Below are 228,901 nucleotides of genomic sequence, written 5' to 3' on the forward strand. Positions count from 1 at the left end.
TCCTGCGCGATGAGTCGATGCACCTGAACTTCGGCATCGACGTGATCAACCAGATCAAAATCGAAAACCCACACCTGTGGGATGCCGAGATGAAGGAAGAAGCGACCCAGATGATCCTGCAAGGGACCCAGCTGGAGATCGAATACGCTCGCGACACCATGCCGCGCGGCGTGTTGGGCATGAACGCGGCAATGATGGAGGACTACCTCAAGTTCATCGCCAACCGTCGCCTTTCGCAGATCGGTTTGAAAGAAGAATACCCAGGCACCACCAACCCATTCCCGTGGATGAGCGAGATCATGGACTTGAAGAAAGAGAAGAACTTCTTTGAGACCCGGGTGATCGAGTATCAGACCGGTGGGGCGTTGAGCTGGGATTGATCGGCTCATAGTTGCGACGTGAAAAAAGCCCTGGGGTCGTACCCAGGGCTTTTTTTATGGGAGCCGGCTTGCCATTTCTTGAAGTACATCACCTCAAGCACCTGACCCGTAAGGGTTCGGATCACATCTCCAATGCTGTAGCCTTATGCCCCAATTGCCATCAGCGTTGTCACCGGTCGAGTGACCGGGATGATTTCACTGCGGGGTTTTACTCAAGAATCAGCAGATTGATACCGGAGTAGACTCCTGCGGTCACAGCTTATGCATTCCAAAAAAATAGTAGATAGGACCGAGGCCACCCCGTGAACCCAGACATGCTAGAAGCCGGCCCAGTGGGCGCCAAGGTACTTTCAGTGTTCGACTTCGACGGCACCCTGACCCGCCACGACAGTTTTGTACCGTTTCTCAAGTTTGCTTTCGGCAAGCAGGAATTCAACCGCCGGATGCTCAAGCTGGCGCTGCCGGGCTTGCGTTTTCTGTTGCGCCGGATGAGCCGGGATGAGCTCAAGGCGCAGTTGATTCGCACCTTTATGACCGGCGTTGAGAAAGCCTGGGTGCAACAGAAAGCCGAGGAATACTGCAAGACCTACTGGAACAAGCTAATGCGCCCTGCCGGTTTGCAGTCGGTGGCCGATGAGATCGGCTCCGGCGCCGAAGTGACATTGTGTTCGGCTTCGCCGGCAATCGTGTTGCAACCTTTTGCCGATCGCCTGGGGATCAAGCTGATCGGGACCGAGCTTGAGGTGGTCGATGGGGTGTTGAGTGGGCGCCTCACAGGTAACAACTGCCGTTGTGAGAACAAGGTGCTGCGGCTTGAAGCTGTGTATGGCGACCTGGGTGAGTATCGGCTCAGGGCCTGGGGCGACACGCGCGGGGATCGCGAGTTGCTGGCGGCGGCGCAGGATGCGCATTGGCGGCATTTTCATTCGGCCAAGCGTCGAGGCAAGTCGAAGCCATAAGCCGCTTGGAACCAGCCCTTTCAGACGCGTTGAAAGGGCTGCGCCCTGATAGCGGACATTTGTGCTACCCGCACAACCCCGCTATTAATAGCGAATCTTCCCACGGACCCGCCCCGATGAAATTCGACACAGCCTATTGCCTGAGCCTGGACGAAAAGCTGTCGATCTATGACGTGCGCGACCTGAACTTCGACGAAACCGCCGCCTTCGATTCCGACAAGGACAGTTTCCTGTGCCCCAACGATGATTGCCGTGCGGCGTTTGCAACGGGCAATGTGCTGGGTACGTTCAATGCAAAGAACGTCAATTACCTGCGCACGCCGCATTTCAAAAACCTGCCCAGCACCCGGCATATCGACGGCTGCCGCTATGCCAGTCACAAGACAGTGCCAGGAGAAGCCGAGGATGGGCGCGAGGAGAACTTCCCGTCGGAGTTTGTACTGACTCGGCGTCAGTATGAACGCAAGGCAGCCATCCGCGGCGCCACAGACACTCTCCCACAGGATCTGGCGAAAGCACCTTCGGAAATCTCCAATACTTCCCACAGTGCCAGCGAAACCACACCAGACAAGACCAGCGTCTTTGCCCACCCGGTCGAATGCTACGTGTCCAACATCGACGACAAGGACAAGCTCAAGGGCATGCCGCTGAAGATCGGCGAGCAGACCGCGAGCTATTGGGCGTTTTTCAAGAAAATCGAATACCTGCAAGACAACAAGGGCTTGATCTATTGGGGCCGGATCAAGGCGATCAAGGACTACACCAGCAGCTTTCGCATCGACTTCGAAAAAAAGGTGTGGCGCGACAAGAAGCCCTACTCCGTCAACGTGTACCTGAACAAAAAGCTGATCGAGAACTACCGCAAGCGCAAGGCGTTCCTGGAGCAGATCAAGGCCGCTGTAGACAGTGAACGCCCGCTGTATTGCTTCTTCTATGGGGTGACGCCGGAGTTGAAACAGGTACCGAGCAAGAAAACCCCCGAGCAGACATTCGGGGTGTTCAGCGCCGATATCCAGAACCTTGACCACCTGCTGATCCGCGAGGCGCCGGGGCTGGTGGAGAAATGAATTGAGGCGTCCACCAATCGCGGGCCAGCTATCCAGGAAATGATCGAGTTGATGAACGGTCAAAACAACTGTACAAAAACACAGTATAGTTTGTTCTCCCCCGTTGGATTCCTGGAGAACCCCCATGTCCTCTCTGGCAGTGAGCACCACCGTAGATCAGCAAATCGTCCTTCATCAGTTCACCCCACGGCACAGCGTGCAGGCCCGCGCGCTGCTGGGCTGGAGCCGGGAAGACCTGGCCCGGCACGCCGGGGTTGGGGTGGACGCTGTCCAGCGCTTTGAAAGCCATCAAGAGGTGGATGACGCCATCCGCATCGCCCTGGCATTTCGCCTTGAGCACGAAGGCCTGGTGTTTTTCCCGGGGTTTGCGCCGGGGTGGGGCATGAGCGGGCGTCGCTCCCCAACACCACAGGCTGATGCCGAACCTGGTCGCCGTAGCCTTATCGCACGGCTGCTGGGCTCGACATCGTCGAATACGCCTCATCCCAACGGCGCATAGGCCCGCTGACCGCGCAGCGGGTTCACCTCGCGTACATGCCGGCGCGTGCCTGCATCGCCTGTTGATAGATCCGTACCAAGGCCGACAGCGAGTCCCGCGCCCAGCGGGCACCATAGAACCAGAGCACGACCTTGGTGCCGTTGAGATCGTCGTTGAATAGTTGGCATACGCCTGGGTATCCGGTTTTGCAGAAGCCGTGAAAAGCTGGGCTTTGGCCATCGGACACCAGCGCGTCGAGGCGATGTTCGCTCACCCGCTCATCGATCTGGTTGCTGGACGCCAGGGAGAAATACGCAGCGGCATCCGGTAACTGCGCCTGCACTGGCACCACTTCGGCACCGGCATCCTTTAACACCTCCAAGGCTTGGAGAAATCCGCTGGAGTGCTCCACCGTTTCACGCACACCGTTGCGCAGGTATTGGTCGGCAAAACCGATACGCCAATCGGCCAGGACAGGAGCAGATTTCGCTGCATTGTTTTCCATGACTGGCGGGACTGCCACCATGACCGGGCCCGCAGGGTCGACGCCGCTCAGGGCTATGAGCGATAACGACGGATCACGCACAGTCTTCATCATCGGCCCCGGGACATCGAACCTGGGGCCCTGGACAACAGGTGCTGCGGCAGGCTGGAACTCAATGCCACCCCGAGGTGTTGCCCCATTGTCCGTCGACCCAGCGGGGGCTATCGGCGCGCAAGGCACTGCGTTAAGGATGTTGAGCAGCAAAGGTAGCCCCCCTGAACAGGCAGCACCTGGCGCCAGGATTTTCCTACATTTGTCCTCCATCAAGGCCCACTCCCAGGAAATGAATTCCCCGAGATCATCCCATCCTTTTCCGGTCGGTTCTCATGGCAGAAATACGTTGAAAAGCCCTTTTACAGACAGAACGTTGCAAACACCTTCAACTCGCCAGCGGTTGTGTCACCTGGGCCTCGACGTCCAGCCACCAGGCATGCCCGCGCTCAGGTGCCGCCAGCGTGAAAGCCTGACCCATGGCGGGCGTGGTAATCGACACATTGCGCTCCCAGGCCAGGGCCATGATGCGGTCGAACGGCTCATGCCAGGCATGGAATGCCAGATCAAAAGTGCCATTGTGGATCGGCAGCAACCAGCGCCCCTTCAGGTCGATATGGGCCTGCAAGGTTTGTTCGGGCTGCATGTGCACATGGGGCCAATCGACGTTGTAAGCTCCCGTTTCCATCAGCGTCAGGTCAAATGGCCCGTATTGCTCGCCAATGCGCTTGAAGCCATCGAAGTAGCCGGTGTCGCCACTGAAAAAGATACGCCGGGCGCCATCAATCATCACCCACGAGGCCCACAGCGTCTGGTTGCCATCAAACAGCCCACGCCCGGAAAAGTGCTGGGCCGGGGTTGCGACAAAACGGATACCGTCCACCTCGGTGCCCTGCCACCAATCCAGTTGCCGCACCTTGTCGGGCGCTACACCCCATTTGATCAAGGTGTCGCCGACGCCCAGCGGCGCTAGAAAATAGCGGGTCTTGGCCGCCAACTGCACCACCGCCTGGCGGTCCAGGTGGTCGTAATGGTTGTGCGACAGGATCACCGCCTCAATCGGCGGCAGTTCTTCAAGGCTGATGGGTGGCTGATGAAAGCGCTTGGGGCCGGCCCAACTGAAAGGCGAAGCACGCTGGGCGAACACCGGATCGGTCAGCCAGAACTTGCCACGCATTTTCAGCAGGATGGTGGAATGTCCCAGGCGGTAGACACTGTGGTCCGGGGCACTCTGCAATTGTTCACGCGTCAGGCGCTGCACCGGAATCTCCCCCACGGGCCGCGTACTGCGGGGCTTGTGAAAGAGCATCTTCCAGAAAATCTGCAGGGTTTTGCCAAAGCCCGCACGGTTGACCGGCGCATGATTGTTGAAGTGGCCTTGCTGCTGCTCGGATGGCTTGAGCGCGGCAGAGGGGGTGTCGAGACGGTTAGAGATCGTGGCCATTACAAAGTGACTCCGGTACGTTCTGCTGATGCAGATCAACAACTACACTGCACAGTGTAGTTTCAAGATTGCAACAAAACCCGGACCAAGTAAACTACCGAGTGTAATTTTCTTCCCAGAGCCGAATAGTCCCATGACTGCACCCCAACGCCTCACCGACCGTAAACGCGAAGCCATTGTGGCGGCAGCCATTGCCGAGTTTCGCGACAACGGTTTCGAGGTCACCAGCATGGACAAGATTGCGGCCACGGCCCGCGTCTCCAAGCGCACGGTGTACAACCACTTCCCCAGCAAGGAGGAGTTGTTTACCGAAATCCTGCACAAACTGTGGGCCAGCAGCGTCGCGCAACTGGATGTCAGCTACAGCAGCCAACAACCCCTGCGCGACCAGTTGCGAGTGCTGTTGGAAGCGAAGATGAAAATGATGTCGGACGCCAACTTCCTCGACCTGGCCCGGGTAGCGATTGCTGCGACCATCCACTCTCCTGAACGCGCCCAGGACATCGTCAATCGCCTGAGCGAGCGCGAAGAAGGGTTTACTTTGTGGGTGCGTGCCGCCCAGGAAGACGGGCGTCTCAAACCCGTTGACCCGTGCTTTGCCGCCCATCAGGTGCAAAGCCTGCTCAAGGCGTTCGCCTTTTGGCCGCAAATCACCCTCGGCCAGCCCACCCTGGACTTGGCTACCCAGGCCAACGTGATCGAGTCGGCAATGGACCTGTTCCTGGCCGGCTACGAGATTGCTCCCCTTCCCCGATAAGCCCTTGTGTCGCCAATACGACGCTCAGAAGTCGTTTTTACCGTAATCCCTCTGGATCTCCACGCAAATGGCCCGGAAGGACACTGATTATTCCCACGTAAATAACTGACAATAATCGCCTGTCATCTGGCGTAAATGGCCTTTGAATAACCTACGCCTTCGCCACTTAAAAAAAGAAAAACCTGACGCAGGGATCTATGGAAAACCTTCGAGGCAAAGGGCTGTCATTTGCCCGGCGCATTTATCGGCCGCGCATTATCGGGCTGGGCGTTGGCAGCATTTGCGTGCTGGCCGCCCTGTACCCGCTGGCCATGCCCGGATGGATCTGGGCGCTGTGGCTGTTCAACGCATTTATCTGGCCGCACCTGGCGTACCAACTGTCGAGTCATTCGGCATTTCCCTACCAGGCTGAGCGCCGCAACCTGCTCTATGACTCACTGTCCGGTGGGTTCTGGGCCGCAGCCACGCAATTCACACCGCTGACCGCAGTGACCATCCTCGCGATGATGACCATGCATAACGTCGCGGCGGGCGGCAAACAGTTGATGATCCAGGGCATGCTCGCGCAACTGGTGGGCGTCGCGCTGGCCTGGCTGGTATTCGGCCCCTCGTTCAACCCCAATGTGGGCCTGATCCAGGTGTATTCGTGCCTACCGATGTTGATCCTTTACCCCGTCGCCATCGGCATGGCCAGCTATCGCCTGGCCATCAAGCTCTCGGAACACAAACGTGCCCTGAGCGCCCTGAGTCGTACCGACAGCCTCACCGGCCTGCTCAATCACGGTTCCTGGAAAGACCTGCTGCAACTGAAGTTCCACAAGTGCCAGCAGCAACAGTCCCAGGCCACCATCGCGTTGATCGATATCGACCATTTCAAGCAGATCAATGACGCCTATGGCCATATCGTCGGTGACCGCGTGCTGCGACAACTGAGCAAGGAATTGCAGCGCAACGTGCGGGAAAATGACCTGGCGGGCCGCTACGGTGGCGACGAGTTCTGCGTGATTCTCCCGGACGTGCCGCTGGAGCAGGCCAGTTATGTGATGGAGCGCCTGCGGGAAATGTTCAGCCGCTACCGCGACCCGCAGGTTCCGGAACTGCGGGTCAGCCTGAGCATTGGCCTGGCGGCCTACCAGGTGCAATTCACCCAGGCGCATATGTGGCTCAATGCCGCAGACCAGGCGCTGTACGCCGCCAAAGGCACCGGGCGCAACCGGGTGACGGTTGCCGAATCACTGGTCGCCCGCTCTGCCTGAATAGAACTTCCTTTGGTGCCCATGACTCAGAGCTCCCAGCTGTACTGTCTGCCGGTATAACGGAAGCCGGCAATAAGCACGTCTGCCGTGGGCCTGGGGCTACACGGCGCGCAAGCGCACCCATGGATACATCCACGCACGTTGCATCACTGAGCACGCAACCATGCTATTTACCGCCCACAAAAAAACCATCACTACCCTACAAGAAACTGTCAGCCAACAAGCTGGCCTGCTCGATGCCATCGAGCGCTCCATGGCCGTGATCGAGTTCGATCTACAAGGCAGCGTGTTGCGCGCCAATGACAACTTCCTCAAGACCATGGGCTACCGCGAGGATCAAGTCGTCGGCCAGTCCCATCGCCTGTTCTGCACCCCGGCGTTTGCCCGCAGCGCCGACTACAGCCAGTTGTGGACGCAACTGCGCAATGGCCAGTTCCAATCGGGCACCTTCGAGCGCGTCGCCGCCGACGGTCATTCGGTGTGGCTGGAGGCCAGCTACAACCCGGTACGCGACCAGGCCGGCCGAGTGGTGAAAATCATCAAATATGCCTTGGACGTAAGCGCCAGGATGCAGGCCGAAAGCGAAGCCAATGCCAAGCTCGAGGCGATTGACCGGGCCATGGCCGTGATCGAGTTCAACCTCGACGGCACCATCCTTACCGCCAACCAGAACTTCCTCCAGCGCCTGGGCTACAACCTGGCAGAAATCCAGGGCAAGCATCATCGCCTGTTCTGCAAGCCGGAGCTGGCCAACAGCCAGGAATACACGGACTTCTGGCGCCGGCTGAACCAGGGTGAGTTGTTCAGCGGCCAGTTCGAGCGCATCACCCGCTCCGGCCAGACGCTGTGGCTGGAAGCCAACTACAACCCGGTGTACGACGCCAGCGGGCGCCTGTGCAAGATTGTGAAGTTCGCCTCCGACGTCACCGCGATGGTGGAAAAACACGCCGCAGATGCCCAGAGCGCAACCCAGGCCTATCACATCTCCCTACAGACCCGGGACATCGCCGAAAAAGGCGCCGAGGTGATTCAGCAGACCGCCAGCGGCATCCATGACATTGCCGCCGACATTGAAAGCTCATCCAGACTGATCGCCAAGTTGGGCGAGCGCTCGCAGCAGATCACCGCCATCGTCAACACCATTCGCGCGATTGCCGACCAGACCAACTTACTGGCCTTGAATGCAGCTATTGAGGCCGCCCGCGCGGGTGATCAGGGCCGCGGATTTGCGGTGGTCGCCGATGAAGTCCGACAACTGGCCGCACGCACCAGCGGCTCCACGGCGGAGATCTCGAGCATGATCGAGATGATCCAGAGCGAGACCCGCCAGGCCATCGACAGCATGGACAACACCCGCGACCGCGCAGCCCAGGGCGTGGGCCTGGCCAACCAGGCCGGCACGGTGATCCTGCAGATTCGCGAAGGCGCCAGCGATGCCGTGCGGGCGGTGAGTATGTTTGCCAATGAGCGGGTGGGGTTGTAGGCGCTTACCAGGGGTGGCTCAGGTGCCGGCCCAGCTCGTCGAACAACGTCACCACTGAACGCAGCGCCCGACAGTCCGGGCGCGTCAGCAACCACAAGGCGGTGTCGTAACCCGTGAGCGCCGGCCCCAACGCCTACGGGATTTGCGTGATGGTGATCAACCCACCAGGCTGCGCACCGCGCTGATTTGCGGGATCTCGACCCGGCGCATATACACGCGCAACGGCTCGGTGATGTTGATGCGATCATCGATGTTCTGGTCCAGCAGCAGTTGGATGTGCTCGCGGGACAGGGTCATGGCCTGGTCGGCCGCGGGCTGCCAGACGAACTCGCTGGTGGGGATGATGCCGTCGTCGGCGACGTCCATGCCGAACGAGTCTTCGCTGAAACGTACGATGTACTGGCCGGTCTTGCGGTTCAGGCCGACAAAGCCGTTGAGTTGGTCGGCGGCCTGGCAGATGAGTTCCGATGTGATGCGCATGCTAAACCTCACTGAAAAATCCCATAGGGGAAGTGAACGATGGTTTACACGCGAGGCGGCGAAATAAGGCAATGGGGTTCCCTCTGGCGGGGAAACTCGGGCCAAGAATACTGCATAGCACGGCACAAAAGCGCAGAAAAAATAGCGCATGCGCACGTTAATGTCGGTTTGGTGATAGCGCGATTTGCATGCAATTGTTAAAAAGGAACCCTTCTTGAAGCTACCTCCACGAAAGGACCTCGCACATGCCTGCTACGTTTACCAAGAGTGCCCTGCTGCTCGCTCTGATGATGGGCCTTGGCCACGCACAGGCTGCAAGCCCCATCAGCCCGGTTGAACTGGCGACCAAGGACGGCATCCCCCACCCAGCCGTGATCGCCCACCGGGGCGCGTCCTTCGATGCGCCGGAGTCCACCGCTGCCGCCTACAAGGTCGCGCGCGACCTGGGTGCCGACTACCTGGAACTGGATCTGCAGCGCAGCAAGGATGGCGTGCTGTTTGCCCTGCACGACAACAACCTGCAACGCACCACCGACGTGGCCACCAAGTTCCCGGAGCGCAAGGACAGCCCGGCCAACGAATTCACCTGGAAAGAGCTGCAAACCCTGGATGCCGGCAGTTGGTTCAACACCGCCTACCCGGAGCGTGCGCGCCCGGGCTTCGTCGGGTTGAAAATCCTCAGCCTGGACGAAATCATCAAGATCGCCGAAGGCAACCCCCAGCACAAACCCGGCCTGTACATCGAAACCAAGGAGCCCAAGCAGTTTCCGGGGATCGAAGCCGATCTGAAGGACAAACTGCTGGATAAGGGCTGGCTGAGTTCCGTGGGTTCCAAGCTGGGCAAGAGCAACACCGGCGTCGGCCAGGGCAAGGGCCGCGTAGTGCTGCAAACCTTCGAGACGGCCAGCCTCAAGGAACTGCAGAAAGAAATGCCCAACACCCCGAAAATCCTGCTGTTGTGGGTGGGTGAAGGCAGCATCGAGCCCAAGTCCAAGGTGACCTTCGCCGAGTCCGGCGAGCCAACCAAGGCGGCCTACTATGCCAAGCAGGAACCCAAGGACGCTGCCGAGTTCGAGAAGTGGGTCGATGAAGCCAAGAGCCTCGGTGCGATTGGCACTGGCCCGTCTGCACAACTGACGGCCCTGGGCGACCAGAGCTATTCGGACCTGGTCAAGCCCGAGATGAACCAACTGACCCACGACAAGGGCCTGCTGGTGCACGTCTATACCGTCGACGAGCCGGTGGATTTCGAGAAGGTCATGAGCGCCGGGGTCGATGGCATCTTCACCAACCGCGCCGCCGAACTGCTGAAGTTCTACAAGCGCTGGCCGTCGTCCAGCGTGCAGGACCTGCTGCAGGACAACGGTTACTGAGTGAGCGAGTGGTCAGGCCAACTGTGGCTGGGGCCGGATTACGGCCTGATCCTCGGTGAGACGGGGCGCACGGCGCCCCACGCCCATTATGCCCATCAATTTATCCTGTGCGCGCATAGCCCCATCACGGTCAGCCTTGATGGGCAGCTGCAAACGGCGTATCGCCTGTTCATCCCCTCTCGCCAGCCCCATGCCATCGTCCATGCCCCTGGCACGGTGTTGATGGCCTATGTGGAGCCCGGTGCATTTGATCGCGAGTCGTTGCAACACGCCCTGGATACCGCCGATTTTTCCCATGAGCGCCTTGCGCAGACATTGCGCCAGCTGCCACGTCGCCAGGCAGACGATGAGCGCGTGCAACGCGCCCTGCACACCCTCGATCAACAGTTGAGCGGCAAGGTCTCGGCGCAATCATTGGCACAGGCGGCGCATCTGTCGTTGAGCCAGTTGGAGCGCCTGTTCGTCAGCCAGCTTGGCGTGCCGGTACGGCGCCTGGTGATGTGGCGCCGCCTGCGCCTGGCCTTGGATCTGGCCTTGAACGGCCACACCCTGACCCAAGCGGCCCACGGCGCTGGGTTTGCCGACTCGGCGCACTTCTCGCGGACCATGAAGCAACTGTTTGGCGTGACCGCCGGGGCCTCATTGCGCCATCTTCAAGTACACCTCCTACCGTAGTGCGGTGGGTACCGGGGGTTCCTTGCTCAATCGCGCGGGGCTGAAGGGCTCACGCAACTGCTCGACGTAATCCAGCGGATAGTCCGGCCGGCTGCCAATCCCCAGGTCGCCCTCGCCCATTCGATAATCCTCGGTGTAAAACGCAGTCCCCAGCAGCCAGTCCCACAGGTTGAAAAACAAACCGAAATTCACATCCCCCGCGCGCCCGTATTTCATATGGTGAAAGCGATGCACCGGCGCCCAGGCAAACACCCAGCGCAGCGGCCCCAGGCGCATATCGACATTGGAATGCTGTAGCAGCAACTGGATCGCAATGGCCAACGCCAGCAGCATCGCCACCTCCACTGGAATGCCCAGCAGGATCAGCGGCAGCAAACCCGCCGCGGCCTCGAGCATCTGGTGCAAGGGATGCTTCATCAAGCCATTGAACCCATAGAGCCGCTGCACGCTGTGATGCACCGCATGCAAACGCCAGAGTGCGGCGATGCGGTGGCTGGCGTAATGCATCAGGGTGATGCCCGCGTCGGCAATGATGATCGCCAACAGCAATTGCGCCCACAGCGGCCAGGCGCGCGGCCAGGCGCCCTCGATGGCCAGCCATGCCGTGAGCAGCGGCAATGCCAGCAAGCCCAGGGCGTTCAGGCTTTCATTGACCAGCGCGTGGAGGACATCCCGGCGTCGGTCGCCCAGGCTGCGGTTCCACTGGGGCTCGTAGGGCAAGCACAGTTCGGCGATAAACGACACGCCGATGGCCAGCGCAAACACCGCCAGCAGCCACTGCGAGGCGCCTAGGGTGACCAACCAGAGCCCCACGCCAATAAACCCTGCCCAGAACAAGGGGGCGTATAGCCAAACCGATATCTGTTTCATAAGTGTCTCCCGTGGGTGAGACACCAGCATGAAATCTCCCGGCACGGGGCGATTGAACAAACAACGCAAACGTCCTACACAATTAAGGGTGAATTAAGTTGCGCGAGGTAATCTGATCCCACTTAAACAGCTCACCCCAAAGGACTCCATCATGAAAAACCTGACCGCTCTGTTCGCCGCTGCCGCCCTGACCCTGACCGCCGGCCTGGCCCAGGCCGATGTTCGCCCGGACCAGATTCCAAGCCTGCTGCAATCGGGCGCCGTGAAGCCATTTGAACAGCTGAACGCCGCCGCCCTGGCCAAACATGCCGGCGCCACCATCAACGACACTGAGCTGGATAACGAAGCCGGGCGCCTGGTCTACGAAGTTGACCTGACCGACACCACTGGCAAGAAGTGGGATGTGAAGCTCGACGCCAAGACCGGCGAAGTGCTGGAAAACAAACAAGACACTTAAGTTGCCCCAGCCACACAACGCGCCGCCTTCGGGCGGCGCAGTTGTGTCTGGTCAGGCACTCAGGCGCGCGGTCACTTCATTGAGCTCGGCCGAAAAGCCCCGCAGGTTATGACTGGCCGCTTCGGTGCGCTGCACGTTGTCCAGGTTGGCGGTGGCCACCGTGGTGATTTGCGTGATGTTGCGCGAGATATCCTCGGCCACCGAGGTTTGCTCCTCGGCCGCCGTGGCGATCTGCCGGTTCATGTCGCGGATCGCCTCCACCGCCTGGGTGATATGACTGAGCATCGCCCCGGCCTGGGTGACTTTTTCGACACTCTCGTCACTGCACGACTGGCCGCTGATGATCGCCTCGGCGGCATCCACCGCCCCCGTCTGCACCGCCTGGATAATCTGGTTGATCTCGATGATCGACGCCGCCGTGCGTTGCGCCAGGCTGCGCACTTCATCGGCCACCACCGCAAAGCCACGCCCGGCTTCGCCCGCTCGTGCCGCCTCGATTGCCGCATTGAGGGCCAGCAGGTTGGTTTGTTCGGCGATGCCGCGAATCACTTCCAGCACCGTGCCGATGCGCACGCTGTCGGCTTCCAGGCGGCGGATGATGCCACCGGTGTTGAGGATCTCGTTGCGCATCTGGCCGATGGTGGCAATGGTCACTTGCATCACCTGGCCGCCTTCACGGGCCGAGTGATCGGCCTCGTCCGCCGCTCGCGAGGCACTGGCAGCGTGGCGCGCGACTTCCTGGGCGGTGGCGGACATTTCGGTCATCGCCGTCGCCACCTGGTCGGTCCGGCTGAACTGGTCCTGGGTGCCCGTCGCCATCTGCCCGGCAATCGAATTCAGCTCGCCACTGGCGCTCACCAGGTCCTTGGCACTGCGCTGCAGGCGGCCAAAGGTTTCGGCGAGAAAATCGCGCAACGTGTTGGCGGCCTGGGCCAAATGGCCCAGCTCATCCTGGCGCTGGCTGGCAACGCGCTCGGCAAACCGGCCATGGCTCAATTGGGCTACATAGTCGATCAGGCCCCGGATCGGCAAAATCAGGTTGCGGTTGATCAACCACAGGCTGAACAGACCGATCAGCACCCCAGACAGCACCATCACCGCCAAGCCCAGCATCACGGTACGTTCGGCATAGGCGCTGATTGCCAGCGACTGCAACTTGCCCTGCTCATGCAGTTGCGTGACCAGAGCGCTCATCTGTTCGCTCACCGCGCGGTCCACGCCCTTGACCGCGTTATCGCCGGCCGCCGCATCGGCACCGGCGGCCACGTACGCATCACGCCCCTTCTGGTAGGCCACGCCCAGCAACTGGTGCTCCTGGCGCAAGGTGTCCAGGCGACGGCTCAAGCCTGGATCGCCCTCGGTGTTGGCCACCAGGCGCGCGAGGATGCCCTGCACTTCCCGTTGCCGATCCTGGAATTGCCCCCAGTACTTGTCCATGTCCTGGGGCTGTTTGCCACGCAGCAGGACGTTTTTCCATTCCTGGACCTGGACCTTGAATTGCACGTTGGCCTCATCGATCAGCTGTGAGGTCTGCAACGGCCCCTCCAGCAAACTGCGATAACTCTGCACACCGCTGGAGAGAAAATGAAAACACGCCAAGGCAATCAACAGCATTGCCAACAAGCTGCCACCGAGCAACGACAGGATCTGTGCTCTCAAGGACTTTCGCAAAAAACTCATCGGGGAAAAGCCTCGAAACAGGGAAATGGGGACCTGCACCGCAACATCCCTGTCAACCAACGCACAGCCAATCCAATGGCATGCTTGCGCCTTGAATCGGCCGGGCCAGACGCTTCTTGAGCGCAGTGGATGAGCGGTCGGGCGGGAGTGCCCCGTAGCTGACACAAAACTGTCAAATCCCCTTGCAATGATTGCGCAACGCGCGCCCATCGCCTGCCTCTGCGAGCCCCCATGAACCACAGCATCGACCACGGCCACCAGGACTCCGACCTGTTTGGCCTGCTTTACGGTTTCCGCTTTCGGCCCGGCGAGAAAGCCGAGCAGATCGACTCGGCAACCGTGCTCAAGGCCTTGCACGCCCCGGCCGACCCCGATGAATTCCTGTGGCTGCACCTGAACCTGGCCCACGCCGCCTGCCAGCGCTGGATGCAGGCGCACCTGGAGTTGCCGCCGGAGTTCTTCGAGGCCTTGCACGAGGGCTCGCGCTCCACCCGTATCGAACATGTGGACTCGGCCTTGCTGGCGGTGGTCAACGACGTGGTGTTCAACTTCAGCAGCATGATGTCATCGGACATTTCCACCTTGTGGGTCTGCGCTCGCAGCCGCCTGCTGATCAGTGCGCGCCTGCAACCGCTGCACTCGGTGGACAAGCTGCGCTCATCGGTAAAGGCCGGCGAACACTTCCGCTCGCCCCTGGAGTTGCTGGTGCATCTGCTGCGTGACCAAGGCGAGGTGCTGACGCAGATCGTGCGCAAGACCAGCCTCAGCGTCGACCAGATCGAAGACCAGTTGCTGTCCTCGCGCCTGTCCACCAACCGCGCCGAACTGGGGGCCATGCGCCGGGTGCTGGTGCGCCTGCAACGCCTGCTGGCCCTGGAGCCGGGCTCGCTGCTGCGCCTGCTCAACCGCCCGCCGCAGTGGCTGCAAAAGGAGGACGTGAAGGAGCTGCGCAAATCCACCGAAGAGTTCGCCCTGATCATCAACGACCTCACGGCCCTGGGCGAACGGATCAAGTTGTTGCAAGAAGAAATCGCCGCCAACCTCAACGAACAAAGCAACCGCACGCTGTTCACCTTGACGGTGGTGACGGTACTGGCGCTGCCGATCAATATCATTGCCGGTTTTTTTGGCATGAACGTCGGAGGTGTGCCGCTATCCCAGGACCCCGAGGGGTTCTGGATCCTGGTGGCGTTGGTGGCGACGTTCACCTTGATTGCCGGCAGATGGGCATTTCGCAAGCGCCAGGATTACTGAACCGGCGCCTACCCAGAATTTGTGGACCGGCGGTTATCTCAATCCACCAAACACTGACTTGACGCAGCATCTCTGTAACATTCTGCAACGATCATGGGAAACATCCTCCCCACACTGGATGCTCCGGCATGGCCACCCCTTCCCTGACTGCCTCGCCCCAGGCTGGCGCCACTGACGCAAAACCGCAATTGGACAAGAAACCCGGCCTGTTCACGGTGATCATGTTCTTCGCCGTGCTCGCCATGGGCCTGTTGTTCACCGCCTACAGCCTGATGCACGACATGCACGAACTGGGCACGGTGGTCACCACCTGGACCCCATTCCTGCTGCTGGGCGTGGCCTTGTTGATTGCCCTGGGGTTCGAATTCGTCAACGGTTTCCATGACACCGCCAACGCCGTGGCGACCGTGATCTACACCAACTCGCTGCCGCCGCAATTCGCGGTGGTCTGGTCGGGGTTCTTCAATTTCCTCGGGGTGCTGCTATCCAGTGGCGCGGTGGCCTTTGCCATCATTGCCCTGCTGCCGGTGGAGTTGATTTTGCAGGTCGGTTCTTCCGCCGGTTTTGCGATGATCTTTGCCCTGCTGATCGCCGCGATCCTGTGGAACCTCGGCACCTGGTGGCTGGGCCTGCCGGCGTCGTCTTCCCATACGCTGATCGGGTCGATCATCGGCGTGGGCGTGGCCAATGCCCTGATGCATGGCCGTGACGGCACCAGCGGCGTGGATTGGGCCCAGGCGATCAAGATCGGCTATGCCCTGCTGCTGTCACCGCTGATCGGCTTCGGCTTTGCCGCCCTGCTGTTGCTGGCACTGCGGGCCTTTGTGAAAAACCGCGCGCTGTACAAGGCGCCCAAGGGCAACACCCCGCCGCCGTGGTGGATTCGCGGCATGCTCATCGTGACCTGCACCGGCGTGTCCTTCGCCCACGGTTCCAACGATGGCCAGAAAGGCATGGGCCTGATCATGCTGATCCTGGTGGGCACGTTGCCCATGGCCTACGCCTTGAACCGCACCATGCCGGCCGATCAATCCCTGCAATTTGCCGCCGTGGCAGAAGTCACCCAGCAAGCCCTGGTCAAGAGCGCACCACAAGCGGCGCCAGCCGATCCACGACCGATTCTGTCGACCTATGTGCGCACCAAGGACGTCACGCCCGAGCTGATCCCCGCCCTCGCCGCCCTGACCGGGCATATCGGTGAGCAAGTCAAAGGCTACGGTTCCCTGGCCAAGGTACCGGCCGAGGCGATGGGCAACGTGCGTAACGACATGTACCTGACCAGCGAAACCATTCGCCTGATGGACAAGGGCAAGGTCGGTCATTTCGATGCCGACACCCAGGGTAAGCTGCAACTGTTCAAGCAACAGATCGACAACGCCACACGCTTTATCCCGCTGTGGGTGAAGATCGCCGTGGCCATCGCCCTGGGCCTGGGCACCATGGTCGGCTGGAAGCGCATCGTGGTGACCGTCGGCGAGAAAATCGGCAAGACCCACCTGACTTACGCCCAGGGCGCCTCGGCCGAAACCGTGGCCATGCTGACGATTGGCGCTGCCGATATGTTTGGCTTGCCGGTATCCACCACCCATGTGCTGTCCTCGGGTGTGGCCGGGACCATGGTGGCCAATGGCGGCGGCTTGCAGATGAAGACCATCCGCAATTTGCTGATGGCCTGGGTGCTGACGTTGCCGGCGGCGATTGTACTGTCGGGCAGTCTGTATTGGCTGTTTACCCAAATTTTCTGAATCACCACACAGCAAAATGTGGGAGAGGGCTTGCCCGCGATGGCAGTGGATCAGGTTAGAAATACTTGACTGACACACCGCTATCGCGGGCAAGCCCGCTCGCACATTTTTTTGTGTGATGGCTTAGCCTGCGAATAAGCCGGCCATCGCTTTGAGCCGCTTCTTGTACAGCCGCCGCGCCTCCAGCGTCACCGCGACAAACCCCGCTCGCTGGTTGGGCTGCATCTGCCCGATCAGGTCCAGGTCGGCGCTGATCACCGTGCCTTCTGAATCACCACACAGCAAAATGTGGGAGCGGGCTTGCCCGCGATGGCAGTGGATCAGGTTAGAAATACTTGACTGACACACCGCTATCGCGGGCAAGCCCGCTCGCACATTTTTTTGTGTGATGGCTTAGCCTGCGAATAAGCCGGCCATCGCCTTGAGCCGCTTCTTGTACACCCGCCGCGCCTCCAGCGTCACCGCGACAAACCCCGCTCGCTGGTTGGGTTGCATCTGCCCTATCAGGTCCAGGTCGGCGCTGATCACCGTGCCTTCTGAATCACCACACAGCAAAATGTGGGAGCGGGCTTGCCCGCGATGGCAGTGGATCAGGTTAGAAATACTTGACTGACACACCGCTATCGCGGGCAAGCCCGCTCCCACATTTTTTTGTGTGATGGCTTAGCCTGCGAATAAGCCAGCCATCGCTTTGAGCCGCTTCTTGTACAGCCGCCGCGCCTCCAGCGCCTCCTCCAGCGTCACCGCGACAAACCCCGCTCGCTGGTTAGGCTGCATCTGCCCGATCAGGTCCAGGTCGGCGCTGATCACCGTGCCGATCATCGCGTAGCCGCCGCCTGATACCGCATCGCGGTGCAGCACGATCGGCTCCAGGCCAGCCGGGACCTGGATCGAGCCGATGGGGTAGCAACTGTCGACGATGTTCGATGGATCGGAGCCCGCGCCAAATGGCTGCTCCCGTGGCTGGAAGCTCAAGGCACTGCCACCCTTGAAGCGGTAGCCGATCCGATCGGCCTCGGAACCCACGGTCCAGGGCTCGGCGAAAAAGCTGCTTTTGGCTGCGGGCGTCAGGCGCTCGTAGTACAAGCCCGGCACCACGCGTAATGTCACATCGCCGCCCACCGAGCGGCGCAAGGCCATCGGCAAGCTATTGCCGGCACGGCCTTGGCCGCAGGTCTGGCCGATAGGCAACAGATCGCCCTCCTGCAAGCGCCGCCCGTGGAAACCGCCCAGCGCACCGAGGGTGTAAGTGGAGCGGCTGCCCAACACCAGCGGCACGTCGATCCCCCCGGCCACCGCCAGGTAGGTGCGCGCCCCGGCCACGGGAAACTCAAAACGCAGCACCTGACCGGCACGCACCTGGAACGCCGTGTCCTGGTGCACCACTTCACCGTCCAGGCGCGCAGACATCAGCGCGCCACTGAGTGCCACCAGGGCGTCCTGTTGGAACTCCAGCTGCGGGCCAATCAGCGTGCATTCCAACCCCGCCGCCCCCGCCGGATTGCCCACCAGATGGTTGGCCGCACTCAAGGCGTACTGATCCAGGGCGCCGGACGGCGGGATCCCCAAGTGGTAATACCCTTCACGCCCCAGGTCCTGCACGGAGGTGGCCAGGCCGGGCTTGAGCACCTTGATCATACGAGCGCCTCCTGCAGGGTTTTCGGGTAGCCGACCGGGTCGGCAAAAAAAGCGTCCAGGGAAAATTCCACCGGGCGAATGCGCAAATCGAAACGCCCGGCCTCCACCTCGGCCACCGCCAAGTCGTAGGCATCCCGGTCGATGGGCTTGAATTGCACGATATCGCCGGGGCGGAAGAACACCATGTGTTCCTTGAGATAGGCCAACTGCTGGGCCGGGTCGTAGATCGGCGCCGGGGTCACGCCAAACATCTGGTAACCCCCCGCGCCGCGCACTGAGTAGATACAGCCGAAACAGCCGCCATGGCCGAGGGTCAGCTTTGGCGTGTCGGTGCGTGGGCGCAGGTATTTGGGCACCTGCAACTGGCGTTCGCGCTCGACCATCTGGAACATGAACGGCAGGCCCGCCACAAAGCCGACCATCGACACAAACCACGGCGCGCCACTGTGGGCTGCGATAAACGCCTCGACATCCGCCAGGCCATTGATCCGCGCCGCGTACTCAAGGTCAGTGCCCGTCGGGTCCTGGTGTCGGTCGCGAAAACGCATCAGGGTTTCATGGGTCCAGGGGTCGTTGTACAGCACCGGAATCTCGATGATCCGCGTGTGCAAGGTGCGCTCGGCCACGGCCTGGGCCTCGGCGCTTTGCACCGCATCGAGCAGCACCTGGGGGGCGATCAGGTCGGGGTCGAAGCGGATCTGGAACGAGGCGTTGGCCAGGCAGATATCCAGCACGCCGGGCAGCTCCAGGCGCTGCACCGCGCGGGTGACGGCCATGCCCTTGAAGAACGCCTCCAGGGACATGCTTTCGCTGACCTCGGCGAACAAATGCTCATCGGCGCCAAAGCTGTAGCGAATCGGGGATGTTTCAGCCATGTCTGTTCCTCTTGGAATCATTGTAGAAAGGCAGGCAAAAATCATGCAGGGGCTGCGGTTCAGACGGGTGTGCGCACCACGATCCCCGCCTGGTCCAGGGCCCTGCGGGTCGCCTCCACCAGGTCCAGGGCGCCCGGCGTATCGCTGTGCAGGCAGATGGAATCGAATTCGATAAACAGGTCTTCGCCCTCGACGGTGCGCACCAGCCCCATCTGGCAGGCCCGCAGCACACGCGCCGCCACTGTCGCCGGGTCCAGGGCGCGCACGTTGCGGGTAAACACGATGGAGCCGGACAGATCGTACTCACGGTCGGCATAAAACTCGCGTACTACCGGCTGCCCCAGTTCCTTGGCAATGCGCCAGATCACCGAGCCGGGCATGCAATACAGCAGCAATTCAGGCTCCAGGCGTTGCAGGTTTTCCACCAGCAGGCGGGCCGCTTCTTCGTCCCGGGCCAGGTGCATGTAGAGCGCGCCATGGGGCTTGATGTGCTGCAAGGTCACGCCCTGCACCCGCGCCAATTCGCGCAGGGCGCCCAGTTGGTAGAGCATGTCGTCCACCAGTTCCTGGGCCGGGGCGTTGATGTGGCGGCGGCCGAACCCCACCAGGTCGCGAAAGCCCGGGTGCGCGCCAATGGCCACGCCCAACTGCTTGGCGCGCTCGATGGTGCGGCGCATGGTGCCGGGGTCGCCGGCATGAAAGCCGGTGGCGACGTTGGCGGAGCTGATAAACGCCATCAGCTCATTGTCCACACCGTCGCCAATGGTCCAGGGGCCGAAGCTTTCGCCCATGTCCGAGTTGAAATCCACTGTCTGCATCGGGGCTGCTCCGCAAGGGTTCGTGCCAAGGAAAATAGGCTGGCCCTTGACCCCTTGGGAAGATCTATTATCAGATAGGGTATCTTCGGAAAATCAGATACCCCCAAGAGAAATCCCCATGTCGCTTACGCTGCGCCAGGTTCGCTACTTTGTCGCCACCGCCGAAATCGGCCAGATTTCCCAGGCGGCGATTCACCTGAATATCTCCCAGTCGGCAGTGACCACCGCGATCAAGGAGCTGGAAGCCATGCTCGGCGCCCAGCTGTTTGTACGCTCGGCCCAGGGCATGAACCTGACCGACGCCGGCCGGCATTTTCTCAACCGCGCCTACGTGATTGTGCGCAGTGTCGACGATGCCCTCAGCAGCCCGCTGCCAGACTTGCGCGCCAGCGGCGTGCTGCGGGTCGCGGCCAGTTACACGGTGTTGGGTTACTTCCTGCCGCACCACTTGCAACGCCTGGAGCATTGGCACCCGGACGTGACCATCGAAGTCTTCGAGCAGGAGCGCCAGGCCATCGAACAGGGGCTGCTGGATGGCCAGTTCGAGATGGCCGTGGTGCTCACCGCCAACCTCACCCACCCGGATATCGTCTCGCAAATCCTGTTCAATTCCGAACGCCGCCTGTGGCTGCCCAGCCACCACCCGCTGTGTGAACGGCGTGCGGTGAGCCTGGCGGATGTGGCGCAGGAACCCTATATCCTGCTGACTGTGGACGAGGCCGAGCAAAGTGCCATGCGTTATTGGGAGCAGGCCGGGCAGACGCCCAAGGTGCGGCTGCGCACCAGTTCGGTAGAGGCGGTGCGCAGTATGGTGGCCAATGGCAGTGGCGTGGCGATTCTGTCCGACCTGGTCCACCGCCCCTGGTCCCTGGAAGGCAAACGCATCGAGACCTTGAGCGTGACTGACAAGGTCGCGCCCATGAGTGTCGGCCTGGCCTGGCACCGTGAGCGCACCTTTACCCCGGCGATGCAGGCGTTCCGCGACTACTTCCACGATGCCTTCCTCGCCCCCCAGCAACTATCGACACGCCGTTAAAGCTGGGCCTTCAAGGTGGCCGACAACCAGTCCATCAGCACCCGTACCCGTAGCGGCAAGTGGCGCTGGCCGGCATACAGCATCGATACATCCAGCGCAGGCGCGGGATAGTCGGGGAGCACCGCCACCAATTCGCCCTTTTCGAGCAATTCGCGGATACCCAGCCCCGGTACCTGAATGATCCCGAAACCGGCGAGGCATGCCGACTGGTACGCATCCGTGCTGCTGACCGTGACCCGCCCGGCCATGGCAATACGTTGCACCTTGTTGCCCTGCACATATTCAAAACCCGCGGAGCGCGCACCCAGCGGCCGCACGTAATGCACCAGTTGATGGGCGGCCAGATCGGCCAGGGTCTTGGGTTCGCCATAGCGTTGCAGGTAACCGGGGCTTACGCAGTTGATCATCGGCATGCTGCACAACAGGCGCGCCACCACGGACTGGTCTGGTTGTACGCCCACGCGCAACACACAATCAAAACCTTCGGCCAGCAGGTCGACCTGGCGGTCGGAGCTGCTGATTTGCAGCTCGATCAAGGGGTGCCGGTCCATAAACTCCGGCAGGTGCGGCAGGATCACCTTACGTGCCATCACATTGGGCATGTCGATACGGATCCCCCCGGTCAATTGCGCCTCGTCCTGGCGAAACAACCCCTCCAGCTCTTCCATATGGGCCAGCAGGTCCTTGCTGCGCTCATACAGCACGCGCCCGTCCTGGGTCGCCTGCACCTTGCGCGTGGTGCGCTGCAACAGGCGCGTGCCCAACAGGTCTTCGAGGGCGCGCACCTGCTCGGACACCGTCGAGCGCGGTAGCCCCAGGCTGTCGCCGGCCTGGGTGAAACTCGACAGTTCGGTGACCCGCACAAAGGTGCGCAACAGGTCCAGCTTGTTCATGGTGGCGCCCCGTGATTGTTCGACTGATCCGACCAGTGATTCCGGATTCACTCTGTTTATCACGCAATACCCGGACAAATACACTCATTCCACCATTACCCACCCGCTCCGAGGACTGCACCATGACCCGTAAAATCGCATTGATCACCGGCGCCAGCCGTGGCTTGGGCAAAAGCACCGCCCTGCATCTGGCCGCGCAAGGCATCGATATTGTCGGCACCTACTACAGCAAGGCCGCTGAGGCCCAGGCGGTGGTGGCAGAGATTGAACAGCTCGGCGGCCGCGCCGCCATGCTGCAACTGGATGTAAGCCAGAGCGCCACGTTCGACGGGTTTGTCAGCCAGCTCGGCGAGGTCCTGCAAGCGCATTTCGCCCAGGCGCATTTCGATTTCCTGATCAACAACGCCGGGATCGGCACCCATGCCAGCTTTGTCGAGACCACCGAAGCGCAGTTCGATCAAATGGTCGCGATCCACCTCAAGGGCCCGTTCTTCCTGACCCAGAAGCTCCTGGCGCTGCTCGTCGATGGCGGGCGCATCATCAATATCTCCAGCGGCCTGGCCCGCTTCAGCCTGCCCGGTTATGCCGCCTACGCCTCAATGAAAGGCGCGGTGGAAGTGCTGACCCGTTACCAGGCCAAGGAATTGGGCGCACGGGGGATCAGCGTCAACACCCTCGCCCCCGGTGCCATCGAGACCGACTTCGGTGGCGGCGCGGTACGCGACAACGCCGGCATCAATGCCTTTGTCGCCAGCAACACGGCCCTGGGTCGGGTCGGCTTGCCGGACGACATTGGCGGGGCGATCTCCACCTTGCTGGCCGATGGCAGCAAATGGATCAATGGGCAGCGTATCGAGGCGTCGGGCGGAATGTTCGTCTGACCCTCACACTTGCTCTGGCGCACGTTGCTGCAGGAACTTTTCCCGCAGCACGTCGTAGCCCCAGTGGTACACATAGGTGTACGGCAGGAAGAACAGCAGCACGCCGATATCCAGGATAAACGCCTGCATCAGGCTGATATTGAGCCACGCGGCAATCAGCGGTACGGCAAACAGAATCAGCCCACCCTCGAACAGCAGGGCGTGCATGATCCGGGTCTTGACGCTATTGGCCAGTTGCAGGCGCACCTTGAGGCGGTCGAACACGCTGTTGAAGATCATGTTCCACGTCAACGCCAACAGGCTGATGGCCAGGGTCACCGCGCCCATTTCCAGGGCTGGGCGACCGGTGATCCAGACCAGCAACGGGGTACAGATCAGCAAGGCCAGGCCTTCGAAGCCAAGGGCCTGGAAAACACGTTCGGTGATGGACTTGGTGGTGTTCATAGGTGTTGCTCTGTGAATGTCTTGGGTTGCCATCATCGCGCCCTGAAACGATACTTCATAATCAATAACCATCGATCAAGGCGATAGATCATGGCTTCTCATGAAGTGTTGCAAGCGTTTGTGCAGGCGGCGACCCAAGGCTCGTTTTCGGCGGCGGCGCGCAAGCTGGGCAAGAGCCAGTCGACAGTCAGCGCCGCAGTGGCCAGCCTGGAAATTGATCTGGACGTGGTGCTATTCGACCGCAGCAGCCGCAAGCCCAGCCTGACCCCGGCCGGGCACGTTCTGCTGCAACGGGCCGAGCAGGTGCTGGAGGCCAGCAGTCGCCTGGAGCTTGCCGCCAGCCAGTTATCCCAGGGGCTGGAGCCCAAGCTCAGTATTGCCATGTCTGATACCTATCAGTCGGGGCGCTTTGAAACGCTGCTCGGTGCCCTGGAGCAGCGCTATCCGGACCTGGAGCTGGAGTGGTTGATTGCCGAATGCGAAGACCTCATCGCCCTGGTGCAAAGCGGGCGCGCGCAGTTGGCGTTTATCGAGGCGCAGGAGGTCTACCCGCCAGACCTGACCCATGCCACCATCGAGGAGCGCGCACAACTTGCGCTGTTTGTGTCCCCGCGGCACGCACTGGCCAGCCTCGATGGTATCGACCAGCAAACCCTGCAACAGTACCGGGAGCTGCGCCTGGCAAGCATCATCAACCCCAATGAAAACCGGCTGACCGGCCGAGTCTGGTCCGCCCCCAGCTTTTTGATGCTGATGGAGATGGCCATCCTCGGCTTTGGCTGGGCCCCCTTGCCGAGCTGGCTGGTGGAGCGCTTTGCCAATGGCCAACTGGTGGAGCTCAAGGCTCGCGGCTGGCCGCGCTCGGTGGCGGTGGATGCGTTGTGGTCGCGGCAACACCCGCCGGGCCCGGCGGGGAGTTGGTTGCTGCAAAAGATGCTCGAATAACCTCCGCCGGCGCCTACACAGGCCTATCGGTGCAGGTTGCCAGGCGTCGTTCGATGAAGCGTTTTTCCGGCATTTGCTGGGTCAGGCACAGGGCTTTTTCATACGCCTGGCGCGCCTCTTTCATACGTCCCAATTGCCGGCAGAACTCGCCACGCGCTGAATGCGCCAGGTGGTAATCCAGCAACTCGCCGCGCGCCAGGATCCCCTCGACCTGTTGCAACCCCGCCAATGGCCCATCGCGCATGGCCACGGCGGCGGCGCGGTTGAGCTCGATCACCGGGGACGGCAGCATCCTCAGCAGCACGTCATACAGGCCAATAATCTGTGGCCAATCGGTCTGCGCCGCACTCGGCGCCTCGGCGTGCACCGCGGCAATTGCTGCTTGCAGGCCGTAAGGGCCAAAACGCCGGGTGGCCAGGGCCTGCTCCACCAACGCGCAGCCTTGGGCAATCAACGCTGCATCCCACAACGTCCGGTCCTGTTCATCCAGCAGCACCAACTCAGCAGCGGGCGATAACCGGGCCGGGCGCCGGGACTCATGGAGCAGCATCAACGCCAGCAGGCCCATGACTTCCGGCTCCGGCAGCAACTCCAGGAGCAGGTGGCCCAGGCGTATGGCCTCGCGGGTCAAGTCGTCACGGGTCAGGTCGGCGCCCATGGACGCCGAATAACCCTCGTTGAATACCAGGTAAATCACGCGCAGTACGCTGTCCAGGCGCTCAGGCAACTCCGCCAGCCCTGGAACTTGGTAGGGGATTTTCGCCTCGCGGATCTTGCCCTTGGCGCGCACGATGCGTTGGGCAATGGTGGCCGGCGTGACCAGGAAGGCTCGGGCAATTTCCTCGGTGCTGAGGTCACAAATCTCACGCAGGGTAAGTGGCACCTGCGCATCGGCTGCCAGCGCCGGATGGCAGCAGGTGAAGATCAGGCGCAGGCGGTCGTCTTCCACGTCTTCGGTACTCCAGTCAGCCGCTTCCAGCGCATCGGCCTGCTCCTGCAGCAACGGGGTGAAACGGGCCTGGCGGCGCAAGCGGTCGATGGCCTTGAAGCGCCCGGTCGACACCAGCCACGCCCCAGGGTTGTCGGGCACGCCATCCTGCTGCCAGCGCTCGACCGCGACGAAGAACGCCTCGTGCAAGGCTTCTTCGGCGAGATCGAAATCCCCCAGCAGGCGAATCAAGGTCGCCAGGACGCGCCGCGAGTCACTGCGGTAGACCGCCTCGACCCGGGCCTTGACGGTCAATCGGGCATGCCCTGGGTCACCAGCGCCACCAGCCGGTCCAGGCTCTCGCCCCACCCCTGGTGAAAGCCCATGGCTTCGTGGGCCTGTTTGTCGGCTTCAGTCCAATGCATGGCGCGCGCGGTGTAGCGGGTCTTGCCGGCAACGTCCTCGAAGGTCACTTCGGCGCTCATGAACGGCTTGCTCGATGGGATCCAGCCGGGCAGGAACGCATCGGTAAACACCAGGCGGCGCGGCGCGTCGATCTCCAGGAACACGCCCTGGGTCGGATACTCGCTGCCGTCGGGCGCGCGCATCAGGGTGCGAAACAGACCACCGACCCACAGGTTCATTTCGCACTCCGGCGTGGTCATGCCGTGTGGGCCCCACCATTGCTGCAACAACGCAGGCTCGGTCCAGGCACGGAACACCCGGCTCGGCGGGGCGTCGATCATGCGGCTGATGGACAGTTCGAATGCAGCGGGTTGAGTGTTCATGGATAAACCTCCTGAGTCTTGTGATTGTTGGGTTCAGAGATTCAAATCACGCACGGGACGTACTTCCACACTGCCGACCCGTGCCGCCGGGATGCCGCCTGCCACCTGCAGCGCCTCATTCAAGTCCCGGGCTTCAATCAGATAGAAGCCGGCAAGCTGCTCCTTGGTTTCGGCAAACGGCCCATCGGTGATCGATAACTTGCCGTTGCGCATGCGCACAGTGGTGGCCGTGCTCACCGGCTGCAGGGCCTCGGCCGCGAGCATGCGGCCACTGCCGTGGACCGCCTCGGCATAGGCGTGGCATTCCGGGTCCTTGGGGCTATCGGGCAGGCTGTGCAGCAAGGCTTCGGCGCTGTAGACCAGGCACAGGTATTTCATGGCGTTCTCCGTTTTCGGACTACTGACTATAGTTGGCAGCGCTCAAGGTTTCAGGTCGAACAGCCCGGCGCCGGTTTCCATATCGAAAGGCGCGGACCAGTGCTCATGCACCACCTTCCATTGGCCGTCGATACGTTGATAACCGGCGGTGACGCGCATCCAGCAGGTTTTCAGCACGCCATCTGGCCCAGAGCCACCACAGTGCGCGAGCCAGTGGGCAAAGGCGCTGTTATCGGCGGCGACGATATGCAGCTCATGGAAGTCAAAAACCCCTGGGCCTGGGCAAAACTCCATGCAGGCCTGCCAATGGGCGCGGTAGGCCGCCTTGCCTTTGAACTGCAGGGCCTTGACGGCGTCGAACGCGACGATATCGTCGGCGTAAAAGCTGACAATCTGCTCGACATCCTTGGCGACCACCGCGTGTTTCCATTGCTCGATCAGGGTGTTGATTGGGTTGCTCATGGCGATACTCCTCGGGGTGGAAAATCACGGAAGACACCCTTAGTCGAATGGGCCGCCTGCCAATCGACAAGCCTACAAAAAATAATTTCGCCAAGGATAAAGCCGCTAGAATTTGCGACTTCCCTGTAGGACTTCGGATATCTGCTCGATGGAAACCCGCCTCGCGCCCTATGAGACGCTGACTGCTACCCAGCAACAGCAACTCGCCAGCCTCGAAGTCCACCCCGAGCAACTGGCCTTTAGCGGTGATATCTACTGCGCGCTGAACAGCCTGCAAGTCAACCCAAGCCCCGGCATCAAGGGCTTCGCCCTGCTGGCCGACGACGTTCCCGTGGCCTTCCTGCTGCTCAAGCGCCCGCCCTGCCTGCCCCATTGGGCCGACGCACACAGCGCCACACTGCATGCCTTGCAAGTCGATCGCCACCATCAGGGCCGAGGCTTCGGCAAAGCCTGCCTACAAGCCCTACCCGCCGCCGCCCGCCTGGCCTGGCCGCAGATCAGCGCCTTGGAGTTGTCGGTGGACAGCGACAATGTGGCGGCACTGGGCTTGTATTTGCAGCAGGGCTGGGTAGACCGGGGCGAAGCGTATAAAGGGCGGGTGGGTTATGAGCGGCGGTTGGCGCTACTGTTTTGATTACCGGCAAGGAGACTCCCATGCTAACCACCCTGGACCAACTCGAAACCCTCTACGGCCTGCCCCACGAGCGTGCCCTGCGCAAGGAAATCGCGTTTCTCAATGAGGATTACCAGGCGATGGTCAACGCCTCGCCGCTGGTGATTGTCAGCTCTTCAGGCGCCGATGGCCTCGACGGCTCGCCTCGGGGCGATGTGCCGGGGTTTGTGCGGATCATCGATGAACGCACGCTGGCGATCCCGGATCGGCCGGGCAACAACCGCCTCGATACCCTGCGTAACCTGATTGTGGATCCACGGATTGCCCTGCTGTTTATCATTCCGGGGATCGGCGAGACCCTGCGGGTCAACGGGCGGGCGCAGATTTCCATCGAGCCTGAGTTGCTGCAAAGCTTTGCGGTCAATGGCAAGCCGGCACGCTCGGTGATTGTGGTGCAGGTAGAAGCGGCGTATTTCCACTGTTCGAAGGCCTTTGTGCGCTCCGATTGCTGGAACCCGGACAAGCATGTAGAGCGTTCAACGCTGCCGTCAGCGGGGGCCATCCACAAGCGTCTGAATGATGGGCAGTTTGATGCCGAGGCCTATGATCGGGAGATGCCGGAGCGGGTCAAGGCCACGTTGTATTGAGGCCCTGGCCGGCTCGGGCGCCCCTGAGATCGCCATCGCGGGCAAGCCCGCTCCCACAGGTAATTGCGCGGTACCAGGTTTTGAGTACACCCCGATACAAATGTGGGAGCTGGCTTGCCTGCGATGGCGGTGGATCAGGCGATGTACAGGTTATGCGGACTTTTCGACAGGCAGCCAGATTTCCACAGTACCGGTGCCCTTAACCACATCGAAATCGGCGCTGTAACGCTCAAAATCCGGCCCGGCGACCTTGTAGCCCGACGTCGGCAACCACTCGAACATGATCCGCTCATAGGTCTGCGACAGCGCATACACCGGCCCGTAGTGCGCGAAGACGGCATAACGATTGGCCGGCACTTCAATGGATACAAAGTTGCCCGGCACATCATGCTTGGCCGGTACTTCGACGCCGGCGATGTAATCGAATTCTTCTTGCGTGGCGTTGTAGCAAACGCCGTAAGTCACGCCGCCAATGCGCTTCTTGATGTCCTTGATACACGTGTCGAACAGCTCCCACAACTTCGGAATGTCCCCCAGGGTAGCCTTGCCGTAATGGCCGCCGACCCCGGCGATCACCATGGCCTTGCCCTCTTCCATGCGGGGTTCCAGGGGTAGCGTTGCCTGTTGGTTCATCTGCACAATCTCCATGGGTGAGTGACCAAAACCATACCGAGTATAGGGGCATACTCGCTTCATACTCCAGACCGAAAAATTTCCTACGCCATCTGGACAAACGGCTGTCATCGCCCGTATTGTCTGCCCCGCAGGCCACCGCAGTGGCCGACGTCGCTCGGACGGTTCCGGGCGCTTACGTATTCCGAGGCAACAATGGCAGACCAAGGTTCGCCGCGCCGCTTTGCGCGCATAGATCGACTCCCCCCTTATGTTTTCAATATCACTGCCGAGCTGAAGATGGCTGCGCGTCGGCGCGGCGAAGACATCATCGACTTGAGCATGGGTAACCCCGACGGCCCGACCCCACCGCATATCGTGGAAAAACTGGTGACCGTCGCCCAGCGTGAAGACACCCACGGCTACTCCACCTCCAAAGGCATCCCGCGCCTGCGCCGCGCTATTTCGCGCTGGTACAAGGACCGCTATGAGGTGGATATCGACCCGGAAACCGAGGCCATCGTGACCATCGGCTCCAAGGAAGGCCTGGCGCACTTGATGCTGGCCACCCTGGACCAGGGCGATACCGTGCTGGTGCCCAACCCCAGCTACCCGATTCATATCTACGGTGCGGTGATCGCCGGCGCCCAGGTGCGTTCGGTGCCGCTGATTCCCGGCGTGGACTTCTTTGCCGAGCTGGAACGGGCGATTCGCGGTTCGATCCCCAAGCCGAAAATGATGATCCTGGGTTTTCCGTCCAACCCGACCGCGCAGTGCGTGGAGCTGGATTTCTTCGAGCGGGTGATCGCCCTGGCCAAGCAGTACGACGTGCTGGTGATCCACGACCTGGCCTACGCCGATATCGTCTACGACGGCTGGAAAGCCCCGTCGATCATGCAGGTGCCGGGCGCCAAGGACATTGCGGTGGAGTTTTTTACCCTGTCCAAGAGCTACAACATGGCCGGCTGGCGCATTGGCTTTATGGTGGGCAACGCAGAACTGGTCAACGCCCTGGCGCGCATCAAGAGTTACCACGACTACGGCACCTTCACCCCGCTGCAAGTGGCGGCGATTGCCGCGCTGGAAGGCGACCAGCAATGTGTGAAGGACATTGCCGAGCAGTACCGCCAGCGCCGCAACGTGCTGGTCAAGGGCCTGCATGAGCTGGGCTGGATGGTGGAGAACCCGAAGGCGTCGATGTACGTCTGGGCGAAAATCCCCGAGGCGTATGCCGCCATGGGTTCGCTGGAATTTGCCAAGAAGTTGCTACTCGAAGCCAAGGTGTGTGTGTCGCCGGGGATCGGCTTTGGCGAGTATGGCGATGACCATGTGCGCTTTGCGCTGATCGAGAACCAGGACCGCATTCGCCAGGCGGTGCGCGGGATCCGCGCCATGTTCCGGGCCGACGGCCTGGTCACCAAGGCCTGATGCCTAACCCGATCCAACGGTCAATGTAGGAGCTGGCTTGCCGGCGATGCACACACCTCGGGGTGCCAGGCATACCGAGGTGATGCTATCGCCGGCAAGCCGGCTCCTACAGTGATGTCAGTGAAGGTTTAAACCACCAACGACAGCAACATGATGAAGCCCAGCGCCACGATGGACAGGATGGTCTCCATGGCCGTCCAGGTCTTGAACGTCTCGGCCACGGTCATGTTGAAGTACTGCTTGACCAGCCAGAACCCTGCATCGTTGACGTGCGACAGAATCAACGACCCCGCCCCCGTCGCCAGCACCAGCAACTCCAGGTTGACCCCCGGCACCATCCCCACCACCGGCACCACAATGCCTGCGCCAGTAATGGTGGCAACGGTCGCCGAGCCCGTAGCAATCCGAATCACCGCCGCCACCAGCCAGGCCAGCAGGATCGGGTTGATCTGCGCTGTCACCGCCATATGGCCGATCACATCACCTACGCCGCTGGTCACCAGCATCTGCTTGAAACCGCCACCGGCACCGATGATCAGGATGATCGCGGCGGTCGGCGCAAGGCTGGCATCCAGCAACTTGAGGATCTGTTTGGAATGGATGCCCTGGCGATGGCCAAAGGTGTACAGCGACAGCAGCAACGCCAGGAGCAAGGCGCTGATCGGGTGGCCGATCATGTCCATCCAGTTACGCACGATGTGCCCGTCTGGCAGGGCGATGTCGGCGAAGGTTTTGAGCAGCATCAGGAATACCGGCAGCAGCACGGTGATCAGGGTGATGCTGAAGCTCGGCAGGTTTTTCCCGTCGGACTCACGGGCCAGTTGGTCCACCAGTTCCTGGGACGGGTTGCCGGGGATGTACTTGGCAATGAACGTACCGAAGATCGGCCCGGCAATGATGGCGGTGGGCAAGGCGACGATCAGGCCGTAAAGGATGGTCTTGCCGATATCCGCGCCAAACACGCCGATGGCCAGCAACGGCCCCGGGTGCGGCGGCACCAGGCCATGCACCGCCGAGAGGCCGGCGAGCAACGGGATGCCGATCTTGATCAGCGACACACCGGTGCGCCGCGCAACGATAAACACCAGCGGGATCAGCAACACAAAGCCGATCTCGAAGAACAGCGGGATGCCCACCAGGAAGGCGGCGAACATCATTGCCCACTGCACCTTGTCCTTGCCGAAGGCGCGGATCAGGGTTTGGGCGATCTGATCGGCACCGCCGGATTCGGCCATCATCTTGCCGAGCATCGTACCCAGCGCCAGGATTATCCCGACAAACCCGAGCACGCCGCCGAAACCGTCCTGGAAGGCCTTGATGATCTTGTCCACGGGCATGCCCGAGGTCAGGCCCAGAAAACCTGAGGCGATGATCAGGGCGATAAAGGGGTGAACCTTGAACCGGGTGATCAACACGATCAACCCGATGATGGTGACCACTGCATCGAGCAGCAGGTAAGACTCGTGGGACATGCCAAACATGGGGGTCGTCTCCTGTTTGTTGTTGTTATTAAAGCGGGTGTTGAGTTTCGTGCCGTCGGATAGCGCTATCTTTCAGCCAAAAAATCATCGGGAAGGTTCAAAGCCGTGGGTCAGCCACCACGCGTGGGTCTGCGCGGCCAACGCGTCGATGCTGTCTTCACTGGCATTGAGGGCCAGGGTCAGCGGCTCGCCAATGGGCGATTCGAGGGTGGCGAACTGGCTGTCGATCAGGCTGGCCGGCATGAAATGGCCGGGGCGATGGGACACACGGTCGGCGGCCACCTCGCGGGTCAGTTCGAGGAAGACAAAGCCCAGGCCCGGCGCGGCTTCGCGCAGGTGATCGCGGTATTTTTTCTTCAGCGCCGAACAGGTCAGCACCGGATGCTCGCCGGCCTTGAGCGCACGGCGCAGCTCATCGCAGAGGATATCGAGCCAGCCGGCACGGTCGTCGTCGTTGAGAGGATGGCCTGCGCTCATCTTTTCGATGTTGGCAGCCGGGTGAAAGCTGTCGCCTTCAATGGCGGTGGCGCCGCTCAACAGGCACAGGGCCTCGCTGACACTGGACTTGCCACAGCCGGAAACACCCATGATGACCAGGGCGGTAACAGGTTGACTCATGAAACACCTCAGGACGCAGATAGCGCTACCTTTGCACGCCCTAAGGCTAGTGCAAAAACAGGCTTTTCCCGCGCCTAATTGTCATTTTTATGGAGTGACGCGTGCATCCTCTCCAACTGTTTGCGCAAGGATCAGGCAACCCTTTGCGCAAGTATTTGCAGGCCTTTGGAGACAGCGCTACCTTAGTGCCTCGATTTTTGTTTGGCAAGCCGCCTGATGACCTCCAAGAACGATAAAAATACCCGCACGACGGGTCGCCCTACCCTTAACGAAGTTGCCCGCCTGGCGGGGGTCAGCCCGATTACCGCCTCCCGGGCCCTGCGCGGGATCAGTACCGTGGCCACCGAACTGGTGGAAAAAGTACAGAAAGCCGCCGCCGAGCTGAACTACGTGGTCAACCCCGCTGCCCGCGCCCTGGCGTCGGCCCGCAGCCAGTCGGTGGTGGTGCTGGTGCCCTCGCTGTCCAACCTGCTGTTTATCGAAACCCTGGAAGCCATCCACCAGGTGCTGCGGCCAAAGGGCTTCGAAGTGCTGATCGGCAACACCCACTATTCCCGGGACGAAGAAGAAAACCTGTTGCGCAACTACATGGCCTACCAGCCTCGGGGCCTGCTGCTGACCGGCTTTGACCGCACCGAAAGCGCCCGGCGCATGGTGGAGTCGAGCAATGTGCCCTGCGTGTACATGATGGACCTGGACCCGACGGCCGGCCTCAACTGCGTCGGTTTCTCGCAGATCAGTGCCGGTGAAACCGCTGCGGCGCACCTGATCTCCCGGGGCCGCAAACGCCTGGCCTATGTCGGCGCGCAACTGGACCAGCGCACACTGCTGCGCGGTGAAGGTTTCCGTCGTGGCCTGCAGCAGGCCGGCCTGTATGACCCGGCCCTCGAACTGCTGACGCCGCGCCCCTCGTCGGTGGGCCTGGGTGGCGAGTTGTTCCTGCAACTGTTGGCCAGCCACCCGGACGTGGACGCGATCTTCTTCGGCAACGACGACCTGGCCCAGGGCGCCCTGCTCGAAGCCCTGCGCCACGGGATCAAAGTGCCACAGCAGGTGGCGGTACTGGGCTTCAACGACCTGCCCGCCTCCAGCTTCATGGTGCCGCGCCTGAGCAGCATCAGCACCCCACGCGAAGCCATTGGCCGACGCGCGGCAGAGCATTTGCTGACGGTGATGGCCGGCAACAAGATCGCCCGGCCGGTGGTGGATATGGGGTTTGAGTTGAAGGTGCGCGAGAGCACCTAGGCGCCAGCTGTAGGAATAGACTGACTCTTTGGCAGCGCCTTGCTCCGTTACCTACGGTTGCGTCAGAATCCGCCGGCTTGTGCGCCTGGGTGGGGCTCTCTAAGGTGGCCCGGTCGCTGAACTTCTCGGTGATCGGGTTTAGTAGCCTGAGCAGTCATACAAATGAGCATGAGCTTCATCTATCAGGCTTACCGCCTGTGCTTGATGGTGGCTGTGCGCAGGGCGCCCTCGTGGCGCGCCGGTTTTTTGTATGACTTTACCGGTCTACTAACCTGCGTACAGCCGCCACCCTTTCGTTTAGTAGCGACCCGGTGGTGGCCCAGCCAAAGGTCATAACCATGTTCAAAGTTACTCCCAACCCCCCGCTTCACGACGCAAAACTCAACCAGGCCGCCCACCGCGCTATTGATCACTACCTCAATCCCCCGACCGCCCCGGCGCCCGAACCTTCCACCCTGTTCACCGTCACTTCCGGCGCCAGCAGCGAAAGCCTGATTGCCAACAGCTATGAAACCTTTTCCTCCGTTACCACGTTGCTGCTGGACCTGTCCGAAGACCTGACCGGCAAAGACCGTGACAGGACCCTGGCGATTCATCAGTTGAGCGAGTTGGGCGTGTTGCTGATGGGCACACTGATGGACCAGCAAACACCGCACAACTAAAAGCCCAGACGCGATCAAAAAGGTGGGAGCTGGCTTGCCAGCCCCCACTTTTTTTACCGTGCCCACCTGGCCCCTGCTAAATTGCCCAACTCACACCTGCCAGGGAAGCACCATGGGACACGCGCTGAAAATCTTGGGTCGCACTTCGTCCATCAACGTACGAAAAGTCCTGTGGACCTGCCAGGAACTGGCAATCCCCTACGAGCGCGAAGACTGGGGCATCGGTTTCACGCCCACCCAGTCGCCAGAATTCCTAGCCCTGAACCCCAACGCCCAGATCCCGGTGATCATCGACGACAACGGCGTGCTGTGGGAGTCCAATACCATCTGCCGCTACCTGGTGGGCTTGCACCAGCGCCATGACTTGCTGCCCGCCGCCCCCGCGCCACGGGCCAGGGTCGAGCAATGGATGGACTGGCAAGCCACCGAACTCAACCCGTCCTGGGGCTATGCCTTCCACGCCCTGGTGCGCCAGAACCCGGACTTCCAGGAGCCGCAGCGCATTGCTGGCGGTGTGCGCGGTTGGAACGACAAGATGGGGTTGCTGGAGCAGCAACTGAGCAAAACCGGCGCCTATGTGGCTGGCGACACCTTCAGCCTCGCCGATATCCTGATCGGCCTGTCGGTGCACCGCTGGCGGATGACACCCATGGAGCACCCGTCCTACCCGGCTGTCGATGCGTACTACGCCCTGCTCAGCCAGCGCCCAGGTTTCCAGGCCTTTGCCCTCGACGGTCACAACTAAGGATTACACGATGAAAGGACTCAACGTACTGCTCACCGGCGCCTGCGGCAGGATCGGCAAGACATTTTTCGAAGCGTCGAAAGATCGCTACCGCTTTACCCTCACCGACCGCGTCGCACCGGGCTTCGCCCTCGACGGCCATCGCTTCGTGCAGGCCGACTTGAGTGACAAAACGGCCCTCACCGCGCTGCTCGACGGCATCGACGTGGTTGTGCACCTGTCGGGCATTCCCCACGCCAGCGCCACCTTCGACGAACTGCTCCCCAACAATATCCTCGCCACCACCTATCTGTTCGAAGCGGCTGTGGCCGCCAACGTCAAGCGCCTGGTCTTCGCCAGCAGCGCCCAGACCATCGAAGGCTACCCGGTGGATCGGCAAATCACCCCAGGCATGCCGGTGCTGCCGGCCAACCTGTATGGCGTGAGCAAATGCTACGGCGAAGCGCTGTGCGGCTATTACGCTGCCAAAACCCCACTCTCCACCATCGCGTTACGCATTGGCGCGTTTGAATTTGCCCAAACCCACGACCTGAACAACGCCCGCGACCTCAGCGCCTGGCTCAGCCCCCGGGATGCCGTGCAACTGTTGCAGCGCTCGGTGGAGGCCGAGGGGGTCAAGCACCTGATCGCCCATGGCATTTCCAATAACCGCTTCAAGCGCCTGGACTTGAGCGAGACCACACGGGTTCTTGGGTATCAGCCGCAGGACGATGCCTTCCAGGTCTTCGAGATTCCCATCACCTACTGAAGGCAATGGCCGCCGACGGCAAACATTGGCCGTCGGCAACCCGCTTGCTGCCTAAAGACTGCCCTCACAGCCAATGAACACAGGGGTTTAGGTCCCGGCACGCTAATTGCTAAACCCTATGGACCGTTCAAAACCACAGGTGCCCGATCATGTTGGTCAATACCCAAGTCTCGTCCGTGATCCAACAGTCCAAACGCCCCGACCTGGACCCGGCCAACGCCGCCGCCAGCGCGCTGTACAGCGGCGTGATGCAGAACGTGCAGAACGCCGTTGCCGCAACCCAGGTGCAAGCAACGCAAAAGGCTACCGACACCACGGCCAGCAATGTGGATGCCGCGTTTGCCAAGACCCGCCTGCAACTGCAAGCAACGCCGCCGACCAGCGCCACGCCGGCCACCTCAGCCAATACCCAGGCTCGCACAGAATTCAATGAGTACATGACCAAGACGCCGGCCGAGCGCATTCGCGATCAGATCCTCAAGGAAAAGGGCCTGACCGAAGAAGAAGTGAAAGCGATGCCTATAGAACAGCAGAATGCCATTGCCCTGGAAGTGACTGAGCGCCTGAAAATGCAGGCGGCGCAGCAGTTTGCCGAGAAGACTGCCGACCCGCAGATCAAGGCCGTGAAAGATACCCTGGCGGCGATCTGACCCGTGTAGGAGCCGGCAAGCCGGCTCCGTTGGGGGGCTATTGCAGTTGCAGGGTGGAGTTGAACTGACCGATGGCATCCACCACATGCCGCGAGCCTTCCTGGATCTCCAGGATCACCTGCCCCGCTTCATTGGCCAACTCCACCCCCAGCCCGGTACGGCTCAGGCTCGACTGCATGCTCGATACCGCGCTCAGGGACAAATCGTGGTTTTTGCGCACCACATCGACAATCTCGATCGTCGCCTGGCTGGTACGCGCCGCCAGGCTGCGCACCTCGTCCGCCACCACTGCAAAACCACGGCCGTGCTCACCCGCGCGGGCGGCTTCAATTGCCGCGTTGAGTGCCAACAGGTTGGTTTGATCGGCAATCCCGCGAATGGTCTGCACGATGGTGCCGATAATGTCCGACTGCTTGCTCACCGCATCGATGCTCAACGCCGCTTCATTCAGGTCACGGGAGATTTCTTCGATGATCTGCACCGTCTGCTGCACCACTTGCGAGCCCTTGCGGGCGCAGGCGTCGTTCTGTACCGAAGTGGCGTGGGCCGAGTCGGCAGCGTTACGCAAGGTGGTGACCTGTTCGGTGATGTCACTGGCGAACTTCACCACTTTGTACAGGCGGCCGTTGGTATCGAAGATTGGGTTGTAGGAGGCTTCCAGAAAAAGTGTCTGACCCTGCTTGTTGCGCCGTTCAAAACGGTGGGAGTGGAATTCGCCGCGGTTGAGCGAGGCCCAGAATGCTTTGTAAGCCGGCGACTCCACCTCGGCGCGGTGGCAAAACATGCTGTGGTGCTGGCCAACGATTTCGCCGAGGGAATACTGCACCGTCTTCAGGAAATTCTGGTTGGCATTGAGGATCTGCCCCTGGGGCGTGAACTCAATGACGGCCATGGAACGGCCGATGGCGTCGATCAGGCTTTGGTTTTCATGTTCACGGTGGATCCGCTCGGAAATATCCGACGCCACCTTGATCACGCTCTGCACCTGTTTATCCGGGCCGAACACTGGCATGTAGCTGGCCTCCAGCCACACTTCCTGACCGCTCTTGGTCAACCGCATGAACGTGCCGCTGATGGGCTCGCCCTGGGCCAGGTCGCGCCACAACTTGGCGTAGGCGTCGCTGCGGTAGTAGGACTCTTCACAGAAGATTCGATGGTGTTTGCCGCGTACTTCCTCGGCGCTGTAGCCCATGGTCCTACAGAAGTTTTCGTTGGCATCCAGTACCACGCCGTCGCGATCGAACTCGATCATCGCCATCGAACGACTGATGGCCGCGAGCTTGGCTTGGGCCTGGGTCAGCGCACAGGAAAAACGCTCGATTTCCAGCAGGTCGGATTTGTGGTGGAGGTTAAACATGATCGGATCACCTTCAGCGCTGTCTTTGAATGACGGTTAGTTCTTGGATTTGACCCAGTACAACTTTCCACAAAACAGGCAAACGCATCCGTCCAGAGACAGGACAAGTGTCAGGCGATAGATAAATGATGGCCAATCGGAGAGTCCATGGGGCAACGCTCGCTGCAAGGCATCCTTTTCTTGATGACCCCCTCAGGGGTCCGCTTTAACCGACACACGTAAATCCATTTAACCTGATGCTCCTTTTTTCCCGGCGCTTTGACATACGCACTCATCTATTCACGGTTTGTATAGTGCTCATCAATCACTATGCAATCGGCCACCCAAAACGCTTCATATGGCAAGCGACATAAGTGGTTATGGGTGAGCATAGACAGGGCTTGGCGCTATGCAAGGCCAGTAATCAGCCAGTATTGATGAACAGGTATTGGAGGGGGACGTGCGGGGGGATGTCAGTGTGTATCGATACCGTATAGGAGCGAGCACGCTCGCTCCTATAGTCAGGCACTCAGTGACCGAACAGGCCTGTCTCGGTTTTCTTGGCTTTTTTGTCCGCGCGTTTTTCATCGGCGGTCTTTGCCGGTTTCTTCTTCGCGGCTTTCTTTGAATCCATACCTTTGGCCATGATGCATGCTCCACTAACAGAGGAAGTAACAAGGGGTATAACACCTATTGCCCAACAGAAGGCGCTTTGCCCGACTTATAATCCCCGGCCCTTGATCACGCCTGTCGAACTACCATGCCCGAGTTGCACATTGATCTACTGGCAGAGCCCCTGTGGCCGCTGCTGAACAAGTTCTACCGCAGCCACAATTCCTCGATGAAAGCCCTCAAGGGCGGCCAGTTGTGGGTGGCGCGCAATAGCGAGATTGTCGCCGGGCTGTGCCTGAGCCCTGTGGTCGGCGGCCAGTGGCTGACCGGGCTGTTTGTCGATCCGACATTGCGCGGGCAAGGGCTGGCAGCGCGGCTGATCGCCAAAGCCATCGCGCCTGTTGAAGGCACCGTGTGGTTACTGTGCCACCCCGACCTGGAAGAATTTTATGCCGCCCAGGGCTTCAGCCAGCAGACCGTGTTGCCACAGTCGTTGGCCGAGCGCCTGGTGCGCTATAAACGCAACAAGCCGATGATTGCCATGGGCCTGTGCCGCCAGGGTTAAGCGTCGGCGGCGGGATCCAGCTCCGGGAACATCACCTCGATAAACCCGAATTTGCTGAAGTCTGTAATCCGCGAGGGGTACAGGCGGCCGATCAGGTGGTCGCACTCATGCTGCACCACCCGCGCGTGGAAACCGTCGGCAATCCGCACAATCGGCTCGCCCTTGGGATCAAACCCCTCGTAGCGAATCTGCTGGTAGCGATCCACCGCACCGCGCAACCCAGGTACTGACAGGCAGCCTTCATAGCCCTCCTCCAGCACCGGGCTCAGCGGGGTAATCAGCGGGTTGATCAGGATGGTCTGGGGCACCGCCGGCGCATCCGGGTAGCGCTCGCTGCTCTCGAAGCCGAAAATCACCAGTTGCAGGTCGACACCGATCTGCGGCGCGGCCAGGCCGACGCCGCCCACGTGCTCCATGGTCTGGAACATGTCATCGATCAACTGCCACAGCTCGGGGCTGTCGAACATTTCCGGTGGCACCGGTGGCGCGATACGCAGCAGGCGCTCATCGCCCATTTTCAGGATTTCACGAATCATCGGTCAGGTTTCATCAGTGGTGGGCTTGGGAATCGAATGGTCCCGGCCAAGGCCCGAGACATGCTGTTTTTGATCAGGGTGGTGCTCGCCAAAATCCTTCTCACCGGGGTCCTTGCCTTCGGCAGACATATGCTCGATCACTGCGTTCATCTCCGCGCCCAGCAGCAGCACGGCGGCGGAAATATAGAAGTACAACAGTAGGACGATGATCGCGCCGATGCTGCCGTACATGGCGTTGTAGTCGGCGAAGGTCTTGACGTAATAGCCAAAGCCCAGTGAAGCCACGATCCAGACCACCACCGCCAGCACCGAGCCTGGCGTGATAAAGCGAAATTTCTGCTTCACGTCCGGCATCACGTAGTACATCAAGGCCACGGCGAACATCAGCAGGATCACGATCAACGGCCAGCGCAAGATGGTCCACAGGGTCACGACGAATTCCTGCATGCCGATCTGCCCGGCCAGCCATTCCATCACTTGCGGCCCCAGGACCATCAACGCGGCGGCGGCCAGCAACATGCCAGCGATGCCCACGGTGTAGAGAATCGACAGCGGGAAACGTTTCCAGATCGGCCGGCCTTCCACCACGTCGTAGGCGGCGTTCATCGCACTCATCATCAGGCGCACGCCCGCCGAGGCGGTCCACAGCGCAATGACGATACCCACCGACAGCAGCCCACCCTTGGATTGCTGCAACTGGTCGATCACCGGGTTGACCTGCTCCAGGGCCTGGGGCGGCAACACCAGTTCCGACTGCAGGCGCAACCAGCTGAAGAAGTCCGGCAGATGCAGGAAACCGATCAGGGCAATCAGGAACAGCAGGAAGGGGAACAGCGAAAACAGCATCTGGTAGGCCAGTGCCGAGGCGTAGGTAGGCATCTCGTCGTCGATGAACTCTGTGACGGTGCGCATCAATACGCGGTGCAGCGGCAGATCTTTTAATACCGGAAAAATCATAGCGTCTCCTTTCGCCGCAAAAGGTTGAGTTCGTGGGCGACTCAGGGGCCGTTTTCTACATCAAGGTAGCCTATTTGGCGACCTTGAAACAATTTCGAAACTTTAAACATCGGGTGTGACACAAAAACGGCCATCCGTGGATGGCCGTTATGCTGCATGGTGCAAACGCTGGAATCAGGCTTTGTCGACGGTATTCTTTACCGCGTCCTTGACCTTGCCGACCGCTTGCTGGGCTTCGCCCTTCTTCTCTTGGATCTTGCCTTCGGTCTCAAGCTTGGTGTTGTCAGTGGCTTTGCCGACACCTTGCTTGATGTTGCCGATGGCTTCGTTTGCTAAACCTTTTGCCTTATCCGCTGTGCTGCCCATGGTATTTCTCCGTAAGAACAATCAAGGGTTTTGGTCATTACGTAAGGGTTGACCCTGGGCCTCTGCGCAGAGTTTCAATTATTTGCGTAAGGCATTTCATCACCCAGCACAGGTTTGGCTTTATGTTTTGCGGCCAACCCCCGAGAATGCCCGGCAGATTCAGGCTCAACCGCTGAATAACAGATCCCGTAGGAAGGTTATGAAACTCAATAAATCACAGGCCATCGCCCGCAGAAACCTGGAACTGGGCGGTGCCGTGCTCGGCGTCAACAACTGCCACTTCACCGACCTGGACCGCAAGCGCAACATCTGGTGGTTCGACCTGCCAGTGGCACGCATCGCCATCGGCCAGTACGAGTGGATTCATTTGTTGATGCACAACGCCGAGACCGACCAGTTGCTGCACCTGAAAGTACCGACCGTGTACCTGCGTGAAAAGCTTGAAGGGTTGGTGGTGCGCAATGCGGGCAAGCGCAAGCCGGAGATTACCCTGGAGCTGAGCGCGGACAAGGATTCGTTCCTGAAAGATGTACGCCCGGCAGGCGTTGGCGTGAGCTTCGCGCAGTTCGCCCTGTAAATACCCGATCACAAATGTGCGGGCTGACATGACGCCATCGCGGGCAAGCCCGCTCCCACAGGGGGTTGTGCTGTACAGGAGTTTTGAGTGTGGCCCAGGAAAAATGGCTTGTCGGGTCGCCGCATCGCGGCGATAGCGGTGGGTCAGTCGAGACTCAGCGCCCAATAAAAAGCCCCGCATGCGCGGGGCTTTTTGTTTACTTCTTCAGGCCAAGCTTCTTCAGCTCTTCATCACGCAACTCGCGACGCAGGATCTTGCCCACGTTGGTGGTCGGCAGTGCCTCGCGGAACTCGACAGCCTTGGGCACTTTGTAGCCGGTGACGTTGGCGCGCATGTGCTCCATCACCTGCTCCTTGGTCAGGGTCGCGCCCGGCTTGACCACGATGAACAGCTTAATGTGCTCGCCCGACTTTTCGTCCGGTACACCAATGGCCGCGCATTGCAGTACGCCTGGCAGGCTTGCCAGCACGTCCTCCAGCTCGTTGGGGTAGACGTTGAAGCCGGAGACCAGAATCATGTCTTTCTTGCGGTCGACGATGCGCATGTAGCCGTCTGGCTGGATGATCGCGATATCACCGGTCTTCAACCAGCCTTCGCTGTCGAGCACTTCGGCGGTGGCGTCTTCACGCTGCCAATAGCCCTTCATCACTTGCGGGCCCTTGACGCACAGTTCGCCGATTTCACCCAGGGGCAACTCGACGCCCTCATCCGAGATGACTTTGCACAGGGTCGAAGGCACCGGGATGCCGATGGTGCCGATCTGGATATTCTGGATTGGGTTGACCGTGGCCACCGGGCTGGTTTCGGTCATGCCGTAGCCTTCGCAGATATTGCAGCCGGTCACGGCTTTCCAACGCTCGGCGGCCGCCAGTTGCAGGGCCATGCCGCCCGACAGGGTGACCTTGAGCGCAGAGAAATCCAGCTTGCGAAAGCCTTCGTTGTTGCACAGGGCCACGAACAAGGTGTTCAGGCCGACAAAACCGCTGAACTTCCACTTCGACAACTCCTTGACCATCGCCGGCAGGTCGCGCGGGTTGCTGATCAGGATGTTGTGGTTGCCGATCAGCATCATCGCCATGCAATGAAAGGTGAAGGCATAGATATGGTAAAGCGGCAGCGGCGTGATCAGGATTTCGCAACCTTCATTGAGGTTGGAGCCCATCAGCGCCTTGCATTGCAGCATGTTGGCTACCAGGTTGCGATGGGTCAGCATCGCGCCCTTGGCTACGCCGGTGGTGCCACCGGTGTATTGCAGCACGGCCACGTCTTCGCTGGCAGGGCTGGCGTCGGTGACAGGTTGACCATGGCCCTTGGCCAGGACGTCGTTGAACTTGATCGCCTGGGGCAAGTGATAGGCCGGGACCATTTTCTTCACGTACTTGATGACGCTGTTGATCAGCAGCCGCTTGAGCGGCGGCAACAGGTCAGCCACTTCGGTGACGATCACGTGCTTGACGCCAGTCTTGGGCACGACCTTTTCTGCCAGGTGCGCCATGTTGGCCAGGCAGATCAGGGCCTTGGCCCCGGAGTCGTTGAACTGGTGTTCCATTTCCCGCGCGGTGTACAGCGGGTTGGTGTTGACCACGATCAGGCCGGCACGGATGGCACCGAACACGGCGACCGGGTATTGCAAGAGGTTGGGCAGTTGCACGGCGATTCGATCACCGGGCTGCAAGTCGGTATGCTGTTGCAGGTACGCGGCAAAGGCACCGGACAATTCGTACAGCTCACCGTAGGTGATTGTCTTGCCCAGGTTGCTGAAAGCCGGTTTGTTGGCGAAGCGCTGGCAGGACTGTTTCAGTACCGCCTGAATATTTTGATACTCGTCTGGATTGATGTCTGCAGCAATCCCGGCGGGGTACTTATCCTTCCAAAAGTCTTCGATCATGGAAGCCCACTCCTCAGCGACGCGAATTCATTCACCGCATTTGATGCGATTATTATTTGTGTGTGTTTTTTAGGTGATTCTGGCTGTTTCAAGCAGGCCGAGAGGTCACAAAGCGCGCCGAGAGTAGCAGCTTTGCAATGGGCCGCCTAGAGCCAAAAGAAGGTCCTACAGTCATAAACATGACTCAAGAATATCCAGTAGTCACTTTTAGAGCAAAAATTCTATAAGCCGCAAAACAGCTCTACTTTAAGGGCGTACGCAGTAAATGTGGGAGCTGGCTTGCCTGCGATGGCGGCGGGCCAGTCGATGCATCCTTCGACTGATACACCGCCATCGCAGGCAAGCCAGCTCCCACATCTGAATCGTGTTTCAGTTCATGTCAGGCGATGTCGCGAAGCTCGCGCCGTAGGATTTTTCCCACCGGTGTCATCGGCAGCGAGTCCCGCAACACAATGTGCTTGGGCACTTTGTAGCCGGTGAAGTTGGCCTTGCAGTAAGTCTTCAGCTCCTCAAGGCTGACGCCCTGGGCCCGCGCCACCACGAACAGTTTCACCGCCTCGCCGGTACGCTCGTCCGGCACGCCGATCACTGCGCAGTTGGCGACGTTGGGGTGGGCCATCACCACATCCTCGATCTCGTTGGGGTACACATTGAAGCCCGAGACAATGATCAGGTCCTTCTTGCGATCGACAATGCGCACAAACCCGTCCGGGTCGATCACCGCAATATCGCCAGTCTTGAGCCAGCCTTCGCCGTCCAGGGTCTCGGCGGTGGCCGCCGGTTGCTGCCAGTAGCCCTTCATGACCTGCGGGCCCTTGATGCACAGCTCGCCCCGCTCACCCAGCGGCAACTCCTCGCCGGCGTCATCGATGACCTTCATCGCCGTGCCCGGCACCGGAATACCCACGGTGCCCAGACGCGATTGATCCCCGTAGGGGTTGGTGCTGGCCACCGGCGACGTTTCGGTCAGGCCGTAGCCTTCGCCGATGGAACAACCGGTGATCTGCTTCCAGCGCTCGGCCGTGGCCTTGACCAGGGCGGTGCCGCCGGAGTTGGTGATCTTCAGGTGGGAGAAGTCCAGGGTCTTGAAGTCCGGGTGTTCCATCAGCGCGACAAACAGCGTGTTGAGCCCCAGCAGCCCGGTGAACCGCCACTTCTTCAGTTCCTTGATAAAGCCGCCGATGTCCCGTGGATTGGTGATCAGCACGTTGTGGTTGCCGGTGACCATCATGCACATGCAGTTCGCGGTGAAGGCATAGATGTGGTACAGCGGCAGCGGCGCAATCATCACCTCCTGCCCTTCCTTGACCAGCGGATGCCCGTCTTCACGCAACTGGGACATGCACGCCCGCACCTGCTGCATATTCGCCACCAGGTTGCCGTGGGTGAGCATCGCGCCCTTGGCCAGGCCGGTGGTGCCGCCGGTGTATTGCAGCACGGCGATGTCATCGAGAGTCATCGGATGACGGGTCACGGCCAGGCCCGCGCCCATGCGCAAGGCGCGCTTGAACGACACCGCCCGAGGCAGGCTGTAGGCCGGGACCATTTTCTTCACCTTGTCGACCACGGTGTTGATCAGCCAACCCTTGGCGGCAGGCATGAAGTCGCCCATTTTTGCTTCGATCAGGTATTCGATCTCGGTGTCGGCCGCCACTTCCTGGACCCTGGAGCCGAACAGGTTGAGGTAGACCAGCCCACGAATGCCCGCGTCCTTGAACTGATGGCGCATTTCCCGCGGGGTGTACAACGGGTTGGTGTTGACCACCACCAGCCCGGCGCGCAAGGCGCCGAACACGGCAATCGGATAATGCAGGACGTTGGGCATCTGCACCGCGATGCGGTCGCCCGGCTTGAGATCGGTGTGGTGCTGCAGGTAGCCGGCGAACGCCGCGCTCTGGCGCTCCAGGTCGGCGTAGGTCAGGGTGATCCCCATGTTGCTGAATGCCGGACGGTCGGCAAAGGCCTTGCAGGAACGCTCGAAGACTTCGATTACTGACTTGTACGCCGACAGGTCAAGCTCGTTGGGCACACCGGCCGCGCGTTTGTCATTCCAGAAATCAGGTTGCATTATTCTTGTCCTCTTACCCGAGTGTGCCCGACCGCTTCCGGCTGTTTATGGGAAGCGGAGCTTCGGGGACGTTAGCAGCTATGGCCAAACAGGCAAATACACTAAAACGTGTCATTGATTGTATGAATCTTGCCCCTGAGGCCAAGGGTGATCAGACGCCCGCCCCCGGATGAGCTATACACTGCAACGACCCTGAGCAAAGGAAGCGCCATGAACCACACCACTTTCTGGCTGACCGCGAACGACCGCAGCCGCCTGTACGTCAACCAATGGCTACCGGACGGGCCGCCCACGGCGCTGGTGATGTTGGCCCATGGCATGGCCGAGCACAGCGGCCGCTATGGGCGCCTGGCCCAGGCCCTGTGTGACGCAGGCTACGGTGTGTATGCCCCAGACCAGCGCGGCCACGGCCGTACGGCCGATGAAGGCACCCTGGGCCTGTTCGCCGAACGCGATGGCTGGAACAAAGTGGTAGGTGACCTGGCCGCGCTCAACCAGCACATCGGCCAGCAGGCCCCAGGTGTGCCGATCATCCTGCTGGGCCACAGCATGGGCAGCTACATCGCCCAGGCCTATTTGCTGCATCACAGCGCCAGCCTGCATGGGGCGATTCTCAGTGGTTCGAATTTCCAGCCGGTGGCCCTGTACCGCGCCGCCCAACTGATCGCCCGCGCCGAACGCCTGCGCCAGGGCCTGCGGGGCCGTAGCGCGTTGATCGAGTTTCTGTCGTTTGGCTCATTCAACAAGGCCTTCAAGCCTAACCGCACGGCATTCGACTGGCTGAGCCGCGACCCGGATGAGGTGGACAAGTACGTCAACGACCCCCTGTGCGGCTTTCGCTGCACCAACCAGCTGTGGATCGACCTGCTCGGCGGCTTGCAGCAAATCAGCAAAGCGTCCAATCTCAAACAGATTGATCCCGGCCTGCCGATTCTGGTGATGGGCGGCGAATGTGATCCGGTCAGTGAGGGCAAGCGTCTCACCCGTCTGGCTAACGCGCTGCGGCAGGCAGGCTGCCAGAACCTGCAAGTGAACATTTACCCGCAAGCACGCCACGAACTCTTCAATGAAACCAACCGTGATGCGGTCACCGCCGATGTGCTGGCATGGATGGCACAGGCCGTAGACCATCGAAGGCCTGCGCGCTGCGAGTGAACGCACAAATATTTTCGTTTAAAATCAACGAATTAAGATTATCGATTAGCCACAGGATGCACGATTAGATGACCCAGGTTACCAACACTCCGTACGACGCCCTCGAAGTTGGCCAGAAAGCCACCTACAGCAAAACCGTGGAAGAGCGCGATATCCAGCTGTTCGCGGCAATGTCCGGCGACCATAACCCGGTACACCTGGATGCCGAATTCGCCAAGGCGACCATGTTCAAGGAGCGTATCGCCCACGGCATGTTCAGCGGCGCCTTGATCAGCGCGGCAGTCGCCTGTGAGTTGCCTGGGCCGGGCACTATCTATATCGGCCAGCAGATGAGCTTCCAGAAGCCGGTGAAAATCGGCGACACCCTGACCGTACGTCTGGAAATCCTCGAGAAGCTGCCCAAGTTCCGCGTGCGGATTGCCACTCAGGTGTTCAACCAGCGTGATGAGTTGGTGGTGGATGGCGAAGCCGAGATCCTCGCGCCACGCAAACAGCAGGTTGTGACCTTGACCGAGTTGCCGGCGATCAGCATCGGCTGACCAGGCATGTGAAATAAAAAATGTGGGAGCTGGCTTGCCCGCGATGGCGTCATTTCAGTCGATACATACATCGACTGATCAACCGCTATCGCAGGCAAGCCAGCTCCCACATTTGTATCGGGGTGTGATCAAAAAACCGGTACGACGCAATTACCTGTGAGAGCAGGCTTGCCCGCTCCCACATTTGTTACTGCACCGCGGTTCAGGACTGGGCGCGAGCCTGGTTACGCAGGGCTTTGACCTGGTCGTGATTGCGCTGTGCACCGTGGTACTGACGCTCAACCAGGTCACGAATACCTACCAGGTTGTGCTTGTTGATTTTCTCGATGGCTTCTTTATAAGCCTTCAATGCGTGGTCTTCACCGCGCTCGGCTTCGTTGAGCACGGCCTCTTCGTCCTTGCCTGTCACCAGCGACTTCACGTCCACCCAACCACGGTGCAGTGCACCGGCAACGCTGCCGGAATCTTCCGGGTCACCACCCAAGGCCCGCACGGCCGTTTGCAGTTCGGCAGCCGCCGTCGCGCAGTCTGCGGAACGCTTGGTGAACAGCGCCTTGAGCTCTGGATGCTTGATGTCTTCTGCGCAGGTCTTGAAGCCTTCCTGGCCGTCTTTACTGGTTTCGATCAGGTCATTGAGTACGGAGATCGATTCTTTGTTGATGTCAGTCATTTTTCAATTCCTTCGCGGGTTTAGAAACGTATTGGGGTAGTTGCAGCGCCCGTGCCAGGTCTTGAATTAATATTTAATCTTTTATTTTCAATAACTTATAAATACCAGGCAAATCTGTATCCGCTTTATTTGCATGATCTGTCATTTGGCCTTCATGCAGAATGCCTGTATTTTCCAAGGCACCCTCCTGATTGCCTGAAGCCCGTATGAACCCCGAAAAACTTGAACTGCTGATCACCCGCCAAATGCCGTTCGGCAAATACAAGGGCACGATCATTGCTGACCTGCCCGGCCCTTACCTGAACTGGTTTGCCCGCGAAGGATTCCCCCACGGCGAGTTGGGCGGCCTGCTGGCGTTGATGCAGGAAATCGACCACAACGGCCTCGCCGAACTGCTGGAACCGTTGCGCGCCAAACATGGCAAACCCGCCCCACGCCACTAATCGAGCCTGACCATGCCCCACACCCGCGACGAGGCCTATTGGCAGACCATTGCCCAGCGCTATGAGCTGGAGCCCGGCCCCATCAATCTGGAAAACGGCTACTTCGCCCGCATGAGCCGCGCGGTGATGGCCCAGTATCAGGAGCACGTGGCGTTTATCAATCGCAGCAACTCGGTGCATGTGCGCCAGCGCTTCGAGCAAGGGCAAGATGTCGAGATTCGCCGGCAGTTGGCCGAGTTGATCAATGTCGATCCAGAAGCCGTCGCCTTCACCCGCAATGCCACCGAAGCCCTGCAGTCGCTGATCCGCAACTACAACCGCCTGCAACCGGGTGACCAGGTGCTGATCAGCGACCTGGAATACGACACGGTCAAGGGCGCCATGCGCTGGCTCGCCGGCTACCGTGGGGTGGAGGTGATCGAAGTGTCCCACGCCCACCCGGCCAGTTTCGACAGCCTGGTGCAGACCTATCGCGACACTTTCAGCCGCTACCCACGCCTGAAACTGATGGCCCTGACCTATGTCACCCACCGTACCGGCCTGGTGATGCCGGTCGAGGCCATCGCCCACGCGGCACGGGAGTATGGCGTCGAGATCATCCTCGATGGCGCCCACGCGTTGGGCCTGATCGACTTCGACCTGGACCGGCTGGGCATCTCGTTCGCCGGCTTCAACCTGCACAAGTGGATCGGTGCGCCGCTGACCCTGGGCTTTGTGTATATAGCCCCTGGGCGTCTGGCGGAAATTGATCCGGACATGGGCGAATTCCATTACCCGGCAACCGATGTGCGCGCCCGTACGCCCTACAGCACACCGAACTTTCCGGCGCTGATGACCTTGCCGCTGGTGTTCGAAGAACATCGGGCCCTGGGCGGTGCGCAGGCCAAGGGCGCGCGATTGAGTTACCTGCGTGACCTGTGGGTGAGCCAGGTGCGGCCATTGCCGGGGATCGAGGTAGTGACCCCGGATGATCCACGGCTGTATTGCGCGATTACCGCGTTCAAATTCAGCGGGCGCGATCAGCAAGTGATGGCGGATCGATTGCTAGCTGAGCACAACCTGTTTACCACCCTGCGCAGTGGCGCGGTGTTTGGTACCTGCATACGAGTGACGCCGGGGTTGGTGACGTCGGCGGCGGACATCGGCGTGCTGGTCAATGCGATTACCGAGCTGAACACTGATTAAAATGTGGGAGCTGGCTTGCCTGCGATGGCGGTGTATCAGTCGATGAATCTGTTGGCTGACCTGCTGTCATCGCAGGCAAGCCAGCTCCTACAGGGGAATGCAGCTTCGCGCTCTGGTTCTGCTGTTGCTGTTGCTCTGTTTTTGATCTGGTTTTTGATCTTAGGCGCCCCGTCAAACCACGATGGCCGCAGGCAGTGGACTTTGGCGCTTCTCCAAAGTGAGCCGCCGTAAGGGCGGAACCCTAAGTGGCCGTTACCGCAGCAATGGATATGTACACAAACCGAGAAGAGAGTTGTGTAGATACCTATGGCCATCGCAGGCAAGCCAGTTCCCACACAAGCCACCCTCATTTGAATTGCGGTGATATTTCGCTTTTCTATAGGCAAAAAAAAGCGGCGCACCGACCAAGTGCGCCGCAAACATGCCGTGAAGCACAGCAACAACGATTCAGTAAATCAGATCAATCCAGCAGCGCCAGCGCCTGGGCGGTGACTTCCTGGATGCGCGCCCAGTCGCCGTTCTTGATCCACTCCGGATCAAGCATCCAGCTACCGCCCACGCACATCACGTTTTTCAACGCCATGTAGTGTTTGATGTTGGCCGGGCCAACGCCGCCAGTGGGGCAGAATTTCACTTCGCCAAACGGGCCGCCCAGGGCCTTGATGGCCGCTACGCCGCCGCTGACTTCCGCCGGGAACAGCTTGAAGCGGCGATAACCCAGGCCATAGCCTTCCATGATGCCGGAGGCATTGCTGATGCCGGGCAGCAGCGGGATCGGGCTGTCGACACTGGCTTCAAGCAGGTCGCGGGTAATGCCGGGGGTGACGATAAACTGCGAGCCCGCCGCCTCGGCCGCCGCCAGCATGGTGCGATCGAGCACCGTGCCCGCGCCCGTCACCAACTCCGGACGCTGCTCGCGCAGGACCTGGATGGCCTTGAGCCCGAGCTGCGAACGCAGGGTCACTTCCAGCGCGGTCAAGCCACCCGCCGCCAGGGCATCGGCCAGGGGCAGAATGTCCTGTTCGCGGGCAATGGTGATCACCGGCAGGATCCGCGCCTTGGCGCAGAGGCTGTCGATCAGGGCAACTTTATCCGCCATGGACACGGTCGGGTGAGGGCTTTTCATAGCGGCTGATCCTTGGCTCATGGGCACCAGTAAATCTCTAGAGTAGGTTGCAAAAACGCGCGAATCGGCATGCCGGCAACATCGTCGCCGGCCAGCGCTTCGCTCAGGGTGTGGAGTTTCGAGTCGCCGGCAATCGACAACACGGTGTAACGGGCACTGGCCAACAGCGCACGACTCATGGTCAGGCGCTGATGGGGCACGCTCGGCGCCAGCATAGGCCAGCACCGGCGCGTGCCATCGGGCTGCAGTGCTTGGGTCAGGTTCGGGCTGTTGGGGAACAACGACGCGGTGTGCCCGTCATCGCCCATGCCCAGCACCAGCACATCGATCGCCGGCAGTTCGGCCAGCAGGCGATCGGCTTGTTCGGCGGCGCCGTCCAGGTTCGCCGCGGCACTGTAGAGGCTCAAAAATCTGGCCTTGGCCGCCGGCCCTTGCAGCAGATGTTTCTTCAGCAGGCCGGCGTTGCTGTCGGCATGTTCCACCGGCACCCAGCGCTCGTCGGCCAGGGTGATAGTCACCTTGGACCAGTCCAGGCCCTGCTTGGCCAGATTCTGGAAAAACGCCACCGGGCTGCGGCCACCGGACACCACCAGGGTGGCTGCGCCACGGGCGCTGATGGCCGCGCGCAGTTGTTCGGCCACGTCATTGGCCAAGCCTTCGGCCAGCAGCACTGGCGTGCGGAACTCATGAGGTGTTACGCCCTGGGGCAGTTTCAAATCAGATATCGCCATACCACGACCTCCCATCCCGCGTGATCAGTGCAATGGAGCTCATCGGCCCCCAGGAACCCGCCGCGTACGGCTTGGGTGCATCACCGGACTTTTTCCACCCGGCGATCAACTGGTCACACCACTTCCACGCGGCTTCGATTTCATCTTTACGCACAAACAGGTTCTGATTGCCGCGCATCACTTCCAGTAACAACCGCTCGTAGGCATCGGGAATCCGCGTGCTACGGTAGGTGTCGGAAAAATTCAGTTGCAGTGGCCCGCTGCGCAGTTGCATGCCCTTGTCCAGGCCCTGCTCCTTGGTCATCACGCGCAAGGAAATCCCTTCGTCCGGTTGCAGGCGGATGATCAGCTTGTTGCTGATCTGCAGGCGCTGCTCGGGGGCGAAGATATAGTGGGACGGTTCCTTGAAGTGGATGACGATCTGCGACAGTTTTTGCGGCATGCGCTTGCCGGTACGCAGGTAGAACGGCACCCCGGCCCAACGCCAGTTGCGGATATCGGCACGCAGGGCAACGAAGGTCTCGGTGTCGCTCTGGGTGTTGGAGTTCTCTTCTTCCAGGTAACCCGGCACCGGCTTGCCGGCGCTGTAGCCAGCGATGTACTGGCCGCGTACCACCTGGGTGGTCAGGCCTTCCGGGCTGATCGGCGCCAGGGCCTTGAGCACCTTGACCTTCTCGTCGCGGATGCTGTCGGCGGACAAGTCGGCCGGCGGGTCCATGGCGATCAGGCAGAGCAGTTGCAACAAATGATTCTGGATCATGTCCCGCAGTTGCCCGGCCTTGTCGAAATAACCCCAGCGGCCTTCGATCCCCACTTGCTCGGCCACAGTGATTTCCACGTGGGAGATGTAGTGCTGGTTCCACTGGGTTTCAAACAGGCTGTTGGCAAAACGCAGGGCGATCAGGTTTTGAACCGTCTCTTTGCCCAGGTAGTGGTCGATGCGGTAGGTGCGGTTTTCCGGGAAAAACTGCGCCACGGCGTCGTTGACCTTGCGCGAGGACTCCAGGTCCGAACCGATGGGTTTCTCCAGGACCACGCGGGTGTTTTCCGCCAGGCCGACCTTGGACAGGTTCTCGCAGATCGCGCCATACACCGCCGCCGGGGTGGCGAAGTAGGCGATCAGGCGTTGTTCGGTGCCGGCCTTGGCGGCCAGGGCCACGTAGTCATCGGCATTCATGAAATCGACGTGCACATACGCCAGGCGCGCCAGGAAGCGCGTGGCCACCGCTTCATCCAGCTCTTGGCCGACGTATTTGCGCAGTTCGTGCTCGATGTGGTCCAGGTGCTGCTGCTCGGAACCGGCTTCGCGGGCCAGGGCCAGGATGCGGGTGTCGGCGTGCAAGAGGCCGGCGCCATCGAGTTGGTAGAGGGCAGGAAATAACTTGCGCAGCGCCAGATCACCCAAGGCGCCAAACAGGGCAAAGGTGCAGGGTTCCACGGTTATCGAAGGCATGATGTTTGTTCTTTTATCAAGTTAAGCTACAAATACCTTTTTTCAAGGCATCACTCAAGGAAAAATGTAGTAATAACCACAACATTTTCCCAAAATACGCATTGCGAGTGGTGGTGTTCAACTACCCTCAGTAGGATAGGCCACCGCCAAGGGCCGCTCGTCGACCTTTTACTGGCCCTTACTTGCATCGTCGCCCGAAGGAAAGACTGAATGGACCGCGTGCGAAATCTTCTGGAACAGATCCGGAACCGCCTCGAAGAATTGAACAAGGCCGAGAAAAAAGTCGCCGAGGTCATCCTGCTCAACCCACAGCAGGCGACCCGCTTCTCGATCGCCGCCCTCGCCCAAGCCGCCTCGGTCAGTGAACCGACGGTCAACCGTTTCTGCCGTTCGTTCGGCGTCAGCGGCTACCCTGAACTGAAACTGCAGCTGGCGCAAAGCCTGGCCAGTGGCGCCGCCTATGTCAGCCGTGCAGTGGAGGCTGATGATAACCCCGAGGCCTACACGCAGAAGATTTTTGGCAGCGCCATTGCCTCATTGGACAGCGCCTGCCAGGCCCTGGACCCGAACCTGATCAGCAAGGCCGTGGACCTGCTGATCCAGGCGCGGCAGATCCACTTCTTCGGCCTCGGCGCCTCGGCACCGGTGGCCATGGATGCCCTGCACAAGTTCTTCCGTTTCAACCTGTCGGTGACGGCCCATGCGGATGTGCTGATGCAACGGATGATTGCTTCGGTGGCGCATACCGGCGAATTGTTCGTGATCATTTCCTACACCGGCCGCACCCGCGAGCTGGTGGAAGTGGCGCGCATCGCCCGGGAAAACGGCGCCTCGGTGCTCGGCGTGACTGCCGAGAACTCGCCACTGGCCAAGGCCAGTACGGTGAGCCTGAACATCCCGTTGCCGGAAGACACCGACATCTATATGCCGATGACCTCGCGGATCATTCAGTTGACGGTGCTGGATGTGCTGGCCACCGGCATGACCTTGCGCCGTGGCGTGGATTTCCAGCCCCATCTGCGCAAGATCAAGGAAAGCTTGAATGACAGCCGGTATCCGGTTGGCGATGAATTCAACTAGGTACGAATTTCTTCCAGCCATACCGGCCCTATCGCGAGCAAGCCCGCTCTCACAGGTTGACCGTATTCCAAGGGTGGACTCGGTCAACCTGTGGGAGCGGGCTTGCTCGCGAAGACGGCATCAGTAACGCCGCTAAACCCCCGCCCGGGCCTGCAAACTCAAATGCGCCCTCTCCCCCGGCGCCAGGCTGGCCCCGGCCATGGCCGACTCGACACACACAAACCCCGCCGCCTCGTTAAAGCTCACCCCCAGCAACGGCCGGCTGCCCGGATGCCAGACCACCGTGTCGGCACTGTCGCCAGTGTCGATGCACAGTTCGCGCTGCCAGGCGTGGTCCTTGAGCTGCAATTCGCCCTCATGCTGGAACACCCGCTGGCAGCCGCCATCGACGCGCAACTCACCTTCCTGCTGGCAAACCTGGCGACTCAACTGGTCGTAACCCTGTGCCCCGTCGAGCCCAGACAGCGCTACCTCGCCAACGTTGCCGATCCGCCAATAAGCATGCAACGCATGGCTCAATTGGCACGGCAGCTCGTCCTGGTGCTCGGTGCTCAGGCGCAGCTCCAGGCTTTCGCCCAGGTGCGCATGCAGGTCCACCTGCCAATCGCACAGTTGCAATTGCCAGTGCAGGCGCACGCCGTCGTCGTCGGTGCTGCTGTCCAGCAGTTTCCAGTCAATCAAGCGTGCCCAACCATGGGACGGCCAGGCGTTTTCGCTGGGATGGCGGCCATACCAAGGCCAGCACACCGGCACACCGCCACGGATCGCCCCGACTTGCGGCCACTTTGCCGCGCACCACAGCCATGGCTTCTGGCCTGCGGGTTGGAAGTGCAGCAACTGCGCCCCCTGGCGGCTGAACACCGCCTGGCACCGCGGATGATCGATCACCAGCACGTCGCGCATCTGGAAGCGCTCCCAGGCGAATACCGGCTGCTCGCGCAGGGATTTGAAAAAGCGTTGCAGCGGATGCTCATGCATGTGCCACGGTCCTGTAGATCACTATCGCTCACCTCTTGGGTGAACCTGTGGAAGCTGGCTGGCCGGCTCCCACATGAGTTATGCGCACCAACCCAAAAAAAAGCGGATAGCCATGGCTACCCGCAAATGCGCACAGAGAGAAGGAGCTTATCGCAACCGTGTTAGAACACCGACTGAATTTTCAGACCGGCGACCAAGGCGTTGTCGACTTTATCCACGCCACCTGGGTGGGTGACGTATTGCAGGTTGGGACGCACGGTCAACCAGTTGGTCACGTGGAAGCCGTAGTTGATTTCGTAGTTGTACTCGGTGCTGCGCAGTGGCGCATAACCTACCTGGCTGTAATCGGTGAACCCGCCAGCTTCGTTCAACAGCTCGGCGTTCTTGCGCACGTCATCGTTGACATGCAGGCGCGCAGCGCCAATGCCCACGTCATCTTTTGGACGCGCATCGAATGGGCCCTTGTACACCAGCATGATCGACTGATAGTTGTCGACCGTGTTGGTTTCCTTGTCGTGGAAGGTGGCGTTGGCCGCAATGTTCAGGCCGCGGGATGCGTCGCCGTTATGGGTGGTGAGTTGCTGCTGGGCAACGAACCAGTAGCCCTTTTTGCTGCTGCGGGTACGGTAGTCTGCGCCAGTGGTGGCCGCATTGTCGCCGTTGACGTCTTCACGTACATCGGGAGCATCGGCGGCGCTCTTGTAGTAACCCACACGGTATTCGCCCGGCAGGTTGTTGACCTTCGGCGACCAGACCAACTCCACCGGGATCACTGTACCTTTGGTGCCACTGCCGCTGAGCTTGAAGCCGTTGCCGTGTTCCAGCTGCGAGGGGTTCTGGTTGTACGCACCGATCTGCGCATACAGCTCTGGCGTGATGTTGTACTTCACGCGGATCGCGGCCTGGCTGACCGGCCAGTTGTACCAGGTGTTGACGTAGTTACCCACTTGGGAACCACAGAACGACAGGTTCTGGAAGTCGCACGGGAAGGTATTGAAGTCTTCGCCCTCACCGAAATAACCGAGTTTCACATCCAGCTTGTTGTCGAACATCTGGTGCTGAATCCAGAACTGGGTCAGGCGCACCATATGGCCACGGCCGTACACTTCTTGAGACGAACTCAGGGTGCTTGCACGTGGGTCGCCAATACGGTCATTGGAGATGTTGCGGCCGTTACGGCTGGTCATCTGGATCTTGGCCTGGGTGTTGTCCCAGCCCCAGAGCTTTTGCAGGTCCAGCGCTACGCCGAGGCCGAACTGGTCAGCATAACGACCGGTCTTGTCATCGTTGTAGCCGCCATGGGCGTTGTAGCCCGCTTCCCCAACGTAGTCGGCCTTGATGTCGATACCCTGCTCGATCAGTTTGGTCCGCTCGCCGCCCCAATCGCCGGTCATCCACTTGGAATCGGCACTGAACGCTTCGTCTGCCATCGCATTGGCAGACAAAACCAGCGCTGCCACTGCTGACAACTGGCAGATCAAGCGAGTGTTGTTATGTTGCTTTTTCATCCCTACATCCTCGTCTTTATTGTTATTAACTGTTTTTATCTAACGCGGTTTACAGCTATTTCCGAAACATCCACATCGAATGTGTGGGAGCGGGCTTGCTCGCGATGGCATCACTGCGGTGTGCCTGGTAGACCGAGCGGCCTGTATCGCGGGCAAGCCCGCTCCCACATTTTGATTTTCAGCGGCCCTTGAATTGGGTGACGTTGTCGGCATGCTGCTGTGCCGGCTGCATAGCTGCGGTGCCCAGGCGTTCGCCGGTCTTGGCGTCGAACAGCAGCACCTTGGCCGGATCGAACTGCAAGGTCAGGCTCTCGCCCACTTGCGGCGCTACGTCCGGCGCCAGGCGGCAGCAGACCTTGGTGTCATTGAGCTGCACGAACACCAGGGTGTCCGGGCCGGTCGGCTCGGTCACCTGGACTTCAGCGCGAATGCTCGGCAGGCCATTGCCCTCGCCGCTGGCCAGGACAATTTGCTCCGGGCGCAGGCCAAGGATCACGTCGCGGTCTTCAAGACCCGCATCGTTCATGCCCAATGGCAACTCGCAACGCGCCTGGCCGCTGTCGAGCAGGGCCAGCAGGCGGCCTTCCTTGCGTTGCAGGCGCAGGGGGATGAAGTTCATCGGCGGCGAGCCGATAAAGCTCGCCACAAACAGGTTGGCCGGATCGTTGTAGATGTCTTTGGGCGTGCCGAACTGCTGGATGATGCCGTCCTTCATCACCGCCACTTTGTCGCCCAGGGTCATGGCTTCGATCTGGTCGTGGGTCACATAGACCGTGGTGGTTTTCAGGCGTTGGTGCATCAGTTTCATTTCGGTGCGCATCTCGACCCGCAGCTTGGCGTCGAGGTTGGACAGCGGCTCGTCGAACAGGTAGATCTTCGGCCGCCGCGCCAGCGCCCGGCCCATGGCCACGCGCTGTTGCTGGCCACCGGAGAGCTGGCCCGGCTTGCGATTGAGCAGGTGTTCGATCTGCAGCAACTTGGCCACCCGCGCCACTTCCTCGTCGATGGCCGCCTGGCTCATCTTGCGGATCTTCAGGCCGAATTCGATGTTCTCGCGCACGCTCATGGTCGGGTACAGCGCGTAGGACTGGAACACCATGGCGATGTCCCGGTCCTTGGGGCTCATGCCGCTGACGTCCTGGTCACCGATCATGATCGCGCCGCCGCTGATGTTTTCCAGGCCGGCGATGCAGTTCATCAAGGTGGACTTGCCGCAGCCCGAAGGCCCGACGAGGATCAGGAACTCACCGTCCTTGATCGACAGTTCGATGTTCTTCAGGGTGTCCGGCAGGCCGGCACCATAGGTCTTGTTTACGTTGCGAAGTTCGAGCGTAGCCATGATTACCCCTTGACCGCGCCAGCCGTGAGGCCGCGCACGAAATACTTGCCTGCGACCACATAGACCAGCAGGGTCGGCAGCCCGGCGATCATCGCCGCCGCCATATCAACGTTATATTCCTTGGCCCCGGTGCTGGTATTGACCAGGTTGTTCAGCGCCACCGTGATGGGCTGCGAATCACCGCTGGAGAACACCACGCCAAACAGGAAGTCGTTCCAGATCTGGGTGAACTGCCAGATCAGGCAGACCATGATGATCGGCGTCGACATCGGCAGGATGATCCGACGGAAGATGGTGAAAAATCCCGCGCCATCCAGGCGCGCAGCCTTGACCAGCGCATCCGGAATGCTCACGTAGTAGTTACGGAAGAACAGCGTGGTAAACGCCAGGCCGTAGACCACGTGCACAAACACCAGGCCCGTGGTGGTGCTGGCCAGGCCCATCTTGCCGAGGGTGAACGAGGCCGGCAGCAAGACGGTCTGGAACGGCAGGAAGCAGCCGAACAACAACAGCCCGAAGAACAACTGCGAACCGCGAAAACGCCACATCGACAGCACGTAGCCGTTCAATGCGCCGATGGTGGTGGAGATCAGCACCGCGGGGATGGTGATCATGAACGAGTTCCAGAAGTACCCGTTCACCGTGGCCCAGGCCTTGACCCAGCCAATCCCGGTAATCACCGTCGGCCAGCTCAGCAGGTTGCCGGTGCTGATGTCTTCCGGGGTCTTGAAGCTGGTCAGCAGCATGACCACCAGCGGCACCAGGTACAGCACCACGGCCAGGATCAGCACCCCATGGATCGCCAGGCGGCTGAAGCTGATGGAAGGTTTGGCGAGACTAGTCATGGCGCTTGGTCCTCAGCTCGGAGTACAGGTAAGGCACGATGATCGCAAGGATCGCGCCGAGCATCAGGATCGCACTGGCCGAGCCCATGCCCATCTGGCCGCGGCTGAAGGTGAAGGAGTACATGAACATCGCCGGCAGGTCGGACGAGTAGCCAGGACCACCGGCCGTCATCGCGGCCACCAGGTCGAAGCTCTTGATGGCAATGTGCGCGAGGATCATTACCGCGCTGAAGAACACCGGGCGCAGGCTGGGCAGCACCACGCTCCAGTAGATGCGCGGCAGGCTGGCGCCGTCGATCTGCGCGGCACGGATGATCGATTGATCAACCCCACGCAGGCCGGCGAGGAACATCGCCATGATAAAACCCGAGGCTTGCCATACCGCCGCAATCACCAGGCAATACACCACACGATCCGGATCGATCAGCCAGTCCAGGCGAAAGCCTTCCCAGCCCCAGTCGCGCAGCAGTTTGTCCAGGCCCATGCCGGGGTTGAGCAGCCATTTCCAGGCGGTACCGGTGACGATCATCGAGAGCGCCATCGGGTACAGGTAGATGGTGCGGATAAAACCTTCGCGACGGATGCGCTGGTCGAGAAATACCGCCAGCAACACGCCGATCACCAGGGTGATGCCGATAAACATGCCGCCGAACAGCGCCAGGTTTTTGCTCGCCACCCACCAGCGGTCGTTGTCGAACAACCGCGCGTATTGCGCAAGGCCCACCCATTTATAGGTGGGCAGGAAGGTGGAGTTGGTGAACGACAGTACGAACGTCCACAGGATGTAGCCATAGAAGCCCACCAGGACGATGAACATGCTCGGGGCCAGCACCAGTTTGGGGAGCCAGCGCTGCAATGCATCGAACGGCGAGGCCTTGCTGAACACAGCAACAGAACTCATGGGGAAATCCAGGGCAGGGAGTAAGGGGCTAACGGATAACCTTGTGGGGGCCGGCTTCATGTGGGCGCTGGCTTGCCTGCGATGGCATCACCTGGGTGTCACTGCTACACCGAGGCGCCTGCATCGCGGGCAAGCCCGCTCCCACACTAAAGCCCATTCCCCCCAGGGGTTACTTGGCAGACTTGACCGCTGCGCCAAGTTTCTTGGCGGTGTCGGCCGGGTCGGCTTTCGGGTCGTTGATGAAGTTGGTCACCACATCAAAGAACGCACCCTGTACCGCCAGCGTGGTCGCCATGTTGTGCGCCATGCTCGGCTGCAAGCCACCGGACTTGGCATCCACCAGGAAGTCCTTGGCCGCCGTCTGGGCGCAGCTGTCGAAGCCGTACTTGGCCATATCGCCGAGCATGTCGTTGCGCACCGGGATCGAGCCTTTGTTGATGCTGAAGACCTTCTGGAAATTCTCGCCCAGCACCACCTTGGCGATGTCCTGCTGACCGGCCGAGGTGCCGGCATCTTTCTGCTTGAACACCGCCAGGGAGTCGATGTTGTAGGTGAAGGCCTTGTCGGTGCCCGGGAAGGCTACGCACTCGTAGTCCTTGCCGGCGACTTTCTTGGCAGCGGTCCATTCGCTCTTGGCCCAGTCACCCATGATCTGCATGCCGGCCTTGCCGTTGATGACTTTGGCGGCTTCCAGGTTCCAGTCCTGGCCCTTGCCGTCGGCATCCATATAGGTGGCGACTTTTTTCAGCTCGGTCAGCGCCTTGACCATGTCGGGGCCGGTCAGGGTCGCGTTGTCGAGGTCGACCAGGGCTTTCTTGTAGCCGTCCACGCCCATGACCGAGAGCACCACGGCTTCAAACACCGTGCTGTCCTGCCAAGGCTGGCCACCGTGGGCGAGCGGGATGAAGCCTGCGGCCTTGAGCTTGTCACCGGCGGCGTAGAATTCTTCGAGGGTCGTAGGATTTTTGCTGATGCCGGCTTTCTTGAAGACTTCCGGGTTGATCCACAGCCAGTTGACGCGGTGGATATTCACCGGCACGGCGACGTAATCACCTTCGTACTTCACCGTGTCGGAGACTTTCTTGTCGAGCAGATCGTCCCACTTCTCGGCCTTGGCCACGTCCTTCAGGACGTCGGTGTCGAGCAGCCCGGTGGACGCCCATTCCTGGATGTCGGGGCCCTTGATCTGGGCCACGCCTGGCGGGTTGCCGGCGACCGCGCGGCTTTTCAGCACGGTCATGGCAGTGGCGCCACCGCCACCTGCAACGGCCCCGTCTTTCCAGGTAAAACCGTCTTTCTCAACTTGGGCCTTCAGGACATCCACCGCCGCCTTCTCACCGCCCGAGGTCCACCAATGCACAACTTCAACCGTCCCTTTCGAGTCGGCGGCAAATGCACTGAGGGGAAACAACGAGGCAATGGAAATAGCAACGGCGAGGCGATTAATCGCGTTCATCTGAGTACCTTTTTCTTGTTGTTATGCATGCAAGTCTGGAGCTTGCGCTGCATAGGATTCTAAACAGGGATTTTTGCCAGGCACGTAACAAAGGGACGGGCAAATGTCACCACTTGGTGACATAGCAACCGGCCCCCAGCGCACTGGCCATGCTTGGCGATAACGCCAGGCCCGGCAGCAATACGGCCTGCCAGGCATGGTACAGGTCCGGCTTGCCGCCCCAGATCTTGCTGGCGGGCAGGTTTTGCGGGTCGAGTTCGTGGTGCCAACTGCCCTGGACCCGGTCGATCAGGTGGGTTTCACAGAACTCCCAGAACCGCCGGTACCAGACCTCGTAATGCCACTCGCCGGTGCGCTTGAGCAGGGCCTGGGCCGCCGCGCTGGCTTCGGCGTGGGTCCAATGCAGGCGCTCACGCACCACCGGGCGGTAGTGCCAGTCCAGGGTGTAGACCAGGCCCGGGGCCCCATCCACCGCCCAGCCGTATTCACAGGCGCTGGCGAACAAGCCCCTGGCGGCTTCCAGCAACCACTCGGGCGTGACCAGCCCCGCCTGCTGGCGGGCGGCCTCCAGATGCAACACCAGGCGCGCCCATTCAAAGCCATGGCCGGGGGTGATGCCGTAGGGGCGAAAGCCATCGGCCGGGTTGTCTTGGTTGTAGCTGTGCAGAGGTTGCCAATGGCGGTCGAAGTGCTCGATCACCATAAACTCATTGGCGCCGGCGTGCTGACGGATCACTCGTTCGACGATGCGCAGCGCCCGCCCCAGCCAGCACGTATCGCCGGTGACATCGGCCAGGGCAAGAAAGGCTTCGGTGGCGTGCATATTACTGTTGGCGCCGCGATAGGCTTCTTCACCGCTCCAGTCCTGGGCGAAGGACTCGAGCATTGCGCCCTCCTCTTCACTCCAGAAATGCTGGTCGATGATCTGGATCGCATCCGTCAGCAAGGCTTGCGCCCCTGGGGCACCCGCGACCACTGCGGAACTGGCGGCCAGGGCGACAAAGGCATGCAGGTAGGCGGCCTTGCCCGTATTGCCGTCACGCGCGCCGGCGACGGCAAACCAGCCGCCATGCTCGGCATCCCGCAACGCGCCGCCGAGGCTGGCCACACCGTGCGCCACCAGCTCGGCATAGCCCGGCAACCCTTGGGCGTGGGCCATGGCGAAGCTGTGGGTCATGCGGGCGGTGTTCATGGTTTCGGCGCAGGCATCGGCGGGCAGGCGACCGTGGTCGTCGAGGTTGCCGAAGCCTTCAGGCAGCCGCGAGGCCTTGGCAAAGCCCAGCAGACGCTGGCCTTCGGCGGCAAGCCAGGCGTGATGGGCAGGTGCGTTCAGCCAACTGCTGGCAGGCAGTGGTTGCATGGTCATGGGTGGCCCTTTTTGTTTTTGTGGGATAACCGCAGTCTAAACAAGGGTCAGGAAGGGGCAGGTAACGAAAGGGCGAGAAAATGTCACCGAATGGTGACATTGGCAGGAGCCGGCAAGCCGGCTCCAACAATAACAATGGTGTCACTGGCCCAGGGGCGTGACCTTGGCCGGCGCGCTCACTTCACGCTGCAGGTTCTGCATCTGGGTCTGCAAGGTCGTGATGTTGCGGGTGGTCTGGATACGGAACACGTCGAACTCTTTGTTCGACGGCCCTTCGGTGGCGGCGCGGTTGTCCAGTTCGCTCTTGATCACCAGCAGGTCCTGCTCCAGGCGCGCAATGGCCGTGGCCGGATTACCCTGCTTCTTCAAGGCTGCCACCTCCGTGCCCAATTCCTTGACTTCGGCATTCAACCTGGCGGTTTCGGCCTGGGCGGCCTTGAGGGTGGTCAACTCAGTGACCAGGCCCAGGACCTGGGCCTGCAACTGGGTATTGGCGGTGGTCAGTTCGGTGGTGCTGGCACTCATCTGCGCCAGGCGCTTGTCCAGGTCGGTGGCCTGGCCCGCCACGCCCAACTGTTGCTTGCCCTGTTCCAGCAATTGGCTTTCCAACTGCTTGATCTGCAGCTTGAGTGCTTCGCTGCCGGTATTGACGTTGGCCTCGCTGGCCACCACCTTGCCGGAAATGTCCTGCAAGCGGCCGGCAGCTTCTTCACTGATGCGCGCGAAGCTTTCCTGGGTCGCTACCAGTTGCTGCCCCATCAGGGAAATCTGCTGGAAACTCCACCAGGCCAGGCCGGCAAAGGCGAACAGCAGCGCGCCGACCAGGGCCCACAACGGCCCGGTGCTGGCGCTCTTGACCTTGACCACCGGCGCCGGGCGCGAGCGGATGGCGGTGGCCGCTGTGGGCACAAAATCATCGTCGTCGCCAACGTCGGCCCGCAGGCTCGGCACGTTGTCAAAGTCGTCTTTAGTATCGTTACGCATGAATCAACCTTGAAATAACTACATAAAAACGGCGGGAGTATAAACCCCAGGCCCATCGCCTTGGTCGAACGGCCAGCGAAAAAACGCTTCGCGGTGTTGCCCAGGCTACTTGGTGCCCGGATCCTGGACCTTCCACCAATGGCAAAACTCATCGAGGGCCGTCCACAGGCTGACCTTGGGCTGATAGTCGAGATAGTGCTGTGCGCGGCTGATATCGAGGGTGAAATCCTTGTTCATCACCTGCATCCCCAGGCGTGACAGCGACGGTTCCGGGCGCCCCGGCCACATCGCGCAACAGGCTTCATTGAGCGCCGCAATGCTGTAGGACAAACCGTAGGAACGGTAACGCGTGACCTGGGGCATTTCCATCTGGCGCATCACGTAGTTGACCACGTCCCACACCGGCACCGGCGTGCCATTGCTGATGTTATAGGCCTTGCCCAGCGCCGATCCGGTGGCCAGCAGGCTGCTAAGCAGCGCCTCGTTGAGGTTGTGCACGCTGGTGAAGTCGACCTTGTTCAGGCCGTCGCCGACGATGGCCAGGCGGTTCTTGCGCTGCATTTTCAACAGGCGCGGGAAGATGCTCATATCACCAGCACCGGTCACAAAGCGCGGGCGCAGGGCCAGCACTTCCAGGCCGAACTCCTGGGCGCCGAAGACTTTCTGCTCGGCCAGGTACTTGGTAGCCGCATACGGGTGCTTGAAGCGCTTGGGCACTTGCTCCTCGGTCAGGCCCAAGTGATCGCGACCATCGAAATAGATCGACGGCGACGACAGGTGCACCAGGCGCCCGACCCGTTGCTTGAGGCAAGCCTCGACCACGTTTTCGGTGACCTGCACATTGCCCTGATGGAAATCCTGGTAACGCCCCCACAACCCCACGGCGCCGGCGCAATGCACCACGGCCTCGACGTCGCGGCACAGGTTGCGTACCAGGTCCGGATCATTCAGATCACCCTGGATAAACTCGGCGCCGCGCCGTACCAGATGCTCGACACCCTCGGCCCGCCGCCCGTTGACCCGCACGTCCAGGCCCTGCTCCAGGGCAAAACGCGCAAAGCGCCCGCCAATGAAGCCGCTTGCGCCGGTGACCAGAATTTTCATGTGTTACCCCGTGTTCTTTCATTTTTCATCGCAGTTGCGTTGACGCCGACAGTCACTCCAACGGCACCAGCAATTGGCCAGTTGCCCGCGCCAGATGCTCGGTCAACAAGCCGAGCAATTGCCCACCACTGCGCCAATGATGCCAGTACAACGGCACATCGATGGGTTTATCTGGCAATAACTCCACCAGTACGCCCCTTTGCAATTGCTCGCGCACCTGCAATTCCGGCACCAGCCCCCAGCCCAGGCCGGCTTCGGTCAGGCGGATAAAACCTTCGGACGACGGGCATAAATGGTGTTCGAAACCTCCATCCACACCTAGGGATGCGAGGTAGCGATGTTGTAGGAAATCATCCGGGCCAAACACCAGCGCCGGCGTACGCGCCAACTGATCGGCGCGCACGCCGCCTGGAAAGTGCCGGGAGATAAACGCCGGACTGGCCAACGCCCGATAGCGCATGGCCCCCAGCAACAGGCTGCGGGCCCCGGCCACCGGACGCTCGCTGGCGCAGACGCAGGCCGCCACTTCGCCGGCGCGCATGCGCTTGAGGCCGACGGTCTGGTCTTCAACCACCAGGTCCAGCAACAAATGTTGCTCGGCGCAAAAGTCGCCCACCGCCTGCGCCCACCACGTCGCCAGGCTGTCGGCGTTGATGGCAATCCGCAGGCGTTCAGGCATGCCCTCTTCATCCAGGGCTGGCACCTGGCTTTGCAGGTCGCGCTCCAGCAGGCGCACCTGCTGTACATGGTTGAGCAGGCGCCGGCCGATTTCCGTGGGGGTTGGCGGCGTCGCGCGCACCAGTACCGGCTGGCCGATGCGCGCTTCGAGCAATTTGATGCGCTGGGAGATGGCCGATTGCGACACCCCGAGTACCTGGGCACCGCGCTCGAAACCGGCCTGTTCCACCACGGCCGCGAGGGCCGACAGCAATTTATAGTCGAACATCAGTTTTCCTAATGAGCGATGAGCAATATTGGTTTTTCTTATACAGCGCCACACCGGAGAATGACCAGCATCGCGTGTTTACTTTCTTTCAAGGATCTCCCAATGGCTGGCGAAACCGCCCTGGCAACCCTGCTGCGCAGCATGAGCCCACAGCTCAATGCCGGCGACTACGTGTTCTGCACCCTGGCCGATAACCGCCTGCCCGCCTGCGAAGTGATCGGCAGCTTTCGCGAACAGGAAGGCTTGACGGTGATTGTCGAGCGCCAACAGGCCGAACAGGCCGGCCTGGCCTTTGAGTATGTGGCGGCGTGGATCACCTTGAACGTGCACTCGGCCCTGGAAGCCGTGGGCCTGACCGCCGCCTTCGCCAGCGCCCTGGGACGTGCCGGGATCAGTTGCAATGTGGTCGCAGGCTATTACCACGATCACCTGTTTGTCGGGCGCAGCGATGCGCAGCAGGCAATGGATGTGTTGCAACAACTGGCGGCGGGCGCGGAGTAAATCCTATGTGGCAGAGTTATGTTAACGGCCTGCTGGTAGCCCTCGGGCTGATCATGGCGATCGGTACGCAAAACGCATTTGTGCTGGCCCAGAGCCTGCGTCGCGAACACCACCTGCCGGTTGCGGCCTTGTGCGTGGTGTGTGATGCGCTGCTGGTGGCCGCCGGGGTATTTGGCCTGGCGACGGTGCTGGCACATAACCCTGTGCTGCTGGCGATTGCCCGTTGGGGCGGCGCGGCGTTCCTGCTGTGGTACGGCGCCCTGGCCTTGCGCCGCGCCTGTTCGCGGCAAAGCCTGGGCCAAGGCCAAGGGCAGAAGGTGCGCTCATTGCGCGCGGTGATGCTCAGCGCCCTGGCGGTGACCCTGCTCAACCCCCATGTGTACCTGGACACCGTCTTGCTGATCGGCTCCCTCGGCGCCCAGCAAACCGAGCCGGGCGCTTATGTCGCAGGCGCCGCCAGCGCTTCGTTGCTGTGGTTTTCCGCCCTCGCCCTCGGCGCCGCATGGCTGGCCCCGTGGCTGGCGCGCCCGGCGACCTGGCGCCTGCTGGACCTATTGGTGGCGGTGATGATGTTCAGCGTGGCCTATCAATTGATCAGTGCCTGAGGAATATTCCAAAACGCTCTGGAACCTCTATTCCACACAGTTGTTGCGTGGTTTTGCCGCACCCCCGGTGCTATGATCCAGACCCTGCGCCGCAAAGAGTACAAACTCCCCGGCGCTTGTTTGGCCGCCCGTGATCGGCCTTGCGCTCACCGCAACTGACCTGATTAGGAGAATTATCATGGCTTTCGAATTGCCGCCGCTGCCGTACGCACACGATGCCCTGCAGCCGCACATCTCCAAGGAAACCCTGGAGTTTCACCACGACAAGCACCACAACACCTATGTCGTGAACCTGAACAACCTGGTGCCTGGCACCGAGTTCGAAGGCAAGACCCTGGAAGAGATCGTCAAGTCCTCTTCGGGTGGCATCTTCAACAACGCAGCCCAAGTCTGGAACCACACCTTCTACTGGAACTGCCTGGCGCCAAACGCCGGCGGTCAACCGACTGGCGCATTGGCTGAAGCGATCAACGCCGCTTTCGGTTCGTTCGACAAGTTCAAGGAAGAGTTCACCAAGACTTCCGTCGGCACCTTCGGTTCCGGTTGGGGCTGGCTGGTGAAAAAGGCTGACGGTTCCCTGGCCCTGGCCAGCACCATCGGCGCCGGCAACCCGCTGACCAGCGGCGACACCCCGCTGCTGACCTGCGACGTCTGGGAACACGCCTACTACATCGACTACCGCAACGTGCGTCCAAAGTATGTGGAAGCGTTCTGGAACCTGGTCAACTGGAAGTTCGTGGCTGAGCAGTTCGAAGGCAAGACCTTCACTGCCTAAGCAATCCTTGCAGTAAAAAAGAGCCCGGCGATTGCCGGGCTTTTTTGTGCCCGGTTGAAAATCATGGCACTCCAGCAGCGGAACCCAACGACAGGAATCGACCACAGAGCCCGTGGGAGAAATAACTTCCTCATCTATCTAAGGAGTGTCAGCTATGGGTGGATTAATAAGCGGGATGATGGGCGCAGCCTCGGCAGCCTTGCCGGGGATTGGGCAACTCGTGGGAGCAATGGCGGAAACAGCGGCGAAAATGTTGAAGGGCGGATCAGGTGAAAACGAGGAGAAGGATTCCGGAAAAGTCGCCGAAGATGTCCATGTAAAAACCAATATGAGCATTACTTACTAATCGGTAAAGCTACCGAGCAGCTCTCGGTGCAGGTAAAAAAGCACACGCCTGCGCTCCCCCCAGTAGTGCAAAAGGGCGGCGGACAAGATCCGCCCGCCGCCTTCCTGCCCTTCATCGACTAGGCTCCAGACGCTACCCAGCGCATTGTCCCTTTGACTGCCATCTCGGGATTGCCAATACTCATGGCATATTGAGGCTACCCGCATGGAACAAGGAATGACCCTTTGAAGCTGGAACTCAAAAACAGCTTGTCGGTGAAGTTGCTCCGGGTGGTGCTCTTGTCGGCACTGATTGTGGGCGTAGCACTGAGCGTGGCGCAGATCGTCTTTGATGCCTACAAGACGCGCCAGGCCGTGGCCGGCGATGCCCAGCGCATCCTCGACATGTTTCGCGACCCCTCGACCCAGGCCGTCTACAGCCTGGATCGTGAGATGGGCATGCAGGTCATCGAAGGCCTGTTTCAGGATGATGCAGTGCGCATGGCCTCCATTGGCCATCCCAACGAGCCCATGCTCGCCGAAAAGAGCCGGGATTTGCAGCACTCCCCCAGCCGCTGGCTGACGGATGTGATTCTTGGCCAGGAGCGCACCTTCACCACCCCATTGGTGGGGCGCGGGCCCTATAGCGAATATTACGGCGACCTGAGCATCACCCTCGACACGGCCACCTATGGCCAGGGCTTCATCGTCAATTCGGTGATCATTTTTATCTCCGGGGTGCTGCGCGCCCTGGCCATGGGCCTGGTGTTGTATCTGGTCTATCACTGGCTGCTGACCAAGCCCCTGTCGCGGATCATCAGCCACCTCAGTTCGATCAACCCCGACCGCCCCAGCGAGCACAAGATCCCCCAGCTCAAGGGCCACGAAAAAAACGAACTGGGGCTGTGGATCAATACCGCCAACCAGTTGCTGGCGTCCATCGAACGCAACACCCACCTGCGCCACGAAGCAGAAAACAGCCTGCTGCGCATGGCCCAGTACGACTTCCTCACGGGCTTGCCCAACCGCCAGAAGCTGCAGGAGCAACTGGACAAGATCCTGATCGACGCCGGACGCCGGCAACGCCGGGTCGCGGTATTGTGCGTGGGGCTGGATGACTTCAAAAGTGTCAATGAGCAGTACACCTACCAGGCCGGCGACCAATTGCTGCTGGCCCTGGCCGACCGCCTGCGCGCCCACAGTGGTCGCCTCGGCGCCCTCGCCCGCCTGGGTGGCGACCAGTTCGCCCTGGTCCAGGCCGATATCGAGCAACCCTACGAAGCCGCCGAGCTGGCACAAAGCATTCTCGATGACCTGGAAGCCGAGTTCGCCCTCGACCACGAACAGATCCGCCTGCGCGCCACCATCGGTATCACCTTGTTTCCCGAAGACGGCGACAGCACCGAGAAGCTGCTGCAAAAAGCCGAGCAGACCATGACCCTGGCCAAGAGCCGCTCGCGCAACCGCTACCAGTTCTATATCGCCAGTGTCGACAGCGAGATGCGCCGCCGCCGCGAACTGGAAAAAGACCTGCGTGAAGCCCTGGGCCGCGACCAGTTTCACCTGGTGTACCAACCGCAGATCAGCTATGTCGACCATCGTGTGGTCGGGGTCGAGGCGCTGATTCGTTGGCAACACCCGGAACACGGGCTGGTGCCACCGGACCTGTTTATCCCGCTGGCGGAACAGAACGGCACCATCATCCCCATTGGCGAATGGGTGCTGGACCAGGCCTGCCGGCAATTGCGCGAGTGGCATGACCTGGGCTTCAGCGAGCTGCGCATGGCGGTCAACCTGTCCACGGTGCAACTGCACCACGCCGAACTGCCACGGGTGGTCAACAACCTGTTGCAGATCTACCGCCTGCCGCCGCGCAGCCTGGAGCTGGAAGTGACCGAGACCGGCCTGATGGAAGACATCAGCACCGCCGCCCAGCACTTGCTGAGCCTGCGCCGCTCCGGCGCGCTGATTGCCATCGACGACTTCGGCACCGGCTACTCGTCACTGAGCTACCTGAAAAGCCTGCCGCTGGACAAAATCAAAATCGACAAGAGCTTTGTCCAGGACCTGCTGGATGACGACGACGATGCCACCATCGTGCGGGCAATCATCCAACTGGGCAAAAGCCTGGGCATGCAAGTCATCGCCGAAGGCGTGGAGACGCCCGAGCAGGAAGCCTACATCATCAGCGAAGGCTGCCACGAAGGTCAGGGCTATCACTACAGCAAGCCCCTGCCCGCCCGTGAGTTGGCGGCCTATCTCAAACAGGCCGAGCGCAATAACGCTGCCATCCTGTAAAGCCATGATGGCCACCCAAGGCACGGCCTTGGGCGGCTGGCGCTGGAATGTTAAATTTTTACTGCGTTAACTCTTTACAGAAAATGCAAATCTTTCGCATTATGTCGCAGTTTTGCGCGCCGCACTGCGCCCCGATCAACTACCGAAGCAGGATGTTCGCCATGATTCGTATGCCCCTGGCCACCGCCAGTCTGCTGGCCATCGCCATTTCTCTCGCCGGCTGCGGCGAGGGTAAAGACAAGGCCGCCGCTCCCCAGGCGCCAACGCCAGCTGCCAGCACTCCCGCTCCAACGGCTGCCGCTACCGCCGGCCAGGTTGACGAGGCTGCCGCCAAGGCGGTCGTCGCGCACTACGCAGACATCGTATTCGCGGTATACAGCGACTCCGAGTCCACTGCTAAAACCCTGCAGACCGCCATCGACACCTTCCTTGCCAACCCCAACGACGAAACCCTGAAGGCCGCCCGTACCGCCTGGATCGCCGCGCGCGTACCGTACCTGCAGAGCGAAGTGTTCCGCTTCGGCAACACCATCATTGACGATTGGGAAGGCCAGGTGAACGCCTGGCCGCTGGACGAAGGCCTGATCGACTATGTCGACAAATCCTACGAACACGCTCTCGGCAACCCAGGCGCCACCGCCAACATCATCGCCAACACCGAGATCCAGGTCGGCGAAGACAAGATCGACGTCAAGGAAATCACTGCGGAGAAACTTGCCAGCCTCAATGAGCTGGGCGGTTCCGAAGCCAACGTCGCCACTGGCTACCACGCCATCGAATTCCTGCTCTGGGGCCAGGACCTGAACGGCACCGGCCCTGGCGCCGGCAACCGTCCAGCGTCGGACTACCTGCAAGGCGACGGCGCCACCGGTGGGCATAACGAGCGTCGCCGCACTTACCTGCGCGCCGTGACTCAACTGCTGGTCAGCGACCTCGAAGAAATGGTCGGCAACTGGAAACCCAACGTCGAAGACAACTACCGCGCCACCCTGGAAGCAGAGCCTGGCACCGACGGCCTGCGCAAGATGCTGTTCGGCATGGGCAGCCTGTCCCTGGGTGAACTGGCGGGCGAGCGCATGAAAGTGTCCCTGGAAGCCAACTCGCCGGAAGACGAGCACGACTGCTTCAGCGACAACACGCACTACTCGCACTTCTACGACGCCAAGGGCATCCGCAACGTCTACCTGGGCGAGTACACCCGCACCGACGGCACCAAGCTGACCGGCGCCAGCCTGTCATCCCTGGTGGCCAAGGTCGACCCGGCTGCCGATGAAGCCCTCAAGGCTGACCTGGCGGCTACCGAAGCGAAGATCCAGGTCATTGTCGACCACGCCAACAAGGGTGAGCACTACGACCAGTTGATCGCCGCCGGCAACACCGCGGGCAACCAGATCGTGCGCGACGCCATCGCGGCCCTGGTCAAGCAGACCGGCTCTATCGAGCAAGCTGCTGGCAAACTGGGCATCGGCGACCTGAACCCGGACAACGCTGATCACGAGTTCTGATCCGCGCGGTTTGAATGAGGCGGCCTTCGGGTCGCCTTTTTTGTATTCATCGTTTGCAGTCGCCCTCTTCCCTGTAGGAGCTGGCTTGCCTGCGATGGCGGTGGCTGACCCACCGCTATCGCAGGCAAGCCAGCTCCCACACAAGCCAGCGCCCCTGTTAAGCCAAGTCCTACATCAGATCCGCCGCCCTTTGCAGCCCCCGGTTTACAAGCCCTGCACCGCAGGTAGAATGGCGCCTCCAACCGTCACCCGAGCGCAATTCATGGCAATGCCGACCCTGCGGATCATTGGTTTCATCATCGGCATCTTCCTGATTACCCTCGCGGTCGCCATGGTCGTGCCCATGGCGACCCTGGTGTTTTTCGACCGCACCAGCGACCTGCCGTCCTTTCTCTGGGCAAGCATGATCACCTTTATCGCCGGCCTGGCGCTGGTGATCCCCGGGCGCCCGGAACAGGTGCAACTGCGCCCCCGGGACATGTACCTGCTGACCGTCAGCAGTTGGGTGGTGGTGTGTATCTTTGCCGCGCTGCCGTTTTTGCTGACCCAGCACATCAGCTACACCGACTCGTTCTTTGAAAGCATGTCCGGCATCACCGCCACTGGCGCCACCGTACTCAGTGGCCTGGACACCATGTCGCCGGGCATTCTGATGTGGCGCTCGATGCTGCACTGGCTTGGCGGCATCGGCTTTATCGGCATGGCGGTGGCGATCCTGCCGCTGCTGCGCATCGGTGGCATGCGCCTGTTCCAGACTGAATCCTCGGACCGCTCCGAGAAGGTCATGCCGCGCTCGCATATGGTGGCGCGGCTGATCGTGGCGGCCTATGTCGGTATCACCATCCTCGGCAGCCTGGGCTTCTGGTGGGCCGGCATGGGCCTGTTCGACGCGATCAACCATGCGATGTCAGCCATTTCCACGGGCGGTTTCTCGACGTCCGACGAGTCGTTGGCGCACTGGAAACAACCTGCCGTGCATTGGGTGGCGGTCGTCGTGATGATCATGGGCAGCCTGCCGTTTGCCTTGTATGTCGCCACCTTGCGCGGCAACCGCAAGGCGCTGATCAAGGACCAGCAGGTACAGGGCCTGCTCGGGATGCTGCTGGTGACCTGGGTCGTGCTCGGCACCTGGTACTGGTGGACCACCGACCTGCACTGGCTGGATGCGCTGCGCCATGTGGCGCTGAACGTCACGTCCGTGGTGACCACCACCGGCTTTGCCCTCGGCGACTACAGCCTGTGGGGCAATTTCTCACTGATGCTGTTCTTCTATCTGGGCTTTGTCGGCGGTTGCTCGGGCTCCACCGCCGGCGGGATCAAGATTTTCCGCTTCCAGGTTGCCTATATCCTGCTCAAGGCCAACTTGAACCAACTGATTCACCCAAGGGCGGTGATCAAGCAGAAATACAACGGCCACCGCCTGGACGAAGAAATCGTGCGGTCGATCCTGACCTTCTCGTTCTTCTTTGCCATCACCATCTGCATGATCGCCCTGGCCCTGTCGCTGCTGGGCGTGGACTGGATGACTGCCTTGACCGGCGCTGCCAGTACCGTCTCCGGCGTGGGCCCGGGGCTGGGCGAGACCATCGGCCCGGCCGGCAACTTCGCGACCCTGCCGGACGCCGCCAAGTGGATCCTGTCCCTGGGCATGCTGCTCGGCCGGCTGGAAATCATTACGGTGTTTGTGCTGTGTATGCCAGCGTTCTGGCGGCACTGACATTCGCTGAAGTTTCCAGTAGCCGCGCCCGGTATTCGCCGGGCGTGGCATCGAACCAGCGGCGAAACGCGCGAAAGAAGTTACTCGGGTCGGCAAACCCCAGCAGGTAGGCGATTTCCAGCAGGGTCATGCTCGGCTGCGCCAGGTACTGCTCGGCCAGCTCGCGGCGGGTGTCGTCGAGCAGGGTCTGGAAGCTGGTGCCCTCCTCCTGCAAACGCCGCTGCAAAGTGCGCTGGGACAGGTGCAAGGTCTGCGCCACCACCTCACGCTTGGGTTCGCCCTGGGGCAGCAGCCGGCATAGCACCTGGCGGGCCTTGTGGGTCACGCGGCTCTCGGAAAACCTGGCCAGGTATTCCCCGGCAAACCGATCGTGCAACAGCGCCATCGCTTCATTGGCAGTGGGCAGCGGCGCTTCCATGTCCGCCCGCTCGAAGATCAGCGCGTCATACGGTGCGTTGAACACCAGCGGTGCATGAAAGGCCTGTCTATAGGGTTCCAGGTCGGCAGGCTGAGCGCCTTGCACCAGCACTTTGCGCGGCTGCAACGTGCGCCCGGTCAGCCAGCCACATAACGCCAGCGCGCAGGCCAGCGAGGCCTCGGCGCTTTGCCGGGTGGGCGGCAGGTGGTCGCCGTGCACCGTGAGGATCAAGGCATAGCCTTCGGGCAACAGACGGAAACTCAGGTCGGCGCTTTCGGCAATGATCCGCTGGTAGCGCACCAGCCGGGTAAAGCCTTCAGCCAGAGTGCTGCTGGACATCAAGGCGTAGCCGGCCACATGGAACGACGCCGGGCGCACCACCTTGCCCATGTTCAGGCCGATGGCCGGATTGCCCGACACCTCCACCGCCCGCTGCCAGAGCCGGGTCATGGAGTCCTGGGGGAACCGCGCGTCGGGGTCGTCCAGGGCGCGGTAATCCAGGCCCAGCTGTTTGAACAGGGCGCGGCAATCCAGGCCCTCGAGCTCCAGCGCCTTGACAATCCCCATCGCCCAACTTGCAGAAGTCGTTCGTTCGTTCATGGCGTTTTCTTGCGCGCTTTCTATGAAGGGACGGCTGAAACCGCAGCCAGGAACCCAAGGATACTAAAGTGGCGTCTATTGTCACTGGCCCTTGCCTGTGATGACTCTAGACTCAAATAAGCTCCCCGCCGAACATCCGTCGGGCACAACAAAAACCAGAGGGCCGGCCAACGTGGAAAATGTCAGACAATTCAATAGCTTCGCCGAGTTCTATCCGTATTACCTGAGCGAACACGGCAACAGCACCTGCCGGCGCCTGCATTTTATCGGCACCAGCCTGGTGATTTTTATTCTCGCGCTCGCCATCGGCAAAGGCGCCTGGTGGCTGCTGTGGGTACTGCCGGTGGCCGGCTACAGCTTTGCCTGGGTCGGGCACTTCTTCTTTGAAAAGAACCGCCCGGCCACTTTCCAGCATCCGTTCTACAGCCTGCTGGGAGATTTCGTGATGTATCGCGACATGATCCTGGGCAAGGTGCCGTTCTAACCTACCCAAACAATAAGAGACCCGCCGATGAGCCAGCAGGCCCGCTTTACCCATATGCAGGACGGCACCCAGGAAGACTGGGCGATCATCGCCGCCGACTTCAGTGCCTACGCCCGCCAATTGCCGGGGCGCATCCTCGCGCACCTGCGGCTGCTGGAAGGTGACTTCGGTGGCTTCCCGGTGGACCGCCTGACCCATTCCCTGCAAACCGCCAGCCGCGCCTGGGCCGATGGCCGCGACGAAGAATATGTGGTCTGCGCGCTGCTCCACGACATCGGCGATACCCTGGGCTCCTACAATCACCCGGACATTGCCGCCGCTATCCTCAAACCGTTCGTCAGCCCACAGAACCTGTGGATGGTGGAAAAGCACGGGATTTTCCAGGGCTACTACTTTTTTCATCACCTGGGCATGGATCGCCACCTGCGCGAGCAATTTGGCGAACACCCGCAGTACGAGCAAACCATTGAGTTCTGTGCCCGCTATGACGCGGCCGCGTTCGACCCGGCCTATGCCACCCTGCCCCTGAGCTTTTTCGAACCAATGCTGGCGCGGGTCTTCGCCCAGCCCAAGACTTCGATCTACAAGGCCGCCATGGAGCGCCAGGCCAGCGTGTGACCTCTTGTCACTTGCGTGTTGGCGCAAATGGTTCGTGGATTTGCCGAGATAAAAGTCTTTTTGTCATTTGCAGTGCTGTATCCTGCCCAGGCTTTGTGAAAAGCGCGGCACATCTGCAATTCCACAACAGACCTTGCGAGGAGCGACGACGATGCACGAGATTCCCAATCTCCCCTTCCCAAGCCTGCACGAGACCGAGCAGCCAACCCCGCAACAGGCCGGCAGCGACAAGCCAGTACCGGCACAGGCAACACCGGTCGACAGCGATAGCGACGACTGACCGCAGTACCCAGACCGTGTGGAAAGCGTGACACTGCGCGCTTTCCACACCGCCTGAATCAAGAGACACGCCACATGCCCGACACTCCCAAGCATTCCCCCGATGAAGCGATACTCGGCGCCGCCCTGCAAATGGTCGATGTGTGGAGCCGCCTCAGCCCGGAAAAACAGGCGCTGCTGCTCAAGCGCTTCGGCACCCAGGAAAACGCCCTGGCCGCGCTGGTCACCACGCGCATGCTCAACCCCGCCCCCCTGTAGGAGCCGCTTGCCGGCGATCGCAGTCATGCAGCCGCCGAAGGTTTTATGCCCTGTGCAGCGCAAAGCATCGGTATCATAAGCAGCCTATCTTTTCCTGCCGCGACAGTGGACCCTTCCCATGCCAGATACCCAGCGCCCCATGGCGGTCACGCTGCAAGTCGTTTCCATCGTGCTGTTCACCTTTATCGGCTACCTGAACATCGGCATTCCCCTGGCCGTATTACCGGGCTATGTCCATAGCGACCTGGGCTTTGGTGCCGTGATCGCGGGCCTGGTGATCAGCGTGCAGTACCTGGCCACCCTGCTGAGCCGGCCCTACGCCGGGCGTATCATCGACAATCGCGGCAGCAAGCGCGCGGTGATGTACGGCCTGGCCGGCTGCGGCTTGAGTGGGGTGTTCATGCTGGCATCCGCCGCCCTGACCCATCTGCCGGCCCTGAGCCTGGCCAGCCTGCTGATTGGCCGGCTGGTGCTGGGCAGTGCCGAAAGCCTGGTGGGATCGGGCTCCATTGGCTGGGGCATCGGCCGGGTCGGCGCGACGAATACCGCCAAGGTCATCTCCTGGAACGGTATCGCCAGCTACGGCGCCCTGGCGATTGGCGCACCTTTGGGGGTGCTGCTGGTCCGCCAGTTCGGGCTGTGGAGCATGGGCGCAAGCATCATTGCCCTGGCAGTACTGGGCCTGTTGCTGGCCTGGCCGAAAGTCGCGGCGCCCATCGTGGTGGGCGAACGCCTGCCGTTCATGCATGTGCTCGGCCGCGTGCTGCCCCACGGCTGCGGGCTGGCCCTGGGCTCCATCGGCTTTGGCACCATCGCCACGTTTATCACCCTGTATTACGCGACCCAGAACTGGGATAACGCGGTGCTGTGCCTGAGCCTGTTCGGCGCCAGTTTTATCGGCGCGCGCTTGCTGTTCGGTAACTTGATCAACCGGATCGGCGGGTTTCGCGTGGCGATTGCCTGCCTGTCGGTGGAAACCCTTGGCCTGTTGCTGTTGTGGCTGGCGCCGAATGCCGAGCTGGCCCTGGCGGGCGCGGCCTTGAGCGGCTTCGGGTTTTCCCTGGTGTTTCCGGCGCTGGGGGTTGAAGCGGTCAACCTGGTACCCGCCTCCAGCCGTGGTGCGGCGGTGGGTGCCTATTCGTTGTTTATCGACTTGTCACTGGGGATCACCGGGCCGCTGGCCGGGGCGATTGCGGCGGGTTTCGGCTTTGCCTCGATCTTCTTGTTTGCCGCGCTGGCGGCCTGCGCCGGGCTGCTGCTGAGCCTGTACCTGTATCGCCAGGCCCCCAAATACCGCGACGAACGTAACGCCGGCTAGAAATCTACCTTGCCGCGCCCGGCCTTGATGCTGCCGCGCTTGGTCTTGGATTCCAGGCGACGCTTTTTCGAACCCAGGGTGGGTTTGGTCGGGCGGCGTTTTTTCTCGACCTTGGTCGCGCTGAGGATCAACTCCACCAGGCGTTCCAGGGCGTCGGCGCGGTTCTGTTCCTGGGTCCGGTACTGCTGGGCCTTGAGGATCAGCACGCCGTCGCTGGTAATACGGCTGTCGCGCAGCGCCAGCAAGCGTTCCTTGTAGAACGGCGGCAACGACGACGCGCCGATATCAAAACGCAAGTGCACGGCGCTGGAGACCTTATTGACGTTCTGCCCGCCTGCGCCCTGGGCGCGGATGGCCGTCAACTCGATTTCGGCATCGGGCAGGTGCACGTTACTGGAGATCACCAACATGGAAAGCGGGTCCGTTGACACCTGTAGGAGCCGGCTTGCCGGCTCCTACAGGGTGGGCTAGTTGTTCAGCGAGGATACAGCACTCAAGTCGGCCAGCGCCTTGCGCTTGTTCTTGAGCACGTAGCACACCCACATAAAGGCCACCCAGACCGGAATCGCGTACACCGAGACCTGGATCCCCGGAATCAGCAGCATGACTCCCAGGATAAACACCACGAACGCCAGGCACACATAGTTACCGTAGGGGTACCACAGCGCCTTGAACAAAGGCACCTGAGCGGTGCGGTCCATGTGCTGGCGGAACTTGAAGTGCGAGAAGCTGATCATCGCCCAGTTGATCACCAACGTGGCCACCACCAGGGACATCAGCAGTTCCAGGGCGTGCTGCGGGATCCAGTAGTTCATCAACACCGCCACCAGGGTGACAGCCGCCGAGGCCAGGATCGAACGCACCGGCACGCCGCGCTTGTCGATCTTCGCCAGCGCCGCCGGGGCGTCGCCCTGCTCGGCCATGCCCAGCAGCATGCGGCTGTTGCAGTAAGTGCCGCTGTTGTACACCGACAGCGCCGCCGTCAGTACCACAAAGTTGAGGATATGCGCGGCAGTGTTGCTGCCCAGCATCGAGAACACCTGCACGAACGGGCTGCCGCTGTAGGCATCGCCGGAAGCGTTCAAGGTCACCAGCAGGCTGTCCCACGGCGTCAGCGACAACAGCACCACCAGGGCGCCGATGTAGAAGATCAGGATGCGGTAGATCACCTGATTGATCGCCTTGGGGATCACGGTGCGTGGCTGGTCCGCTTCCGCGGCGGTAAAGCCGAGCATTTCCAGGCCGCCAAACGAGAACATGATGATCGCCATGGCCATCACCAGGCCGCCAACGCCATGGGGGAAGAACCCGCCGTGCTCCCACAGGTTGCTCACCGACGCCTGGGGCCCGCCGGTACCGCTGACCAGCAGGTAGCTGCCCAGGGCGATCATGCCGACAATCGCCACTACCTTGATAATCGCAAACCAGAACTCGGCCTCGCCAAACACCTTGACGTTGGCCAGGTTGATCACATTGATCAGCACGAAAAACGCCGCCGCCGAGACCCAGGTCGGAATCTCCGGCCACCAGTAGTGCACGTACTTGCCGACGGCGGTCAGCTCGGACATGCCCACCAGAATGTAGAGGATCCAGCAGTTCCAGCCCGACAGAAAGCCTGCGAAACCGCCCCAATACTTGTGGGCAAAATGGCTGAAGGAGCCGGCCACTGGCTCTTCGACGATCATTTCGCCCAGCTGGCGCATGATCATAAAGGCAATGAAACCGCAGATGGCATAACCAAGGATCATCGACGGACCGGCTGACTTCAGCACCCCCGCCGAGCCCAGGAACAGGCCGGTACCGATCGCGCCACCGAGGGCGATCAATTGAATATGACGATTTTTCAGGCCGCGCTTCAGTTCGCCTGAATGCGAGTTGGGTCCACTCATGAAAAGGGTCTCACGCAAGGTTTGATGATGTTCAATACACGATGCTGCTTTGAAACCGACTCAAGCAGCGCCGATCAAACCCCAGCGCAGGCACCAGGAGTTCAGCGTCTTTCTAACGGTCATGCGTCACCTGTTTGTTTTTATCTGTGACGAAATCGAACCCGTCCGGCTTATGGCCAGGCGGAATTAACAAGGCAGCTAGCCTTGAAGGCCTTTTGCGTGGATACGCAAGGGGGGTCACAGTAAAACGCGGCGCATTGTACACCGCTCGATCCGTTAGGGAGGGTTTTGGGGGAGATTGTTGGCCATCCGTAAGATTTTCTTTACAGAAAAAGCCCATCGAGGGCGCGCCCCGCCTAGGCCCATCCCGCCCGTAAAACAATCGTTACAGACTGGAAGCTATTTCTGACGCTCCACCGACTCCCACGTGGCGGGCGGGCTTGCCCCAATGCCGATCAGTTAAGCGAACGCAATGCTCAAAGCAGTGAAGATCAAATGTGGGAGCGGGCTGGTCGGATCGCCGCATCGCCGCGAAGACGTCGGCCCAGCAAACATTGATGTTGACTGACCCACTGCTTTCGCGAGCAAGCCCGCTCCCACAGGGGATCTCACTGGGGCAGAGAATGTTGGCACCACCACAGATCACGTGTGGGAGCGGGCTTGTCGGATCGCCGCATCGCCGCGAAGACGTCGGCCCAGCAAACACTGATGTTGACTGCCCCACTGCTTTCGCGGGCAAGCCCGCTCCTACAGGGGATCTCACTGGGGCAGAGAATGTTGGCACCACCACAGATCACGTGTGGGAGCGGGCTTGTCGGATCGCCGCATCGCCGCGAAGACGTCGACCCAGCAAACATTGATGTTGACTGACCCACTGCTTTCGCGGGCAAGCCCGCTCCTACAGGGGGGCTGCGCTTAACTGACTGGCATTAGGGCAAGCCCGCTCGCCACACCGCGTGCAAAAAAAAACGCCAACCCGCAGGTTGGCGCTTTTTCTTACAGCTTGAAGCTTAAAACTTGCTGCTGCTCTTAGGGCTTCTTACGCCCAAAACCCGGGCGCTGGCCGGAGCCTGCCGGCGCACCGCGGCGCTTGCCCGACGGCTCATCAGCTACCAGTTTGAGCCCTGGGCGCTTTTTCGGCGCGGGCTTGGCTGGGCGCTTGGCACCTTCGGCTGGACGATCGGTCTGCGGAGCACCACGGCCGGTATCGCCACGGTTGCTGCGACCGCCCGTTGGCGCCTCGCCACGACCGGCCGGACGCGGAGTACGCGGTGCACGCTCGCCATCCTGACGGGCCGGAGCCGACGGACGACGATCGCCCTCGATTTGCGGCTGACGGGAAATACGACCGCCAGTGGCCGGTGCATCCAGCGCCGGGCGCAAAGTACGGGCAACGCGCTCGGTACGTGCCACAGGGCGCGACGATTTACGCTGCATGCGCTCCAGCTTGTCTTTGCTCTTGGCGTTCATCTGCGGCATGGCCACAGGGGTCAGGCCGACTTCAGCACTGAGGATGTCGACTTCGTACTGGCTCATTTCGCGCCAGCGCCCCATCGGCAGGTCCGAATTGAGGAACACCGGGCCGAAACGCACGCGCTTCAGGCGGCTGACCACCAGGCCCTGGGATTCCCACAGGCGCCGTACTTCACGGTTACGCCCTTCCATCACCACGCAGTGGTACCAGTGGTTGAAACCTTCGCCACCTGGCGCCTGCTTGATGTCAGTGAACTTGGCCGGGCCGTCTTCCAGCACCACGCCAGCCTTGAGGCGTTCGATCATCTCGTCATCGACTTCACCCCGTACACGCACCGCGTATTCGCGGTCCATCTCGTAGGACGGGTGCATCAGGCGGTTGGCCAGCTCACCGTCGGTGGTGAACATCAGCAGGCCGGTGGTGTTGATATCCAGGCGACCGATGTTGATCCAACGGCCTTCTTTGGGCTTGGGCATCTTGTCGAACACGGTTGGACGGCCTTCCGGGTCGTCACGGGTGCAGATCTCGCCGTCGGGCTTGTTGTACATGATCACGCGGCGCACCGATTCGGCGGCCTCTTCACGCTTGATGACCTTGCCATCAATGGTGATTGCGTCATGCAGATCGACGCGCTGGCCCAGGGTGGCTTCAACGCCATTGACCTTGATGCGCTTCTGGGTGATCCAGGCTTCTACGTCGCGGCGCGAGCCAACGCCGATACGGGCGAGGACTTTTTGCAGTTTCTCGCCGGCTGGGCCGATTTCCTGGCTGTCGTTCTGGTCTTGGTCTTTCATCTTAAGCACCTCCCGGTGTGTCGATTCAGGCGTGGCCTGAAGGTATTGAAACTGGGGTCTTGGGCGAACGCATCGCCAAAGGGTCGCGAATCATACGCTCATGGCGCGCATTGCGCATCAGAGACTAGTCGATATGGGCCGGCTCATTTGCTTTTCCGCCGACCGGTGGCGCCCAGGGCGATCAGCCGTAGCTCGGCTTCGGCCAGCACCACGCGCTTGTCGACCTTGTCGAGCTTCTTCCAGGCCCGGATCTCACGCTTGCTGCGCCCGCAGCCGACGCAGATGTCGTCGCTGAATTTGCAGAGGCTGATGCAGGGGTCTTTGGTGGAGCTCATCACTACCTCACGGCACAGGGCTTTTCCGTAGGAGCTGGCTTGCCTGCGATGGCGCTGGGTCAGCACCGGATAGGCTGGCTGACACACCGCCATCGCGGGCAAGCCCGCTCCTACAGGGGATCTCGTTTGCAGCACGAGTTTGGCTACACAACACATCAATGTGGGGGGGGGCAGACCGGGTCAGTCTTCGAATTCGCGGCGTTCGTTTTCGATGGCTTCGGCCAGTGCCCGGGCTTCGGCTTCTTCTTCGCTCAATTCGGGTTGTTCCAGGGCGGCAACGGCAGCCAGCAGTTTTTCGCGGGCGGCCGCCACACCCAGGATGTCTTCCTCAGGCTCAGGTTCGACCGCAGGCGCCGTTTCAACGTTCATCGGCGTTGCGCCCGCCCCATCACGCAGCAAGTCATCAAAGTCGGTCTTGATCCCCTGCTCCATATCGTCCAGCTCCAGCAGCAAGGTATGGAAACTGGTCTCGTCCTTCGGCTCCTCCGGTTCGGCGCTGGCATCGGCCAGTTCCTGCAAGCCGGGCGGCACCGGGGCATCGTCGAAGTCGAGCACCGGTTCGGCCTCGATCTCGCGCAGCTCGGCCAGTGGCGGCAGGTCGTCGAGGTTTTTCAGGTTGAAGTGGTCGAGAAACACCTTGGTGGTAGCAAACATCGCCGGTTTGCCGGGTACGTCGCGGTAGCCGACGATGCGGATCCACTCGCGCTCCAGCAGCGTCTTGACGATGTGGCTGTTGACCGCCACACCGCGCACATCCTCGATCTCGCCACGGGTGATGGGCTGGCGATAGGCAATCAGCGCCATGGTCTCCAGCATCGCCCGGGAATAACGTTGCGGGCGCTCTTCCCACAGGCGCCCGACCCACGGCGAAAATTTCTCACGGATCTGCAAGCGATAGCCCGAGGCCACTTCCCTCAGCTCAAAAGCGCGGCCGTCACAGGATTTACGCAGGATTTCCAGGGCCTTCTTGAACACCGGCGGTTCCGGGCGCTCGGCTTCTTCAAACAGTTCAAACAGGCGCTCCAGCGATTGCGGCTTGCCCGAAGCCAGGAGGAAGGCTTCCAACAGCGGTGCCAGTTCGCGAGGTTCAGTCAGATTCATCAATTCAGCTCGTTATTCGGCTCGCGCCCGCACGTGGATAGCCGCAAAAGGCTCATTTTGCACCAGCTCGACCAAGGACTCCTTGACCAGTTCGAGGACCGCCATAAAGGTCACGACCACGCCCAGGCGCCCTTCTTCGGCGGTAAACAGCTCGACAAACGGCACAAACCCGCCGCCCTTCAGGCGCTCCAGCACATCGCTCATGCGCTCGCGGGTGGACAAGGCTTCGCGGCTGACCTGGTGGCTTTCAAACATATCGCCACGGCGCAGCACCTCGGCCATGGACATCAGCAGTTCTTCCAGGCTCACATCTGGCAACAATTTACGCGCCCGGGCCTCCGGCGCATCGAGCTTGGGCACCACCACGTCACGGCCCACGCGGCTCAAGCCGTCGATGCCTTCGGCGGCAGCCTTGAAGCGCTCGTACTCCTGCAGGCGGCGGATCAGTTCGGCGCGGGGGTCGTCCTCTTCCGCTTCGATCGTCTCGGAGCGCGGCAGCAGCATGCGCGACTTGATCTCCGCCAGCATCGCAGCCATCACCAGGTACTCGGCGGCCAACTCCAGGCGCACCGACTGCATCAACTCGACATAACCCATGTACTGGCGGGTGATTTCCGCCACCGGGATGTCGAGGATATTGATGTTCTGTTTGCGGATCAGGTACAGCAGCAAGTCCAGCGGGCCTTCGAAGGCCTCAAGGAAGACTTCCAGGGCATCCGGCGGGATGTACAGGTCCAGGGGCATTTCCATGACGGCCTGGCCGTAGACCATGGCAAATGGCAGTTCCTGCTGGGCACCGGCCTGGCTGTCGACGGTTTCCACGGCCGACATTCAGGCCTCGACCATGAACGGTGCAGGATCGCCACAGCCTACCCGGATCACCTCTGGCTCGCCGTCGGCCAGGTTGATCACGGTGGACGCCTTACCACCGCCGAAGCCGCCGTCGATGATCAGGTCCACCTGTTTTTCCAGGAGTTGTCGCATTTCGTAGGGGTCTTCCAACGGTTCAGTCTCGCCGGGCATGATCAGCGACACGCTCATCAGCGGCTCACCCAGCTCGGCCAGCAGCGCCAGGGCGATGGGGTGCTCCGGCACCCGCAGGCCGATGGTGCGTTTCTTCGGGTGCAGCAGCAGGCGCGGCACCTCGCGGGTGGCATTGAGAATAAAGGTATAGGGCCCTGGCGTATGGGCCTTGAGCAGGCGGAAGGTGCCGGTATCGACCTTGGCGAACAGGCCCAGCTGCGACAGGTCGCTGCAGATCAGCGCGAAGTTGTGGTTTTTATCCAGGTCGCGCAGGCGTCTTACGCGCTCCACCGCATTCTTGTCGCCGATCTGGCAACCAATGGCGTAGGAGGAGTCCGTGGGGTAGATCACCACGCCACCGGCGCGAATGATCTCCACGGCCTGTTTGATCAGCCGCGCTTGCGGGTTTTCCGGATGAATCTGGAAAAATTGACTCACGTTCTCTACCTGTTCAGACAGTGGCGGTAATGGGGTCATGCTTGAATCGCCCCCACAGGAGCGGCAAGTCTTCCGGGACCGGGCGGTATTCGCCGATCTCCGACCAGCCGCCTGGGCCATGGAAATCACTGCCGGCACTGACCAGCAGACCAAATTCACGGGCAAGAATCGCCAGGCTGCCAACCTGTTCGGCGGGTTGATGCCCATTGACCACTTCGATGGCGTGGCCACCCGCTTGAATATAGTCGCCTATCAGCTTGCGACGCTTGCTGCGGGTAAAATCGTAATGCCAGGGGTGCGCCAGGCTGACCCAGGCCCCGGAGGCGCGCAGGGTCGCCACAGTGTCTTCGAGGGTCGGCCAATGCAGCTTGACGTCCCCCAGCTTGCCGGCGCCCAGCCATTTGCGGAACGCTTCGGCGCGATCCTTGACGTAACCCTCGCGCACCATCCAGTCGGCAAAATGCGGGCGGGCCGGCGCGTTGCCGCTGTCACCCAGCGCCTGCTGGATGGCACGGGCGCCCTCAAGGGCATTGGGCATACCCTTGAGCGCCAGTTTGCGGCTTATTTCTTCGGACCGCAGCCAGCGGCCATCGTGCAACCGGGCGATAGCCTCCACCAGCGGCGGGGCCGTGACATCAAAACCGTAGCCCAACACATGAATGGTTGCGCCGCCCCAGGTGCAGGACAGCTCGACGCCATTGACCAGTTGTATGCCCAGCGCCGTGGCGGCAATACGCGCCTCGTCCAGGCCTTCAAGGGTGTCGTGGTCGGTCAACGACAGGACTCGCACGCCTTTTTCAAACGCACGCGCAACCAGTACCGCGGGCGCCAGGGCGCCGTCGGAGGCCGTGCTGTGGCAGTGCAAATCAACATTCACGGGAGTCTGTAACCTCAAGTCAGCTGGCGCTTACGCTACCAAGGATGTTTGTTATTATGCCGCCACATCCAGCTTCTGGCTCTTACTGTGAAACAATTCATCGACTTCATCCCGCTGTTGCTGTTCTTCATCGTTACCAAACTCGACCCCAGGGTCATCGATATCGCCGGTCATGAGCTGTCGTTCGGGGGGATCTACAGCGCCACTGCCGTCCTGATCGTCAGCTCTGTGGTGGTCTACGGCGCCATCTTCATCTCCCAGCGCAAACTCGAAAAAAGCCAATGGCTGACCCTCATCGCCTGCCTGGTATTTGGCGGCCTGACCCTGGCCTTCCACAGCGAAACCTTCCTTAAATGGAAAGCCCCGGTGGTCAACTGGCTGTTCGCCCTGGTCTTTATCGGCAGCCACTTCATCGGTGATCGCCTGCTGATCAAGCGAATCATGGGCCATGCGCTGACCCTGCCGGAGCCGGTCTGGACACGCTTGAACGTGGCCTGGATCGTGTTTTTCCTGTTCTGCGGCGCCGCCAACCTGTTCGTGGCCTTCACCTTCCAGAACTATTGGGTCGACTTCAAGGTGTTCGGCAGCCTGGGCATGACCGTCCTGTTCCTGATCGGCCAGGGTATCTACCTGTCGCGCCACCTGCATGACACCGCCCCTACCACGCCAAAAACCGAGGACTGACATGCTCTACGCCATCATTGCCACCGACGTCGCCAACTCCCTGGAAAAACGCCTGTCCGTGCGCCCGGCCCACGTGGAACGCCTCAAGGCGCTACAAGCCGAAGGGCGCTTGGTGCTCGCCGGCCCACACCCGGCCGTCGACAGCAATGATCCGGGAGATGCCGGCTTCACCGGCAGCCTGATCATCGCCGAGTTCGCCTCCCTGGCCGATGCCCAGGCCTGGGCCAAGGCCGACCCGTATGTTGCAGCCGGCGCCTATGCCGATGTCGTGATCAAACCCTTCAAGCAAGTCCTGCCTTGATTCAGGTGACGCCGAACCTATTGGGTTCGGCAAACGTCTAATCGCTCATTATTCTCGGTAACCTGCCGACAACGTTCTGAATATTCGTGTGGAATCAGGAGTTCCGATGCGCTTACGTCAGTTGTGTCTGTTGGCAGTGTTAACGATCGGGGCTACGGCCCAGGCTGAAGAAACCTCGAACACCGGCAGTTCCACGCCCCTGTCCTTGAGTGCCGGCAGCCAGATCACCGAGTTGCAGCAACGCTTGAAAGAAAGCGAGCGCCTGCGCGAAGAACTGAGCAAACAATTGCAAACTGCCGATGCCGCCCGCGAAAGTGCGCAACTGAGCCGGCTGCGCCAGGACAATCAGCGCCTGGCCCAGCAACTCAAGGACGCGCAAGGTGGCGCCCTGCCACGTTGGCTCACCGACCAGCAGCAATGGTTCGTGATTGGCGCAGGAGTTGCGCTGGTTGCCCTGCTGTGCGGTATCTTCGCCAGTGGCGGGCATCGGCGCCGTCGACAATGGCTAAATTGAGTGAGTCATGAGCGAGCTGTTACTGATAGATGATGACCAGGAGCTCTGTGAGCTGCTGACCAGTTGGTTGAGCCAGGAAGGTTTCCATGTGCGTGCTTGCCATGACGGCGTGAGTGCGCGCAAAGCCCTGGCCGACGCCGCGCCGGCGGCCGTGGTGCTGGACGTGATGCTGCCCGATGGCAGCGGCCTGGAGTTGCTAAAGCAATTGCGCGCCGACCACCCTGAATTGCCGGTACTGATGCTTTCGGCCCGGGGCGAGCCCCTGGACCGGATCCTCGGCCTGGAACTGGGCGCCGATGACTACCTGGCCAAACCCTGCGACCCCCGCGAACTGACCGCCCGCCTGCGGGCCGTATTGCGCCGCAGCCACCCGACGGCGGTGTCTACCCAACTGGAACTGGGCGACCTGTGCTTCAGCCCGGTGCGTGGCGTGGTGATCATCGACAGTCAGGAACTGACCCTCACCCTGTCCGAAAGCCGCCTGCTGGAAGCCTTACTGCGCCAGCCGGGCGAGCCCCTGGACAAGCAGGAACTGGCGCAGATCGCCCTGGGCCGCAAGCTGACCCTGTATGACCGCAGCCTGGACATGCACGTGAGCAACCTGCGCAAGAAAATCGGCCCGCATGCCGACGGCCGCCCGCGGATCGTCGCACTGCGCAGCCGTGGCTACTACTACACCCCCTGAAATCCCCTGTAGGAACCGGCTTGCCGGCGATGAGGCCCTTGAGTCATACGCTGATCCAACGGACGCCATCGCCGGCAAGCCGGCTCCTACCTGTTTTGTAAGTGCCCGCCCAATCTGTCTTTACCCAAGCTTTACCCTCCCCTGACCGCCGCTGACCTTGATCTTCGTAATCTACTCACATCCGGAATCACCGGAACCGAGACAAGGAGAAACACCATGCGCAAGACCCTTATCGCTCTGATGTTCGCCGCAGCCCTGCCTACCGTCGCCATGGCCATGCCAGAAGGCCAAGGCCCGATGGGCGGCCCTGCAGGCCACATGATGGGTGGCCCGGGCCACGGCGGTGAACACGGCATGCGCGGCAAAGGCGGCCCTTTCAGCCAGCTCGACCTGACCCGCGAACAGCGCCAGCAGATCGGCAAACTGATGGGCGAACAACGCGAAGGCCGCCAGCAACTGGTCAAGAAGTACCTGGACAAACTCCCAGCTGCTGAGCAGAAAGCCATGAACGACGAAATGGCCGCCGCCAAGCAGAAAACCCAGGCGGATATCCGCGCCCTGCTCAAGCCTGACCAGCAGAAGAAGTTCGACGAAATGGCGAAGAAACGCGCCGAACGCCAAGCCGAGTGGCAGCAGTTCCAGGCCTGGAAAGCGCAACAACCGCAAAAAGCGCAATAATGCGTTAGCAACCTCCCAGCCCAGTGGCCCGTGCCACTGGGCTTTTCCTGTTTGAGGGTTTCCTGTGCGTTCACTCTTCTGGCGCATCCTTGCCAGTTTCTGGCTGGCCATCGCCCTGGTTGCCGGGCTGTCGATCCTGCTTGGGCATATGCTCAACCAGGACGCCTGGATTCTCAGCCGCCATCCCGGCCTAAATAACCTGGCCGAAGAATGGACCCAGCGTTACGAAACCCAAGGCGAGGACGCCGCCCAGGACTTGTTGCAACAGCGAAAGCGCCAGTACCACGTCGATGTACAAGTGCTCAACGAGAGCGGCGACCCGGTGGTGCGTGGCACCTTCCCGCGCCGTGCCGCCGCCTTCGAAGCGCGACAGCATGAGAGCCACGAGGGCCGGCTGCCCTGGCGCCGCCTGACAGCCGAGTACACCAGCGAAAAAACCGGCGACACCTACCTGCTGATCTACCGCATCGCCCTGCCGGAGCTGGATGCCTGGCACCGCAGCAGCCTGCTCTGGCCCTTGAGTGCCCTGGCGATTGCATTGGTGGTGCTGACCCTGTTCAGCCTGCTGGTGACCCTGTCGATCACCCGTCCCCTCAGCCGCCTGCGCGGAGCGGTGCATGATCTGGGCCAGGCCACATACCAGCAAAACAGCCTGGCGCGCCTGGCCGACCGGCGCGATGAATTTGGCGTGCTGGCCACCGACTTCAACCGCATGGGCGCACGCCTGCAAAGCCTGATCGGCAGCCAGCGGCAATTGCTGCGCGATGTGTCCCACGAACTGCGCTCGCCCCTGGCGCGCCTGCGGATCGCCCTGGCCCTGGCCGAACGGGCCACCCCCGAGGCACGGGAAAAACTCTGGCCACGTCTGACCCTGGAATGTGATCGCCTGGAAGCGTTGATCAGCGAAATCCTGGTCCTGGCGCGGGTGGATGCCGACAACGCCAGCGCCGAAGACATCGACCTCAATATCCTGCTCAGGACCCTGCAAAAGGACGCCCAACTCGGCGCCCCGGACCAGGAAGTACAGCTTCACGCCGACCCGGCGCTGACACTCAAGGGCTGGCCACATATGATCGAGCGGGCACTGGACAACCTATTGCGCAATGCCCTGCGCTTCACCCCGCCCAGCCAGCCAATTGAAATGCGCGCCCAGCGTGAAGGCGAACGCATTGTGATCAGCGTGCGCGACCATGGCCCGGGCGTGGATGCCGAACACCTGCAAAAGCTGGGCGAGCCGTTTTACCGCGCCCCCGGGCAAACCGCCCAGGGGCATGGCCTGGGCCTGGCCATCGCCCGCCGGGCAGCCGAGCGTCATGGCGGCAGCCTGACCCTGGCCAATCATCCCGACGGCGGTTTTATCGCCACCCTGGACTTGCCCTTGCAACCGGGGATTGCAGCCCACCCCTGAAGATCTTCTATGATGGCCCTTCTCTTATGGAGGGCCTTTGATGACTGATCTGCTCACCTCGATCCAGCATGCACTCGATCTGCCGCCCACACCGCTGGCGACCGCCGAGGCCGGCGCCTTGCCCTCAGCTTTCGCCGTCACCGAGTTGGCTTGCGCCAGCATGGGTGCCGCCGCCCAGGCCCTAGCCCGGTTGCTGGAACAACAGACCGGGCGCCTGCCCCTGGTCAGCGTGGACCGGCGCCTGGCCTCCTTCTGGTTCTCCAGTTCCCTGCGCCCACAGGGCTGGAGCGTGCCGCCGTTGTGGGACCCGATTGCCGGCGACTACGCCTGCGCCGACGGCTGGATTCGCCTGCACACCAACGCCCCTCACCACCGCGCGGCTGCCGAGCGTGTGTTGGGACAGGTCGCGGACCGGGCGGCGATGACGCTCAAGGTCGCCCCATGGAGCGCTGCCGAGCTTGAGCAGGCGATTGTCGACGAGGCCGGCTGCGCCGCACAGATGCGCACCTGGCAGGAGTGGCAAGCCCATCCCCAGGGGTTGGCGGTCAATCAGGAACCGTTGCTGGCGCGAAAACGCTTCGACACGGCCGGCAAAACCCGCTGGCTCGGCAACGTGGCGCGCCCGCTGGCGGGGATCAAGGTACTGGACCTGACCCGCGTGTTGGCCGGCCCCGTGGCCAGTCGTTTTCTCGCCGGCCTTGGCGCCAACGTCTTGCGCATCGACGCCCCCGACTGGAACGAACCTGGGGTCGTGCCGGAAATGACCCTGGGCAAGCGCTGCGCGCGCCTTGACCTTAAACACCCCAGCGACCGGCAAATGTTCGAAAGCTTACTCAAGGATGCCGACATTCTGTTCCACGGTTATCGGGCAGATGCGCTAGAGCAACTGGGTTACAACACGAGCGCCTTGCAGCAGATTGCCCCCGGCCTGATCGACGTCAGCCTCAACGCCTACGGCTGGAGCGGCCCGTGGCGCAATCGCCGGGGCTTCGACAGCCTGGTGCAGATGAGCAGCGGCATCGCCCACGCCGGCATGCTGTACAAACAGGCAGATAAACCGGTGCCGCTGCCGGTGCAGGCACTGGACCATGCCACCGGCTACCTGATGGCGGCCAGTGCGATACAGGCCTTGGCCGAGCGCTTGAGCAGTGGGCATGGGGGTTCGGCACGGCTGTCGCTGGCGCGTACGGCGAAGCTGTTGATCGAGGCGGGACAAGACAAACAGCCAGCGTTGCGTGAAGAAGAACCGGGTGATCAGGGGCTGCTGGTAGAGCAGACGGCCTGGGGCCCGGCCCATCGTTTGCTGGCGCCGGTCAGTATTTCCGGGACTCCGCTGCAATGGGATTTGCCGGCTGGGGAATTGGGCGCGCATCGGGCACAGTGGTGACCTTGAAAGGGTCATCGCGGCGATGCGGCGACCCGACAAGCCCGCTCCCACAGTTGATCGTGTGCAGATCAAACAACTCGGTCAAATGTGGGAGCGGGCTTGCCCGCGATGAGGTCCGCCCAGGCACAACAATTTCACAAGGTCAGCAGCCCGCTGTACAACCCATACGCCGCCAGGCTCGCCCCGGCGATCACGCAACTGAAAATTCCTTTTTCCAGCAACGTAAACAACGGCTGGCCCTGCTCGCGCTTGGCCTGGGCGAACAGGATCACCCCTGGGGCATACAACAGCGCCGACAGCAGCAGGTATTTCAAGCCGCCGGCATACAGCAGCCACACCGCATACCCCAGCGCAATCACCCCCACCAGCAGGTCCTTGAGCCGCTGGCCATGGGCTCCCTCGTAGGTTTCCCCGCGCCCGCACAGCAGCACGGCATAGGCCGCCGACCATAAATACGGCACGAGGATCATCGACGACGCCAGGTAGATCAGCGTGGTGTAGGTGCTGGCCGAAAACAGCGTGATCACCAGGAACAGCTGGATCATCACATTGGTCAGCCACAACGCATTGACCGGCACCCGGTTGGCGTTTTCCTTTTTCAGGAAGGCCGGCATGGTCTTGTCATGGGCAGTGGCGTAGAGAATCTCGGCGCACAGCAAGGCCCATGACAGCAACGCGCCGAGCAGCGACACCGCCAGGCCGATACTGATCAACATCGCGCCCCAGGGCCCGACGATATGTTCCAGCACGCCCGCCAAGGACGGGTTCTGCAAGTTGGCCAACTCCGGTTGGCTCATGATCCCCAAAGACAGCACGTTGACCAGCACCAGCAGGGCCAAGACCCCGACAAACCCGATCACCGTGGCGCGGCCCACGTCCGAGCGTTTTTCCGCGCGCGCCGAGTACACGCTGGCGCCTTCGATGCCGATAAACACAAACACGGTGACCAGCATCATGTTGCGCACCTGGTCCATCACCCCACCAAATTGCGGGTTGCCCAGGCCCCAGATATCCCGGGTGAAAATATCCGCCTTGAACGCCACGGCGGCGATCACGATAAACATCAGCAGCGGCACGATCTTGGCCACGGTGGTGACCTGGTTGATAAACGCGGCCTCCTTGATCCCGCGCATCACCAGAAAATGCACGGCCCACAGCAGCAGCGACGCGCAGCCGATCGCCACCGGCGTATTGCCCTGGCCAAACACCGGGAAAAAATAGCCCAGGGTGCTGAACAGCAGCACGAAGTAACCGACGTTGCCCATCCAGGCACTGATCCAATAGCCCCAGGCCGACGAGAACCCCATGTAGTCGCCAAAACCGGCCTTGGCGTAGGCATACACACCCGAATCCAGGTTGGGCTTGCGGTTGGCCAGGGTCTGGAACACAAAGGCCAGGGTCAGCATGCCAATGGCGGTGATGCCCCAACCGATCAGGATCGCTCCCACCTCGGCCCGCGCGGCCATGTTCTGCGGTAACGAGAAGATCCCGCCGCCAATCATTGAGCCCACTACCAACGCCACCAGGGCGCTGAGGCGCAGCTTTTGTGCCGGTTGCGACATAGAAACTCCTGCAGATGAAACCGTCATCGAGCTAACAACTGTGCACTCGGCTAATTTATCGAAAACATGCAACGTTTATTAGCTATAGCGAATAAAACTGCTCGCCTCATAACTTAATGACATTTCAGTTAGTCGAGTTTAGGCAAATTTAGAATTTAAATACCACTTGTCTTTTATCCATGAGGGGTATCTGACAAAGCCTCTTGAAAAAGTTTGCACATTTGCGAAAACGGGCTAGCTTCAAACATCCACGCCTTAGGCATATAGCATTAACCCGAACGGATAAAAGCTCTGGGACGCGCTTATCCGAGCAATTATACGCCCGCTACATTTATTCATAAGTCTTTAATTCACAATGGAATGTGCCAATGAAGTGATCTGAGTCAGCTGTTTGAATAGCGCACAGTTTTATTCTGTGGTCTCTCTTCTCCTGCATTGGAGTCACGCAATGTCTGAATCCCCCGGAAAACTTCGATTAGGCGCCCTTGTTGCTCTAGTTGTGGGCTCAATGATTGGCGGCGGGATCTTCTCGTTGCCGCAAAACATGGCCGCCAGCGCCGATGTCGGTGCGGTATTGATTGGTTGGGTTATCACTGCCGTAGGCATGTTGACCCTGGCCTTTGTATTCCAGACCCTGGCCAACCGTAAACCTGACCTGGACGGCGGCGTGTACGCCTACGCCAAGGCCGGTTTTGGCGACTACATGGGTTTCTCCTCAGCCTGGGGCTACTGGATCAGTGCCTGGCTGGGCAACGTCGGCTACTTCGTGCTGTTGTTCAGCACCCTCGGTTACTTCTTCCCCATCTTCGGCGAAGGCAACACCCCGGCAGCGGTGATTGGCGCGTCGGTGTTGTTGTGGGCCGTGCATTTTTTGGTGCTGCGCGGGATCAAGGAAGCCGCATTCATCAACCTGGTGACCACGGTCGCCAAGGTCGTGCCGCTGGTGCTGTTTGTGTTGATCGCCCTGTTCGCGTTCAAGCTGGACATCTTCACCGCTGACATCTGGGGCGTGAAAAACCCCGACCTGGGCAGTGTGATGAACCAGGTGCGCAACATGATGCTGGTCACCGTCTGGGTATTTATCGGTATCGAAGGCGCGAGCATCTTCTCGTCCCGTGCCGAAAAACGTTCGGACGTGGGCAAGGCCACCGTCATCGGCTTTATCACCGTGCTGCTGTTCCTGATGCTGGTGAACGTGCTGTCCCTGGGGATCATGACCCAACCGGAACTGGCCAAGCTGCAGAACCCGTCGATGGCGGCCGTGCTGGAGCATGTGGTCGGCCATTGGGGCGCGGTGTTGATCAGCGTCGGCTTGATCATCTCGTTGCTGGGCGCGCTGCTGTCGTGGGTGCTGCTGTGTGCAGAGATCATGTTCGCCGCCGCCAAAGACCACACCATGCCGGAGTTCCTGCGTAAGGAAAACGCCAACCATGTGCCGGTCAACGCCCTGTGGCTGACCAACGCCATGGTCCAGATCTTCCTGGTGATCACGCTGTTTTCCGCCAGTACCTACCTGTCGCTGATCTATCTCGCCACCTCGATGATCCTGGTGCCCTACCTGTGGTCGGCAGCCTACGCGCTGTTGCTGGCGGTACGCGGCGAGACCTACGAGGCGGCCCTGGCCGAGCGCAAGAAAGACCTGTTCATCGGCTCCATTGCCCTGATCTACGCGGTCTGGCTGCTGTATGCCGGTGGCACCAAATACCTGCTGCTCTCCGCCCTGCTCTACGCCCCCGGCGCGATCCTGTTCGCCAAGGCCAAGCGTGAACTGGGCAAACCGATTTTCACCAACGTCGAGAAGCTGATTTTCGCCGCAGTGGTCATTGGCGCCCTGGTGGCGGCCTATGGGCTCTACGACGGCTTCCTGACCCTGTAACACCTGAATCTTTTTGTTCACTGGAGGATCTGTAATGACCACGGAAAAAGTTAAGTACGGCGTACATTCCGAAGCCGGCAAACTGCGCAAAGTCATGGTGTGTTCCCCAGGTCTGGCCCATCAGCGGCTGACCCCCAACAATTGCGACGAACTGCTCTTCGATGACGTGCTCTGGGTGGCCCAGGCCAAGCGCGACCATTTCGACTTCGTTACCAAGATGCGCGAGCGCGATATCGATGTGCTGGAAATGCACAACCTGTTGACCGAGATTGTCGCCATCCCCGAAGCGCTGGACTGGATCCTGGAGCGCAAGATCACCGCCAACACGGTTGGCCTGGGCCTGGTCGATGAAGTCGGCTCGTGGCTCAAAAGCCTGGAGCCGCGCAAGATCGCCGAGTTCCTGATCGGTGGTGTATCCGCCGACGACCTGCCAAGCAGCTTCGGTGGCAAGACCATCGAGATGTTCCGCGACTTCCTCGGCCACTCAAGCTTTATCCTGCCACCGCTGCCCAACACCCAGTTCACCCGCGACACCACCTGCTGGATCTACGGTGGCGTGACGCTCAACCCGATGTACTGGCCGGCGCGACGCCAGGAAACCCTGCTGACCACCGCCATCTACAAGTTCCACCCAGAGTTCACCAACGCCGACTTCCAGATCTGGTACGGCGACCCTGACCAGGAGCACGGTGCAGCCACCCTGGAAGGCGGCGACGTGATGCCAATTGGCAACGGCGTGGTGTTGATCGGCATGGGCGAGCGCTCCTCCCACCAGGCCATCGGCCAACTGGCGCGCAACCTGTTCAAGAACAAGGCCGTGGAAAAAGTCATCGTTGCCGGCCTGCCCAAGTCCCGCGCCGCGATGCACCTGGACACCGTGTTCAGCTTCTGCGACCGCGACCTGGTAACCATCTTCCCCGAAGTAGTGAACCAGATCGTCGCCTTCACCCTGCGCCCTGACGAGAGCAAGCCCCACGGCATCGATATCCACCGCGAGAAAACCAACTTCCTCGACACCGTGGCCGCAGCGCTGGGCCTCAAGGCCCTGCGTGTGGTGGAAACCGGCGGCAACAGCTTCGCCGCCGAACGCGAACAGTGGGACGACGGCAACAACGTGGTGGCCGTGGAACCTGGCGTGGTGATCGGTTACGACCGCAACACCTACACCAACACCCTGCTGCGCAAGGCCGGTGTGGAAGTCATCACCATCAGCGCCGGCGAACTGGGCCGGGGCCGGGGCGGCGGCCACTGCATGACCTGCCCGATCATCCGCGACCCTATCGACTACTAAACGACCATCTCCCCGGCGGCATCCACCCGATGCCGCACGGGCCGATTACCGAATCCAAGGAGAATCATCATGGCGTTCAACATCCACAACCGTAACCTGCTGAGCCTGGAACACCACACCCCGCGCGAACTGCGCTACCTGCTGGACCTGTCCCGCGACCTCAAGCGCGCCAAGTACACCGGCACCGAGCAGCAGCACCTCAAGGGCAACAACATCGCGCTGATCTTCGAGAAAACCTCGACCCGCACCCGATGTGCCTTCGAAGTCGCGGCCTATGACCAGGGCGCCAACGTTACCTACATCGACCCGAACTCGTCGCAGATCGGCCACAAAGAAAGCATGAAAGACACCGCCCGCGTACTCGGGCGCATGTACGACGCCATTGAATACCGTGGCTTCAAGCAGGAAATCGTCGAAGAACTGGCGAAGTTCGCCGGGGTCCCGGTGTTCAACGGCCTGACCGATGAGTACCACCCAACCCAGATGATCGCCGACGTGTTGACCATGCGTGAACACGCTGACAAGCCGATCCACGACATCAGCTACGCCTACCTGGGCGACGCCCGCAACAACATGGGCAACTCGCTGCTGCTGGTCGGCGCCAAGCTGGGCATGGACGTACGCATCTGCGCACCAAAGGCCCTGTGGCCCCACGATGACCTGGTGGGTCGCTGCAAAAAATACGCAGAAGAAAGCGGTGCACGCATCACCCTCACCGAAGACCCGAAAGCCGCGGTCAAGGGCGTGGACTTTATCCACACCGACGTCTGGGTCTCCATGGGCGAGCCTGTGGAAGCCTGGGCCGAGCGTATCGAGCAACTGCTGCCGTACCAGGTCAATGCCCAATTGATGAAAGCCACCGGCAACCCACGCACCAAGTTCATGCACTGCCTGCCGGCGTTCCATAACAGCGATACCAAGGTCGGCAAACAGATTGCCGAACAGTATCCGCACCTGGCCAACGGCATCGAAGTGACCGACGACGTGTTCGAGTCCCCGGCCTGCATCGCCTTCGAGCAAGCGGAAAACCGCATGCACACCATCAAGGCGATCCTGGTTTCGACGCTGGCGGACCTGTAACCCAACACCGCTCCCACTGATGTAGCACGGGCAATGTGGGAGCGGGTTTTATGTGGGAGCCGGGCTTGCCCGCGATGCAGTCACCTCGGTCTGCCAGACATAGCGAGGTGAGGCCATCGCAGGCAAGCCAGCTCCCACATAAAGCCCGCTCCCACACTTGCTCCGGTGTTCACAAGGCCGAATTCTAGAAGGATTGCATTATGCGTATCGTCGTTGCACTGGGCGGTAACGCCCTGCTCCGCCGTGGTGAACCCATGACAGCGGACAACCAACGCGCCAATATCCGGATCGCCACCGAGCAGATTGCCAAGATCCATCCGGGCAACGAGCTGGTGATCGCCCACGGCAATGGGCCACAAGTCGGCCTGCTGTCGCTGCAAGCCGCCGCCTACACCCAGGTTTCGCCCTACCCGCTGGACGTGCTGGGTGCCGAAACCGAAGGCATGATCGGCTACATCATCGAACAGGAACTGGGCAACCTGCTGGACTTCGAAGTGCCTTTCGCCACCCTGCTGACCCAGGTTGAAGTGGACGCCAACGACCCGGCTTTCCAGAACCCGACCAAGCCGATCGGCCCGGTCTACTCCAAGGCCGAAGCGGAAAAACTGGCCGCCGAAAAAGGCTGGGCGATTGCCCCCGATGGCGATAAATATCGCCGGGTAGTGGCCAGCCCACGGCCCAAACGCATCTTTGAAATCCGCCCGATCAAGTGGCTGCTGGAAAAAAGCAGCATCGTGATCTGCGCAGGTGGCGGCGGCATCCCGACCATGTATGACGAGAACGGCAAGCTCAAGGGTATCGAAGCTGTGATCGATAAAGACCTGTGCTCCTCGCTGCTGGCCCAGCAACTGGAAGCCGACCTGCTGGTGATCGCCACCGACGTCAACGCGGCGTTTATCGACTTCGGCAAGCCGACGCAAAAGGCCATCGGCCAGGCGCACCCCGACGACATGGAAAAACTTGGCTTCGCCGCCGGCTCCATGGGGCCCAAGGTCCAGGCCGCCTGCGAGTTCGCCCGCAACACTGGCAAAACCGCAGTGATCGGTTCACTCTCGGACATCGAAGCCATCGTCCAGGGCACCGCCGGCACCCGTATCAGCACGGCAAAACCTGGCATCACCTACCTATAACTACACCAGGGCGGTTGTTGCAGCCGCCCTTCTCCAATGCCTTGTTAAGGAGAGACGCCTATGGCCATCTTTGAACCCGGTCACTTGCATATCGAACGCCACGCGTTGAATGCCCAGGATCACAGCTACGACCTGTGCATCGACTATGAAGTCAGCCAGGACCCAAAGGAAGGCAAGGGAATGCTCTTCAAAATGCACGGCTCCGTGCAGGGCAAGGACCTCAAGGAAGAATTCTTCCTGCCCAAGGACCAGGCCTACGACTTTGCCCGCCATGCCATGAACATCGCGCAGAAATACGGCATGCCGAAAACCGCGGTGCTCAACGGTGGCATGCATAAACAGTACGACCTGATGTTCGAGGATGTGCGCCACCAACTGGATGTAAAACCGGGCGACCCGATCAAGCCTGAACACCTGGAATAACCAAAACAGCTCAAATGTGGGAGCTGGCTTGTGTGGGAGCTGGCTTGCCTGCGATGCAGGCACCTCGGTGTGTCAGTCACCCCTCGATGATGCTATCGCAGGCAAGCCAGCTCCCACATTTTTGATCTCCACCCCCGCTCAGGCATACTGGCCACCCTCCGCATTGCAGAATCAACATCCACCCCATGCGTATCCACGTCAGCTTCATCGACCGCGTCGGCATCACCCAGGAAGTCCTGGCCTTGCTCGGTGGGCGCAATCTCAACCTGGATGCGGTGGAGATGATCCCGCCCAACGTCTACATCGACGCGCCGACCCTGAGCGTGGAGGTGCTGGAAGAGTTGCGCGATGCGCTGTTCAGTGTGCAGGGCGTACAGGCGGTGACGGTGGTGGATATCCTTCCCGGCCAGCGCCGTCACCTGCAACTCGACGCCCTGCTGGCGGCCATGACCGACCCGGTCCTGGCCCTGGACAGTGCCGGCAAGGTGCTGCTGGCCAACCCGGCGCTGATCGCCCTCTATGGTCGCGAGCCGGCTGGCGAAAGCATCGCCGAGCTGTTTGAGGATCCGGCGCTGCTGGAAGCCTTGCTCGAACATGGCTTTCGCCTGCCCCTGCGCGAGATCAGCGTCAACGGCCAGACCTTATTGCTGGACGCCACACCGATCACCGATGCCGGCGCGCTGCTGACGTTGTACCAACCCAACCGTATCGGCGAGCGACTTTCGGCGCTGCACCATGACCATGCCGAAGGTTTCGACGCACTTTTGGGCGAGTCGCCGGCGATCCGCACCCTCAAGACCCGTGCGCAACGAGTGGCGGCCCTCGACGCCCCGCTGTTGATCCAGGGCGAGACCGGCACCGGCAAAGAGCTGGTGGCCCGCGCCTGCCATGCCATCAGTGCGCGCCACAGCTCACCGTTCCTGGCGCTGAACTGCGCGGCACTCCCGGAAAACCTCGCCGAGAGCGAGCTGTTCGGCTACGCCCCCGGCGCCTTTACCGGGGCCCAGCGCGGCGGCAAGCCGGGGCTGATGGAGCTGGCCAACCAGGGCACGGTATTTCTCGACGAGATTGGCGAGATGTCGCCGTACTTGCAGGCCAAGCTCCTGCGTTTTCTCAATGACGGCAGCTTTCGCCGGGTCGGCGGCGACCGCGAGGTCAAGGTCAATGTGCGCATCCTCAGCGCCACCCACCGCGACCTGGAGAAAATGGTCAGCGAAGGCACCTTCCGCGAAGATCTGTTCTACCGCCTCAATGTGCTGAATGTGGAAGTGCCGCCCCTGCGCGAACGCGGCCAGGACATCCTGCTGCTGGCCCGCTACTTCATGCAGCAGGCCTGCGCGCAGATCCAGCGCCCGGTCTGCCGCCTGGCGCCGGGCACTTACCCGGCGCTGCTGGGCAACCGCTGGCCGGGTAACGTGCGCCAGTTGCAGAACGTGATCTTCCGCGCCGCCGCCATTTGCGAAAGCAACCTGGTGGACATTGGCGACCTGGATATCGCCGGCACCTCGGTCGCCCGCCAGAGCGACGGCGAAGTGGACAGCCTGGAGCAGGCAGTGGAGGACTTTGAGCGCAGCCTCCTGGAAAAGCTCTATACCACCTATCCCTCGACACGCCAGTTGGCCAACCGCCTACAGACGTCTCACACCGCTATCGCCCATCGATTGCGCAAGTACGGCATCCCCGGCAAGCCATGATCACCAAAAAACCCGGCGCCCACGCTGGATCACCGCCCCGGTTGCGCTGAAAAACAGCTGCTGGGCCATGGCCGCGCTCAGGCGTGAATAGTAGATGGCGATCACGTCGCTGTCGGTCTTGTCGGCCAGGCCTCTAAAACTCATAAAGCGTTGTTCCGGACGCTTGAGATGGCCGGCAGTGAAATCCGCATTGGCCGCCCCGGGAGTGCGGTAGTGAAAATGGGCGTAAGCCAACACCCTGCCCGCCTTGTCCTTGACCACATACTCCTGCAAAAAGTCATGCTCGCGCTTGAGCGCAATGCGCCCCACTATCGGTAGGATCTGCACCTCATTCTGACTCTTGAGGTAGGCAATCCCCTCTTCATCCGGCGCCAGGCGCTTGACCATTTCGATCCGGATCAACCGGCCATGCTCCACCAGGCGGCTGGCGGCCTGCCCCAGTTCCTTGAGCAGAGGCTGTGCGACAGCAGCGGTTTTCTCTTGCTCCAGGGCTTTGCGGATCTTGTCGGCCACCGTGCTGATTTTGCCGGCATGCCGCAACAGCCGGGCCTCGACGCTGGCGGGCAGGCTGGAAATACGCGCCTCGTTGCGGGCCTGCTCCAGCACGCTCGCCTGCCTGTCCAGCAGTTTGCGCCCATCGTCCTTGAGCCGCTCCAGGGAGCGCACCGCGCGCGCAGGCGGGGCGCTGGCCTCGGTGATCGACTCAAACTCATCCAGGCCAGGGGTCTGGCGAAAGCTCGCCACCACGCTTTGGTCAACCGGGTTGATAACATCGACAATGTCCTCGTTCAACTCCGGCGTACGCGCACGCACCTGGCCCACCAGGTACCGGCTCTTGCGGTCACGGATCAGGCGCTTGCCGCTACCCACCGCAGGCCTGGGCCTGGACGCGGGGGCCTGTTCGCGCTCGCGCAGCAACGTCGCCAGGGAGCCGCGGGCCTCGTGCTCCATGGCGTTGAGCATTTTGTGCAAGCGTTCGACGCTGCCCTCATACAGCAGGTCAGAAGCCATATCACCAAAGTCGCGCAGGGAGGCCTGGGTGGTGTCGTACTCGAACAGAATCGCCTCATACCCGTCGATGCGTTGCTGCACACTCAGTGAGCTGGCGTCTTGCAAGGTTTTTTGCGACTGCACCGATTGGATCGTCTCGTCGATCAGGGTCCCGATGCGGATGAAATCGTCATACTCCTCCGGCAGCGGCGGCCGGCGCAGGATCACCCCACCCAATGCCTTCAGTTGTACGGACTTCCAGTCCAGCGGCGTGCCCAGCGTCGAGGGCTGCAACGCATCAGCGCGTGATTCATACCCGGGCACCTCGGTCAGCCGGGCATAGTTGTTGCGTTCCAGGATGCTCAAATCGATCAGCTTTTCGTTGTAGCCAATGATCGTCTGCGTAGCCTGAACGAGCGAGTGGTGGGCTGCCTGAACCACGGCCACATCTTCATGGTCCAGTTGCTCATGCAACTGGCTACGGCGCTCGGCAGGCAGCACCTCGGTGGCGCGGTTGGTGACCAGCACTGCCATGCGCACCCGCAGGTTTTCGACCAGATCTTCCAGTTGCAGGATCCTCTCCGGTTCGAAGCGCTCCACGGGTTTGTTGGCGTTTTTTGCAAGTAACGCGTCCAGCTTGTCGAACTGCGCCCGGCTGAGTTTCTCCAGGTCGCCCAGGTAATGGTTGCGCAGGTCCTGCAGGGACTGATCAAAGAGTTTTTCCGGGCTGCCCTCGTGTGCCTCTTTAAAGTGCTCTTCGCTGGCTGCCACGGCACTTTCAGCCTCAAGCAGGCGCGCCGTGGTCTCCTGATAATGGTGCTCAAACATCTGGTTCTGGCGCTGGATATTGGCGCGTCGGGCGGCCGCCGAAAGCTTTGGATGGCCGCCGAGCAATTGCAGGCCCAGGTCGACGTTCCACACCCCGTGTGCATCCTTGCGCAGCCAGGGGCCGACGCGCTGGGGGGCTCGTAGGTCGATGATGCGCCAGCGCCCCTCAACCTGCCTGACCCCATACAGCTTGCTGTCCAGCAGCATGTAGTCTTCATGGCTGACGGTTGCGTCGGCGCGCAGCACCGCGACTCGGCCCCGTACGGGACTGTCCGGCGAGTTGATCGCAGGGGTCGCCGGCCACTGCTCGCGGCGCCCGGGCGACCAGCGAAAGGTTGCCAGTTGTGCCTGCTGCGCCGCGTCGAGACGCAGCCGCGAGTTGGCCCAGGACAAATCCATACCCGTCACATCCGCCCGCGAACGCTGCCAGGCAGAGGCCGACAGCGTTTGCTGAACATGGGCCGTGGAGGTCTGGATGGGCGCCGACCGGAACTCGCTCAGCCGTAAGCGTTGATCAAGGCTGACGACTGGGCTCAGTAGCAAACCTGCGAGGCTGCCGAGCAATTCGGCCAGGGTAGTGGCCGATTCTTCCTGGCTGGCCCCGGCCGGCAACGCCAACACCGCACGAAAACTGCCATACACCTGGGCCAACCACCCCGCCACCGCCACCGACCCTCTGAGCATTGGCAGCAGGGCATTGAATATCTGCCATAGGTTGTTCTTGAACAGCGTCCAGCGCAGCGCCTCGACCGAGGTTGCGCGCTGTTCGGCGGCCTGCCACAGGCTCTTGGCGTTGTCATCGAAAACCGCCTCCAGGAACACCCCCGGCACGCACTCGTCACTGAGCAACGCCGGGCTGGAGGGGGCCGGCACGGCGTACTCGTCCCCCTGTAGAAAACGCTGCACATGAGGGCTGAGAAATCCACCGTTGCCGAACAACGCCCGGCTCTTGTCAGGCAGACGCTCAAGCACTAGCGCCTGCAAATCACTGCCGGGTCGCGCGATCTCGTCGAGCAGCGCCTGGCGGCTGGCAAACTGTTGCAGGGCCGCCTCGGCCTGATCGGGCCGATACAGGATATGGGGCAATTCACCGTTATCCCGCGCACCGAGCACAAACAGGTTGCGGGCCTTGTGCACGGCGCCACCGGCATGGGTCAGGAACGCCAGGGGCCGGGCGACGATGACTTGGTTGCCGACTGTGCGCTGCAGCGGATCGTCCTGCAGCAGTGCGAGTACCACCGCTGCGCCTGCTGGGGTAAACCCGTTGCGCCGGCGCAGGCTGTTTTCAAGGGCCCGCAGGGGCAACTGTAGCGCCATCTGCTCGACAAACAGGCGCCGGCGCCGTGCCGACTCTAGCGGGTCCACCAGCAACGCCTGCTTGAGCAGCGCCGGGTAGTGCAGGCCCACATCGACCGTTTCGATGAGTTTTTTCAGGTACGCCGGCTGCATCCACCTGGCGGGCACAACGCCTGGCCCGGCCTGGTGGCTGATCTGCACACTGGCGTAGGGGGTGGCGAAGGGGTTTTCCAGGGCCCAGGAGGTCAAGGTCCTGGTGCTGCGTTGCGTCCAGCCCACCGTTGCACCCTGGGTGCGTTCAAACGTCAGCAGGTAATCATCCGGGTTGATTGCCGCATGTTGCGGGTAATCCAGGCGCATCTGGCGTTGCAGCGCTTTGCGCGCAAACACGTCAATCGGGTCCAGGCCATCGAGGAACGACGCGCCACCCGTACGCTTGTGCAGGTGCGCCAGGCGCTCCAGCCATTGGCCGTAAGTGTGCCGATCAGCGCTGCTGGCCGCCTGCAACCACACTGGCAACTGCTCTTCGTGGGGCGGCTGGACATAATCGGCCTCGAACCAGACCTCGGGCGCAGTGAGCTTGTGCAGCAGGCGCTTGTAGCTGTCGACATCGGGCAATGCCGACCAGTCGACACGCTTCAGCGCCCTGAGCTGGCGCTCCAGCAAGGCCTGGGCCTGCGCATCGAAGGCATCGCCCTGGGGCTCCCGGAGCCCCCATCTGACAAGCAGGCCGGGGCTGTAGTGGCTCATGTAGCGTGGCAGCAGGTTGCCCAACTCATCCAACGTACTGAGCTTGAGCACGCTCATCGCCGGCACATAGACCAGGTTGACCTGGTGCTGCGCCACCTCGCGCTGCAAGACCAATAGCGGCAGCCATTCGCCCGGCAGCCCATCCTGCCCCGCATACACTTGATAAATCCGCAGCACGTGGACCCCGCCCAGCGCCTGGCGATCCGCCTGGTACCCCCAGAGTTCTTGCGGCCCGTCGCCCAGGCCCAGGAGCTTTTGGCCTTGCTCCTTCGTCAGCGGCGGGTTCTGCCGGGCGCTGAGCAGGCACTCGCGCAGCTGCTTGGCGACCGCCCCCCAACGACTCAAAGCTGTGTCGCCTGGAACATGGGCGTTCCAATAGGCCAACAGCCTCGCGTTAAAACCATCGGGCAATTCGGGCGCCAGGGTGTTGAGCATGATCGCGACATCATTGACCGAAACAGCGCCAATGAACGGGACAAGGCCCTGGGTTACCGAGCTGACCAGCACGCAATGCTGACCTGGCACATAACTTGGCACGTCGCGGCTCATGCAGCGCCGGATCAGGGCGTCGCTCAAGGTGCTGAGCTGGGCATAGCTGACGCCACTGGCCTGGGACGGCTGCCTTAAACCGATCCAGGTGCTGCCGGCCTGCAAACCGCTGTCACTGAATTGGTCGTTGATCCATTCCTGGATCATCGACTCGGCCACTTGCGCCAATGTCGGGCGCTGGGCGAACAGGTGCGCGAGAAAGTCGCGGGAAGCCTGTAGTTGTGAAATGCCCTGATTGGCCTCAATTGAATTGCTCATGCTGCGCGTCCTGATCGTCGGGAAGGGCAAAAAATACGCCGCTCTCTACTGCACTGTGCGCTGCATAAGTCTCCTGGCGTTAGCCACGGGGGAACTTATCGTAGCGAAAACGCTACACCGGAACGTTTTCAATACACCACTGATCGGCCTTCGCTATGCAAGGCTTTGATCCAGATAGGCTTTTTTTCCGCCGTCGATCTGTAGCGAATTCGCTACATGACGGTTGAGCAAATGTTTTTAGATTCATCACAACTATCTGATTTATAACAATAAAATTATATTGGCCGCGTTTTTGCTAAGGACTTTCCCATTCTAATCCCGTCCACCAGACGATTCTGGCCCTGAGGAGTTTCCATGAGCGAATTGCGTTTTACTGAAGATCACGAATGGCTGCGCGCCGAAGCCGACGGCAGCGTCACCGTGGGTATTACCGCGTTCGCGCAAAACGCCCTGGGCGATGTGGTGTACGTGCAATTGCCTGAGCTGAAGGCCTACGACCAGGGTGCCGAAGCCTCCACCGTGGAGTCGGTCAAGGCTGCCAGCGGCGTGTACATGCCCCTGACCGGCGAAGTGCTGGAAGTGAACGACAAGCTCAGCGACAGCCCGGAGTTGGTCAACGAAGACCCGATGGGCGAAGGCTGGTTCTTCCGCTTTAAACCGGCTGATGCCACTGCGGTAGCTAAGCTGTTGGATCAGGACGCATACGACCGCCTGATCAAAGCCAACGCCCAAGCTTGAGGAGCGCGCCATGACCGTTAATTTGAGCACCGCCAACGAGTTTATCGCCCGCCATATCGGCCCGCGCCAGGATGACGAGCAGCAGATGCTCGCGACCCTGGGCTTTGATTCCCTCGAAGCCCTGAGCGCCAGCGTGATCCCGGAAAGCATCAAGGGCACCGCCGTGCTCGGCCTTAGCGATGGCCTGAGCGAAGCCGATGCCCTGGCCTCGATCAAGGCCATCGCCGCCAAGAACCAACTGTTCAAGACTTACATCGGCCAGGGCTACTACAACTGCCACACACCGTCGCCGATCCTGCGCAACCTCCTGGAAAACCCGGCCTGGTACACCGCCTACACGCCGTACCAGCCGGAAATTTCCCAGGGTCGCCTGGAAGCGCTGCTGAACTTCCAGACCCTGATCAGCGACCTCACCGGCCTGCCGATCGCCAACGCCTCCCTGCTCGACGAAGCCACCGCTGCCGCCGAAGCCATGACCTTCTGCAAGCGCCTGAGCAAGAACAAGGGCAGCAACGCGTTCTTCGCGTCGGTGCACAGCCACCCACAGACCCTCGACGTGCTGCGCACCCGTGCCGAGCCGTTGGGCATCGACGTGGTGGTGGGCGATGAGCGTGAACTGACCGACGTCAGCCCGTTCTTCGGCGCGCTGCTGCAATACCCGGCCAGCAACGGTGACGTGTTCGACTACCGCGAACTGACCGAACGCTTCCACGCCGCCAACGCCCTGGTGGCCGTGGCCGCGGACCTGCTGGCCCTGACCCTGCTGACCCCACCGGGTGAGTTCGGCGCCGACGTGGCCATCGGCAGTGCGCAACGCTTCGGCGTGCCGCTGGGCTTTGGTGGCCCGCACGCCGCTTACTTCTCCACCAAGGACGCGTTCAAGCGCGATATGCCGGGGCGTCTGGTCGGTGTGTCCGTAGACCGTTTCGGCAAGCCGGCCCTGCGCCTGGCCATGCAGACCCGCGAGCAACATATCCGCCGCGAGAAGGCTACCAGTAACATCTGCACCGCCCAGGTACTGCTGGCCAACATCGCCAGCATGTACGCGGTGTACCACGGCCCCAAAGGCCTGGTGCAGATCGCCACGCGCATTCATCACCTGGCCGCGATCCTGGCCAGTGGCTTGACCGCGCTGGGCCTCAAGGTTGAACAAGAGACCTTCTTCGACACCCTGACCCTGGCCACCGGCGCCAACACTGCTGCCCTGCACGACCAGGCCCGTGCGCAGCGCATCAACCTGCGCGTCGTGGACGCGGCGCGCCTGGGCCTGTCGGTGGACGAAACCACCACCCAGGCCGACATCGAAACCCTGTGGAGCGTGTTCGCAGGCGGCAAAGCCCTACCGGACTTCGCCGCCCTTGCAGCCAGCGTCGACAGCACCCTGCCTGCCGCATTGCTGCGCCAGTCGCCGATCCTCAGCCATCCGGTGTTCAACCGTTATCACTCGGAAACCGAGCTGATGCGCTACCTGCGCAAGCTGGCCGACAAGGACCTGGCGCTGGATCGCACCATGATCCCGCTGGGCTCGTGCACCATGAAGCTCAACGCCGCCAGTGAAATGATCCCGGTGACCTGGGCCGAGTTCGGCGCCCTGCACCCGTTCGCCCCGGCCGAGCAAAGCGCCGGCTACCTGCAACTGACCAGAGAACTGGAAGCCATGCTTTGCGCGGCCACCGGTTACGACGCGATCTCCTTGCAACCGAACGCCGGCTCCCAAGGCGAGTACGCAGGCCTCTTGGCCATCCGTGCCTATCACCAGAGCCGTGGCGATGAACGTCGCGATATCTGCCTGATTCCTTCGTCGGCCCACGGCACCAACCCGGCCACCGCCAACATGGCCGGCATGCGTGTGGTCGTCACCGCCTGCGACGCCCGGGGCAACGTGGACATCGAAGACCTGCGCGCCAAGGCCATCGAGCACCGCGAGCACCTCGCCGCGCTGATGATCACCTACCCGTCGACCCACGGCGTGTTCGAGGAAGGCATCCGCGAAATCTGCGGGATCATCCATGACAACGGCGGCCAGGTGTATATCGACGGCGCCAACATGAACGCCATGGTCGGCCTGTGTGCCCCGGGCAAGTTCGGCGGCGACGTGTCGCACCTGAACCTGCACAAGACCTTCTGCATCCCCCATGGCGGTGGCGGCCCGGGTGTGGGCCCGATTGGCGTCAAGTCGCACCTCACGCCATTCCTGCCCGGCCACGCGGCCATGCAGCGCAAGGAAGGTGCGGTGTGTGCAGCACCGTTCGGCAGCGCGAGCATCCTGCCGATCACCTGGATGTACATCAGCATGATGGGCGGCGCGGGCCTAAAGCGCGCTTCGCAGTTGGCGATCCTCAATGCCAACTACATTTCCCGTCGCCTGGAAGAGCACTACCCGGTGCTGTACACCGGCAGCAACGGCCTGGTGGCCCACGAATGCATCCTGGACCTGCGCCCACTCAAGGACAGCAGCGGCATCAGCGTGGATGACGTGGCCAAGCGCCTGATCGACTTTGGGTTCCATGCGCCGACCATGTCGTTCCCGGTGGCTGGCACCTTGATGATCGAGCCGACCGAAAGCGAATCCAAGGAAGAACTGGACCGCTTCTGCGACGCCATGATCGCCATCCGCGAAGAGATCCGCGCAGTGGAAAACGGCACCTTGGACAAGGACGACAACCCGCTGAAAAACGCTCCGCACACCGCAGCTGAAATCGTCGGTGAATGGAGCCATCCGTACAGCCGTGAACAAGCGGTGTATCCGGTAGCGTCGCTGATCGAAGGCAAGTACTGGCCGCCGGTGGGCCGGGTCGACAACGTGTTTGGCGATCGCAACCTGGTGTGTGCGTGCCCCTCGATCGAGAGCTACGCGTAACCTGAGCGGTAGAACGCGGTCAATGTGGGAGCTGGCTTGTCGGGTCGCCGCATCGCCGCGATAGTGGTGTATCAGTAACAGAAACGTTGCCTGACCCACCGCTATCGCGGCGATGCGGCGACCCGACAAGCCCAGCTCCCACAGGGATCGGGTACAACCGAAAATCTGCGCCCAATAATAAGAAACCGGAGAACAACTCATGTCTTTAAGCGTGTTCGACCTGTTCAAGATTGGCATCGGCCCCTCAAGCTCTCACACCGTCGGCCCGATGCGTGCCGCCGCCCGATTCGTCGAGGGCCTCAAGCGCGATAACCTGCTGGACGCCACCGCCAGCATCAAGGTGGAGCTCTACGGATCTCTGGGTGCCACCGGCAAAGGCCACGGCAGCGACAAGGCCGTGTTGCTGGGCCTGGAAGGCGAACACCCGGACACCGTGAACACTGAAACCGTGGCCGCGCGCCTGGCACAGATGCGCAGCGACGGTCGCTTGAACCTGCTCGGTGAACACAGCATTGCGTTCAACGAGAAAGAACACCTGGCGATGATTCGCAAACCCCTCGCCTATCACCCCAACGGCATGATCTTTCGTGCGTTTGACGCCGCCGGCATCCAGATTCGCAGCCGCGAGTACTACTCGGTGGGCGGCGGTTTTGTGGTGGATGAAGACGCCGCCGGCGCCGACCGGATCGTCGAAGATGCCACGCCCCTGACCTTCCCCTTCAAGCACGCCAAGGATTTGCTCGGCCATTGCACCACGTATGGGCTGTCCATCAGCCAGGTGATGCTGACCAACGAAAGCGCCTGGCGCCCGGAAGCCGAGACCCGCAGCGGCCTGCTGAAGATCTGGCAGGTCATGCAGGATTGCGTGGCTGCCGGTTGCCGCAATGAAGGCATCCTGCCCGGAGGCTTGAAGGTCAAGCGCCGTGCGGCCGCGCTGCATCGCCAACTGTGCAAGAACCCGGAGTCGGCGCTGCGCGACCCGCTGTCGGTGCTGGACTGGGTCAACCTGTATGCCCTGGCGGTCAATGAAGAAAACGCCAACGGCGGGCGCGTGGTCACGGCGCCCACCAACGGTGCCGCCGGGATCGTGCCAGCGGTGTTGCATTACTACATGCGCTTTATTCCCGGTGCCAATGAAGACGGCGTGGTGCGCTTCCTGCTCACCGCCGCGGCCATCGGCATCCTCTACAAAGAAAACGCCTCGATCTCCGGGGCCGAGGTCGGCTGCCAGGGTGAAGTGGGCGTGGCCTGTTCCATGGCCGCCGGGGCCTTGTGCGAAGTGCTGGGCGGCACGGTTTCCCAGGTGGAAAACGCCGCTGAAATCGGCATGGAGCACAACCTCGGCCTGACCTGCGACCCGATTGGCGGTTTGGTGCAGGTGCCCTGCATCGAGCGCAACGCCATGGGCTCGGTGAAGGCGATCAATGCGGTGCGCATGGCATTGCGCGGCGACGGGCAGCACTTCGTGTCCCTCGACAAGGTGATCCGCACCATGCGCCAGACCGGCGCCGATATGAAAAGCAAATACAAGGAAACCGCCCGTGGCGGTTTGGCCGTCAACATTATCGAGTGCTGATGCTTATAAATGCGCCAGCACGTTTTTCAGGAGCTGAATATGTCCACCCAAACCCTGTTGAAAACCCCGCTGCACGCCCTGCATCTTGAACTGGGCGCGCGCATGGTGCCGTTCGCCGGCTATGACATGCCGGTGCAATATCCCCTGGGCGTGATGAAAGAACACCAGCACACCCGTGAGCAGGCCGGGTTGTTTGATGTGTCGCACATGGGCCAGATCCGCCTGACCGGTGCCAACGCCGCCAAGGCCCTGGAAACCCTGGTGCCGGTGGATATCATCGACCTGCCCGTGGGCATGCAGCGCTACGCCATGTTCACCAACGATCAGAGCGGTATCCTCGATGACCTGATGGTCGCCAACCTGGGTAACGACGAGCTGTTTCTGGTGGTCAACGCCGCCTGCAAGGATCAGGACCTGGCGCACCTGCGTCAGCATCTGGGCGAGCAATGCCAGATCGAGCCGCTGTTTGAAGAACGCGCCCTGCTGGCCCTGCAAGGCCCGGCGGCAGTCAAGGTGCTGGCGCGCCTGGCACCGGAAGTGACCAAGATGACCTTTATGCAATTTGCGCCCCTGCGCCTGCTGGGGGTGGAGTGCTACGTCAGCCGTTCCGGCTATACCGGCGAAGACGGCTTTGAAATCTCGGTACCTGCGGCCAACGCCGAGAGCCTGGCCCGCAGCCTGCTGGCCGAAGCCGAAGTTGAAGCCATTGGCCTGGGCGCCCGCGACTCCCTGCGCCTGGAAGCCGGCCTGTGCCTGTATGGCCACGATATGAACACCGAGACCACGCCGATTGAGGCCAGCCTGCTGTGGGCGATTTCCAAGGTGCGTCGTGCCGACGGCGCGCGTGCCGGCGGTTTCCCGGGCGCAGACCGGATCTTCACTCAGCAGCAGACCGGCGTCAGCCGCAAGCGCGTCGGCCTGCTGCCCCAGGAACGTACGCCGGTGCGTGAAGGTGCAGAAATTGTCGACGAACACGGCACCGTAATCGGCAGCGTGTGCAGCGGCGGCTTTGGCCCCAGCCTCGGCGGCCCGCTCGCCATGGGCTACCTCGACACGGCCTTTACCGCGCTGGATTGCGAAGTCTCAGCGCTGGTGCGTGGGAAAAAGGTGCCACTTCGTGTAAGTAAAACGCCATTCGTGCCACAACGTTACTACCGTGGCTGATTGACTGTTCCTATAAGTAACGCGGTTGTGTTCATTTGCACTAATCTGTAACGCAACCGCCATAAAACAGTGCACTGACGATAGTCAATGTTATGTCGATTAACCTATAACAAGTGATCCACGCTATCGAATAACACAGCCCGACAATAGTTGGCTGAAGTGTCATGAAGGCGAGTAAATACGCGGCTTGCAGAGGGCTTGTTTTTTCCGCCTTAGTTGTCGTAGAGTTTGCTCACTGTGTTTGCATGGGTCGCTTGGAACCTGGACCTGGGCAGTAGCCAAAGTTCGCTACAACCCGTTCGACGTCTCTTACTTTCCTGCAACCCAGCCCAGTACTCTTTCAGGTGAAAGGGGCTGTCATTAATTTTTAGCGTCAAGGAAATAAGAAAATGGCTGAACGTCAGAGCGGTACCGTCAAGTGGTTTAACGACGAGAAAGGGTTTGGTTTTATCACTCCAGAAAGCGGTGCGGACCTGTTCGTGCATTTCCGCGCTATCCAAGGCAACGGCTTCAAGAGCCTGAAAGAAGGCCAGAAAGTGACCTTCATCGCTGTGCAGGGCCAAAAAGGCATGCAGGCTGACGAAGTACAAGCAGAAGGCTGATCCTTACTGCGACAAAAAGCCTCTGGTGGTGACATCAGAGGCTTTTTTATGTGCGTTTGTCCGTAAAATGGCTTTTTTCCTCCAGAGAGCCGAGCCATGTCGAAACACCTGCTGAGCCCCCAAGGCGAATTCCCCGCCGTTGGCCTGGGCCGTCGTCTGGCAGCGATGTTCTATGACTTCCTGTTATGTACCGCCCTGCTGATCGTCACTGCCTTCCTCTATAAGCTGGTGTGGATCGCCTTTGTGGGTGAAGCAAAAATGCGCACGCTCTCGGAATCCGGTGCGCTGGACGGTGATCCGCTGCTGTCGACGATTCTGTTTTTTGTACTGTTTGGTTTCTTTGCCAAGTTCTGGACCCATTCCGGGCAGACGTTGGGTATGCAAGTGTGGGGCGTACGCGTGCAGAACGCGGACGGCTCGCGCATCAGCCTGTGGCAGGCGCTGTTGCGTTTTGTGGTGTCGATTGCATCGTGGTTATGCGCAGGGCTGGGGTTTATCTGGTCGCTGGTGGACAAGAAACAGCGGGCCTGGCATGACATCTATTCCGACACGCAACTAGTGCGGATCCCGAAGAAAAAGAAATAGCCCCAGGCTAATGAGATCCAAATGTGGGAGCGGGCAAGCCCGCTCCCACATTTTTTACTGCACCAACCGTGGATCAGGCGTTGCCCGCCAGCTTCAGGCGTGCCGCCTGGGTAAAGTCCAGCATGCGCTTGAGCGGGCGCACGGCATGGGGGATCAACGAGGGTTCGACAAAGATCTCGTTGCTGCCTTCACGCAGGCATTGCAACGTGCGCTCCAGGGTATTCATCGCCATCCACGGGCAGTGCGCGCAACTGCGGCACGCCGCGCCGTTACCGGCGGTTGGCGCTTCGACAAACACCTTGTCCGGGCACAGCTGCTGCATTTTGTAGAAAATGCCACGGTCGGTGGCGACGATAAACGTCTTGTTCGGCAAGCGCTGCGCCGCCGCGATCAACTGGCTGGTGGACCCCACTGCGTCGGCCAACTCGATGACCGAGGTCGGTGACTCCGGGTGCACCAGGATCGCGGCATCCGGGTACAGCGCCTTCATGTCTTCCAACTGCTTGGACTTGAACTCTTCGTGGACGATGCAGGCACCGTCCCACAGCAGCATGTCGGCACCGGTCTGGCGCTGGATATAGGTGCCCAGGTGCTTGTCCGGGCCCCAGATAATGGTCTCGCCGTTATCCATCAGGCTTTCGACGATTTCCAGGGCGCAACTGGAGGTCACCACCCAATCGGCACGGGCCTTGACCGCCGCCGACGTGTTGGCATACACCACCACGGTGCGCTCCGGATGCTGGTCGCAGAACGCCGAGAAATCTTCCACCGGGCAGCCAAGATCCAGGGAGCACGTGGCTTCCAGGGTGGGCATCAGGATGCGTTTTTCAGGGGTGAGGATTTTCGCCGTCTCGCCCATGAAGCGCACGCCAGCGACCAGCACGGTCTTGGCCGGGTGGGCGGCGCCGAAGCGGGCCATCTCCAGGGAGTCGGAAACACAACCGCCGGTTTCTTCGGCCAGGGCCTGAATCACCGGGTCGCAGTAAAAGTGCGCCACCAGCACCGCGTCTTGAGCCTTTAGCTCGGCAGCAATGGCAGAACGTAAGCTTGCCTCTTGCTCGGCACTGAGCACCTTGGGTTGCTTGGCATCGAGGTGGGCTTGGACCAGAAGGCGTTCGGAAATTTGCGTCATGTTCGCAAGACCTACAGGCGCAGTTGCGCGAAAGTCGAGTGTACCACCGGCTCTGGAGCCCTTCGGGCGCCGCCGGACGAAGTGATTGTGTTCATCAAGCACGGGTTAAAGTGAAGCTGCGCAAGGCTACAGAATATCGATTGGATTCAAAAGCCTAATCTGGGATTGGCGGTGCCATGGAAAAGACCCACTTGCGCCAGTTGTGAAGAAACCTCGACAAAGGGTAGCATTGAGAATAATTACCATTAGCTCATCCAGGCGCTGAACCTGATGACGGAGTGCGCTCGCGGCATGCCTCAATCTCCTGATCCTTCCGATGTCGGCTGGCTCTATCAAGAGCACCACGGCTGGGTGCGCGCCTGGCTGCACAAGAAACTGGGCAATACCAGCGACGCCGCCGAGTTGGCCCACGATGTGTTCGTGCGGCTGCTGGTCAAACCCAGAGCCTTTAATAGCGAGGGGCACGCACGGGCGTACCTGAGTGCGATTTCCCGACATGTGTGCGTAGACTTCTGGCGGCGCCAGCGGGTCGAGCGGGCCTGGCTGGAGGTATTGGCCAGCCGCCCCGAACACTGCATGCCGTCGGAAGAACACCGGGCCATGGTGCTGGAGGCCCTGCAGCAGGTGCAGGCAATGCTCGAGCGCCTGCCGCGCAACGTCGCCCAGGCCTTTATGCTGGCGCAACTGCAAGGCCTGAGTTACCAGGCCATCGCCGAACAATTGGGCGTCAGCGCCCGCACCGTCACCCATTACATGTCCCAGGCCATGTTCCAGTGCCTGTTGCTGGAAGCGGAACTGGACGAGGCATTGAGCTGATCGATGCCGGCCCCCACACCTGACCATCAAACCCTGCAGGAAGCCGCCGACTGGTTCGCCCGTCTGAGCAGCGAGCCGCACAACCTGGCGCAGCAGCACGCCTGGCAGCAATGGCTCGACCGCAGTGACAGCCATCGCCAGGCCTGGCGCTATGTGGAACGGGTCAGCCAGCGCTTCGCCCCGTTGCAGGACGACAGGGAGACGGCCAGCCGCACATTGCAGGCCCTGCATCACACCCCCACTTCGCGACGCCAGGTGCTGCGCACCCTGTCGGTCATCAGCGGCGGGCTGTTGCTGGGTGGGCTTGCCTGGCGCCACGCGGCACTGACCGAACAGCTCCTGGCCTGGCAGGCAGGTTATCGCACAAGCACCGGGGAAATCCTCGAACGGACCCTGGCCGACGGCTCGCGTATCTGGCTCAACAGCGCCACCGCGCTGGATGTTGCGCTAAGCACCTCACAACGCAGCCTGCGCTTGTACGAAGGTGAAGTCCTGATCGTGACCGGAAGCGACCCGCGCCCGTTTATCGTGCACACCGCCCAGGGCAGCCTGTCCCCCCTGGGTACCAGGTTCAGTGTGCGCGAACGGGCTGCGCGGACCCAGCTCAATGTCTATGAGGGGGCGGTGCAGGTTCGTTGCGCCGCAAGCCATCACACCCGCGTGGCCAAGGCCGGCGAAGGGCTGTCATTCGACAGCCACGGCACCACGCCTCCCGAGCCTGCGCAACCCGGGCGCGAGTCATGGAGCAAAGGGATCCTGCTGGCGCAAGACATGCCCTTGCCACAGTTTATCGAGGAGCTGGCCGACTACCGTCGCGGGCACCTGGGGCTCGACCCTGGCCTCGCACACCTGCGAGTCATGGGCACGTTCCCGTTGCACGATACCGATCAGGTCCTGGCCATGCTTGAAGGCGTATTGCCGATTCGCATGGAGCAGACGTTTCCTGGCTGGACCACCGTGAAGCCACGCTAGATATTTTTATACCGGCACTTCCTGATTTTCATTCTCATTCGATTTAGCTAGTGACGATGGCTTGATGCCACCCCCAAAAGGATCCCAAGATGTCACTACGCCCCCATTCCCCGCTGCACGTATTGGCCTATTCGGTGGCTATCACCCTGAGCAGCCTCAGCCCTGCCGCCTGGGCCGAAGACCAGCATTACCAGATTGCCGCCGGGCCACTGGCCAGCCAACTGAACCTGCTCTCGGCCCAGGCCGGGATTTACCTTGCGGGAGATGCCACCCTTACCAACGGCAAAACCAGCCAGGCCATCAACGGGACATTTTCCGTCGACCAGGCATTGCAATTGCTGCTGGCCGACACCGGCCTGATCGCCGTGCCCGTAGGCGAAGGTCGTTATCAGTTACAGGCGGCCCCAACCTCCTCCTCCGCCCTGGAGTTGAGTAGTACCACCATTTCCGGCAAGGCGCCGGGGTCCACCAGTGAAGGTAATGGCTCCTACACCGCCTACTCCTCCAGCAGTTCTACGCGGCTCAACCTGACCCAGAAAGAAACCCCACAGTCGGTCACGGTGATCACCCGCCAACGCCTGGACGATCAGAAACTCAACAACCTCACCGATGTACTTGAAGCCAGCCCCGGGATCGCCGTGACCCGCGCCGGCCTGGGGACCGAGAATGACAGCTACTGGTCCCGTGGTTTCCAGATCCAGAACTTCGAGATCGACGGCGTCCCCACCTCGACCCGCATGGACAACTACACCCAGAGCACGGCCATGTACGACCGTGTGGAAATCGTGCGCGGCGCCACTGGCCTGATCAGCGGCATGGGCAACCCCTCGGCGACCATCAACCTGATTCGCAAACGCCCCACGGCCCAAGCCCAGGCGAGCATCACCGCCGAAGCCGGTAGCTGGGACCGCTATGGCACCGGTGTCGATGTCTCCGGGCCACTGACCGAGACCGGCAACATCCGCGGGCGCCTGGTGCTGGACTACAAGACCGAGCAGGCCTGGGTCGATCGCTTCAAGCAGGATTCACAACTGATCTACGGCATCACCGAGTTCGACCTCAGCGACGCCACCCTGCTGACTGCCGGCTTCAGCTACCAGAAGACCCAGGTGGATGCGCCCCTGCGCGGCGGCTACCAGACGCTGTTCAGCGATGGCCAGAAAACCCACATGAAGCGCTCCCTCAACAGTGCGCCGAACTGGTCGTATAACGACCATGACCAGACCAACTACTTCACTTCCATCGAACACCAGTTCGATAACGGCTGGAGCGGCAAGATCGAATACGGTCACACCGAGAACAAGTTCGACGAGTTCTTTTCGTTCACCATCGGCAGTCTCGACCAGGCCACCGGCTCAGGCGCCTCGTTGTTGCCGGTGCGCTGGTCAGGCACGCCGCGCCAGGACAGCCTCGACGCCTACTTCACCGGGCCGTTTTCCGCGTTCGGTCGCGAACATGAGCTGATCACCGGCATCACTGCCACCGATTACGAGGAACACACCCCCAACTACAACGACTGGCTGTGGGACTACGGCTTCAAGGTGCCGGACTACCGCACCTGGAACGGTGACTCCCCCAAGCCCGCCACGCCGGTGGTGGGTAAAGGCAGCATCCGCGAGAAACAATACGCCGCCTACCTCACGTCGCGCCTACACCTGAGCGACGACTTGAGCCTGATCCTCGGCGGGCGGCTGACCGACTGGAAGCGCGATACCAACACCCTGCTGTATGGCGCCGGAACCAGTTCGGTCAAGGAACGGGAAACCGGCGTGTTCATTCCGTACACCGGGGTGGTCTACGACCTGGACCACAACTGGTCGCTGTATGCCAGCTACACCAAGATCTTCAACCCGCAAGCCTCCTACGTGCGCGACATCAACCGCGGCGCGCTGCCACCCCTGGAAGGCAAGGGTTATGAAGTCGGGATCAAGGGCAGTTTCTACGATGAGCAACTGAACGCCAGCCTGGCGCTATTTCGGCTTGAGCAAGACAACCTGGCGGTGTGGCAGTCCGACACCCAGGCCTATCGCATCGAACAAAGCGCCAAGACCCAAGGCGTCGAACTGGAAATGAACGGCGAGCTGGGCGAAGGCTGGCAGGCGTCGGCCGGCTATGCCTACAGCGTCACCACCGATGCCGATGACAAGCGCATCGTCACCGCGCTGCCGCGCCATATGCTCAAGACCTTCACCTCCTATCGCCTGCCAGGCATGCTCGACAAAGTCACTGTTGGCGGTGGCGTGAACTGGCAGACCAAGACCGGCGAGGACTTGCACTATTACCACCAGGGCAGCTATGCCATCGCCAACCTGATGGCCCGCTACGATATCTCGAAAAACCTCAGTGCCACGGTCAACCTCAACAACGTCTTTGACCGCGAGTACTACGCCCGGGTGTACTCAGAAGGGGTGTATGGCGCGCCGCGCAACTTCATGACCAGCCTCAAGTACAACTTCTGAAGCAGGCTGTGCTAGCGCGCGGGAACGTTACCCATCTCGGTCGCCAGGTCCAGCCAGGCCCGCGCTGCAGGCGGCAAGTGAGCATTACGCCGCCAGGTCAGGGCGATATGCCAGTCGGTCTGGGGCTCATCCAGGGATATCAGGGCAATGCCGGCATGCAGGTGCTTGTAGGCCAGCATGCGCGGCAGGAAGGCGACTCCCAGGCCCGCGCCGACCAGGTCGACGATAAAGTCGATCTGGGCGCTGCGCACCGAAACCTTCGGCGATACGCCCCGCCGCTCGCAGGCGGAAAGGATGATGCGGTTCAGGGCAAATCCGGCTTCGAACAGTATGAACGGCGAGTCGGACAAGTCGGAAAAATCCACACTGTCGCGCCCGGCCAATGGATGGCTGCTGGGCAGGACCACCATCAATGGCTCGACGCGCACGTCCTGATACTCAAACTCGCCCTCCACCGGCACCAGTAGCGCGGCTACATCCACCTCCCCCGCTTGCAGGCACTCAGCCAGCTTCTTGCTGCCATGCTCGATCAGCTCGATCTCGATCTGCGGATAACGCTGGCGGTACACCGCAAACATCGCCGCAAACAGTTCACCACTGCCCACCGGCGGCAAGCCAATACGCAGCACGCCGCGCTTGAGCCCCAGCAGGTCATTGATCTCGGCCACCAGGTCACTGCGCTCGGCAAGCAACACCAGAGCGCGACGGTAGGCAATTTCACCCGCGGCTGTCAGTTCGTTCTTGTGGCCGATGCGGCTGAACAACGGTGTGCCTAACTCCTCTTCCAGGGTCTTGACCGCTTTGCTGACACTCGATTGCGTGAGCGAAACCATCTCGGCCGCTTGTGAGAAACTGCCTTGGCGCACCACTTCGACAAAGGCTCGCAGCGTTCGCAGATTCATGACTATTCCATTTGCGACTTGAATGAAGTTGGAAAAGTTGTTTTTACCATGAAAAGCCTTTGACTATCCTCCACCCACCGTTTTCTTTATTCCGGGGCCTCACTGTTCATGATCATTTCGTCTGCATCGGATTACCGCGAAGCCGCACGTCGCAAACTGCCGCGTTTCCTGTTCGACTACATTGACGGTGGCGCGTACGCCGAGCACACCCTCAAGGCCAACAGTTCGGACCTGGCAGACATCAGCCTGCGCCAGCGCGTCCTGCGCAACGTCGAGAGCCTGAGCCTGGAAACCACCCTGTTCGACCAACCGCTGGCGATGCCGGTGGTCATGAGCCCGGTGGGCCTGACCGGCATGTTTGCCCGGCGCGGAGAAGTGCAGGTGGCCAATGCGGCGGCCAATAAAGGCATTCCTTTTTGCCTGTCGACCGTGTCTGTGTGCCCTATCGAGGAAGTAGCGTCGCAGACTGCGCAGTCGATCTGGTTTCAACTGTATGTGTTGAAAGACCGTGGCTTCATGAAAAACGCCCTGGAGCGTGCGCAAGCCGCCGGGGTGAAAACCCTGGTGTTCACCGTCGACATGCCCACCCCCGGCGCCCGCTACCGCGATGCCCACTCCGGCATGTCCGGCCCGTACGCCGCCCAGCGACGCATGTTGCAGGCAGTGACCAAACCGGCCTGGGCGTTTGATGTGGGGCTGATGGGACGCCCGCACGACCTGGGCAACATCTCCAAATACCTCGGCAAGCCGACCCACCTTGAAGACTACATCGGCTGGCTGGCCACCAACTTCGACCCCTCCATCAGTTGGAAAGACCTGGAGTGGATCCGCGAATTCTGGAAAGGCCCGATGATCATCAAGGGCATCCTCGACCCACAGGACGCCAAGGATGCGGTGAGCTTCGGTGCCGACGGCATCGTCGTGTCCAACCACGGCGGTCGCCAGCTCGATGGCGTGCTGTCCACCGCCAAGGCCCTGCCCGAGATCGCCCAGGCAGTGGGCAGCGACCTTACGGTGCTGGTGGACTCCGGGGTGCGTTCAGGGCTGGACGTGGTGCGCATGCTCGCCCTCGGCGCCCGGGGCGTATTGCTGGGACGAGCGCCTGCCTACGCTTTGGCCGCTGATGGCCAGCGCGGTGTAGAGAATTTGCTGGAGATCTTTGCCAAGGAAATGCGCGTGGCCATGACCCTGACCGGGGTTACGTCGATTGCGCAGATCGATGAGTCAATCCTGGTGCGCGGGCAGCTCTGACCCGCCAGCGTCAGGCTTCGCTGATTTTGCTGACACTGGTGATCTGCCCATTCCAGACCATCTCGTAATGGGCGGCCTGGACAATCGACGACACCGGCCTGGGCGTCAGCAACGCCCAGCAGTGATCACCTTCTGAGCGCACCGACAGGTAACGCAGGCCGGGACAACCGGCCTTCTTCAGCGCGCCGCCCAAGCGCTGGGCGTGGCTGTAGTCGTCAGGGTCGTAGATCGGATCGCTCATCGGCACCGACGCCGCATCCTTCATCGAGTCACCAGCAAAGCTGCACGACAACCCGCGAAAGACAAAGCGCTCATAGTTAAGGCCGTGGACCCCGGACCAATACTGGTTCTGGTGATGACGCACCTCTGCCAGCGCCGTTTCGATGGTGGCCGCCAGGTACAGCACGCCAAAATCCCCAGCGCTGAAACGCGATCCGGCCGGATTGACGTGGGTGAACGGCGCAATCGCGTAGGAGCATCCCACAATCCCGAAGGGGATTTCCCTACGGGGTATCAGCTCGATACGACCGAGCTCATTGCCCAGCCGCGGGTTGGTCAGGGCCTGGATCTGATAAAGCGCCTCAAATTCGTCGGCATCCGCCACATCGTCAAACAACGCAATCGGCGGGAATTTGGAATTGACCAGGCGATAGGCCTGCAACGGCCCGCTGGGCAAATCGCCCAACTGGCTCACCGTCACCATTGCGCACCGCGCAGCACATCGATACGGCGGAAGGTTTCATATAGGGAAATCATGTCGCCCTGGGCCATGATCTCCAGGGGTGAGCGCCCGTTGAAGAAGCTGTTGTGGTTGGCCATTGCAGGGAAGCCGTACACATTCTCGGGGTTATCGAACACCATGCGCAGCGTGGCATGGATGTTCAGCACAAAGCTGATGCGCTGCATCTGGTCGGAATCCAGGCTCACGGACCACGCGGCCTCGCGCTGCCGGGCGCGGGTGTAAGTGCTGCGCGAAATACGCAGGATGCGGCAGGCCTGGTCGCTGCTGGCCTGCCATTTTTCCAGGATGCTCACGGCCGCCCGGAGTCCGGCGACACATTGCTCCCGGGTAAACGGCTGTGCTTGCAGGGCTAGGCTCATGGTTGCCACCTCAGAATAAATCTACAGACTCAAATATAGACAAATAGAATCTGTAGATCAAATCCGTGCAACGTCAGCCGTTACAACCAAAGAGCACAGTGCCAGAGTCGAATTATTTCGAATCGCACTTTACCGTTTGATGGGTGAGAATAGTTCCCGTCTACCTCTTCCCGTGTCTATTTGTATATGAGCCCCCAAGAAATGGAATTCAACGCGCCTTCTCCCTCCCGCTGGCTACTGGCCTTGTTCGGTGCGAGCCTGCTGTCACTGGCCGGTTGCCAGAGCCAAACGCCAGAGCAGGCGGCGGCCTCGGCGGCGGCACAGGTGCAACAAAAAGACGAAAAATTCATCCATACCTTCACCACGATACTGCGCAGCTACGCCCTGGCCGCCAATGAAAACGAGCTGACGGGGGTGATGAACATGATCATGACCGTCGACGCGCAGAACCACGTCGTGGACTGCTCGGCCAAACGCGGGACCCTGCTGCCCAACGAGGGCCAGAACAACCTGCGCCAGGCCAAGCTGGCCAAACTGGTGACTGAACTGTGCTGGACCACCCTCTTTCCCGAGATCTCGCCCAAGGTCTTCGCCAACGCCAAGGACACCCAGGTGATTGTCGCGCCCATGGTGTTCACCCCTCTGATGGGGCTTTCGGATGAACAGCAACAACTGCAAAAAACACGAATCGACCTGTATAGGCAGATACGTTTTTTCCGTGAACAGCTGTTTGTCGGGCATGACATCCAGAGTATTGGCGTCGCCAGCTTCCACCTCATCGCCGATGCGCAAGGCAAAGTGAATGAGTGCATGGTCAACCTGAATCAGAGCCCGTACCGTTTACAGGGCTTCAAGGTAGATAGCGCGTTGCAGCAACGCCTTGTCACGCAGTGCAAACTGCTGGACCTGCGAAAGATGCCGGGGTTTGCCAACTACCCCAAGGGCCTGCCCATGGGGTATGTGCAGGTGGACTACAGCCCGTGGATGAATGGGCATAAGCAGCCTTGAGCCTAACGCTGGTGCGGGGCTCTCGGGGTTTCACATCAGCAAGCTCAAACACTTCGCACGAACTTATAACGTCACCCGACATTATTCATAACAATTATAAAAAACCTCAAACATCTCATGAAACCTGTCAACTATGACAGTAGACACATCCCAAAAACCCAGAGCATAGTTTCATGTGGGGAAACGCACATCTAGAGGAATCATAAAATGAAAAGCTCAATCATTGGATTTCTTCTAGCATTTGCAGTTCTGCTTCAAATGCAAGCAGCCAATGCTGAAGACAACAACACATGTAAAAATGCCTGGCAGAGTAGTCCTGCCTATCAGTCCTGCAGCAAGGGAGACACTGTGCCGGCGGGAAACGCCGGCGTCATTCAAGTAGTGCGACTCAACGCCGAGGGCGCTTGCTGGATTACCGCAAGCTGTCGTATGGCCAACGGTGGAGATTTCATAACCTCCTTCAATGGCCCCGCAGCGGAGGTAAAAACCATAAATAACTGTAATGGAACTTTAAAGGCGTCGTCGTGCTAGTTGTCTAGTGACGCGGTATTAAAATGCGACATCAATTCTGATCTTGCACACCTGCCAAGTAAGTACAGCTGCACAGTTTACTTACTTGGCATAACCTCTGCTGTTCTGAAAAAGTGGACCCGGCTTGGGTTTACCTGGCGATAGCTACAAATAATGGCTTGGGTGTTGCATCCGCAGTCGAAGACGGTGCTGCTGGCCGATGCGAATGTCGTGTCAACCTTCAGGCGAGCCGTCGAGCCCGTGCTTTTGCCCCAGGCAAAAAAAAACCCGGAAATCCTCACTTACGTGGGCCTTCCGGATTTTCTAAACCGCCAAAAATGGTGGGTCGTGTGGGATTCGAACCTACGACCAATTGGTTAAAAGCCAACTGCTCTACCAACTGAGCTAACGACCCGCTGTGTGGTGGCGCGTATAATACTGATTTCTAAGGATTATTCAACACCTTATTTTAAATAAATCAGAAATAACGCGTTGGGTCAGTAATTCCGGCCGCTTGGAAGCCTTCGGCGCGCAGGCGGCAGCTGTCACATTTCCTACAAGCACGACCGTCATTGTCCGCCTGGTAGCAGGAAACAGTCAGCGAGTAGTCGACACCAAGCCCTACACCCGCCTTGACGATCTGCGCCTTGCTCAGGTTTTGCAGTGGCGCCTGGATACGGAAGCCATGCCCTTCTACGCCAGCCTTGGTCGCCAGGTTGGCCATGCGCTCGAACGACTCGACGAACTCTGGGCGACAGTCCGGGTAGCCGGAGTAATCCACCGCGTTGACGCCGATAAAGATGTCACGGGCGTTAAGCACCTCTGCCCAGCCCAGGGCCAGCGACAGGAACACGGTGTTACGGGCCGGCACGTAGGTGACCGGGATGCCCTCAGTGGGCGCCTCAGGCACGTCAATGGAGCTGTCGGTCAGGGCCGAGCCGCCAATGCCATTGAGGTTCAAGCCGATCACCTTGTGCTCCACCACGCCGAGGTCGTGGGCGACACGGGCGGCGGCGTGCAACTCGGCATGGGAGCGCTGGCCATAGTCGAAGCTCATGGTGTAGCAGCTATAGCCCTCGGCACGCGCCATCGCCACCACGGTCGCGGAGTCGAGGCCGCCAGACAGCAGGATTACGGCACGTTTTTGATCAGTCGTTTGTTCAGTCATTTCAGCGTCCTGGCTCGTCGTTCCAAAGGTATTTATGCAGCTGCAATTGCAGGCGCACCGGCAGATTGTCCGCGACCACCCAATCTGCGAGGTCGCGAGCGTTCAAGTCATGGTGGCTTGGAGAGAACAGCACCTCGCCGGCGCGTCGGTCCAGGCCGTACTGGATCAGCTTGGAGTTGGCCCAGTCATAGTCGTCCCGCGAGCAAATGACAAACTTGATCTGGTCGTTGGCGGTCAGCAGCTCGATATTCTCATAACGGTTCCGATGCGCTTCTTTGGAGTCCGGGGTCTTCAAGTCAACCACGCGGCTGACGCGCGGATCGACCGCGGAAATATCCAGGGCGCCACTGGTTTCCAGGGACACCTCGTAACCGGCGTCACACAACTGCTTGAGCAAAGGAATGGCATTGGGCTGGGCCAGCGGCTCGCCGCCTGTTACACAGACGTAGCGCGGCCGGAAGCCTGCAACCTGCTCCAGGATGTCGTCGAGGGTACGAATGGTGCCGCCGCTGAAGGCGTAGGCGCTGTCACAGTACTGGCAGCGCAACGGGCAGCCGGTGAGGCGCACAAATACTGTGGGCAGGCCGGCAGTGCGCGTTTCACCCTGTAACGAGTAAAAAACTTCGGTGATGCGTAATGTGTCTTGCATAGTCGCCACGGGCGTAACAGCTAAACAGGCTGTCCGCCTCCGTCAGGCACTTCATGGGATCCCGGCAAAGCGTGAACCCCAGAAAGCGTATTTCATAAAAGGGCGTGGATTCTAACGAAAAAACCCGCGACAGGCGCGGGTTTCTTCCAAGCGGGACAGCAATGCTTACAAGCGCTGCAAATCACGCTGAGCCAACTGGGCGGCAGAGGTACCTGGATATTGGGCCACTACCTGCTGAAGAATGCCTTTGACCTTGTCGGTATGACCCAGGCGGCGCTCTACATCAGCCAGTTTGTACAGCGAATCAGGCACCTTGGCGTGCTTGGGGTAAAGCTGGCTGACCTTGGCAAACGCCTGGCCCGCACCCTGCAAATCACCCTTGGCCAGGTTGACCTCACCCAACCAATACTGGGCATTGCCCGCGTACTGGCTGTTTGGATAACGACCCAGGAAAGCGGTGAACGCCTTGCTGGCCTTGTCGAAATCCTTGGCCTTGATCAGGTCGAAGGCTGCGTCGTAATACAGCTTTTCCTTCGCCGGATCAGCCGGTTCGCTGCTGGCGGCAGGGGCCTGAGTGGCGCCTGCGGCTGCACCACCGGCGGCGCTTGCGGCGCCACCGGCAGAAGAATTATCAGGAGTAGCGGCTGGTGTAGCACCGGCTCCTATACGTCGGTCAAGATCCTGGTAACGCTCCAGGCCTTCCTGCTTGAGCTGACGCACTTCATTTTGCAGAACTTCAATGGTGCCTTGTTGCTGCGCCAATTGATCCTGCATGCGTTGCAGTTGGTTGAACAGTTCGCCCTGTGCCGAAGGAGCGGCCGTGGCCGCTCCCCCCGCATAGGCGCCGTTCGTGCCATAACCTGCAGGTGGATAGCTGCTCCCACTATTGTTATAGCCAGAGTTGCTATCTTCCACGGGAACCGCAGCCCACACCGCAAGCGGTGCAAGGCTGAGAGCCAATACGGTTACAACACGACGGCACGTTCGCATGACGAATTACTTACGCAGTTCGACGCGACGGTTTTGAGCCCAGGATTGCTCGTCGTTGCCGGTAGCAACTGGACGCTCTTCACCGTAGGAAACCAGTTCCAGCTGAGCTGGGGAAACACCTTGCAGTACCAGGTAGCGCTGAACGGCTTTCGCACGACGCTCGCCCAGTGCCATGTTGTACTCACGAGTACCACGTTCGTCGGTGTTGCCTTCCAGAACAACGCGAGCGCCGTTACCTTTCAGGTCTTTCGCGTGAACGTCCAGAGCGCGCATGGCTTCTGGCTTCAGGTCCGAACTGTCGTATTCGAAGTAGAAAGTGGTGATCGCGCGCAGAGCAGCTTCTTCGCTCAGGGAGCCGTCAACTGCACCAGTGTTGGCGCCGTAACCAGCGTTTGGATCAACAGCTGCGCCTTCACCGGCATTGTCGCCGCCTTTAGACGAGCAACCAACGGCTACGGACAGAGCCAGAGCCAGAGCAGCAAACTTACCAAACTTCAGCATTTCCATCGTGAAACTCCTAATGAACCCCAGTGTGTTAAGTACTTCTTTTTGTAGCGCCGCGTCAGTTCAGGTAAGGGGACCAGGACGGTTCTCTGACTTCGCCTTGTGCGGTAGGAAGCGGGAGCCTTACGCGTCCATTAATGGACACGAGCATCAAGACTCCCCGGCCCTGCTGGCGGGTGGCGTAGATTACCATGGTGCCGTTGGGCGCGACAGTAGGCGACTCATCAAGAGTGCTATCTGTGAGGATTTTTACGCTTCCGCGCTGCAAATCCTGGGCCGCCACCTTGAAATTAGTGAAACCATCCTGGCGATGGATCATTACCAGGGTCTTTTCATCCGCCGAAAGCTTCGGATTGGCGTTGTAGTTACCAATAAAGGTCACACGCTCCGCACCACCACCGCCAACGCTGCTCTTGTAGATCTGCGGTTTGCCGCCACGGTCTGACGTGAAGTAGATGGTCGAACCATCCTTGCCCCAGAACGGCTCGGTGTTGATACCAGGGCCGGAAGTGACACGGGTGATCTGGCGCGAACCGAGGTTCATCACGTAGATATCCGGGTTACCGTCCTTGGACAGTACGAATGCCAGGCGATTGCCATCCGGCGACCAGGCTGGGGCACCGTTCAGGCCTTCAAAGTTGGTGATCTGCTCACGGCGACCGGTGTCGATGTGCTGGACGAAGATGCGCGGACGCTTCTGCTCGAACGACACGTAGGCAATACGCTTGCCATCTGGCGCAAAACGCGGCGACAGGATCGGCTCGCGCGATTGCAACAGGGTCACTGCACGGGCACCGTCGTAGTCCGAACGTTGCAGGGTGTAGCGGGTGTTGTTCACCGAGAAACGCTCAGCCGTCACGTACAACATGCGGGTAGAGAACGCACCCTTGATACCCACCAGTTTCTCGAACGACTGGTCGGCAATGTAGTGCGCCATGTCCCGCAGTTGGTCAACGCTGCCCGACACGCTACCGGTCAGCACTTGCTGCTCGGTGGCCACGTTGAACAGAGCGTATTGCACCTGCAAGCGACCGCCTGCTGGAACGATGCTACCTACCATCAGGTACTGGGCGCCCAGGGCTTTCCAGTCACGGTAGATCACTTCGCTGCCTTGGGTCGGCTGGCTGATCATGTTCTGTTTCGGAATTGGCGCGTAGTAACCCGAGTTGCGCAGGTCATTACCAATGATTTCCGCCATATCGTCCGGCAGCACGCTGCCGCCCTGCCAGCCAAACGGTACAACCGCAATCGGGGTGGCCCGATCGCTACCGCTGGTTACCAGGATGTTCTTTTCATCCGCCGCCGCTATCCCTGCCATACAGCAAATAACGACAAGCATTCCTCGAAGAAGGTTTCTCACAAGGCTAGATCCTCAGGTGTGAATGTCATCTTGAATGAACGATAGGGAGCGAAGTCGCTTGGTTTCATTCCCTGCATCTCGGTCAACCGGCCAATATTCTTGACCGCTGCAACCGCCGAACTGTCGAACGAACCGTCGCCACTGGACTTGGCCACGCTGACCGAAGTCACCGTACCGTCTGGCAACATGCCGATCTGCAGCACGACTGTCATGCCTTTGCGTGCCGAAGGTGGACGTGTCCAGCCTTCTGCTGCGCGAGCGCGAATCAGATCGTCGAAACTGCCCGCGACTTCGTCACCACGTTCATCGGCCAAGGCCTGCTGACGTTGCGGCGTGTCGGAAAGCAAATCTGCCAAGGCCTGGGCCTTTTTATCTTCGGCGGATTTACGCGCTGCTTCCTGGGCCTTTTTCTTGGAGGCGTCGGCGGCAGCTTTCTTCTTCGCGTCATCGGCGATTTTCTTCTTCGCCTCGTCTGCTTCAGCTTTTTTCTTGGCGTCTTCGGCGGCTTTCTTCTTCGCGTCTTCGACTATCTTTTTCTTGGCTTCTTCAGCGGCCTTTTTCTTGGCCTCTTCTTCAGCCGCTTTCTTGGCTTCTTCTTCAGATTTCTTCTTGGCTATATCAGCCAATTGTTTCTCTTCGGCTTTTTTGGCTTCGGCAGCTTTCTCGGCTTTCTTGGCTTCATCAGCCTTTTTCGCCTCGTCGGCCTTCTTCGCTTCGTCAGCCTTTTTCGATTCTTCGGCCTTTTGAGCCGCCTCGTCTTTCTTTTGTTCCGCAGCAGCCTTCACCGCTTCCTGCTCGACCTTCTTCTGTTCCATCTGTTCGACTTCAGTCTGGCGCGCAGCCGACTTCTGGGCCTCACCGGCAATCTTCTGATTGGTCTGGGTGGTGGCCTGACTTTTCGATTTCAGCTGATACAGGGTCGCCTGCACGATCGGCTTGGCTGGCGGCAGCTCCGGGGTCATGGCAAAGCTGACAAACAGCATGCCAAACACCAGAACGTGCAGGGCAATCGCCCAGACGCTAGGCCAGAAGAAGCTTTCCGAGGCGGACGGCTCTCGCTGTTGCTGCATCAGGGCGCCTCGGTAATCAAGCCAACATTACCGACCCCGGCCTTCTGCAGCCCGCCCATGGCGCCCATGACGGAGCCGTAGTCGACCGACTTGTCACCGCGGATGAACACCTGGGTGTGCTTGCCGCCTTCATTGCCGGCGCGGATGATTTTGGTCACGGCGTCGGTCATCTGCGGCAAGGTCATGGCCTTGTCCTGTTGCTTCTGGGTGTCGACTTCGCTGCCAAGGTTCCAGTAATAGGTCTTGTCAGCCTTGATCGAAATGGTCAGGACCTGGGTGTTGTTGTCCTGCGGCAAGGCTTCGCTGGAAACCTTGGGCAGATCAACCTTCACCCCCTGATTGAGCATCGGCGCGGTCACCATGAAGATCACCAGCAGCACCAGCATCACGTCGATGTAAGGCACTACGTTCATCTCGGCGACCGGCTTGCGCTTTTTGCGAGCTCGAGCGATTAAAGCCATTGGGAATTACCTGCTTATTCTTCGCTGGTGTGCACTTTACGGTGCAGGATCGCCTGGAATTCATCGGCGAAGGTGTAGTAACGGCCAATCAGGGTTTCGCTGGTGGCGGCGAAACGGTTGTAGGCAATTACTGCGGGGATTGCAGCGAACAAGCCGATGGCAGTGGCGATCAGCGCTTCGGCGATACCCGGGGCCACGGTGGCCAGGGTCGCTTGCTGGGCCGTTGCCAGGCCACGGAAGGAGTTCATGATGCCCCATACGGTGCCGAACAGGCCGATATACGGGCTGACCGAACCGACGGTGGCCAGGAACGGCAGGCTCTGCTCGAGCTTTTCTTCCTCACGGGAGATCGCTACGCGCATCGCACGGGCCACGCCTTCCATGACCGCTTCCGGGTCGACGCCGGACTGCTGGCGCAGGCGGGAAAATTCCTTGAAGCCGGCGCGAAAGATCTGCTCGACGCCCGAGTCCGGGTCCGGGTTGCTGCCCGCCTGGCGATACAGCTTGGACAGGTCGATACCCGACCAGAAGCGCTCTTCGAAGCTCTCCAGGGCGCGTCGACCGGCGCGCAGCAGGTTGCTGCGCTGGAAAATCATGACCCATGAGGTAACCGATGCGGCTACCAGGGTCAGCATGACCAGTTGAACCACGACACTGGCATTGCTGACCAGGCTCCACATGGAGGAATGGTCGACGACGGTAGGTTCCACGCTAAATCTCCTGCTTTGATTGTTGACCCGCGCCGCTCACGTTGGCAAAGGCCGCACGTAGAGTTTCGGGAATGGCCCTGGGTTTCAAACTGTTGGTGCGCACACACGCCACCAGGAACTGCCCCTCACAGAGCAGCGTTGCATCCGTTGCCCGCCTGACCTGCTGTTTAAAGCGCAGGCTGGCACGGTTCAATTCGATTACTTGCGCGCTGACCAGCAATTCATCGTCCAGTCGCGCCGGCGCGTAGTAACGGGCCTCGCTGGAATGCACGACAAATAACAGGTCCTCCCCTGCCAGCTGGGATTGGGCAAAGCCCAGCTCCCGTAGCCGCTCGGTTCGAGCCCGCTCCATGAACTTTAGATAATTGACGTAATACACGATGCCGCCCGCATCGGTGTCCTCGTAATAAACGCGACAGCGATGTGCGAACGACTGATCCCCGTTTTGCGCGCGCATACTCTAGTGCTTACTCCTCAGGTTGCCAATCCGGCCAGGCAACTGTTTTTCATTCTCTGCAGCATTTCTAACGAAAGAATGACGACGCCAGCCACTAGGACAGCACAAACGCCGAATAAATCGACCCGCCATGCCTTTTTTAATCGTCCACTGCATCGAGGAATTCGTCTACCACAGGCATCTCCCCCAATCGTGACGGAATGTTTAACCCAAAGTGCAGATACGCGTGGCGCGTGACCACCCGCCCCCTTGGCGTACGCATGATGTAACCCTGTTGAATCAGGTACGGTTCCAGCACATCCTCAATGGTATGGCGCTCCTCACTGATGGCGGCGGCCAGGCTATCCACGCCCACCGGCCCACCATCGAACTTCTCGATCATGGTCAACAGCAGGCGCCGGTCCTGATGGTCGAAGCCATGTTCATCGACGTCCAGCAGGTTCAACGCCAGGTCGGCCACAGCCTTGGTGATATGGCCCTTGGCCCGCACCTCGGCAAAATCGCGCACCCGGCGCAACAAACGGTTGGCAATCCGCGGTGTGCCACGGGCCCTGCGGGCAATCTCGAAGGCGCCTTCCGGGTCGAGCGGCAAGCCGAGAATCCCCGCCGAACGGCTGACAATCGTCGCAAGGTCAGCAGTGCTATAGAACTCTAGACGTTGAACAATGCCGAAACGGTCTCGCAACGGGTTGGTCAACATGCCGGCACGGGTGGTGGCGCCGACCAGGGTGAACGGCGGCAGGTCGAGCTTGATCGAGCGCGCGGCCGGCCCTTCGCCAATCATGATATCCAGCTGGAAATCTTCCATGGCCGGGTATAGCACTTCTTCAACGATGGGCGACAACCGGTGGATTTCGTCGATGAACAGCACGTCATGGGGTTCAAGGTTGGTCAGCAACGCAGCCAGGTCGCCCGGGCGCTCCAGCACCGGGCCGGAGGTGCTCTTGATCGACACGCCCATTTCCTGGGCGATGATGTTGGCCAGGGTAGTCTTGCCCAGCCCCGGCGGGCCGAAGATCAGCGTGTGGTCCAGGGACTCGGCACGCCCACGTGCCGCCTGGATGAACAGCTCCATCTGCTCGCGCACGGTGGGCTGGCCAATGTAATCGGCAAGGCTCAGGGGGCGGATGGCCCGGTCCTGGACCTCTTCACGGTCGCGAGGGCCGGTGGCTGCAATCAGACGATCAGCTTCAATCACTTAAATCATTCCCTTCAGGGCTCGGCGGATCATGTCTTCAGCGCTCAGGTTCTTGTCCTTGATGGCCGACACTGCCTTGCTGGCCTCCTGTGGCTTGTAGCCAAGGGAGATCAGCGCATTGACGGCGTCACTTTCGGCGCTGGCGACTTGGGCCGCCGGCATATCCGGCTGGTTTGGCACCAGCGCAAACATGCTTGGCACCACTTCCCAGGCTTTGAAGCGATCCTTGAGCTCCACCAGCAGGCGCTCAGCGGTTTTTTTGCCGACACCCGGCACCTTGGTCAGCGCCGAGGTGTCCTGGGCCGAAACAGCACGTACCAACTCGTCCACTTCCAGGCTCGACATCAAGGCCAGGGCCAGTTTCGGGCCAACGCCATTGAGGCGGATCAGCTCGCGGAAGAAGTCGCGGTCGCGCTTGCCGATGAAACCATAGAGTAGTTGCGCGTCTTCGCGCACCACCAGATGGGTGTGCAACGTTATCGGTTCACCGACCGACGGTAGGCGGTACAGGGTGGTCATGGGCACTTCCAGCTCATACCCCAGCCCGTTTACATCCAGAATCAGGTGCGGCGGCTGTTTCTCAGCCAGGGTGCCGCGCAAGCGTCCAATCACGGTTCAGATCCTTAAAGCTTGAGGTCAGATCGAGGCCCGACCATAACGATTGCGCTGATGCTATCAGAGACGCAGGCGCCCGCCACGACTGCGTGCCGTGCCAAGGCCGTGAGGCAGCAGGCTGGAGCGGGTGTGGGCATGGCAAATGGCGATGGCCAGGGCGTCAGAAGCGTCGATCTGTGGCTTGGAGGTGAGTTTGAGCATATGCATGACCATCATCTGCACCTGCTCTTTATTCGCCGCGCCGGTGCCAACCACCGCCTGCTTGACCTGGGTCGCGGTGTATTCGGCGATTTCCATCCCCTCCTCCGCTCCGGCGACGATGGCGGCGCCGCGGGCCTGGCCCAGCTTGAGGGCCGAGTCGGCATTTTTGGCCATGAATACCTTTTCGATGCCCATGGTCACCGGCCCGTAGGTCTGGATCACTTCACGTACGCCGCGATAGACGATCTGCAAACGCTCGGCCAGCTCCCCGGCGCCGGTACGGATACATCCCGACGCCACGTAGATACAGCCACGCGGGGTCTGCTGCACCACGCCAAAGCCGGTGATGCGCGAACCGGGGTCGATACCTAGGATTAAAGTCATAACGCCTGCAGGTTGGGTAAACACATTTTTTGATACAGCGAAGATCCAATGTGGGAGCGGGCTTGCTCGCGAAAGCGGTGTTTCAGTCAACGCATGTACTGACTGACAAACCGCTTTCGCGAGCAAGCCCGCTCCCACATTATGGTCTACACCAGCCTTCAGACTAGCTGTGCGGCCACGTCTTCTGGAATGTCGGCGTTGGAGTAGACGTTCTGCACATCATCCAGGTCTTCAAGCATGTCCAGCATCTTGAGCACCTTCTGCGCGCCGTCCAGGTCCAGTTCGGCGCTGGTGGTCGGCAGCATGACGATTTCCGCGTCGGTGCCTTTGAAACCCGCCGCTTCCAGGGCGTTACGCACCGCGTAGAAGCCGGCAAACGAGGTGAATACGTCGATGGAGCCGTCTTCGTTGGTCACCACGTCGTCGGCATCCGCCTCCATCGCAGCTTCCATCAGCGCGTCTTCATCGGTGCCCGGCGCGAAGGTAATCTGGCCCTTGCGCTCGAACAGATAGGCTACCGAACCATCCGTACCCAGGTTGCCGCCACACTTGCTGAACGCATGGCGTACGGCCGCCGCGGTACGGTTGCGGTTGTCGGTCATGCACTCAACCATCACCGCAACGCCGCCCGGGCCGTAGCCTTCATAGGTCAGTTCGACCATATCGTCGGTATCGGCCGCACCGGCCCCACGGGCCACGGCGCGGTCGATGATGTCGCGGCTCATGTTGGCGCCCAGGGCCTTGTCCAGCGCCAGGCGCAGGCGTGGGTTGGAGCCAGGATCACCGCCGCCCTGGCGGGCAGCGACGGTCAGTTCGCGAATCCACTTGGTGAAGATCTTGCCTTTCTTGGCATCCTGACGCTCTTTGCGGTGCTTGATGTTCGCCCACTTGGAATGGCCAGCCATAACACAACTCCGAAATTCTCTAGAAACCTTTCAATCCCGCCCCAGGCGAGATTTCCCTCTTTTAAACGCAAAGGCGCATCCGAAGATGCGCCATTTTGACTGCGTACAACCTTATCGCGCTTTCACGCCGCAGCCTTACTCAGCCTTCGGCGCCTCGCGCAGACGAATGTGCAGCTCGCGCAGTGCCTTGGCATCCACCACGCCTGGAGCCTGGGTCATGACGTCCGCAGCACTCTGGGTTTTCGGGAAGGCAATCACTTCACGGATCGACTGGGCACCGGTCATCAGCATCACCAGGCGGTCAAGGCCGAAGGCCAGGCCGCCGTGGGGTGGAGCACCGTATTTCAGGGCGTCGAGCAGGAAGCCGAACTTCTCTTCCTGTTCCGCTTCGTTGATGCCCAGCAGGCGGAACACCGACTGCTGCATCTCTTTGCGGTGGATACGGATCGAACCGCCACCCAGCTCGGTGCCGTTGAGCACCATGTCGTAGGCACGGGACAGGGCGCCAGCCGGGTTGGCTTCCAGCTCCTGCGGCGTGCACTTGGGTGCGGTGAACGGGTGATGCAGGGCGCTGAAGCTGCCGTCGTCGTTCTCTTCGAACATCGGGAAGTCGACGACCCACATCGGTGCCCACTTGCAGGTCAGCAGGTCGAGGTCGTGGCCCAGCTTGATCCGCAGCGAGCCCAGGGCTTCGCTGACGATCTTGGCCTTGTCGGCGCCGAAGAACACGATATCGCCATCGACTGCGCCAACGCGATCGAGGATCACATTGAGCTTGTCTTCCGGGATGTTCTTGACGATTGGCGACTGCAGGCCTTCAACACCCTTGGCGCGCTCGTTGACCTTGATGTAAGCCAGGCCCTTGGCACCGTAGATGCCGACGAACTTGGTGTAGTCGTCGATCTGTTTGCGCGGCATGCTCGCCCCGCCTGGCACACGCAGTGCGGCAATGCGGCATTTCGGATCGTTGGCCGGGCCGCTGAATACCTTGAAGTCGACTTCCTTGAGCTGGTCGGCAACGTCGACCAGCTCCAGCGGGTTGCGCAGGTCTGGCTTGTCGGAACCGTAGCGGCGCATGGCTTCTTCGAAGGTCATGTGCGGGAACTCGCCGAATTCCAGGTCCAGCACTTCCTTGAACAGGTTGCGGATCATTTCTTCGGTCAGGCCCATGATCTCTTTTTCATCGAGGAAGCTGGTCTCGATGTCGATCTGGGTGAATTCCGGCTGGCGGTCGGCGCGCAGGTCTTCGTCGCGAAAGCACTTGGCGATCTGGTAGTAGCGGTCGAAGCCAGCGACCATCAGCAGTTGCTTGAACAACTGCGGCGATTGCGGCAAGGCGAAGAAGCTACCGGCGTGGGTACGACTTGGCACCAGGTAGTCACGTGCGCCTTCTGGCGTAGCACGGGTCAGGATCGGCGTCTCGACGTCGAGGAAGCCGTTCTCGTCGAGGAAGCGACGGATGCTGGTGGTCATGCGCGAGCGCAGGCGCAGCTTCTCGGCCATTTCCGGACGACGCAGGTCGAGGAAGCGATAACGCAGGCGGGTTTCTTCGCCAACGTCGGAGAACTCGTTGAGTGGGAACGGCGGGGTTTCCGACTCGTTAAGCACTTCCAGCTCGTAGCCCAGGACTTCGATCATGCCCGACGCCATGTTGGCGTTGGTGGCACCGGCCGGACGCAGGCGAACCTTGCCGGTGATTTTCACGACGTATTCGCTGCGCACGCGGTCAGCGGCGGCGAAGCTCTCGGCGCGATCCGGGTCGAATACCACCTGGGCCAGACCGTCACGATCACGGATATCGAGGAAAATCACCCCGCCATGGTCGCGGCGACGGTGAACCCATCCGCAAAGGGTGATTTCCTGACCTTCCAGGGTCTCGTTCAGTTGGCCGCAATAGTGGCTGCGCATCATGGTAGTGGTTTCACTTCTCGTAATTCGAAATTCGGTGGAGTTCCTGCTCGGACACCGCACCTATTAAGTCAGGCCACGGATAATGCAGGAGCTCGCGCGTAGAGTTCAACTCAGTCTGCTTTGTCGCCGCCCGCCAGATTCTTCTTGGCGCCGGTCTTGAAGTCCGTCTCGTACCAGCCGCTACCGCTCAGGCGAAAGCCCGGCATCGACAACATTTTTTTCAGCTCGGGCGCCTGGCAAGCAGGGCAATCGACCAACGGCGCGTCGCTGATCTTTTGAATGGCTTCCAACTGATGACCACAGGAAGCGCATTGGTAATCGTACATGGGCATGGAATATCTCGGCGATCACATCACTGCTGCGCCACGCTCCGTACCAGCCGGTATGCGCAGCAAAGGGCGAGATTATATCCGTTAAATCGAGGCTGTGCAGCCGTGGCAACGTGCAGCCCACTTAGACCAACACCTCTGCCCCCCTGATACGGGACAACCGGCCTACATCACGCCAGCCTGATCTGCGGCGCATACCTGCCCTTTCAACGCATGAACCACACAGACCACCCTGACCAGGCCGCTGAAATTCTTGACCCCGCCATAACGCAAGTGCACCTCGCGATCCACATAGGACAGCAGCGCACTGACCGAACAGGTATTGATCCTGGCTATTTCACCAAGAATGTTCCAATAGACTTCTTCAAGCCGCAGGCATGTCGAAAAACCATTCAACCGGACAGAACGTGATAATGGCCGGGCCAACGCCATATCGAACCCTTTGACGAAGGGATCGATCTTTGTCTTGTAGACCCCGGAAGTTTCCAGCACACCTTTACTCATACTACGCGACATACACTTGACACTCCCTTGCCAAACGGCTCTTGAATACACGGCTGTTATTGGCCGTTGAGCCTATAAAACATCAAGCAGGCAAGTGCAGCCAGAAGACGGAGAGTCGCGGCTCGTAGGACAAGCCAACGCATATATCAGGAAGCAATCAGGTGCAGCCAGCGGCGCCTGCCGGGCACCACTGGCCTGCAGGGCTTACTTGCCTTCGAGCAGCGAGCGCAGCATCCAGGCGGTTTTTTCGTGGATCTGCATGCGCTGGGTCAGCAGGTCCGCGGTCGGCTCGTCGCTGACTTTATCCAGCAACGGGAAGATCCCGCGTGCAGTGCGGGTAACCGCTTCCTGCCCATCGACAAGTTGCTTGATCATGTTTTCAGCGCTGGGTACGCCTTCTTCTTCCTTGATCGAAGACAGACGGGCATAGATAGAGTAAGCACCCGGCGCTGGAAAGCCCAGGGCACGAATACGTTCGGCAATGGAGTCAACTGCCAGCGCCAGTTCGTTATATTGCTCTTCAAACATCAAGTGCAATGTACGAAATTGCGGCCCGGTAACGTTCCAATGGAAGTTATGGGTTTTCAAATACAGTACATAGGTATCTGAAAGCAGCCGTGAAAGTCCGTCAACAATGGATTTACGATCTTCTTCACTGATACCGATATCGATTGCCATGTCTATTCCCTTCAATTGATGAATATTCATTGATCAGGTGCTTACCCACTCTAGCAAGAGTGCTCGCCTTGCGCAGCCCTGCCGCCGCACTCGGCCTGCGGCAAATCGCCCCTTTGCAACGCGCTCGACCACGAGCGGCAAGGCCTGGCGCGGTGAAAAACACCCGCACCTGTCTAGGACAAGGGTTTGCCGCATAAATGCCATGATCTTCGCAACGCCTTGAAACGCTTGATTTGAGAAGGCACAGGCTTTGCTGTTAAATAGGCAGCGTGTCGCCACCGCTATTTCCTGCGGCAAGCGGCATAGGCTGAATAATCGCGCACGTGTCCAACGCCTCCCATTGTTCAGAAGCGAACCGTGCCAGTCAGCTCTTCCTTCGTGATCCGTCTTAACGTGAGTTAATCAAAATGTTGAAAATCGTCCACCTGCTAACGGGCGCTGCAGCTTTGCTGCTGTCCTTTATCCCGAGCCTGCAACCAGAAAGCCTGCCGTACCTGCAACAACACGACGCGCTGTACCTGGCTCTGTTCGGCCTTCTCAACCTGACGCTGGCGCCAGTAATCCCCTACTGGAACAAAGGCACACGCCATCAACTGCAAAACCTGGTCAGCGCACTGCTGGTGCTGACTGTCGTCGTACAAACCCTCACCCTCCTGGCCCCCATGCCTGAAGTCGGTGGCCATCCAGCCATCCTGCTCAGCCTGGCCATTGCCGTAGTCGCTATCGTTCTTCACCTGGCCATCAGCTTCTACCGTTCGTCTGCCCCGGCCTCCTCGCAAAACTACGATATGACCAACCGGGATACCGGGACCGTCAAGTGGTTCAACACCTCCAAAGGCTTCGGTTTTATTTCCCGGGATTCGGGCGACGATATCTTCGTCCACTTCCGAGCCATTCGCGGCGAAGGCCATCGTGTCCTGGTGGAAGGCCAGCGCGTGGAGTTCTCCGTGATGAATCGTGACAAAGGCCTGCAAGCTGAAGACGTGATCGCCGCCCTGCCGCGTCGCTGATCCCAGAACAGGCCCGAAAAAAAACCGCGATGCAGTTGATACTGCATCGCGGTTTTTTATCGCCGGGAGTTTACCCGCCCCCTTAATAATGAGGCGGCGGCGCTTCTTCCTCGGAGGATTCGAACTGCCCGCCCATTTCTTCCTGACGCTTGAGTAAGGCCGTCATCTGCAATTGCAGGCGTTCTACCGCTCGTTGCTGGGCAACCAGGATGTCATTCAAGGTCTCGATGGTGTCGTCCTGGAAAGCCAGGCGGCTCTCAAGGTCCATCACGCGGTCTTGCAGGTCCATGGTTCAGTCCTGGGCAAAAGTGAATTCGGGCGGCAACAACTCGCGCAGGCGGGTACGAATCAGCGCGACCTGAGCGTCGGTATAAGGCACCGCCGGGTGCTTGCCCCAGACGGGGGCAGGCCAAGCCGCATCGTCGCGTTTGCGCACAATCACGTGCACATGCAGCTGGTTGACCACGTTACCCAGGGCGCCAATGTTCATTTTATCCGCGCCAAACCCGTCATTGAGCAGCTGCGCCAACGTCGTGGTTTCTTGCCACAGGCGGGACTGGTCGCCCGCGTCGAGCTGGAACACTTCGCTGATACCGGCAATGCGCGGCACCAGGATAAGCCAGAGGTAGTTAGAGTCATTGGACAGCAGCAGCCGGCACAGGGGGAATTCCCCGATGGGCAAGGTGTCGTTTTGCAGACGTGGATCCAAGGCGAACACCGCAGGCACTCCGTTCGGCTAGTCAGTTTCAGGCGCCCAGCATACCTGCGAATGGCGGCTGCTTCACGGGGCAATCCGCGCGCGCGCCATGGGCAATCGCGCGACCGGGCACCGACGCACCAAAATGAGTCTTTTATGCCCCGCATCGGGCAGGGCCTATCCGCCGATTACTCACCGTGCAGGGTGAACCGGTAACATTTCTGACAGAAACACATTTTTATCCGTTCGAAATCCCGCACAGCCGAGGCCCTGAATTCCAAAAAAAACCACGCAAAAGCCCCGTGCCCAGGCGATTTTCACAGACCCAGCACATTTTTCACGAAAAAATGACATCTGCCCGACAGTTTGAGCACGCTTGTTGCATTCACTCCCCTATCGTCGACAACGGCACCTGCCAGGAAGGCAGTGCTTCACGATAAAAACAACAGTGAGTCAATACAAAAACAGGAAGTTTTAAACTTTGAACAGGGTACTTTGCACCTCTGTCCAGGGTATTAAAAACAGTATTGAAGTTGTCAGTCTGGTTACAAGCAGACTGTAGATTTGCGACATGGATCTAGCAATTTACGACAGCCTCGTAAAGAAGCTGAAAGGACAGATGTGCAAGTATCGCCAATTATTGCCAGCGTGCTATAAGTTTGCGCTGTCACAAAAAAGAAAGAGCCGCCCAGACAAAAATATAGGTGGGACGGCAGTACTCTTCCTAAAACCAAAGGAGCAAATCACGATGCGCGTGATGAAGTGGAGCATGATCGCCCTCGCTGTTTCAGCAGGCACCTCACAGTTCGCAATGGCGTCCGCCCAAGACGATGCCAAGGGCTTTGTCGAAGACAGTACCTTCAGCATCAATACCCGCACCCTGTACTTCAGCCGAGACAACCGCAACAACAAGTCGGGCACAAGCTACACCCGGGAAACCGGCCTGGGCTTCAACGGTTTGTACCAGTCGGGCTTCACCCAGGGCACCATCGGTGTGGGTGTTGACGTTATCGGCCTGCTCGGCGTGAAACTGGACAGCGGCAGAGGCCGTAATGGCACTGGCTTGTTCCCGGAAGGTTCGGATGGCCGCTCAGAGGATGAATACTCCAAGGGCGGCGGCGCCATCAAGTTCCGCCTCTCCAATACCGTGCTGAAAGTCGGCGACCAGTACACCACCGCACCGGTATTCGCATCCGACGACAGTCGCTTGCTGCCAGAGCTGCCACAAGGTATCTCGATCGTCAGTAACGAGATCAAGGACCTCAAGCTGGAAGCCGGTCACTTCACTTCCAGCGTGGCCCAGGCGCAGACCTTCAAGGACAGTATCCTCGACTTCCCTGAAACCTCCCGAGGCATCAAGCAAGCCAATTTCGTAGGCGGCACCTACGGTTGGACGCCTGAGTTCACCACCAGCCTCTACTACTCGAAAGTCGAAGACTACTGGCGCAAATACTACGCCAACGTCAACTGGACCCACGCCCTGAGCGATGACCAGTCGGTGGCCGTAGACTTCAACATCTACGACACCAAGAGCGACGGTGCCGGCCTGCAACGCGCCTATAAAGACGACGTTACCAAACTCGACAACCGCGCGTTCAGCTTGCAGGGTGCCTACACCATCGGTGCACACACCTTCACCCTGGCGGCCCAGAAGGTTACCGGTGACGGCGACTACGGCTACGGCATCGACGGCGGCGGCACAGTGTTCCTGGCCAACTCCATTGCACGTTCCGACTTCAACGCCGAAGGCGAGAAATCCTTCAAGGCCCGTTACGACCTCGACATGGCCACCTTCGGTGTACCTGGCCTGAGCTTCCTGGCTGCGTACGTCACCGGTAGCGGCGCCAACACCGCCCTGACCTCGAACGGGAAAGAATGGGAACGCGATCTTGAAGCCAAGTACGTGATCCAGAGCGGCCCGGCCAAAGACCTGAGCCTGCGTATTCGCCAAGCGACTTATCGTTCGTCTGATGGCGTTTACTACGGTTCTTCGTCCATCGATGAACTGCGTCTGATTGCGCAATACCCGTTGAACATCTTGTAATCAAAGATGCCCGAGGGCTTCGGCCCTTAATGAAAAAGCCGCTCACTTTTAACCAGTGAGCGGCTTTTTTATTGCACTTTTATTTCTGCGACCTTGATAACTAGCAAGCTAACTATCAAGTTTATTATCGAGACAAAACCTGACTCTTCAGCCAAGTTAAATCCCTGCACCCGTTCTTATTTGGCAGGCGCTTCTTGCATCACGCGAATAACGCGCTGCGGGAACGGGATATCAATTCCGGCCGCTTTCAAACGGTCCCGCGCCAGTTCATTGAACATGAACATCACGTCCCAATAATCCGCAGTCTTGGTCCATACACGCAGGGAAACGGTGATCGAACTGTCGCCCAGGGTCGAAACCACTGCGACAGGCTCGGGATCCGCCAGAACCCGTGGATCCTTGGCCAATTCCAGCAGCACTTGACGGGCTTTCTGCAAATCGGCTTCGTAGTCGACACCCACGTCAAACACCACCTTGCGGGTTGGCTGGCGATTGGTGTTGGTGATGATGCCGTTGGACAAGATGCCGTTAGGCACAATGACCGTCTTGTTATCGCCGGTACGGATCACCGTGTGGAAGATCTGGATGCTATCGACGGTACCCGCCGTGCCCTGGGCTTCGATCCAGTCACCGATACGGAACGGGCGGAACAGCAGAATCAGCACGCCACCGGCAAAGTTGGCCAGGCTACCTTGCAACGCCAGGCCAATGGCCAGGGTCGCGGCACCGATCGCGGCGACAAACGAGGTGGTTTCGACTCCGATCATCGAGGCTACGCTGACGATCAGCATCACCTTGAGCACGATGTTCGCAAGGCTAGTCACAAAGCCCTGCAACGCCAGGTCCGCATTGCGCAGGGCCAGCAGGCGCCCTACCTTGTGGGTCAGCTTGTTGATCAGCCACCAGCCAATGGCCAGGGTCAATACCGCCAGCAATACGCGGCTGCCGTATTCCATGATCATCGGGACCCAGGCTTGGGAAGCCTTGATCAATTGATCCACTTCAGCGTTCAAATCCATCTAGATTCTCCTGTCTAGCACTGCAAATAAAGGTCGCCACAGCAATTGAGCCCCGAAGGGCTCAATCGTTTCTGCAGGTTCTGGGGCGTGGGACGTCGAAAAGCCCCGCGGGTTCCCCAAAACCGGATCAGTCGCGGAAGTTATTGAACTGCAGCGGCATATCGAAGGTCTTGGCGCGCAGGGCGGCAATCGCCTCCTGCAAGTCGTCGCGCTTCTTGCCAGTGATACGCACCTGCTCGCCCTGGATTGCGGCCTGGACCTTGAGCTTGGCATCCTTGACGTGAGCGACGATCTTCTTCGCCAGCTCCTTGTCGATACCTTCCTTGAGCACGGCCTCCTGCTTCATCAACTTGCCCGACGCATAGGCATCCTTGACTTCAAGGCATTGCACGTCGATTTTGCGCTTGACCAGGGCCAGCTTGAGGATCTCGATCATCGCTTCGAGCTGGAAATCGGCTTCAGCGGTCAGGTTGACCGTCAGTTCCTTTTCCTTGAACTCGAAGCTGCCCTTGCCTTTCAAGTCATAACGACGGTCCAGCTCCTTGACGGCGTTCTCGACGGCGTTGGTGACTTCGTGCTTGTCCAGTTCAGATACCACGTCGAACGACGGCATGTAGTTTCTCCAATAAAAAAGGGGCGCGGCTCAGTAGAGATGGAGCACGCCTGGCTTGCGGGTAAAATGCCGGGGCATTATAACGACTCTTTACCCTGAGCTGCTTGGCTCACCCAGCGGCTTACGGAGCAAAATTGATGTCCACCACCTGGCATGTCCTCGGCGCAGGCAGTCTCGGCACATTATGGGCCACACGCCTGGCCCGCGCAGGCCTGCCCGTTACGCTGATCCTGCGAGACCAGGCGCGCCTGGCCCGCTACCGGGCAGCGCCGGGGCTGACCCTGGTCGAGCAAGGGCATGCCCAGACTTATCCGGTGACGGCACAAACATCCGACAGCCCCGAGCCGATTGATCGCCTACTGGTCGCGTGTAAAGCCTACGACGCACCTGGTGCCGTCGCTCAGTTGGCCCAACGCCTGACACCCAACGCCGAGGTGATCCTGCTGCAGAACGGCCTGGGCAGCCAGGACGCGGTTGCCGCGCAACTGCCCCAGGCGCGTTGCATCTTCGCTTCCAGCACCGAGGGTGCGTTTCGCCAGAACGATGGCAGCGTAGTGTTCGCCGGCCATGGCTTTACCTGGCTGGGTGACGCCACCCATCCCACGGCGCCGCTGTGGCTGGACGACTTGCAAGCCGCCGGCATTCCCCACCAGTGGAGCACCGATATCCTCACGCGCCTGTGGCGAAAACTGGCACTCAACTGTGCGATCAATCCTCTGACTGTGCTCTATCAATGCCGCAATGGCGGACTACAGGCGCATCAATGCGAAGTATCGACCTTGTGCGCCGAACTCGCCGAGCTGCTGGAGTGCTGCGGCCAGCCGGCGGCAGCCCAGGATTTGCAAACCGAAGTGGAGCGGGTGATCCAGGCGACGGCGGCGAACTTCTCGTCGATGTACCAGGATGTGGCCAACGGGCGGCGCACCGAGATCAGCTATCTGCTCGGCCATGCCTGCCAGGCGGCCTTGCGCCATCGCCTGAGCTTGCCACACCTGCAACAACTGCAGGTGCGCCTGGCCGGTTACCTGGACGCACGCGGATTGCCCCGCGACTGAGGCACGCGCTACCCTGCCGACTTGATCCTTGCCTGCGAACAACCTGATGCCACTGCGCCAGCGTCTCGAAAATCTCCCCGTTGGGCAGAAACTGCTGGCGGCCCTGCTGGTACTGCTGACCACCGTGCTGCTGGTGGCCAACCTGACCTTTATCAGCGCCGCCTACTGGATCTCCCAGGAAAGCATGGCCCCGCAAGCCTTGCAGGCTATTGGCCGGCTGGTCTCCAACCCGGCCCTCGCCGCGCAAGCCCTGGATTCTCCCGCCAAGGCCGACGCCCTGCTCAACGAGCTGACCAGCTATTCGCCACTACGGGCGGCGGCCCTGTATGACGGTGAAGGCAGTCGCCTGGCGCAGCTACAACACGGCGACCGCCTGCAACTGCCGGCACACTACCGCGACATCGAAGCCTGGCGGGTCACCGAATTTCGCAGCAATCAAATCATCACCCTGCCCCGCCCCGGCTTGCCCTCGGGGCATTTGCTGCTGGTGGCCAGTAGCGAACTGCCGGTCGCCTTCTACACCGGCACCCTGACCGCCAGCCTCGGCATCCTGATTTTCAGCATCCTGCTGTGGCTGGTGATCGCCCGACAGATCAAGCGCCTGATTACCCGGCCCATCCATGAGCTGGAAGAATTGTCGCGCCAGGTCACCCGCGAGGAGAACTACGCCCTGCGGGCCGGGCGCGGCAACCATGACGAAATCGGCAGCCTGGCCGAAGCGTTCAATACCATGCTGTCACGCATCGAAGCCCGCGAGCAGCAGCTCAAGCGTGCGCGGGACGACTCCCAGGCCGCCTATGACCAGGCCCAGGGCCTGGCCGAGGAAACACGGCATACCAACCGCAAGCTGGAGCTGGAAGTCCAGGTGCGCAGCAAAATCGAGAAAAAACTCACCGGTTTCCAGAATTATCTGAACAGCATCATCGACTCCATGCCATCTGCCTTGATCGCCCTGGACGAGCAGCTCTACGTCACCCAATGGAACCAGGAAGCCAGTGCCCTGTCCGGCACACGCCTGGGCGAAGCCCTGAACCAGCCGATCTTCCTTGCCTTCGAGCCGCTCAAGCCCTACCTGCCGCAGCTCAAGGCCGCGGTGGAACAGCACACGGTGGAGCGCATCGAGCGTGTCACCTGGATCAAGGACGACGAGCCCAAGCACTATGCCCTGACCTTTTACCCGCTGATGGGCGGCGCCGGGCGCGGGGTGGTGATCCGCATCGATGACATCACCCAGCGTCTGTCCCTGGAAGAGATGATGGTGCAGTCGGAAAAAATGCTGTCGGTCGGCGGGCTGGCAGCGGGCATGGCCCACGAGATCAACAACCCCCTGGGGGCGATCCTGCATAACGTGCAAAACATCCGGCGGCGGCTGTCGGCGGACCTCCCGAAAAACCAGGAGCACGCCGAGCAGGTGGGCGTGGAACTGGAGACGGTCAACCGCTACCTGCAAAGCCGCGAAGTACCGCAACTGCTCGACGGCATCCAGCAAGCCGGGGCCCGTGCGGCAAAAATCGTCACCCATATGCTCAGTTTCAGCCGCCGCAGTAACCGCCAGATGGCACCTTGCGACCTGCCAGCGTTGATCGACCAAGCGGTAGAAATTGCCGGTAACGACTTCGACCTGGCCATCGGCTTCGACTTCAAGGGCCAGGCAATCATCCGCCAGTTCGATCCTTTGCTGGGCCCGGTGCCTGGCACCGCCAACGAGCTGGAGCAGGTGCTGCTCAACCTGCTGAAAAACGCCGCCCAGGCCATCCACCTGCGCGAAGACGACAGCGAGCCGGGGCGTATCATCCTGCGCACCCGGCTCAACCCACCATGGGCCGAGATCCAGGTGGAGGACAATGGCATCGGCATGAGTGAGAACGTGCGCAAGCGTACCTTCGAGCCCTTCTTCACCACCAAGGAAATCGGCCAGGGCACGGGGCTCGGCCTGTCGGTCTCGTACTTCATCATCACCAACAATCACAAGGGCCAGATGGAGGTTCACTCCACCCTGGGCCAGGGCACCTGTTTCACCTTGCGCCTGCCGTTGGCCGGCAGCCAGCTTGCCCCCCACGAACTGACTCAACTGGAGCACTGACCATGGGCTTTCGCCTGTCGAAAATTTACACCCGTACCGGCGACAAAGGCGAAACCGGCCTGGGTGACGGCCGCCGCGTGCCCAAGGATCACCCCCGGGTGGAGGCGATCGGAGAGGTGGACAGCCTCAACAGCCAATTGGGCCTGCTGCTGGCCGGGCTTGAGGAGCAAAGCGGCCAGCATCCGGCGTTGAAGGATGTGATCGAGGTACTGACACCCTGCCAGCATCGACTGTTTGACCTGGGTGGCGAATTGGCGATGCCGGTCTATAAGGCGCTCAATGCGGGCGAGGTGGACCGGCTGGAAGCGGCGATTGATCGCTGGAATGAAGAAGTGGGGCCGTTGGAAAACTTCATCCTGCCCGGTGGTTCGGCGCTGATTGCCCAGGCCCATGTGTGCCGTAGCCTGGCCCGCAGCGCCGAGCGGCGCTGCCAGCAATTGAATGCACTGGAGCCGTTGGAGGGGGTAGGTTTGGCGTACATCAACCGGCTATCGGATTTGCTGTTTGTGGCAGCAAGGGTGATTGCCAGGCGGCAAGGGGTTGCGGAGGTTTTGTGGCAGGCGGCGGCTAAGCCGCACTGAGGTTATTGCTGGATTTTGTATTGCTTGAGCGGGCCTCATCGCGGGCAAGCCCGCTCCCACATTTTGATTTGTGAATACATTTCAATGTGGGAGCTGGCTTGCCTGCGATGGGGCCAGCACTGACGACTCACACCTCAGGCCAGAACGCCCGAATCCCCGCAACACCCTGCGCCCCGCTCTCCCAGGCCTTCTCCCGCTCGTCAGGCCCGACCCCACCCAACAGAAACACGGGCTTGCTGAAGCCTTTGATCAACTGCGCCGCCTGCTCCCAACCCAACGGCTGTGCATCAGGGTGAGTCTGGGTCGGCTGCACCGGCGACAGGGTGACGAAGTCCACGTCCATCAATTCGGCCAATGCCAGTTCTTCGGCATTGTGGCAAGACGCCGCCAACCAGCGGTCCTTGGGCAACGGCCGGCCTTTGCTGGCGTATTTGCGCAGTTGCGCCGAAGTCATGTGCCATCCCGCCGCAGGGAAGTCGCCGAGCCATTCGAATGGCCCCTTGAGCATCAACTGCGCCTTGCCGGCACACAATCCCACTGCATCCACCGCCAGGTCGCGGTACTTGGGGTCGTAGCCATTGGGCGCGCGCAACTGAATCAGCTTGGTGCCACCGGCAATGGCTTTCTGGATACCGCGCAACAGCACCGGGGTTTCCAGTTCGCCTGGGGTGATCAGGTAGTCGGCGGGCAGGCGGGCAGCAGCGACGATTGGTGCGTTGGCCGCTGGAAACTCGTAGCTCTGCAAGTCCCGTGGCGCCACCCATTCAAGAGGCTGCCCTTCTGCGCCATGGGGCTCGCCGGTAAACGCCGAAACCTCCCAGACATCCAGCAGCACCTGCTTGTCCGGGTAATCATGCTGAACCTGGATCAACGGCCGTGCGGTAGTGACCTGGATACCCAGTTCCTCCTGCAGCTCTCGGCCCAGTGCGGCAAAAACCGATTCATCGGCCTCCACCTTGCCTCCTGGAAACTCCCATAGGCCGCCCTGGTGCTGGGTGTCTGCACGACGCGCGAGCAAAATCCGGCCATCGGTACCGCGAATGACTGCGGCTGCTACATGAACTCGTTTCACGGTATTAAGTCCTCTAAGCCGGCGCCTGCCGGGGCATTGCCAATGCCCCGAACAGGTATCAGGTGCGGTATTCGGCGTTGATCTTCACGTACTCGTGGGACAGGTCGGTGGTCCAGATCGTTTCGCTGCACTCACCGCGCCCCAGTTCGATACGGATGGTGATTTCTTCCTGTTGCATCACCGCCGAGCCCTGGGCTTCGGTGTAGGTTTGGGCACGGGCGCCACGGCTGGCGATGCACACATCGCCGAGGAACACGTCGATCTTGCTCACATCCAGGTTCGGCACGCCGGCACGGCCAACCGCGGCGAGGATCCGGCCCCAGTTCGGGTCGGACGCAAACAGCGCGGTCTTGATCAGCGGCGAGTGGGCCACGGTGTAGCCGACATCCAGGCATTCCTGGTGATTGCCGCCGCCGTTGACTTCAACGGTGACGAACTTGGTCGCGCCTTCGCCGTCACGCACGATGGCCTGGGCCACTTCCATGCACACTTCAAATACTGCCTGCTTCAACGCCGCGAACAGCGGGCCGTTGGACGAGGTGATTTGCGGCAGGTTGGCTTTGCCGGTGGCAATCAACATGCAGCAGTCGTTGGTCGAGGTATCGCCGTCGATGGTGATGCGGTTGAATGACTTGTTGGCGCCATCGAGCATCAGGTTTTGCAGCACGTCACGGGAGACGTTGGCGTCGGTGGCGATGTAGCCGAGCATGGTCGCCATGTTCGGGCGGATCATGCCCGCGCCTTTGCTGATGCCGGTCACGGTGACGGTCACGCCTTCATGCACGAACTGGCGGCTGGCGCCCTTGGGCAAGGTGTCGGTGGTCATGATCCCGGTGGCCGCTGCCGCCCAGTTATCCACGGACAGGTCGTCCAGCGCGGCTTGCAATGCGCCTTCGATTTTTTCCACGGGCAACGGCTCGCCGATCACCCCGGTGGAGTACGGCAGTACCTGGCTGGCGTCCACGCCGGTCAACTCCGCCAGCTTGGCGCAGGTGCGCGCAGCCGCAGCCAGGCCAGGCTCGCCGGTGCCGGCGTTGGCATTGCCGGTGTTGGTCAACAGGTAGCGCACCGGGCCTTCGACACGTTGCTTGGCGAGGATCACGGGCGCCGCGCAAAACGCGTTCAGGGTGAACACGCCGGCGATGGTCGAACCTTCGGCACAGCGCATCACTACCACGTCCTTGCGCCCGGGGCGCTTGATACCGGCCGAAGCGATACCGAGTTCAAAACCGGCAACCGGGTGCAACGTGGGCAAAGGACCAAGACCAACAGCCATGAATGCGCTCCTTAACGATGTGATGTCTGCACCGTCGTCGTCGACGGTGATTAAATGGCAAAACGCCGCGACGGCTGATGCCGGTCGCGGCGCGGGGTATTGCAGCTTCAGGCAAAAATCTTAACTGATTTCGCCGTGGCAGTGTTTGAACTTCTTGCCCGAACCGCACCAGCACGGCTCGTTGCGGCCCAACTTCTGCTCATTGCGTACCGGCGCCTGGGCCAGGGCCACATCGACCTCTTCGCCCAACACTTGCGGCGACTCAAGGCCTGGTGCTTCGTCATGCTGGAACTGCATGCGCGCGGCAAGGGCTTCGGCTTCCTGACGCAGACGGGCTTCTTCCTCGATCGGGTCTTCGCGACGCACCTGAACATGGGACAGCACACGAATCGAATCGCGCTTGATCGAATCCAGCAACTCGGAGAACAGCGTGAACGACTCGCGCTTGTACTCCTGCTTCGGGTTCTTCTGCGCGTAGCCACGCAGGTGGATACCGTGACGCAGGTGGTCCATGGTCGACAAGTGGTCTTTCCACAGGTCGTCCAGCACGCGCAGAACGATTTGCTTCTCGAAAGTGCGCAGTGCTTCGGCGCTGGCTTGCTCTTCTTTCTCGTTGTACGCGGCCAGCAGTTCGGCCATCAGTTTTTCGCGCAGGGTTTCTTCGTACAGGTGGTCGTCTTCGTCGAGCCATTGCTGGACCGGCAGATCGACACCGAAGTCGCTCTTCAACGCCGCTTCCAGGCCGGCAACATCCCACTGTTCAGGCAGGGACTGTGGCGGGATATGGGCGCTGACGGTGGCGTTGAGCACGTCCTGACGGAAGTCGGCGATGGTTTCGCCAATGTTGTCGGCGGCCAGCAACGTGTTACGCATGTGATAAATCACTTTACGCTGTTCGTTGTTGACGTCATCGAACTCCAGCAGTTGCTTACGAATGTCGAAGTTGCGGCCTTCGACCTTGCGCTGGGCCTTTTCGATGGCGTTGGTCACCATGCGGTGCTCGATCGCTTCACCGGACTGCATGCCCAGGGCCTTCATGAAGTTCTTCACCCGATCCGAGGCGAAGATACGCATCAGGCTGTCTTCCAGGGACAGATAGAAGCGGCTGGAACCGGCGTCGCCCTGGCGACCGGCACGGCCACGCAGCTGGTTGTCGATACGGCGCGACTCATGGCGCTCGGACGCGATCACCTGCAAACCACCGGATTCCAGCACCGCCTGGTGGCGTTTCTGCCAGTCGGCCTTGATCTGGGCGATCTGCTCAGGGGTCGGGTTGTCCAGGGAAGCCACTTCCACTTCCCAGTTGCCGCCCAACAGAATGTCGGTACCACGACCGGCCATGTTGGTGGCGATGGTCAGTGCGCCCGGGCGACCGGCCTGGGCAATGATCTCGGCTTCTTTTTCGTGGAACTTGGCGTTGAGGACCTTGTGCTCGATACCTTCCTTGTTGAGCAGGCTCGACATGTGCTCGGAAGTTTCGATAGTCGCAGTACCCACCAGGACCGGACGGCCTTGGGTCATGCACTCCTTGATATCGGCGACGATGGCCGCGTATTTCTCGTCAGCGGTCAGGAACACCAGGTCGTTGTAGTCTTTACGCGCCAGCGGTTTGTTCGGCGGGATGACCATCACCGACAGACCGTAGATCTGATGGAATTCGAACGCTTCGGTATCAGCGGTACCGGTCATGCCGGACAGCTTGTTGTACAGGCGGAAGTAGTTCTGGAAGGTGGTCGAGGCCAATGTCTGGCTCTCGGCCTGGATATTGAGCACTTCCTTGGCTTCGATGGCCTGGTGCAGGCCTTCGGACAAACGACGACCGGGCATGGTACGGCCGGTGTGTTCGTCGACCAGTACCACCTGGCCGTCCTGGACGATGTATTCAACGTTGCGGTGGAACAGCTTGTGGGCGCGCAGGCCGGCATACACGTGGGTCAGCAGGCCCAGGTTGTGTGCCGAGTACAGGCTTTCGCCTTCCGCCAGCAGGCCGATCTGGGTCAGCATCTCTTCGACGAACTGGTGACCGGCTTCGTTGAGCTCGACCTGGCGGGTCTTCTCGTCGATGGAGTAATGACCTTCTTTGGTCACCACGCCTTCCACTTCCTCGATATGTTGCTCAAGGCGCGGGATCAGCTTGTTGATCTCGGTGTACAGGCGCGAGCTGTCCTCGGCCTGGCCGGAGATGATCAGCGGGGTACGGGCTTCGTCGATGAGGATGGAGTCGACTTCGTCGATCACGGCAAAGTTGAGTTCGCGCTGGAATTTTTCTTCCATGCTGAACGCCATGTTGTCGCGCAGGTAGTCGAAACCGAATTCGTTGTTGGTGCCGTAGGTGATGTCGGCGGCGTAGGCGGCGCGCTTCTCTTCCGGCGGCTGGAACGGCGTTACCACGCCGACGGTCAGGCCGAGGAATTCATACAGCGGGCGCATCCAGTTGGCGTCCCGGCGGGCCAGGTAGTCGTTCACCGTCACAACGTGCACGCCCTTGCCGGACAGTGCGTTGAGGTAAACACCCAGGGTTGCTACCAGGGTCTTGCCTTCACCGGTACGCATTTCGGCGATCATGCCTTCATGCAGGGTCATGCCGCCGATCAACTGGACGTCGAAGTGGCGCATGCCCATCACCCGCTTACCGGCTTCGCGGGCGACCGCAAAGGCTTCGGGCAGCAGTTTGTCGAGGGTTTCACCTTTGGCTATGCGGGCCTTGAACTCTTCGGTCTTGGCGCGCAATTGCTCGTCCGACAAAGCAACCATCTGCTCTTCGAAGGCATTGACCAGCTGCACCGTCTTGAGCATGCGTTTGACTTCGCGCTCATTCTTGCTTCCAAAAAGTTTCTTTAACAAAGGCGCAAACATATCGGCAGGTTCTTCCACACATTAGGGATGAAGGGGCGCCCCGTAAGTCGCCCGAGCAGCCCTCACGGCCGCATGCGAACGAGCATTCTACCCGGAAACGAGGGTGAGGAAAGTGGCGTTGTTCCACGATGCAGACACAGCGTTACGGGAGGGCTTGTTTAAAATAAGGGCTTTTTGCTGAACTTCAACCCATTCGAGCGAGAAGTTACTTATTGATTTAATGGATAAACTGCTGACAAAGCAATGACCAAGGTGCCGCACACGCTTTCTGCTACCATGGCCGCTCTGTTACCTAAGGTGTCTAGATCATGGCATTTCGCCCTCTTACGGCCCGTGCTCCCGCCGTGTTGCTGCGCGAAGCCAAGCCGTTAAAAGCCATCTTTGGCCATGCGCAACGCCTGGGCCACCTGCAACGCCTCCTGGAAACCCAACTGCAACCTGCGGCCCGCGAGCACTGTCATGTGGCGTCATGGCGTGAAGGCACGCTACTGCTGATCGTCACCGATGGGCATTGGGCGACCCGCCTGCGTTACCAGCAAAAACGCTTGCAGCGCCAGTTACAGGCGTTTGATGTGTTTGCCAGCCTGCTGCGCATTCAGTTCAAGGTCCAGCCACCGACCGTACAGCAAGGTGCGGTGGGGCATACCATGGATTTGTCGGTGAATGCCGCCGAAACCATCCAGGCGACGGCGGACGGGATTAGCGATCCAAAGCTGCGTGCGGCGCTGGAGCGGCTGGCCAGTCATGGCAAGCCCAAGGCCTGAAACTGCACAACCTCATGTAGGAGCGAGCTTGCTCGCGATTGCGGCGTGCCAGCCGGCACATGTATCGACTGATACACCGCAATCGCGGGCAAGCCCGCTCCCACAATGGGTTGTATAGACCTTGATGGCTACTTACGCTTGCTACCGCCAAGCAAGGACCCCAACAGCCCGCGCACCAACTGGCGGCCCATCTGGTTGGCCGCCTGCTGCATCGCAGACTTGAGGGCCTTGCCCGCGGTGGTTCCCAGGAACGCGCCGGCCTTGTCGGTGAAGCTCGGTTCTTCAGCGGCAGGCGCAGCACTTGCCGCAGGTCCCAGTTCCTTGCGTGCCATCAGCACTTCATAGGCCGACTCACGATCAACCGGCTTGTCGTAGCGCCCCAAAAGCGACGAACTGGCGATCAAGGCCGTACGCTCGGCGGCGGTCAATGGCCCGATCCGTGATTGCGGCGGTGCCACCAGCACCCGTTGGACTACCTCAGGCGTGCCTTTTTCCTGCAGCGTGCCCACCAGCGCCTCACCCGTGCCCAGTTCGGTCAACACCGCCAGCGCATCAAACGCCGGGTTCGGCCGGAAACCATCGGCCACCGCCCGCAGGGATTTTTGTTCCTTGGTGGTGAATGCGCGCAGGCCATGCTGGATCCGCAAGCCCAACTGGGCCAGCACGTTGTCCGGCAAGTCGCCCGGCGATTGGGTGACAAAATATACCCCCACGCCTTTGGAGCGAATCAGCCGCACCACTTGTTCCAGGCGGTCCTGCAAGGCCTTGGGCGTATCGGCAAACAGCAAATGCGCCTCGTCGAAAAACAGCGCCAGCAGCGGCTTGTCGGCATCCCCGCGCTCCGGCAACTGCTCGAACAGCTCCGCCAGCAGCCACAGCAAAAAGGTCGCATAGACCTTGGGCGACTCGTGCACCAGGCGGCTGGCATCCAACAGATGAATGCGCCCTCGCCCATCGCTGGCCGGTTGCAGAATATCTTCCAGTTGCAGCGCCGGCTCGCCGAACAGGGCTTCGGCGCCCTGCTGCTCCAGCACGGCCAGGCGCCGCAGCAAAGCCTGGCTGGAGCCAGTGGTCATCAGGGCAGCGTCATCGCCCAGCAGCTCGGGATGGAACTTGAGGTGGTTGAGCAGGGCCTTGAGGTCCTTGAGATCCAGCAGCAGCAAGCCCTCGCGGTCTGCCACTTTAAACGCTGCATAGAGGGTCGACTGCTGGCTGTCGGTCAACTCCAGCAGGCTGCCCAGCAACAGTGGGCCCATTTCGCTCAAGGTTGTACGAAGTGGATGACCGGACTGACCGTGGATATCCCACAGAGTTACCGGATATGCCTTAGGTGCGTAATTCAGGAAAGGCATGCCGGCAATCCGCTCAGCCACCTTGCCCTGGGGGTTGCCCGCGGCGCCGAGGCCACACAGGTCACCCTTGATATCGGCGGCGAACACCGCGACGCCAGCATCACTGAACGCCTCCGCCAGCCGCTGCAACGTCACGGTCTTGCCGGTGCCGGTGGCGCCGGCAATCAGGCCATGGCGATTAGCCAGTCGCATGGCCTGGGCAATGGGCTGGCCTTCAAGGTCTGCGCCAATAAGAAGTTGCGAGGAGTCAGGCATTTTGTCACCCATGGTTAATCTTTAGCGCTGCACGGTCGATACAGACAAAGCGAGAGACCCAAAAAGTCTAAAAAAGTTAGACCGGATAATTCCTGCAGGAGCAGATGGAAATATCACACTTTATTTAACGCTGCCATTTGTGCGTTTCCATAAAAGACGCGCCTCGGACATTAAGACCTTAGCGGACACGACGAGCCATGAATAAAAATCTGCGCTTCAGCCACAAAATCCTGCTTGCAGCCGCCCTTATCGTCATTGCCGCATTTGCGTTGTTCACGTTGTACAACGACTACCTGCAACGAAACGCGATTCGCGACGACCTCGACAGCTACCTGCATGAAATGGGCGGCGTCACCGCCAGCAATACCCAGAGCTGGCTGGCCGGGCGTATTGTCCTGGTGGAAAACGCCGCCCAGAACATCGCCATCAATCCCGAGCCGAGTGTGGTCGCCAACCTGCTCGAGCAGAAAGCCCTGACGTCATCGTTCATGGCAACCTACCTGGGTGACAGCAAAGGCGGCTTCACCATTCGCCCCGACGCGAAGATGCCCGACGGCTTCGACCCGCGTGCACGTCCCTGGTACAAAGGCGCCCAGGCCAGCAATGGCTCGACCCTGACCGAACCCTATATCGACGCGGCCACCGGCCAGTTGATCATTTCCATCGCCACCCCCAGCAGCCAGGCCGGGCGAAGCGTCGGCGTGGTGGGCGGTGACCTGAGCCTGCAAACCCTGGTGGACAACATCGGCGCGCTGAGCTTCGGCGGCATGGGCTATGCATTCCTGGTCAGTGCCGACGGCAAGATTCTGGTGCACCCGGATAAAAGCCTGGTGATGAAGACCCTGGGCGAGGCGTACCCGAACCAGACCGTCAAGATCAGTGCTGACTTCAGCGAAATAGAGGTCGATGGCAAAACCCGCATCGTCACCTTTGCCCCGATCAAGGGCTTGCCGTCGGTGAACTGGTATATCGGTCTGTCAGTAGATAAAGACAAATCCTTCGCCATGCTCAGCGAATTCCGCACTTCGGCCATCATTGCCACCGTGATTGCCGTGGCGATCATCATTGCGTTGCTGGGCATGCTGATCCGCGTGCTGATGCAACCGCTGCATGTAATGACCCGGGCCATGGAAGACATCGCCGATGGCGAAGGCGACCTCACGCGCCGCCTGACGATCCAGAACCATGACGAATTCGGCATCCTCGGCAAAGCCTTCAACCGCTTTGTGGAACGGATTCACACCTCGATTCGCGAAGTGTCCTCCGCCACCGGCCAGGTCAATGAAGTGGCGTTGCGCGTGGTCAGCGCCTCCAACTCGTCGATGGTCAACTCCGACGAACAGGCCAACCGTACCAACAGTGTCGCGGCAGCGATCAACCAGTTGGGCGCCGCCGCCCAGGAAATTGCCCGTAATGCCGCGCAGGCCTCGCACCAGGCCAGCGATGCCCGCCACCTGGCCGAAGATGGCCAGCAAGTGGTGGAGCGCAACATCAAGGCCATGACGCAACTGTCCGAAATGATCAGCGCCTCCAGCAGCAACATCGAGGCACTCAACAGCAAGACCGTGAATATCGGGCAGATCCTCGAAGTGATCACCAGTATTTCCCAGCAAACCAACCTCCTGGCGCTCAACGCGGCCATCGAGGCGGCGCGCGCCGGGGAAGCCGGACGCGGGTTTGCGGTGGTGGCCGACGAGGTGCGCAACCTGGCCCATCGCACCCAGGAGTCGGCGCAACAGGTGCAAAAGATGATCGAGGAGCTGCAAGTCGGCGCCCGAGACTCAGTCAGCACCATGAGCGAAAGCCAGCGCCACAGCCTCGACAGCGTAGAAATCGCCAACCTGGCAGGCGAACGCCTGAGCAGCGTGACCCAGCGTATCGGGGAAATCGACGGCATGAACCAATCGGTGGCCACCGCCACCGAGGAGCAGACCTCGGTGGTGGAGTCGATCAACATCGATATCACCGAGATCAATACGCTCAACCAGGAAGGCGTGGAAAACCTGCAATCCACCTTGCGCGCCTGCTCTGACCTGGAGCAGCAAGCGGCACGCTTGAAACAACTGGTAGGGAGCTTCCGTATCTAAACCCGAGGACATCGCAAATCAACTGTAGGAGCCGCCTCGCTCAGGCTCGACAGCTCCTACATTCAATCTGCGTTGTGTTTGCCAGGGCCGGGCTTGTCGTGCGGCTCTGACTCTTCCTGCAATTGCTCCCACAACCGGGCGGCGTCGGGGAAATCCGTGCCGTCCTCGGCATCCAGGGCATCCGGATCGTAGCGGCTCAAGCAACCCTCGCCCAAGGTGGCAGGTGCCTTGGACGTGGCTTTATCCAGGGGATCACTCATCGTTCGACCCTCATAGCTGACACAAATAAAAAGGGCCTGGGTGATTTAACGCCCAGGCCCTTTTTGCTTTATCAGAACACTACAGTCTTGTTGCCGTGTACCAGCACGCGGTCCTCCAGGTGATAGCGCAGGCCACGGGCCAGGACCATCTTCTCGACATCGCGGCCGAAGCGCACCATGTCTTCAATGCTGTCGCTATGGCTGACGCGTACCACGTCCTGCTCGATGATGGGACCTGCGTCCAGCTCTTCGGTGACGTAGTGGCAGGTTGCGCCAATCAGCTTCACACCGCGCAGGGACGCCTGGTGGTACGGCTTGGCCCCGACAAACGACGGCAGGAAGCTGTGGTGGATGTTAATCACCTTGCCTGCATATTCGCGGCACAGTTCCGGCGGCAGGATTTGCATGTAGCGCGCCAGCACCACGACGTCCGCTTCATGCTGCTCGACCAGGCGCGAGACTTCGGTGAAGGCTGGCTGTTTGTTCTGCGCGTCGACCGGCACGTGGTAGTACGGAATGCCGTGCCACTCGACCATGCTGCGCAGGTCATCGTGGTTGGAAATCACGCAAGCGATCTCACAGTCCAGTTCATCGCTGTGCCAGCGGTGCAGCAAGTCCGCCAGGCAATGGGACTCGCGGCTGGCCATCAGGACCACACGCTTTTTCTGCTCGGTGTCGGTGATGCGCCATGTCATCGAGAACTCTTCGGCGATCGGTGCAAATGCCTCGCGAAATGCCTCCAGGCCAAAGGGCAGCGTGTCGGCACGGATTTCGTGGCGCATGAAAAACCAACCGCTGAGATTGTCCGAGTGATGACTCGCTTCGGTGATCCAGCCGTTGTGAGAGGCCAGAAAGTTACTGACTTTAGCGACGATACCAACCCGATCCGGGCAGGCAATCACCAGACGAAAAGTGCGCATTAGGGGCAAACTCCAGAACTTCGCAAAGGCCGCCATTCTAGCGATACCGTAGAAAAACTGCAGTATTCCTCAACGCTTATTCGCGCAATTCCTTGTGGTGTCCCTAAACAGAGTACGGTTTTTACCTGGGCGTTATGTGTGTACAAGCATCTGTTACCACAATTACCCAAGATCTAAGGAGAATATCTTTAGCCGCTCGAGCGCACTAAATAATGCACTCCGAGCCTCTGGCTACAAACATTCAAAGTAAATTACATAAAACCGAGCTTAAATGTTTACTTGGGGAAACTGTCTGACTATTATTAGGCCACTATCCCTGTCCCTCAGCGCCCCGCATAAGGTAGTCCACATGTCCCTGATCAACGAATACCGTGCCACCGAAGAAGCTATCAAAGAGCTGCAAGCCCGTTTGAAGAATCTGTCCCAAGACGACAAACTGCAAACCGAGCTGGAATTCGAAGGCAAATTGCGCACCCTGATGGGTGAATACTCCAAGTCCCTGCGTGACATCATTGCGCTGCTGGATCCGGAATCGAAAGTTAAAGCACCACGCGGCGCGGTAAAAGTTACCGGCACCAAGCGCGCGCGTAAGGTCAAGCAGTACAAAAACCCGCACAACGGCGAAGTGATTGAAACCAAAGGTGGCAACCACAAAACTCTGAAAGAGTGGAAAGCCAAGTGGGGCGGTGACGTGGTTGAAGGCTGGGCTACCCTGCTGGGCTAAGGCTCGCCAGGTCGCCACCTGATTCGCGACACAATAAAAAACGCCAGTTCGCTGGCGTTTTTTATTGCCCACTGTTTATCAAAGGTCGATTACAGGCTCAGCCGCCGGCGTAAAGCATCAACATATTCTTGCCATTCATCCAGTACCTGGCGCTGAAACGATGTAGCACTAACGTCCAATTCAAGCCTGGCCTTATTGAAACTCTCGAGGGTATTGGGGGCACCGTAATCCGCGTCTGACAAGCGTTGCTGACAGAACAATTTCCAGCGTTGTTGCTCTTCATCGTCCAAGGTGTACGCAAAGTTACGGGCACGATAGCGAAACAATAATTCCGGCAAACGATGATCATCAAAAGGCCACTGCTGGCGCGCTAGTTGCGCAGGTTCGGCAGTGCGGACTTGTTCACATAACCGCCGATCCCGATCACCAATAAAACCATCGTAGAGCTGTTGCTCCGGGTCAGCGCTGGCGGCGAAATCTTCTTCGGCATAAATCGCCGGCAATTTATCCCGCCAAAGTTCCTGTGCGTCAGTTAGCCGCAGCGCCCGGGCCTGATATTCAGGCATGTCCAGGTTCAAACGCTGCTGATCTTGCGCGCGCAATACACTCAGCGGCGCGACCACCGGGCAACGATTGATATGCACTAATTTGAGCGGCACCGGCAATTCGCCGTCGGCCAACTCATCGCGCCGGGTGTACAGGCGCCGGCGCAGGGTTTCGGCATCCAGGTCCAGCAGGCCCTGTGGGTCGAGCCCCAGGTCACAGACAATCAACGCGTTGCGATTGCGCGGATGCCAAGCCAACGGCAGGACCACTCCCAGGTAATGACGCTCGGCAGAAAAACGCCCGGAAATATGCACCATGGGCTGCAACAGGCGGATCTGATCCATGACCCGCTGTTTACTGCGCAGTTGAAACAACCAGTCGTACAACTTGGGTTGTTTTTCCCGGACCAATCGCGCCAGGGCAATGGTGGCGCGCACGTCGGCCAAGGCCTCGTGGGCCTGGCCATGGTCGATCCCGTTGGCCTGGGTCAAGCGCTCCAGCTTGAGGGTCACGCGCCCGTCCTGCTCGGGCCAGACGATTCCGTCTGGGCGCAGGGCATAGGCCGTGCGCAGCACATCGATCAAGTCCCAACGACTGTTGCCGCCCTGCCATTCCCGAGCATAGGGGTCGAAAAAATTGCGGTACAAACTGTAGCGGGTCATTTCGTCGTCGAAACGCAGGGTGTTGTAACCCGCGCCGCAAGTGCCGGGGGCCGCCAGCTCAGCATGCACCCGCGTCATGAAGTCGGCTTCGGCCAGGCCTTTTTCCGCCAGTTGGCCAGGGGTAATGCCGGTGATCATGCAAGCCGCCGGGTGCGGCAGGATATCGTCGCTGGGCTGGCAATAGAGGTTGACCGGCGGCCCTACCTCGTTGAGGTCATGATCGGTGCGAATTCCCGCAACCTGCAGCGGGCGGTCGCTGCGCGGGTTGATGCCGGTGGTTTCATAGTCGTACCAGAAGATCGAGGTCACGGGCTATTCCTGTGCTGAAGACCGACAAAGTCTAGGCGCTGGACGCCGCCCGGGGCCAGCGCCATATGCACTGGATAAACATTCAGTGAAACCTTGGCGCATTTTCAGGTGTTACTTGCAGCGATGACACTGCTAGCATCGACCTCTCATTTTCGCCGGCCGCCCGATGAGGTTGCCCATGCCCAGCCACGCCGTACTGCCAGGGAATGCAATGCCCACCGCCCCATTGGACACTCGCTACCAGATCGAGACCCCGGAAGGCATCGACCTGCCCTTGCGCCCCGCCGGGCTGATGCCCCGGGCGCTGGCATTCGGCTTCGACCTGGGCCTGCGCGGCCTGATCCTCGGCATCCTGTTCATCGCCCTGGCGTTTCTCGGCGACCTGGGCATCGGCCTGGGCTCGATCCTGCTGTTCCTCGTCAGTTGGTGGTACATGGTGCTGTTCGAAGTGCTCAACCAGGGCTGTTCACCGGGCAAGCAGATCATGGGCCTGCGCGTGGTACAGGATGACGGCACGCCCATTGGCTGGTCCGCCTCCTTGATCCGCAACCTGCTGCGTTTTGTCGATATGTTGCCGTTCGGCTATTTCCTCGGCGCCATCAGTTGCCTGCAACATCCCCACTTCAAACGCCTGGGCGACATCGCAGCCGGGACCCTGGTGGTTTACCGCGAACAGCCCGTGGCCCGCCCTCTCTTGCCCCAGGCCCCGGCATTGCGCCTGCCCTTTGCCCTGGCGTTGAACGAGCAGCGCGCGATCCTCGGTTTTGCCGAGCGCCAGGGTGAACTGTCCGCCGAGCGCACCCAAGAGCTGGCGGCGATTCTGGCCACGCCCTTGCAGGTTTCCCCGGCACGCGCCGTGGACCAGCTCAATGGCGTGGCCCGCGGCCTGCTGGGGCCGACATGAAACAGAGCCTGTTCGAAAGCCGTCACCAGCCGCACTGGCAAGCCTTTGCCGCGCAACTGGCATTGCTTGAGCAAGGCAAGGCCAAGGCCCAGGAGCTGACGCACTTCCCCCATGATTACCGACGCCTGTGCCAGCACCTGGCGTTGGCGCAGGAGCGTGGCTACAGCAGCTACCTGGTAGACCCGTTGCAACAGTTGGCCCTGCGCGGCCATCAACAGCTGTATCGCCATCGCAGCCAGCTCGGCGCCAAGGTCCTGGGCTTCCTGCTGGCCGACTTTCCCCGCACGGTCCGCGAACAATGGCGCTTCGTGCTGGTGGCCAGCCTGCTGTTCTTTGGCAGCCTGGTTGGCATCGCCCTGCTGGTCTATCTGTCCCCCGACTTGATCTACACCATCGTCAGTACCCAGCAAGTAACCGAGATGCAAACCATGTACGACCCCGACGCCAGTCGCCTGGGGCGCGCGGCCGAGCGGGCCTCGAGTGAGGACTGGATGATGTTCGGCTACTACGTGATGCACAACATCGGCATCGCGTTCCAGACCTTTGCCGGCGGCCTGCTGTTTGGCCTGGGCAGCGTGTTCTTCCTGTTTTTCAATGGCCTGATGATCGGGGCCATCGCCGGGCACCTGACCGAAATCGGCTACGGGCAAACCTTCTGGTCCTTTGTCATCGGCCACGGCGCGTTTGAACTGACGGCCATCGCCCTGGCCGGTGCAGCCGGCCTGCAACTAGGCTGGGCGTTGATCGCACCGGGAGCATTGCCCCGGGGGGAAGCACTGCGCCTGGCAGCCGGTAAGAGCGTGCAAATGATCTGCGGGGTGATTCTGTTCCTGCTGATCGCGGCCTTTATAGAAGCCTGTTGGTCCTCCACCACGGCCGTGGAGCCCTGGGGCAAATACTTGGTGGGCGCGGCGCTCTGGGCGATGGTGATCGCCTATCTGCTGTTCGCCGGCAGGAGTCGTCATGCGCCTGAGTGACGCCAGCGTGGTGATTCGCCCCCGCTCCTCGTGGGAAGCCATGGACCTCGGAGTGTTGCTCGCCCGTGAGCACCGCGTGCTCTTGATGAGCAGTTGGGCCTTGGTCAGCCTGCCGATCTTTATCCTGATCAGCGTCGTGCTGTGGGACTACCCCTCCGTTGCCGTGCTGGTGTTCTGGTGGTTGAAACCGGCCTTTGAGCGCCTGCCGCTGTATATCCTGTCCAAAGCGCTGTTTGGCGAGACGCCGACTCTCAAACAGGCGCTGCGCCAATGGCCACGGCTGCTCAAGGGGCAACTGCTAGCCAGCCTGACTTGGCGGCGCTTTAGCCTCAGTCGCAGCTTTGCCATGCCCGTGATGCAACTTGAGGGCCTCGGCGGCCTGGCCCGCCAACAACGGCTGGGAGTGCTGCTGCAACGCAATGCCGGCGCGGCGCGCTGGCTGACGCTGATCGGCATGCACCTGGAAACGGCGCTGTGGATCGGCTTGATGGCGCTGTTCTACCTGTTCCTGCCGCAACAGGTAGAGCTGGACTGGGACTGGCAGCAACTGGCATTGGCCAGCAGCCAGGACTGGCTCTGGCTGGAGCACCTGAGCAATGCCTTCTACGCCCTGATCCTGGTGTTCTGGGAGCCGATCTACGTGGCATGTGGATTCAGCCTCTACCTGAACCGGCGTACCGTGCTTGAAGCCTGGGACCTGGAATTGGTGTTCCGCCGCCTGCGCCAGCGCCTGGGGTCGGCAGTGGCCGCCCTGTTGCTGGCTGTCGGCCTGCTAGTGATCGCGCCAACGCCCCAGGCCATGGCCAACCCGCCGGTCGACTCAAAACCGTTGAGCGCGCCGCAAGCCAGTCAATCGATCAAGCGCCTGCTGGAACAACCCCCGTTCAAGAATCCGCAAACCGTTACCCGCTACCGTTTCGGCGAGGACAAGAGCAGCAGCAACGCCAAGTCCCCGGGAGGTGCCCATCTGCCGGCCTGGCTCAAATCCTTGCTGGACAATCTCAACAGCGACACCTTCAAGCCCCTGGCCCTGGTGATGGAGGTGCTGCTCTGGGGCCTGCTGATCGCCGGCATTGCCCTGGTTGCCTGGCGTTATCGTGATTGGCTGCACGCCTTTGTCAGTCGCCGCCGCGTCCAACGCCCCAAGGCCGTGCAGCCCGTGCCGTCGCAACTGTTCGGCCTGGACATGGGCGTGCAGACCTTGCCCGAGGATATTGCCGGTGCCGCCGAACAACTGTGGGCCACACAGCCCCGCGAGGCCCTTGGCCTGCTGTATCGCGGCCTGCTGAGCCGGCTGCTGCATGACTTCCACCTGCCACTGAAAAACGCCGATACCGAAGGCCAGGTCCTGGAACGGGTGCGCCACTTGCAACAGCCGCAATTGCTGGCCTTTAGCGACGACCTGACCCGGCACTGGCAAAACCTCGCCTACGGCCATCGCATACCGCCTGCCCTGGCCCAGCAACAGCTCTGCGCCGGTTGGCGCAGCTTGTTCGACAGCGAGGCCGCGCGATGAACCGGCCACTGATCTGGATTGGACTGATCCTGGCTTGCCTGCTGACGGCCGGGAGCTTCTATGCCTGGCACAAGGCGATTCCCTACGAAGAAGTGGTTGACCGCGGGCCCTCACCTGAAGCCCAGGCCAACCCCTACCTGGCGGCGGAACACTTCCTACGCCAGCAAGGCTTGGCCGTCGAGCATGCCCGCAGCCTGGAACGCCTGGCCACCCTGCCCGCCAAGGGCGGCAGCCTGCTGTTGCTCAGCGAACGCAGCAACATGACCCCGCGCCAGGTTGACCAGTTGTTGGAGTGGACCAAGGCTGGGGGCCATCTGCTGCTGGTGGCCGAAGCCATATGGGATGAAGAAACCCAGGACAGCGGCGACCTGCTGCTCGATCGCCTGCAGTTGCGCCAGGCCTTCAGCGATGACTTTGACCAGCCGCCCCCCGCCCGCAAGAACAAGAAACCGGACCTGACACGGCTGTATGTCGATAACGAAACCGCGCCGGCGTTTTTCAGTTTCGACACTGACTTCACCCTGATCGACCCCAGGCACCTGGCACAGTTTTCGGCCAACAGCGCCAAGTCCAGCCACCTGATGCAACTCGATCTCGGGCTGGGTCGTGTAACGGTGATCACCGACAGCGAGCTGTGGAAGACCCCGGCCATCGGCTTGCACGACAACGCCTGGCTGCTGTGGTACCTGACCCAGGGCAGCGATGTCACCCTGCTATCGAACACGGACGTCGAAAACCTGTTCAGTCTGGTGCTGCGGTATTTTCCCCAGGCCCTGGTAGCGCTCGCCGCCTTGATTCTACTGGGGTTGTGGCGCGCCGGCGTGCGCCAGGGGCCCATCCAGGCGCCAGCCCCGAAAGCCCGCCGTCAGTTGCAGGAACACCTGAATGCCAGTGCCGACTTCCTGCTGCGCCGCAGCGGGCAAAACAGCCTGTTGCAAGCCTTGCAGCGCGACATCCTGCGTACCGCACGTCGCCGCCACCCCGGATTCGAACAGTTAGATACCGCAGGACAATGGCAGGCCCTTGAGCGCCTGACCCGCCAACCCGCTTCAATTATCAGCCAGGCCCTGGGCCCACTCCCGGCAAAACGGCTTTCCAGCGCCGATTTCAGCCGCCAGGTGGCCTGCCTGCAAACCCTCAGGAATGCCCTATGAGCGATTCTCCAGTGGATTTACCCAATACCCTCGACACCGGGCGCGCCACCCAACTCGCCCAGGCGCTGCGCACCGAGTTGCGCAAGGCGGTGATTGGCCAGGATGCGGTGATCGATGACGTACTGACCGCGTTGATCGCCGGCGGCCATGTGCTGCTCGAAGGCGTACCCGGCCTGGGCAAGACCTTGCTGGTACGGGCCCTGGCGCGCTGCTTTGACGGCGACTTCGCACGCATCCAGTTCACCCCGGACCTGATGCCCAGCGATGTCACAGGCCATGCGGTGTACGACCTGCACACCGAGCAATTCAAGCTGCGCAAAGGGCCGTTGTTCACCCATTTGCTCCTGGCGGACGAGATCAACCGGGCCCCGGCGAAAACCCAGGCCGCCCTGCTCGAAGCCATGCAGGAACGACAGGTCACTCTCGAGGGTGAAGCCTTGCCCATCGGCCAGCCGTTCATGGTGCTGGCCACCCAGAACCCCATCGAACAGGAAGGCACTTACCCACTACCGGAGGCCGAACTCGACCGGTTCATGCTCAAGGTACGCATGGACTACCCAGAGGCGCAGCAAGAGCTGGATATGGTGCGCGAAGTGACTCGTTCCTCCCGCGCCGATATGCTCGACGTACAGCCATTGCGCACCGTGCTGCAAGCCAATGATGTACTGCTGTTGCAACAGGTCGCCAGTGAGCTGCCGTTGGATGACCAGGTACTCGACTACGCCGTGCGCCTGGCCCGGACCACCCGCACCTGGCCCGGCCTGGCCCTTGGCGCCGGGCCTCGCGCCTCCATCGCCCTGGTACGTGGTGCCCGCGCCCGGGCTCTGCTGCGCGGTGGCGAGTTCGTGACCCCGGACGACATCAAGAGTTGCGCGCTGGCAGTGTTGCGCCATCGCGTACGCATCGCCCCGGAGCTGGATATCGAAGGCCTCGAGGTGGATCAGGTACTGGCCCAACTGCTCGACCAAGTGCCGGCGCCACGCCAGTGACATGCCCATGAGACCTACTCGCCTGTTGCTGGCCTGGCTCGCGGTGCTGCTGGGCCTGAACATCGCCCTCGGAACGGCCACGGCCCTGCAACTCAAGGTGCCGGCCGCCCTGCACTCCGTGGCCTGGGGCCTGCTCCTGGCGCTGCTTTTGCTGGCATTGCTCGATGCTGCCCGTCTGAAACGCCGTCCCTCGCCACGCCTGCGGCGGCACATGCCAGGCAGCCTGGCGCTAGGACGCTGGAGCGAGGTGCGGATCACCCTGGAGCATGACTACACACAGCCATTGACGCTGAAGGTGTTTGATCACGTTCCGGATGGTTTGAGCGTGCAGAACCTGCCGCAGTTCATCGCCCTGCGCCCCGGTGAACACAGTGACCTGGGCTACCGCCTGCGCCCCTTGAGCCGTGGGCATTTCAGCTTTGAGCGCTGTGAGGTGCATCTGCCCAGCCCCCTGGGATTGTGGACCGCAAAACGCCAGGTATCGGTCAAGGATGCAACCCGGGTTTACCCGGACTTTGCCCGCCTGTACGGTGCGCAGTTACTGGCGGTAGACAACTGGCTCAGCCAACTGGGTGTACGCCAGCGCCAGCGTCGCGGCCTGGGCCTGGAGTTTCATCAGCTGCGCGAATTTCGCGAGGGCGACAGCCTGCGCCAGATCGACTGGAAGGCCACGGCACGGCAACGCACGCCGATTGCCCGGGAATACCAGGATGAGCGCGACCAGCAGATTATGTTCATGCTCGATTGCGGCCGACGGATGCGCAGCAAGGACGGCGAACTGTCACATTTCGACCACGCCCTCAACGCCTGCCTGCTGCTCAGCTATGTGGCCTTGCGCCAGGGCGATGCCGTGGGCCTGTGTACCTTCGCCTGCGACCAGCCGCGCTACCTGGCACCAGTCAAGGGCAGCGGTCAGTTGAACCAGTTGCTCAACGCGGTATACGACCTGGACAGCACCCGGCGCACGGCCGATTACCAGGCTGCCGCCAATCAGCTGCTGGCCCGCCAGAAACGGCGGGCGCTGGTGATCGTAGTGACCAACCTGCGCGATGAGGACGATGAGGAACTACTGACGGCCGTCAAGCGCATCAGCCGCCAGCACCGGGTATTGGTGGCGAGCCTGCGCGAAGGAGTGCTGGATCAATTGCGCCAGGCTCCCGTGCAGACCTTGGCGCAGGCGCTGGCCTACTGTGGCAGCGTCGATTACCTCAATGCACGGGAAGAACTTCATGACCGCCTCAAGGCGCAGGGCCTGATGGTAATGGATGCCCATCCCTCTGAGCTGGGCGCCGACCTGGTAACCCGATACCTGGGCTGGAAAAAAGCCGGCGCTCTATGAATGGTGTGTGACGCTAGGCCGAAGCCTGCAAGGGGTCAAAGCTGAAGTACTGCAACAGCGCAACAATCAGCTGACCGTACTCCGCGGGCGCCTCCAACAGGCAAAACCCCGAGTCGTAATGCCTGGGGTTGATATCTTCACGACTCCACAGGCAGGTCGCAGTGAAATCAATGGTGTGCATATCACCCTCAGGACCTGGAATCTTCAAGCGCAGATCAAAATCCACGTTGACCATCATGGGTAATTGGCTGACTAGCATCAGCCCTTCACTGGAAATATTACCCAAGTAACCGATGGGCTTACCTGTGAAGCGATTGAACACCTCTAAAAAATAGGGCAACTGGTGCCGCTCAATCCGTCGGTCAGTCAACATGATCAGATCGCCGTCCAATGGCCAAGACTGTGGCCGTTGCTGTGATTCGGGCCGGGAAGCTACATGCCCCCCCGCTCTCCTGGATCCCGGTGCAACAGCGGCCCCTGCCCTGTCACTCTACAACCACCGAATCCTGTTTTTGTGTCTGTTTGAATTGAAAGTTATACAAACGTACTTCAAAAGAATAGCCCAACTCTGGCAAGAGGCCAGCAATTAAATGGCGTATATCATCACAAGGCTGCAGGTCGCGCGCGCGCTGCACTTGCGCCAGGGTAATGCCCCAGTTGTTGCAGCGTATCCAGGCGTGCACGGGCCCGGAACGCGTACTCACTCGATGGGTACTGGCTAATGATGAACTGATAAGTCTGCACCGCATCCACAAACAACTTCTGCCGTTCCAGGCACTGCCCACGCAGCATCGAGACTTCCGGCTGCACGTAGCGACGGGACCGGCTTTCACGGTCGACCTGGGACAATTCCAGGGTGACCCGCTCACAATCGCCCACGTTGTAGGCACGGTAGGCATTGTTCAAATGATGGTCCATCGACCAACGGGTACAGCCGACAACACTGACGGCCAGGGCAGCAATGATCAAAACTCGCATGGGGTGTTCTCCTGTCTTGAGCAGTGTATCGACCCTTGGGCGAAAATCTTCAAGGTTGTTCGTCTGGCGTCATAGAGTGAAAACAAGCGAATCGACAATAAGTAGTGCAAACGAACAATGACTACAGCCAAAGAGCATAGTAGCCTTCCCCAGCGCTAGAACTCAGGAGTCCGTGCATGTCCGTCCGTCGTACCAAAATCGTCGCCACCCTTGGCCCGGCCAGTAACTCGCCGGAAGTCCTCGAACAGCTGATTCTGGCTGGCCTGGACGTTGCCCGTCTGAACTTCTCCCACGGCACCCCGGACGAGCACAAGGCTCGCGCCAAGCTGGTACGTGACCTCGCCGCCAAGCATGGCCGCTTCGTCGCGCTGCTGGGTGACCTGCAAGGTCCGAAGATCCGTATCGCCAAATTCGCCAACAAGCGCATTGAGCTGAAGATCGGTGACAAATTCACCTTCTCCACCAGCCATCCGCTGACCGAAGGCAACCAACAAGTCGTGGGTATCGACTACCCGGACCTGGTGAAAGACTGCGGCGTCGGCGACGAACTGCTGCTGGACGACGGCCGTGTGGTCATGCGTGTCGACACCGCCACCGTCACCGAGCTGAACTGCACCGTGATCATCGGCGGCCCGCTGTCCGACCACAAAGGCATCAACCGTCGCGGTGGTGGCCTGACTGCACCGGCCCTGACCGAAAAAGACAAGGCCGACATCAAGCTCGCCGCCGAAATGGAAGTGGACTACCTCGCCGTGTCCTTCCCGCGCGACGCCGCCGACATGGAATACGCCCGCCAACTACGCGACGAAGCCGGTGGTACTGCCTGGCTGGTGGCGAAGATCGAGCGCGCCGAAGCCGTGGCCGACGACGAAACCCTCGACGGCCTGATCAAGGCGTCCGATGCAGTGATGGTTGCCCGTGGCGACCTCGGCGTGGAAATCGGTGACGCGGAGCTGATCGGCATCCAGAAGAAAATCATCCTGCACGCACGCCGCCACAATAAAGCGGTGATCGTTGCGACCCAGATGATGGAGTCGATGATCCAGAACCCGATGCCAACCCGTGCCGAAGTGTCCGACGTGGCCAACGCCGTGCTCGACTACACCGACGCCGTGATGCTCTCGGCAGAAAGTGCTGCCGGCCCGTACCCGCTGGAAGCGGTCCAGGCCATGGCACGTATCTGCGTCGGCGCTGAAAAGCACCCGACCAGCAAGACCTCCAGCCACCGCATCGGCAAAGTGTTCGAAAGCTGCGACCAGAGCATCGCCCTGGCCGCCATGTACACCGCCAACCACTTCCCGGGCGTAAAGGCGATCATCGCCCTGACCGAAAGTGGCTACACGCCGTTGATCATGTCGCGCATCCGCTCCTCGATCCCGATCTACGCGTTCTCCCCGCACCGCGAAACCCAGGCCCGCGCGGCCATGTTCCGTGGCGTCTACACCGTACCGTTCGACCCGGCGTCGCTGCCGCCTGAGCAAGTCAGCCAGGCTGCCATCGACGAACTGCTCAAGCGTGGCGTAGTCGAGAAAGGCGATTGGGTGATCCTGACCAAGGGCGACAGCTACCACACCATCGGTGGCACCAACGGCATGAAGATCCTGCACGTTGGCGACCCAATGGTCTGAGTGACTGACCTGCTCAAAGCAAAGGCCCTGGCATGTGAATGCCAGGGCCTTTTGCATTCCAAGGGAGAGTGATTGATTGACTGCAAAGGCCCGCTCCCACATTGCAATGCATTTCAAATGCACACGGTGAGTTCTCGCAGATAGCCATCAGCGCTCAACCACGGGGCAGGAACACATCGGCCAGCAGTTGATTACGCGGCAAGCCCGCCAGGAACAGGCGCTTGGAAAACGCCTCGACACTGCTGGGGTGCCCGCAGAGCAAGGCCAGGGTTTGCCGGGATACAAGCCGCAGTTGCGCCAAGGCACCGGCCAACTGCGCCGCCGTCCACAGTTCGATGGTGAGGTTGCCGTGGCTGGCGGCAAGTTGGGCCAGGGGCTCGGCCAGATAATGCCCGTCCGTATCATGGGCCAGGTGAATCACGCGGATAGCGCCCTGGTGATCCTGGCGCAGGGCTTCGCGCAACACGCCCCACAGCGGCCCCAGCCCCGTGCCGGATGCCAGCAGCCACAGCGGCCGCGCTTGCCAGTCCGGATCGTAATGCAACGCCCCGCCGCGCAATTCGCCCAGGCGTAATGGGTCACCGGCCTCAAGCCGGCGGGCACGATCGCTGAATTCGCCGGGCAGGCGGCAATCGAGGTGGAACTCCAAAAACGGATCTTCCTGGGGCAGGCTGGCCAGGGAATAAGGCCGCGCCACCGTCCCCGCCCACAACACCAGGTGCTGCCCGGCCCGGTAACGCAGCCCGTGCTGGGGTTGCAGGCGCAGGCGCAACACCGTCGGGTTCAGCCAATCGGCGCTCAGCACCGTTGCCGCCGCGCCGTCGCGCAAGGGGTCAAAGGCCTCGACCTGTACATCGCCTGTGACCTGGCACTGGCAGGCCAGGCGCCAACCGTCCTGGCGCTGGGCCGGGCTCAGGGCGTCGGGCTGCTTGTCCTCGACCTCACCCCGGCAACGCACCAGGCAGGCATGGCAACTGCCCGCGCGGCAACTGTAAGGCACGGCCACACCGGCCTGGTTCAAGGCATCCAGCAGATTGCTGCCGGTGGAGACCGACCACTGGCGTTCGCCGACGTGCAGTTCAGGCATGAAAGGCCTCGAATCAAAATATGCGATCACTGTAACTGCTTTTTGCAGGAGCCGGCTCCTAGGGTGGTCGGGAGAGTTTGACCATCGTCGGGTGTATCGGCCATCGCGCCGGGTTATACTGCCGCGCCTTTTTAGCGTCGCGCCAGCACTACCCGGCGTGCCTTGGAAAAGGTGGCTTCAGCGACCGATACACCCATCTGAAGCCACCTTTATTGAATGTTCCCTTATAGAGGAGCGCGACTCATGACCGTGATCAAGCAAGACGACCTGATTCAGAGCGTTGCCGACGCCCTGCAATTCATTTCCTACTACCACCCCGTTGACTTCATCCAGGCAATGCACGAAGCCTACCTGCGCGAAGAATCGCCGGCCGCCCGTGACTCCATGGCCCAGATCCTGATCAACTCGCGCATGTGTGCCACCGGCCACCGCCCGATCTGCCAGGACACCGGGATCGTCACCGTGTTCGTGCGCGTGGGCATGGATGTACGCTGGGATGGCGCCACCATGGGCCTGGACGACATGATCAACGAAGGCGTGCGTCGCGCCTACAACCTGCCGGAAAACGTGCTGCGTGCCTCGATCCTCGCCGACCCGGCCGGCGCGCGCAAAAACACCAAGGACAACACCCCGGCCGTGATCCACTACTCCATCGTCCCGGGTAACACCGTGGAAGTGGACGTGGCCGCCAAGGGCGGTGGTTCCGAGAACAAGTCGAAAATGGCCATGCTCAACCCGTCCGACTCCATCGTCGATTGGGTGCTCAAGACAGTTCCGACCATGGGTGCCGGCTGGTGCCCACCGGGCATGCTCGGCATCGGCATCGGCGGTACTGCCGAGAAAGCCGCCGTCATGGCCAAGGAAGTGTTGATGGAATCCATCGACATCCACGAGCTGAAAAAGCGCGGCCCGTCCAACCGTATCGAAGAGATGCGCCTGGAGCTGTTCGAGAAGGTCAACCAACTGGGGATCGGCGCCCAGGGCCTGGGTGGCCTGACCACCGTGCTCGACGTGAAGATCATGGATTACCCGACCCACGCTGCTTCGCTGCCGGTGTGCATGATCCCCAACTGCGCCGCCACCCGTCACGCGCACTTCGTGCTCGACGGTTCCGGTCCGGCCTCGCTCGAAGCGCCGCCGCTGGACGCCTACCCGGAAATTGTCTGGGAAGCCGGCCCGTCGGCCCGCCGCGTCAATCTCGACACCCTGACCCCGGAAGACGTACAAAGCTGGAAACCGGGCGAAACCGTACTGCTCAACGGCAAGATGCTCACCGGTCGCGACGCGGCGCACAAGCGTATGGTCGAGATGCTGAACAAGGGTGAAACCCTGCCGGTAGACCTCAAGGGCCGTTTCATCTACTACGTCGGCCCGGTAGATCCGGTGCGCGAAGAAGTGGTTGGCCCGGCTGGCCCGACCACCGCCACGCGGATGGACAAATTCACCCGCCAGATCCTCGAGCAGACTGGCCTGTTGGGCATGATCGGCAAATCCGAGCGCGGCCCGACCGCCATCGAAGCGATCAAGGACCACAAGGCCGTGTACCTGATGGCTGTCGGCGGTGCGGCCTACCTGGTGGCGCAAGCCATCAAGAAGTCGCGCGTGGTGGCCTTCGCCGAACTGGGCATGGAAGCGATCTACGAGTTCGACGTCAAGGACATGCCGGTCACTGTTGCAGTCGACAGCAAGGGCGAGTCAGTCCACATCACAGGTCCCGCCATCTGGCAGCAAAAGATCAGTGAAAGCCTGGCGGTAGAAGTGCAGTAAGCACGTCCCCGCAAGGATAAAAGGCGACTGTGGCTCCATGCCACAGTCGCCTTTTTTATGACCGGCGATTTTGTGGGAGCGGGCTTGCCCGCGATGCAGGCACTGCGGTCTGGCAGCAGAACGCGTCGATGCAATCGCGGGCAAGCCCGCTCCCACAAGTACTGCGCTCGTCCTGCTGCATGTTATGGTGCTCGCCCCCTACTGCAGCTGTTCATTCTCGTATGATCGCGATCCCTCGCCCATTGCGTTTGACCTTCTACTCCCTGCTGATTATTGCCGGTGCCGTCCTGGCCGCCGCAGTCGCCATGCGCCAGGCGGAACGCCAGTCCCTGGTGGACGATGCCGGCCGTGCGAACCAGCAACTGGCGCTGTATGCCAACTCCTTGCACACCTTGATCGAACGCTACCGCGCCCTGCCCGCCGTGCTGGCCCTGGATTCGGAAATGATCCGCGCCCTGAAAGGCCCGCTGGATCCGGCGACCCAGGAGGTGCTCAACCACAAACTGGAGCGCATCAACGGTGCGGCGCAGTCATCGACCCTGGAACTGATGGACCGCACCGGCCTGGCGGTGGCCGCCAGCAACTGGCGCCTGCCCAGCAGTTATGTCGGCCACAACTATGCGTTCCGCCCCTATTTCAGCCAGACCCGCAGCCAGGGCACCGGGCGTTTTTATGCGGTGGGGGTGACCACCGGGATTCCGGGGTACTTCCTTTCCAGCGCGGTGGTGGATGAGCAGGAGCAGTTCATCGGCGCCATGGTGGTGAAACTGGAGTTTCCGGAGCTGGAGCGCGGATGGGCCCAGGGCGACGACCTGTTGCTGGTCAGCGATGCCCGGGGCATCGTGTTTATCGCCAATAAACCCGGATGGCGTTACCGCAACCTGCGCCCACTGTCGGCCAACGATCTGGCCGAACTCAAGGCCACGCGCCAATACGACAAGAAGCAATTGCAGCCCCTGGACACCCAGACCCTGCAGCGCTTTGACGAAAACAGTCATCTGGTGCGCGTGGCCGGGCCCGAAGGCAACGCCAACTACATCTGGGAGTCCCTGCCCCTCAAAGCCGAAGGCTGGACCCTGCACCTGCTGCGCAAACCCCAGGTGGCCTTTGAAGACCAACGCAACGCCGGCCTCGCCGCAGCGGGCCTGTGGTTGACCCTGGTGTTCCTGGTGCTGTTCCTCAGCCAGCGCTGGCGCCTGGCCCGCTTGCGCCAGCGCAGCCGCGAAGAGCTGGAGCGCCTGGTGGAAGAACGCACACGCGCCTTGCGCACCGCCCAGGATGGCTTGGTGCAATCGGCCAAGCTGGCGGCGCTGGGACAGATGTCTGCGGCCCTGGCCCATGAAATCAACCAGCCGCTGACCACCCAGCGCATGCAACTGGCTACCTTGCGCCTGCTGCTCGATCACGGGCGCATCGATGACGCCTATCAGGCGCTGACGCCATTGGACGACATGCTCACTCGCATGGCCGCCCTTACCGGCCACCTCAAGACCTTCGCCCGCAAAAGCCCCAGCGGCCTGCGCGAACGCCTGGACCTGGCAACCGTGGTCGACCAGTCCCTGCACTTGCTCGACGCACGCCTGCGCGACGAAGCCATCGGCACCGTGCTCGACCTGACTCGCCCGGCCTGGGTACGCGGCGATGCCATTCGCCTGGAGCAAGTGCTGATCAACTTGTTGCGCAATGCCCTGGATGCCATGGCCGACAAACCGCGCAAGCGCCTGGAAATCCGCCTGCATGCCGATCAACAACTGTGGCACCTGAGCGTCAGCGACAGCGGCGGCGGCATTGCCGAGGAACACCTGAACAACGTGTTCGACCCGTTCTTCACCACCAAGCCGGTGGGTGACGGGCTCGGGCTCGGGTTGGCGGTGTCCTACGCTATCGTGCATGAACTGGGCGGACGCCTGAGTGCGGCCAATCAGGGCGACGGCGCCGTCTTCACCCTGACCCTGCCCATCGCGCTGGAGGCGCCGGACCTATGCTGAACGCGGTGATCGTGGTTGATGACGAGGCCAGCATCCGCACGGCCGTGGAACAGTGGCTGAACCTCTCCGGGTTCGCGGTGCAGTTGTTCAGCCGCGCCGAGGACTGCCTGGCCCACCTGCCCAGGGACTTTCCCGGGGTGATTCTCAGCGATGTGCGCATGCCGGGCCTCAGCGGCCTGGAGCTGCTGGCCGAAGTACAACGGCGCGATGCCGACCTGCCGGTGATCCTCCTGACCGGCCATGGCGACGTGCCGATGGCCGTCGAAGCCATGCGCGACGGTGCCTACGACTTTCTGGAAAAGCCCTTCAGCCCCGACGCCCTGCTCGCCAGCCTGCGCCGGGCCCTGGACAAGCGCGGACTGATCCTGGAGAACCGCCGCCTGCACCAACAGGCCGATCATCGCGCCCAACTGGAGTCGAGCCTGCTGGGGGTGTCGCGCAGCCTGCAGAACTTGCGCCGCCAGGTGCTGGACCTCGCCGCCTTGCCGGTCAACGTGCTGATCCGTGGCGAGACCGGCAGCGGCAAGGAACTGGTCGCCCGCTGCCTGCATGACTTCGGGCCACGGGCCAAAAAACCTTTTGTCGCGCTCAACTGTGCGGCGATTCCCGAGCAATTGTTTGAAGCCGAACTGTTCGGCCATGAAAGCGGCGCTTTCACCGGCGCCCAGGGCAAGCGCATCGGCAAGCTGGAGTACGCCGACGGCGGTACGCTGTTTCTCGATGAGATCGAAAGCATGCCCCTGGCCCAGCAGGTGAAGCTGCTGCGGGTGTTGCAGGAACAGAAGCTGGAGCGCCTGGGCTCGAACCAGAGCATCAAGGTCGACCTGCGCATCATTGCCGCGACCAAGCCCGACCTGCTGGACGAAGCCCGCGCCGGACGTTTTCGCGAAGACCTGGCCTACCGCCTGACCGTGGCGCAACTGCGCCTGCCGCCGCTGCGTGAGCGCCGCGAAGATATCCCGCTGCTGTTCGACCACTTCACCCAGAGCGCCGCCGAACGCCTGGGCCGCGAGACCGCGCCCCTCAGCGGGCCGCAATTGGGGCGGCTGCTCAGCCATGACTGGCCGGGCAACGTGCGCGAACTGGCCAACGTTGCCGAACGCCAGGTGCTGGGCCTCGGCGAGCCGGAGCCGGAAGGCATCGGGGCCGGGCAATCCCTGGCGGCCCAGCAGGAAGCGTTCGAAGCCCATTGCCTGAAAGCTGCGCTGACCCGGCACAAAGGCGATATCAAGGCGGTGCTGGCCGAACTGCAACTGCCACGGCGGACCTTCAATGAAAAGCTGCAGCGCCATGGGCTGACCCGGGAAATGTTTCTGTCGCCTGATTGAGAAGGCCCCTTAGGGCCTCATCGCAGGCAAGCCAGCTCCCACACTTGAATGTATTCGCAAATCAAAATGTGGGAGCTGGCTTGCCTGCGATGAGGACAGCCGCCATAAGCGGATTTCCGCTCATCACCAAAAAACCATCAGCGGCTTTCCGCTCAAAAAAATCCCCCAACCCTTCTAGACCGGGCCTCCCCCTGCTTGGCACAGCTCCTGCTATAGCTGCAACCAGGCTGCGCTGACGCGCGCTCCACAAAAACAATGACATGAAGGATCCTTCAATGGATAACTCCAATTCCCTGCCTCTGGGGTCGGCGGCTGCGCCGGCGCAAGAACGCACCACTTCCAGCCGTATCAAGTCGATCTTCAGCGGATCGGTCGGCAACATGGTCGAGTGGTATGACTGGTACGTCTACGCCGCTTTCTCGCTGTACTTCGCCAAAGCCTTTTTCCCTAAAGGCGACACCACCGCCCAACTGCTCAACACCGCCGCGATTTTCGCCGTGGGCTTTTTGATGCGCCCGATTGGCGGCTGGCTGATGGGCCTCTACGCCGACCGCGCAGGCCGTAAAGCCGCGTTGATGGCGTCGGTGCTGCTGATGTGCTTCGGCTCGCTGATCATCGCCCTGAGCCCCGGTTATGAAACCATCGGGGTCGGCGCGCCGATCCTGCTGGTGTTCGCCCGCTTGCTGCAAGGCCTGTCGGTAGGTGGCGAATACGGCACCTCGGCCACCTACCTGAGTGAAATGGCGACCAAGGAACGTCGCGGCTTCTTCTCCAGCTTCCAGTACGTGACCCTGATCTCCGGCCAGCTCATCGCATTGGCGGTACTGATCGTGCTGCAACAGCTCCTCACCACTGAAGAGCTGTATGCCTGGGGCTGGCGTATCCCGTTCGCCATCGGCGCTCTGTGCGCGGTGGTGGCCCTGTACCTGCGACGTGGCATGGAAGAAACCGAGTCGTTCACCAAGAAGGAAAAAGCCAAGGAAAGCGCGATGCGCACCTTGATGCGCCACCCCAAGGAACTGATGACCGTGGTCGGCCTGACCATGGGCGGCACCCTAGCCTTCTACACCTACACCACCTACATGCAGAAGTACCTGGTGAACACCGTCGGCATGAGCATCTCCGACTCCACCACCATCTCTGCGGCCACGCTGTTCCTGTTCATGTGCCTGCAACCGATTGTCGGCGGCCTGTCCGACAAGGTCGGTCGCCGGCCGATCCTGATCGCCTTCGGCATCCTCGGCACCCTGTTCACCGTGCCGATCCTCACCACCCTGCACACTGTCCAGACCTGGTGGGGCGCGTTCTTCCTGATCATGGCGGCGCTGATCATCGTCAGCGGCTACACCTCGATCAACGCCGTGGTGAAGGCCGAGCTGTTCCCCACCGAAATCCGTGCGCTGGGTGTAGGCCTGCCTTACGCACTGACCGTGTCGATCTTCGGCGGCACCGCCGAATACATCGCGCTGTGGTTCAAGAGCATCGGCATGGAAACCGGCTACTACTGGTACGTCACCGCGTGTATTGCCGTATCGCTGTTGGTCTACATCACCATGAAAGACACCCGCAAGCATTCGCGGATCACCACGGACTAAGCGTTCGCCAGGTGTAGAAAAGGGGCCATGTCATGCAAATGACATGGCCCCTTTTTTATCCCGTCAGGACAGCTCTGCCAGCGGCTGGCGGTTATCCCGGCGCTGTACATACCAGGCACCGGCGATCATCACCAGCAGCACGGCCGCCAGCACCGCCGATGAGCCGACAGTGCCAAAGTCCAGGCCGCCCTTTTCATGGGGTTTGGTCAGGAAGTCCCCGAGGGTCGCGCCAAAGGGCCGGGTCAACACAAACGCTACCCAGAACAACACCACCGACGAAACCGTCGTGCAGTATTTGAGCGCCACCACCAGCAGGATGCTCGCGCCGATCAACATCGCACCGCCAGCAAAGCCCAGGCCCGAGTCGTCGGCCAGGAAGTCCCCCAGGGCCGTGCCCAGGGTGTTGGAGAGCAGGATTGCCACCCAGTAGAACAGCTCGCCGCGCGGGGTCTGCACCTTGTTCACGTTCAGCGAATTGCCGCTCAGGTGCCAGAGGGCGAACACCATCAGTAACAGGACAATCAGGATCATCGAACCGCAGGCGTACCCCAGGCCCAGGGTACGGTCCATAAAATCGGACATGGTGGTGCCCGCCGTGCTCGTCGACAGGATCACGATCCAGTACAGCACCGGGTTGTAGGTTTTCGACCATAACTGCGTCAGCAACGTGATGAGGAACACGCTGAGCAGGATCATCGAACTGATGGCGTAGCCGACATTCAGGGTCATCGACAACAAGTCCCCGGCGGTTTCGCCAAGGGTGGTCGCACAGATCTTCATGACCCAGAACGCCAGGGTAATCTGAGGTAGTTTGTTCATTGTGCAGAAGGCTCCAGAGTTCAGTCTCGAAAGGCCGACTCATGGGGGGGGTATCGACCTGGCGTGCAGACTGGCCGTGCAGCTGTGAAAAATAGGTGGGCGATGGATGAAAATTCCATAGGGCAGCGCCAATCCGGTGGAAATCCTGCCCTTGGGCCTGCACTATTGCGCTTTCCCCGCCGCAGGAACCGCCGTCCATGCCTGACGATATCCATTTCTATGAACCCGCCAACGGCCACGGCCTGCCCCATGACCCGTTCAACGCCATCGTCGGCCCGCGCCCGATTGGCTGGATTTCGTCCCAGGACCGCGAAGGCCGCCTGAACCTGGCGCCCTACAGTTTTTTCAATGCCTTCAACTACATCCCGCCGATCATTGGTTTTTCCAGTGTCGGGCGTAAAGACAGCCTGAATAACATCGAACAGACCGGCGAGTTTGTCTGGAACCTGGCCACGCGCCCGCTGGCCGAGCAGATGAACCAGAGCTGCGCCGCCGTGTCGCCAGAGGTCAACGAGTTTGAATTGGCCGGGCTGACGCCAGTGGCGTCCAAGGTGATTGCCGTGCCACGGGTCGGCGAAAGCCCGGTGTCGTTCGAGTGCAAGGTTACGCAGATCATTCAGTTGCAGCGGGCCGACAAGGAGCTGGTGCCCAGTTGGCTGGTACTTGGCGAAGTGGTCGCGGTGCACATCGCCAAATGGCTGCTCAAGGATGGGATCTACGACACCGCGGCGGCCGAGCCGATTCTGCGGGGCGGCGGCCCGGCGGATTATTTCCAGCTGGGGCCGCAAGCGCTGTTCAAGATGTACCGACCAGGTGCTACCAAACCCTGATTGGATGCAATGCAATTAAAAATGTGGGAGCGGGCTTGTGTGGGAGCGGGCTTGCTCGCGAAAGCGGTGGATCAGTTCCAAATTGGCTGGCTGACATGACGCTTTCGCGAGCAAGCCCGCTCCCACACAAAGCCCGCTCCCACAATTGGGTCGGTGGTGTTCTTTAGTTTGCTGCAGTTGCCCAGGCCAACTGGCCCTCTTCATCGATAGCGATCAAGCGCTCCAATTGCTGAGCCGCCGCATCGTCGGCGTCGTCGGCAGTCTTGAACAGTTGGCCATCGAGGATCTTGTGAAAGCGCGGTGCGCTCATGCCGTCCAGTGCCTTGACGGCGATGGCGGCGCTATAGCCACCCTGGTCTTCGCGTACAAGGGCGGAAACAGCTTCGTGGTGGGCAAACTCTTTACGTGCCATGTTGCAGGTCCTGGCCAATGGAAAGTCGGCCATTCTAAACCTTAACCTGCCAGTTGCAGGTACTCGCCGTAGGCATTGGCGGCGGATGCGTCGGTGAAGGTCTGGAAGTCCATGCTGCGCACGACCATGTCGTTCAACAGCTCGGTAAACAGCATCAGGGCCGGCGAGCTGAAATAAGCGCTCATCGCCTGTTCGCTGCTCCAGAAACCTGAAACCAGCCATACATCGGGGTCAACCTGGGAGTGCTGCAACGAGAATTGCAGGCAACCCTGAGCCTGGCGGCCCGGTTCGATCAAACTGCTCAAGCGTGCACCCAGTTCGGTGCTGCACCCGCTGCGGGCGCGAATAAAGGCCATATGGCTCGCGGGAATGGGGGTGGACATGTTCGACTCTCCCGTTGAGAAGTGATGCTCGGCAAGCACTGTGGGGGCGTGTTGCCACAGGGTCAAAGATACGGGCGCAGGCCCCAGCGCGGTTAGTCGATTCCTGCCGGCTTATTGCACAATCCTGCCAGAAGCGTAGACCCAGGGTTTGGCGTCAGGCTTTATTGCAGGGGTTGGCGCCTTGTTTCAGGCAGATGACAGGCTGTGTGCTTGCCTGATTGAAGACGCGCCGCAGGATCAGGCAAGGATTGTGCAGAATCGACATAACGCTGCTGCACCGCCACCGCTAAGCTGTGCCCATCAAAGAAGCATGCAGAGGACGCCCCATGTCGTCGCCCGAACAGCAGTCCATTCCCCTCGATGCCGAGATGGAAAAACAGCGCGCCGAACTGGCCAGCATTGTGCACCGGCATACCTGGGAAGACGGTTCCTACGGCACAGCGATCACCTCGCTGTACCTGAACCGCCACAACACGCCACGCGACTTCATGCCGGTGCTGGTGGAACCTGCGCTGTGCATCCTCGCCAACGGCAGCAAGGAAGTGCGCCTGGCCGACGAAATTTTTGCCTACGACCCCCTCAACTACCTGGTGTTCTCGGTCGCGATGCCGGTGGCCGGGCGAGTCATCGACGCCACGGTCGAAGACCCCAACCTGTCGGTGCGCATCAATATCGACCCGGCGCAACTGACCGCCCTGATTGCCGAAGCCGGGCCGATGGGCGTGCCCACGCGCCCGACCGCACGCGGCATGTATGTCGACCGGATCGACAGCCAGTTGCTCGACGCCGTATTGCGCCTGGCACGCCTGCTGGATACGCCCAAAGATATCGCGATGTTGGCGCCGTTGATCAATCGCGAGATTCTCTACCGACTACTGCGTGGGCCACAGGGCTATCGCCTGTACGAAATTGCCGTGGCCAATAGCCAGAGCCATCGGGTCAGCCGGGCGATCACCTGGTTGAACGGCAACTATGAACAACCGCTGCGCATCGATGATCTGGCCAAGGAAGTGAATCTCAGCGTGTCGACCCTGCACCACCGCTTCAAGGCCATCACCGCCATGAGCCCGTTGCAGTACCAGAAGCAGTTGCGCTTGCAGGAGGCCCGGCGCCTGATGATCGCCGAAGGCCTGGAAGCCTCGGCGGCGGGGTATCGGGTGGGGTATGAGAGCCCGTCGCAGTTCAGCCGGGAATACAGCCGGTTGTTTGGCGCACCGCCGTTGCGCGACTTGGCCAGGCTACGCCAGAGCATCTGACCCAACGCCCGTCTGTAGGAGCTGGCTTGCCAGCGATTGCGGTAGGTCAGGTACTGCAAATGTGACTGATGTATCGCTATCGCTGGCAAGCCAGCTCCTACAGGGTGACGCGGTGTTGTTTAGTCCAGGGTCCGGGGCAGTTGCAAGGTCACCCGTAGGCCACCTTCACGCAAATTTTGCAGGCTGACTTCACCGCCATGGCTGTGGGCGATATTGCGGGCGATCCCCAGCCCCAGGCCATAACCCTGCTGCTGCCCGGCCAGGCGAAAGTGCGGTTCGAAGACCTGCTCCAGACGCTGCTCCGGCACCCCGGGACCCTCGTCATCCACATGCAGGATAAACTGCGCGCCATCGTCCTCGATACGCAGATGGGCGTTCTGCCCGTACTTCAGGGCGTTATCGATTAGGTTGCCAATGCAGCGCTTGAGCGCCAGCGGCTTGCCCGGATAGGCCGTCAACGCCCGGCCATGCTGGGTCACCCGGCCATTGCCGTTGGGCGCAAGATACGGTTCCACCAGGCAGTCGAGCACATGGTTGAGGTCCACCGGCTCGATGTTCTCGTGGATGTCGGTGTCCTTGACGCACTGCAACGCGCCCTTGACCAGCAGTTCCAGCTCATCCAGGTCGCGGCCGAACTTGGCTTGCAGCTTTTCGTCTTCCAGCAATTCTACCCGCAGCCGCAGGCGTGTGATGGGGGTGCGCAGGTCGTGGGAAATTGCACTGAACAACTGGCTGCGTTCAGTCAGGTAGCGGCTGATCCGCTCGCGCATGGCATTGAACGCACGGCCCACTTCCACCACTTCGCTGCCGCCACCTTCGGCCACCGGTTCCACGTCGGCGCCCAGGGACAGGTCCCGCGCCGCCCGCGCCAGGCGCTTGAGCGGCCGGCTCTGCCAATGCACCAGCAAGCCGATAAACAGCAACAGAAAGCCACTGGTCAGCACGATAAACCACACCTGCTGGGAAGGCAGGCCCTGTTCTTCGAGGCTGGTGTAGGGCTCGGGCAACAACGAGGCGATATACAGCCATTCGCCGACGCCCAACTCGATCTGCGTCACCAGTACCGGCGGGTTGACCGGCTCCAGGGTCAGGGCGTAATGCGCCCAGGAGCGTGGCAATTCATCGAGTTTCAGGCCGGCATTGAAGATGCGCAGGTCTTCGGCACTGACAAACTCCACCGAAAAATGCACGTCACTGCCCAGGGTCTGGCGCAGCACTTCGTCCACCGCGCCGAGCACCGCCTGTTTGCGCGGGGTTTGCGGCAAGATCTGCATATCCAGCGGCTTGTCGTTGAGTGTCACCACAAAACGCGTGCCACCCATGCTGCGCAACTGGTCGAGCACCAGCGGCCGATAAGCCACCGGCAGCGAACGGAAATAGCTAACGCTGGCGGTCATCGAATGGGCCAGGCTGCGGGCGCTGGTGACCAGGCCTTCAAGCTGGGTGGCGCGCAGTTGCGAGACCCAGATCACGCTGGATAACGCCTGGGCAAACAGCACCGCCAACAGGGTCAGCAGTAGCATGCGCCCCAGCAATGAACGCGGGACCGGAATGCGCCGGCGTTCAGTGGGCATTGCTGGCAACCACACTGGCCGCCAGTTGGTAACCGCTGCCGCGCACGGTGCGGATCAGCCGTGGAGGTTTCTCGGTATCACGCAGGCGTTGTCGCAGGCGGCTGACAGCCATGTCGACAATACGGTCGAGGGGCATCAGGTCACGGCCACGGGTGGCGTTGCCAATGGTGTCGCGATCAAGAATTTGCTGTGGGTGATCGAGGAACAGCTTGAGCAGGGCAAAGTCGGCACCGGACAGGATGACTTCCTCGCCATCAACGTGAAACAGCCGATGGCTGATCATGTCCAACCGCCACTCATCGAACACCAGCACATCGCCGCCCGTACGCTCCTGGCCAAATTGGCAGCGGCGCAACAGGGCCTTGATGCGCGCCTGCAACTCCCGCGGGCTGAAGGGTTTGCCGATGTAATCGTCGGCGCCCAGTTCCAGGCCGATGACCCGGTCGGCTTCGTCGGAGCTGGCAGTGAGCATGATGATCGGCACCTGGGCCTGGCGCGGGTGCTGGCGCACCCAGCGGCAGAGGCTGAAGCCGTCTTCGTCGGGCAGCATCACATCGAGGATCACCAGGTCGCATGGGGCCTCGTCCATGGCCTGGCGGAACCCCGCGCCATTGGGCACGCCCCGCACCTGAAAGCCGGCGCGACTGAGGTAGGTTTGCAGCAACTCGCGGATTTCCTCGTCGTCGTCGACCAGGAGAATGGATTTACTGATTACGCTCACGGGGGCCTCCTTGTTGTTATGGGGTGCTCTCTAGGGCCCCATCGCGGGCAGGCCCGCTCCCAGATTTTGATTTGTGAACACAATCAAATGTGGGAGCGGGCCTGCCCGCGATAAGGCCATCACTGCCTACGCAAATGCCTGCTCCAATGCAACGCCCGCCCCGGTCAACCCGGAATACGGCGCCGTCACCAACCACACCGGGATACCTTTGAAGTAGTCGCTCATGCAGCCTTTGTCCGCAAAGCTCTTGGCAAAACCACTGTTGATAAAGAACTCGGCAAACCGCGGGATCACCCCGCCCACGATATACACACCACCCCGGGCGCCGGTGGTCAGCACGTTATTGCCCGCCACGCGGCCCAGCCAGATGCTGAACTGGTCCAGGACCTCCATCGCCACCGGGTCGCCAGCCAGCCCCGCAGCGGTAATCGCCTCCGGGGTTTGCAGTACCGCCGGGTGGCCGTCCACCGCGCAGATCGCCCGGTACAAGCGGGGCAAACCGCCGCCGCTCAGGGCCGTCTCGGCGCTGACATGCCCGATTTCGTTATAGATGTGCTGCCACAACTGGGTTTCCCGTGGGCTGCTCAGGGGCAGGTCGACATGCCCGCCCTCCCCCGGCAACGCAGCCCAGCGGCCGGCGCCCAGGTCGAGCAGAGTGCCCACGCCCAACCCCGTGCCCGGGCCGATCACCACCGCCGGGCGCCACGGCTCCGGTGTGCCGGCGCAGACCACGCGGTATTCATCAGGCTGCAGGCGAGTCATGCCCAGGGCCATGGCCGAGAAGTCATTGACCAGCAACAGTTCGTCCACTTGCAGCGCCTTGCAGAACGCGGTCTTGCTCAGGCGCCAGTGGTTGTTGGTGAACTTGAACTCGTCACCACTCACCGGCCCCGCCACCGACAGGCACACCGCGCCGATGGACCCCGGCGCCAAACCTTCCTCGGCGAGGTAGACCTGGATCGCCTCCTCGGGGCTGGCGTGATCCGCCGTGGCCAGCACCCGGATCGAATGCAGTGCCTGGTCCCGCCACAACGCAAACCGGGCGTTGGTACCGCCAATATCACCAACCAGCGCAAGCTTCACTTGAGTGTCTCCAGGGCAGAGGTAAAGGCGCTGGCGCCCTGCTCTGCGGAGCTTGCGGCCAGGCGCATAAATGCAAACAGCTCGCGACCGGCCCCCACGTTATTGTCCAACAGGCCCGTGGCAGGCGCGCGCGCTGCAAATTCTTCGGCGTCCACCTTAAGCTCCAGGGTGCCTTTGACGCCATCGACGCGAATGATATCGCCATCCTTGACCCGCGCCAGCGCGCCACCGCGCTGGGCTTCGGGGCTGACGTGAATCGCGGCGGGGATTTTACCCGAGGCGCCAGACATACGCCCGTCTGTCACCAATGCGACTTTGAAACCTCGGTCCTGGAGCACGCCGAGGAACGGCGTCATCTTGTGCAATTCCGGCATGCCATTAGAGCGCGGGCCCTGGAAGCGCATCACCGCGACAAAATCCTTCTCCAACTGGCCGGCCTTGAACGCATCGGCCAGGTCCTGCTGGTCCTGGAACACCACGGCTGGCGCTTCGACGATTTGATGTTCGAGGGCCACCGCCGAGACTTTCATCACCCCACGGCCGAGGTTGCCTTCCATCACCCGCAAGCCGCCCTCCGGGGAGAAGGCCCGGGCTACCGGGCGCAGGATGCTTTCGTCGAGGCTTTCGATCGGGCCTTCGCGCCAGATCAGTTCGCCGTCCACCAGGAACGGTTCGCGGGTGTAGCGGCTCAAGCCATGGCCGGCGACGGTGTTGACGTCTTCGTGGAGCAGGCCGGCTTCCAGCAGCTCGCGGATCAGGAACGACATGCCGCCCGCCGCCTGGAAGTGGTTGATGTCGGCCTTGCCGTTCGGGTAGACGTGGGACAGGGTCGGCACCACTTCCGAGAGGTCGGCCATGTCCTGCCAGGTGAGGATGATGCCCGCCGCCATGGCGATAGCCGGCATATGCAGGGTGTGGTTGGTCGAGCCGCCGGTGGCGTTGAGGGCGACGATGGAGTTGACCAGGGATTTTTCGTCGACGATCTCGCCAATCGGCGTGAAGTTGCCGTTGGCCTTGGTCAGGCGCGTGACCTGGTGCGCGGCCTCGCGGGTCAGCGCATCACGCAGCGGTGTGTACGGGTTGACGAACGAGGCGCCCGGCAAGTGCAGGCCCATCACTTCCATCAGCAACTGGTTGGTATTGGCGGTGCCGTAGAAGGTGCAGGTGCCGGGGCTGTGGTAGGACTTCATCTCCGATTCCAGCAGCTCTTCGCGGCTGGCCTTGCCTTCGGCATAGCGCTGGCGCACATCGGCCTTTTGCTTGTTGGAAATGCCCGACGGCATCGGCCCACCGGGCACGAAGATCATCGGCAGGTGGCCATAGCGCAGGGCCCCCATCATCAGGCCGGGGACGATCTTGTCGCAGATCCCCAGCATCAGCGCGGCGTCGAACATGTTGTGGGACAGCGCTACCGCCGTGGACATGGCAATCACTTCGCGGCTCAGCAGGCTCAGCTCCATGCCCGGCTCGCCCTGGGTCACGCCGTCGCACATGGCCGGGGTGCCGCCGGCGAACTGGCCAACCGAGCCGACTTCGCGCAGGGCTTTTTTGATCTGTTCCGGGAAATGTTCGTACGGCTGGTGCGCCGAGAGCATGTCGTTATATGACGAAACAATTGCCACGTTGGCGGCATTCATCATGCGCAGGCTGTTTTTGTCTTCAGTGCCGCAGCCGGCCACGCCGTGGGCAAAGTTGGCGCATTGCAGCTTGCCGCGCATCGGCCCGTCGCTGGCCGCGCCGCGAATCAGCGCAAGGTACGCCTCACGGGTTGCCCGGCTGCGGGCGATAAGGCGTTCGGTGACCTCAAGTACGCGGGGATGCATGTGTAGAACTCCAGGCTAACGGATGTGGCGACCTGAGTGTCTATGCTGGTCAAAAGCCCGCCGCGAAGAGGTTGGCAGGGAGTTACTTGACCAATCGGACCAGTTGATTCAGGTCACTCGTTGTAGATTGAACAAAATATTGCCACTAAAAAGGCTTGTTTTCTATTTTTATGCGAATAATCTTGTAATTCTTACAACAAATCGACGACAGGCGCTTTCAAATGACTCTTCGAATTGCAATCAATGGTTTTGGCCGCATTGGCCGCAACGTCCTGCGCGCACTTTATACCCAAGGCTACCGTCAGGATTTGCAGATCGTCGCCATCAATGACCTGGGCGACAGTTCGATCAATGCCCACCTGCTTAAATATGACACCGTCCATGGCACTTTCGATGCAGAGGTCGCTCACGATCAGGAAAGCCTGACCGTCAATGGCGACCGGATTGCCGTGAGTGCCATTCGCAACCCCGCCGACCTGCCGTGGGCTGCACACAAGATCGACGTGGTGTTCGAATGCACCGGCCTGTTCACCGACCGTGACAAGGCCGCCGCCCATATTAGCGCCGGCGCGCGCAAGGTGATCATCTCGGCCCCGGCCAAGGGCGCGGATGCCACCGTGGTCTACGGGGTCAACCATGACATTTTGCGCCAATCCCACCAGATCATCTCCAACGCCTCCTGCACCACCAACTGCCTGGCGCCGGTGGCCCAGGTGCTGCATCGCGAGCTGGGTATCGAAAGCGGCCTGATGACCACCATCCATGCCTACACCAACGACCAGAACCTGACCGACGTCTACCACACCGACCCGTACCGCGCCCGTTCGGCCACGCAGAACATGATCCCGAGCAAGACCGGCGCTGCCGAAGCGGTGGGCCTGGTGCTGCCGGAACTGGCAGGCAAGCTGACCGGCATGGCGGTGCGGGTGCCGGTGATCAACGTGTCGCTGGTGGACCTGACCGTGCAACTGAAAAAAGAAGCCACGGCCGATGAGGTCAACGCGCTGCTCAAAGAAGCCAGCCAGCACTCGAAAATCCTCGGCTACAACACCCTGCCGCTGGTTTCCAGCGACTTCAACCATAACCCGCTGTCGTCGATCTTCGACGCCAACCACACCAAGTCCAGCGGCAAGCTGCTCAAGGTATTGGCCTGGTACGACAACGAATGGGGCTTCTCCAACCGTATGCTGGATAACTGCCTGGCGCTGTGTAACGCCGAGTAACCCCCCCTGTGGGAGCGGGCTTGTGTGGGAGCTGGCTTGCCTGCGATGCAGACGGCGCGGTGTATCTGCCGCCACCCAGTGATGCAATCGCAGGCAAGCCAGCTCCCACAGGGATTCGTGCAAGCTCATACATTCGCCACTTGCCATTTGCGCTGATGATAAGCATTATCATTAACTGCCAATCGGTCCGGTATCACTGTGAGCCTATCTCGCTTCAATCAAGTCTTCCTCACCCAACGGGTGGTGCTACTGCGCACCTTGCAGCGGATGGTGAATAACCACAGCACCGCCGAGGACCTGTTGCAGGAAACCTACCTGCGCGTCACACGGGCCCTCAGCGAACGACCGATTGATCACCTCGAGCCTTTCGTGTTCCAGACCGCGCGCAACCTGGCCCTGGATCATCTGCGCTCGCGTCGGATCCAGTCCCGCACCTTGCAGGAAGATGTCCCGATGGATGTCCTGCAAAGCGTCGCCTCGCCAGTCACCACGCCCGAAGACGCCGCCCACGCCGAGCAACTGCTGGAGCACCTGAGCGTCAGCCTCGGGCAGTTGAGCGCTCGCCAGCAGCAGATCTTTATCCTCAGCCGCCTGCACGGTTGCAGCTACCAGGAGATTGCCGACCAGTTGCAGGTGTCCTTGAGCACCGTGCAAAAGGAACTGAAATTGATCATGGCCATCTGCATAGGTGTGGCCGAACGGCTCGATCACCCTTAAGCTTTGTCGGGACAAGCCGACAGCAATGTCACAAAAGCTATTGAATAAAACGTGGCGAAGACCCGAGGAACACCGTGACGGACCCGAACAAACTGCACCCCCATGAGCTGGCTCATGAGGTGTTGCAACATGCGGCCATGGACCAAGCCCTCGACTGGCTGATCGCTTTGCAGTGCCCGCAGCCTGGCCAGCAAGCCGAGTTCCAGGCCTGGCTGGATGCCGACCCGAGTCACGCCCAAGCCTTCGCCAAAGCCCAGGCCGCCTGGGGCGGTGCGCCGGTACACAGCGCCGCCGTGGCCCTGAATGCGCCGCGCAAGCCCAGCGCCTGGCGGCGCATCAAGCCGCACTGGAAGCCCTTGGCCACGGCGGCGGTGTTGCTGCTGGGGCTGTTCAGCTTCAGCAACCTGCCGGTGCGCCTGCAGGCCGATCATTTGACCGTGGTCGGTGAGCGCCAGCGCCTGCAACTGGATGACGGCTCCAAGGTGCTGCTCAACACCAACTCGGCGTTTTCCAGCACCATCGACGAGCATCAGCGCATCGCCCGCCTGTATCAGGGCGAGGCGTTTTTCGAAGTCGCGGCCAACCGTGGCCTGCCCCTGCAGATCGACGCCGGCCCGGTGCGCGCCAGCGTCAGCGATACGGCGTTTGCCGTGCGCTATCTCAACGGTGAGGCGCAGGTGCAGGTACAACGCGGGGATGTCGACCTGAGCACCACCTTCGGCAACAACCGGGTGCGCCTGAGTGCCGGCGAGAGCATTCGCGTCGGCCCCAAGGGTTTCGGCCAACCGGCCAAGCTCGATGCCACCAAGGAACTGGCGTGGGTCCAGGGCCGGCTGGTCTTTGAAAACTGCCCGATGAGCGAGGTGCTGGCAGAGCTGCGGCGCTATTACCCGGGCTGGATCGTCAATACTAACGAGCAACTGGCCAGCGTCGCCGTGACCGGTAATTACCGTCTGGACCAACCGCTGGACGTGGTGCGTTCCCTGGCCCACATTACCTCGGCCAAACTCTCGGAGTTCCCTGCGCTAGTGATTCTCAACTGAGAATAATTATTTTTACTCGATAGCCACCGCTGGTACGTCTCGTCTTAGCCAATGCAACTGATTCCTATTTGATTCAGGCTCGCAACTATAAGACTCGTCCCTCGGAGCGCTCTCGATGTCCTCTCGTTTCAACCGCCGGTCCTCTTCGCCTACGCTGTGCCTGCTGACGGCCGCCATCCTGCTGGCGGGCAGCCCGGTCCTCACGGCCACTGCCGCCGAACCCGCGGCGCGCAGCCACGCCAACTACACCTTCAGCATTGAGCAGCAATCCCTGGTCTCGGCACTCAACGCCTTTACCGCCGTCACCGGCTGGCAGATCGGCCTGCCCGCCGAACTGGGCCAAGGGGTTTCCTCCCCTGGCGTGCGCGGCTCGCTGACCCCGGAAAAAGCCCTGGACCGGCTGTTGGTGGGGACCAACCTGAACTACCGCAAACTGGGCAATAACAACATCGTCCTGGAAAAGCGCACGGCGGGTAGCGCTCTCACCCTGCAACAAATGACCATCAGCGCCACCCGTACGGAACAGGCGGTCGATAGCGTGCCCAGCACCGTCAGCGTGCATGAACGCGAGGAGCTGGACCGCCAGAACGTCAACACCATCCGCGAACTGGTGCGCTACGAACCGGGCGTCTCGGTCGGTGGCGCCGGCACCCGCTCCGGTAATTCCGGCTACAACATTCGCGGCATCGACGGCGACCGCATCCTCACCCAGGTGGACGGTGTAGAGGTGCCGGACAACTTCTTCAACGGCCCGTACGCCAAGACCCGCCGCAACTATGTCGACCCGGAAATCGTCAAGCGCGTCGAGATTATCCGCGGCCCGGCCTCGGCCCTGTACGGCAGCAGCGCCATCGGCGGCGCCGTCAGTTACTTCACCCTCGACCCGGACGACATCATCAAGCCCGGCCAGGATGTGGGCGCGCGCCTGAAGACCGGCTACAGCTCGGCGGACGAAAGCTGGCTGACCTCCGGCACCGTCGCCGGGCGGGTGCAGGACTTCGACGGCTTGCTGCACCTGAGCCAGCGCAATGGCCACGAGATGGAGTCCTACAACGGCAACAACGCCACCGGCCTGGCCCGCACCGGCGCCAACCCGGAAGACGTGCGCACCACCAACGTGCTGGCCAAGTTGGGTTGGAACTACGGCGAAGACAACCGCCTGGGCCTGACCTACGAGAAGTACAAGGACGACCGCGACATCAACCAGAAAAGCGCGGTAGGCGGGATCTTCCTCGAAGGCCAGGGCATGAATATGTACCGTGACCGTCGCGGTAACGACACCATCACACGCGAGCGCTTTGGCCTGGAAAACAAGTTTTCCCTCGACTCGCCGATTGCCGATCACATCAAGACCAGCCTCAACTACCAGATCGCCAAGACCGACCAGGCCACCAGCGAAATCTATCAGGCCGGCCGCCGCGTACTGCGGACCCGCGACACCCTCTACGAAGAAAAGCAGTGGGTGTTCGACGCGCAGTTGGACAAGGCCTTCGTCATCGGCGACACCGATCACTTGCTGACCTACGGCACCACGATCAAGCAGCAGAAAGTCACCGGTTCGCGCGAAGGTGCGGCGACCTGCCTGGCTGTAGGCGCCGGGTGTACCGCCATTGGCGCACCAAGCCCAACCCCTGCCGACAGCGTGAAAAAAGCCAGCGACTTCCCCGATCCGACCATCAACAGCTACGCGCTGTTCGCCCAGGATCAGATCAGTTGGAATGACTGGACCTTCCTGCCGAGCGTGCGCTACGACTACATCCAGCTCAAACCCAAGCTGACCGAAGAGTTCCTCAATACCACCGACCCTGACCGCAAGTTCCCCCACGACGACTCGAACAAAACCTGGCATCGTTTCTCGCCAAAACTGGGCGTGACCTACGCACTGACCGAGCAGTACACCTGGTTTGGCCAGTACGCCGAAGGTTTCCGTACGCCATCAGCCAAAGCGCTGTATGGCCGTTTTGAAAACCTGGGCGAAGGCTACGTCGTCGAGCCCAACTCGAACCTCAAGCCGGAAACCAGCAAGAGCTACGAAACCGGGATCCGTGGCAACTTCGACGCAGGCAATTTCGACGTCGCGGTGTTCTATAACAATTACCGCGACTTCATTGACGAGGACAACGCCGCGCTGGGCCCCACCGGCACCATCTTCCAGCCAGGCAACATCAAGCGTGCCACCATCAAGGGCATGGAGGTCAAAGGGCGCTTGAACCTGGACGCCTTCGGCGCACCGCAAGGCCTGTACACCAAGGGCGCGATTGCCTACGCCCACGGGCGCAACGACGAAACCGGCCAGCCGCTGAACAGCGTCAACCCGCTCAAGGGTGTGTTCGGCCTGGGCTACGACCAGGACACCTACGGTGCGCTGGTCAGCTGGACCCTGGTCAAGAAACAGAACCGGGTCGACAGCGCCACGTTCTTTACCCCGACCGGCATCAAGGCCAATGGCCCGTTCAAGACCCCGGGCTTTGGCATCGTCGACCTGACCGGCTTCTACAAAGTCACCGACGAGCTGACCGTCAACGGCGGCCTGTACAACCTGACCGACAAGAAATACTGGAACTGGGATGACGTGCGCAGCTACGACGGTGTGGGCGAAGCCGGCGTGACGTCGCCAGCCAGCCTGGACCGCCTGACCCAGCCAGGACGCAACTTTGCGATCAACCTGATCTGGGACATCTGACCCATGCAGCCCCACCTCGCCGGTTTTATCGCCGCCGGGGTGAGGATTTTTTACTGTGACGCGTCTTCTTGTTCGTCTAGTAATAACAGCCTGGCAACAAGGCGCTTTTCCTTCTCAAGGACATCCAATGACCGCTTCCACTACCGCAGAACGCGCAAGCCTGCGCTCCCAGCGCCTGAACCAGATCACCAACGAGCCGCACACCAAGCTCGATGCCCTGGTCAAGGCTCACGCCCCGTTTGAAACCCAGGCCAACTTCGCCCGTTTCGTGGTGGCGCAATACCTGTTCCAATCGGAACTGGTGGCGCTGTACAACGATCCCGAGCTGATCAAGCTGGTGCCGGACCTGGCCGAGCGCTGCCGCGCCGAAGCCGCCAAGCTGGACCTGACCGACCTGGAAACCGAAGTACCCGCCCCCGTGGCCGGTGCCGTGCAGAACCCGAGCAAGGCCCAGGCCCTGGGCTGGCTGTTCGTGTCCGAAGGTTCCAAGCTGGGCGCAGCGTTCCTGATCAAGCGTGCCGTCGGCCTGGGCCTGAGCGAAACCTTCGGTGCCCGCCACCTGGGCGAGCCAGCCGGTGGTCGTGCAGAAGGCTGGAAGAGCTTCACCCGCACCCTCGACAGCCTGGAACTGAGCGCCGAAGAAGAAGCCGCAGCAGAAAAAGGTGCCGTGGATGCGTTTGTACGCTTCACCGTGTTGCTGGAACAGGCGTACGCTAGCGCCCCAGAACTGGCCTGATCGCGCTGCTGGAATGCAATGAATGTGAGAGCGGGATTGTGTGGGAGCGGGCTTGCCTGCGATAGCATCGCTGCGGTCTAACTGATACACCGCAGCGTCTGCATCGCAGGCAAGCCAGCTCCCACATGTTGATCGCGCTCCATTTTCAGATTTTTCGAAACCCTGACAAATCGTACCTATGACAGCCCCCGCCCAATCCTCCTCCAAACTCGCCCGAATCCTGTTCGGCCTGCTGGCCTATGTCAGCCTGGGGATCGGCTTGATCGCGATTGTCGTGCCGGGCCTGCCCACCACCGAATTCATCCTGCTGGCCGCCTGGGCCGCCACCAAGAGCTCGCCGCGCCTGAGCGCCTGGCTGGAAAACCACCGGCTGTTCGGGCCGATCCTGTTCAACTGGCGCAATGGCAAGATCATCGCCCGTCGGGCCAAGGTCAGTGCCACCGTGAGCATGTTGCTGTGTGCCGGCCTGATGCTGGTGATGCTCGATCACGGCTGGCCGATCTACCTGGCCATCGCCGGTATGAGCCTGGGCAACCTGTGGATCTGGTCACGTCCCGAACGCCTGGCGCGAACCGCTGCCTGAGCGCCCTACCGCTCATCGCCTATTCCTCATGAATTACCCGTCGGTGCCGATGTTCCGGGCATAGCGCCGAATGGACTTGGCCGTTGCCCTGCTTGCACACCAACAAGTCCAATCGCGAGTAAGCCCATGTTCGACACCCTCTCCATCCGCTTGAAAATCGTGCTGCTGTCCGGTCTCTGCCTGTTGGGGGTGATTGCGCTGATCGTCAGCCTGAATATCTACCAGTCCAACCAGAACGACCAACTGGTCAGCGCGTCCAGCTCGCGCATGCTCACCGCCAGCGTGGAGAACCTGCTCCAGGCCAAGGCCGCCGAGCAGGCCGTGCAGGTGCAGAAAGCCTTCGGCGAGAGCCTGTTGGTGGTCACCGCCCTCGCCGACCAGGTCAAGGACCTGCGCAACATGGCCGCCAAGCGTTCGCTGGAAGCGGCCACCGTGCGCGAGGAACTCAACCAGCGGATCAAGACTGCGTTCGAGCGCAATACCAAGGTGCTGGGGATCTGGTTGTCGTTTGAACCCAACGGCCTGGATGGCAAGGACAGCGAATTTATCGACGACAAGCTGCGCGCCTCCAACGAGGCCGGGCGGTTCTCCAGCTACTGGAGCCGTGCCGGTGGCGAAGGGCTGAACACCGTGATGGTGGAAGCGGACCTGACCAAGACCACCCTCAACCTCAGCGGTACGCCCTACAACATCTGGTACACCTGCCCACGGGATACCCGCAACGTCTGCCTGCTGGACCCATACGCCGATGAAGTCGCCGGCAAGTCGATGCTGATGACCACCATCTCCCTGCCGCTGCTGGCCGACGGCAAGGTCATTGGGGTGATCGGCGTCGACATTGCGCTGGATGCCCTGCAAGCGGCGGCCAATACCGCGCAAAAAGAGCTGTTTGACGGCGCCGGGATCATGGAAATCCTCTCCAGCAGTGGCCTGATTGCCAGCTACAGCGGCGAGCCGGACAAGGTCGGCAAGAGCATCGTCGATGTGCTCGGCGCCGAAGGCAAAGAGATCGTGCAACTGCTGGCCAGTGACACGCGCAAGGTCCGCGAGCAGGACGATACGATTCGCGCGGTGTATCCGGTCAAGCCGATTGCCGATGCCAAGCCTTGGGGCGTGGTGATCAAACTGCCCAAGGACGTGCTGCTGGCCGACTCGGTCAAGCTGCAAGGGGTGCTCGACGAGGCCCAGGCCCGTGGCACGCTGCAAGCGCTGTTGGTCGGCGCCGTGGCCGGCCTGCTGGGCCTGCTGCTGATGTGGCTGACCGCTACCGGCGTGACCCGCCCGATCAACAGCGTGGCGGCGATGCTCAAGGACATTGCCAGCGGCGACGGCGACCTGACCCAACGCCTGGCCTACACGAAAAAAGACGAACTGGGGGAGCTGGTCAGTTGGTTCAACCGCTTCCTCGACAAACTGCAACCGACCATCGCCCAGATCAAGCAGAGCATCACCGAAGCCCGCGGCACCGCCGACCAGTCCTCGGAAATCGCCCGCCAGACCAGCGAAGGCATGCAGGTACAGTTCCGCGAGATCGACCAGGTGGCAACCGCCTCCAACGAGATGAGCGCCACCGCCCATGATGTGGCCAACAGCGCCTCAAACGCGGCCAGTGCAGCGCGCGGCGCCGATCAATCGGCCCGCGAAGGCCTGGCGATTATCGAGCGCAGCACCCGCGATATCACCACCCTCGCCGAAGAAGTCAGCAAGGCGGTGACCGAAGTCGAAGCCCTGGCGGTCAACAGCGAGCAGATCGGCTCGGTGCTGGAGGTGATCCGCAGCATTGCCGAGCAGACCAACCTGCTGGCCCTCAATGCCGCGATTGAAGCCGCGCGCGCCGGGGAAAGCGGGCGGGGGTTTGCGGTAGTGGCGGACGAGGTACGTAACCTGGCGCGGCGCACCCAGGATTCGGTGGAAGAAATCCGCCTGGTGATCGAACGCATCCAGAGCGCGACCCGTGGGGTGGTGACCACCATGCATTCGAGCCAGAGCCAGGCACAGAACAACGCCGGGCAGATCCAGCAGGCGGTCCAGGCCCTGGGCAAGATCAGCGATGCGGTGACGGTGATCAGCGACATGAACCTGCAAATCGCCAGCGCCGCCGAAGAACAGAGCGCCGTGGCCGAAGAGGTCAACCGCAACGTTTCGGCGATCCGTACCGTGACCGAGACGTTGACTGGCCAGGCCACTGAATCAGCGGCGATCAGCAGCCAATTGAATGCATTGGCCAATCAGCAGATGAAACTGATGGATCAGTTCCGGGTGTAAGCCCAGGTCCTGAAAACAATGAAATACCCCATGTGGGAGGGGACTTGCCCTAATGCCGATCAGTTAAGCGAACGCAATGCTCAAAGCAGTGAAGATCAAATGTGGGAGCGGGCTTGCTCGCGAATGCGGTGGGTCAGTAATGAATGTTTTGACTGACCCACCGCATTCGCGAGCAAGCCCGCTCCCACATAGATTTGCGGTGGGTCAGAGACCGGTCCAGGCGCTGACAAACGCCGTGATGTCTTCTTTGGCCGCCGTACGCGGCGGGTTCTGCGCGGTCCCCAGATAAAGGAAGCCAATCACTTCCTCACCCGCGCTCAACCCCAGGCCCTTGGCCACATGCGCCGAATACGACAACTCGCCGGTGCGCCACACCGCACCGATCCCCTGGGCATACGCCGCCAGCAAAATACCGTGGGCCGCACAGGCCGCCGCCAGCAACTGCTCGGACTTGGGCACCTTGAAGTGTTCCTGCAGACGGGCAATCACCACCACCACCAGCGGCGCACGCAATGGGCCGTTCTGCGCCTTGTCGATCACCGCTTGCGGGGCCTCGGGGTCTTGCAGGCGGGCCGCTTCGGCCAGCAGGGTGCCCATTTGCTCACGGGCCGCGCCTTCCACGGTGAGGAAGCGCCAAGGCCGCAGTTGGCCGTGATCCGGTGCACGCATGGCTGCCGCGAACAGCACTTCGCGCTGCTCGGCAGTGGGGGCCGGCTCCAGCAGGCGCGGTACGGAAACACGGTTGAGCAAAGCGTCGAGAGCCTGCATTGGCCACCTCCAGGAAAAATGTGCGGCCATTCTAGCGGGAATGCATCAGATTGGAGCAAACGATAATTGCTCTTATTCAATCCGCCCCGCCCTGTTAGACTTTGCCCCCTGAATTTCATCCACCGTCGCCCGTCTTCCAGGATTATCGATGCCCCGCTTGCCTCTTCGCCTGTCTGCACTCTTGATGGCCATGAGCCTGAGTGCCTGCGATGACGCCCCGCCGCCGACGTTTACCCAGGCCGAGCCGGGTGAGGCGCGTTCGGGAGGCAGCACGACGGTAAGGAAGACCGACCAGAATGCCTTTTCGCTGCCCTCGGCCAACCTGGCGCCAACGCGCCGCCTGGACTTCAGCGTCGGCAACAGCTTTTTCCGCAATCCCTGGGTGATCGCCCCGGCCACCACCACCGCCCGTGATGGGCTGGGGCCGCTGTTCAACACCAATGCCTGCCAGAACTGCCATATCAAGGATGGCCGCGGGCATCCGCCCTTGCCTGAGGCCAGCAACGCGGTGTCGATGCTGGTGCGCCTGTCGATCCCGGATTCGCCGCCCTATGCCAAGGTCATCGAACAGTTGGGGATCGTGCCCGAGCCGGTGTATGGCGGGCAGTTGCAGGACATGGCCGTGCCCGGCGTGGTCCCGGAAGGCAAGGTGCGGGTCGACTACACCCCGGTCAACGTCACGTTCAAGGACGGCACGGTGGTGGAGTTGCGCAAGCCGAGCCTGCAGATCACCCAGCTCGGCTACGGGCCGATGCACCCGGATACGCGGTTTTCCGCCCGTGTAGCACCGCCGATGATCGGCCTGGGCTTGCTCGAAGCCATCAGCGACGCGGACATCCTGCAAAACGCCAGCAAACGCCCGGACAAAAACGGCGTGCTCGGCCGCCCAAACTGGGTCTGGGATGATGCCCAGCAAAAAACCGTGCTCGGGCGCTTTGGCTGGAAAGCCGGGCAACCGAACCTCAATCAACAAAATGTTCACGCGTTTTCTGGTGATATGGGCCTGACCACCCGCCTGCGGCCCATGGATGACTGTACCGACGCACAGGTTGCCTGTAGGCAGGCGCCCAACGGCAATGGCGAAAATGGCGAGCAGGAAGTCAGCGATAACATCCTGCGCCTGGTGCTGTTCTACACCCGCAACCTGGCCGTACCGGCGCGCCGTGATGTCAATGCGCAACAGGTGCTGGCCGGCAAAAACTTGTTTTTCCAGGCCGAGTGCCAGGCGTGCCACACGCCCACGTTCACCACGGCCAGCAATGCCGCCGAGCCGGAGCTGGCCAACCAGGTCATCCGCCCGTACAGCGACTTGCTGCTGCACGACATGGGCGAGGGCCTGGCCGATAACCGTACCGAATTCAAGGCCGGTGGCCGCGACTGGCGCACGCCGCCGTTGTGGGGCATTGGCCTGACACAAAACGTCAGTGGCCACACCCAGTTCCTGCATGACGGCCGCGCCCGCAACCTGCTTGAAGCCGTGCTGTGGCACGGCGGTGAAGCCCAGGCGGCGCAGCAACAGGTGTTGTCTTTTAATGCGCAGCAGCGAGCAGCATTGCTCGCGTTCCTGAATTCTCTATAAGCTTTGCCCCAATTATTGAAGGGAGCTCGACATGTTCCGTCCCAAGTTGTTGTTCACCAGCCTCGCCGCCCTGGCCCTTGGCGCCTGCGCGCCGCAGGATCCGCAAGCGGTCACCTCGGCGGCCATTGCCAAGCAAGTGATCCTGCCGACCTACAGCCGCTGGGTCGAAGCTGACCGGCAGTTGGCCGTCAGCGCCCTGGCTTACTGCCAAGGCAAGGAATCCCTGGAGACCGCCCGCGCCGATTTCCTCCACGCGCAAAAAGCCTGGGCCGAGTTGCAACCGCTGCTGATCGGCCCGCTGGCCGAGGGCAATCGCGCCTGGCAGGTGCAGTTCTGGCCAGACAAGAAAAACCTCGTTGGCCGTCAGGTCGAGCAACTGGCCACCGCCCAGCCGCAGATCGATGCCGCCGCCCTGGCCAAGTCCAGCGTTGTGGTGCAAGGCCTGTCGGCCTACGAATACATCCTGTATGACGCCAAGACCGACATTGCCAACGACGCCCAGAAAGCCCGCTACTGCCCGCTGCTGATCGCCATCGGCGAGCGCCAGAAACAATTGGCCGAAGAGATTCTGGCCAGTTGGAACAGCACCGACGGCATGCTGGCGCAGATGACCAAGTTTCCTAACCAGCGCTACGCCGATTCCCACGAAGCCATCGCCGAACTGCTGCGCGTGCAGGTCACGGCCCTGGACACCCTGAAGAAAAAACTCGGCACACCGATGGGTCGCCTGTCCAAGGGCATCCCCCAGCCGTTCCAGGCCGATGCGTGGCGCAGCCAATCGTCCCTGCAAGGCTTGCGAGCCAGCCTCGCGGCGGCCCAGACCGTTTGGGTCGGGGTCGACAACAAGGGCCTGCGCGGCCTGCTGCCTGCCGACCAGAAGCCTCTGGCCGAAAAGATCGACGCAGCCTACGCAGCCTCCCTGAAACTGTTCGACAGCAACCAGCGTTCGCTCAATGAACTGCTGGCCGACGACGCCGGGCGCGAGCAACTCAACGCTATCTACGACAGCCTCAACGTCGTCCACCGCCTGCACGAAGGCGAGCTGGCCAAGGCGCTGGGCATCCAACTGGGCTTCAATGCCAACGACGGTGACTGATGATGCTCAGGCGACAGGCTTTGGCCATTGGTAGCGTGCTGCTCAGTGCAATCACCCTGGGCGGCTGGACGCTGTTCAAGCGCAAGGGCGACAGCCCGCTGCTGCTGTCGGCCCGGGATGATGGCGATGGCAAGCACTACGCCGTGGGCTATCGCCTGGATGGCAGCCAGGTGTTCGCCACCCAGGTTGGCCAGCGTTGCCACGACATCATCAACCACCCGAGCCTGCCCATCGCGCTGTTCGTGGCCCGCCGCCCGGGCACCGAGAGCTACCTGGTGGACCTGCGCGACGGCACGCTGCTGCAAACCGTGACGTCCCAGGCCAACCGGCACTTTTATGGGCATGCGGTGATCCACAAGAGTGGCGGCTGGCTGTATGCCACGGAAAACGACACCACCGACCCCGGTCGCGGCCTGTTGGGGGTGTACCGGTTCGAAGGTGAGCGCCTGGTGCACAGTGGGGAGCTTTCCACCCACGGCATCGGCCCGCACCAGGTGTCGTGGATGCCCGATGGCGAGACTCTGATCGTGGCCAATGGCGGGATCCGCACCGAGGCCGAAAGCCGGGTCGAGATGAACCTCAACGCCATGGAACCCAGCCTGGTACTGATGCAGCGCGACGGCACGCTACTGAGCAAGGAAACCCTCGGCCAGCCCATGAACAGCGTGCGCCATATGGGGATCGCCAGCGATGGCACGATCCTCACCGGGCAACAGTTCATGGGCCCGTCACAGGAGCGTTCCGAGCTGCTGGCGATCAAGCGTCCGGGCCAGCCGTTCGTGGCGTTCCCGGTGGCGGACGAGCAGTTGCAGGCCATGGGGCACTACACCGCCAGCGTGGCGGTACACAGTGAGCTGCGCCTGGTGGCACTGACCGCGCCACGGGGCAATCGCTTCTTTATCTGGGACATGGACAGCGGCGAACTGCGCCTGGACGGGCCGTTGCCCGACTGTGCCGGCGTGGGTGCGGTAGCGGACGGGTTTGTCGTGACATCCGGCCAGGGCCGCTGCCGTTTCTACGATTGCCGCCAGCCTCAACTGGTGGCCAAGCCCCTGGATCTGCCAACTGGGTTCTGGGATAACCACCTGCATTTGATCTGACGCCATCGCAGCGCTCCCGGGCTGATACCTGGGAGCCGCCCCACTGAAAAAATCCTACGCGACCTGTGAAAACGCCCCTCGACGAGGGAGCAGACTTCACACACACACTCGCGACTTTGCGTCTTATAGCACCCGCCTTTCTAGTGAAGACTGCGTGGCTCACCGTGCCAGCGGCGCTCCTGCGTGCGCCCCACGCACCACGTCACCCTCACAAGGAAGCAACTATGCCGGGCCGCCGGATGATTACCATGCTCAGCATCGTCCTCTTGGTCGTGCTGATGCTTGCCAGCTACAAGGCATTCTGGATTTACCAGCAACTGCAATTGCTGCATGCGCCCAAGCCCCCCGTCAGCGTGGCCGTGGCCAATGCCGTGGAAAAACCCTGGCAGCGCCAGTTGCCCGCGGCCGGTACGCTCAAGGCGTTGCAAGGTATCAACCTGAGTATCGAGGTACCCGGCGTCGTCACTCAGTTGCACTTCGACTCGGGGCAGGCGGTCAAGGCCGGGCAAACCCTGCTGCAGCTCGAACACCAGGCCGAACAGGCCGAGTTGGACGTGGCCCTGGCCGATCGCAGCCTGGCGCTGCAGAACTTTCAGCGTGGGCACCAACTGGTGGGTATCAATGCCATCTCCCAGGGCGAGTTCGATCGCCTGTCCGCCGAGCTCAACCGCAACAAGGCCCTGGTTGCACAGCGCCGCTGGGCCCTGGCAAAAAAACAGATCGTCGCGCCGTTCGACGGCACTATCGGTATCCGTCAGGTCAACATCGGTGACTACCTGCAAAGCTCCACGGTGATCGCCAGCCTGCAGGACACCCGCAGCCTTTACGTGGACTTTCATGTCCCCGAGCAGGCCGTCCAACTGATCAAGATCGGCCAGCCGGTGCAGGTTGAAGTTTCGGCACGGCCAGGGCTTTTCAGTCGCGCCAGCATCAGTGCCATCGACCCCATCGTCGACGACAACACGCGAAATGTGTTGGTGCGTGCGACTCTGGCCAACCCGGACAAATATCTGCTACCGGGGATGTTCGCCCATTTGCAGGTGCTGTTGGACACCCCCTCCTCCCATGTCGTGATCCAGGAAAGCGCGATCGCCTACAGCCCATACGGCCAGTACGTATACGTCGTGAAACCCCACACCGGCAATGAGGGCCCAGGGGGCCTGATCGCTGAACAACGCCTGGTTGAAACGGGCGAGCGACGCGATGGCGATATCGTGATTGCCAAGGGCCTGGCCAAAGGCGAACAGGTCGTCACGGCGGGCCAGATCAAGCTGCAGAACGGCACCCCGGTGCATATCAGTATTGATCGCACACAACCCGATGAACCGCCCTTGGCGCCCCCTCCGGAGCACGCCGAATGACCTTCACCGATCTGTTTATCCGCCGCCCCGTGCTGGCCTTGGTCGTCAGCCTGTTGATCGTGTTGCTGGGCTGGCAGGCCTACGGGAAACTGCCGCTGCGCCAGTTCCCGCAGATGGAAAGTGCACTGATCACGGTGACCACGCTCGCGCCGGGCTCCAGCGCCGAGACCGTGCAGAGCTATATCACGCAACCGTTGCAGAAAAGCCTGGCAAGCGCGCAAGGCATCGACTACATGCGCTCTTCCAGCCGGCAGAATGTGTCGATTATTTCCATCTATGGCCGCGTCGGTGCCGACAGCGACCGCTTGTTCACCGAGCTGCTGGCCAAGACCAATGAAGTGCGCAATCAACTGCCCCGGGATATTGACGATCCGGTCCTGAGCAAAGTCGCCGCAGACAACACCGCGCTGATGTACCTGAGCTTTTCCAGCGACACCATGAACAACGCGCAAATCACCGACTTCCTGCTGCGGGTGGTACAGCCGCGCCTGGTGACGTTACCGGGCATGGCCGAGGCGCAGATCATCGGCAACCAGAGCTTTGCCATGCGCCTGTGGCTCGACCCGCTGAAGCTCGCCGGGTTTGGCTTGAGCGCCAGCGATGTGACCCAGGCCATCAAGCGCTACAACGTGCAGTCTATCGCCGGCGATGCCACCGGCGAGTACGTGGTAACCAGCGTCACGGCCAATACCGAACTGCAATCGGCTGAAGGCTTCCGGGCCATTACCTTGAAAACCAGCGGCGACAGCCAGGTGCGTCTCGGTGATGTAGCGCGAGTGGAGCTAGGCGCCCAGAACTACGACAGCTTCAGCTCTTTCAACGGCCTGCCCGCAACCTATATCAGCATCAAGCCCACCCCCGATGCCAACCCGCTGGAGCTGGGCAAGCGCGTGCGCGACCTGATGCCACTATTGCAGGCGCAACTACCGCCCCAACTGCATGCGGACATTGCCTACGACTCGACGCTGTATATCAACGCCTCAATCGAGCACGTTCTGTCGAGCCTGATGGAAGCCATCCTGATTGTGGTGCTGGTGGTGTTCCTGTTTCTCGGCTCGTTACGCTCGGTGGTGATTCCCGTCATCACCATTCCGCTGTCGCTGATCGGCAGCCTGTTTTTCATGCAACTGATGGGTTATTCGATCAACGTCCTGACGCTGCTGGCCATGGTGCTGGCCATCGGCCTGGTGGTCGATGACGCCATTGTGATGATGGAAAACATCCACCGGCATATCGAAAAAGGCCGATCTCCCCTCGAGGCCGCGATCAAGGGTGCCAGGGAGGTGTGTATGCCGGTGATCTCCATGACCATCACCCTGGCGGCGGTGTATACGCCCATCGGCTTTCTCCAGGGCCTGACCGGTGCACTGTTCAAGGAGTTTGCCCTGACCCTGGCCGGCGCCGTGGTGATTTCCGGCATCGTCGCACTGACCCTGTCACCGATGATGTGCGCCCTGTTGCTACGCCCGGAACAACAGCCACAGGGCCTGGCGCTGATCCTCGACCGGTTCTTCAATAGCCTGAAACAACGCTATCAGCGCCGCCTGCACCAGATCATGGGGGCGCAGTCGGTGGTTATCGTGTTCGCCCTGCTGGTACTCGGCCTGATTCCGGCCATGCTCATCTTCACCCTCTCGGAACTGGCCCCCGATGAGGACCAGGGCCTGATCTTTATCCTCGCCAGTGCGCCGCAGCCGACCAACCTGGCCTACCTCAATACCTACACTCAGGCGTTTATCGAGCAGTTCAAGACCCTGCCCGAATACCAGGCCTCGTTCCAGATCAATGGCCTGGACGGTGTGCATTCAGGGGTTGGTGGTTTCCAGTTGCAGCCCTGGAACCTGCGCAAGCGTACGCAGATGGAGGTCCTGGCGCCCCTGCGCAAAAAGCTCGACAGCATCCCTGGCCTGCAAGTGTTTGCCTTTAACCTGCCGTCCTTGCCGGGCACCGGCGAGGGCCTGCCCTTTGGTTTTGTGATCAGTTCCCAGCAGGACCACACATCGATGCTGGAGGTGGCCGAACGCGTCAAGCAACGGGCAATCGATTCTGGGAAATTTGCCTACGTGGATATCGACCTGGCGTTCGACCGGCCCGAGGTGATGATTGACATCGACCGGGTCAAGGCCGCGCAGATGGGCGTGTCCATGGAAGACCTGAGCCTGACCCTGGCGACCTTGCTGGCAGAGACAGAAATCAACCGTTTCAGGATCGACGGCAATCTCTACAAAGTGATTGCCCAGGTCGAACGCAGCTACCGGGACAATCCGGGCTGGCTGAGCCACTACCACGTAAAAAATGCCAAGGGCCAGTTGATACCGTTGTCGACACTGATCAGCGTGTCCAGCCAACAGGTACGCCCACGGCAGTTGAACCAGTTCCAGCAGCTCAATTCGGTGCTGGTCTCGGCGTATCCGATCGTCGGCATGAGCAACGCGCTGGAGACCGTGCAAACCATCGCCCGGGAGGAGGCACCGGCGGGCTACACCTTTGACTACAGCAACGCCACGCGCCAGTTCGTGCAGGAGGGCAATGCGCTGTGGGGCACCTTCGGCCTGGCCCTGGCGATCATCGGCCTGGTGCTGGCGGCACAGTTTGAAAGCCTGCGTGACCCACTGGTGATCCTGGTGACCGTGCCGCTGTCGATCTGCGGTGCGCTGATCGCGCTGTTCCTCGGCTGGTCGACCCTGAACATCTACACACAAATAGGCCTGGTCACACTGATCGGCCTGATCAGCAAGCACGGCATCCTCATCGTCGAATTCGCCAACCAGTTGCGCAAGGAGCAAGGCTTGTCTGCGCGGGCCGCCATCGAGGAAGCCGCCGCGACTCGCTTGCGGCCGGTACTGATGACCACGTTCGCCACCGTACTGGGGGTGGTCCCGCTGGTGTTTTCCAGCGGTCCGGGGGCGGTCAGCCGTTTTGATATTGGCATGGTGATCGCCACCGGCATGTCCATCGGCACCTTGTTCACGTTGTTCGTCCTGCCTTGCGTGTATACGGTGCTGGCCAAGCGCGATACGCCCGCCCCCTGACCTCCTGCGGGAAAGGCCTGCCCCCCTTTCCCACTCCCCTGCGCCTCAAAACCATTGCCCTTGAGCCTGTGCGCACGCGGCGGCATTTACCAGTTGGAATCGCGCCGAAACTCGGAGTAATGTGCCCAATCGTTCGTCTTCGTCTGCCTCAGTTTTTTCCAAGGAACCGGAATATGCTGCGTCGTCGCATGCTGATCATGTTGGCCGTTGTCCTGTTAATCGTCCTGCTGTTGGCGGGCTATAAAGCCTTTTCCATCTATCAGCAGATCCAGGTCTTTTCCGCGCCCAAGACTCCGATCAGCGTGGCGGTGGCCACGGCGGTCGAACAACCCTGGCAACAGCGCCTGCCGGCGGTGGGTACGCTCAAGGCCTTGCAGGGGGTGAACCTGGCCCTGGAGATTGCCGGAACGGTCAAGGACGTACAGTTCGAGTCCGGCCAGAAGGTCAAGGCCGGGCAACCGCTGGTGCAACTCGACAGCGCGGTCGAAGACGCCCTGCTGCAAACCGCTCAGGCCGACCTGGGCCTGGCCCAGCTCGATTACGGGCGCGGCAGCCAACTGGTGGGCAGCCAGGCGATCTCCAAAGGCGAGTTCGACCGGCTCTCGGCGCAACTGCAAAAAAACAAGGCCACGGTCAACCAGCTCAAGGCTTCCCTGGCCAAGAAACACATCGTCGCGCCATTCAGCGGCACTATCGGCATCCGTCAGGTCGATGTGGGCGACTACCTGGCCAGTGGCACGGTGATCGCCACCTTGCAGGACCTGAGCAGCCTCTACGTCGACTTTTATGTGCCCGAACAATCGGTGCCCAAGCTGGCTGTCGGCCAGGGGGTACAGGTGCAAGTCTCGGCCTACCCGAAACTGACCTTCCCCGGTACCCTCAGTGCGATCAACCCGAAAGTCGAGAGCAGCACCCGCAACGTGCTGGTGCGGGCCACCCTGGCCAACCCGGACACTAAACTGCTGCCGGGCATGTTCAGCAGCCTGCAGGTACTGTTGCCCGACCCGCAAGCCCAGGTGGTGATACCGGAAAGTGCAATTACCTACACCCTCTACGGCAATTCAGCCTACGTCGTAGCGCAGAAAAAGACCGAGGACGGCAGCCTCGAAAAAGATGCCAATGGCCAACCGATCCTGATCGCCGAGCGGCGCTTTATCGAGACCGGCGAACGACGCGACGGCCTGGTGCTGGTCACCCAGGGCCTGAGCAGTGGCGAGCAAGTGGTCAGCGCCGGACAAATCAAGCTCGACAGCGGCGCGCACATCGCCATCACGGCGGATAAAAACTTGCCGGCCAGCCCTGGCCAACCTCCGCGCAACGACGGTTCAAGGAACTGAGCCATGGCGTTTACCGATACGTTTATCCGCCGCCCGGTGCTGGCCATGGTGGTCAGCCTGCTGATCGTGCTCCTGGGTTTCCAGGCCTACAGCAAACTGCCGCTGCGCCAATACCCGTCCATGGAAAATGCCCTGATCACGGTGACTACCGCTTACCCCGGGGCCAATGCCGAGACGATCCAGGGCTACATCACCCAACCGCTGCAGCAAAGCCTGGCGAGCGCCGAAGGCATCGACTACATGACCTCGGTCAGTCGCCAGAACTTCTCGGTGATTTCCATCTATGCGCGGATCGGCGCCAACAGCGACCGGCTGTTTACCGAACTGCTGGCCAAGGCCAACGAGGTCAAGAACAAGCTGCCCCAGGACGCCGAAGACCCGGTGTTGAGCAAGGAGGCCGCGGATGCCTCGGCGCTGATGTACATCAGCTTCTCCAGCCAGCAACTGAGCAACCCGCAGATCACCGATTACCTGTCGCGGGTGATCCAGCCCAAGCTGGCGACCCTGCCTGGCATGGCCGAAGCCGAGATCCTCGGCAACCAGGTATTTGCCATGCGCCTGTGGCTGGACCCGATCAAGCTCGCCGGCTTTGGCCTGAGCGCCAGCGACGTCACCAATGCCGTGCGCAACTACAACTTCCTCTCCGCCGCCGGCGAAGTGAAGGGTGAGTATGTGGTCACCAGCATCAACGCCAATACCGACCTGAAGACCGCCGAAGCCTTCGCCGCCATCACCGTCAAGACCGATGGCGACAGCCGGGTGCTGCTCGGCGACGTGGCGCGGGTGGAAATGGGCGCGGAAAACTACAACGCCATCAGCTCCTTTGGCGGCACGCCCTCGGTGTACATCGGCATCAAGGCCACGCCCAGCGCCAACCCGCTGGATGTGATCAAGGAAGTGCGCAAACTGATGCCGGAGCTGGAATCCCAGTTGCCGCCCAACCTCAAGGCAGAAATCGCCTACGACGCCACGCTGTTTATCCAGGCCTCCATCAACGAGGTGGTCAAGACCTTGTTTGAAGCGGTGTTGATCGTGATCGTCGTGGTGTTCCTGTTTCTCGGGGCGCTGCGCTCGGTGGTGATCCCGGTGGTGACCATCCCGCTGTCGATGATTGGCGTGCTGTTTTTCATGCAATTGATGGGCTACTCCATCAACCTGCTGACGCTGCTGGCGATGGTGCTGGCTATTGGCCTGGTGGTGGATGATGCGATTGTGGTGGTGGAAAACATCCACCGCCACATAGAAGACGGCAAGACGCCGCTGGACGCCGCGTTGGAAGGCGCGCGGGAGATTGCCGTGCCGGTGGTGTCGATGACTATCACCCTGGCGGCGGTGTACGCGCCCATCGGCTTCCTGGAGGGGCTGACCGGGGCGTTGTTCAAGGAGTTCGCCCTGACCCTGGCCGGTGCGGTGGTGATTTCCGGCATCGTCGCCCTGACCCTGTCGCCGATGATGTGCGCCCTGCTGTTGCGCCACGACGAAAACCCCAGCGGCCTGAGCCACCGCCTGGACCGCATCTTCGAAGGCCTCAAGCGCCGCTACCAGACAATGCTGCATGGCACCTTGAACACCCGGCCGGTGGTGATTGTGTTTGCCTTGATCGTGCTGTGCCTGATCCCGGTGTTCCTCAAGTTCACTCAGTCGCAACTGGCCCCCGACGAAGACCAGGGCATCATCTTCATGATGGCCAGCGCGCCGCAGCCGACCAACCTGGACTACCTGAACACCTACACCGACGAGTTCATCGCAATCTTCAAGGACTTCCCGGAGTACTACTCCTCGTTCCAGATCAATGGGTTCAACGGGGTGCAATCGGGTATCGGCGGCTTCCTGCTCAAGCCGTGGAACGAGCGCGACCGCACGCAAATGCAGATCCTGCCTGAGGTGCAGAAACGCCTGGAGCAGATCCCCGGCTTGCAGGTGTTCGGCTTCAATTTGCCGTCGCTACCGGGCACCGGTGAAGGCCTGCCCTTCGGTTTTGTGATCAACACCCCCAATGACTACGAGTCGTTGCTGCAAGTGGCCGCCCGTGTGAAAAAGCGCGCCATGGAGTCGGGCAAGTTCGCCTTCGTGGATATCGATCTGGCGTTCGACAAGCCCGAGGTGGTGGTGGACATCGACCGCGCCAAGGCGGCGCAGATGGGGGTGTCGATGCAGGACTTGGGCAGCACCCTGGCGACCTTGCTGGCGGAGGCAGAGATCAACCGGTTCACCATTGATGGGCGCAGCTACAAGGTGATCGCCCAGGTGGAACGGGCCTACCGGGACAACCCCGAGTGGCTGAACAATTACTACGTGAAAAACACCCAGGGCGAACTGCTGCCGCTGTCGACCTTGATCAGCGTCAGCGACCGTGCCCGCCCGCGCCAACTGAACCAGTTCCAGCAACTCAACTCGGCGCTGATCTCGGGCTTCCCGATTGTCAGCATGGGCGAGGCTATCGACACCGTGCGCCAGATCGCCATCGAAGAAACCCCGGCCGGCTATGCCTTCGACTACAGCGGCGCCTCGCGCCAGTTCATCCAGGAAGGCAGCGCGTTGTGGATCACCTTTGGCCTGGCGCTGGCGATCATCTTCCTGGTGCTGGCGGCACAGTTCGAGAGCTTCCGTGACCCGCTGGTGATACTGGTGACGGTGCCGCTGTCGATCTGCGGCGCGTTGATCCCGTTGTTCCTCGGCTGGTCGAGCATGAACATCTACACCCAGGTGGGGTTGGTGACGTTGATCGGGCTGATCAGCAAGCATGGGATCCTGATCGTCGAGTTTGCCAACCAGTTGCGCAAGGACAAGGGCCTGACACCCCGAGAAGCGGTAGAAGAAGCCGCGGCGATTCGCCTGCGCCCGGTATTGATGACCACGGCGGCGATGGTGTTTGGCATGGTGCCGTTGATCTTTGCCACGGGGGCCGGGGCGGTCAGTCGGTTTGATATCGGAATGGTGATTGCCACGGGGATGTCGGTGGGCACCTTGTTTACTTTGTTTGTATTGCCGTGTGTGTATACGTTGCTGGCCAAGCGTGATCCCTTGGCTGATTGAGTACCTATCCATGGGCGCGGTAACGGCACTGACCTGATCGTTGACGCCCACTGTAGGAGCCGGCTTGCCGGCGATGGTCGTTAACGATCACGTTGGATACCTGACATCCCCGAGGTGTTCTTACTGGCGTCATCGCCGGCAAGCCGGCTCCTACAAGGGATGTAGTTGCGCGCTCGGGCTCTGCCGTGGTCCACAAAAAAGGCCTCGCTATGCGAGGCCTTTTATCGGGGCGTCAATCTCTTCAACTCGCAGGCCTCATGCCTTGGGACATCCCAAACATAAACAGCAAAAGCTGATGATCAGGCTGCGTGACCCCAGCGGTCTTCGCGATCCGTGGCAGCGGGCATTGCCCGCCACTGTGTACCGCGCTGAGGACTTCTGTACGGGGCTGCTCCCAGGCAGCCAGGGCCAGGGATGCGATGCCCAAGGCCCCCAACAGAAACAAACCTCGTGCTATTTCTAGCTTCATTAGGTTAAACCCTTGATAGCGCTGCCAAACGCCGCTTGGTAAAAGTAGCTGAGTTTTTGCCAGTCGGCGGTATTCCACGACGAATGGCGACGCAATTGCTGCATGTCATGGGCGGCGGCCCGGCGGGCGGTCAAGCGTTGGCGGCACTTCTCGAGATCCAGCAGCGCCACTTCGACCGTCGCGCCCTCACCCGCCCCGCTGACCCGCACAAAAATATGCTTGCTGTACAGGCAGCCATGCTGCCAGCGCCCCTTGTGCATACGCGCCAGGGTCTGCGCCAATTCAGCCAGCAGGCGCTCATGCACCAGCTCCCCGCATTGCTCGCGACCGCCGGCGGCGTACCAGTTGTCGATTTCCACGAATCCGTCCAATGAAGCCGTCACCAGCAAGGCCTTCCACTGGTGGTCCGGATCACGACGGGCACCACAGAACACCAGCTCCGGAACACCTACATCGAGCAAGCGCAGGCCCCTGAGCGCATCACGCTCGCGTAGCACCGTAGGCCGCCCAAAGGGATGCAGCCAGCTGCGGTAGGTATGGCCTGTCTGGCGCTTGCTGTAGAGCAAGCGCCCATTGGTACCGATCACCCGCTGTACGCCGCTTTCGCCACCCCGACGTCGATTGGGTTCCTCGACCCACTCGCCCTGCTGCCGCCAGAAATAATCGAACCGCTCCTCAGGAGCTACGTGACTGCCTGCTACGTACTCAACCACCATCCTGCTACCTCTTGCGCAATACGTACACTCGCCACATGGCATACAGCGGTATGAAGTCCAAACACTCCTGGACGCGGAAACCAGCTTGCTCAAACTCAGCCTCAACAGTAGCAGCCAGTAACACAAATCGATTTCGGTAACTGTCCTGCTCACTTTTGTTGCGGCGCTGCACTTCCAGGCGCTTGCGTTTCCAGGCCTTGAAATTGCCATCCACCCACAATGAAACAATCACACTGTCGCGGGTAACTCGTTGAAATTCCTTCAATATCGCCATGCGATGCGCCGGCTCGCCGATGTGATGCAACAGGCGCATGCAAAAAATGCTGTCCACGGCGTTATCTGGCAAATCGATATCAAACGCAGATGTCTGCAAGGGTCGTACCTGCTTGACCACATCCGCCGGTTGCGCCCCCATGGCGATGTTCAACATGGACTCGGAATTGTCCGCACCGATAATGATCCGGTTGGGCTTTTCGGCCAGCAGCGGCCAGAAACGCCCGGCGCCGCACGGCAAGTCCAATACCAGGCCGGGCTCGCCGGCCATCGCCAGCGCACCACGGGCCAATTGTTCGTCGCGTTTGTGGGACAGCCGGCGCGCCAAAGTGTCCTGGTGCTTGTGCAAATATTGCTGAGCGTGCCGGTCGTCGTACTTTGCGGAAAATTCAAGCTTGATCGGAGTAGCCATCAACGAGTCTCCTGGACTGATGCCTACAACCTTAAGCAGTCGCACGTCATCCGCAGGTCAACCCTTTGTGAAAAAAACGTCCCGTCTAACCCTAAAGAATTACAAGGTTTTACAGGGAAAAAGCATGGCAGGAAGCCATCTTCGTCGAAAAGGAAGGAGTCTGCCCCAGGATAGGGGCAGGAAGAGATCAGGATTTGACGTGGCTCAATTCAACATGGAAACGGCAGCCGCTAGGCTCCATGGTGCTGAGGCTGACCACCCAGCCCTGGCTTTCGCAGATGCGCTGGACCAGCGACAAACCCAGGCCCAGGCCATCACCGCGCTTTTCGTTGCCGCGCACAAACGGCTCAAACATGGCCTCGCGCTTGTCTTCGGGAATCCCCACGCCGCTGTCTTCCACCACAAAGCCGGTGGGTTCCAGGGTCAGGCGGATAAACCCCTGCTCGGTGTAGTGCAGGGCATTACGCAGCAGGTTGCCCATGACCGCATGCAGGAAGGTGGCGTTGTAGCGGGTATCGAGTGGGTTGCCCGGCTGGTAGAACAACTCGATGCCCTTGCGCTCGATGGGGTCGCGCCAGATCCCCAGCAAGCCCTCCGCGACCTCGGCCAGGCTGACCTGGGGCGACATCGTGGTGTCATCGTGCTGGGCACGAGCGAGCATCAGGAAGGTCTGTACCAGTTCGCGCATTTCCTCGCAGGCCCGGGCGATGCGCTCGACCTGTTTGCGTCCCCGTGAATCAATGGCCGGGTTTTCCAGCAGCAGCTCGCAGGAACTGGCCAGCACCATCAAGGGGGTGCGCAACTCATGGCTGACATCGCTGGTGAACAGGCGCTCGCGGGTCAGGGCCTGGCGCAAACGGCCAAGGGTCGCATCGAAAGCCACCGCCAACTCGCCTACTTCGTCGGCCGCGTAGTCCGGGGCCAACGGTGGGGCCAGGCCCAACAACTGGTCACGATGCCGCACTTGGCGCGCCAGGCGTACTACCGGTGCCATCACCTTGCGGGCAAGGACCCAGCCGAGGAATACCGCCAGCGCCAGGCTGAGGACAAACCCCACCAGCACCACCGCAAACAGCACGCGCTCGCGCTCTTCGAAATCGCTTTGGTCTTGCAATAGGACATACCGACGGCCATCGACGATTTCGACCATCGCATGGTAGGAAAGCGCATCGCGAAACACTTCGTGAAAGCCGGCGTCCAGGTGCCGCAAGTCCTTGGGCAGCTGGAAATCCCCACGCCCGCCGCTGAAGTAGAACAACTGGTCCGGCTCGGGGCGGTGACGCCAGTCTTCGACACTGTCCATCAACAGCAGGCGTTGCAGGTCGCCGCCCAGGCCCGCCGAAATCAGTTTTTCTTCCACCAGGTGCACCGTGGCAACGATGCCCATGGCAAAGGCCCCCGCTACCAGCGCGCTCATCAGCGCAAAGGCGATGATGATCCGCTGGGCAAGGCTTTGCTTAAACTCCATCACGGCCCTCGGCCAAGCGATAACCCACGCCATGCACGGTTTGCAGCAATGGCTTGGCAAATGGCTTGTCGATCACCTGGCGCAGTTGGTGGACGTGGCTGCGCAGGCTGTCGCTGTCCGGGCAGTCATCGCCCCACAGGGCTTCTTCCAGCACTTCGCGGCGCAGGACGTGAGGGCTTTTCTGCATCAGCACCGCGAGCAATTTCAGGCCGACCGGGTTGAGCTTGAGCAGGCGCCCTTCGCGGGTCACTTCCAGGGTGTCGAGGTCGTAGGACAAATCGCCGACTTGCAACTCCCGCCGCCCGCCACCCTGGGCCCGGCGCAGCACCGCTTCGATGCGTGCGGCCAACTCCGACAGGGCAAACGGCTTGAGCAGGTAGTCGTCGGCACCCGACTTGAAGCCTTGCAGGCGGTCGTCCAATTGATCGCGGGCGGTGAGCATGATCACCGGCGTATCGCGGCGCGCGTCTTCACGCAGGCGTTTGCACAGGGTGTAGCCATCAATGCCGGGCAGCATGATATCGAGCACGATCAGGTCGTAATGCTCGGTGGCGGCCAGGTGCAGGCCTGACAAACCGTCCTGCGCACAGTCCACGGTGTAGCCCTTGAGCCCCAGGTAATCCGCCAGGTTGGCCAGAATATCGCGGTTGTCTTCAACCAATAAAATTCGCATGGGCAGTGTCTCCGTACGCGGTAACGGCCGTGTTGGCTCGCGCAGCTTAAGGCCAAGCCGGGCTTACCGCTAGGCCTGAGGGGCTGACCTATTACTCTTTTCAACTGATTGACTGGTGCAACGAGTTTTTCACTATCGGTTCACAGCTTGACTACAGTACCAGAGTGAAAATCGCCCCCCATTGATATAAGGAACTTGGATATGGGTTTTATCAAAACTGCGCCAATGCGCTATCTGCTGTTGGTGACCGGCGCTTGGCTGGTTATTTTTCTGTTGACCCGCAGCGTACTGCTCATTACCCACCTGGATGAAGTCGGCGGCAACCTGCTGCCGGTGTTCGGTGTGGGCCTGCTCTACGACCTGGGTTTCCTGGCCTATGCCGCGCTGCCCCTGGGCCTGTACCTACTGCTGTGCCCACCGGCTTTGTGGCGGCGGCGCGGCCACCGCTGGTTCCTGCAAGGCGTACTGACCGTCAGCCTGTTCGCCATGCTGTTCACCTCGGTGGCCGAATGGTTGTTCTGGGATGAGTTCGGCGTGCGCTTCAACTTTATCGCCGTCGACTATCTGGTGTATTCCGATGAGGTGTTGAACAACCTGCTGGAGTCCTACCCAATCGGCAAACTGTTGGGCCTGTTGGCAATACTGGCGATTGTCCTGAGCCTGGCCTTGCGCAAGCTGTTCAACGCAGCACTCGACTCGCCGCTGCCGGCCATGCGTGGGCGCTTACTCAATGCCGTGGGATTGTTGGTGGTTGCCGGCCTGAGCCTGCAGTTGGTCAGCCAGGACAGCCCGCGTACCCAGGGTGGCAACGCCTATAACAACGAACTGGCCAGCAATGGCCCATACCAATTCTTCGCCGCGTTCCGCAACAATGAACTGGACTACAGCCAGTTCTACAAAAGCCTGCCGAGCGATATCGTGGCCCGCCAGCTACGGGCAGAACTCAGTGAACCCAATGCCCGGTTCATTGGCACCGATCCACTGGATATCCGCCGCGCCATCGACAACCCCGGCACGTTGCGCAAACCCAATATCGTGCTGGTGACCATCGAAAGCTTCAGCGCCAAATACATGGGCAGCAATGGCGACGACCGCAACCTGACCCCCAACCTTGATGAGTTGCGCAAACACAGCCTGTATTTCAGCAACTTCTACGCCACCGGCACCCGCACCGACCGAGGCCTGGAAGCCATTACCCTGGCCATCCCGCCCACTCCGGGGCGCTCCATCGTCAAACGGATTGGTCGCGAAAGCGGCTTCGCCAGCCTGGGCCAGCAGCTCAGTGCAATCGGTTATGACAGCGTGTTTGTGTATGGCGGCCGCGGCTACTTCGACAATATGAATGCGTTTTTCAGCGGCAACGGTTACCGGGTGGTTGACCAGAGCAGTGTCGCCGAATCCGAAATCAGCTTTAAAAACGCCTGGGGCATGGCCGATGAAGACCTCTTCAAGCAAACCTTGAAGCTGGCGGATGCCGGTTATGCCAAGCAGCAACCGTTCCTGCTGCAGTTGATGACCACCTCCAACCATCGCCCCTACACCTACCCGGACGGCAGGATCGACATCAAGTCCGGCAACGGTCGCGACGGTGCGGTGAAATACACTGACTACGCCATCGGCCAATTCCTACAGGCTGCGCGCCAAAAACCGTGGTTCGACAATACGATCTTTGTGTTTGTCGCCGACCACACCGCCGGCAGCGCGGGCAAGGAAGACTTGCCCGTCGCCAACTACCAGATTCCACTGTTTATCTATGCGCCGAAATTGATCGAGGCCCGGGAAAGCGCGCAACTGGCCAGCCAGATCGACCTCGCCCCGACACTCCTGGGTCTGTTGAACCTGAGCTATGAATCGACGTTTTTCGGACGCAACCTGCTGCAAGACAACCCGCTGCCTCCTCGCGTAGTGATCGGCAACTATCAGCACCTGGGCTTGTTTGACGGCACCAACCTGGCAATCCTCAGCCCCCGCCAAGGCCTGCGGCGCCATGACCAGGCCCTGGGCGCGAGCCAGGAGTCCCGGGTAGACAGCAATGACCCGTTGATCCAACGTGCGATCACTTACTACCAGGCAGCCAGTCATGACTTCAAGCAACACCTGTTAGCCTGGAAAGGCGCGAAAGACGCCGTCCCTCAAATGAGTGCGCGCTGACTCGAAAAGCGCCCATAAAAAAGCCCCGCCTGATCACTCAGGCGGGGCTTTTATGCATCAGGGGTAAGGCTGGCTTACATCATGCCGCCCATGCCACCCATGCCGCCCATGTCTGGCATACCGCCGCCAGCCGAGCCTTCTTTCTTCGGTGCATCAGCGATCGCAGCTTCGGTGGTCAGGATCAGACCGCCGATGGAGGATGCCGCTTGCAGCGCGGAACGAGTCACCTTGGTAGGGTCCAGGATGCCCATTTCGATCATGTCGCCGTAGACGCCAGTCGCAGCGTTGTAACCGTAGTTACCTTTGCCGTTCTTGACTTCGTTGACCACAACGCTCGGCTCGTCGCCGGAGTTGGCAGCAATCTGGCGCAGCGGTGCTTCAACAGCACGACGCAGTACAGCAATACCCACGTCCTGGTCAGCGTTGTCGCCGGTCAGACCGACCAAGGCTTCCAGGGCACGGATCAGCGCAACGCCACCGCCAGGTACCACGCCTTCTTCGACGGCTGCGCGGGTTGCGTGCAGGGCGTCTTCAACGCGGGCTTTCTTCTCTTTCATTTCAACTTCGGAACCAGCGCCAACCTTGATCACTGCAACACCGCCGGACAGCTTGGCCAGGCGCTCTTGCAGTTTTTCACGGTCGTAGTCCGAGGAGGTTTCAGCAACCTGGGCACGGATCTGGGTGATGCGCGCCTGGATGTCCTGCTCCACGCCAGCACCGTCAACGATGATGGTGTTTTCCTTGGAGATGGTCACGCGCTTGGCGCTACCCAGGTTTTCCAGGGTGGCACTTTCCAGGCTCAGGCCGATCTCTTCGGAGATAACGGTACCGCCAGTCAGGACGGCGATGTCCTGCAGCATGGCCTTGCGACGATCGCCGAAGCCTGGAGCCTTGACGGCTGCGACTTTAACGATACCGCGCATGTTGTTCACAACCAGAGTCGCCAGGGCTTCGCCTTCAACGTCTTCGGAAACGATCAGCAGTGGACGGCCGGCTTTGGCAACGGCTTCCAGTACTGGCAGCATTTCGCGGATGTTCGAGATCTTTTTGTCGACCAGCAGGATCAGCGGGCTGTCCAGCTCGGCAACCATGGTCTCTGGCTTGTTGACGAAGTACGGGGACAGGTAGCCACGGTCGAACTGCATGCCTTCTACAACCGACAGTTCGTTTTCCAGGCCAGTGCCTTCTTCAACGGTGATCACGCCTTCTTTACCGACTTTTTCCATGGCTTCGGCAATGATGTCGCCGATGGAGCTGTCGGAGTTGGCGGAGATGGTGCCTACCTGAGCGATAGCCTTGGTGTCAGCGCATGGTTTGGACAGGCTTTTCAGCTCAGCAACGATGGCGATGGTCGCCTTGTCGATGCCGCGCTTGAGGTCCATCGGGTTCATGCCGGCAGCGACGGCTTTGTAGCCTTCGTTGACGATTGCCTGAGCCAGAACGGTGGCGGTGGTGGTGCCGTCGCCTGCGTCATCGTTGGCACGGGAGGCAACGTCTTTGACCAGCTGCGCGCCCATGTTTTCGAAACGGTCTTCCAGTTCGATTTCTTTGGCGACCGAAACGCCGTCCTTGGTGATGGTCGGAGCGCCGAAGCTCTTCTCGATGATCACGTTACGGCCTTTCGGGCCCAGGGTCGCTTTTACTGCGTCAGCCAGGATGTTGACACCGGTGAGCATTTTCTTACGGGCGGAATCGCCGAATTTAACTTCTTTAGCAGCCATGATCGATATTCCTTAAATACTTTGTAGTAACGGGAAAATGAGCGGAAAAATCAGCCTTCCAGGACAGCGAGAATCTCGTTCTCGGCCATCACCAGCAGGTCTTCGCCGTCGATTTTCACAGTGTTGCTGCCGGAGTAAGGACCGAATACAACCTTGTCACCCACTTTCACAGCCAGCTCACGTACTTGACCGTCTTCCAGCGTCTTGCCTGGGCCAACTGCGAGGATCACACCGTGGTTGGCTTTTTCAGCAGCCGAACCTGGCAGAACGATACCGCCAGCGGTTTTCTTTTCTTCTTCGCTGCGACGGATAACGACGCGGTCGTGCAGAGGACGAAGCTTGCTCATTGTCGATCTCTCCTAATTGTAAGTTTCATCGGCCGGTATCAGTACCGGCTGGTGGTAGTCCGGCGGTGCCGGTCGCGGTTCGCCAAGCGAAACGCGGAAGTCTGTCTGGTGTCGCCACCAGAAACCTTGCGGTGACCGTTACATAAGGGCGTATATGCTTATTACAAGGGCCAGCGGTGAAAATTTTTACTCCGGCAAGGCACCCGCAGGGGCCATGCCAGGGAGGGTATTACTTGGAGTCGCGGTGCTCGAACTCGCCTTCGATCACATCACCTTCACGCCCCAGCGGCTGGCGAGGTGCCGGGCCGCCACGGGGTTGCAGGTCGTCGGCAAAGGCACGCTGGCGGATCGCCGCTTCTTCGGCACGCTGGCGCAGCTTGCCCGCCAGCAACCGACGGGTGAATGGCAACAGCAGGATCAAACCGAGCACATCGCTGACAAAACCCGGCACGATCAGCAGGCCACCGGCCAAGGCCATCATCAGGCCTTCGAGCATGGTCTGGGCCGGCAACTCGCCACGGTTCAGGCTTTCACGAGCACGCAGTGCGGTGGCCAGGCCGGCGATCCGCAGCACGAACACGCCGAGCATCGAGCCGAGAATGATCAGCAGCAGCGCCGGGAAAAACCCGATAGCCCCGCTGACCTTGACGAATACGAACAGCTCCAGCACCGGAAACAGCAGAAAGAGCAATAAAAAAGGGCGCATCAAATGGTTCCTCAACGCAAGAATGCCTTGCTACTAGACCTTAGATGACGTCGCCCTTTCGTGAATTCAAGCGTGTGTGACGGCTTTTTTCGGCCAAGCCTCGGCATGGGCCAGGAAAACCAGGGCCTCGCGCACTTGTGTCGGAGTGTTGCAAGTATCCGCAAAAGGCAACCAGTGCAGGCCCTGGCCGATGCGCAAATGCATGCCCTCGCCGTCGATACCGGCCAGTTGCGCCGGCTCGAAGGTCGGCAGGCCGGCCAGTTCGACATAGTGGGCGATGGCCTTGGTGTGATCGCTGTTCATGTGCTCGATCATGCTCAACTCGGCCTTGCCGGCGAACGGGTTGGCCAGGGTCAGATGATCCACCCAGTGGATCGCCCCGAAACCGCCGATATAGCGATGCCGCACTGGCTTGAGGACCCAGAAATCAAAATCATGGGCCTTGTGGTAGTTCGCCGAATCCGGGAAGTACCGATAGTAACGCTCGGCGGCGGCAGCAATGGCCGCCTCGTCCTCGAGTTTTTCGGCTTCGGCAAGATAGGTGAGGCGCCCGACGGCCTGCACGTCATCCGCCTCGCGCTCACCCACCAGCAACGAACATTTGGGGTCTTTTTGCAGGTTATGGGTGTGCTGGGCAATACGGCTGATCAGGATCAGCGGCCGGCCCTCGGCGTCCAGGCAGTAAGGCACCACCGAACCAAAGGGGAAGCCGGGCATGGCTTTGGAGTGTGTGGCGAGCGCCCCACGGTATTCCTTGAGCAGTAGTTCTCGGGCATTCTTGGCGACGTGGACGCTCAACTTATGACTCCTTCGATAAACTCCGTCAAAAAACGGACTTGGGCAACCGCTTAAATCTGCTCACAGGACATGCGAATGCATCTCAACGACAAAGTAATCATTATCACCGGCGGTTGCCAGGGTTTGGGCCGTTCCATGGCCGAGTATTTTGCAAGTAAAGGTGCCCACCTGGCGCTGGTGGACCTCAATCAGGAAAAGCTCGATGCGGCAGTGGCTGCATGCCAGTCCCATGGCGTCACCGCGCGCAGCTATCTATGCAATGTGGCAGACGAAGAACAGGTGACCTACACCGTGGCACGGATCGCCGATGATTTCGGCGCGATCCACGGTCTGATCAACAACGCCGGGATCCTGCGCGATGGCCTGTTGCTCAAGGTCAAGGACGGCGAGATGACCAAGATGAGCCTGGCCCAGTGGCAGGCGGTGATCGACGTCAATCTGACCGGAGTGTTCCTCTGCACCCGCGAAGTGGCGGCGAAGATGGTGGAGCTGAAAAACCAGGGCGCCATTATCAATATCTCGTCGATCTCCCGCGCGGGTAACGTGGGCCAGACCAACTATTCGGCGGCCAAGGCCGGCGTGGCGGCGGCGACGGTGACCTGGGCCAAGGAACTGGCGCGCTATGGCATTCGCGTGGCGGGCATTGCGCCGGGCTTTATCGAGACCGAGATGACCCTGGGCATGAAGCCCGAGGCGCTGGAGAAGATGACGTCGGGGATCCCGCTCAAGCGCATGGGCCGCCCGGAAGAAATCGCCCATTCGGCGGGATATATCTTCGAGAACGACTATTACACCGGGCGCATCCTGGAGCTGGATGGGGGGTTGCGCCTGTAACAACGCCGAAAAACAACTGCGGGAGCGGGCTTGCTCGCGATAGCAGACTGGTCAGTTAACGAATATGTCGACTGATACATCGCTATCGCGAGCAAGCCCGCTCCCACATTAAAAGTCCGCATTCGTACCGTGGCAGGCTTACCAGGTCACGCCAAAACCTGCGGTGTAACGGGTCTTGCTCAAGTCGCTGTCCGAACCGCCGCTGATGATGTCGCGCTCGGCCTTGAGATTGAGCGATGCCCATTCGGTGACTTTGTAGCGCAGGCCCATTTCGGCATCGAGGGCGTAGTCGGCAGGACCGGCCAGGGGCTTGCCCACTTCGCCGTTGGTGAAGAACTCCACGGTCTTGCCGATCAGGTAGCGGTTGTAGTCCCACTTCATGGCCAGGGAATAGAAGTTGTCCTTGCCGCCGTCCTGGTATTCATAGTCAGTGCGGTTGAGCAGCGAGCCGAGGGAAAACGCGCCCAGTTCATCATCCCAGAACTGATAACCCGGACCGGTACCGACGGTGCGCTGGCGACGCAGGTCTTCAACCCTGTCGTGCTTGTAGGTCAAGCGCCCCTGCCAGAACCACTGGTCGGTAATAAAGCGGTCCAGCGCGTACTCGGCACTCCAGTTGTCGGTGGTGACCACATCGTTCTGGAATTCGCGGTTGTATTCGCCTTCAGCGATATGCCGCCACTTGCCGTGACGGGCGGTGGTCTTGAAGTCGATGTCATAATCGTCGGTGTCTTTTTCCGCACGCTTGTAGTCCAGCGCCACGTCGACGTTGCCCTTCCACACCAGATCCTCGATCACCGGCTTGGGCTTGATGATCTGCTGGATGCTGGCCAACTCCACCGTCTTGGGCGTCTCGCCGTTGGCCAGGACCACCTTGCCATCCTCCGCCGGGTGCAGGGACTTGGCCTTCTCGCCGGTGTAGGCATCCTGCTTGACCAGCAGTTCCTGGTCGCTTTCCAGGGTTTTCACCTGCTTCCAGTCCACCGGGATTGCACCCGCGTATTCAGTCTGGATCAGCAGTTTGCCGCCGTCGAAAACCTTGATCTTGCCGGTCAGGCGATCACCGTTTTTCAACCAGACCGTATCGGCCAGCACAGGGGTAGAAGCAGTAAAGACAGCGAGGCACAACAGGGTTCTGGACAACATAAGCGGTTACGGGGCTCAAGTTTGGCGAAAAAGGAGGCATTATCGGCGTAGCTGAAGTCTTAGCAAGGACTGACTCAAGGTTTTCTATTGAGTTCAATTCTCAACGGCATTTTTACAGACGTTTCTTACATATCGACGACCAATTTCAACCGAGCTGCCAGAACAGTGAACGAGCCCGCCGACACCCCGCAAAACCCGGCCGAAATGCGCCGTACCGCGCTGTACCTGACCTTGGCCCAAGTGCCCGAAGGCTGCGTGGTGAGCTACGGCGAACTGGCGCACCTGGCCGGCCTGGGGCGCGCCGCACGCTTCGTGGGCCGCACCCTGAGCCAGCTTCCCGAGGGTTCCAAGTTGCCCTGGCACCGGGTAGTCGCCGCCGGCGGTCGGATAAGTCTGCCTGTGGGTAGCGCTTCGGGCGATGAACAACGTGCGCGTTTGCGCAGCGAAGGTGTCAGTATCCTGAACAATCGCGTTGATATTCAGCGTCATGGCTGGCGCCCGGTAGAGCACAGCGGTTAGAGTGCGCGCTTTGTTTCCGTAAATCTGAGGCAGACTCCAGCCCATGCCCCGTAAAACCTGGCGCGCCGCGCTCGCTGCCTATGCCAGCCCCTCGACGTTAGTGCTGTTACTGCTCGGCTTCGCCGCCGGTCTGCCTTACATGTTGGTGTTCTCGACGCTCTCGGTCTGGTTGCGTGAAGCCGGTGTGGCGCGCGAAACCATTGGCTATGCGAGCCTGATCGGCCTGGCCTATGCGTTCAAGTGGGTCTGGTCACCACTACTGGACCAATGGCGCCTGCCGCTATTGGGCAAGCTGGGGCGTCGTCGCTCCTGGCTGGTGCTGTCCCAATCCCTGGTAATTCTCGGTTTGATCGGCATGGGCTTCTGCGACCCGCAGAAACACCTGTCCTGGCTGATCGCCATTGCCGTTATCGTGGCATTTGCCTCCGCCACCCAAGACATCGCGGTAGACGCCTATCGCCTGGAAATCGCCGACGACAGCCGCCAGGCCGCACTGGCCGCCAGCTATATGTCCGGCTACCGTATCGCCGCCCTGCTGGCCACCGCCGGCGCGCTGTTCTTTGCCGAGGGCTTTGGCTCCACCGGCTTTAACTACAAACATTCGGCGTGGACCGGCACCTATGTGCTGTTCGGCGTACTGATGATCCCCGCCCTGCTCACCAGCTTTTTCATGCGCGAACCCGATGTGCCGTTGCGCACCCAGTTGCAGGCCGGGCGCTATACCTTTGCCCACCAACTGATGTCGGTATTCGTGTTGATCGTCCTGCTGGTGTCGGTCCCGGCGATGTTCACCCAGCTGTACAACACTGACTTTGCCAGCGTGCTGTTCGAAGGCGTGAGCCTGTTCGACCTGCTGCTCGAAGACCGCGCGTTCCTGCGCGCCATCCTCTATATCACCCTCACCACCCTGTGCCTTTCGGCCATGGGCCGCCGGGGCCTGGCGCCGGTGCTGACGCCGGTCAACGACTTTATCCTGCGCTACCGCTGGCAGGCCCTGCTGCTGCTGGGGCTGATCGCCACCTACCGGATGTCGGACACGGTGATGGGCGTGATGGCCAACGTGTTCTATATCGACCAGGGGTTCACCAAGGACCAGATCGCCAGCGTCAGCAAGATCTTCGGCCTGATCATGACCCTGGTCGGCGCCGGCATGGGCGGCCTGTTGATCGTGCGATTCGGCATCCTGCCGATCCTGTTTATCGGTGGTATCACCTCGGCCGGCACCAACCTGCTGTTCCTGATGCTCGCCGACATGGGCGCCGACCTGCAGATGCTGATCTTCACCATCTCCCTGGACAACTTCAGCTCGGGCCTGGCGACTTCGGCGTTCGTCGCCTACCTGTCGAGCCTGACCAACCTTAAGTTCTCCGCCACCCAGTACGCCCTGCTCAGCTCGATCATGCTGCTGTTGCCACGGTTGATCGGCGGGTACTCGGGGGTCATGGTGGAAAAGTTCGGCTATCACAACTTCTTCCTGATCACCGCGCTGCTCGGCGTGCCGACACTGCTGCTGATTGCCTTGCATTGGTACCAGGAAAGCCGGCGGATCCGTTTGAACCCGCCCGAAGAAGGCTGATACCTGTGGGAGCGGGCTTGCCCGCGATAGCATCACTGCGGTTTGCCTGACACACCGAGGCGCCGGCATCGCGGCCAAGCCCGCTCCCACAGAAATCCCGTCAGCACCTGATGCCTGTACTCTGGCGGCGACCGCCCGTACAATCCCAGGTCACTTCAAGTCCAAGCAACCGACAACGGCCTACCATGCGTACCAGTCAATATTTGCTCGCCACACAGAAAGAAACGCCTTCCGATGCGGTCGTGATCAGCCACCAGCTGATGCTGCGCGCCGGTATGATCCGCAAACTGGCCTCTGGCCTGTACACCTGGCTGCCCATGGGCTTGAAGGTGATGCGCAAGGTCGAAGCGATCGTTCGCGAAGAAATGAACGCCGCCGGCTCTCTGGAAGTATTGATGCCGAGCACTCAGCCGGCTGAACTGTGGCAGGAATCCGGGCGCTGGGAAGAGTACGGCCCTGAGCTGCTGCGCTTCAAGGATCGTCATGGCCGCGACTTCTGCGCAGGCCCGACCCATGAAGAAGTGATCACCGACCTGATGCGCAACGAGTTGAGCAGCTACAAACAGCTGCCCCTCAACCTGTATCAGATCCAGACCAAGTTCCGTGACGAAATCCGCCCACGCTTCGGCTTGATGCGTGGCCGCGAGTTCATCATGAAGGACGCCTATTCGTTCCATGCCGACCAGCCTTCGCTGCAGGTCACCTATGACCGCATGCACCAGGCCTATTGCAACGTGTTCACCCGCCTGGGCCTGAAATTCCGCCCAGTTGAAGCAGACAACGGCTCCATCGGCGGTGCGGGCTCCCATGAGTTCCACGTGCTGGCAGAGTCCGGCGAAGACGATATCGTCTTCAGCGACGGCTCCGACTACGCGGCCAACATCGAGAAAGCCGAAGCGGTGCCACGGGAAACTTCCCGTGCGGCGCCGGCTGAAGAGCTGCGCCTGGTCGACACCCCAGACACCAAGACCATCGCGACCCTGGTCGAAAAATTCAATCTGCCGATTGAAAAGACCATCAAGACCCTGATCGTGCATGCCGAGGAAGAAGGCAAGCTGATCGCCCTGGTTATCCGTGGCGACCACGAGCTCAACGAAATCAAGGCTGCCCAGCAACCTGGCGTGGCCAGCCCGCTGGTCATGGCTTCGGACGCCGAACTGCGTGACGCCATTGGCGCCGGCGCTGGTTCCCTGGGCCCGCTGAACCTGCCATTGCCGATCATCATCGACCGTTCCGTCGAGCTGATGAGCGACTTCGGCATCGGCGCCAATATCGACGACAAGCACTACTTTGGCGTCAACTGGGAGCGTGACCTGCCGGTGCCGACCGTGGCCGACCTGCGCAACGTGGTGGCCGGCGATCCAAGCCCGGACGGCAAGGGCACCCTGGAAATCAAGCGCGGCATCGAAGTGGGACACATCTTCCAGCTGGGCAACAAGTACAGCAAGGCGATGAAGTGCGAAGTGCTGGGCGAAAACGGCAAGCCGGTGACCCTGGAAATGGGCTGCTATGGCATTGGCGTTTCCCGCGTGGTGGCGGCTGCCATCGAGCAGAACCACGACGACAAAGGCATTATCTGGAGCGACACCCTGGCGCCGTTCCAGATCGCCCTGGTACCGCTGCGCTACGAAACCGAGCAGGTTCGCGAAGCCACCGACAAACTGTATGCCGAACTGACGGCCGCCGGTTTCGAAGTGCTGCTCGATGATCGCGACAAGAAGACCAGCCCGGGCATCAAGTTTGCCGACATGGAACTGATTGGCATCCCTCACCGGATCGTGGTCAGTGACCGCGGCCTGGCCGATGGCAATCTGGAATACAAGAGCCGGACCGAAGCCCAAGCCCAACCGTTGCCGGTGGCTGACGTGCTGCCCTTCCTTCAGGCGCGTATTCGTCGCTGAAAACCAGATCAAGAGAAGTCATGTTCAAGCGAAACACCAAAGCCCTGGGGGGCGCCGCCTTGTGCGGCGCCCTGCTGGTCAGCGGCTGCGCCAATCAGATGTCGCAGCGTAGCGAGCACGAGGAACGGATCGAGCGCAAGTTGCTCGACCACAGCCTGCAGATCGATGTCGGCGAACCCAAGGTGCTCGAACTGCCGCAACGCCGCGTGCGCATTCATGAACAGCGGACTTTCGAAGTCACTGAATTTGAAGTCACGCGCCACTATGATCGCTACACGCCCTACCAACCCTGGCGCGAACTCTACGAGATCCCGCTGGGTGCGGTGGCAGTGGTGGCGGGCGCCGGGGCCAACGTGGCGAACATCTTTGCCCTGGGCAACCTCCCGGACAGCATGACCCATGACTGGATCAGTTACGGCGTGGCCGGGCTCAACCCGTTCATGAACGTGCAGTCCCACGGCCGGGCGCAACAGAACCTGGCGGGTATCGATGAAATCCAGCGTGACCGCCGCCTGGAGTACACCAGCCTGCCGTGGAGTGAGCGACCGGTGCAGGTCAAGGCCGGCAAGCAGACCCACGAGATGACCACCGATCGCAACGGCGTCCTGCGCCTGAACCTGTTGGACAGCCCGTTTGCCGAACAGGATTTGAGCCAGGTCCGCACCTTGCGGATCAGCATTGAAGATGCCCAGGATGATGTGCATTCGGACTCATCCCTGGCCATCAGCACGACCTTGCGCGGCAAGCTGCTGGAAGCCCACGCCTTAATCTACGACGACCTGGAGGATGACGAAGTCAGACAATGGGTGCATCGGGTCAAGCGCTTGTCGGAACTGGGCCTGGAAGAAGAAGCCAGCGAACTGGAACAGAGCCTGATTGAACTGACCCGCAATGATCCCGAATTGCAGCAGGAATTTCTCAAGGCGCTGACCAAGGATGGCGGCCGGCTGGTGGCTGATCCGGGTACCCGCTGAGGCAGCACTCAATGTAGGAGCGGACTTGTGTGGGAGCGGGCTTGCCCGCGATAGCGGAGTGTCAGGTTAGATACATTCGACTGACCCACTGCCATCGCGGGCAAGCCCGCTCCCACATAAGGCCCACCTCCAGCCATCTACCAGGACAGCTCCAGCTGTTCATTCCCCACGCTCAAGTCGAGCAAGCGCACGCCAATCCCCAGTAACCGCACCGGCTTGCCCCCACGATTGAACGCCTGGGTCAGCAACTGCTGGTAACTCTCCAGGTCCCGCCCCGCCCCCGCCTGCTCCAGGGTGGTCTGGGTAAAGTCATGGAACTTCACTTTGACAAAGGGTTTGCCCGGTCGATAACTGCTGTCGATGCGCTGTATGCGCCCGGCCAGGGTCGCCATCAGTTCCGGGAGTTTTTCCAGGCAACTGGGCAGGTCCGGCAGGTCGACGTCGTAGGTGTTTTCTACACTGATCGATTGCCGGCGGCTGTCGTTGTGTACCGCACGCTCATCAATCCCACGCGCCAAACTCCATAACCGCTCACCGAAACTGCCGAACTCCCGCACCAGCGCCAGCTTGTTCCACTCGCGCAATTGCAGGCAGTCCTCGATCCCCAGGCGTGCCAGCTTGTCGGCAGTGACCTTGCCGACGCCATGCAGCTTGCTTACCGGCAGTTGCGATACGAAATCTTCCACCTGGTCGGGGGTGATTACAAACAGCCCATTGGGCTTTTTCCAGTCGCTGGCGATCTTGGCCAGGAACTTGTTGGGCGCCACCCCCGCCGAAACCGTGATATGCAACTGGTTGGAGACGCGCCGGCGGATATCCTGGGCAATACGCGTGGCACTGCCGCCGAAATGCGCGCAATCGGAAACATCCAGGTAAGCCTCGTCCAGCGACAGCGGCTCGATCAGATCGGTGTAATCGCAAAAAATCGTGTGGATTTCCTTCGATGCTTCTTTATAGGCATCCATGCGCGGCTTGACGATGGTCAGGTCGGGGCACAGCTTCAATGCATGGCGCGATGACATCGCCGAACGCACACCGTAGGCTCGCGCCTCGTAGTTGCAGGTGGCGATCACCCCGCGCCGGTCCGCCGAGCCACCTACCGCCAGGGGCTTTTGCGCCAGGCTCGGGTTATCCCGCATTTCGATGGCAGCGTAGAAGCAGTCACAGTCGACGTGGATGATTTTGCGCTGCGTCATATAAAGAGAGGCGTGGTCAGGACATAAGTAGACGGATCGCCAGTATCGCATTCACACCTGTATATAGCACCAGTACTTTGAATCATCTGACAAAGTGGTAGGAAAAAACCTGGATGAATTCATTTTTTCAATCGAACAACATCCTCCAATAGAGCTGGAAGCCACGGCTAGACTGGCCGCAACCCCATACTGCCCTTGCCTTGGAGAGCTAACCGATTGAAGCACAAGCGCTTTTCTTGGAATCAGCAGTTGACACACTGCCATTCCTCTGTAGAATGCCGACACACAGACGCGGGATGGAGCAGTCTGGTAGCTCGTCGGGCTCATAACCCGAAGGTCGTCGGTTCAAATCCGGCTCCCGCAACCAAACATCAAGAAAGGCTACTCGAAAGAGTGGCCTTTTTTGTGCGTGCAGGTTTTTGCCCTGCTACCCCCGGCGATGCGCCAGGGCAGTGAAAAGTCTTTTTCAATCGAGCACTTAGGCTAATTTGCAGTTATTTTGCGCTTTATGTCATTAACGGTTGACACCTCGTCGTTGCGCTGTAGAATGCCGCCCACAGACGCGGGATGGAGCAGTCTGGTAGCTCGTCGGGCTCATAACCCGAAGGTCGTCGGTTCAAATCCGGCTCCCGCAACCAAACATCAAAAAAGGCTACTCGAAAGAGTGGCCTTTTTTGTATCCGCAGAAAAAGTTCTTTTGAAACAATGGCATGGCATCTTTCATGAAACCGCCCGCGGGTTTCAGAGTCCATTCATTTGCAAGCTATGCTCAAGTGTCGAGCGCGTCCTTGCGCGACCAATGGACGCTGTCGCCGGGACCGGTGATCCGCGTTACTATTTGTAATTATTTTGTACATAGGGATTGGTAACTTGGCTGGATACCCCCATCCTGTCGCGCACAATCCACGAGGTGATTGATGCGCGCCAATTCGTCTGAACCACAAGACACTGTCACAGCCACACAACCGATCGCCCCCACTCGCCTGCGCTGGCTGGATCTGTTGAGCAAGTATCGCCAACCCATTGGGCTGGCAGTCACTTTGCTGCTGTTTGCCATTGCCTTGATCGCCTGCCGCCACCTGCTGCTAGAGCTGGATCTATACGCCCTGCACGACTCGATCCTGGAAGTGCCGAAGCCTTCCCTGCTGGGCGCCTTTGCCGCCGCGATCGCGGGCTTCATCATTCTATTGGGCTACGAATTTTCCGGCGCACGCTACGCCGGGGTAAAACTGCCGGCCAAGACCCTGGCCTACGGCGGCTTTACTGCATTCGCCATCGGCAATGCGATTGGCCTGTCGATGCTGTCCGGTGGTTCGGTGCGCTACCGCCTTTATGCACGGCATGGCATCGGGGCTTCGGAAGTGGCCCATATGACCGTGTTTGCCAGCCTGGCCCTGGGTTGCGCCTTGCCGCCGCTCGCCGCCCTGGCCACGTTGAGCAACCTGCCCGCCGCCTCCAACGCCCTGCATCTACCCGCAGCGCTGCTCGGCGGCATCGCAGGTGCGGTGCTGCTGCTGTCAGCCGTATTGTGTATCGGGATTTATCGCCGGCGCCTGCCAGAGCAGCCCTACCCCGACAACCTGCTGGTCAAGGCCGGCCGCCGCACCTTGCGCCTGCCTGGGCGCCGCCTGACGTTCCTGCAACTGATCATCACCGCGTTGGATGTCGCCGCCGCCGCTACCGTGCTTTATATGTTGCTGCCGGAAGCCCCGCCCTTTGGCCCGTTCCTGCTGGTGTACCTGCTGGCGCTCGCGGCCGGTGTGCTCAGCCATGTGCCTGGCGGTGTCGGCGTATTCGAAGCGATCCTGCTGGCCGCGTTTGCCGACAAGCTCGGCGCCGCACCACTGGCCGCCGCGCTGCTGTTGTACCGGATGATCTACGTGGTGCTGCCATTGCTGATCGCGTGCATCTTCCTGCTGATCAACGAAGCCCAGCGCCTGTTCCAGACCCAGCAAAGCCTGCGGGTGGCCTCGGGCCTCGCGGCACCGGTGTTGGCCGTGCTGGTTTTTTTGTCCGGGGTGGTGCTGCTGTTCTCCGGCGCCACCCCGGAAATCGACTCACGCCTGGAAAACATCGGCTTCCTGATTCCCCACCGCCTGATTGACGCCTCGCACTTTGGCGCCAGCCTGATCGGCGTGTTGTGCCTGTTGCTGGCCCAGGGCCTGCGTCGACGCCTGTCGGCAGCCTGGATGCTGACCATGGTGCTGTTGCTGGTGGGCGCCCTGCTCTCACTGCTCAAAGGCTTCGACTGGGAAGAAGCCAGCCTGATGACCATCACTGCGGTGCTGCTGGCAATCTTCCGGCGCTCGTTCTACCGCGCCAGCCGCCTGACCGAACTGCCATTCTCGCCGCTGTACCTGGTGGCCAGCGTGTGCGTGCTGGGGGCGTCGATCTGGCTGCTGCTGTTCGCCTATCAGGATGTACCTTACAGCCATCAACTGTGGTGGCAGTTCACCCTCGACGCCAACGCCCCGCGTGGCCTGCGCTCGCTGCTGGGCGCCGCCATCTTGCTGGTGATTGTGTCGCTGACCTGGTTGTTGCGCACCGCCCGCCCGGTGATCCACCTGCCGACCGCCGATGAGCTGGAGCGTGCCACCAAGATCCTGATGGCCTCCTCGCAACCCGACGGCGGCCTGGCACTGACCGGCGACAAGGCCCTGCTGTTTCACCCCAACGACGAAGCGTTCCTGATGTACGCCCGGCGCGGCCGCAGCCTGGTGGCCCTGTACGACCCGATCGGCCCGACCCAGCCACGGGCCGAGATGATCTGGCAGTTTCGCGACCTGTGCGACATCCACCACGCCCGCCCGGTGTTCTACCAGGTACGTGCGGAGAACCTGCCCTTCTATATGGATATCGGCCTGACCGCGATCAAGCTGGGCGAAGAAGCCCGGGTCGATCTCAAGCGCTTTGACCTGGAAGCCAAGGGCAAGGAGATGAAGGACCTGCGCTACACCTGGAACCGCGGGACCCGGGATGGCCTGTCCCTGGAAATCTTCGAGCCGGGCCAGGCGCCGATGGATGCCTTGAAAGTCATCTCCGATGCCTGGTTGACCGGCAAGAACGTGCGCGAGAAGGGCTTCTCCCTGGGCCGCTTCAGCGACGAGTACCTCAAGCATTTTCGCATTGCGGTGATTCGCTTCGAGGGGCAGCCGGTGGCCTTCGCCAACCTGCTTGAGACCTACAGCCATGACCTGGCCAGCCTGGACCTGATGCGTGCGCACCCGGATGCGCCAAAGCTGACCATGGAGTTCATGATGGTCGGCTTGATCCAGCACTATAAGAGCCACAACTATGCACGCTTCAGCCTCGGCATGGTGCCGCTGTCGGGCCTGCAACCGCGCCGTGGCGCACCGCTGACCCAGCGCCTGGGCTCGATGGTGTTCCGCCGTGGCGAGCAACTGTATAACTTCCAAGGTTTGCGCCGCTTCAAAGACAAGTTCCAGCCTGACTGGGAACCTCGTTACATGGCCGTGCCCGCGGGACTTGATCCGCTGGTGGCACTGGCCGATACCGCCGCCCTGATCGCGGGCGGCTTGACTGGATTGGTGAAACGCTGATGATTCGACGCTCCTGGCGGTATGTATTGGCAAGTCTGGTGGTGCTGGCCCTGATCCTGGGTGGCGGCTACTGGCACTGGAATCGCCCCGCCCCCCAACCGACCCTGGAGCAACTGCCCCAGGCCGACGGCTCGACCCTGACCCGTGTGACCCCTGGCACCACCCCCAAGGCTCGCGTAGCCGTCGCCGTGCTGTCCGACGCCAGCCTGAGCGACAGCCAACTGATTGCCCTGAGCCAGGGCGGCAGCGCACAGATCGTGCAAGTGATCCTGCCCAAGGACGACTGCAAGCTGCAGGAGCAGGCCTTGCAAGCAGCCCTGGGCCAGCTCAAGGGCCCGGCCACCCTGGTCAGCGGCATCGGCCCTGGCGCGGCACTCGCCTGGCGCTGGCTGGCGACACAGAACGACGACAAGGCCAATGCCATCTCCGTGGGCTTCGCCCTGGTCCAGGAAGGCTGCAAGGACCCACTGCCCAAGACCGCCGCCCACGGCAACTGGCTGGTCGCCTGGAACGATAACCCTGACGACGAAAGCGCCAGTTTCGTACGCGATACCCCGCGCGCCACCACCAGCATCAGCGACTACGACATCAATTACCCGCAAGTGCTGAACAACGAGCTGCGCAAGCAACTGGTGGGCT

Annotated in this window: 212 protein-coding genes, 3 tRNA genes and 4 pseudogenes (1 of these 219 cut by a window edge); 113 read left to right on the forward strand and 106 right to left on the reverse strand. The window is 60.9% G+C overall.

The genetic code is table 11. The features are described 5' to 3' along the window. The 5 genes and pseudogenes from HBO05_RS04420 to HBO05_RS04440 all read left to right on the forward strand — a co-directional run. The coding region (locus tag HBO05_RS04420; RefSeq protein ID WP_170058888.1) for a ribonucleotide-diphosphate reductase subunit beta at positions 1-380 on the forward strand (380 nt) is incomplete at its 5' end. 65 nt (positions 381-445) lie between these two features. Continuing rightward, positions 446-622: pseudogene (locus HBO05_RS04425) on the forward strand (HNH endonuclease); the annotation flags it as partial. A gap of 72 nt (positions 623-694) precedes the next feature. Beyond that, positions 695-1,339 (forward strand): HAD-IB family hydrolase, encoded by a 645-nt coding sequence (locus tag HBO05_RS04430; RefSeq protein WP_169955303.1) that lies wholly within the window; start codon positions 695-697, stop codon positions 1,337-1,339. A 116-nt stretch (positions 1,340-1,455) separates the two neighbouring features. After that, positions 1,456-2,406, forward strand: a complete 951-nt coding sequence (locus HBO05_RS04435; protein ID WP_172311872.1) for a hypothetical protein — start codon at positions 1,456-1,458, stop codon at positions 2,404-2,406. 124 nt (positions 2,407-2,530) lie between these two features. After that, positions 2,531-2,905, forward strand: a complete 375-nt coding sequence (locus HBO05_RS04440) for a helix-turn-helix transcriptional regulator (protein WP_170041945.1) — start codon at positions 2,531-2,533, stop codon at positions 2,903-2,905. A gap of 22 nt (positions 2,906-2,927) precedes the next feature. On the opposite strand, the gene HBO05_RS04445 is transcribed toward HBO05_RS04440, so the two are convergent. Together HBO05_RS04445 and HBO05_RS04450 are read right to left on the reverse strand one after the other, a co-directional pair. Continuing rightward, positions 2,928-3,692 carry an amidase family protein gene (locus HBO05_RS04445; RefSeq protein ID WP_170041962.1) on the reverse strand — a complete coding sequence of 255 codons (765 nt, stop codon included), beginning with the start codon at positions 3,690-3,692 and terminating at the stop codon, positions 2,928-2,930. A gap of 115 nt (positions 3,693-3,807) precedes the next feature. After that, positions 3,808-4,863: an MBL fold metallo-hydrolase gene (locus tag HBO05_RS04450; RefSeq protein WP_172311873.1), complete on the reverse strand. Its 1,056-nt coding sequence runs from the start codon at positions 4,861-4,863 to the stop codon at positions 3,808-3,810. Positions 4,864-4,996: 133 nt separating this feature from the next. Here HBO05_RS04450 and HBO05_RS04455 point away from each other — a divergent pair, with 133 nt between their 5' ends. The 3 genes from HBO05_RS04455 to HBO05_RS29430 all read left to right on the forward strand — a co-directional run bounded on the left by HBO05_RS04455 (position 4,997) and on the right by HBO05_RS29430 (position 8,359). After that, a complete protein-coding gene (locus tag HBO05_RS04455; protein WP_169955307.1) occupies positions 4,997-5,620 on the forward strand; it encodes a TetR/AcrR family transcriptional regulator in 624 nt (207 codons plus the stop codon). A gap of 197 nt (positions 5,621-5,817) precedes the next feature. After that, positions 5,818-6,876, forward strand: coding sequence for a diguanylate cyclase (locus HBO05_RS04460; protein WP_169955308.1), 1,059 nt, complete (start codon positions 5,818-5,820; stop codon positions 6,874-6,876). A gap of 163 nt (positions 6,877-7,039) precedes the next feature. After that, on the forward strand, positions 7,040-8,359 hold the full coding sequence (locus HBO05_RS29430) for a PAS domain-containing methyl-accepting chemotaxis protein (protein WP_172311875.1): 1,320 nt from the start codon (positions 7,040-7,042) through the stop codon (positions 8,357-8,359). A 4-nt stretch (positions 8,360-8,363) separates the two neighbouring features. Here the strand turns inward: HBO05_RS29430 and HBO05_RS04470 are convergent. Then, positions 8,364-8,462: pseudogene (locus HBO05_RS04470) on the reverse strand (LysR family transcriptional regulator); the annotation flags it as partial. Between the two features lie 53 nt (positions 8,463-8,515). Beyond that, positions 8,516-8,839: a DUF2025 family protein gene (locus tag HBO05_RS04475; protein ID WP_076962912.1), complete on the reverse strand. Its 324-nt coding sequence runs from the start codon at positions 8,837-8,839 to the stop codon at positions 8,516-8,518. A 245-nt stretch (positions 8,840-9,084) separates the two neighbouring features. Between HBO05_RS04475 and HBO05_RS04480 the strand changes: the two genes are divergently transcribed. Continuing rightward, entirely contained in the window at positions 9,085-10,212 is a 1,128-nt protein-coding gene (locus HBO05_RS04480) for a glycerophosphodiester phosphodiesterase (protein ID WP_170056887.1), read from the forward strand. Beyond that, positions 10,213-10,887: an AraC family transcriptional regulator gene (locus HBO05_RS04485; protein ID WP_169955311.1), complete on the forward strand. Its 675-nt coding sequence runs from the start codon at positions 10,213-10,215 to the stop codon at positions 10,885-10,887. Here the strand turns inward: HBO05_RS04485 and HBO05_RS04490 are convergent. Further along, complete coding sequence (locus HBO05_RS04490; protein WP_172311877.1) at positions 10,879-11,757, reverse strand: sterol desaturase family protein; 879 nt, start codon at positions 11,755-11,757, stop codon at positions 10,879-10,881. The two genes, HBO05_RS04485 and HBO05_RS04490, sit on opposite strands and share 9 nt — an antisense overlap. Positions 11,758-11,908: 151 nt before the next feature. Here HBO05_RS04490 and HBO05_RS04495 point away from each other — a divergent pair, with 151 nt between their 5' ends. Beyond that, positions 11,909-12,214, forward strand: a complete 306-nt coding sequence (locus HBO05_RS04495; RefSeq protein ID WP_038442689.1) for a PepSY domain-containing protein — start codon at positions 11,909-11,911, stop codon at positions 12,212-12,214. Positions 12,215-12,265: 51 nt separating this feature from the next. On the opposite strand, the gene HBO05_RS04500 is transcribed toward HBO05_RS04495, so the two are convergent. Continuing rightward, the gene (locus HBO05_RS04500) at positions 12,266-13,894 is read right to left on the reverse strand and encodes a methyl-accepting chemotaxis protein (RefSeq protein ID WP_172311879.1); all 1,629 of its coding nucleotides are present in this window, start codon (positions 13,892-13,894) and stop codon (positions 12,266-12,268) included. Between the two features lie 231 nt (positions 13,895-14,125). On the opposite strand from HBO05_RS04500, the gene HBO05_RS04505 reads away from it, so the two are divergent. Both HBO05_RS04505 and HBO05_RS04510 read left to right on the forward strand, forming a co-directional pair. Further along, on the forward strand, positions 14,126-15,148 hold the full coding sequence (locus tag HBO05_RS04505; protein ID WP_169955314.1) for a transporter: 1,023 nt from the start codon (positions 14,126-14,128) through the stop codon (positions 15,146-15,148). A gap of 128 nt (positions 15,149-15,276) precedes the next feature. Next, on the forward strand, positions 15,277-16,893 hold the full coding sequence (locus tag HBO05_RS04510; RefSeq protein ID WP_170056885.1) for an inorganic phosphate transporter: 1,617 nt from the start codon (positions 15,277-15,279) through the stop codon (positions 16,891-16,893). 123 nt (positions 16,894-17,016) lie between these two features. On the opposite strand, the pseudogene HBO05_RS04515 reads toward HBO05_RS04510, so the two are convergent. From HBO05_RS04515 to HBO05_RS04535, 5 genes and pseudogenes are all read right to left on the reverse strand, one after another. Continuing rightward, positions 17,017-17,157, reverse strand: a pseudogene (locus tag HBO05_RS04515) (allophanate hydrolase); the annotation flags it as partial. A 129-nt stretch (positions 17,158-17,286) separates the two neighbouring features. Continuing rightward, positions 17,287-17,427, reverse strand: a pseudogene (locus HBO05_RS04520) (allophanate hydrolase); the annotation flags it as partial. 129 nt (positions 17,428-17,556) lie between these two features. Then, positions 17,557-18,531 carry a biotin-dependent carboxyltransferase family protein gene (locus tag HBO05_RS04525; protein WP_170056884.1) on the reverse strand — a complete coding sequence of 325 codons (975 nt, stop codon included), beginning with the start codon at positions 18,529-18,531 and terminating at the stop codon, positions 17,557-17,559. Further along, positions 18,528-19,406: an allophanate hydrolase subunit 1 gene (locus HBO05_RS04530; RefSeq protein ID WP_169955317.1), complete on the reverse strand. Its 879-nt coding sequence runs from the start codon at positions 19,404-19,406 to the stop codon at positions 18,528-18,530. Before HBO05_RS04530 ends, HBO05_RS04525 begins: the two co-directional genes overlap by 4 nt. A 59-nt stretch (positions 19,407-19,465) precedes the next feature. Further along, entirely contained in the window at positions 19,466-20,224 is a 759-nt protein-coding gene (locus tag HBO05_RS04535; protein ID WP_172311881.1) for a 5-oxoprolinase subunit PxpA, read from the reverse strand. Between the two features lie 118 nt (positions 20,225-20,342). Here HBO05_RS04535 and HBO05_RS04540 point away from each other — a divergent pair, with 118 nt between their 5' ends. After that, positions 20,343-21,260, forward strand: a complete 918-nt coding sequence (locus HBO05_RS04540) for a LysR family transcriptional regulator (RefSeq protein WP_170041937.1) — start codon at positions 20,343-20,345, stop codon at positions 21,258-21,260. Here HBO05_RS04540 and HBO05_RS04545 read toward each other — a convergent pair. Next, the gene (locus HBO05_RS04545; protein WP_172311883.1) at positions 21,257-22,153 is read right to left on the reverse strand and encodes a LysR family transcriptional regulator; all 897 of its coding nucleotides are present in this window, start codon (positions 22,151-22,153) and stop codon (positions 21,257-21,259) included. The two genes, HBO05_RS04540 and HBO05_RS04545, sit on opposite strands and share 4 nt — an antisense overlap. A 122-nt stretch (positions 22,154-22,275) precedes the next feature. Here HBO05_RS04545 and HBO05_RS04550 point away from each other — a divergent pair, with 122 nt between their 5' ends. Next, positions 22,276-23,034, forward strand: coding sequence for an SDR family oxidoreductase (locus HBO05_RS04550; RefSeq protein WP_170041936.1), 759 nt, complete (start codon positions 22,276-22,278; stop codon positions 23,032-23,034). 3 nt (positions 23,035-23,037) lie between these two features. Here HBO05_RS04550 and HBO05_RS04555 read toward each other — a convergent pair whose 3' ends face one another. After that, positions 23,038-23,478 (reverse strand): multidrug/biocide efflux PACE transporter, encoded by a 441-nt coding sequence (locus HBO05_RS04555; protein WP_169955322.1) that lies wholly within the window; start codon positions 23,476-23,478, stop codon positions 23,038-23,040. Positions 23,479-23,568: 90 nt separating this feature from the next. On the opposite strand from HBO05_RS04555, the gene HBO05_RS04560 reads away from it, so the two are divergent. Further along, complete coding sequence (locus tag HBO05_RS04560) at positions 23,569-24,423, forward strand: LysR family transcriptional regulator (protein ID WP_172311885.1); 855 nt, start codon at positions 23,569-23,571, stop codon at positions 24,421-24,423. A gap of 13 nt (positions 24,424-24,436) precedes the next feature. On the opposite strand, the gene HBO05_RS04565 is transcribed toward HBO05_RS04560, so the two are convergent. From HBO05_RS04565 to HBO05_RS04580, 4 genes are read right to left on the reverse strand one after another with little or no spacing between them, the layout of a single operon-like run. Further along, entirely contained in the window at positions 24,437-25,666 is a 1,230-nt protein-coding gene (locus HBO05_RS04565; RefSeq protein ID WP_169955324.1) for an RNA polymerase sigma factor, read from the reverse strand. Continuing rightward, positions 25,663-26,139 (reverse strand): SRPBCC family protein, encoded by a 477-nt coding sequence (locus HBO05_RS04570; protein ID WP_172311887.1) that lies wholly within the window; start codon positions 26,137-26,139, stop codon positions 25,663-25,665. The genes HBO05_RS04565 and HBO05_RS04570 overlap by 4 nt, the downstream gene beginning before the upstream one ends. 33 nt (positions 26,140-26,172) lie before the next feature. Continuing rightward, on the reverse strand, positions 26,173-26,517 hold the full coding sequence (locus HBO05_RS04575) for a YciI family protein (protein ID WP_172311889.1): 345 nt from the start codon (positions 26,515-26,517) through the stop codon (positions 26,173-26,175). 42 nt (positions 26,518-26,559) lie between these two features. Then, positions 26,560-26,979, reverse strand: a complete 420-nt coding sequence (locus tag HBO05_RS04580) for a nuclear transport factor 2 family protein (protein ID WP_172311891.1) — start codon at positions 26,977-26,979, stop codon at positions 26,560-26,562. Positions 26,980-27,127: 148 nt separating this feature from the next. On the opposite strand from HBO05_RS04580, the gene HBO05_RS04585 reads away from it, so the two are divergent. Together HBO05_RS04585 and HBO05_RS04590 are read left to right on the forward strand one after the other, a co-directional pair. Next, positions 27,128-27,613, forward strand: a complete 486-nt coding sequence (locus HBO05_RS04585) for a GNAT family N-acetyltransferase (protein WP_172311893.1) — start codon at positions 27,128-27,130, stop codon at positions 27,611-27,613. A gap of 20 nt (positions 27,614-27,633) precedes the next feature. Beyond that, positions 27,634-28,239 (forward strand): pyridoxamine 5'-phosphate oxidase family protein, encoded by a 606-nt coding sequence (locus HBO05_RS04590; protein WP_170041933.1) that lies wholly within the window; start codon positions 27,634-27,636, stop codon positions 28,237-28,239. Between the two features lie 150 nt (positions 28,240-28,389). On the opposite strand, the gene HBO05_RS04595 is transcribed toward HBO05_RS04590, so the two are convergent. Beyond that, positions 28,390-28,872 carry a GyrI-like domain-containing protein gene (locus HBO05_RS04595; protein ID WP_170041932.1) on the reverse strand — a complete coding sequence of 161 codons (483 nt, stop codon included), beginning with the start codon at positions 28,870-28,872 and terminating at the stop codon, positions 28,390-28,392. Positions 28,873-29,067: 195 nt separating this feature from the next. On the opposite strand from HBO05_RS04595, the gene alaC reads away from it, so the two are divergent. Next, positions 29,068-30,279 (forward strand): alanine transaminase, encoded by a 1,212-nt coding sequence (alaC, locus tag HBO05_RS04600; protein ID WP_029296464.1) that lies wholly within the window; start codon positions 29,068-29,070, stop codon positions 30,277-30,279. Positions 30,280-30,407: 128 nt separating this feature from the next. Here alaC and HBO05_RS04605 read toward each other — a convergent pair whose 3' ends face one another. Both HBO05_RS04605 and HBO05_RS04610 read right to left on the reverse strand, forming a co-directional pair. Then, entirely contained in the window at positions 30,408-31,760 is a 1,353-nt protein-coding gene (locus HBO05_RS04605; protein WP_169955332.1) for a GntP family permease, read from the reverse strand. Between the two features lie 84 nt (positions 31,761-31,844). Further along, on the reverse strand, positions 31,845-32,378 hold the full coding sequence (locus tag HBO05_RS04610; protein ID WP_172311895.1) for a gluconokinase: 534 nt from the start codon (positions 32,376-32,378) through the stop codon (positions 31,845-31,847). 213 nt (positions 32,379-32,591) lie between these two features. On the opposite strand from HBO05_RS04610, the gene HBO05_RS04615 reads away from it, so the two are divergent. From HBO05_RS04615 to HBO05_RS04635, 5 genes are all read left to right on the forward strand, one after another. Beyond that, positions 32,592-33,623 (forward strand): LacI family DNA-binding transcriptional regulator, encoded by a 1,032-nt coding sequence (locus HBO05_RS04615; RefSeq protein ID WP_169955372.1) that lies wholly within the window; start codon positions 32,592-32,594, stop codon positions 33,621-33,623. A gap of 338 nt (positions 33,624-33,961) precedes the next feature. Next, positions 33,962-34,285, forward strand: coding sequence for a DUF6124 family protein (locus HBO05_RS04620; RefSeq protein WP_172311897.1), 324 nt, complete (start codon positions 33,962-33,964; stop codon positions 34,283-34,285). Positions 34,286-34,397: 112 nt separating this feature from the next. Beyond that, positions 34,398-35,030: a glutathione S-transferase gene (locus HBO05_RS04625; protein ID WP_172311899.1), complete on the forward strand. Its 633-nt coding sequence runs from the start codon at positions 34,398-34,400 to the stop codon at positions 35,028-35,030. A gap of 10 nt (positions 35,031-35,040) precedes the next feature. After that, on the forward strand, positions 35,041-35,778 hold the full coding sequence (locus HBO05_RS04630; RefSeq protein ID WP_172311901.1) for an NAD(P)-dependent oxidoreductase: 738 nt from the start codon (positions 35,041-35,043) through the stop codon (positions 35,776-35,778). Positions 35,779-35,927: 149 nt separating this feature from the next. Continuing rightward, positions 35,928-36,428 carry a hypothetical protein gene (locus HBO05_RS04635; protein WP_169955337.1) on the forward strand — a complete coding sequence of 167 codons (501 nt, stop codon included), beginning with the start codon at positions 35,928-35,930 and terminating at the stop codon, positions 36,426-36,428. A 37-nt stretch (positions 36,429-36,465) separates the two neighbouring features. On the opposite strand, the gene HBO05_RS04640 is transcribed toward HBO05_RS04635, so the two are convergent. After that, positions 36,466-37,785 (reverse strand): PAS domain-containing methyl-accepting chemotaxis protein, encoded by a 1,320-nt coding sequence (locus tag HBO05_RS04640; protein ID WP_169955338.1) that lies wholly within the window; start codon positions 37,783-37,785, stop codon positions 36,466-36,468. A 739-nt stretch (positions 37,786-38,524) separates the two neighbouring features. Here HBO05_RS04640 and HBO05_RS04645 point away from each other — a divergent pair. Beyond that, entirely contained in the window at positions 38,525-38,941 is a 417-nt protein-coding gene (locus HBO05_RS04645) for a GNAT family N-acetyltransferase (protein ID WP_169955339.1), read from the forward strand. On the opposite strand, the gene def is transcribed toward HBO05_RS04645, so the two are convergent. The 3 genes from def to HBO05_RS04660 form a co-directional block, all read right to left on the reverse strand. Then, entirely contained in the window at positions 38,938-39,477 is a 540-nt protein-coding gene (gene def / locus HBO05_RS04650; protein ID WP_029296447.1) for a peptide deformylase, read from the reverse strand. The genes HBO05_RS04645 and def overlap by 4 nt on opposite strands. A 3-nt stretch (positions 39,478-39,480) precedes the next feature. Then, the gene (locus HBO05_RS04655; RefSeq protein ID WP_172311903.1) at positions 39,481-40,434 is read right to left on the reverse strand and encodes a YihY/virulence factor BrkB family protein; all 954 of its coding nucleotides are present in this window, start codon (positions 40,432-40,434) and stop codon (positions 39,481-39,483) included. Between the two features lie 174 nt (positions 40,435-40,608). Continuing rightward, positions 40,609-40,800, reverse strand: a complete 192-nt coding sequence (locus HBO05_RS04660; RefSeq protein WP_029296443.1) for a CsbD family protein — start codon at positions 40,798-40,800, stop codon at positions 40,609-40,611. 199 nt (positions 40,801-40,999) lie between these two features. On the opposite strand from HBO05_RS04660, the gene HBO05_RS04665 reads away from it, so the two are divergent. After that, complete coding sequence (locus HBO05_RS04665; protein ID WP_169955340.1) at positions 41,000-41,377, forward strand: hypothetical protein; 378 nt, start codon at positions 41,000-41,002, stop codon at positions 41,375-41,377. Positions 41,378-41,573: 196 nt separating this feature from the next. On the opposite strand, the gene fadD1 is transcribed toward HBO05_RS04665, so the two are convergent. Next, a complete protein-coding gene (gene fadD1 / locus HBO05_RS04670; protein ID WP_170041926.1) occupies positions 41,574-43,265 on the reverse strand; it encodes a long-chain-fatty-acid--CoA ligase FadD1 in 1,692 nt (563 codons plus the stop codon). A 379-nt stretch (positions 43,266-43,644) separates the two neighbouring features. Continuing rightward, a complete protein-coding gene (gene fadD2 / locus HBO05_RS04675) occupies positions 43,645-45,333 on the reverse strand; it encodes a long-chain-fatty-acid--CoA ligase FadD2 (protein ID WP_169955342.1) in 1,689 nt (562 codons plus the stop codon). A 210-nt stretch (positions 45,334-45,543) separates the two neighbouring features. On the opposite strand from fadD2, the gene HBO05_RS04680 reads away from it, so the two are divergent. Both HBO05_RS04680 and HBO05_RS04685 read left to right on the forward strand, forming a co-directional pair. After that, positions 45,544-46,488 carry an alpha/beta hydrolase gene (locus HBO05_RS04680; RefSeq protein ID WP_169955343.1) on the forward strand — a complete coding sequence of 315 codons (945 nt, stop codon included), beginning with the start codon at positions 45,544-45,546 and terminating at the stop codon, positions 46,486-46,488. A gap of 68 nt (positions 46,489-46,556) precedes the next feature. After that, complete coding sequence (locus tag HBO05_RS04685; protein WP_169955344.1) at positions 46,557-47,027, forward strand: MaoC family dehydratase; 471 nt, start codon at positions 46,557-46,559, stop codon at positions 47,025-47,027. A gap of 202 nt (positions 47,028-47,229) precedes the next feature. Here HBO05_RS04685 and HBO05_RS04690 read toward each other — a convergent pair whose 3' ends face one another. Continuing rightward, positions 47,230-47,697: a PA2169 family four-helix-bundle protein gene (locus HBO05_RS04690; protein WP_029296433.1), complete on the reverse strand. Its 468-nt coding sequence runs from the start codon at positions 47,695-47,697 to the stop codon at positions 47,230-47,232. 206 nt (positions 47,698-47,903) lie between these two features. Here HBO05_RS04690 and HBO05_RS04695 point away from each other — a divergent pair, with 206 nt between their 5' ends. Both HBO05_RS04695 and HBO05_RS04700 read left to right on the forward strand, forming a co-directional pair. After that, entirely contained in the window at positions 47,904-48,140 is a 237-nt protein-coding gene (locus HBO05_RS04695) for a DUF3820 family protein (protein WP_170056874.1), read from the forward strand. Between the two features lie 12 nt (positions 48,141-48,152). After that, positions 48,153-49,325 carry an aminotransferase class V-fold PLP-dependent enzyme gene (locus HBO05_RS04700; protein WP_172311905.1) on the forward strand — a complete coding sequence of 391 codons (1,173 nt, stop codon included), beginning with the start codon at positions 48,153-48,155 and terminating at the stop codon, positions 49,323-49,325. A gap of 460 nt (positions 49,326-49,785) precedes the next feature. Here HBO05_RS04700 and HBO05_RS04705 read toward each other — a convergent pair whose 3' ends face one another. The 3 genes from HBO05_RS04705 to zwf are packed head-to-tail and all read right to left on the reverse strand — an operon-like array spanning position 49,786 to position 52,635. Further along, positions 49,786-50,451 (reverse strand): bifunctional 4-hydroxy-2-oxoglutarate aldolase/2-dehydro-3-deoxy-phosphogluconate aldolase, encoded by a 666-nt coding sequence (locus tag HBO05_RS04705; RefSeq protein WP_170056872.1) that lies wholly within the window; start codon positions 50,449-50,451, stop codon positions 49,786-49,788. 17 nt (positions 50,452-50,468) lie between these two features. Then, positions 50,469-51,182, reverse strand: a complete 714-nt coding sequence (gene pgl / locus HBO05_RS04710; protein WP_170056871.1) for a 6-phosphogluconolactonase — start codon at positions 51,180-51,182, stop codon at positions 50,469-50,471. Beyond that, positions 51,169-52,635 (reverse strand): glucose-6-phosphate dehydrogenase, encoded by a 1,467-nt coding sequence (gene zwf / locus HBO05_RS04715; RefSeq protein ID WP_170041920.1) that lies wholly within the window; start codon positions 52,633-52,635, stop codon positions 51,169-51,171. The genes pgl and zwf overlap by 14 nt, the downstream gene beginning before the upstream one ends. Before the next feature lie 219 nt (positions 52,636-52,854). On the opposite strand from zwf, the gene HBO05_RS04720 reads away from it, so the two are divergent. Next, positions 52,855-53,715: a MurR/RpiR family transcriptional regulator gene (locus HBO05_RS04720; protein WP_169851198.1), complete on the forward strand. Its 861-nt coding sequence runs from the start codon at positions 52,855-52,857 to the stop codon at positions 53,713-53,715. A gap of 132 nt (positions 53,716-53,847) precedes the next feature. Here HBO05_RS04720 and HBO05_RS04725 read toward each other — a convergent pair whose 3' ends face one another. From HBO05_RS04725 to HBO05_RS04770, 10 genes are all read right to left on the reverse strand, one after another. Further along, complete coding sequence (locus HBO05_RS04725; protein WP_170041919.1) at positions 53,848-54,693, reverse strand: D-hexose-6-phosphate mutarotase; 846 nt, start codon at positions 54,691-54,693, stop codon at positions 53,848-53,850. Between the two features lie 161 nt (positions 54,694-54,854). Further along, positions 54,855-56,201 carry a carbohydrate porin gene (locus tag HBO05_RS04730; protein WP_170041918.1) on the reverse strand — a complete coding sequence of 449 codons (1,347 nt, stop codon included), beginning with the start codon at positions 56,199-56,201 and terminating at the stop codon, positions 54,855-54,857. Positions 56,202-56,379: 178 nt separating this feature from the next. Next, positions 56,380-57,540 carry a sn-glycerol-3-phosphate ABC transporter ATP-binding protein UgpC gene (gene ugpC / locus HBO05_RS04735; RefSeq protein ID WP_169955351.1) on the reverse strand — a complete coding sequence of 387 codons (1,161 nt, stop codon included), beginning with the start codon at positions 57,538-57,540 and terminating at the stop codon, positions 56,380-56,382. A 2-nt stretch (positions 57,541-57,542) separates the two neighbouring features. Further along, positions 57,543-58,385: a carbohydrate ABC transporter permease gene (locus tag HBO05_RS04740; protein WP_169955352.1), complete on the reverse strand. Its 843-nt coding sequence runs from the start codon at positions 58,383-58,385 to the stop codon at positions 57,543-57,545. Next, a complete protein-coding gene (locus tag HBO05_RS04745; protein WP_029296391.1) occupies positions 58,378-59,286 on the reverse strand; it encodes a sugar ABC transporter permease in 909 nt (302 codons plus the stop codon). The genes HBO05_RS04740 and HBO05_RS04745 overlap by 8 nt, the downstream gene beginning before the upstream one ends. Before the next feature lie 169 nt (positions 59,287-59,455). Then, positions 59,456-60,742 (reverse strand): ABC transporter substrate-binding protein, encoded by a 1,287-nt coding sequence (locus HBO05_RS04750; protein WP_169955353.1) that lies wholly within the window; start codon positions 60,740-60,742, stop codon positions 59,456-59,458. A gap of 106 nt (positions 60,743-60,848) precedes the next feature. Then, on the reverse strand, positions 60,849-62,108 hold the full coding sequence (locus HBO05_RS04755) for an AGE family epimerase/isomerase (RefSeq protein WP_169955354.1): 1,260 nt from the start codon (positions 62,106-62,108) through the stop codon (positions 60,849-60,851). 141 nt (positions 62,109-62,249) lie between these two features. Then, a complete protein-coding gene (locus tag HBO05_RS04760) occupies positions 62,250-63,092 on the reverse strand; it encodes an ATPase (RefSeq protein ID WP_172311907.1) in 843 nt (280 codons plus the stop codon). 105 nt (positions 63,093-63,197) lie between these two features. Next, positions 63,198-64,196, reverse strand: a complete 999-nt coding sequence (locus HBO05_RS04765; protein ID WP_169955356.1) for an NAD-dependent epimerase/dehydratase family protein — start codon at positions 64,194-64,196, stop codon at positions 63,198-63,200. A gap of 52 nt (positions 64,197-64,248) precedes the next feature. Next, positions 64,249-65,142, reverse strand: a complete 894-nt coding sequence (locus HBO05_RS04770) for a LysR family transcriptional regulator ArgP (RefSeq protein WP_170041915.1) — start codon at positions 65,140-65,142, stop codon at positions 64,249-64,251. 102 nt (positions 65,143-65,244) lie between these two features. Between HBO05_RS04770 and HBO05_RS04775 the strand changes: the two genes are divergently transcribed. The 7 genes from HBO05_RS04775 (at position 65,245) to HBO05_RS04805 (ending at position 72,867) form a co-directional block, all read left to right on the forward strand. Beyond that, complete coding sequence (locus tag HBO05_RS04775) at positions 65,245-65,643, forward strand: ACT domain-containing protein (RefSeq protein WP_169955358.1); 399 nt, start codon at positions 65,245-65,247, stop codon at positions 65,641-65,643. A gap of 5 nt (positions 65,644-65,648) precedes the next feature. Further along, positions 65,649-66,248, forward strand: coding sequence for a LysE/ArgO family amino acid transporter (locus tag HBO05_RS04780; RefSeq protein WP_172311909.1), 600 nt, complete (start codon positions 65,649-65,651; stop codon positions 66,246-66,248). Between the two features lie 178 nt (positions 66,249-66,426). Next, complete coding sequence (locus HBO05_RS04785; protein WP_017125974.1) at positions 66,427-67,023, forward strand: Fe-Mn family superoxide dismutase; 597 nt, start codon at positions 66,427-66,429, stop codon at positions 67,021-67,023. 154 nt (positions 67,024-67,177) lie between these two features. After that, complete coding sequence (locus tag HBO05_RS04790) at positions 67,178-67,369, forward strand: hypothetical protein (protein ID WP_172311911.1); 192 nt, start codon at positions 67,178-67,180, stop codon at positions 67,367-67,369. Positions 67,370-67,593: 224 nt separating this feature from the next. Beyond that, positions 67,594-69,645, forward strand: coding sequence for a bifunctional diguanylate cyclase/phosphodiesterase (locus HBO05_RS04795; protein ID WP_169955361.1), 2,052 nt, complete (start codon positions 67,594-67,596; stop codon positions 69,643-69,645). 161 nt (positions 69,646-69,806) lie between these two features. Further along, on the forward strand, positions 69,807-71,150 hold the full coding sequence (locus tag HBO05_RS04800; protein ID WP_169955362.1) for an imelysin family protein: 1,344 nt from the start codon (positions 69,807-69,809) through the stop codon (positions 71,148-71,150). Between the two features lie 262 nt (positions 71,151-71,412). Beyond that, positions 71,413-72,867: a TrkH family potassium uptake protein gene (locus HBO05_RS04805; protein WP_169955363.1), complete on the forward strand. Its 1,455-nt coding sequence runs from the start codon at positions 71,413-71,415 to the stop codon at positions 72,865-72,867. On the opposite strand, the gene HBO05_RS04810 is transcribed toward HBO05_RS04805, so the two are convergent. Then, positions 72,824-73,885, reverse strand: coding sequence for an AraC family transcriptional regulator (locus HBO05_RS04810; protein ID WP_169955364.1), 1,062 nt, complete (start codon positions 73,883-73,885; stop codon positions 72,824-72,826). The genes HBO05_RS04805 and HBO05_RS04810 overlap by 44 nt on opposite strands. 172 nt (positions 73,886-74,057) lie before the next feature. On the opposite strand from HBO05_RS04810, the gene HBO05_RS04815 reads away from it, so the two are divergent. The 5 genes from HBO05_RS04815 (at position 74,058) to HBO05_RS04830 (ending at position 76,842) form a co-directional block, all read left to right on the forward strand. Next, complete coding sequence (locus HBO05_RS04815) at positions 74,058-74,369, forward strand: DUF962 domain-containing protein (protein ID WP_170041913.1); 312 nt, start codon at positions 74,058-74,060, stop codon at positions 74,367-74,369. 27 nt (positions 74,370-74,396) lie between these two features. Then, on the forward strand, positions 74,397-74,987 hold the full coding sequence (locus tag HBO05_RS04820; RefSeq protein WP_169955366.1) for an HD domain-containing protein: 591 nt from the start codon (positions 74,397-74,399) through the stop codon (positions 74,985-74,987). Between the two features lie 151 nt (positions 74,988-75,138). Next, positions 75,139-75,267 carry a hypothetical protein gene (locus HBO05_RS29205; protein WP_262376940.1) on the forward strand — a complete coding sequence of 43 codons (129 nt, stop codon included), beginning with the start codon at positions 75,139-75,141 and terminating at the stop codon, positions 75,265-75,267. Between the two features lie 74 nt (positions 75,268-75,341). Next, on the forward strand, positions 75,342-75,524 hold the full coding sequence (locus HBO05_RS04825; RefSeq protein WP_169955367.1) for a hypothetical protein: 183 nt from the start codon (positions 75,342-75,344) through the stop codon (positions 75,522-75,524). 118 nt (positions 75,525-75,642) lie between these two features. After that, positions 75,643-76,842 carry an MFS transporter gene (locus HBO05_RS04830; protein ID WP_169955368.1) on the forward strand — a complete coding sequence of 400 codons (1,200 nt, stop codon included), beginning with the start codon at positions 75,643-75,645 and terminating at the stop codon, positions 76,840-76,842. Here the strand turns inward: HBO05_RS04830 and arfB are convergent. From arfB to HBO05_RS04870, 8 genes are all read right to left on the reverse strand, one after another. Further along, positions 76,839-77,252, reverse strand: a complete 414-nt coding sequence (gene arfB / locus HBO05_RS04835; protein ID WP_057439984.1) for an alternative ribosome rescue aminoacyl-tRNA hydrolase ArfB — start codon at positions 77,250-77,252, stop codon at positions 76,839-76,841. The genes HBO05_RS04830 and arfB overlap by 4 nt on opposite strands. Positions 77,253-77,309: 57 nt before the next feature. Next, positions 77,310-78,731 carry an amino acid permease gene (locus tag HBO05_RS04840; RefSeq protein WP_170041911.1) on the reverse strand — a complete coding sequence of 474 codons (1,422 nt, stop codon included), beginning with the start codon at positions 78,729-78,731 and terminating at the stop codon, positions 77,310-77,312. Positions 78,732-79,760: 1,029 nt separating this feature from the next. Beyond that, positions 79,761-80,999 (reverse strand): 23S rRNA pseudouridine(2605) synthase RluB, encoded by a 1,239-nt coding sequence (gene rluB, locus HBO05_RS04845; protein WP_057960500.1) that lies wholly within the window; start codon positions 80,997-80,999, stop codon positions 79,761-79,763. Between the two features lie 143 nt (positions 81,000-81,142). Beyond that, entirely contained in the window at positions 81,143-81,334 is a 192-nt protein-coding gene (locus HBO05_RS04850) for a DUF1289 domain-containing protein (RefSeq protein ID WP_172311913.1), read from the reverse strand. Between the two features lie 180 nt (positions 81,335-81,514). Then, entirely contained in the window at positions 81,515-82,435 is a 921-nt protein-coding gene (scpB, locus tag HBO05_RS04855; RefSeq protein ID WP_172311915.1) for an SMC-Scp complex subunit ScpB, read from the reverse strand. 12 nt (positions 82,436-82,447) lie between these two features. Beyond that, positions 82,448-83,146, reverse strand: a complete 699-nt coding sequence (locus HBO05_RS04860; protein WP_170041961.1) for a ScpA family protein — start codon at positions 83,144-83,146, stop codon at positions 82,448-82,450. A 120-nt stretch (positions 83,147-83,266) separates the two neighbouring features. Beyond that, positions 83,267-83,896 (reverse strand): L-threonylcarbamoyladenylate synthase, encoded by a 630-nt coding sequence (locus HBO05_RS04865; protein ID WP_169954698.1) that lies wholly within the window; start codon positions 83,894-83,896, stop codon positions 83,267-83,269. Positions 83,897-83,909: 13 nt separating this feature from the next. Next, positions 83,910-84,773: a PHP domain-containing protein gene (locus HBO05_RS04870; RefSeq protein WP_172311917.1), complete on the reverse strand. Its 864-nt coding sequence runs from the start codon at positions 84,771-84,773 to the stop codon at positions 83,910-83,912. An 87-nt stretch (positions 84,774-84,860) separates the two neighbouring features. On the opposite strand from HBO05_RS04870, the gene HBO05_RS04875 reads away from it, so the two are divergent. From HBO05_RS04875 to HBO05_RS04905, 7 genes are all read left to right on the forward strand, one after another. Beyond that, complete coding sequence (locus HBO05_RS04875) at positions 84,861-85,457, forward strand: septation protein A (protein ID WP_169954696.1); 597 nt, start codon at positions 84,861-84,863, stop codon at positions 85,455-85,457. Position 85,458: 1 nt separating this feature from the next. Further along, positions 85,459-85,758, forward strand: coding sequence for a YciI family protein (locus tag HBO05_RS04880; protein ID WP_169954695.1), 300 nt, complete (start codon positions 85,459-85,461; stop codon positions 85,756-85,758). A gap of 106 nt (positions 85,759-85,864) precedes the next feature. After that, positions 85,865-86,272, forward strand: coding sequence for a translation initiation factor 2 (locus HBO05_RS04885; protein WP_169954694.1), 408 nt, complete (start codon positions 85,865-85,867; stop codon positions 86,270-86,272). A 7-nt stretch (positions 86,273-86,279) separates the two neighbouring features. Further along, entirely contained in the window at positions 86,280-86,957 is a 678-nt protein-coding gene (locus HBO05_RS04890) for a response regulator transcription factor (protein WP_172311919.1), read from the forward strand. 216 nt (positions 86,958-87,173) lie between these two features. Further along, positions 87,174-87,635 carry an LTXXQ domain protein gene (locus HBO05_RS04895; RefSeq protein ID WP_169954692.1) on the forward strand — a complete coding sequence of 154 codons (462 nt, stop codon included), beginning with the start codon at positions 87,174-87,176 and terminating at the stop codon, positions 87,633-87,635. A 64-nt stretch (positions 87,636-87,699) separates the two neighbouring features. After that, positions 87,700-89,043 (forward strand): HAMP domain-containing sensor histidine kinase, encoded by a 1,344-nt coding sequence (locus tag HBO05_RS04900; RefSeq protein ID WP_172311921.1) that lies wholly within the window; start codon positions 87,700-87,702, stop codon positions 89,041-89,043. Between the two features lie 40 nt (positions 89,044-89,083). Then, a complete protein-coding gene (locus HBO05_RS04905) occupies positions 89,084-90,430 on the forward strand; it encodes a CoA transferase (protein ID WP_172311923.1) in 1,347 nt (448 codons plus the stop codon). Positions 90,431-90,564: 134 nt separating this feature from the next. Here the strand turns inward: HBO05_RS04905 and arcD (HBO05_RS04910) are convergent, their stop codons facing one another. Beyond that, on the reverse strand, positions 90,565-91,992 hold the full coding sequence (gene arcD, locus HBO05_RS04910; protein WP_169954689.1) for an arginine-ornithine antiporter: 1,428 nt from the start codon (positions 91,990-91,992) through the stop codon (positions 90,565-90,567). 448 nt (positions 91,993-92,440) lie between these two features. On the opposite strand from arcD (HBO05_RS04910), the gene arcD (HBO05_RS04915) reads away from it, so the two are divergent. From arcD (HBO05_RS04915) to HBO05_RS04940, 6 genes are all read left to right on the forward strand, one after another. Continuing rightward, positions 92,441-93,868 carry an arginine-ornithine antiporter gene (gene arcD, locus HBO05_RS04915; RefSeq protein ID WP_169954688.1) on the forward strand — a complete coding sequence of 476 codons (1,428 nt, stop codon included), beginning with the start codon at positions 92,441-92,443 and terminating at the stop codon, positions 93,866-93,868. A gap of 34 nt (positions 93,869-93,902) precedes the next feature. Then, positions 93,903-95,159: an arginine deiminase gene (arcA, locus tag HBO05_RS04920; protein ID WP_169954687.1), complete on the forward strand. Its 1,257-nt coding sequence runs from the start codon at positions 93,903-93,905 to the stop codon at positions 95,157-95,159. 69 nt (positions 95,160-95,228) lie between these two features. Further along, a complete protein-coding gene (locus HBO05_RS04925) occupies positions 95,229-96,239 on the forward strand; it encodes an ornithine carbamoyltransferase (RefSeq protein ID WP_038442811.1) in 1,011 nt (336 codons plus the stop codon). A gap of 200 nt (positions 96,240-96,439) precedes the next feature. Next, a complete protein-coding gene (gene arcC, locus HBO05_RS04930; RefSeq protein ID WP_170041908.1) occupies positions 96,440-97,369 on the forward strand; it encodes a carbamate kinase in 930 nt (309 codons plus the stop codon). A gap of 60 nt (positions 97,370-97,429) precedes the next feature. Beyond that, positions 97,430-97,792, forward strand: coding sequence for a DUF5064 family protein (locus HBO05_RS04935; RefSeq protein WP_169954685.1), 363 nt, complete (start codon positions 97,430-97,432; stop codon positions 97,790-97,792). 185 nt (positions 97,793-97,977) lie between these two features. Next, positions 97,978-99,486, forward strand: coding sequence for a sigma-54-dependent transcriptional regulator (locus HBO05_RS04940; protein WP_169954684.1), 1,509 nt, complete (start codon positions 97,978-97,980; stop codon positions 99,484-99,486). Here the strand turns inward: HBO05_RS04940 and HBO05_RS04945 are convergent, their stop codons facing one another. Then, a complete protein-coding gene (locus HBO05_RS04945) occupies positions 99,487-104,157 on the reverse strand; it encodes a hypothetical protein (RefSeq protein WP_172311925.1) in 4,671 nt (1,556 codons plus the stop codon). A gap of 354 nt (positions 104,158-104,511) precedes the next feature. On the opposite strand from HBO05_RS04945, the gene gcvH reads away from it, so the two are divergent. From gcvH to HBO05_RS04975, 6 genes are all read left to right on the forward strand, one after another. Beyond that, positions 104,512-104,895, forward strand: a complete 384-nt coding sequence (gene gcvH / locus HBO05_RS04950; RefSeq protein ID WP_169954682.1) for a glycine cleavage system protein GcvH — start codon at positions 104,512-104,514, stop codon at positions 104,893-104,895. A 10-nt stretch (positions 104,896-104,905) separates the two neighbouring features. Continuing rightward, positions 104,906-107,755, forward strand: a complete 2,850-nt coding sequence (gene gcvP / locus HBO05_RS04955) for an aminomethyl-transferring glycine dehydrogenase (protein ID WP_170041905.1) — start codon at positions 104,906-104,908, stop codon at positions 107,753-107,755. A 199-nt stretch (positions 107,756-107,954) separates the two neighbouring features. Continuing rightward, positions 107,955-109,331: an L-serine ammonia-lyase gene (locus tag HBO05_RS04960; protein ID WP_172311927.1), complete on the forward strand. Its 1,377-nt coding sequence runs from the start codon at positions 107,955-107,957 to the stop codon at positions 109,329-109,331. Positions 109,332-109,370: 39 nt separating this feature from the next. Continuing rightward, on the forward strand, positions 109,371-110,495 hold the full coding sequence (gene gcvT, locus HBO05_RS04965; RefSeq protein WP_172311929.1) for a glycine cleavage system aminomethyltransferase GcvT: 1,125 nt from the start codon (positions 109,371-109,373) through the stop codon (positions 110,493-110,495). A 389-nt stretch (positions 110,496-110,884) separates the two neighbouring features. Next, complete coding sequence (locus tag HBO05_RS04970; protein WP_004887993.1) at positions 110,885-111,097, forward strand: cold-shock protein; 213 nt, start codon at positions 110,885-110,887, stop codon at positions 111,095-111,097. Between the two features lie 96 nt (positions 111,098-111,193). Further along, positions 111,194-111,682 carry an RDD family protein gene (locus tag HBO05_RS04975; RefSeq protein WP_029300279.1) on the forward strand — a complete coding sequence of 163 codons (489 nt, stop codon included), beginning with the start codon at positions 111,194-111,196 and terminating at the stop codon, positions 111,680-111,682. Between the two features lie 73 nt (positions 111,683-111,755). Here HBO05_RS04975 and nadA read toward each other — a convergent pair whose 3' ends face one another. Continuing rightward, complete coding sequence (nadA, locus tag HBO05_RS04980) at positions 111,756-112,814, reverse strand: quinolinate synthase NadA (RefSeq protein WP_172311931.1); 1,059 nt, start codon at positions 112,812-112,814, stop codon at positions 111,756-111,758. A 291-nt stretch (positions 112,815-113,105) separates the two neighbouring features. Between nadA and HBO05_RS04985 the strand changes: the two genes are divergently transcribed. From HBO05_RS04985 to HBO05_RS04995, 3 genes are all read left to right on the forward strand, one after another. Continuing rightward, positions 113,106-113,630, forward strand: coding sequence for a sigma-70 family RNA polymerase sigma factor (locus HBO05_RS04985; RefSeq protein WP_172311933.1), 525 nt, complete (start codon positions 113,106-113,108; stop codon positions 113,628-113,630). Positions 113,631-113,633: 3 nt separating this feature from the next. Then, a complete protein-coding gene (locus HBO05_RS04990; RefSeq protein ID WP_172311935.1) occupies positions 113,634-114,602 on the forward strand; it encodes a FecR domain-containing protein in 969 nt (322 codons plus the stop codon). A gap of 89 nt (positions 114,603-114,691) precedes the next feature. After that, complete coding sequence (locus HBO05_RS04995; RefSeq protein WP_169954676.1) at positions 114,692-117,061, forward strand: TonB-dependent siderophore receptor; 2,370 nt, start codon at positions 114,692-114,694, stop codon at positions 117,059-117,061. Positions 117,062-117,072: 11 nt separating this feature from the next. Here HBO05_RS04995 and HBO05_RS05000 read toward each other — a convergent pair whose 3' ends face one another. Continuing rightward, complete coding sequence (locus HBO05_RS05000; RefSeq protein ID WP_169954675.1) at positions 117,073-117,963, reverse strand: LysR family transcriptional regulator; 891 nt, start codon at positions 117,961-117,963, stop codon at positions 117,073-117,075. A 108-nt stretch (positions 117,964-118,071) separates the two neighbouring features. Between HBO05_RS05000 and lldD the strand changes: the two genes are divergently transcribed. Continuing rightward, positions 118,072-119,214, forward strand: a complete 1,143-nt coding sequence (gene lldD, locus HBO05_RS05005; protein WP_170056857.1) for an FMN-dependent L-lactate dehydrogenase LldD — start codon at positions 118,072-118,074, stop codon at positions 119,212-119,214. A gap of 10 nt (positions 119,215-119,224) precedes the next feature. On the opposite strand, the gene HBO05_RS05010 is transcribed toward lldD, so the two are convergent. After that, positions 119,225-119,917, reverse strand: coding sequence for an RES family NAD+ phosphorylase (locus HBO05_RS05010; protein WP_170056856.1), 693 nt, complete (start codon positions 119,915-119,917; stop codon positions 119,225-119,227). Further along, on the reverse strand, positions 119,911-120,315 hold the full coding sequence (locus HBO05_RS05015; protein WP_172311937.1) for an antitoxin Xre-like helix-turn-helix domain-containing protein: 405 nt from the start codon (positions 120,313-120,315) through the stop codon (positions 119,911-119,913). The genes HBO05_RS05010 and HBO05_RS05015 overlap by 7 nt, the downstream gene beginning before the upstream one ends. A gap of 201 nt (positions 120,316-120,516) precedes the next feature. On the opposite strand from HBO05_RS05015, the gene HBO05_RS05020 reads away from it, so the two are divergent. Together HBO05_RS05020 and HBO05_RS05025 are read left to right on the forward strand one after the other, a co-directional pair. Continuing rightward, positions 120,517-121,323, forward strand: coding sequence for a hypothetical protein (locus tag HBO05_RS05020; protein WP_172311939.1), 807 nt, complete (start codon positions 120,517-120,519; stop codon positions 121,321-121,323). 207 nt (positions 121,324-121,530) lie between these two features. Further along, positions 121,531-121,854 (forward strand): hypothetical protein, encoded by a 324-nt coding sequence (locus tag HBO05_RS05025; protein WP_172311941.1) that lies wholly within the window; start codon positions 121,531-121,533, stop codon positions 121,852-121,854. Between the two features lie 318 nt (positions 121,855-122,172). On the opposite strand, the gene HBO05_RS05030 is transcribed toward HBO05_RS05025, so the two are convergent. The 18 genes from HBO05_RS05030 to HBO05_RS05115 all read right to left on the reverse strand — a co-directional run bounded on the left by HBO05_RS05030 (position 122,173) and on the right by HBO05_RS05115 (position 135,927). Further along, positions 122,173-122,248: transfer RNA gene (locus HBO05_RS05030), tRNA-Lys, on the reverse strand. 63 nt (positions 122,249-122,311) lie between these two features. Continuing rightward, positions 122,312-123,001, reverse strand: a complete 690-nt coding sequence (gene queC, locus HBO05_RS05035) for a 7-cyano-7-deazaguanine synthase QueC (protein WP_170056853.1) — start codon at positions 122,999-123,001, stop codon at positions 122,312-122,314. Position 123,002: 1 nt separating this feature from the next. Further along, positions 123,003-123,650: a 7-carboxy-7-deazaguanine synthase QueE gene (gene queE, locus HBO05_RS05040; protein WP_169954668.1), complete on the reverse strand. Its 648-nt coding sequence runs from the start codon at positions 123,648-123,650 to the stop codon at positions 123,003-123,005. Positions 123,651-123,815: 165 nt separating this feature from the next. Next, entirely contained in the window at positions 123,816-124,640 is an 825-nt protein-coding gene (ybgF, locus tag HBO05_RS05045; RefSeq protein ID WP_169954667.1) for a tol-pal system protein YbgF, read from the reverse strand. Positions 124,641-124,646: 6 nt separating this feature from the next. Further along, a complete protein-coding gene (gene pal / locus HBO05_RS05050; RefSeq protein WP_029300299.1) occupies positions 124,647-125,147 on the reverse strand; it encodes a peptidoglycan-associated lipoprotein Pal in 501 nt (166 codons plus the stop codon). A 55-nt stretch (positions 125,148-125,202) separates the two neighbouring features. Beyond that, on the reverse strand, positions 125,203-126,483 hold the full coding sequence (gene tolB, locus HBO05_RS05055) for a Tol-Pal system beta propeller repeat protein TolB (protein ID WP_169851059.1): 1,281 nt from the start codon (positions 126,481-126,483) through the stop codon (positions 125,203-125,205). Between the two features lie 17 nt (positions 126,484-126,500). Further along, the gene (gene tolA / locus HBO05_RS05060) at positions 126,501-127,574 is read right to left on the reverse strand and encodes a cell envelope integrity protein TolA (RefSeq protein WP_029300302.1); all 1,074 of its coding nucleotides are present in this window, start codon (positions 127,572-127,574) and stop codon (positions 126,501-126,503) included. After that, positions 127,574-128,026 carry a protein TolR gene (tolR, locus tag HBO05_RS05065; protein ID WP_162473200.1) on the reverse strand — a complete coding sequence of 151 codons (453 nt, stop codon included), beginning with the start codon at positions 128,024-128,026 and terminating at the stop codon, positions 127,574-127,576. The genes tolA and tolR overlap by 1 nt, the downstream gene beginning before the upstream one ends. Positions 128,027-128,049: 23 nt before the next feature. After that, on the reverse strand, positions 128,050-128,745 hold the full coding sequence (gene tolQ / locus HBO05_RS05070; RefSeq protein ID WP_029300305.1) for a protein TolQ: 696 nt from the start codon (positions 128,743-128,745) through the stop codon (positions 128,050-128,052). 1 nt (position 128,746) lies between these two features. Continuing rightward, positions 128,747-129,202 carry a tol-pal system-associated acyl-CoA thioesterase gene (gene ybgC / locus HBO05_RS05075; RefSeq protein WP_169954666.1) on the reverse strand — a complete coding sequence of 152 codons (456 nt, stop codon included), beginning with the start codon at positions 129,200-129,202 and terminating at the stop codon, positions 128,747-128,749. Positions 129,203-129,341: 139 nt separating this feature from the next. Continuing rightward, positions 129,342-130,400: a Holliday junction branch migration DNA helicase RuvB gene (ruvB, locus tag HBO05_RS05080; RefSeq protein ID WP_029300308.1), complete on the reverse strand. Its 1,059-nt coding sequence runs from the start codon at positions 130,398-130,400 to the stop codon at positions 129,342-129,344. After that, the gene (ruvA, locus tag HBO05_RS05085) at positions 130,401-131,012 is read right to left on the reverse strand and encodes a Holliday junction branch migration protein RuvA (RefSeq protein ID WP_003193868.1); all 612 of its coding nucleotides are present in this window, start codon (positions 131,010-131,012) and stop codon (positions 130,401-130,403) included. A 63-nt stretch (positions 131,013-131,075) separates the two neighbouring features. Then, positions 131,076-131,600 (reverse strand): crossover junction endodeoxyribonuclease RuvC, encoded by a 525-nt coding sequence (gene ruvC / locus HBO05_RS05090; protein WP_005790910.1) that lies wholly within the window; start codon positions 131,598-131,600, stop codon positions 131,076-131,078. Positions 131,601-131,758: 158 nt separating this feature from the next. Further along, complete coding sequence (locus HBO05_RS05095; RefSeq protein ID WP_038442836.1) at positions 131,759-132,505, reverse strand: YebC/PmpR family DNA-binding transcriptional regulator; 747 nt, start codon at positions 132,503-132,505, stop codon at positions 131,759-131,761. Between the two features lie 135 nt (positions 132,506-132,640). Continuing rightward, complete coding sequence (aspS, locus tag HBO05_RS05100) at positions 132,641-134,416, reverse strand: aspartate--tRNA ligase (RefSeq protein WP_172311943.1); 1,776 nt, start codon at positions 134,414-134,416, stop codon at positions 132,641-132,643. A 110-nt stretch (positions 134,417-134,526) separates the two neighbouring features. Next, positions 134,527-134,748, reverse strand: coding sequence for a zinc ribbon domain-containing protein (locus tag HBO05_RS05105; RefSeq protein ID WP_057441377.1), 222 nt, complete (start codon positions 134,746-134,748; stop codon positions 134,527-134,529). Positions 134,749-134,910: 162 nt separating this feature from the next. Then, on the reverse strand, positions 134,911-135,261 hold the full coding sequence (locus HBO05_RS05110) for a ribbon-helix-helix domain-containing protein (RefSeq protein ID WP_169954664.1): 351 nt from the start codon (positions 135,259-135,261) through the stop codon (positions 134,911-134,913). Between the two features lie 192 nt (positions 135,262-135,453). Next, the gene (locus tag HBO05_RS05115; RefSeq protein ID WP_029300319.1) at positions 135,454-135,927 is read right to left on the reverse strand and encodes a Dps family protein; all 474 of its coding nucleotides are present in this window, start codon (positions 135,925-135,927) and stop codon (positions 135,454-135,456) included. Between the two features lie 407 nt (positions 135,928-136,334). Here HBO05_RS05115 and HBO05_RS29435 point away from each other — a divergent pair, with 407 nt between their 5' ends. Then, positions 136,335-136,937 carry a cold-shock protein gene (locus HBO05_RS29435; protein WP_169954663.1) on the forward strand — a complete coding sequence of 201 codons (603 nt, stop codon included), beginning with the start codon at positions 136,335-136,337 and terminating at the stop codon, positions 136,935-136,937. An 82-nt stretch (positions 136,938-137,019) separates the two neighbouring features. On the opposite strand, the gene HBO05_RS05125 is transcribed toward HBO05_RS29435, so the two are convergent. Together HBO05_RS05125 and HBO05_RS05130 are read right to left on the reverse strand one after the other, a co-directional pair. Further along, the gene (locus HBO05_RS05125; protein ID WP_057441383.1) at positions 137,020-137,226 is read right to left on the reverse strand and encodes a SlyX family protein; all 207 of its coding nucleotides are present in this window, start codon (positions 137,224-137,226) and stop codon (positions 137,020-137,022) included. A 3-nt stretch (positions 137,227-137,229) separates the two neighbouring features. Continuing rightward, entirely contained in the window at positions 137,230-137,655 is a 426-nt protein-coding gene (locus HBO05_RS05130) for an HIT domain-containing protein (protein ID WP_172311945.1), read from the reverse strand. A gap of 727 nt (positions 137,656-138,382) precedes the next feature. On the opposite strand from HBO05_RS05130, the gene HBO05_RS05135 reads away from it, so the two are divergent. Next, positions 138,383-139,678 (forward strand): OprD family porin, encoded by a 1,296-nt coding sequence (locus HBO05_RS05135; RefSeq protein ID WP_169954661.1) that lies wholly within the window; start codon positions 138,383-138,385, stop codon positions 139,676-139,678. Positions 139,679-139,854: 176 nt separating this feature from the next. Here the strand turns inward: HBO05_RS05135 and HBO05_RS05140 are convergent, their stop codons facing one another. Both HBO05_RS05140 and HBO05_RS05145 read right to left on the reverse strand, forming a co-directional pair. Continuing rightward, complete coding sequence (locus HBO05_RS05140) at positions 139,855-140,697, reverse strand: mechanosensitive ion channel family protein (RefSeq protein ID WP_170041896.1); 843 nt, start codon at positions 140,695-140,697, stop codon at positions 139,855-139,857. Between the two features lie 127 nt (positions 140,698-140,824). Next, positions 140,825-141,310 carry a YajQ family cyclic di-GMP-binding protein gene (locus tag HBO05_RS05145; protein WP_007933288.1) on the reverse strand — a complete coding sequence of 162 codons (486 nt, stop codon included), beginning with the start codon at positions 141,308-141,310 and terminating at the stop codon, positions 140,825-140,827. Positions 141,311-141,447: 137 nt separating this feature from the next. Between HBO05_RS05145 and HBO05_RS05150 the strand changes: the two genes are divergently transcribed. Genes HBO05_RS05150 through HBO05_RS05160 form a run of 3 tightly spaced genes read left to right on the forward strand, consistent with a single transcriptional unit; the run spans position 141,448 to position 145,029 of the window. Beyond that, positions 141,448-142,365 carry a putative 2-dehydropantoate 2-reductase gene (locus tag HBO05_RS05150; protein ID WP_169954659.1) on the forward strand — a complete coding sequence of 306 codons (918 nt, stop codon included), beginning with the start codon at positions 141,448-141,450 and terminating at the stop codon, positions 142,363-142,365. Positions 142,366-142,411: 46 nt separating this feature from the next. Next, positions 142,412-144,448 (forward strand): ATP-binding protein, encoded by a 2,037-nt coding sequence (locus tag HBO05_RS05155; RefSeq protein WP_169954703.1) that lies wholly within the window; start codon positions 142,412-142,414, stop codon positions 144,446-144,448. A gap of 2 nt (positions 144,449-144,450) precedes the next feature. Continuing rightward, a complete protein-coding gene (locus HBO05_RS05160; protein WP_169954658.1) occupies positions 144,451-145,029 on the forward strand; it encodes a cob(I)yrinic acid a,c-diamide adenosyltransferase in 579 nt (192 codons plus the stop codon). 127 nt (positions 145,030-145,156) lie between these two features. Here the strand turns inward: HBO05_RS05160 and HBO05_RS05165 are convergent, their stop codons facing one another. The 3 genes from HBO05_RS05165 to secA all read right to left on the reverse strand — a co-directional run bounded on the left by HBO05_RS05165 (position 145,157) and on the right by secA (position 150,233). Next, complete coding sequence (locus tag HBO05_RS05165) at positions 145,157-146,101, reverse strand: Nudix family hydrolase (RefSeq protein ID WP_170041893.1); 945 nt, start codon at positions 146,099-146,101, stop codon at positions 145,157-145,159. Positions 146,102-146,159: 58 nt separating this feature from the next. Next, on the reverse strand, positions 146,160-147,377 hold the full coding sequence (gene argJ, locus HBO05_RS05170; RefSeq protein WP_169954656.1) for a bifunctional glutamate N-acetyltransferase/amino-acid acetyltransferase ArgJ: 1,218 nt from the start codon (positions 147,375-147,377) through the stop codon (positions 146,160-146,162). Positions 147,378-147,497: 120 nt separating this feature from the next. Next, positions 147,498-150,233 carry a preprotein translocase subunit SecA gene (secA, locus tag HBO05_RS05175; RefSeq protein WP_172311947.1) on the reverse strand — a complete coding sequence of 912 codons (2,736 nt, stop codon included), beginning with the start codon at positions 150,231-150,233 and terminating at the stop codon, positions 147,498-147,500. Positions 150,234-150,541: 308 nt separating this feature from the next. Between secA and HBO05_RS05180 the strand changes: the two genes are divergently transcribed. Beyond that, positions 150,542-150,997 (forward strand): DciA family protein, encoded by a 456-nt coding sequence (locus HBO05_RS05180; RefSeq protein WP_169954654.1) that lies wholly within the window; start codon positions 150,542-150,544, stop codon positions 150,995-150,997. Between the two features lie 128 nt (positions 150,998-151,125). Here HBO05_RS05180 and HBO05_RS05185 read toward each other — a convergent pair whose 3' ends face one another. Continuing rightward, positions 151,126-152,604, reverse strand: a complete 1,479-nt coding sequence (locus HBO05_RS05185; protein WP_170041960.1) for a helicase HerA-like domain-containing protein — start codon at positions 152,602-152,604, stop codon at positions 151,126-151,128. A 197-nt stretch (positions 152,605-152,801) separates the two neighbouring features. Between HBO05_RS05185 and HBO05_RS05190 the strand changes: the two genes are divergently transcribed. After that, on the forward strand, positions 152,802-154,691 hold the full coding sequence (locus tag HBO05_RS05190; RefSeq protein WP_170056848.1) for a methyl-accepting chemotaxis protein: 1,890 nt from the start codon (positions 152,802-152,804) through the stop codon (positions 154,689-154,691). 62 nt (positions 154,692-154,753) lie between these two features. Here HBO05_RS05190 and HBO05_RS05195 read toward each other — a convergent pair whose 3' ends face one another. Further along, positions 154,754-154,951: a hypothetical protein gene (locus HBO05_RS05195; RefSeq protein WP_169954652.1), complete on the reverse strand. Its 198-nt coding sequence runs from the start codon at positions 154,949-154,951 to the stop codon at positions 154,754-154,756. A 71-nt stretch (positions 154,952-155,022) separates the two neighbouring features. Continuing rightward, on the reverse strand, positions 155,023-155,871 hold the full coding sequence (gene purU, locus HBO05_RS05200) for a formyltetrahydrofolate deformylase (protein WP_169954651.1): 849 nt from the start codon (positions 155,869-155,871) through the stop codon (positions 155,023-155,025). Between the two features lie 349 nt (positions 155,872-156,220). Between purU and mvaT the strand changes: the two genes are divergently transcribed. Further along, on the forward strand, positions 156,221-156,595 hold the full coding sequence (mvaT, locus tag HBO05_RS05205; RefSeq protein ID WP_029295469.1) for a histone-like nucleoid-structuring protein MvaT: 375 nt from the start codon (positions 156,221-156,223) through the stop codon (positions 156,593-156,595). Positions 156,596-156,684: 89 nt separating this feature from the next. Here the strand turns inward: mvaT and sbcB are convergent, their stop codons facing one another. After that, positions 156,685-158,112: an exodeoxyribonuclease I gene (gene sbcB, locus HBO05_RS05210; protein WP_170041890.1), complete on the reverse strand. Its 1,428-nt coding sequence runs from the start codon at positions 158,110-158,112 to the stop codon at positions 156,685-156,687. Positions 158,113-158,323: 211 nt separating this feature from the next. On the opposite strand from sbcB, the gene HBO05_RS05215 reads away from it, so the two are divergent. The 6 genes from HBO05_RS05215 to HBO05_RS05240 are packed head-to-tail and all read left to right on the forward strand — an operon-like array spanning position 158,324 to position 164,991. Next, a complete protein-coding gene (locus HBO05_RS05215; RefSeq protein WP_170041889.1) occupies positions 158,324-159,016 on the forward strand; it encodes an RDD family protein in 693 nt (230 codons plus the stop codon). Next, positions 159,013-159,993 (forward strand): stage II sporulation protein M, encoded by a 981-nt coding sequence (locus tag HBO05_RS05220; protein WP_172311949.1) that lies wholly within the window; start codon positions 159,013-159,015, stop codon positions 159,991-159,993. The genes HBO05_RS05215 and HBO05_RS05220 overlap by 4 nt, the downstream gene beginning before the upstream one ends. Continuing rightward, positions 159,980-161,509 carry a DUF4129 domain-containing protein gene (locus tag HBO05_RS05225; protein WP_172311951.1) on the forward strand — a complete coding sequence of 510 codons (1,530 nt, stop codon included), beginning with the start codon at positions 159,980-159,982 and terminating at the stop codon, positions 161,507-161,509. The genes HBO05_RS05220 and HBO05_RS05225 overlap by 14 nt, the downstream gene beginning before the upstream one ends. Then, on the forward strand, positions 161,506-162,663 hold the full coding sequence (locus HBO05_RS05230; RefSeq protein ID WP_169954646.1) for a DUF4350 domain-containing protein: 1,158 nt from the start codon (positions 161,506-161,508) through the stop codon (positions 162,661-162,663). Before HBO05_RS05225 ends, HBO05_RS05230 begins: the two co-directional genes overlap by 4 nt. Further along, positions 162,660-163,652 (forward strand): MoxR family ATPase, encoded by a 993-nt coding sequence (locus HBO05_RS05235; protein WP_170041885.1) that lies wholly within the window; start codon positions 162,660-162,662, stop codon positions 163,650-163,652. The genes HBO05_RS05230 and HBO05_RS05235 overlap by 4 nt, the downstream gene beginning before the upstream one ends. A 7-nt stretch (positions 163,653-163,659) precedes the next feature. After that, positions 163,660-164,991 carry a DUF58 domain-containing protein gene (locus HBO05_RS05240; protein ID WP_169954644.1) on the forward strand — a complete coding sequence of 444 codons (1,332 nt, stop codon included), beginning with the start codon at positions 163,660-163,662 and terminating at the stop codon, positions 164,989-164,991. Between the two features lie 13 nt (positions 164,992-165,004). Here HBO05_RS05240 and HBO05_RS05245 read toward each other — a convergent pair whose 3' ends face one another. Beyond that, positions 165,005-165,364, reverse strand: coding sequence for a PilZ domain-containing protein (locus tag HBO05_RS05245; RefSeq protein WP_169954701.1), 360 nt, complete (start codon positions 165,362-165,364; stop codon positions 165,005-165,007). Between the two features lie 230 nt (positions 165,365-165,594). Next, positions 165,595-165,969, reverse strand: a complete 375-nt coding sequence (locus HBO05_RS05250; RefSeq protein ID WP_170041883.1) for a tetratricopeptide repeat protein — start codon at positions 165,967-165,969, stop codon at positions 165,595-165,597. A 176-nt stretch (positions 165,970-166,145) separates the two neighbouring features. Here HBO05_RS05250 and pyk point away from each other — a divergent pair, with 176 nt between their 5' ends. Further along, complete coding sequence (gene pyk, locus HBO05_RS05255) at positions 166,146-167,597, forward strand: pyruvate kinase (RefSeq protein WP_029295454.1); 1,452 nt, start codon at positions 166,146-166,148, stop codon at positions 167,595-167,597. 154 nt (positions 167,598-167,751) lie between these two features. Here pyk and HBO05_RS05260 read toward each other — a convergent pair whose 3' ends face one another. After that, positions 167,752-168,684 carry an iron-sulfur-binding ferredoxin reductase gene (locus tag HBO05_RS05260; RefSeq protein WP_170056844.1) on the reverse strand — a complete coding sequence of 311 codons (933 nt, stop codon included), beginning with the start codon at positions 168,682-168,684 and terminating at the stop codon, positions 167,752-167,754. A gap of 243 nt (positions 168,685-168,927) precedes the next feature. On the opposite strand from HBO05_RS05260, the gene HBO05_RS05265 reads away from it, so the two are divergent. From HBO05_RS05265 to HBO05_RS05280, 4 genes are all read left to right on the forward strand, one after another. Next, a complete protein-coding gene (locus HBO05_RS05265; protein ID WP_131062231.1) occupies positions 168,928-170,451 on the forward strand; it encodes a fumarate hydratase in 1,524 nt (507 codons plus the stop codon). Positions 170,452-170,672: 221 nt separating this feature from the next. Next, positions 170,673-172,439 carry an ATP-binding protein gene (locus HBO05_RS05270; RefSeq protein WP_169954641.1) on the forward strand — a complete coding sequence of 589 codons (1,767 nt, stop codon included), beginning with the start codon at positions 170,673-170,675 and terminating at the stop codon, positions 172,437-172,439. Further along, the gene (locus HBO05_RS05275; RefSeq protein ID WP_172311953.1) at positions 172,433-173,767 is read left to right on the forward strand and encodes a sigma-54 dependent transcriptional regulator; all 1,335 of its coding nucleotides are present in this window, start codon (positions 172,433-172,435) and stop codon (positions 173,765-173,767) included. Before HBO05_RS05270 ends, HBO05_RS05275 begins: the two co-directional genes overlap by 7 nt. 275 nt (positions 173,768-174,042) lie before the next feature. After that, entirely contained in the window at positions 174,043-175,362 is a 1,320-nt protein-coding gene (locus HBO05_RS05280) for an MFS transporter (RefSeq protein WP_169954639.1), read from the forward strand. Positions 175,363-175,425: 63 nt separating this feature from the next. On the opposite strand, the gene HBO05_RS05285 is transcribed toward HBO05_RS05280, so the two are convergent. Continuing rightward, positions 175,426-176,181 (reverse strand): hypothetical protein, encoded by a 756-nt coding sequence (locus tag HBO05_RS05285; protein ID WP_172311955.1) that lies wholly within the window; start codon positions 176,179-176,181, stop codon positions 175,426-175,428. Between the two features lie 197 nt (positions 176,182-176,378). On the opposite strand from HBO05_RS05285, the gene HBO05_RS05290 reads away from it, so the two are divergent. Beyond that, entirely contained in the window at positions 176,379-177,011 is a 633-nt protein-coding gene (locus tag HBO05_RS05290) for a flavin reductase family protein (protein ID WP_172311957.1), read from the forward strand. Positions 177,012-177,174: 163 nt separating this feature from the next. On the opposite strand, the gene HBO05_RS05295 is transcribed toward HBO05_RS05290, so the two are convergent. Together HBO05_RS05295 and HBO05_RS05300 are read right to left on the reverse strand one after the other, a co-directional pair. Continuing rightward, on the reverse strand, positions 177,175-177,456 hold the full coding sequence (locus HBO05_RS05295) for a hypothetical protein (RefSeq protein ID WP_169954636.1): 282 nt from the start codon (positions 177,454-177,456) through the stop codon (positions 177,175-177,177). A gap of 8 nt (positions 177,457-177,464) precedes the next feature. Next, the gene (locus HBO05_RS05300; RefSeq protein WP_024077189.1) at positions 177,465-177,806 is read right to left on the reverse strand and encodes an antibiotic biosynthesis monooxygenase family protein; all 342 of its coding nucleotides are present in this window, start codon (positions 177,804-177,806) and stop codon (positions 177,465-177,467) included. Positions 177,807-178,132: 326 nt separating this feature from the next. On the opposite strand from HBO05_RS05300, the gene HBO05_RS05305 reads away from it, so the two are divergent. Next, complete coding sequence (locus tag HBO05_RS05305; protein ID WP_169954634.1) at positions 178,133-179,062, forward strand: AraC family transcriptional regulator; 930 nt, start codon at positions 178,133-178,135, stop codon at positions 179,060-179,062. Positions 179,063-179,181: 119 nt separating this feature from the next. On the opposite strand, the gene HBO05_RS05310 is transcribed toward HBO05_RS05305, so the two are convergent. The 4 genes from HBO05_RS05310 to edd all read right to left on the reverse strand — a co-directional run bounded on the left by HBO05_RS05310 (position 179,182) and on the right by edd (position 184,263). After that, positions 179,182-180,636, reverse strand: coding sequence for an ATP-binding protein (locus HBO05_RS05310; protein ID WP_172311959.1), 1,455 nt, complete (start codon positions 180,634-180,636; stop codon positions 179,182-179,184). Next, complete coding sequence (locus tag HBO05_RS05315; RefSeq protein ID WP_169954632.1) at positions 180,626-181,357, reverse strand: response regulator transcription factor; 732 nt, start codon at positions 181,355-181,357, stop codon at positions 180,626-180,628. The genes HBO05_RS05310 and HBO05_RS05315 overlap by 11 nt, the downstream gene beginning before the upstream one ends. A 126-nt stretch (positions 181,358-181,483) precedes the next feature. After that, positions 181,484-182,440 carry a glucokinase gene (locus HBO05_RS05320; protein WP_169954631.1) on the reverse strand — a complete coding sequence of 319 codons (957 nt, stop codon included), beginning with the start codon at positions 182,438-182,440 and terminating at the stop codon, positions 181,484-181,486. Continuing rightward, positions 182,437-184,263, reverse strand: coding sequence for a phosphogluconate dehydratase (gene edd / locus HBO05_RS05325; RefSeq protein WP_170041877.1), 1,827 nt, complete (start codon positions 184,261-184,263; stop codon positions 182,437-182,439). The genes HBO05_RS05320 and edd overlap by 4 nt, the downstream gene beginning before the upstream one ends. 221 nt (positions 184,264-184,484) lie before the next feature. On the opposite strand from edd, the gene gap reads away from it, so the two are divergent. The 7 genes from gap (at position 184,485) to HBO05_RS05360 (ending at position 193,513) form a co-directional block, all read left to right on the forward strand. Beyond that, the gene (gene gap, locus HBO05_RS05330; RefSeq protein WP_029295415.1) at positions 184,485-185,486 is read left to right on the forward strand and encodes a type I glyceraldehyde-3-phosphate dehydrogenase; all 1,002 of its coding nucleotides are present in this window, start codon (positions 184,485-184,487) and stop codon (positions 185,484-185,486) included. A gap of 198 nt (positions 185,487-185,684) precedes the next feature. Then, the gene (locus HBO05_RS05335) at positions 185,685-186,203 is read left to right on the forward strand and encodes a sigma-70 family RNA polymerase sigma factor (RefSeq protein WP_169954629.1); all 519 of its coding nucleotides are present in this window, start codon (positions 185,685-185,687) and stop codon (positions 186,201-186,203) included. 74 nt (positions 186,204-186,277) lie between these two features. Continuing rightward, the gene (locus HBO05_RS05340) at positions 186,278-187,246 is read left to right on the forward strand and encodes a FecR domain-containing protein (protein WP_169954628.1); all 969 of its coding nucleotides are present in this window, start codon (positions 186,278-186,280) and stop codon (positions 187,244-187,246) included. Positions 187,247-187,361: 115 nt separating this feature from the next. Further along, a complete protein-coding gene (locus HBO05_RS05345) occupies positions 187,362-189,929 on the forward strand; it encodes a TonB-dependent receptor (RefSeq protein WP_172311961.1) in 2,568 nt (855 codons plus the stop codon). Between the two features lie 127 nt (positions 189,930-190,056). Beyond that, positions 190,057-190,665: a biliverdin-producing heme oxygenase gene (locus HBO05_RS05350; RefSeq protein ID WP_172311963.1), complete on the forward strand. Its 609-nt coding sequence runs from the start codon at positions 190,057-190,059 to the stop codon at positions 190,663-190,665. Positions 190,666-190,843: 178 nt separating this feature from the next. Next, positions 190,844-191,248: a YbaN family protein gene (locus HBO05_RS05355; protein WP_170056837.1), complete on the forward strand. Its 405-nt coding sequence runs from the start codon at positions 190,844-190,846 to the stop codon at positions 191,246-191,248. Between the two features lie 126 nt (positions 191,249-191,374). Continuing rightward, positions 191,375-193,513, forward strand: coding sequence for a methyl-accepting chemotaxis protein (locus tag HBO05_RS05360; RefSeq protein ID WP_172311965.1), 2,139 nt, complete (start codon positions 191,375-191,377; stop codon positions 193,511-193,513). Between the two features lie 204 nt (positions 193,514-193,717). Here the strand turns inward: HBO05_RS05360 and HBO05_RS05365 are convergent, their stop codons facing one another. Next, the gene (locus HBO05_RS05365; RefSeq protein ID WP_169954623.1) at positions 193,718-194,281 is read right to left on the reverse strand and encodes a nitroreductase family protein; all 564 of its coding nucleotides are present in this window, start codon (positions 194,279-194,281) and stop codon (positions 193,718-193,720) included. Between the two features lie 148 nt (positions 194,282-194,429). On the opposite strand from HBO05_RS05365, the gene HBO05_RS05370 reads away from it, so the two are divergent. The 7 genes from HBO05_RS05370 to HBO05_RS05400 all read left to right on the forward strand — a co-directional run bounded on the left by HBO05_RS05370 (position 194,430) and on the right by HBO05_RS05400 (position 206,822). Then, a complete protein-coding gene (locus tag HBO05_RS05370; protein ID WP_172311967.1) occupies positions 194,430-195,860 on the forward strand; it encodes a di-heme oxidoredictase family protein in 1,431 nt (476 codons plus the stop codon). A gap of 31 nt (positions 195,861-195,891) precedes the next feature. Next, positions 195,892-196,956, forward strand: coding sequence for an imelysin family protein (locus HBO05_RS05375; protein WP_169954621.1), 1,065 nt, complete (start codon positions 195,892-195,894; stop codon positions 196,954-196,956). 2 nt (positions 196,957-196,958) lie between these two features. Then, complete coding sequence (locus tag HBO05_RS05380) at positions 196,959-198,056, forward strand: DUF1513 domain-containing protein (RefSeq protein ID WP_172312361.1); 1,098 nt, start codon at positions 196,959-196,961, stop codon at positions 198,054-198,056. 224 nt (positions 198,057-198,280) lie between these two features. Further along, the gene (locus HBO05_RS05385; RefSeq protein WP_170041870.1) at positions 198,281-199,417 is read left to right on the forward strand and encodes an efflux RND transporter periplasmic adaptor subunit; all 1,137 of its coding nucleotides are present in this window, start codon (positions 198,281-198,283) and stop codon (positions 199,415-199,417) included. Further along, positions 199,414-202,449, forward strand: coding sequence for a multidrug efflux RND transporter permease subunit (locus tag HBO05_RS05390; protein WP_172311969.1), 3,036 nt, complete (start codon positions 199,414-199,416; stop codon positions 202,447-202,449). The genes HBO05_RS05385 and HBO05_RS05390 overlap by 4 nt, the downstream gene beginning before the upstream one ends. Positions 202,450-202,622: 173 nt before the next feature. Then, positions 202,623-203,786, forward strand: coding sequence for an efflux RND transporter periplasmic adaptor subunit (locus HBO05_RS05395; RefSeq protein ID WP_172311971.1), 1,164 nt, complete (start codon positions 202,623-202,625; stop codon positions 203,784-203,786). Positions 203,787-203,789: 3 nt separating this feature from the next. Beyond that, on the forward strand, positions 203,790-206,822 hold the full coding sequence (locus tag HBO05_RS05400; protein WP_170056830.1) for a multidrug efflux RND transporter permease subunit: 3,033 nt from the start codon (positions 203,790-203,792) through the stop codon (positions 206,820-206,822). A gap of 241 nt (positions 206,823-207,063) precedes the next feature. Here HBO05_RS05400 and HBO05_RS29215 read toward each other — a convergent pair whose 3' ends face one another. The 5 genes from HBO05_RS29215 to colR all read right to left on the reverse strand — a co-directional run bounded on the left by HBO05_RS29215 (position 207,064) and on the right by colR (position 210,833). Next, on the reverse strand, positions 207,064-207,291 hold the full coding sequence (locus tag HBO05_RS29215; RefSeq protein WP_262376938.1) for a hypothetical protein: 228 nt from the start codon (positions 207,289-207,291) through the stop codon (positions 207,064-207,066). Further along, positions 207,291-208,007 carry a lipopolysaccharide kinase InaA family protein gene (locus HBO05_RS05405; RefSeq protein WP_169954616.1) on the reverse strand — a complete coding sequence of 239 codons (717 nt, stop codon included), beginning with the start codon at positions 208,005-208,007 and terminating at the stop codon, positions 207,291-207,293. The genes HBO05_RS29215 and HBO05_RS05405 overlap by 1 nt, the downstream gene beginning before the upstream one ends. Positions 208,008-208,011: 4 nt before the next feature. Further along, complete coding sequence (locus HBO05_RS05410; protein ID WP_172311973.1) at positions 208,012-208,692, reverse strand: class I SAM-dependent methyltransferase; 681 nt, start codon at positions 208,690-208,692, stop codon at positions 208,012-208,014. Positions 208,693-208,879: 187 nt separating this feature from the next. Next, positions 208,880-210,160, reverse strand: a complete 1,281-nt coding sequence (locus HBO05_RS05415) for a HAMP domain-containing sensor histidine kinase (protein WP_172311975.1) — start codon at positions 210,158-210,160, stop codon at positions 208,880-208,882. After that, a complete protein-coding gene (colR, locus tag HBO05_RS05420) occupies positions 210,150-210,833 on the reverse strand; it encodes a two-component system response regulator ColR (RefSeq protein WP_029295378.1) in 684 nt (227 codons plus the stop codon). The genes HBO05_RS05415 and colR overlap by 11 nt, the downstream gene beginning before the upstream one ends. A 201-nt stretch (positions 210,834-211,034) precedes the next feature. Here colR and HBO05_RS05425 point away from each other — a divergent pair, with 201 nt between their 5' ends. Next, positions 211,035-212,984, forward strand: a complete 1,950-nt coding sequence (locus HBO05_RS05425) for an LTA synthase family protein (RefSeq protein WP_172311977.1) — start codon at positions 211,035-211,037, stop codon at positions 212,982-212,984. Between the two features lie 74 nt (positions 212,985-213,058). Here HBO05_RS05425 and groL read toward each other — a convergent pair whose 3' ends face one another. From groL to HBO05_RS05445, 4 genes are all read right to left on the reverse strand, one after another. Continuing rightward, positions 213,059-214,705, reverse strand: a complete 1,647-nt coding sequence (gene groL, locus HBO05_RS05430) for a chaperonin GroEL (RefSeq protein WP_169954612.1) — start codon at positions 214,703-214,705, stop codon at positions 213,059-213,061. A 50-nt stretch (positions 214,706-214,755) separates the two neighbouring features. Then, positions 214,756-215,052 carry a co-chaperone GroES gene (locus HBO05_RS05435; protein WP_172311979.1) on the reverse strand — a complete coding sequence of 99 codons (297 nt, stop codon included), beginning with the start codon at positions 215,050-215,052 and terminating at the stop codon, positions 214,756-214,758. A 229-nt stretch (positions 215,053-215,281) separates the two neighbouring features. Further along, positions 215,282-215,758 (reverse strand): FxsA family protein, encoded by a 477-nt coding sequence (locus tag HBO05_RS05440; RefSeq protein ID WP_057439377.1) that lies wholly within the window; start codon positions 215,756-215,758, stop codon positions 215,282-215,284. A 66-nt stretch (positions 215,759-215,824) separates the two neighbouring features. Next, positions 215,825-216,556, reverse strand: coding sequence for a HugZ family protein (locus HBO05_RS05445; protein WP_170041864.1), 732 nt, complete (start codon positions 216,554-216,556; stop codon positions 215,825-215,827). A 75-nt stretch (positions 216,557-216,631) separates the two neighbouring features. On the opposite strand from HBO05_RS05445, the gene HBO05_RS05450 reads away from it, so the two are divergent. After that, positions 216,632-217,390, forward strand: a complete 759-nt coding sequence (locus tag HBO05_RS05450) for an SDR family oxidoreductase (RefSeq protein WP_170056826.1) — start codon at positions 216,632-216,634, stop codon at positions 217,388-217,390. 138 nt (positions 217,391-217,528) lie between these two features. Here the strand turns inward: HBO05_RS05450 and HBO05_RS05455 are convergent, their stop codons facing one another. Beyond that, complete coding sequence (locus HBO05_RS05455; RefSeq protein ID WP_169954608.1) at positions 217,529-218,536, reverse strand: DUF481 domain-containing protein; 1,008 nt, start codon at positions 218,534-218,536, stop codon at positions 217,529-217,531. Positions 218,537-218,701: 165 nt separating this feature from the next. Between HBO05_RS05455 and HBO05_RS05460 the strand changes: the two genes are divergently transcribed. The 4 genes from HBO05_RS05460 to HBO05_RS05475 all read left to right on the forward strand — a co-directional run bounded on the left by HBO05_RS05460 (position 218,702) and on the right by HBO05_RS05475 (position 223,506). Then, complete coding sequence (locus tag HBO05_RS05460; RefSeq protein ID WP_169954607.1) at positions 218,702-219,055, forward strand: MGMT family protein; 354 nt, start codon at positions 218,702-218,704, stop codon at positions 219,053-219,055. 43 nt (positions 219,056-219,098) lie between these two features. Beyond that, positions 219,099-220,631 (forward strand): AmpG family muropeptide MFS transporter, encoded by a 1,533-nt coding sequence (locus HBO05_RS05465; RefSeq protein WP_169954606.1) that lies wholly within the window; start codon positions 219,099-219,101, stop codon positions 220,629-220,631. Between the two features lie 185 nt (positions 220,632-220,816). Further along, positions 220,817-222,532 (forward strand): proline--tRNA ligase, encoded by a 1,716-nt coding sequence (locus HBO05_RS05470; protein WP_172311980.1) that lies wholly within the window; start codon positions 220,817-220,819, stop codon positions 222,530-222,532. A gap of 20 nt (positions 222,533-222,552) precedes the next feature. Further along, positions 222,553-223,506: a hypothetical protein gene (locus HBO05_RS05475; RefSeq protein WP_172311982.1), complete on the forward strand. Its 954-nt coding sequence runs from the start codon at positions 222,553-222,555 to the stop codon at positions 223,504-223,506. Positions 223,507-223,643: 137 nt separating this feature from the next. Here HBO05_RS05475 and dinB read toward each other — a convergent pair whose 3' ends face one another. Next, positions 223,644-224,702: a DNA polymerase IV gene (dinB, locus tag HBO05_RS05480; RefSeq protein WP_169954603.1), complete on the reverse strand. Its 1,059-nt coding sequence runs from the start codon at positions 224,700-224,702 to the stop codon at positions 223,644-223,646. Between the two features lie 290 nt (positions 224,703-224,992). Here dinB and HBO05_RS05485 point away from each other — a divergent pair. From HBO05_RS05485 to HBO05_RS05500, 4 genes are all read left to right on the forward strand, one after another. Further along, a tRNA-Met gene (locus tag HBO05_RS05485) sits at positions 224,993-225,069 on the forward strand. A gap of 194 nt (positions 225,070-225,263) precedes the next feature. Further along, positions 225,264-225,340, forward strand: a tRNA-Met gene (locus tag HBO05_RS05490). Between the two features lie 279 nt (positions 225,341-225,619). Then, positions 225,620-228,262 carry a bifunctional lysylphosphatidylglycerol flippase/synthetase MprF gene (mprF, locus tag HBO05_RS05495; RefSeq protein WP_169954602.1) on the forward strand — a complete coding sequence of 881 codons (2,643 nt, stop codon included), beginning with the start codon at positions 225,620-225,622 and terminating at the stop codon, positions 228,260-228,262. Further along, positions 228,262-228,901, forward strand: the 5' portion of a protein-coding gene (locus HBO05_RS05500; protein WP_172311984.1) for a virulence factor family protein. It continues 641 nt past the right edge of the window; the window shows 640 of its 1,281 coding nt (coding positions 1-640); its start codon is at positions 228,262-228,264; the stop codon falls past the right edge of the window. The genes mprF and HBO05_RS05500 overlap by 1 nt, the downstream gene beginning before the upstream one ends.

Origin of the sequence: Pseudomonas sp. WS 5079, assembly GCF_012985465.1 — a bacterium.
Taxonomy (GTDB): domain Bacteria; phylum Pseudomonadota; class Gammaproteobacteria; order Pseudomonadales; family Pseudomonadaceae; genus Aquipseudomonas.

Bases quoted from the DNA above. Each gene is read 5' to 3' on its own strand.
- HBO05_RS04430 (WP_169955303.1), top strand. From the start codon at position 695: ATGCTAGAAGCCGGCCCAGTGGGCGCCAAGGTACTTTCAGTGTTCGAC.
- HBO05_RS04435 (WP_172311872.1), top strand. From the start codon at position 1,456: ATGAAATTCGACACAGCCTATTGCCTGAGCCTGGACGAAAAGCTGTCG.
- HBO05_RS04440 (WP_170041945.1), top strand. From the start codon at position 2,531: ATGTCCTCTCTGGCAGTGAGCACCACCGTAGATCAGCAAATCGTCCTT.
- HBO05_RS04445 (WP_170041962.1), bottom strand. From the start codon at position 3,692: ATGGAGGACAAATGTAGGAAAATCCTGGCGCCAGGTGCTGCCTGTTCA.
- HBO05_RS04450 (WP_172311873.1), bottom strand. From the start codon at position 4,863: ATGGCCACGATCTCTAACCGTCTCGACACCCCCTCTGCCGCGCTCAAG.
- HBO05_RS04455 (WP_169955307.1), top strand. From the start codon at position 4,997: ATGACTGCACCCCAACGCCTCACCGACCGTAAACGCGAAGCCATTGTG.
- HBO05_RS04460 (WP_169955308.1), top strand. From the start codon at position 5,818: ATGGAAAACCTTCGAGGCAAAGGGCTGTCATTTGCCCGGCGCATTTAT.
- HBO05_RS29430 (WP_172311875.1), top strand. From the start codon at position 7,040: ATGCTATTTACCGCCCACAAAAAAACCATCACTACCCTACAAGAAACT.
- HBO05_RS04475 (WP_076962912.1), bottom strand. From the start codon at position 8,839: ATGCGCATCACATCGGAACTCATCTGCCAGGCCGCCGACCAACTCAAC.
- HBO05_RS04480 (WP_170056887.1), top strand. From the start codon at position 9,085: ATGCCTGCTACGTTTACCAAGAGTGCCCTGCTGCTCGCTCTGATGATG.
- HBO05_RS04490 (WP_172311877.1), bottom strand. From the start codon at position 11,757: ATGAAACAGATATCGGTTTGGCTATACGCCCCCTTGTTCTGGGCAGGG.
- HBO05_RS04495 (WP_038442689.1), top strand. From the start codon at position 11,909: ATGAAAAACCTGACCGCTCTGTTCGCCGCTGCCGCCCTGACCCTGACC.
- HBO05_RS04500 (WP_172311879.1), bottom strand. From the start codon at position 13,894: ATGAGTTTTTTGCGAAAGTCCTTGAGAGCACAGATCCTGTCGTTGCTC.
- HBO05_RS04505 (WP_169955314.1), top strand. From the start codon at position 14,126: ATGAACCACAGCATCGACCACGGCCACCAGGACTCCGACCTGTTTGGC.
- HBO05_RS04510 (WP_170056885.1), top strand. From the start codon at position 15,277: ATGGCCACCCCTTCCCTGACTGCCTCGCCCCAGGCTGGCGCCACTGAC.
- HBO05_RS04525 (WP_170056884.1), bottom strand. From the start codon at position 18,531: ATGATCAAGGTGCTCAAGCCCGGCCTGGCCACCTCCGTGCAGGACCTG.
- HBO05_RS04530 (WP_169955317.1), bottom strand. From the start codon at position 19,406: ATGGCTGAAACATCCCCGATTCGCTACAGCTTTGGCGCCGATGAGCAT.
- HBO05_RS04535 (WP_172311881.1), bottom strand. From the start codon at position 20,224: ATGCAGACAGTGGATTTCAACTCGGACATGGGCGAAAGCTTCGGCCCC.
- HBO05_RS04540 (WP_170041937.1), top strand. From the start codon at position 20,343: ATGTCGCTTACGCTGCGCCAGGTTCGCTACTTTGTCGCCACCGCCGAA.
- HBO05_RS04545 (WP_172311883.1), bottom strand. From the start codon at position 22,153: ATGAACAAGCTGGACCTGTTGCGCACCTTTGTGCGGGTCACCGAACTG.
- HBO05_RS04550 (WP_170041936.1), top strand. From the start codon at position 22,276: ATGACCCGTAAAATCGCATTGATCACCGGCGCCAGCCGTGGCTTGGGC.
- HBO05_RS04555 (WP_169955322.1), bottom strand. From the start codon at position 23,478: ATGAACACCACCAAGTCCATCACCGAACGTGTTTTCCAGGCCCTTGGC.
- HBO05_RS04560 (WP_172311885.1), top strand. From the start codon at position 23,569: ATGGCTTCTCATGAAGTGTTGCAAGCGTTTGTGCAGGCGGCGACCCAA.
- HBO05_RS04570 (WP_172311887.1), bottom strand. From the start codon at position 26,139: ATGAACACTCAACCCGCTGCATTCGAACTGTCCATCAGCCGCATGATC.
- HBO05_RS04575 (WP_172311889.1), bottom strand. From the start codon at position 26,517: ATGAAATACCTGTGCCTGGTCTACAGCGCCGAAGCCTTGCTGCACAGC.
- HBO05_RS04580 (WP_172311891.1), bottom strand. From the start codon at position 26,979: ATGAGCAACCCAATCAACACCCTGATCGAGCAATGGAAACACGCGGTG.
- HBO05_RS04585 (WP_172311893.1), top strand. From the start codon at position 27,128: ATGGAAACCCGCCTCGCGCCCTATGAGACGCTGACTGCTACCCAGCAA.
- HBO05_RS04590 (WP_170041933.1), top strand. From the start codon at position 27,634: ATGCTAACCACCCTGGACCAACTCGAAACCCTCTACGGCCTGCCCCAC.
- HBO05_RS04595 (WP_170041932.1), bottom strand. From the start codon at position 28,872: ATGAACCAACAGGCAACGCTACCCCTGGAACCCCGCATGGAAGAGGGC.
- alaC (WP_029296464.1), top strand. From the start codon at position 29,068: ATGGCAGACCAAGGTTCGCCGCGCCGCTTTGCGCGCATAGATCGACTC.
- HBO05_RS04605 (WP_169955332.1), bottom strand. From the start codon at position 31,760: ATGTTTGGCATGTCCCACGAGTCTTACCTGCTGCTCGATGCAGTGGTC.
- HBO05_RS04610 (WP_172311895.1), bottom strand. From the start codon at position 32,378: ATGAGTCAACCTGTTACCGCCCTGGTCATCATGGGTGTTTCCGGCTGT.
- HBO05_RS04620 (WP_172311897.1), top strand. From the start codon at position 33,962: ATGTTCAAAGTTACTCCCAACCCCCCGCTTCACGACGCAAAACTCAAC.
- HBO05_RS04625 (WP_172311899.1), top strand. From the start codon at position 34,398: ATGGGACACGCGCTGAAAATCTTGGGTCGCACTTCGTCCATCAACGTA.
- HBO05_RS04630 (WP_172311901.1), top strand. From the start codon at position 35,041: ATGAAAGGACTCAACGTACTGCTCACCGGCGCCTGCGGCAGGATCGGC.
- HBO05_RS04635 (WP_169955337.1), top strand. From the start codon at position 35,928: ATGTTGGTCAATACCCAAGTCTCGTCCGTGATCCAACAGTCCAAACGC.
- HBO05_RS04640 (WP_169955338.1), bottom strand. From the start codon at position 37,785: ATGTTTAACCTCCACCACAAATCCGACCTGCTGGAAATCGAGCGTTTT.
- HBO05_RS04645 (WP_169955339.1), top strand. From the start codon at position 38,525: ATGCCCGAGTTGCACATTGATCTACTGGCAGAGCCCCTGTGGCCGCTG.
- def (WP_029296447.1), bottom strand. From the start codon at position 39,477: ATGATTCGTGAAATCCTGAAAATGGGCGATGAGCGCCTGCTGCGTATC.
- HBO05_RS04655 (WP_172311903.1), bottom strand. From the start codon at position 40,434: ATGATTTTTCCGGTATTAAAAGATCTGCCGCTGCACCGCGTATTGATG.
- HBO05_RS04660 (WP_029296443.1), bottom strand. From the start codon at position 40,800: ATGGGCAGCACAGCGGATAAGGCAAAAGGTTTAGCAAACGAAGCCATC.
- HBO05_RS04665 (WP_169955340.1), top strand. From the start codon at position 41,000: ATGAAACTCAATAAATCACAGGCCATCGCCCGCAGAAACCTGGAACTG.
- fadD1 (WP_170041926.1), bottom strand. From the start codon at position 43,265: ATGATCGAAGACTTTTGGAAGGATAAGTACCCCGCCGGGATTGCTGCA.
- fadD2 (WP_169955342.1), bottom strand. From the start codon at position 45,333: ATGCAACCTGATTTCTGGAATGACAAACGCGCGGCCGGTGTGCCCAAC.
- HBO05_RS04680 (WP_169955343.1), top strand. From the start codon at position 45,544: ATGAACCACACCACTTTCTGGCTGACCGCGAACGACCGCAGCCGCCTG.
- HBO05_RS04685 (WP_169955344.1), top strand. From the start codon at position 46,557: ATGACCCAGGTTACCAACACTCCGTACGACGCCCTCGAAGTTGGCCAG.
- HBO05_RS04690 (WP_029296433.1), bottom strand. From the start codon at position 47,697: ATGACTGACATCAACAAAGAATCGATCTCCGTACTCAATGACCTGATC.
- HBO05_RS04695 (WP_170056874.1), top strand. From the start codon at position 47,904: ATGAACCCCGAAAAACTTGAACTGCTGATCACCCGCCAAATGCCGTTC.
- HBO05_RS04700 (WP_172311905.1), top strand. From the start codon at position 48,153: ATGCCCCACACCCGCGACGAGGCCTATTGGCAGACCATTGCCCAGCGC.
- HBO05_RS04705 (WP_170056872.1), bottom strand. From the start codon at position 50,451: ATGAAAAGCCCTCACCCGACCGTGTCCATGGCGGATAAAGTTGCCCTG.
- pgl (WP_170056871.1), bottom strand. From the start codon at position 51,182: ATGGCGATATCTGATTTGAAACTGCCCCAGGGCGTAACACCTCATGAG.
- zwf (WP_170041920.1), bottom strand. From the start codon at position 52,635: ATGCCTTCGATAACCGTGGAACCCTGCACCTTTGCCCTGTTTGGCGCC.
- HBO05_RS04725 (WP_170041919.1), bottom strand. From the start codon at position 54,693: ATGCATGAGCATCCGCTGCAACGCTTTTTCAAATCCCTGCGCGAGCAG.
- HBO05_RS04730 (WP_170041918.1), bottom strand. From the start codon at position 56,201: ATGAAAAAGCAACATAACAACACTCGCTTGATCTGCCAGTTGTCAGCA.
- ugpC (WP_169955351.1), bottom strand. From the start codon at position 57,540: ATGGCTACGCTCGAACTTCGCAACGTAAACAAGACCTATGGTGCCGGC.
- HBO05_RS04740 (WP_169955352.1), bottom strand. From the start codon at position 58,385: ATGACTAGTCTCGCCAAACCTTCCATCAGCTTCAGCCGCCTGGCGATC.
- HBO05_RS04745 (WP_029296391.1), bottom strand. From the start codon at position 59,286: ATGAGTTCTGTTGCTGTGTTCAGCAAGGCCTCGCCGTTCGATGCATTG.
- HBO05_RS04750 (WP_169955353.1), bottom strand. From the start codon at position 60,742: ATGAACGCGATTAATCGCCTCGCCGTTGCTATTTCCATTGCCTCGTTG.
- HBO05_RS04755 (WP_169955354.1), bottom strand. From the start codon at position 62,108: ATGACCATGCAACCACTGCCTGCCAGCAGTTGGCTGAACGCACCTGCC.
- HBO05_RS04760 (WP_172311907.1), bottom strand. From the start codon at position 63,092: ATGCGTAACGATACTAAAGACGACTTTGACAACGTGCCGAGCCTGCGG.
- HBO05_RS04765 (WP_169955356.1), bottom strand. From the start codon at position 64,196: ATGAAAATTCTGGTCACCGGCGCAAGCGGCTTCATTGGCGGGCGCTTT.
- HBO05_RS04770 (WP_170041915.1), bottom strand. From the start codon at position 65,142: ATGTTCGACTATAAATTGCTGTCGGCCCTCGCGGCCGTGGTGGAACAG.
- HBO05_RS04775 (WP_169955358.1), top strand. From the start codon at position 65,245: ATGGCTGGCGAAACCGCCCTGGCAACCCTGCTGCGCAGCATGAGCCCA.
- HBO05_RS04780 (WP_172311909.1), top strand. From the start codon at position 65,649: ATGTGGCAGAGTTATGTTAACGGCCTGCTGGTAGCCCTCGGGCTGATC.
- HBO05_RS04785 (WP_017125974.1), top strand. From the start codon at position 66,427: ATGGCTTTCGAATTGCCGCCGCTGCCGTACGCACACGATGCCCTGCAG.
- HBO05_RS04790 (WP_172311911.1), top strand. From the start codon at position 67,178: ATGGGTGGATTAATAAGCGGGATGATGGGCGCAGCCTCGGCAGCCTTG.
- HBO05_RS04800 (WP_169955362.1), top strand. From the start codon at position 69,807: ATGATTCGTATGCCCCTGGCCACCGCCAGTCTGCTGGCCATCGCCATT.
- HBO05_RS04805 (WP_169955363.1), top strand. From the start codon at position 71,413: ATGGCAATGCCGACCCTGCGGATCATTGGTTTCATCATCGGCATCTTC.
- HBO05_RS04810 (WP_169955364.1), bottom strand. From the start codon at position 73,885: ATGAACGAACGAACGACTTCTGCAAGTTGGGCGATGGGGATTGTCAAG.
- HBO05_RS04820 (WP_169955366.1), top strand. From the start codon at position 74,397: ATGAGCCAGCAGGCCCGCTTTACCCATATGCAGGACGGCACCCAGGAA.
- HBO05_RS29205 (WP_262376940.1), top strand. From the start codon at position 75,139: ATGCACGAGATTCCCAATCTCCCCTTCCCAAGCCTGCACGAGACCGAG.
- HBO05_RS04825 (WP_169955367.1), top strand. From the start codon at position 75,342: ATGCCCGACACTCCCAAGCATTCCCCCGATGAAGCGATACTCGGCGCC.
- HBO05_RS04830 (WP_169955368.1), top strand. From the start codon at position 75,643: ATGCCAGATACCCAGCGCCCCATGGCGGTCACGCTGCAAGTCGTTTCC.
- arfB (WP_057439984.1), bottom strand. From the start codon at position 77,252: ATGTTGGTGATCTCCAGTAACGTGCACCTGCCCGATGCCGAAATCGAG.
- HBO05_RS04840 (WP_170041911.1), bottom strand. From the start codon at position 78,731: ATGAGTGGACCCAACTCGCATTCAGGCGAACTGAAGCGCGGCCTGAAA.
- rluB (WP_057960500.1), bottom strand. From the start codon at position 80,999: ATGAAAGACCAAGACCAGAACGACAGCCAGGAAATCGGCCCAGCCGGC.
- HBO05_RS04850 (WP_172311913.1), bottom strand. From the start codon at position 81,334: ATGAGCTCCACCAAAGACCCCTGCATCAGCCTCTGCAAATTCAGCGAC.
- scpB (WP_172311915.1), bottom strand. From the start codon at position 82,435: ATGAATCTGACTGAACCTCGCGAACTGGCACCGCTGTTGGAAGCCTTC.
- HBO05_RS04880 (WP_169954695.1), top strand. From the start codon at position 85,459: ATGCTCTACGCCATCATTGCCACCGACGTCGCCAACTCCCTGGAAAAA.
- HBO05_RS04885 (WP_169954694.1), top strand. From the start codon at position 85,865: ATGCGCTTACGTCAGTTGTGTCTGTTGGCAGTGTTAACGATCGGGGCT.
- HBO05_RS04890 (WP_172311919.1), top strand. From the start codon at position 86,280: ATGAGCGAGCTGTTACTGATAGATGATGACCAGGAGCTCTGTGAGCTG.
- HBO05_RS04895 (WP_169954692.1), top strand. From the start codon at position 87,174: ATGCGCAAGACCCTTATCGCTCTGATGTTCGCCGCAGCCCTGCCTACC.
- HBO05_RS04905 (WP_172311923.1), top strand. From the start codon at position 89,084: ATGACTGATCTGCTCACCTCGATCCAGCATGCACTCGATCTGCCGCCC.
- arcD (WP_169954689.1), bottom strand. From the start codon at position 91,992: ATGTCGCAACCGGCACAAAAGCTGCGCCTCAGCGCCCTGGTGGCGTTG.
- arcD (WP_169954688.1), top strand. From the start codon at position 92,441: ATGTCTGAATCCCCCGGAAAACTTCGATTAGGCGCCCTTGTTGCTCTA.
- arcA (WP_169954687.1), top strand. From the start codon at position 93,903: ATGACCACGGAAAAAGTTAAGTACGGCGTACATTCCGAAGCCGGCAAA.
- HBO05_RS04925 (WP_038442811.1), top strand. From the start codon at position 95,229: ATGGCGTTCAACATCCACAACCGTAACCTGCTGAGCCTGGAACACCAC.
- arcC (WP_170041908.1), top strand. From the start codon at position 96,440: ATGCGTATCGTCGTTGCACTGGGCGGTAACGCCCTGCTCCGCCGTGGT.
- HBO05_RS04935 (WP_169954685.1), top strand. From the start codon at position 97,430: ATGGCCATCTTTGAACCCGGTCACTTGCATATCGAACGCCACGCGTTG.
- HBO05_RS04940 (WP_169954684.1), top strand. From the start codon at position 97,978: ATGCGTATCCACGTCAGCTTCATCGACCGCGTCGGCATCACCCAGGAA.
- HBO05_RS04945 (WP_172311925.1), bottom strand. From the start codon at position 104,157: ATGAGCAATTCAATTGAGGCCAATCAGGGCATTTCACAACTACAGGCT.
- gcvH (WP_169954682.1), top strand. From the start codon at position 104,512: ATGAGCGAATTGCGTTTTACTGAAGATCACGAATGGCTGCGCGCCGAA.
- gcvP (WP_170041905.1), top strand. From the start codon at position 104,906: ATGACCGTTAATTTGAGCACCGCCAACGAGTTTATCGCCCGCCATATC.
- HBO05_RS04960 (WP_172311927.1), top strand. From the start codon at position 107,955: ATGTCTTTAAGCGTGTTCGACCTGTTCAAGATTGGCATCGGCCCCTCA.
- gcvT (WP_172311929.1), top strand. From the start codon at position 109,371: ATGTCCACCCAAACCCTGTTGAAAACCCCGCTGCACGCCCTGCATCTT.
- HBO05_RS04970 (WP_004887993.1), top strand. From the start codon at position 110,885: ATGGCTGAACGTCAGAGCGGTACCGTCAAGTGGTTTAACGACGAGAAA.
- HBO05_RS04975 (WP_029300279.1), top strand. From the start codon at position 111,194: ATGTCGAAACACCTGCTGAGCCCCCAAGGCGAATTCCCCGCCGTTGGC.
- nadA (WP_172311931.1), bottom strand. From the start codon at position 112,814: ATGACGCAAATTTCCGAACGCCTTCTGGTCCAAGCCCACCTCGATGCC.
- HBO05_RS04985 (WP_172311933.1), top strand. From the start codon at position 113,106: ATGCCTCAATCTCCTGATCCTTCCGATGTCGGCTGGCTCTATCAAGAG.
- HBO05_RS04990 (WP_172311935.1), top strand. From the start codon at position 113,634: ATGCCGGCCCCCACACCTGACCATCAAACCCTGCAGGAAGCCGCCGAC.
- HBO05_RS04995 (WP_169954676.1), top strand. From the start codon at position 114,692: ATGTCACTACGCCCCCATTCCCCGCTGCACGTATTGGCCTATTCGGTG.
- HBO05_RS05000 (WP_169954675.1), bottom strand. From the start codon at position 117,963: ATGAATCTGCGAACGCTGCGAGCCTTTGTCGAAGTGGTGCGCCAAGGC.
- lldD (WP_170056857.1), top strand. From the start codon at position 118,072: ATGATCATTTCGTCTGCATCGGATTACCGCGAAGCCGCACGTCGCAAA.
- HBO05_RS05010 (WP_170056856.1), bottom strand. From the start codon at position 119,917: ATGGTGACGGTGAGCCAGTTGGGCGATTTGCCCAGCGGGCCGTTGCAG.
- HBO05_RS05015 (WP_172311937.1), bottom strand. From the start codon at position 120,315: ATGAGCCTAGCCCTGCAAGCACAGCCGTTTACCCGGGAGCAATGTGTC.
- HBO05_RS05020 (WP_172311939.1), top strand. From the start codon at position 120,517: ATGGAATTCAACGCGCCTTCTCCCTCCCGCTGGCTACTGGCCTTGTTC.
- HBO05_RS05025 (WP_172311941.1), top strand. From the start codon at position 121,531: ATGAAAAGCTCAATCATTGGATTTCTTCTAGCATTTGCAGTTCTGCTT.
- queC (WP_170056853.1), bottom strand. From the start codon at position 123,001: ATGACTGAACAAACGACTGATCAAAAACGTGCCGTAATCCTGCTGTCT.
- queE (WP_169954668.1), bottom strand. From the start codon at position 123,650: ATGCAAGACACATTACGCATCACCGAAGTTTTTTACTCGTTACAGGGT.
- ybgF (WP_169954667.1), bottom strand. From the start codon at position 124,640: ATGCGAACGTGCCGTCGTGTTGTAACCGTATTGGCTCTCAGCCTTGCA.
- pal (WP_029300299.1), bottom strand. From the start codon at position 125,147: ATGGAAATGCTGAAGTTTGGTAAGTTTGCTGCTCTGGCTCTGGCTCTG.
- tolB (WP_169851059.1), bottom strand. From the start codon at position 126,483: ATGCTTGTCGTTATTTGCTGTATGGCAGGGATAGCGGCGGCGGATGAA.
- tolA (WP_029300302.1), bottom strand. From the start codon at position 127,574: ATGCAGCAACAGCGAGAGCCGTCCGCCTCGGAAAGCTTCTTCTGGCCT.
- ybgC (WP_169954666.1), bottom strand. From the start codon at position 129,202: ATGCGCGCGCAAAACGGGGATCAGTCGTTCGCACATCGCTGTCGCGTT.
- ruvC (WP_005790910.1), bottom strand. From the start codon at position 131,600: ATGACTTTAATCCTAGGTATCGACCCCGGTTCGCGCATCACCGGCTTT.
- HBO05_RS05095 (WP_038442836.1), bottom strand. From the start codon at position 132,505: ATGGCTGGCCATTCCAAGTGGGCGAACATCAAGCACCGCAAAGAGCGT.
- aspS (WP_172311943.1), bottom strand. From the start codon at position 134,416: ATGATGCGCAGCCACTATTGCGGCCAACTGAACGAGACCCTGGAAGGT.
- HBO05_RS05105 (WP_057441377.1), bottom strand. From the start codon at position 134,748: ATGCCCATGTACGATTACCAATGCGCTTCCTGTGGTCATCAGTTGGAA.
- HBO05_RS05110 (WP_169954664.1), bottom strand. From the start codon at position 135,261: ATGTCGCGTAGTATGAGTAAAGGTGTGCTGGAAACTTCCGGGGTCTAC.
- HBO05_RS05115 (WP_029300319.1), bottom strand. From the start codon at position 135,927: ATGGCAATCGATATCGGTATCAGTGAAGAAGATCGTAAATCCATTGTT.
- HBO05_RS29435 (WP_169954663.1), top strand. From the start codon at position 136,335: ATGTTGAAAATCGTCCACCTGCTAACGGGCGCTGCAGCTTTGCTGCTG.
- HBO05_RS05125 (WP_057441383.1), bottom strand. From the start codon at position 137,226: ATGGACCTGCAAGACCGCGTGATGGACCTTGAGAGCCGCCTGGCTTTC.
- HBO05_RS05135 (WP_169954661.1), top strand. From the start codon at position 138,383: ATGCGCGTGATGAAGTGGAGCATGATCGCCCTCGCTGTTTCAGCAGGC.
- HBO05_RS05140 (WP_170041896.1), bottom strand. From the start codon at position 140,697: ATGGATTTGAACGCTGAAGTGGATCAATTGATCAAGGCTTCCCAAGCC.
- HBO05_RS05145 (WP_007933288.1), bottom strand. From the start codon at position 141,310: ATGCCGTCGTTCGACGTGGTATCTGAACTGGACAAGCACGAAGTCACC.
- HBO05_RS05150 (WP_169954659.1), top strand. From the start codon at position 141,448: ATGTCCACCACCTGGCATGTCCTCGGCGCAGGCAGTCTCGGCACATTA.
- HBO05_RS05155 (WP_169954703.1), top strand. From the start codon at position 142,412: ATGCCACTGCGCCAGCGTCTCGAAAATCTCCCCGTTGGGCAGAAACTG.
- HBO05_RS05160 (WP_169954658.1), top strand. From the start codon at position 144,451: ATGGGCTTTCGCCTGTCGAAAATTTACACCCGTACCGGCGACAAAGGC.
- argJ (WP_169954656.1), bottom strand. From the start codon at position 147,377: ATGGCTGTTGGTCTTGGTCCTTTGCCCACGTTGCACCCGGTTGCCGGT.
- secA (WP_172311947.1), bottom strand. From the start codon at position 150,233: ATGTTTGCGCCTTTGTTAAAGAAACTTTTTGGAAGCAAGAATGAGCGC.
- HBO05_RS05180 (WP_169954654.1), top strand. From the start codon at position 150,542: ATGGCATTTCGCCCTCTTACGGCCCGTGCTCCCGCCGTGTTGCTGCGC.
- HBO05_RS05185 (WP_170041960.1), bottom strand. From the start codon at position 152,604: ATGCCTGACTCCTCGCAACTTCTTATTGGCGCAGACCTTGAAGGCCAG.
- HBO05_RS05190 (WP_170056848.1), top strand. From the start codon at position 152,802: ATGAATAAAAATCTGCGCTTCAGCCACAAAATCCTGCTTGCAGCCGCC.
- HBO05_RS05195 (WP_169954652.1), bottom strand. From the start codon at position 154,951: ATGAGTGATCCCCTGGATAAAGCCACGTCCAAGGCACCTGCCACCTTG.
- purU (WP_169954651.1), bottom strand. From the start codon at position 155,871: ATGCGCACTTTTCGTCTGGTGATTGCCTGCCCGGATCGGGTTGGTATC.
- mvaT (WP_029295469.1), top strand. From the start codon at position 156,221: ATGTCCCTGATCAACGAATACCGTGCCACCGAAGAAGCTATCAAAGAG.
- HBO05_RS05215 (WP_170041889.1), top strand. From the start codon at position 158,324: ATGCCCACCGCCCCATTGGACACTCGCTACCAGATCGAGACCCCGGAA.
- HBO05_RS05220 (WP_172311949.1), top strand. From the start codon at position 159,013: ATGAAACAGAGCCTGTTCGAAAGCCGTCACCAGCCGCACTGGCAAGCC.
- HBO05_RS05225 (WP_172311951.1), top strand. From the start codon at position 159,980: ATGCGCCTGAGTGACGCCAGCGTGGTGATTCGCCCCCGCTCCTCGTGG.
- HBO05_RS05230 (WP_169954646.1), top strand. From the start codon at position 161,506: ATGAACCGGCCACTGATCTGGATTGGACTGATCCTGGCTTGCCTGCTG.
- HBO05_RS05235 (WP_170041885.1), top strand. From the start codon at position 162,660: ATGAGCGATTCTCCAGTGGATTTACCCAATACCCTCGACACCGGGCGC.
- HBO05_RS05240 (WP_169954644.1), top strand. From the start codon at position 163,660: ATGAGACCTACTCGCCTGTTGCTGGCCTGGCTCGCGGTGCTGCTGGGC.
- HBO05_RS05245 (WP_169954701.1), bottom strand. From the start codon at position 165,364: ATGTTGACTGACCGACGGATTGAGCGGCACCAGTTGCCCTATTTTTTA.
- HBO05_RS05250 (WP_170041883.1), bottom strand. From the start codon at position 165,969: ATGCGAGTTTTGATCATTGCTGCCCTGGCCGTCAGTGTTGTCGGCTGT.
- pyk (WP_029295454.1), top strand. From the start codon at position 166,146: ATGTCCGTCCGTCGTACCAAAATCGTCGCCACCCTTGGCCCGGCCAGT.
- HBO05_RS05260 (WP_170056844.1), bottom strand. From the start codon at position 168,684: ATGCCTGAACTGCACGTCGGCGAACGCCAGTGGTCGGTCTCCACCGGC.
- HBO05_RS05265 (WP_131062231.1), top strand. From the start codon at position 168,928: ATGACCGTGATCAAGCAAGACGACCTGATTCAGAGCGTTGCCGACGCC.
- HBO05_RS05270 (WP_169954641.1), top strand. From the start codon at position 170,673: ATGATCGCGATCCCTCGCCCATTGCGTTTGACCTTCTACTCCCTGCTG.
- HBO05_RS05275 (WP_172311953.1), top strand. From the start codon at position 172,433: ATGCTGAACGCGGTGATCGTGGTTGATGACGAGGCCAGCATCCGCACG.
- HBO05_RS05280 (WP_169954639.1), top strand. From the start codon at position 174,043: ATGGATAACTCCAATTCCCTGCCTCTGGGGTCGGCGGCTGCGCCGGCG.
- HBO05_RS05285 (WP_172311955.1), bottom strand. From the start codon at position 176,181: ATGAACAAACTACCTCAGATTACCCTGGCGTTCTGGGTCATGAAGATC.
- HBO05_RS05290 (WP_172311957.1), top strand. From the start codon at position 176,379: ATGCCTGACGATATCCATTTCTATGAACCCGCCAACGGCCACGGCCTG.
- HBO05_RS05295 (WP_169954636.1), bottom strand. From the start codon at position 177,456: ATGGCCGACTTTCCATTGGCCAGGACCTGCAACATGGCACGTAAAGAG.
- HBO05_RS05300 (WP_024077189.1), bottom strand. From the start codon at position 177,806: ATGTCCACCCCCATTCCCGCGAGCCATATGGCCTTTATTCGCGCCCGC.
- HBO05_RS05305 (WP_169954634.1), top strand. From the start codon at position 178,133: ATGTCGTCGCCCGAACAGCAGTCCATTCCCCTCGATGCCGAGATGGAA.
- HBO05_RS05310 (WP_172311959.1), bottom strand. From the start codon at position 180,636: ATGCCCACTGAACGCCGGCGCATTCCGGTCCCGCGTTCATTGCTGGGG.
- edd (WP_170041877.1), bottom strand. From the start codon at position 184,263: ATGCATCCCCGCGTACTTGAGGTCACCGAACGCCTTATCGCCCGCAGC.
- gap (WP_029295415.1), top strand. From the start codon at position 184,485: ATGACTCTTCGAATTGCAATCAATGGTTTTGGCCGCATTGGCCGCAAC.
- HBO05_RS05345 (WP_172311961.1), top strand. From the start codon at position 187,362: ATGTCCTCTCGTTTCAACCGCCGGTCCTCTTCGCCTACGCTGTGCCTG.
- HBO05_RS05350 (WP_172311963.1), top strand. From the start codon at position 190,057: ATGACCGCTTCCACTACCGCAGAACGCGCAAGCCTGCGCTCCCAGCGC.
- HBO05_RS05355 (WP_170056837.1), top strand. From the start codon at position 190,844: ATGACAGCCCCCGCCCAATCCTCCTCCAAACTCGCCCGAATCCTGTTC.
- HBO05_RS05360 (WP_172311965.1), top strand. From the start codon at position 191,375: ATGTTCGACACCCTCTCCATCCGCTTGAAAATCGTGCTGCTGTCCGGT.
- HBO05_RS05365 (WP_169954623.1), bottom strand. From the start codon at position 194,281: ATGCAGGCTCTCGACGCTTTGCTCAACCGTGTTTCCGTACCGCGCCTG.
- HBO05_RS05370 (WP_172311967.1), top strand. From the start codon at position 194,430: ATGCCCCGCTTGCCTCTTCGCCTGTCTGCACTCTTGATGGCCATGAGC.
- HBO05_RS05375 (WP_169954621.1), top strand. From the start codon at position 195,892: ATGTTCCGTCCCAAGTTGTTGTTCACCAGCCTCGCCGCCCTGGCCCTT.
- HBO05_RS05380 (WP_172312361.1), top strand. From the start codon at position 196,959: ATGCTCAGGCGACAGGCTTTGGCCATTGGTAGCGTGCTGCTCAGTGCA.
- HBO05_RS05385 (WP_170041870.1), top strand. From the start codon at position 198,281: ATGCCGGGCCGCCGGATGATTACCATGCTCAGCATCGTCCTCTTGGTC.
- HBO05_RS05390 (WP_172311969.1), top strand. From the start codon at position 199,414: ATGACCTTCACCGATCTGTTTATCCGCCGCCCCGTGCTGGCCTTGGTC.
- HBO05_RS05395 (WP_172311971.1), top strand. From the start codon at position 202,623: ATGCTGCGTCGTCGCATGCTGATCATGTTGGCCGTTGTCCTGTTAATC.
- HBO05_RS05400 (WP_170056830.1), top strand. From the start codon at position 203,790: ATGGCGTTTACCGATACGTTTATCCGCCGCCCGGTGCTGGCCATGGTG.
- HBO05_RS29215 (WP_262376938.1), bottom strand. From the start codon at position 207,291: ATGAAGCTAGAAATAGCACGAGGTTTGTTTCTGTTGGGGGCCTTGGGC.
- HBO05_RS05405 (WP_169954616.1), bottom strand. From the start codon at position 208,007: ATGGTGGTTGAGTACGTAGCAGGCAGTCACGTAGCTCCTGAGGAGCGG.
- HBO05_RS05410 (WP_172311973.1), bottom strand. From the start codon at position 208,692: ATGGCTACTCCGATCAAGCTTGAATTTTCCGCAAAGTACGACGACCGG.
- HBO05_RS05415 (WP_172311975.1), bottom strand. From the start codon at position 210,160: ATGGAGTTTAAGCAAAGCCTTGCCCAGCGGATCATCATCGCCTTTGCG.
- colR (WP_029295378.1), bottom strand. From the start codon at position 210,833: ATGCGAATTTTATTGGTTGAAGACAACCGCGATATTCTGGCCAACCTG.
- HBO05_RS05425 (WP_172311977.1), top strand. From the start codon at position 211,035: ATGGGTTTTATCAAAACTGCGCCAATGCGCTATCTGCTGTTGGTGACC.
- groL (WP_169954612.1), bottom strand. From the start codon at position 214,705: ATGGCTGCTAAAGAAGTTAAATTCGGCGATTCCGCCCGTAAGAAAATG.
- HBO05_RS05435 (WP_172311979.1), bottom strand. From the start codon at position 215,052: ATGAGCAAGCTTCGTCCTCTGCACGACCGCGTCGTTATCCGTCGCAGC.
- HBO05_RS05440 (WP_057439377.1), bottom strand. From the start codon at position 215,758: ATGCGCCCTTTTTTATTGCTCTTTCTGCTGTTTCCGGTGCTGGAGCTG.
- HBO05_RS05450 (WP_170056826.1), top strand. From the start codon at position 216,632: ATGCATCTCAACGACAAAGTAATCATTATCACCGGCGGTTGCCAGGGT.
- HBO05_RS05455 (WP_169954608.1), bottom strand. From the start codon at position 218,536: ATGTTGTCCAGAACCCTGTTGTGCCTCGCTGTCTTTACTGCTTCTACC.
- HBO05_RS05465 (WP_169954606.1), top strand. From the start codon at position 219,099: ATGCCCCGTAAAACCTGGCGCGCCGCGCTCGCTGCCTATGCCAGCCCC.
- HBO05_RS05470 (WP_172311980.1), top strand. From the start codon at position 220,817: ATGCGTACCAGTCAATATTTGCTCGCCACACAGAAAGAAACGCCTTCC.
- HBO05_RS05475 (WP_172311982.1), top strand. From the start codon at position 222,553: ATGTTCAAGCGAAACACCAAAGCCCTGGGGGGCGCCGCCTTGTGCGGC.
- dinB (WP_169954603.1), bottom strand. From the start codon at position 224,702: ATGACGCAGCGCAAAATCATCCACGTCGACTGTGACTGCTTCTACGCT.
- mprF (WP_169954602.1), top strand. From the start codon at position 225,620: ATGCGCGCCAATTCGTCTGAACCACAAGACACTGTCACAGCCACACAA.